Source organism: Campylobacter sp. JH23, assembly GCF_017846595.1.
In the GTDB taxonomy this organism is placed as follows: Bacteria; Campylobacterota; Campylobacteria; order Campylobacterales; family Campylobacteraceae; genus Campylobacter_D; species Campylobacter_D coli.
In genome coordinates this window covers 57,672-267,225 of record NZ_JAEQBP010000002.1, presented here as the reverse complement: position 1 = coordinate 267,225, position 209,554 = coordinate 57,672, and the positions used below count along the sequence as shown (strand labels likewise).

Below are 209,554 nucleotides of genomic sequence, written 5' to 3'. Positions count from 1 at the left end.
GTCCGTGATTATACAGATGTGGAAACGCCTTGCTCCATCCCGAACCAAGAAGCTAAGCACATCGTGGGTGATGATACTACGCCTTACTGGCAGGGGGAAAGTAGCTCATTGCGGACTTGTTAATTCTGCTTAACTTGCCTATAAAATTAATAATCAGTTTTTTTAGTTTGTAATTAAAAATTTATTTACATGTAAAATTGTATAAAATTTGGAAAGTGATACATGGAAAAATTTATTGAAAGGTTGCTTGAAGAAGATATTAAATTTGAAAAAGATGTGAATAATGGTTTGAGTGATATAAATATATTTGATGCTTTGAATATTGAAACAAAAGAAAATTATCATTCTAAATTTATAGCTTATTTAATTGATATAAATAAGGATCATTATCAAAAAAATTTTGCAAAGGTATTTTTAGAAAAACTTGGTAAGAGTTTAGTAAATACGAAATTTGAAAATTTAAACATAGAAGATATAAAAAGCGTAGAAACAGAAGCCTGCATAAAAGATAATAGAAGGATAGATATTTTAATAACATTAAGTGATAAAAGATATATTATAATAGAAAATAAAATTTATGCAAAAGATCAAAAAAATCAATTGAAAGATTATATTAATTTTGTAAGAAAAAATATCAAAAATATAAAAGATTGTTATAAAAACATATTGACTATATATTTGCATCAAGATGAGTGTGCTAGTCCTAGTGATTATAGTTTGGGAAATTTTACAATAAAGACAAATTTGATTAAAGATAAAAATGAAAATAATGTTAGCTATTATTTGAAGATGGATTATATATGGATTAAGGAATGGATTGATGAGTGTATAAAAATATATGAAGAAAAATCAACCAAAGATCAAAAATTTATTCTTGATATACAAAACATTATTTTTACTCTAAATCAATACAAAAGTATTTTACAATGGTATATGACAGATGAGTATACTCAAAGAGATGATGTATTAGAATTTATTTTTCAAAACAATATAAAAATGCAAAATTTAAAAAATGCGATGATTTTATATAGATATAACAAAAACAAATCAGAGCTTAAAAATTTAAATGAAGAAAACTATAAGAAAGCTAAAGATATTATCCAGCATAAATGGAGTAACATCTGCGAATATATAATAGAAGAATTTTTTGATAGTTTTGAACACAAGGAAATTAAAATAGGTGATATAACTTTTATCGGCAATAAAATAGAAGAAAATCGTGTTAATCATGGTGTGTTTATATTTTATCCTATTGATTATAAGAATGAAAGCATATATCCATGTATATATATTTATTTTAAAAAAAAATACTATGATATTATTGGTTTGACATTTGAAATTTCAAATGATGATGAAGAAGATATAGAAAATGAAAAATATAAAGAATGTTTAAAATTATTTAAAGATGTAAAAGAAGAAAATGTTAGAAAATATCAAAATCACTATTATTGTGATAAATTAATAAACAATGAAAAATTAGAAGGAGAATACGCTTTTATTTATTGGTTGATTGAAAATCAAAATTCTAAAAAAGATTTTATTCAAATTTTAAATGATTTTTTTATTAAAAAACCTATACAGGAAGCATATAAAGGTATTAATGATATATTAAATTCTTAAAAAATTTTATATAAAAGTAAAATTTGATAAAATACAAAATATTTTTTATAAAGGTTAAAAATGCATTTCACTTTGCTAAATGAAAAAGATTTTTTCAACCCATACTACCGCAAAAAGCAAATCATGCAAAATGAATTTGATATATTTAACAAGGCTTTAATGCAATATCTAGAAAGACTTGAAAGTTCGCAAAGTGAAAATGAAGATTATCTTGTAGCTAATGCACTTAGTCCATTTTTAACCATGTTAAATTTCAAAACTCACATCAAAACCAAGCAAAAAGGCAAAAGTGAGATTGACTTATCCATCTCTAAAGATGAGTTTAGTAAAGACTTAGAAGTTCTTATTGAGGCTAAAAAGCCAAATTCAAAAGAATTTATCACTCATACAAAGGTAAATTCTAAAGCCTTACACGAGACTATTTTATATTATTTTAGAAATAGAGAGTATAGTTTTAGCTTAAAATTTATTATCATCACAGATTTTTATAAATTTTACATTTTTAAAATTAGTGAGTTTGAAGAGCTTTTTTATAAAAATCCAAGTTTTAAAAAACTTTTTGAAGAATTTTGTAATCCAAATTCACTTTTCAAAGGCAATACTGAAGAATTCTATAAAGAAGTAGCCAAACTCATAGAAAATTCCAAAGAAAACTTAAAAGGCTTTTTGATTGACTTGACGTTTTTAAAAGATAAACAGAAATCAAATTTTAAAAACCTAGCAAGTATTTATAAAACTTTTCATAGAGACTTTTTGCTAAGTGAGTTTAACCCCAACGATGCAAATTCACTCAACAACGCTTTTTACAAAGAGCTTTTATATATCTTAGGGCTTTGTGAGAGCAAACAAAACTCAAAACTCATCATCGCAAAAAGTGAAGAAAGCAAAGAAGAGCAAGGCACTTTCTACACCGCTATAAATTCTAAGCTTAAAGAAGAAAATTTTGAAACCATCTTAAAACTTTTGATCTTATGGCTTAATCGCATTTTGTTTTTAAAGCTTATAGAGTCAAATTTGGTGCGTTTTAATGATGATAAAAATTTGAAATTTTTAAATTTCAAAAAAATCCCTGATTTTGACAAGCTTAGCGAACTTTTCTTTGAAGTCTTAGCCAAAGAAAAAAGCACGAGAAAGAAAAGCGAATTTGCCTATCTGCCTTATCTAAATTCTTCTTTGTTTGAAAAACAAAGCATAGAAAACACACTTGAAATTTCAAGCTTAAGCAATGACTTAAAGCTTTTTTACTATAAAAACACCGTGCTAAAAGATGATAAATGCAAGGCTAAAAAAGGACAAGTGGGGCTTTTAGAATACTTGTTTGAATTTTTGGATAGCTTTGATTTTGGTAGCGATGATGAGCAAAGCGAAATTTTAAGCCAAAAAGAACTCATAAGCTCAAGCGTTTTGGGAAATGTGTTTGAAAAACTCAATGGCTACAAAGAAGGGAGCTTTTACACGCCAAGCTTTATCACTTCTTATATGTGTAAAGAAAGCATCACAAAAGTTGTGCTTGATAAATTCAACGCTCAATTTGATCTTGATGTTAAAAATATAAACGAACTAAGAAAGTCTTTAAGAAAAGAAGACAAAAAAGCACAAAAAGAGCTTTTAAACTCTATAAAAATTTGCGATCCTGCGGTGGGAAGCGGGCATTTTTTGGTTTCTGCTTTAAATGTTATGTTAAGCATTTATGATGAGCTAAATCTTTTTGATGAAGAATTTTATCTAGAAGTGCAAAACGATGAAATTCTCATCACGGGTAGAAAAGGCGAGTTTATAGAGTATAAACGCCCAAGTACGCCTAAAGATAAAGCCCATCTTATCCAGCAAGAACTTTTTCATACCAAAAAAGACATCATAGAAAATAACCTTTTTGGAGTCGATATTAACCCCAACTCATGCGAGATCACGAAGCTAAGGCTTTGGATAGAGCTTTTAAAACATAGTTTTTATCAAAGCTTTGATGATGAAAATTATCACGATCTTAAAACATTGCCAAACATCGATATAAACATAAAATGCGGAAATTCTTTGGTATCTTACTTTGAAACAGGCAAAAGCCTAAACCACTATCCTAACATCAAAGAACGTATGAGTAAATACAAACGCATAGTAAAAGACTATAAAGAAGGCTTTTACACAGATAAAAGCCGCATCAACCAAGAGATAAAAAATCTCAAAATTTCTTTTAAAAATTTCTGCTTTGCAGATAAATTTAAAAAAGAAATGAAAAGCTTTAATGATAAATGTGAAAAATACTCTAAAAAATACGGAAATTTCTTAGCCGTAGATGATGAAAATTTGAAATTCTTTGTTAGTGCGAATTTGACTCTTTTTGACTTTGATGAAAAAGAAGCCACAAAAGAATTTGCAAATCTTAAAAAAGAATACGACAATATCTTTAATCTAGAAAGCAATCATCCTTTTGAATGGCGTTTTGAATTCCCTGAAATTTTGGACGATGATGGAAATTTCAAAGGCTTTGATCTCATCATCGGCAATCCACCTTATATAAGAATACAAGGACTAGATAAAAATTCATCGCAATATTATAAAAAACATTTTAAAGTTGCAAGCAAAAATTATGATATATATATTTTGTTTATAGAACAATGTTTTAAACTTATCAAGAAGCAAGGTGTAATTTCTTTTATAATGCCTCATAAATGGTTTAATGCTGATTTTGGAGTAAATTTAAGAGAATTTGCAAAAGATAAAATTAGTAAAATCATATCCTTTGAAGAATTTCAAATTTTTGATGCTTCAACATATACGGCTTTACAATGGTTTGAAAACAATTCTTTGCATTTGAAATTTATACAAGCAGACAAAAACATAAAGACAAAAGAAGAAATGTCGAATTTTATTTTTAACTTAAAAGAGGAAAATTTTAAAATGATAAATAATAAAAAATTATCCTCTTCATTTTGGAGTTTTGAAGAAAATTCAAATCAAGAAATTTTTTCAAAAATCAATCAACATATATCTGTAAAAGATATCTTTTCTAAGATTTTTCAAGGTTTGGCTACAAGCAAAGATAGTGTTTATTTTTTAAAAGATTGTCAAGAAAATAAAAATTCTGTTAAAGGGTATTCTAAAGAGCTTGATAAAGAAGTGGAAATAGAAAAAGAAATTTTAAAACCACTTTTAATGGGTGATAGTTTTCATAGATATGAAAAACCTATTTCAAATTCAATGGTTTTATTTCCTTATTATAGACAAGATAATACAGATGTTAAAAAAATGTGTCTTTATGATGAAAATGAGCTTAAATCCAAATTTCCAAAGGCTTGGGAGTATTTGAAAGAATGTGAAAGTATTTTGAGGGCTAGAGAAAATGGAAGATTTGACAATGAAAAATGGTATCAATTTGGTAGAACTCAAGGTATAAATCAAGAAAATATAAGTAAACTACTTTGTCCTGATATTTGCAATAATACGCATTTTGTTTTAGATAATCTCGGAGAATTTTATTTTACTACAACAATTTATGGTTATGTTAGAAACGAAGAATATAAAAATTTAGATTATAAATATTTAATGGCTGTTTTAAATTCATCGTTAACTTGGTGGTTTTTACAAAAAACTAGCGTTGTGATGAGGGGTGGATTTTATAGGATTAAACCGGCTTATATAGAAAAATTTTGCATACCAAAAATAAATTCTAAAAATGAAAAATTAGCCGATGAGCTTATAAATTCAGTCGATGAAATTTTAAAAGCCAAAGAACAAGACAAAAACGCAAATACCCAAGAGTTAGAAAACAAAATCAATTCTTTGGTTTATAAACTTTACAATCTCACCGAAGAAGAAATAAAAATCATAGAAGGGAAATAATGGGAGAATTTGACAAAGAACAAGCAATAGCAGACATAGCTGAAAATTTAGGAATATCTAAAGAATATGTAAATTTTGATGAAAACAAGAAAATTTATATCATTAAAGACAATAATAATTTAAAAAAAATACACATAAAAAATTTTAATTATAAGCTATATGAACGATATAATTTATTTTTTACAAAATGTATATTTGAATGTGAAATTAAAGATACTAGAGGCTTAAGCTCAGATATAGAAAATGGAATATTTTTTTTGAAATGCGAATTTGAAAATAAAATTCTTTTTTTTAATCTTTATTTCAAAAATATATCTTTCATCTTGTGCAATTTTAAAAATAATACAACTTTTCAAGCTTGCACATTTAAAACTTTTTGTAATTTTGAAAGTAGTGTTTTTGAAAATTTTGTAAGTTTTGATAAAAGCATGTTTTTAGATAAAGTTAGTTTTTATAATACACATTTTCATAAGGTGCCAAATTTTTCACAAGCAATTTTCAATGGAAATTTAAATGCTATAAATGCAAATTTAAATTTTACTTTTGATAATTTAGAAGAAAAAATCAAACAAGAATATGAAGAGTTTAATAAAAATAAAAAAAAAGAAGATCAAAAATCCTTAGATAAATTTGCAAATGATTTTAGAGATTCTTTTAGGACTTTTAAAAATGCCTTGATAAAAGATAACAATCTTTTAGACGCTTCAAATTTTCATAAATATGAGCTTTATTGTAAAGAAATAGAGCTAAAAAATAAAAAATATAAAACCCTTAAAGACAAGATGGATAAATGGCAACTTATCTTTTATCGTAAGCTTTGCGATCATCATACTGATATTTTACAAAGTTTAAATTCGCTTATTTTGGTGATAGGGATTTTTGTGATATCAAGCGTTGCGATGGTTTTTGGTTTTAACTATAGTCTTGGATATAAGCCTATTTTGGAGCATTGGTATTTTTCATTGGATTTTTATAATCATCATATAAATTCTATCATACAGGATAATTATTTGTTTATGATGGCAATAAATATTATGATACTTTTTATTTATTTGGGTTTAATTGGATTTGCTTTATGTCTAAAATATATGAGAAAATTTTTTATAATTATATCCTATGCGATAACTCTTTCAGTCCTAGTGGTTTCACCGAAAATTCTTATCCCTGCTATGGGATTTTTTACAGATAAAAGAGCTATATTAGATCCACTTAGCGCAATAGGTGGAATTTATACAATCGTTTTTGGTTTTGTTGTATTTTCTTTTATAAAAACAATTAGAAAAAATTCCATAGTGCCAAGCTGAAAAATTTAAGGTATCGTGATGAAAAATTTATAGCAAAACACTAAAAACCAAAGATAATGAAAACAAAATCAATTCTTTGGTTTATAAACTCTACAATCTCACCGAAGATGAGATAAAAATCATTGAAGGCAAGTAATGGAATTTCATTTTACAATAATAAATATAGGTGCTGTAACTGGAATAAGTAGTTTTTAATATTGCTTTTAAAATATATACTTGAAAGATATTCTTTTATAAAATATATAAAATATAAACCAAATCTCCAATTGCTTTCTGCTTTATATAAAGCCGAAATTGAAGCATATAAGTTTATAAAAACAGGCAAAGATATGGCTTTAATAGGACACACTCAAGATAAATGGATAAAGCCCTATAGGTGTATAATAAGCATTTTTTCAAAAAGTCAATTTTTAGATGAAAGTACAAATGAAATTTATATCTACAAAATTGATTTGTTTTTATTGCTTATGATTAAATTATTAAGAAAAGTTAAAAACAAAAATATATTAGAACTTAACAATCAACTTGAAATATTTAATATAAATAATTCAAGACAAAAACAATATTATAAATTTGAATTTTTTAAAAACCAAAAAGATTTTATTGAGAATCATAGATAAAAAATTTCATCGTTAAGCGCCAAGCTAAGCTCACAAGGCTTAGCTTTAAGCCTTGTAAATTCAGTCTTTTAGGTAGTATTCTATAGTAGAAACCACCCTTATGGTTTTGATATAAGGTGTGTTTTTATCCCTGTTGCTGATGCTAAATTGCCCTTGAGAAGCCTTTTTTATCTTGCCTAGATGGCTGTTTGAGTCTTGTGCGAATTTTATCGCTGCATTTCTAGCATTGAGCGTGGCTTCTTCTATCATTTGGGGTTTGATTTCATTGAGTTTTGTATAAAGGTATTCTATCTCATAATCCTCTATTTTAGTCACTATGCCAAGCTTTCCAAGGCTTGAAATTTTTTCTAGTATGCTTTTTCCAAGCTTTATGTTTTTCGTATAGATGAGTAAATTTGCAGTGCCTATATATCGGTATGTGGCTTGAGTGTCGTTGCTGTAAGGATCACTTAGGCGATCGATGATGTTGGGTGAGTTGTAGCTGATCTCGTCTGATTTTACGCCTTGTTCTTCTAAAAATCGTATGATATTTTGTTTATCAGACTCTAGTTCTTCGTATAAATTTGCAAGGTTGTTGCCTGATCTTGTGAATTTTATAGGCAGTATCAGGGTATCTGCTTCCACATCTTTTTGGCTCAGTCCTTTTACAGTGACACTTCTTTCAAGTGTTTTGAAGTCGCTTAAAGCCTTGTTAAAGCCAAAGGCTAGGATCACACTTGCCAAAACCACCGCCACCGATATAAAAAGGGAGTTTGTTTTCATATTTTTCCTTTGGGATTTTTTTTACCTAGAAAATATATCATATTTGCCACCAAGACACAAGCACACATTACACAAGCAAGGATTATCGGTGTGTTAGCATCTAAAGCACTGACTACAGAGGAGATGAGTCCTGCTAGGGCAAATTGTATAAAGCCAAGCACCGCAGAAGCGGTTCCGCTATGCTCTTTAAATCTCGCCATAGCTAAAGTCGTGGTATTGGGTGCGATAAAGCCAAGCATAGCGATACTTGTAAAAATACTTGCTTCAAAAAGAAATAAATTCGGATACAAAAAGGCATTGATAAGCAAGATTAAAGTCGATACAAACATGATCATCAAGGCTTTAGAAAGTATTTTTTCACTTTCAAATTTACGCACTAGCCTTGCATTGATATTTGCACAGATGACAAAGCCTAGAGCATTTGCTCCAAAAAGCATGCCAAATTGTTGCTCGCTTAAGTCAAAAAAATCTGTAAATACAAAACTCGAACCCGTGATATAAGCAAACATCGCAGCTAAAGCCAAAGCAGCACAAAAGACATAGGTTAAAAAGCGTTTATCTTTTAAAACAAATTTATAGCTTTTCATCGCTTCTTTGTGGGAGAATTTTTTATTTTTAAGGTGTGGTGCGGATTCTTTTAAGCCAAAAAGTATCATCAAAAAAAGCAAAATTCCCAAAGCAAACAAAGTCGTAAAAATGCTATGCCATGAAAAATACTCCAGCAAAAAGCTTCCAAAAGTCGGCGAAAGCATAGGAGCAAGGGAGCTAAATACCATCATCAAAGCAAAGATCCCCGCAGCTTCTTTGATCTCAAACAAGTCATTTACAATAGCCCTTGCGATCACTACTCCCGCACAGCCTCCTAGTGCTTCAAAAAATCTCAAAGCGATAAAGGCATAGATATTGTCGATAATCACACAAAACAAGCTTGAAACGATAAAGAAGAAAATTCCTACCAAAGCAGGAATTTTACGCCCAAAGATATCGCTTAAAGGCCCATATATGAGTTGCCCTAAGGCAAAGGCGACAAAAAAGCTTGCAAGGCTAAGTTGAGTCAGTGCTTTAGAAGTATGAAAGCTTTGCTCTACATGGCTAAGTGCAGGCAAATACATATCTGTAGAAAGCGGTGCTATGCTTGACATCAAAGCAAGGATGATGACGAGTTTGAGCTTTGAAAAGCCGTGAATTTTAGTGTGTTTTTGCATTTGTAATCCTAATTATTTTTAAAACAAGGATTTTAACAAGTCAATCTTAGAATAATCTTTGTTTTTCTATGTTAAATTTATATAAAAATTCTCAAGGAAGTCTTTATGTCAAATTTAAATCAAAACGAGCAAATCAAATGCCCAAATTGTGGAATTTTTATCGATATAAGCACTGCTTTATACGCTCAAATTTTAGATAAGGCCAAGCAAGAAATGCTTAAGCAAAAAAAAGAATTTGAAGATGAAGTCAATGCTAAAAGAGCCGAATACACCAAAGCTTTTAATGACTTAAAAGCCCAAAAGCTAGAGCAAGAAAAACTCATAAGCGAACAAGTAAGCCAAAAACTTCTTTTAGAAAAACAAAAATTCGAGCAAGAATTGCTAACACAAAAGCAAAATTTCCAAAAAGAATTCAGCGAAAAATTTAACAAAGAGCATGAAAATGAGATGAAAATCATGCAAGAAGAATTAGAAAAAAAGAGCAAAGAACTTAGCGAATTTTTAAGCATAAAAGCTGAAAATGAAAAGCTAAAAAGAGAGCAAAAAGAAAACGAAGAAAGACTTAAATTTGAGGTTAAAGAAGAGGCGTTTAAAGAATTTAAAGAACAAGAAGGCAAAAAACTAGAGCTTGAAAGAGAAAAAATGCGTCTTGAATTTCAAAAAAGCACTCAAGAGCAAGATCTTAAATACAAAGAATTAGAAACAAATTTTAAAAGCGTAGCTCAAAAGCTAGAGGACGCACAACGCAGGATAGAGCAAGGCTCACAGCAACTCCAAGGCGAAGCAGCAGAACTACTCATAGAAGAATATATCCAAAACGAATACATCGGCGATGAGGTAAAAGAAGTGCCAAAGGGAGTAAATGGGGCGGATTGTTTGCATATCGTAAAAGACAGCTTTGGCAATATTTGCGGTAGTATTTTGTATGAGAGCAAACGCACTAAAGAATTTAACAAAGAATGGCTTGATAAACTTAAACTAGACAGCATAGCCGCTAAAAGTGATATAGCGGTTTTAATCACCAAAACCATGCCTAAAGACAAGCAAAAAACACATTTTAAAGAGGGGATTTTAATCTGCACTTTTGCTGAATTTAAAGGCGTTTTAGCAGTGCTTAGAGAAAGCATTATAAATTCTTATAAACTCAAAAATGCTTTGCAAAACAAAGATGAAAAAAATCACATTTTATACGAATACTTAAATTCCAAGGAATTTAACACGCAAATCACTTTTATACTCAAAACTTACCAAAATATGAAAGAAGAGTTAGAAGCTGAAAAAAGGGCTTTGCAAAATATATGGAAAAAAAGAGAAAGAGCCATAGAAAATTTAAGCTTTAATTCTACTGCCATAGTGAGTTCTTTAAATGCTATATTTAGCGACTTGCAAGGCGGGAATTTGATAGGCGAAGAAGGGCTTAAAAGCTTGGAAAATTTGGCTAAAGATGAGGATTAAATTTTGATGATTTTTTCTTCTATTAGCTTGAGATTGTTTTCTAAATTTTTGAAATTTTTCTCTAGACTTTCTTTTAAGTCTATGAAAAAAGGATTTGTTAGAGTGGCGATAAGATAGTGATTGTCCTTAGAAAAAATATGATTTAGAGTGAAATTTTTATCTTGTAACTTAACATAAATTTTCTCTTCATCTTCAAAGCTAGGATTTTTGCTAGGCTTTAAAATTTCAAGCAAAATTCCACAAAAAAAGCGTTTGTTTTCATCGATGAAGTTAATATCATAAATTTTAAATTCTTTAAATTCAAAGCAATTTTGGCTTTTAAAATCCTTTAAATTTTCGCTAAGTTCTAGTTTTAAAAAATCTTTTTGGCTTAAACTTTCTTTTCTAAATTTAGCCCCAAAACGACGCAAAAATAAATTCAAAGCATCGATTTCTAATTCTTTTTTTGCAAGTTTGAGTTTTTTAGCTGTAAGGCGAAAGAAGAAAATACCTACAAACACAGCAAGGATGAGGGCTATTAAAATATCTTTTGTAAAAACAAAGGCTAAAAAACCTACAAGTAAGGCTTCGATAATGCTTAGGAATTTTAAGACTCCTAAGCGTTTAAGTATATAAAGTCTATTATTTTCTAAGCTTTTTAAATCCATTAAGATTTTGCTTTTTCCATTCTTTTTCTTTGAGTTGGATCAAGATAGCGTTTGCGAACACGCACATTTTGAGGTGTAACTTCTACAAGTTCATCTTCTTCTATCCACTCTAAAGCTCTTTCAAGGCTTAATTTTCTAGGCGGTACAAGCTTGATCGCATCATCGCTTCCGCTTGCTCTTACATTGGTAAGATTTTTTCCTTTGATAGGATTAACATCTAAGTCATTTGGACGAGAGTGCTCACCTATAATCATCCCTGTATATACTTTGGTTTGAGGTTCTATGAAAAGCACCCCGCGCTCTTGAAGGTTAAACAAAGAATACCCCAAAGCCACGCCATTTTCCATAGAGATCAAAGCACCATTGTTACGCTTTTCAACTGCACCACTAAAAGGGCGGAATTCTAAAAAGCTATGGTTCATTACGCCTTCGCCTTTGGTATCGGTTAAAAATTGAGATCTAAAGCCTATAAGTCCGCGTGCAGGAATTTCAAATTCAAGTCTTGTTTGTCCATCGCCTGTAGGTGCCATAGTTTTCATTTCAGCTTTTCTTTTTCCAAGCTTTTCTATCACTGCACCACTAAATTCTTCAGGCACATCGATAACTAAATGTTCAAATGGTTCTGTCTTAACCCCATCTTCAACTTTTACGATAACTTCAGGTCTTCCCATGCAAAACTCAAAGCCCTCACGACGCATATTTTCAGCTAAAATAGTGATTTGAAGTTCGCCCCTACCACTTACTTTAAATTTGCCTTCGCCTGTGCTTTCGTATTTCATCGCGATATTGGTTTTCATTTCAGCTTCTAAGCGTTCAGCGATTTTGTTTGAAGTCACATGCTTTCCTTCAGTTCCTGCTAAGGGACCATCATTTACTGAAAATACTATGCTTAAGGTTGGTTCTTCGATGTGTAAAGGATCAAGTGGCATAGGATTGTTTGGATCTACAACGCTATCGCCCACATCTAAAGCTTCAAAACCTGCGATCGCAACGATATCGCCACTGCCTGCTTCTTCTATATCCATTTTTTCTAAGCCCATAAAACCGATGAGTTTTGAAATTCTACCATTTACTTTAGTACCATCGGCTTTTGCGAGCATTACACTTTGATTTTTCTTTACAACGCCGTTGAAAATTCTAGCAATGCCTATTTTACCTACGAAGTTATCATATCCTAAAGTAAAGACTTGAAGTTGTAAAGGATTGTCATTAGTACCGCTTGGAGCTGGAACGCGCTCGAGTATGGTTTTAAAAAGGGGCTCCATATTGTCGCTTTCATCGTTTAGATCAAGCTTAGCATAACCATTTTTTGCTGCAGCATAAACGATAGCAAAGTCAAGTTGCTCATCGTTTGCATCTAAAGCTACAAAAAGATCGAAAATTTCGTTGATTACTCTTTCAGGATCAGCAGCTGGTTTGTCGATTTTGTTGATTACAACTATAGGTTTTAGTCCTAAAGATAGGGCTTTTTTAACCACGAATTTAGTTTGTGGCATAACGCCTTCTTGCGCATCGACTAAGAGCAAAACCCCATCGATCATTTTTAAAACACGCTCTACTTCTCCACCAAAATCGGCATGGCCTGGAGTGTCTATGATGTTGATTTTTGTGCCTTTATAATTGATAGCTGTATTTTTTGAAAGTATGGTGATACCGCGTTCTTTTTCTATATCGTTACTATCCATAACGCGTTCTGAAATTTGTTCTCTTTCACTAAAAGTACCTGATTGTTTTAGTAGTTCATCTACCATAGTGGTTTTACCATGGTCAACGTGGGCTATAACTGCGATATTTCTAATATTTTCCAAGATGCTCTCCAAATTTAAATTCAAAGCCAAAATTATATAGAACTTTTGCTTAATTTTTCAAAAAGCAAAAGTTGGAACGATTCTTGCTTCTAGTTTGTCTAGATATCATTTTTAAAAAGGAAGTTAAAATGTCAAAACCATTAAATACAGAGTTTTTTATAGAACTTGATACTCCAGTAATCAACAGAAAAAGTGAAGTATTGCTTCAAGTTTTAGATCTTTTAGAAACTTTAAAATCTAATCAAAATGAAAAAATGGCAAGAATATCAAGCGAGCTTACAGAGCTTTTGGAAAATGAAGAAAATCTTGAAAAAATTACGAGGGCTCAAAATTTAGAAGAGCTTTTGGATATTTTAGTTGCTTTAAATGAAGATAAGATGATCAAAGTATATGAAAATGCTTATTTAAAAGAAAGATTTCCTCATTTAGCGTCAAGTCAATTTTTAAAATAATTAAGGAACCATCATGTCAAATTTGACCCCAAGTAATGACATTTTAAATCTTACTCCAAGCAAGACAAATACAACCCATAGTTCATCGAGCAAAACTAAAGAGCAGGATTTAAAAAAATCTGACAATACAACACAAGATGATACAGAGAGTTTTTTAAATTCTTTACTCAATTCTATCGAAGAAACAAATGAGTTTTTGCCTGATCATATGAAAATCAGTAAAAAAGAAGTTGTTAATGAAGCTATGGATAAATTACAAAATGGGGTTTTTAGCGAGAGTGATAAAATAAGTATTTTTGAATCTGCTTCTTTTATGCAAATTTTATCTTTGCTTGACAAGTTAAAAGCAGATACGGCCGATATCAAACTTGCCAATCTTTCCACCCAGCTTTCTCAGCTTGTAAAAACAGAAGCTAATTTTAATGCTTTAAAAAGCGCAAGCAATCTTAGCGAGCTTTTAAATATAGCTAAGGATTTGGGCTTAAATGTAAAAAATATCAAAGTAGATCGTTTGCTAGATCTTAAGGCTACTTTTCCAAATTTGGATAAGGCTAATTTCTTTAAAGGCGCAGTGGATAATGTTTTTAAAGAGATTATAAACAATAAACTTGCTCATATCAGTAAAAATTTAAACCAAAATGTGCAAAATTTAAATCACACTCCACATGCTAATCTTAGTCAAAATTCTAAAATGACAAAAAAAGATGATACTTCTTTGCTTTCTCAAACTTTAAAGAATTTAGATGCTATCATTTCAAGCAAAAAAGAAAAAAATGAAGTTAAAAACGATAATGTTAAAATTCAAACAGATGGTGAAACAGCAGAATTAAAAAATACTTCTAAAAATTTAACTCATAGCGAGTCTTTAAAAGAGCTTGAACAAGAAAATTTAACCAACAATGATAAAAAAATTCCAAGCCAAGAGGTGCAAAATAAAGAACAAAGCAAAGAGTTTAAAAATGATAAAAATACACTCTTAAATGAGTCTTTAAAAAAAGATGATAAAGAATTAAAAAATGCAAATAAAGCTAATGTGCAAGATTTAACACCTAGCAAAAATAATACCACACAAGATAAGTTGCCAATGCAAGATAAAGTATCAGCACGAGATAAAGCATTAACTCAAGAAAAGATAATTCCACAAGAAAAAGTATCAACACAGGAAAAAACCTTGCCCCAAGATAAAGTATTGATACAAGAAAAGCCTCTTAATAACAAAGAGGGTTTAAATCAAGAAACAAACAATATCAAAAATACAAATTTTAACAAAACTTCCAACAAAGAAAATGTAAGAGATTCTCAAAATTTGAGCTTGAATTTAAGCCCAAAAGATCTTAATCTCAATAAAGACAATACAAATTTCACTCACTACACTAATAAAGAAAATTATACACAAGAGCAAGGTAAAATACAGAGTGAGAATACCGAAAAAAATCCTTTAGATGATTTAAATTCTTTAGTGAAAGATTTAAATAAAATTTCACAAAACAATACTAAAAATATCACTCCTAAGGAAACCTTACAACATTTTTCGCAGGATTTAAAAGCAGCAATGGAGCAATACAAAGCCCCAATCACCAAGCTTAGTATCACACTAAATCCTCACAATCTTGGAGAAGTTGAGGTAACTTTGGTACAAAGAGGAAACAATCTTCATATTAATTTTAATTCCAATACCAATGCGATGAATTTATTTATCCAAAATCAAGCTGAATTTAAAAATTCTCTTGTAAATATGGGATTTACAGGACTTGAAATGAATTTTAGCGATCAAGGAAAAAGAGAGCAAAATCAAAATCAAGGTAAAAATCGTAGTGGATATGGTTTTAAAGATGCTTTAGATGGAAAAAATGAAAGTGAAAAGGTAAATCTAGAGCTTGTTTTAGCGAAGTATTTTTAAATTGGAACACTTATTGCTTAAATAATAAAAAACTAAATAAAAAGGAGTTATAATGATATCATCATCGGATTGGAATTTAAATACCACTGCTACAACTTCAGGTACTACTTCTTCAGGAAGTACTAGTGGAACAACTAGAACAGATTCAAGCAGTAGCTCAGGAATAGTGAGCAATCCAAACGCTACCTTAGATAAGGATGCGTTTTTAAAACTTCTTTTGATCGAGCTTCAACATCAAGATCCAACTGATCCTATGGATAGTGATAAAATGCTTACGCAAACTTCTCAATTATCAGCACTTGAAATGCAACAAAATACAAATACTACCATGCAAAAAATGGTTGAAACTATGCAATTACTTTCAAATTCTTTTAGCACAAGTATGAGTACTTCAGCTATCGGAGCTATAGGAAAGATGGCAACTGTTTCAGATAACAAAATCAAGCTTACAGGTTCAGATGAGATTATCGCGCTTAAAATGTATTTGCCTGAGGATTCGGATGAAAATGGGGTTACTTTGGAAGTATACGATAGCAACAACAAGCTTGTATTTAGTGAAAAAAGTGGCGAACAATCTGTTTCTCAAGGGCTCTTTACGATGGAGTGGCCAGGAAGAAATAACGATGGTGTTTATGCGGGTGATGGCGAGTATACTGTTAAAATGGTTTATAACAATAAAAATGGCGAAAAAATCACTGCAAATTATGGTACTTACCCTATAGAAGGAATTGTTTTTAAAGAGGGTATTGCTTATGCAAAAATGGCGGGTCAAGAAGTTCCTTTTGATGCTATATCAGAAATCACTGATTATAAATTAAGCTCTTCTTCTAGCACGGGAAGCGGTAGTTCAGGAAGTGGTTCAAGCGGAGATTCTTCTGGATCTACAGAAGATGGCGACAAAGAGGAAAAGGCTTAAGCCATGATGACTTCATTTTATAATGGCGTTTCAGGAGTTAAAACCAATAGCTTTGGTATAGATGTTTATGCGAACAATATCGCAAATGTCAATACCACAGGCTTTAAATACTCAGATGCGCAATTTAAAGACATTTTTTATAGCACCATAACAACCCAATCCACTAACCCTGCCCAAGGAGGCTATGGAAGTGGTGCGGCTTCTTCTCAAGTCGTTTTTGAACAAGGTTCACCTGTAGCAAGTGAGGGTGAATTTGATGTGGCACTTCAAGGAAAAGGTTTTTTTGGTGTTTTGGGTGCTGATGGAGAAGCTTATTATACCCGAAATGGAGCCTTTAGAAGAGATTCTGCTGGAAATTTGGTAGATTCTTATGGAAATTTTGTTTTAGGAACTATGAATCCTGCTTTTGCTGGAGTGAGTTATAGTGATAGAGTCGCGGGGCTTATGGGGGATTATCTTAACACAGGAACTCCTGTAAATAGTGGCTTTACCGTAAATTCAAATGACGCTTTTAACATAGGGACAACGGCTTCACAAGGAGTGATTAAAGTTCCTGTGAATATGTATTTGCCTCCGCAAGTAACTCAAAATGTAAAATGGAGTGGAAGTTTAAATACGAATGCAACAACAGAAGTGGTTAAAGTCGATCTTGATCCTGCGAAATTTAATGTCCAAAAGACTGAAGATGGCAAATATGTAGTGAGCGGTAGTGTTAGCAAAGAAGATGTGTTTAGTGCTAAAGCGGGCGATAGGATTATTTTAAATTTCACTGATGATAATGGCGTAAAAACAAGCTTTGAAGCAACTTTAGATGAAAATCTAAATTTTAAAAGCAATGAGCTTGATTTAAAAGGTTTGGATCCTAATAGTATAAAACTTGAAACAGCGCAAATTTCAACAGAGCAACAAAAAGCCAATAAAGATATTTTAGAATCCCCTATTTATAATGCAGATGGAAGTAAAAGCACTTTAAGGGTTACACTTGAAAGAGTTTTACCGCAAGAAGGCGATAATATACAATATAAAGCTATTGCACAAATTTATGATTCTAATGGCAATGTCGTAGGCAATCCGACTGAAGGAAATATGGTTTTTGATAAAAATGGTGCTTTGCTTCAAAACAATATTACAAGCATTGCAAATCCAAATGGTGGAACAATTAATATTGATTTAGGTTCTCCTTATGATGCTAACAAGCCTGGTTCGGGTTATAGTGGGATTTATATTAAAGAAGGCGTCGAAAAAAATGTAGTTACACAACAAGATGGTGTAGCTGAAGGGTTTTTTGAACAATATAATATATCCGATGATGGAAGTATTGTTGCGCAATTTAGCAATGGTAAAAATGCCATAGTTGGAAAGCTTGCTTTATATAATTTTATCAATGAGCAAGGATTGGTTGCTATGGGAGATAATATTTTTGCAGCAACAGCCAATAGCGGAGATGCTAGCTTTATCATGAAAGATGGACAAGTGATCAATACAGCTAAATTTAAAGGCGGATTCTTAGAACAATCAAATGTTAATTTAAGCGCAGAGCTTTCAAACCTTATCGTAACTCAAAAAGCCTTTGATGCAAGCTCAAAAAGTATCACTACAAGTGATCAGATGATACAAAAAGCCATTAATATGAAAAGATAATTCTTAGGAATTATCTTTTTCTAATTTTTCAAAAATAATTTTAATTTCTTCTATGTCGCTTTCGCTATAATTATGGCTTGATTTAATATAACTTACTTGCTGTCCTTTTTCAAGATATAAAACCTTTTCATAGTCTTTTAAATTTATATGATGTTTTAGTTCAAGGTTGGTGTTTGTGTTAGGATAAAATTTTAAAAAATTATCCTCTCCGATATTTTCGGCTTTTATGTATATTTTTACATTGTAAACCATTTCATTTAAGAAATTTAATTTCGCATCAATTTGATATTTTAATTTTATAAATTTTTTATACGAAATGCTAAGATGATTGTATTTTTTTATGATATCGTGATAAAGATTTGAAAATTTCATTTCTATGGCGCTAGGATTTTTAGTCTTTTGAAGTTTGATGATTTTGATTTGATTTTTGATTAGATAATCATAGTAATTTTGCATTTTGCTTATGGTGTCATCAAGCTTACTTTTTATTTTAAGGCTTAGATTTTTAAGATTTTCGCATTCTGTATCTGAGTTGTTTTCAATAGAAACTAGTGGTGAAACTACGATATTGTTTTTAAATTTTATATTGTTTGTTATGATTAGATTTTTTCTTGGATATAAAGTATTATCCGTTAGTAAATTGCAAATATAAATATTTTCTGCTTCTATTTTTCCACCCATGCAGTTTTCAACAAATACATTTTTAGCTATAATTGTCCCATTTTCTAAATTTTTTATATATACAGTGTCAGCTTGCAAAGTTCCTTTGTGTGTTGTAATAAAAATATCTTGTGCAAAAATTTCGCTTTTTGCATGAGTTAAGCCTTTGATACTGATATTTTTTCCATAAAGTTTTGTTGCTCCAATACTCCCATTTACTTTTATATTTGAAGCTTGAACATTTACAATACCTGATTTAATAGCATCATCACTTATATCAAAATTAGTGATTTCTAAGTTTATATTTTCATCGGTATTTGTTTTGATTGAACCGGTTGTTTTAAGCCCTATTTGTGATAATTTTAAATTGTTTATAACGCTATATCCTGAGTGGTCTTTATTTAAAAATCCATAATTGGCGCTAAAATATTTAATTCTATCTTCTAATTCTTCTGTGTAAATGCTTTCATCTTTTATGATAAAAGGATTATCAAGAAAGGCTATTGGATTTAAATGAAGGATTTCTCCTCTTAAATTTCGTCCTTCTTTTCCAAGAATTCTATAAATGTATTCAAAAAGTAGCTCATTTTTTTCAATAGGTTTACAGTAGTTTCCTTCATCATAGTTAATATTTTCGTCAAAACATTCTTCGTTAACATCTCTATGATAAATAATTTCATCACTTTTATGTTCAATCTTATCTACACCTTTGGCAATTTCAAGCTCTATTTCTTTAATAGATGGACTTTTTTGTATTGATAAGATAAAATCATCAATCTTGTCAAATAAATTTTTATCAAGTCTTAAGATTAAAAATTTTTGTTTGATCATTATTTTGTAGATATTTTGCAAAATATCAAATTTTAAATTAGGATAATATTTAAAATTTTCTGTAAGGTTGATACTGGCTTTTAGATGGGTTAGGTTGGAGTTGGATCTAAGTTTGACTGTAAAAGGAAAACTTTGTTTTTTTGGATAAATTTCTATAAGAAATTTTTGCACTATGGTATTGTAGTTTTTTACAAAAAAATTATCTGCATAAAATAAGTCAAAATCCTTTCTTTCATAAGTTTTTGTTTTCGCTGGTTTTACACTAGAACACAGAAGTTTAAAATCTATAACTCTAAAATCAAGAATTTGTTCTGTGTTTGCTTGTTCGTGATTTAAACTTTCGAAAGGATTGAAAGTTTCTAAGGTTTTTACTTGAAAATTCATCTATCCCCCCCCCCATATCATTTTTTTGAGTCGTGAAATGATGATTTTGTAGTGCATCTTCAAAAATAGCATTGAATTTTTCGAAATTTTGATTCAAATCAAAATAATCCAAATGAACTAAAATTTGCCCACATTTTTCGCACTTTAAGGTATTTTCTTTGCTAACAAGCTCTTGATGTATAGTCTGTGGAACTGCATGGATACGCAAAGAACAATTGCAAATATAATCATAGGTTTTTTCAGTCTTTAAATCTTGCCTAATTGATTTTAATTTTATGTATTGCTCTAGATTATAATGAATCTCTTGAAGATGTAGAGCTTTTTTTGTGAAGTTAGCTATCCATAAATCTTCATTAGCAAAATGATCTAAAATCCAATCTTTGGTCAATGTTGAAAGTTCAAATGACATTTTAACAATATCATTTGAGTGTTCTAAAAGCTCTTTAGTCTTTTTTAATAATATTTGATGAGATTTTCTATGTTCTTCAATCAAAGGAAAATCAATGCTTTCCATAAATTTTTCTTCATCTTTGAAATGAATTTTTACATATTGGAATAACTTTGTAAGAATTTGTTTTAAATCATTTTTGTGTTGCACATCATTATCTTGAATTTTTAAAGCTAAATCGTTTGCAATTTCAGCAATTTCAAAAATTAGTTCGTGTTGTTTATCTAATTGTATGTTTTTAATGCTAAAATCTTTACTCCATTTGATTTCCATGATTTTTCCTTAAAAATTTATATAATATATCTATGATAATCGTATTTCCTTGAAAAAAACAATAATTTTGCAAATTAAATTTAAAAATTTATATAAAATATAACCAATTTGTTACATATTTATACATTTTTATATTTAGTTTTTATAGCTCAACACTTTTTAAGTATATTATGATATAATTTCTTTGCCTTTTCTTAGACCTGTGCAATGCTATTTTTAAGCACCGCTTCAGGGTGGGAACACAGCAGAGCACTTGATTGTAGTGTGTGCCGCAGCCATCTGGGAAAGGGTTTATTTCATTTAAACTTACTTTTTATATCTCTTAAATATTTTTATTTTCATATAGAATTTCAAGACTTTGGTAAAAATTTTTTAATACTTAATTAAGAATTGTTAAATTAAAATTTAACAAATTTAATACAATAAAGGAGCTTAAATGGAGAAAAAGAAAATCCCCATGCTTATACTGTGTGTCCTTATTGCGCTTGCATTTTGGATAATCCCTACTCCTATAGGTTTAGAGGAGAATTCTTGGCATTTTCTTGGACTTTTTATTGCGGTGATTATGGCGGTTATCTTACAGGTAATGCCTTTAGGAGCTGTGTGTATGATAGCTATTGCTATTGTGGCACTAAGTGGAATCACGACCACTCAAAGTTCTGTTCGTGCTACACATATCAAAACTCTTGAAGCCATTGTTTTAAAAGATAATTCTAATATCTATAAAGTTACCATGGAACAAAAATCACAAGCTAGTATTTTGGAAAATCTCATCAAAGCAAATGTGGCTAAAAATTTAGAACCTAAAGTAAATGAGATTTTAAAATCTAATTCAAACATAGAATATCAAATAGATAGTCTAAATAAACTTTATGCAAAAGCGACTTCAAAAGTTGCTGCGCAAAAGCTTATTGATGAGAGCAAGATCGCGGCATTAAACTCTTTAGCTCTTGAATTTATGTCCCAAAAAGATATAGATGAAAAAGTTAATACTGCAATATCAAGTTTAAAATCCAAAACAGGTATTAAGGATGCTTTAAGCGGATTTTCTAATTCTTTAATTTGGCTTATAGTAGTTTCTATCATTGTAGCTCGTGGAGTTATAAAAACAGGACTTGGAGAGCGTTTGGCGTATTATTTTATCAGTATCTTTGGTAAGAAAACTTTAGGTATTGCGTATTCTATCGCATTTTGCGAAACCATCTTAGCTCCTGTAACCCCTTCAAATACAGCAAGAGCGGGTGCGATAATCAATCCTATAGTTCAAGCTATCTCAAGAAGTTTTAAATCTACTCCTGAAGATGGAACACAAAATAAAATAGGCACCTATCTTTCTTTGGTGAATTTTCAAGCCAATCCTATTTCTTCGGCAATGTTTATCACAGCCACTGCTCCAAATCCATTGGTTGTTGATTTGGTCGCTCAAGCTACAAATTTAGAAGTGCATTTAACCTGGGGGCAATGGGCTTTAGGTATGTTTTTACCTGGTATAGCGGCTATGCTTTTAATGCCTTTGGCGATTTATTTTCTTTCTCCACCAGAGATTAAATCAACCCCAAATGCTAAGATTTTTGCAAAGGGTAAGTTAGAAGAACTGGGTGCTATGAAGGGTAGTGAAAAGATTATGCTAGGTGTTTTTGTATTGCTTTTGCTTTTATGGGCAGGGGCTTTGGGCTTTCTTTTTGGAATTTCTCTTGATGCTACAAGTGTTGCCTTGCTTGGTCTTTCTTTGGTTTTAGTAAGTGGAGTTTTGACTTTTGGTGAGGTGTTGGCAGAAAAAGCTGCTTGGAATACTTTGGTATGGTTTTCAGCCCTTGTGATGATGGCAACTTTACTTGGAAAGCTCGGTGTAACGCAGTTTTTAGCTGAAGCTTTGGGTGAATTTGCCTCTGCTATGGGACTTGGTGAAATTTCTATTATGATTTTCTTAAGCCTTGCCTTTTTATATACGCATTATTTCTTTGCTTCAACCACAGCGCATATTTCAGCTATGTTTTTTGTATTTTATAGTGCAGGACTTGCTTTAGGGGCTCCACCACTTCTTTATGCTTTTATTATGATAGCATCAGGAAATGTTATGATGGCCTTAACGCATTATGCAACAGGAACAGCTCCAGTTATTTTTGGAACAGGTTATGTAAGTCTTAAAAAATGGTGGTCTGTAGGATTTGTTATTTCAGTGATAGATATAACCGTAATGATACTTGTTGGCCTTGTATGGTGGAAATTTTTGGGATTTTATTAAAATCTTATCAAAGCTTTTAAAGCTTTGATAAGTCTTATTCTATAAACCCGCTTGCAATGACTTTATCACCATCGTAAAATACTGCCATTTGCCCACTTGCTAAACCATAAACACTCTCTTTTAAAGAAATGCTTGCGCTTTTATCATCACTTATAATGACTTTACACGGGGTGGATTTTGATCTATAGCGGATTTTTACTTCGCAATCAAGCTCTTTTGCATCGATGAAAAGATTGATATTTTTGAGTTTAAATTCATTGATTTTTAATTCTTCTTTGGTGCCAACGATGATTTGATTTTGTTTAGGATTGATCTTTAAAACAAAATGCGGTTTGTGAGCCCCGCGTACTTCAAAACCGCGTCTTTTGCCTATGGTATAGTGCATATAGCCTTCGTGTTTTCCTACAACCTTACCGCTACTATCTAGCACTTCTCCTGGAATTTTAGTATCCATAAATTGATCTAAAACTTGCACATAAGTATCTTCAACAAAGCAAATTTCAGAACTTTCTTTTTGGGTTGCAAATGATTTTAAAACTTCTATGGTAGAAGCAAATTTTTTCACATCTTCTTTTTTCATTTCGCCCAATGGAAAGATGAGGTATTTTAAAGCTTCTTTGTCGGCACTGGCTAAAAAATAGCTTTGATCCTTGCTTTCATCAACAGCTGTACGAATGAGATTGTTTTCAAGTCTTGCATAATGCCCTGTAGCAAGTTTTTCACAACCTAAACTTTTAGCAAATTCTAAAAGTTTTCCAAGTTTGATAAAACGGTTACATAAAGCGCAAGGATTTGGTGTTTTACCCTCTTTATAAGTATCCACAAAAGGCATGTAAACTTTGTTTTTAAAATCTTCTTGCAAGTCTAAAATATGATAAGGAATTTGCAAAAAGTTTGCAACTTTTTCTACTTTTTTGATATTTTCTTCGTGATAATTGGGTTTGCCATGAAGCTTCATATAACAACCTATAACTTCATGACCTAAATTTTTAAGTTTATAAGCAGTGACTGTACTATCAACTCCACCGCTCATAGCGACTAGAATTTTCATTAGAGTTCCTTTAAAGTATTGATTATATAATCTAAATCGTCAGTGATTTCATACTTTAACTCGTCTCCTTTGGAAATGACTTCAAGTTTTAGCAAAGAATTTCTGACGAACTCATCAAAGCCTTGCCAAAATTCACTCCCAAGCAAGATAATAGGAACATTGCTTTTAAATCCAAGTTGTTTTAGTGTAAGTACTTCACACAATTCATCAAGTGTTCCAAAGCCGCCTGGGAAAATCACAAAAGCTAGACTCTTTTCAATAAGAGCCATTTTGCGTATGGCTAAGCTCTCAAAAGTTATGTTATATTCTACAAAATCGTTTAATTTTTGCTCAAAAGGCAAAAGTATATTAAAACCTACCGATTTTATAAAATTTGCATCGTTTTTACATTTAGCAGCGCCTGCATTAGCTGCACGCATAATGCCTCCACCTCCGCCGCTAACGACACAAAAGCCATTTTCTACACATAAACTAGCTAATTTTTTGGCTTCTTGATAATAAAAACTATCTTCTTTTAATCTTGCAGAACCAAAAAAAGTTACGGCATTTTTTAGGTTTGGTATGTTAGCAAATTTTTCTAAATCTTGGCTTATTTTTTCATTCATTTTTCAACCTTTAGTTAAAATAAATTCCATTCTAGCTAAAAATTTATAATAAGTTCTTTATTATATAAGTTTTAATAGGTTTATTTTATTAAGATTAGGAATTTAAAAGACTTTTAAATCCTTAAGCTTTAATATCTATACTTTTTGGTGCAGAATTTGAAGAAAGAAATTTATTAAATTCTCCTGCATCATCATCACTAAATTTCATACCAAAAAGAAGTTCTAATTCTTTACTAGTGCTAAATTTACCTTCTAATAGTTTTTTTACAAGTTCGTTTCTTGTGCTATCATCTTTGTAAGTTTCTTTGTTTTTACTTTCGCCTTGAATGGCTTTGAAGGGTTTTTCACTTTGTTGAGTGATAATTTCATCATCACTAGAAAGCAACATTTTATCACCCATAGCCATTTCGTATTCTTTCACAAATTCATCGTGTCTTTGCTTAAAATCTATGTATTTAGTTTTAAACTCATTTAAGCTTAAATCTTTACTTATAAGTGCGTCAAATTCTTTATAAAATTCATCGGCTTTTTTGATGATGTCGTAGCCCAAATGAAACATCTTAGAATAAGAAACAAAAAAACCTAACATCATTTTCTCAGTAGTTGGGTCCCATTTTGTATAAGCAGGATTAAAATCTTTTAAAGGGGATTTTTCTATTTTATTGGGGTCTTTTAAAGCATTTGACTTCATAAAGTTGTTAAATTCTTGCATATCTTTTTTGCTAATACTTTCATCAAGTCCGAATATTTTAGGATTATACTCAAATTTTTTTCCACGATAAGGCAAAGCACCTTCTCCTGTTATAACGGCTACTCCGTGTTTGTTGATTTTAAAATCAATATTTTTATCTTGTTTAAAATTTGAAGTGTTATAATCATAGTTTAAATTTGAGTTTAGACTATTTATCATTAGTTTTTCCTCTTTACTTGATAGAATACCCACCAAGATATCTTTCTAAAAAGTCTTTATAGTTTGAACTGATTTCCTTAACTACTCTGTAATTATTCAAAACAGGACTTGATTTTACTCTATACCAAGAACCTGATTGTTCGTTGATTACAGCCACTCCATAAGAAAAATACACAAATCTTTTCCCTAAATTAGAAATACCAATATTTCTTTTCACAGTATATCCAAGAAAGTTACGATAAGGGTCATCGCCCACTATACTCATAGTTTCCCAAAGTCTTTGTTGATTTGTGTATGTATGTTTTCCATTAACTAAGCAATTTGTGGTATCTATACCGCACATTCCACCAAATCGAACAAGTCCTTCTCTATTCCAATAATATTGATCTCCGTTACTATCTTGAAATAAAGTTAATTCCAAATTCCAATCAGGTTTGGCAAAGGCTATAACTTCATTATCACTAAGTCGTTTTAAATAGGTTATATACCCACCCTTTACTTGTTTCATCTCTTCAAGGCTGAGTTCTTTGACACCCGGGATTGTATCACTTAAAGCACCTTTTGTGAGTTTAGCTAAAAAATCTTCAGCAAAAGCAGAACTAGTCAGTAAAGAAGTTAAAGCTAAAAAAGCAAAAATCTTTTTCATTTGAAATCCTTTCGTAAATTCTTTTTGTAAGTTCTTTAAAACTACTATCGACTTATTCTAGCAAAAGTTTAATCTTGCTTTGAAAGTTAAGTGAATTTTCTTTAAATACTTAAAATTTTATTCTTAGCTTGTTTCCTTTTGTAGCAAATTTTCATTTTTATCTTAAATTATATTAAGCAAGTAAAAATATTTAAAGATTTTAAAATACTTTATTTAGAATAATAAACTTTTCAATATCAAGGATTAAATTTTAAAATTAACTTGAGCTGATTATTTAAAATGTAAGGATTGACAATGAAAAAAATTTTCTTAGCATTTATGGTTTTAGTTAATTGTGTTTTTGCTAGCGATGAGCTAAATATAGACAGTTTATTTAAAAAGCAAATAGGCTTAAGAAGCATTACAAGCTTTTCTTTACTTAGCACAGGAAATGCAAACTCGTATTCTCTTTATCCTAATATAACAAATGGAAAAATAATAGGATTTAGAGTTAGAAAATTTAAGGATATAAATTCCTTGCAAAAACTCAAAGACAATGCCGAAGAGCTTTTCTACTTGGATAAACAAAGAGTTTTAAAGGCTAAAGAAGCACAAATCTATAAAAATCTTTTTACTTGATTGTATTTAAATCAAAGTTTTTAATGTTTTAAGCTTTAATATCTATACTTTTTGGTGTAGAATTTAAAGAAAGAATTTTATTAAATTCTCCTGTGTTATCATCACTAAATTTCATACCAAAAAGAAGTTCTAACTCATCGCTTGTGCTAAATTTACCTTCTAATAGTTTTTTTACAAGCTCATTTCTTGTATTATCATCTTTGTAAGTTTCTTTGTTTTGACTTTCGCTTTGTATGGGAGTGCGAGGTTTTTGCTCCTCTTTAGCCTTAAGATCTTCTCTTACAATTTGCTCTATGGTTTTATTGCTTGGCTCTAAATTTATTGTTAAATTTAGCCATTTTTGTTTAAATTCTTCTATGCTTAAATTGCTACTAAACAAATCGAGTGCTTCCATAAGTTTTTCCATTGAGCCGTTAGCTATAAAAGAATTATTTTTTATAAAGTCATTTAAATCTTGGATTTGATTTTTATCCATATTTTTATCAAATCCCATTAACTTACCGCTTATATTGCTTTGTCCTTCAATAAGATAACCGCCACCAAATTGATTAAAAACTACATTTGCAAAATTCATAAAAGATTTATCCTTTGAGTTTAAATCTTTCAAATTTATGACCACTTTGCTTCCTTTATAAGAATTATTTTCATTTAAAAAATTATTTTCTAAATCTTGTGCCTTGTCATAAATTTTTAAAATTTCAAAACTATTTTTATCCATTTCAAAACCTAGCGGAAGTTCATTTTTAGAAAATTGCATTAAATTAGAAAACACTTTATAGGCGTTTTCTAGCGTTTTGGTAAAATCGATAGTGTCGAAATGTTTATTTTGAGAAAGATTTTTAACTAGTGTTTGCATTTGTGTCGCATCAATTTTATAATTTTTTGAAATTCCCAAGCTTTGCGTTGTTGCTTGAGATATATCTTTTAATTTTTGAGTAGAATAACCACCTTTATGATGGTTATTTATATAAGCTGTGTTTATCATACGCTCACTCCTTGCCGATTTATCTTAATTTAAATCGGCTTTATGGTTTTTACCTTGATAATCCGCCTAAATGGCTATCAAATTGATTTTTATATCTGTAGCTTATAAATAAGTTGGCTATGATGAAAAATAACTTTTTCATTTTTTCTCCTTTTTTATAATTTGTAAAATACAAGCAAATTTTGTGCCAAACTTTATCACAAATACCCATAAAGATGAGAGAAAACTAACCACAAAACAAAGGCTAACGCCATCACAGCTATTATGCAAAAAAACCCCATTTTACGAGCTTTGCAACCTACTATACCCTCTATGATTTGTGCTATTAGATTTTCAAGCATCAATACCGCCAACCCTTTGAGCCAACACCCGAATTAAGAGGATGTCTTTCACTAAAAACGCCCCAAGCTGCATATCTTACGCCCCACATAGCTCCTTGTCTTGCAAGCCAATAACCTCCACCGACTAAAAACGGAGCCATTCTATTTTGTGCGGCATACCCACCCTTAACTTGCTTCATCTCATCTAAACTAAGAGCTTTAACACCTTGAGAATTATCACTCACCGCACCATTACTTAATTTGGCAAGAAGATCATTTGCAAAGCTGAAATTTATTAATAAAGCACTTAAAATGATAATATTTGATAGTGTTTTCATAATTACTTCCTTAGTAATCAATTTATTGACTATAAAATCTTTAAGCTCTTATATTTATCGATACAATGTTATGAGTTTGATAGCCGTGTCTAATTTCATATCTCTTTTTAGTTTCGAGATATTTTTCTTTAAATTCATTAATGCTCATTGTTGAATTAAATAGGGAATTAAATTCACTCTCATATAACATAAAAAGCCCTTTCCCTCCAAAATCAAATCCACCAATTTTATGATCGACTTCGATAAATTTTTTTAAATCCTCGACTTCTTTTTTACTTATGTTTTTATCATAACCCCATAATTTCCCTAAAATGGTTGTTTCGCCATTTTTGGCGTATCCTAAGTTTGGTAAGCCTGATAGATCCATAAATTTGGCTTGGTGTTTTTCATTTGCTTTTTGTTTAAAATTGATTATTTCTTTATCATATTGCATCGTGTTGGTTGAAAAGTTTAAAGAATTAATTGTCATCTTAATCCTCCCAAAGCACTTTCTAAGCGATCTTTATAATTTCTTTTTAATTCATTAATAATTACATTATTGTTTAGCGTAGCACTATTTGTTACATTGCGTATGCTCCCATCAAAACGATTGACAGCAACAACTCCATAAGAAAAATAGACAAATTTTCCAGCCCTATTAAAGCCCACATTTCTTTTTACGCTAAATCCTAAAGCCGTATAAAGAGGATTTGAGCCGTCTAAAGCATTGGTAAATTCTTGTAGTCTTTTTTGACTTTGCCATAAATGTTTTTTGGTCGCACTATTAGAATAACATTGCGTAGAGCCCATTTGACACAACCCTCTATCATTTTTCATAGTTTGTTCAAGATCAATTTGACCATTTTTTATTTCCCAACCTAATTCATTTTCAAAATCTGGAACTGCTAAAGCAGCTAATTCGTTTTGGGAAATTCTTATGGTAGTTACGGCATACCCACCCTTTACTTGTTTCATCTCTTCAAGGCTGAGTTCTTTGACACCCGGGATTGTATCACTTAAAGCACCTTTTGTGAGTTTAGCTAAAAAATCTTCAGCAAAAGCAGAACTAGTCAGTAAAGAAGTTAAAGCTAAAAAAGCAAAAATCTTTTTCATTTGAAATCCTTTCGTAAATTCTTTTTGTAAGTTCTTTAAAACTACTATCGACTTATTCTAGCAAAAGTTTAATCTTGCTTTGAAAGTTAAGTGAATTTTCTTTAAATACTTAAAATTTTATTCTTAGCTTGTTTCCTTTTGTAGCAAATTTTCATTTTTATCTTAAATTATATTAAGCAAGTAAAAATATTTAAAGATTTTAAAATACTTTATTTAGAATAATAAACTTTTCAATATCAAGGATTAAATTTTAAAATTAACTTGAGCTGATTATTTAAAATGTAAGGATTGACAATGAAAAAAATTTTCTTAGCATTTATGGTTTTAGTTAATTGTGTTTTTGCTAGCGATGAGCTAAATATAGACAGTTTATTTAAAAAGCAAATAGGCTTAAGAAGCATTACAAGCTTTTCTTTACTTAGCACAGGAAATGCAAACTCGTATTCTCTTTATCCTAATATAACAATAGGCGGAGATCCTACAATTTGGAATGATACAAAGCAGGTGTTTTTAACTCAAACTTTCATTTATACCCTAACACCTAAGTTTGACATACTTATTTCAGGGGGCGGAAGTTATGCAAGGCAGGAATATACAAACTTTTTTACAAATGAGTATTCTAGTAAAAACAGAATAGGTTTTGATAGTTTATGGCTAGGTTTTATTTATACAGGCGATAGCATTGCAGATTTAATTCCACAAATTACCTTTCAAACTGCAGTTGTTCAAAGAGAAAAAGCAATCAATCAAACCAAAAACTTTTATCTAAAATCACAAAGCTTACAAGCTAGTTTAAGGGGATATAGCGATCCTGTAGTTTATAGTATTTATACAGGATTTGGTTATAATCAATCAAGAAAATTTAAAACCCTTAAAATAGAGTATGGAAATAGTATTTATGTGGGCGGGGATTTATCTATTATTCTAAGTCCTAAAATTACTTTAGATTTAGGAGCAGAGCAAAGATTTCAAATGAAACAAAAAATCAATGGCTATCAAAATTCTGAAGTGCGTTCTATTCCAACTTTAAGTTTAGGTTCTACTTATAGCATTAATTCAGATACCGCAGTTTCTGTTAATGCTAGTTTTGGAGGAAGCTCTGCTTCTCCTGATAGCATATTTGGAATAAGCTTATGGAAAAAATTCTAAAAATTTTATTATTTTTACCCATTCTTGCTTTGAGTACAAAAGCCGAATGGGTAGTTAAGTCTTATCAAGAAATTAAAAACGAAAGAGTAATAAGACAAACTTATGAGCAATCTTGTGGGGCTTCATCTTTAGCAACTTTACTTAATATACTTGATGATCAAAAAAAGTTTGATGAACTTGAACTTTTAAAGATTATGAGCGGACAAGAACTTTATACGGATATGGTAAGCTTTACAGATTTAAACGATGCAGTTAAAAAACTGGGCTTTCAAAGCAATTCATATCAAATCAATAGAGAAAACTTGGATAAACTTGTAAATATTCCAATGCTTGTAAAAATTGAAGATGATCCACGCTTTCCACATTTTGCGGTAATTATTAATCATAAAGGTAATTATTTACAAGTGCTTGATCCAAGTCATGGAGAATATATAAGTTCCAAAAATCAATTTTTTAGTATTTGGGATAGATATAATAAAGGCGGTTATGCTTTAATTGTTGCTCCTAAAAAAGAGCTAAAACCTTTTAAGTTAAACACTCCAAAATCTTTACATTTTGATTTCAGCCCTTTTAGTTTGTTTTAGTTTTAATTCGTTTATATTTATTATTCTTAATTTGTAGGCTAAAACTTTTTATCTTAGTTGTTCTAATCTTTCTTTTTTAGAACCAATTTCTGTAATTTGAACGCCGAAGTTACCATCGACAATTACTACCTCGCCATAAGCAATTCTTTTATCCCCAATTAAAATTTCAAGCGGATCGTTTGCAAGTTGATTAAGCTCCACAACTGAGCCTATATCCATAGTTAAAACATCTTTTAAAAGCATTTTTTTATTGCCTATACGCACACGAACAGGCAAACGCACATCCATGATGAGATTGATATTTTTAAGTTCTTCACTTATCTCAAAACCTTTATTTTCTGAATTTGAGCTAGAGTGTGCATGGCCATCATCTGCAGCTTTGCCGCTTAAAATATTATGAAGAGTTTGATCTACAATTAAAGAAATTTGCTCTTCTAAGTCTTCTATTTTGACATCAAAGAAATAAAGTTTTGTAAAATCTTTAAAATCAACATTTTCTGCTACAAATTCGCAAGAGCTGATTTCAAAATCCATTTTTGGTATGTCTTTTTGTGCGCCTAAAGTGGTAGAAAAAGCCGAAATGATGTTTTGAATTGCTTCTTTAGCAGCGTCCATTTCATCAGGGCCTAGTTGATCGTTTTTAGAAATTTCTTCTTCGCCCATCATCCATTCACCAATAGCACTCATAAGTACAGCACCTGCTAATATACCTATTTTGCCACCTTCTTTGATGTTAAAAACCGCATAAACAAGAGGCGGTTTGAGTGTATCTTGTGATGAAACATCAAATTCTTTATATTCGCTAAATTCTGCACTTTTTCCTGTAAGTCCTTCTATGGTGCTTGTGCATTCGTTTGTAAATAATTTTAAAAATTCATTGATCATATTTCTTCTTCCTCCTCTTCAGGCTCATCATAAACACTGGCTTTAGCTTTACGCTCTTCTTCGTATTTTTCCAAAATTTCTTTGATTTCATCTTTATCTGTGCGTATAAGTTCTAAAATTTTAATAGATTTTCTAAAACGATGCAATCCAATTTGTGCTAAGAAAACATCTTTTTTATCGATACTTACTATAGCTTTATCGTCTGCTTCTCTATCAAGCCTTAAAATATCGCCTTGTTTAAGTTCTAAAAATTCATGAACATTAATTAAGGTTTTTCCTAAAATTGCCTCATATACCACTTCAGCACGACCGATTAAAGTTTTAAGTTCTTTGTTGCGTGATTTTTTGGCTGAGGTTTCACCCATCATAATATCACGGTTTGCTAAACGACTCAAGATACTTTCTAAATGGACAACAGGATAGCAGATATTTACCATACCGCTTGAATTTCCTATGATGATTTCCATCACCACCATGATAACGATTTCGTTTTGCGATACGATTTGTACAACATTGGGGCTTGATTCTTTAGCTTCTATACTAGGATAAATTTCAGTTACTGTAGCCCAGCTTTCTTTAAGTCTTTGCATGATGATACGCAAAATAGAATCAAGCAAATTAAGCTCTATATCAGTAAGCTCTCGCGAAGCCTCATAGCTATCGCCTTGACCTCCTAAAAGTCTATCTATCATAGGAAAAGCAATGCTTGGGTTAATCTCTAAAACGCAGTTTCCATCAAGAGGCTTGATAGAGAAAACGTTAAAGCTTGTAGGGCTTGGTAGCGACATCAAAAACTCACCATAAGTCATTTGATCCACCGAGTGAAGTTTGGTTTCAACAATACTTCTCATCATGGACGAAATTTGAGAAGCTAAATTTCTTGCTAGTTTATCGTGTATACCTTTAATTGTCCTAAGTTGCTCTTTAGATACCCTATTTGGACGCTTAAAGTCATATACAACTATATTTCTTTCATCTTTTCCATCTTTTTCAGAGGCTGTAGGCGTATTGGTATTATCATCGACAACTTCAAGTAGAGCGTCAATTTCTTCTTGGGAGAGTATTTCTGCCATTACACTAGCCTTTCTCTAAGTTTTTTTAAAAGTTTTTTATGAATTTGTGAAATTCTACTCTCGCTAATCTCTAAAATTTCACTAATCTCCTTAAGACTGAGTTCTTCATAATAATAAAGCTGTATGATGAGTTGATCGCGTTCTTTAAGATCTTCTAATACTTCGTGAATTTTTTCTAAAAGTTGTTCTTTTTCTAATTTTTCTAAAGTATCATCTTCATTATAAAGCTCTAATTGATCATCAATGGGTAAAGTATAGCTAATAGCATGTGCGGTGCGCACTTCTTTAATCTTTTCTACATCCAAATCAAGCTTTTTAGCTAGATATTCATCATCAGGCTCTTCTTCATGTTCTCTAAAATATTCGTCGATTAAAATATCAATATCTTTAATGATTTTACGGTTATTGCGACTCATTACATCTAAAGAGCGTAAAAAATCAAGCATAGCGCCATTAACACGCTTTCTAGCAAATCCCCAAAAACTATCATTTTGCTCTTTATCGTAGCGGCGTGAAAGCTTGATCATTTCTTCAACGCCAATGCTAATTAGATCATTTACATCAATACTAGAAGGCAAGCGTTCTTTTAGTCTAAAAGCCATTGCACGAAGTGCAGGCATATAGGATAAAACTAGCTGATCTTGTTCATCTTTTATCATTTGAGCATAGGCTTTAGGCGGCTCTTTTTGCATTTTTGCGTCTTTCTTTTGATTCGTTTTTCTTAAGCTCTTCTCTTTCTTCGTTAAGCTTTTCTAAGATTATATCCATTTTCTTTTCACGAATGACTAAGTCATTTATAATATTATTGCTAGTCTTTTCATAATCATGTTTATTGAAAATTCGCCCACTGATTTTTTTAATATCGATAAAATTCATAATAGCAATGTGTATAAAAACATAAAACATAAAAGTAATAAAACAAGTAGAAATTAAAATATCAAAAGCTTCTTCTATACTAATAATACTAAAAGCCAATCCTATAAAAAATCCGCAAACGGTAAAAAATGCTACATAATTTTCAGGTCTCATAATATCTTCTCTTTATTGCTTAGAATCGTTCGATGATTTTCCTAAAGAAATTTGAAAAACTTCGACTTGTGACATTATCAAGCACTTTCCGTTCCAACCTATATAAAAGCTTGGAAGCTAGGGCTTTAAGCTCGTCACTTGAAGCAGAATTTTCATCTGTAAACAAGGTGCGTTTTTTAATGCTACCACTTACATCTTTTGAAGCGCTCAAGTGTCCTAAAAATTCTAAATTTAAACGATTTTTTATATTTGCATCAGCAACTTTTTTAATATTTTCAAAAACTTTTAAAGCCTCATTTTCATTTTTGACAACATTAAATAGCATCAGTAAATTTTCTTTTGTCTTAGAGGTGGTTTTAATGGTTGCATATGCATCGGTAATCGCAGCAGGATCAGGAACGGTTACTACTACAACTTCATCTGACATTTCTAAGAAATTCAGTATATTTCCTCCTATTCCTGCACCTGTGTCGATGATAAGAAAATCAAGCTCATCTAAAATACTTGCTTGATTTAAAAATCTTTCATAAATGTTTTTATCGTTGTATTTTAAAATTTCATCACCGCTTTCACCAGGGATGAGCCATAAATTTGGCTTTACTTCGATCAAAATATCTTCTAAAGAGCATTCTCCGCGCAAAACATGTAAAAGATTTTTTTGAATGCGAACATTTAAAATAACATCAAGATTTGCTAAGCCAATATCTGCATCAAAAAGTCCTACTTTATATCCATTATTAGCAAGTACATTTGCCAAATTTGCGCTAATGGTGCTTTTACCTACTCCACCTTTTCCACTTGTAATCGCTATAAAATGAGTGTTTTGTGATTTTTTTCCTCCATTTTGATTCATAAGGCTACGGAGTTTATTGGCTTGATTATTCATTATCTTTTCCTTTGTTAAAACCTTCTAAGATACAGCGAACTAAAAAATCGCTATTGGCTACTTCTATATCATCAGGCACTTCTTGTCCTGTAGAGAAAAAGCTTAGTGGGATATTAGTTTCATAAATTAAAGAGAAAATATTTCCAAAAACCTTAGTTTCATCAAATTTGGTGATGATAAGGGTGTCGATATTTAAAAATGAAAAATTTTTGTAAATTTCCATCAGGTCTTCATGCTTGGTATTAGCAGAAACGACTAGACTAACATCAATTTCAGCATTTGAATGCATAAGAAATTCTTTTGTTTTGGCAAGTTTGTTTTGATCGTATTGCGAATTTCCTATAGTATCGACTAAAATTACTTCGCAGTTATTAAGACTTTTAATCGCTTCGTCCAAATCTTTTGGTTCTATACTATCGATGATGGGAAGTTTCATCATTTTTGCATATTGGAAAAGTTGTTCTACAGCACCGATTCTATAAGTATCTAAAGTGATTATACCTGTTTTATAGCGCTTATCTCCATAAGCATAACGAAAAGCTAGCTTTGCTAAAGTTGTGGTTTTTCCAACCCCTGTCGGGCCTACAAGCATCATAATTTTTTGTTTTTTGATTTCACTTTCTACCCTGCAAGGTAAAATATTTCTCAAAAGAGAATAAAAATATCGTTGCACAGCGTCTTTGTTTGTTTTCATGGCCGCAGGCATATTTTCTATAGTGGCTTTCATGATAGCTTCTAAATGCTTTTCAAGCATACCGCTTTCTTTGGCTTTTTTATAAATGGTTGCAAATTCAGGAGGAATGATAAGATTGTTGCGAGCTTCTGCTTTTTCATCCCACATCATGTCTGCGAGTAAATCGATTTTATCATTAAGCTTATTGATTTGTTTTTCAAAATTCTCTATTTTTTTATTATAGTTTGGATTGGGTGCATAATTATCTACCAAAGGGGTATTGGTTACTTTTGAAATTTCATTGCTTACTTCACTTAAGCGTTCTTTAAAATCGTTAAAACCCATGGTGGGATTAGGATTGATTTTACTTTGTGGAAAGTCTTGGTAATTAGTGTCGCTAGTTTTGGTTTTTGCTAAATTTGCCCTAGTATTTGAAAAATCAAGAATCACATCTTCATCTTCGTTATTTTGTGGTATTGAAGCATTGACTTTTTCTTCAAGATTTTGTTTTTCTAAAGTTTTAGCGATAGTTTTTTTAGGAGGCAAGGATTTTCCCATTTTTTTCAAATGCTCTTCATAATCACTCTCTTCTATAGCAACCATTACTTCATAAAGAGCAGCGCGGTTAAGTGTTTTGGGACGAATTTGTTTATTGGTAATAATTAAAGCTTTGTCGCCATAATCCTCTTTTACTTTCGGGATAATTTGCTCTGTATCTTCTACAGTAAAGGTATGGATAAGTTGTCCCATTTACAATCCTTTTGTTAAGCCCAAGGGCAAAATTACACTTATTCTTTGATTAGCCCCTATATGAGGCACCATACACCCCTCATCACGCTTGACTTTTTGTGAAAAATATAAAAGATCTAAATCAAGTGTTCTAGGAGCGTTTTTGAAAGTTCTTTTTCTTTTAAATTTAAGCTCATAAAAAAGTAAAACTTTCAAAAAAGCTCTTGCGTGTAGGTTTGTTTGTATAAGCATTGCTGCATTCGTAAAATCTTTTTGAGCTTTAAAACCAAAAGCTTCATTGATCAAAAATGGAGATGTGGCTAAAATTTTAAACCTTCTATCCTCCATCATTACACGAAAAAGCTTGTTAAACCTTTTTTTTTCCGGCTCTATATTGCTTCCTAGACCTACTAGAGCAAGGTATTTAAATTCTTTTTTGTTTTGGCTAAAATAAGGAAAAAAACGGCTTGTTTCAAGTCGTCTTGCTCCTTTTATTTTTAGCATTTTTAATTTTGAGCCCCAGCTTGCATTTGCTGTGCTTGCGCAGCATGCAAATTTTTTACTTGCTCGCAAATTTGAATAATGCCCATTAAAGCTAAATGATAACCAAAAGGACCAAATCCTACTATAGATCCAGAACATACAGGAGCTATAAGGCTTTTTTGACGAAATTCTTCTCTGCGATAAACATTACTGATGTGTACTTCTATCGTAGGTAAAGCCACTGCAGAAATCGCATCACGAATGGCTACTGAAGTATGAGTATAGCCTGCAGCATTGATGATTATACCATCTACTGTACCAAGACATTCTTGAATTTTATCTACAATTTCGCCTTCAAAATTGCTTTGAAAAAAATCTAATTCAACATTGTTTTGAGAAGCTGCCATCTTCATTTGTGTATGAATGTCTTCCATTTTCATTGCACCATAAATTCTAACTTCCCTTACGCCTAGCATATTGATATTTGGGCCTTGGATGACCATTATTTTCATAATTTTGCCTTAAAATTTTTATTTTTAACCTTTTATTATAACATTTTAAAATAAATTTTCGCTACAATGTGATTTTATTCAAGGAAAAAAGAATGTATATAATCAGTGCAAAATATATCTTTTTATGTGACGAGCAATTTAGTATTTTAGAAAACAAAGCCTTTGTTTTTGAGAATGAAATTTTAGAATTAGGCGAATTAGAAGAATTAAAAAAACGATACCCAGAGGCTAAGCTTATAAAAACAAGCCCTAATTGCGTCATTTTGCCTGCTTTTATCAATCCGCACACCCATTTAGAATTTAGCGCAAATTCGACCACTTTGCATTTTGGAGAATTTTTAATTTGGCTTAAAAGCGTGATTAACTCTCGTTCTATGTTAAATGAGCAAGCTAAAGAAGAGCTTATATTAAAAAACATTCAAAAAATGCAAAAAAGCGGTATAGGTACTATAGGTGAAATTTCAAGCTTTGGCAGCGATTTAAATCCTTGTGTTAGAGCAAGTCAAAATGGAATGCGTGTTGTATTTTTTAATGAAATTTTAGGCATAAATGAAGCCCAAATTCAAGATAAAAAACAAGAGTTTTTAACAAGATTTGAAAAATCTTTAAAATTTAAAGATGAGTTTTTTATACCTGCTATTTCTGTGCATTCTGCTTATTCAACTCATCCAGAGCTTGCAAAATTTGCAATCAATCTTGCTAAAAAGCAAAAGTTATTAATCAGTACGCATTTTTTAGAAAGTAAGGCTGAAAATGCTTGGCTTAAAGAGGCAAAAGGAGGGTTTAAAGAATGGTTTAAAAACTTTACGCCAGATCCTAAGCCTCTTTATAAAGCTAGTGAATTTATTCAATTATTTAAAGGTGTTAGGACGCTTTTTACCCATTGTGTGTATTTAAAAGAAATGGATTTGCTTGATAAAAATTTACATTCTATTACCCATTGTGCTTTTTCAAATCGTCTTTTAAGTCAAAAAACATTTGATTTAAAAAAGGCTTTAAAAAGCGGCTTAAATATCCATTTGGGTACAGATGGTTTAAGTTCTAATATTTCTTTATCGATTTTAGATGAAATGCGTGCTAGTTTGCTTGTGCATACAGATTTTGATTTGTTAAAATTAGCTCCTAAGCTTTTACAAATGGCAACGCTTTATCCAGCTAAAGCTTTAAATTTAAATTTAGGTGAAATCAAGCAAGGAAAAATGGCTGATTTTAGTGTATTTGAATTAGGAGAATGCAACAAGGAGCAAGCGCCATTGCAATTTATTTTAAATGCTAAAGAAGTGCAAAAATTATTTATAAAAGGAAAAGAATGCAAATTTTAAAATCATTTTTTAAGGGTTTGGGTAGCGTGATAAAATTTATCAATACTTATTTTAAAACTTTTGTTTTATTGTTGATCGTGATTTGGCTTTTGGTACCAAGCTCAAATTCAAGCTCATCATATGCAAATTTAGAACGCATTGACTTAAAAGGCGAGATATTAGATAGCTCAGAACTTTTGGAAAAAATTATCAGTGCTAAAAATAATGATAATATTAAAGGCGTGCTTTTTGTGATAGATTCTCCTGGGGGTGCTTTTGCTCCAAGTATGGAGCTAGCTTTGGCTATTAAGGATTTAAAGACTAAAAAACCTGTTATAGCTTATGCAAGTGGGACTATGGCGAGTGGGAGTTACTTGGCTGGAGTAGGAGCAAATAAAATTTTGGCAAATCCTGCTAGTTTTATAGGATCTATAGGTGTGATTATGCAGGGTGCTGATTTGAGTGAGTTGGCTAAGAAAATAGGGATTAAAGAACAAACCATACAAGCAGGGGAATTTAAGAGTGCAGGAACTTTTACAAGGGCTTGGAGTGAAGAAGAGAGAGAATTTTTGCAAAATTTGATTGATGAAAGTTATGATCTTTTTTCAGAATTTGTAGCCAAAGAACGCGATTTGGAATTAGATAAAAGAAAAGATTGGGCAAATGCAAGGGTGTTTTTAGCACAAAATGCAAAAGATTTAGGACTTATTGATGAATTAAGCAATTATGAAAATGCAAAAAAAGAACTTCAAGAACTTGCTAAAGTTTTAAATCCTGTTTGGAAAGAAGAGGGTAGAATCGATAGATTTTTAAATCGTTTAGAGAGTCAAAGTTCCAATTTTTTAGGTAAAGTGATAAGTGATACTGTGCTTAGATTGAATGCGAATTTTTTAGAATTAAAATAATTCTAAATTTTTTATATCTTATAGGAGAAAAAGCCTCTTATTCGTTTAACTTTTATAACATTTTTATGAAATAATTGTTTATATTTTAACTTAAAAGGAGCAGTGCAATGAAAAAAAATATAGTCTTTTTTGAGGTTAGAGGCGGTAGCGATAAGGGTGAAGATGGCTATAGAAAAGATACTATGCCTATGGTAAATGCTTTAAAAGCTAAGGGTTGGAATGCCGAGGTGATTTTTTTTGAAGTAGGCAAAAAGAATGAAATTTATAACTATGTAAAAGAAAATTTTGATGGTTATGTTTCGCGTATTAATCCTGGCAATCTTAAAGAAGAAAATGAGTATTTTGATATGCTAAGAAAACTTTGCCAAGAAGGTCTTGTGGGTATGCCTCATCCTGATGCGATGATAGGTTATGGAGCCAAAGACGCTTTAACAAAACTTGCAGATACAGATCTTGTGCCAAGTGATACTTATGCATACTATGATATCAAGACTTTTAAAGAAAATTTTCCAAAAAGTTTGGCTAAAGGCGAAAGGGTTTTAAAACAAAATCGTGGCTCTACAGGAGAGGGAATTTGGCGTGTGAGTGTAGAGGGCGAAGTAAAAGGAGATATTTTGCCTTTAGATACTAAAATCAAATGTACCGAAGCAAAAGACAATCATGTAGAGCATAGAGAACTGGGTGAATTTATGGATTTTTGTGAGCAATATATCATAGGTGATAATGGTATGCTTGTAGATATGACTTTTTTACCACGCATTAAAGAAGGAGAGATAAGACTTTTAATGCTTTATAACACTCCTGTAAATGTAGTGCATAAAAAACCAGCTGAAGATGCCGATGCTTTTTCTGCAACGCTTTTTAGTGGGGCGCAATACCGCTATGATAAACCCGAGGATTGGCAAAATTTGGTAGATATGTTTTTAGGAGAACTTCCTAAGGTGCGTGCAAAATTGGGTAATTATGATTTACCGCTTATTTGGACAGCTGATTTTATTTTAGATAATGATGAAAAAGGCAACGATAAATATGTTTTAGGTGAGATAAATTGCTCTTGCGTAGGCTTTACTTCGCACTTAGAACTTGCTGATGAAGTTGCTCAAAATATCATCAATATTGTAAGCAAGGCAAAAAACTAATCTTTAAGCTTAATGTCCATTTTTGTTTTGCAAGATGGGCATTCTTTTTCTATTTTTTTCAAATTTGAAGCAAATTCTATCGAGTAAAAATTTTTGCAATTAGAGCATTGAACATCCTTGGTTAAAATAGGATAAGAATACTTTGTTTTATTTGAGATATAATATTTTATTTTTTTGTCCATAGTAGAATCAATTATTTTTTATTTCATTCTACTATAGAATAGTTATTATTCAAAAGATTCGGAATGTTTTTTATAAAATTGTATGGCCATCTTGCATTTTTTACACTTAAATTTAGCACCTTTTAATTGTATTTTTTGATGAATTCCAAAAGGCACATCGTGAATTTGTCCAACACACTCGCAAGTATAAAAATATAAAGCTGTTTCATCATCTTTTTCTTCTTTTACTTCTTCAAAACTTACTTCACTATCATCTTCAGAGGATAAAGAAGAGCGTCTGTATTGTTCTACTTTCATATCTTCATAAAGTATATGTTCTAAGAGCCATTTTTTAGAAACCGTGTAAAGTTTTTCTTTTAAATCATTGGTTGATTTTATGTTTTTAATGAGGTCTATCATGGATTGGATGATTTCTTTATGTATCTTTTTATGCTCTTCTAAGCCAGGATATCCTATAAGCTTCATATATTTTTCTTCATCATTAAAATGATCTTTCATATAGTTAAAAAAATCAGCCAATAGAGCTTTGATATCATCTTTATACACGGGTCGATCAAACATAAATTCAACCTTACCTGCTAATTCAAAAAGTTTTTTGTGTTGCTCATCAATCTTGGCATTATGAACGCTATAATTATCATCCCACTTTGGAAACATCATTATTCCTTTTTTCAGTTTTGATTTCACTTCTTACATAAAATAGATTTTTTTGACATTTTTTACATCTTAGTTGTTTTTTATGACAAATAATATCAAGATGCTCTATATAGGAAAGAAAGTGATTTGTTCTACAAGGGCAAGAATAGATAAAATCGTATTCTTTTTTGATTTGAGGAGGGCTTGGATTTGGATTGTTTTCATATTGTTTTTCTTGTTGAAGATCCTCTTGTTGAAGTTTTTCTAGCTCTTCTTCTTGTTTGGCTAATAATTGCTCTGAAAGCCAATTTCCTATCATAACATCATGATGTAAAATATGTTCTAATAGCCAATCTGACATTATAGTATAAAGTTTTTCTTTTAAATCATTGGTAGTCTTTATATTTTGGATAAGATGCGACATATCGTGGATAATGTTTTTGTGCATTATTTTATGTTCATTTAAATAAGGATAAGAAATCTCTTGCATATAATCCTCTTCATTACTGAAGTGATCTTTCATATAATTAAAGAGTTCGGTAAGAATTTCTTTAAGCTCATCGCGTTGAACGAATTTATAAACAGCATTTTCAATTTTAGCAGCTAATTCAAAAAGTTTTTGGTGTTGCGCGTCTATTTTCTCATCATTTATGCTGTATTTTTCATCCCAAGCAGGAATTAATTTATCCAAAGTTTTCTCCAAATAAATCTCAATTATTTGTATGTTTTGATATTGAGGTATGTTATCGTATTTTATATTAAATCAATATTAAAAATGATATATAGTTAAATAGGATATAAATATTCCCATTTAACTATATTTAAAATATGAAATTTTTAATATATCTCGTATAATATTTATTTAACTTAAGCTGGTTTTAGCTCTAGTAAATAACACTAGAGCTAAAACTTTTTAATAAATAACAATATGAGCAATTTGAGGCCCATGAACGCCAAAAACAGTGATTAATTCTATATCTGCTGTTCTTGAAGGACCTGCGATAAATAAAATATTTGTAGGTAAAATTTCATTTTCTTTTTTTACCAAATTTAAAGCTTCGCTAAGGCTTTTTACTATGTCTTCTTTTTTTAATAACACTATACAAAGCTTAGGTGCAAGACTTAGCATTCTAGGTTGTCCCTTGCTTGAAGGTATCAAAGCAACGCCATGAGAGCTTACTCCAGCTCTTGCATGAACTATAGAAAAATCGCTATGAAAAACTTCATATCGTAAATTTTCAATTTCCTTATCAAAGCAAATTTTTTCTTCGGCTTGAATTTTGTTTAAATCTAAGCCTAAATCAGTGCCATATATCATTTTTTTGTAATTATATTTTGTGATAATTTCATTGATTTTTTCTTCCAAAGTTTCTTTAGTAGCGTTTTCAACAATGTATTTATTATCACTCATTTTTTGCTTCATTTCAGCTAAGGCATCTTCTTTTGTTTGAATATGCTCTACAGGATCTATACTGGCTTGATAAGTAAAATCTTTTGCTTCATAAGCTTCATTGAGTGCTGATAAAATTTTTTCTTTGCTTTTGTTAGAAATTTCATTGATTTTACTCATAAATTACTCCTTCTATAGCCTGAATTTCTTTATATAGATCTTTTTTGATTTGAGGTAATTCTTTAAAAGCATACCATTTTTTAATCACTGGTAAAGCTCCTGATAAGTTTTGCACAAACCAATTAAAATAATGCGCTTTTGAAAGTGCAAAACGCCATCTTTCACCTTTTGTTGCTGCTTTTTTGAATTGCTTAAATGCAAAGGCTTCCATTGCATTATGATGGATATTTTTTGCACCCATAGGTGGATTTTCTCCTTGTCCTATCTTATCGCATCTTAGTTTTCTAATCAGATCAGCTAAAGGAATTTGCACCGGACAAACTTCTGAACAGCGTCCACAAAGCGAACAGAAATTTAAAATATCACCTGTGTGATCTATACCAAAAATATTTGGACTGATTACTTCACCAATAGGTCCTGGATAGGTGGTTTGGTATGCGTGTCCGCCGATTTGATCATAAACAGGGCAAAAATTCATACAAGCCCCACATCGAATACAACGCAAAGCCTCATAATAATCTTTATGAGCTAGCATTTTGGTTCTATTGTGATCAAATAAAATCACATGCACTTCTTTTGGGCCATCTAAATCCCCATTTTTTCGTGGGCCTGTGATAATGTTGTTATAAGTAGGTATAAATTGTCCTGTGGCTGAAGGAGTAAGTAAAGAAACCATAGTTGCTGCATCTTCAAAGCTTTCCATAACTTTTTCTACACCACAAAGTGCGATGTGAATATCGGGTGCTGTGGTACACATTCTACCATTTCCCTCATTTTCTATAAGCCAAAAAGCCCCCTCTCTTGACATGGCAAAATTTACACCACTAAGTCCTAATTTTAAGCCTTCAAAGTCTTTTCTTAAATGATCTCTTGCTATGGCATTTAAGCTTTCAGGTTCGTCATTTTCTAATTTTGCACCAAGTTTATCTTTAAAAATTTGACCTATTTCGTGGCGATTTCTATGAATAGCAGGGACAACTATATGCAAAGGCGGTTCTTCATTGAGTTGTAAAATAAGCTCTCCAAGATCGGTTTCTATGGCTTTTAAACCTTTTTTTTCTAAATAATGATTTAATCCTATCTCCTCACTCGCCATTGACTTGCCTTTTAAAAGCTTGGTGATATTTTTTTCACGCATGATTTCATAGACTATTTCACAAGCATCCTTATCGCTACTTGCCCAATGCACTTGTATGCCATTTTTTGTAGCGTTTTTTTCAAATTCTAAAAGCCTATCTTTTAGGCTCATTAAGGCATTGTTTTTAGCTTGTTTTGCTTTGGCTCTTAATCCTTGCCAATCCCTAAATCTTGCATCAATGACCCCAAGTCTATTTTTTTGCAAAGTATGCATAGCAGTCATCAAATTTTCACGCATTTGAATGTCGTTTAATTTAATATGAACAATTTCTTCGTGTGGAATTTTTTGACTCATAATCTCTCTCCTTCCAAACGCTTAAATAAAAATTCATACAAGTGTATGCCTTTAACATCTAAACCCATTCTGCGCATAGTTCCATCTATATTTAAAAGACAGCCACCATCTCCACTGATGAGGTATTTTACTCCGGTATTTTGTATATCTTTAATCTTATTTCTTACCATAGCATTTGAAATTTCAGGTTCTTTTACAGAAAAAGTTCCCCCAAAACCGCAACATTCTTCTTCATATTGTAATTCTACAAGTTCAACATTTTTAAGTTTTCTAATGAGATTTTTACTTGCTTGTATACTTTTTTGAACTCTTAAAGCATGGCAATTAGAATGCCAAGTCACTTTAATAGGTTCTCCTTTATCTTCATAATTTACATTTAAAACTTCATCAAGATATTGTGAAAGTTCTATAACACGCGAGCTAAAATCTTTTACTCTAGAAAATTCAGGTCTATCCTTAAAAAGCTCTTTATAATCATGACTCATCATACCCGCACAAGATCCACTAGGTACAACGATAGGATAATCTTTGTCAAATAAATCTACATTGTATAAGGCTATTTCGCGACTTTCATTAAAATATCCTGAATTAAAAGAGGGTTGAGCACAACAGGTTTGGTTTTTTTTAAAAATAACTTCCACTCCTTCTCGGCGTAAAAGTTTAATACCATTAAGAACGCTTTCTTGCATGGCAGCAGTTCCTAAGCATGTGGCGTAAAAATACACCTTTTTCATTTCTTCTCCTTCATTTTAAGAGATTTAATATAAACAATTATTCTAACTTTAGAAAAATAAAATCAAAATTAAATCAATGATAAAAATATTTTCAAAATTTTTTCATTTAAAACTTGCTTAAACTTGCAAGAATAAATCTTGCAAGTTTGTTTTTATTTGGCTACTACCTCTGGAATGATTCCTTGTAAAAAGAATGCGATAATGCAAGTCCAAATTCCTATTAAAATGATAAAAGCTATAGAATATTTGAGTGTGAATTTGAAAAGATCAGATTCTTTGCCTACAAGTCCAACGGCTGCGCAAGCAATAGCTATACTTTGAGGGCTGATCATTTTTCCTACTACTCCACCTACAGAGTTTGCTGCTAAGAATAAAGCTTCACTAACGCCTAGTTTTTGCGCACTTACTTGCTGCAAGGTTCCAAAAAGTAAGTTAGCACTTGTATCTGATCCTGTTAGGAAAACTCCAATCCAACCTATAATAGGCGAAAAGAATGCAAAAGCATCTCCTGTATGAGCAAAAGCAAGTCCTAAAGTAGTACTCATACCACTATTTTTAGAGATAAAAGCAAAGGCTACAACCAAACCTATAGTAAGACAAGGGATAGCCATTTCTTTTAGGGTTGCCCAAAAACATTCAGCAGCATCTTCAGCTTTTATTCTTAAAATAGCTATGGTTAAAAAAGTTGCAAGTAAAATCGCAGTTCCTGCTTGAGCTACACTTTTACCATTGATAAGATCGATTCCAAGTCCTAAAGAAAGAGGTTTAGCTTCGCCTATACCTGTGATAGAAGGACTTAAAATACCGCTTGTAAGATTGCTAAATTGCAAGCTAATGCTTGTATAGCTTAAAAAACCATCTTTATCAAAGATAGCTTTAAACCAAGGCTGAGTCCAAATGATAATACAAACTATAAGTAAAATAAAAGGTGTCCAAGCTTTTAACACATCACCAAAATTTAGGGTATTATCTTCGCTAAAATGAGTTTCTCCATCTAGTCTAAAAATATTTTTTGGTTTCCAAAATTTTAAAAAGATAGTTGTAACTGCTAAAGACACAATAGCTGAAATAATATCAGGAAGTTCAGCGCCTAAGTGATTTGAGCTCCAAAATTGCGTTGCTGTAAAGCTTAATGCGGCAACTAAAATAGCAGGGAAAGTTTCTTTTACCCCTTTTAAACCATCCATTAAAAATACTATAAAAAAAGGTATAGTAAGACTAAGTGGAACAAGCATTCTACCCACCATAGCAGAAACAGAATGAGCTTCAACTCCTACTAAATTTGCCATAGCGATAATAGGAATCCCCACAGCACCAAAAGCAACAGGTGCGGTATTGGCTATAAGACAAAGTCCTGCTGCTTGTAAAGGACGCAAACCAAGTCCCACCAAAAGAGCTGCTGTGATAGCTACTGGACCACCAAAACCTATAGCACCTTCTAAGAAAGAACCAAAACAAAAACCTATCAAAATCACTTGAATTCTGTGATCAGGAGTGATGCTCATCACGCTTTTTTTAATGATTTCAAAAGAACCTGATTTGATAGAGAGTTTGTAAAGAAAAATAGCCGCGATAATAATCCAAGCTATAGGCCACATACCATTTGTAAAGCCTTGTACAAAACTAGCACCTACTAAATTCCAAGGCATATCATAAACAAATAAAGCTATAACGCTTGCCAAAACCACGGTTAAAAAACCCGCTTGATAACCTTTTAACTTGAAAAATACCAAACAAGCTAAAAAGCAAAGAATAGGTAAAAAAGCAAATAAGGCACTGAGCCAAATGCTATTAAACGGATCATAAATTTGTTGCCACATAATGTGTCTTCTCCTTTGTTTTATTTTATTTAAAGTTTCTCTTCATTCTAACAAATTCTTAAAATATATATAATGAAATTAAAATTTAAGAAAAATCATAAGGCTTCTTATGTATCATTTTGTGCAATTTGGTAACATATAGAGTATATAAAAATATAAATATAATATAAAAATATAACTATAATGAGAGTAAAATCTTTTTTGTTTTGTCATTTTCTAGAATATTTTTGTTAGTTAAATACCAAATTTTAGAATTTATAGTCAAAACCGGCTAAAGTTTTAACAATTATAAAAGCAAGTTTTAAGGATTTAATAACATAAATTTCATTATAATTTCAAGCTTTTTTCCAATTTAAATTTTTCATTATTTTTATAAGGTTTAATTTAATGTATCTAAAATGTTTTTATTTCTTTTTTGTGCGAATTTTTAACTTTTATAAAGAAGGGTTTAAAAACCTTACCCTTGGAAAAACTTTATGGAAAATTATTTTTATAAAACTTTTTATAATGCTTATTGTGCTTAAACTTTTTGTTTTTGACGTAAATTTCAATTCTATTTTTAAAAATGATAATGAAAAAAGTAATTTTGTCATAGAAAATCTTATTAAGGAGAAATAATGAACGAACTTAGCAGTGTGGATTGGTCAAGAGCGCAGTTTGCATTAACCGCGCTTTATCATTTTTTATTTGTGCCTTTGACTTTGGGCTTATCTTTTATCATTGCTATTATGGAAACCATTTATGTAAAAACAGGCAATGAAAGATGGAAAAAAATCACTAAATTCTGGCTTTCTTTATTTGCTATCAATTTTGCTATCGGCGTAGCTACGGGCATTATTATGGAGTTTGAATTTGGAACCAACTGGGCAAATTATAGCTGGTTTGTGGGTGATATTTTTGGTGCTCCTTTGGCAGTTGAAGGTATAATGGCCTTTTTCTTAGAGGCTACTTTTTTTGCTGTTATGTTTTTTGGCTGGGATAAAGTTTCTAAGAAATTCCATCTTATTTCAACTTGGTGTGTGGCTATAGGCAGTAATTTATCAGCATTTTGGATTTTGGTTGCAAATGGCTGGATGCAATACCCTGTGGGAATGCAATTTAATCCCGATACAGCAAGAAATGAAATGCAAAGCTTTTTTGAAGTTGCACTTTCTCCTGTAGCGATCTCTAAATTTTTACATACCATAGGCAGTGGTTATGTGATTTCTGCTTTATTTGTGATGGGAATTTCGGCTTGGTTTATATTAAAAGGGCGTCATATTATCGAAGCTAAGAAAAGTTTAGTTGTGGGTGCTAGTTTTGGGCTTGTTTGTTCGGTTTTCTTATTTTTTAGCGGAGATGAGAGTGCTTATCGTGTTACCCAAACGCAACCTATGAAACTTGCGGCTATGGAAGGGGTTTATCAAGGTGAGCACCGTGCAGGACTTGTTCCTTTTGGAATTTTAAATCCTAAAAAAACTATAGATAATAACGAAAGTGTGTTTTTATTTGATATTACTATACCTTATGCTTTATCTATATTAGGAAATCGTGATCCTAATTCTTTTGTGCCAGGCATTGAGGATTTAATACACGGAAACGAAGATAGAGGCATAGAGCCTATGCAAGAACGCATCGATAAAGGAAAAATCGCTATACAGGCTTTAAAAGATTATAAATTAGCTAAAGATAATAACGATACAGCAGCCATGGCAACTCACAAAAGTATTTTAGAGGCAAATTTTAAAGATTTTGGTTATGGTTATTTAGAAAAACCAACAGATGCTATCCCACCTGTGGCTTTAACTTTTTATAGTTTTCATATCATGGTAGCTCTTGGAAGCTTATTTTTCTTACTTTTTATCGCAACGCTTTATCTTACTATGGCAAATGATATTGAGAAATTTAGAAAAATTCTTTGGCTTTGTTTATTGTGTATTCCTTTAGGATATATCGCAGCAGAGGCAGGATGGATAGTGGCTGAAGTAGGTAGGCAACCTTGGGCTATACAAGATTTAATGCCTGTTCATATAGCAGCAACCGAACTTGGCAAAGTCAATGTTCAAATTTCATTCTGGATTTTTGCGGTTTTATTTACTGCACTTTTGATTGCAGAGATTAAGATCATGCTTACTCAAATCAAAAAAGGTTTTGATGCGTATGCTGGACATAGTACTCTTATGGGTAAAGGAGAAAAATAATGTTTTTCGGTTTAGAACTTGAGGGGTTACAAATTTATTGGTGGGTGATTTTAAGTTTATTAGGCGGACTTTTGGTTTTTATGTTTTTTGTTCAAGGGGGTCAAACTTTAATTGATGAATTAAGTTCTGACGAACTTGAAAAAACAATGCTTGTAAACTCACTAGGTCGTAAATGGGAGCTTGGTTTTACTACTCTTGTGCTTTTTGGCGGTGCTGCTTTTGCTGCTTTTCCGCTTTTTTATAGTACAAGTTTTGGCGGAGCTTATTGGGCTTGGCTTTGTATTTTATTTTGTTTTATTTTACAGGCTGTGGCTTATGAGTATCGTAAAAAAGAAAATAATGTTTATGGCTCTAAAACCTATGAAGTTTTTCTTAAAATCAATGGTTATTTAGGAGTGTTTTTAATCGGGGTTGCAATAAGCAGTTTTTTTAGTGGATCGCATTTTGTATTAAATGAGCATAATTTTGTTTCTTGGCAAAATTCTTTACGCGGTTTGGAACTTTTGTTTAATCCTTTTAATTATCTTTTGGGTATTGCTTTGGTGTTTTTATCTAGAATTTTGGGTGCTGCTTATTTTATGAATAATATCAAAGATGAAAATATCAAAGCAAAAGCCGTTAGAAAACTGAGTATAAACAGTATTTTATTTTTGCCTTTTTTCTTAGGATTTCTTGCGTGGATTTTTATCAAAGAGGGTTTTGGAGTGGACGAAAAGGGCATTGTGAGTATGACTGAAAATGTATATTTATACAATTTTTTAGATAATATTCTTTTTGCTATTTTATTTATCGTTGGAGTTGTATTTGTGCTTTTGGGTATGGTACAAGGTTCAAAAGGATGTTCTAAAACGATTTTTACTTTAGGTTTTGGATCGGTTTTGGCTGTTTTTGCTTTATTTTTAAGCATAGGACTTGGATCAAGCGCTTTTTATCCTTCACTTAGTGATTTGCAAAGTTCTTTAACTATACGCAATGCGAGTTCGAGTTATTATACTCTTAGTGTAATGGCTTATGTATCTTTGCTTGTGCCTTTTGTTTTAGCTTATATTATTTATGTTTGGAATGCAATGGATAGAGTAAAAATCACTCGTGAAGAAATGAAAGACAGCGAACATTTATATTAATCAAGGAGAAAAAATGCTACACGCTTTGTTTTTATTGGTTTGGCCTTTGGTGATTTATGTAAGCTATAAATTTATCATGCTTAATATCAATCAATTAGAAAAAGACAATAAGCTATAAAGTTCTTAAAGATTTAACCGATTTAGGATTAAATCTTTTCAAAATATTGCAATTTTGCCCATATTTATATGGGCATTTTTATCATAAATCTTTCAAAAGTGTAATCTCTTTACGATTTTGCTGAATAAAACCTTCCTTTTGCATTGTTTTTAAAATTCGTGAAATAACTTCTCTAGTACTGCCTAAATGTAAGGCTATTTCTTCATGTGTAAAAGTGATTTTTCCTTCTTTTGCGTTTTCTTTAAGAAACATTTTAACCCTATGATGAAGAGGGGTGAAAAGAGCTTGCTCTAAAATATTAATCAAAGAATTAAAGCGTTTGGCAATAAGATTAAGAGTATAGTTTGCTATTAAAGGATATTTATCTTTTAGTTGAGAATATATTTTTACAGGAACAATTAAAATTTGAGTATCTTCAAAGCTTTCTAGGGTGAGATTGTAAGATATAGTTTCAAAGATACAATGAGAACAAATGACACATTCTTCATTTTGTTTCAGTTTAAAAACGGTGATTTCTTTGGCGTTTTGACCTAAAATAAATGCACGAAATCCTCCTTTTAAAACTATCACAAATCCTAAACAATCATCTAAAATTGTATTTTTGTCAAATTCTTTAAAGTATGATTTTTCCACCATAGCTTCAAAGTCTTTGTTTTCAAGATTATAGTTTTTAAAATATTCTTTTAAAATTTTTTCCTTATCCAAGATAGACTACCTTTGTGAATTTAATTTTTATTGTATCTTTTTTAGATTAATTATTTTTTAGTGACTTTTATCACTGACAAGAAAATTTTTTTTGTTTATACTTTGATTAAATTATACAAAAGGAGAAGAAATGGGTAAACTAGAAAGAATAATAAGAATAATCCTAGCATTGGTTATCTTTAGTGTAGGGGTTTATTATGCGTCTTGGTGGGCTTTGATAGGATTTATTCCTTTGCTTACAGGTATTTTTGGTGTGTGCCCTATAAGGGTTTGGACAGGAAAGCAAGCTTGTCCTTTGGGAGTTTGTCCTATCTCTAAAAAGAAAGATTAATCTTTTAAAGCTAAATTTACAGCATCAAGGGCGTGAATTAAGGCTGTATCGAAAATTGGGATATTTGTATCTTCTTGGGAAATCAACAATCCAATTTCTGTGCAGCCTAAAACTATACCTTGAGCACCTTCGTCCTTTAGTTTTTGGATGATTTTTAAGTATTTTTCTTTAGAATTTTCTTTCATTTGTCCTTTGCAAAGTTCATTAAAGATGATGTCGCTTAGTTCTTGCATATCGCTTTGATTTGGGGTGATTGTATTTATATTTTCTTTTTTTAATGCATTTTTATAAAAATCTTCCATCATAGTATATTGGGTGCCTAGTAAGCCTATGGTGTGTATGTTTTGTTGCTTTAGAATTTTGGCTGTGCTTTGAGCAATATGAATGAGAGGAATTTTTATATTTTTTTGAATTTGATCAAAAATTTTATGCATGGTGTTGGTGGCAATAAGTATAAAATCAGCTCCACCAAGTTCTAATTTTTTAGCACATTCTCCTAAAATTTGCGCAGCTTTTTCCCACTCGCCATTTTTTTGCAAATTTGCTATTTCTTCAAAATTGACACTATAGAGTAAAATTTTTGCAGAATTTAAATTGCCTAGTTGATTATTAATGGTTTCGTTTATAGTTTTATAGTAGGTTATGGTACTTTCAAAACTCATTCCACCTATAATGCCTATCGTTTTCACTTCTATCTCCTTAAAATTTTTATATATTTTAACGATAAATTATAAAAATCTATATTAATTATTTTATTTTTGAATAAAATATGAAATCGGGCTTAGTATTTTTAAATTATTAAAAAAACATTTATATAATTTTTCTAAGTCAATTGCCAATTTATAGGTTTTTTTCCTAAATTTTTTAAAATTTCATTAGCTTTTGAAAAATGTTTACAACCTAAAAAGCCTGTTCTAGCTAGTGGACTAGGATGTGCTGCTTCTAAAATAAAATGTTTTTTTGTATCGATTAAAGCTTTTTTGGATTTTGCATAATTTCCCCAAAGTATAAAAATAAGTCCTGATTTTTCAAGACTTAACTTTGAAATCACCGCATCACTAAATTCTTGCCAACCCCACGAGCTATGACTTGCAGGCTTTCCCACTTCAACGCTAAGAATGGAATTTAAAAGTAAAACTCCTTGTTTTGCCCAAGAACTTAAATCCCCGCTTTTAGAAGGTTCTATATTAAGATCTGCTTTTAATTCTTTATAAATATTTAAAAGACTAGGAGGAATTTTAACCCCACAAGGCACAGAAAAACTAAGCCCCATAGCTTGATTGGGTTGATGGTAAGGATCTTGTCCTAAAAGTACAATTTTAAGCTCACTCAAAGGAGTAAGATTAAAAGCATTAAAGGTTAAATTTGAAGGAGGATAGATAATGGCTTTATTGTTTAAAGCTTGTATATAGCGTTTTTTGATTTCTAAAAAATAGCTTTTGCTAAATTCTTCTTTTAAAAACTCTTTCCAATCATTATTTATTTTGATATCTTCAATGTTTATAGTAATTTCTTTCATAAAAACTTCCAAAAATAAATTAAAGGTATATTTTATCAAACAAGCCAAGAAAAATATATTAATTTTTACTGAAATAAATAAAATTAATTAATAAATAAAAATTAAATATAAAAAGAGTTAAATTATCCTAAAAGTCTATTTTATAGTATTTCTAAAGAATAAATATTGTTAACCAATTATTAACCAAAATTACAATATGATTATACTGATATGAGTACAAGTAATAAAGCTTGTATGAAAAATTAAATTAAGAAAGGTTTCAAATGGGAACAAGAAAAGAGCACGATTTTATCGGGGAATTAGAAATTTCTGATGAGGTTTATTATGGAGTGCAAACCTTTAGAGCGGTGGAAAATTTCAATATTTCACACGAGAGGCTAAAGGATTTCCCACGCTTTGTAAGAGCTTTAGCAAGGGTTAAAAAAGCAGCTGCTATGGCAAATTATGAATTAGGTCTTTTAGATAAAGATATCCAAGATGCTATTATTAAAGCTTGCGATAAAATTTTAGAGGGCGGATATTACGATCAATTTGTAGTTGATATGATACAAGGTGGAGCTGGAACAAGTACAAATATGAATGCCAATGAAGTGATAGCCAATATAGCACTTGAGCTTATGGGTCATAAAAAAGGTGAATACCAATATCTTCATCCAAATGATCATGTGAATTTAAGTCAAAGTACAAATGATGCTTATCCTACTGCTTTGCATCTTGCTTTGCATGATTATCTAAGTGATTTAGCAAAAGCTATGGAACATCTTAAAAAAGCTTATGAGAGAAAAGCAGAAGAATTTAAAGATGTATTAAAAATGGGTAGAACCCAACTTCAAGATGCAGTACCTATGACTTTGGGTCGTGAGTTTAAAACTTTTGCAGTAATGATGGGTGAAGATATACAAAGAGTTTTAGAAGCTAGAAAACTGATTTTAGAAATCAATTTAGGCGGAACAGCTATAGGAACAGGTATTAATTCTCATCCTAATTATCCAAAAGTAGTAGAAAGAAAAATAAGAGAAGTAACCGGCTTTGAATACACTGTGGCAGAAGATCTTATCGAAGCAACTCAAGATACAGGAGCTTATGTCCAAATTTCAGGTGTTTTAAAACGCGTTGCAACAAAACTTTCTAAAGTATGTAATGACTTAAGACTTCTAAGCAGTGGTCCAAAATGCGGTCTTAATGAAATCAATTTGCCAAAAATGCAACCAGGTAGTTCTATCATGCCAGGTAAAGTAAATCCTGTTATCCCTGAAGTGGTAAATCAAGTTTGTTACGCTGTAATTGGAGCGGATGTAACCGTTACTTTTGCAAGCGAGGGCGGACAATTGCAGCTTAATGTTTTTGAACCTGTAATTGCTTATAGTTTATTTAATTCTATTGTTATGCTTGAAAAAGCAATGCATACTTTAGCAGATAAATGTATAGATGGTATTAGTGCTAATGAAAAAATTTGTTCTGATTTTGTTTATAACTCAGTAGGGATCGTAACTGCTTTAAATCCTTATATAGGTTATGAAAATTCAGCCAGTATTGCTAAAGAGGCTATGAGTACAGGTAAGAGAGTAGCTGATATCGCACTTGAAAGAGGACTTTTAAGCAAGGAGCAAATTGATGAAATTTTAACTCCTGCAAATATGTTAAATCCACATATGGAAGCTAAAAAATAGCATTTTAGGATTTAATATGGATATAATGATAATTTTGCAAGTAATCGTTCTTCTTGGGGCGATTTTTATTGGTATTCGTCTAGGTGGTATTGCTATAGGCTATGCAGGAGGACTTGGTGTTGTTGTTTTAGGACTTGTTTTGGGAATGAAACCAGGAAATATTCCTTGGGATGTAATTTTAATCATAGCTGCAGCTATTGCAGCTATTTCTGCGATGCAACAAGCTGGTGGGCTTGATTATATGGTTAGGGTTACAGAAAAAATTTTAAGATCCAAGCCTAAATTTATTAATTATCTTGCTCCAGCTTGCGGATGGTTGCTTACTATCTTAGCAGGAACAGGAAATGCAGTATTTTCTTTAATGCCTGTTGTAGTTGATGTTGCAAAATCTCAAAATATAAAACCTAGTGTTCCACTTTCATTAATGGTTGTTTCTTCGCAAATTGGAATCACTGCTTCTCCTGTGAGTGCAGCTGTGGTTTATATGAGCGGGGTTTTAGAACCACTAGGATGGAATTATCCAACTTTAATTGGAATTTGGATCAGTACAACTTTTATAGCTTGTATGCTTACAGCTTTTATAGTGAGTTTAATCACTCCTATGGATTTAAGCAAAGATAGCGTTTATCAAGAACGCTTAAAAGCAGGACTTGTTAAAGATGCAGGAGCTATTTTACATGGTGAAGATAAACCAGGTGCTAAACTTTCAGTAGCAATTTTTCTTATCACTGTTTTGGCAGTTGTACTTTATGCAACCGCAATTTCAAGCAATATTAAATGGATTGATCCTGTTGTGGTTCCAAGAGATGCAGCTATTATGAGCTTTTTACTTACTGCAGCAACTTTGATCACTTGGCTTTGTAAAGTTGAACCAGGTAAAATTCTTGATACCAGTGTATTTAAAAGTGGTATGACTGCTTGTGTTTGCGTTTTTGGTGTAGCATGGCTTGGAAATACTTTTGTTGCAGGACACGAAGCTTCTATTAAAGAAGTAGCAGGCGACTGGGTTAAACAAACCCCTGCTATGTTAGCAGTTGCATTTTTCTTTGCAAGCATGCTTTTATATTCTCAAGCAGCAACCGCAAAGGCCATTGTACCTGTAATTATCACCGCTTTAGGAATTTCAGCAGCAAATCCGCATGATTCTTATATGCTTGTAGCTTGTTTTGCAGCAGTTTCGGCACTTTTTGTGCTTCCAACTTATCCAACCTTACTTGGTGCTGTGCAAATGGATGATACAGGAACGACTAGAATTGGTAAATTTATATTTAATCACTCTTTCTTTGTACCAGGAGTTTTAGCTATTGCAATTGCTGTAGCTTTAGGCTTTGTAATCGCTCCTATGTTAATGTAATAGCCCTTTTTTGGGCTATTATCAATTTTATGATATATTAAAATTATAATTTTTATTTTTGGAATTATAATGAAATATAAAACAATTGTTTTTTCTATTTTAGCGATAATTTTTTCAGCATGCTCTACTCATCAAGAACAAAATGTATTCTATCAACAAAATTTATTCTCTCAAACTTGCAATAAGCAATTTTTTCAAGAGCAACAAGAAAAGATCAGTCAAAATAAAGATGTGATTTTTACAGGTTTAAATACAGGTTATATCGCAAGAGATTGTAAGGATTTTAACTTAAGTAATTCTATTTTTGATAAGGTTGAAGATTCTTATAAATACGATGTGGATTTGCAAAGTTTATCCAAGAAAAGCACAAGAGCACTTGCATCTACTTTGATAAATGAGGGTGTAAATGATTATCAAGGTGCTTGGTATGAAAGAACCATGCTTAATGTTTATAAGGGTTTAAATTTTATGAGTTTGGGAGATTTTGTGAATGCTAGGGTGGAATTTAACCGCGCATTGATGAGACAAGAAAAGGCAAAAGAGTATTTTGCTTCCGAAATTAAAAAAGCATATCAAGAGGCTAGCAAGGAAGAAAAATTAAGGCAAAATATCGATAATAATATAAAAATTGTTTCAAAACAATATGAAAATCTTTTTAAAGACTTTAATGCACAAAAAGATTATACCAATCCTTATGTAACTTATATTTCATCTATATTTTTCTTTATGGATTATGATTATAAAAAAGCAGCGGATTTACTTAAAGAAGTTTATGTGCTGAATTTAAATAAAGAAATAGAAAAAGAATTTAAGATTTTTGATCAATATTCAAGCAGTTTAAATCCAAAAAAATTAAAAAAATATATTTTTATAATATATGAAAATGGATTAAGTCCTGCTTTGGATGAATTTAATCTAACCTTGCCATTTATCTTTGATGATTATATTACGACTGCTAGTGTTGCTTTACCTATTTTAAAAAAGCGTAATGCTTCTTATGAAAATTTAAATATTGCAAACAATCATCAGAAATTTACAACTTCTAATGCTTTTGATTTTGATCAAATTGTTGCGAGTGAATTTAAAGCCAATTTGACTTCAATCATCATCAAATCTTTAATCTCAAGCACTTTAAAAACAAGTTTAAATATGGCTGTGGCTAAAAATGATGAGAGTGGAATTTTAAGTCTTGCTACAAATATTTTTAGCATTGCAACCACAAGAAGTGATTTAAGATTTTGGAATTTTTTACCTAAAAATATACAAATTATGATGATTGAAAATGATGGATCAGTACAAATTTATGATGATAAAAATCAAAAAATTTATTCTAGTGAAGTGGATATTGATAAAAATGTATTGATTGTAGTGCGTTCTTTTGCTTCTCAATTTCCCGCTAGGGTTTACAAAATTGAAAACTAAAAGAGTATAATTACAAAAAAAGGAGAAATAATGAAAAAAAATATTTTTATAATCTTTAGCGCATTTTTCGCAGTATTTTTTGCAGCTTGTGGAGCGCCTGTTTATACTGATGGTTATGCAAGTCAAAAAAAACAAGGTGATGCTTTAACCTTAGGACTTGATAGGGAAGATTTTGAAAAAACTGCTCAAATTATGATAGATAGTATGTTAAGCGATCCTGCTTTTGCCAATATTCAACCAGGTCAAAGAAAGGTTATTGCTATAGGTAAAATTATCAATGATACTCCCCAACGCATTGATACAGATAAGCTCATTAGTAAGATCACTATAGCGCTTAGAAAATCAGGTAAATTTGTCCTAACAACAGCTGTTGCAGCGGGTGGAGCTAGGGATGAAATGAGTGAAGCAGTAAGAGAATTAAGAGATAATGATGAATTTAATCAAAACACCATTTCTAGCAAAGGAACTTTGGTTGCACCTGATTTTTCAATCAGCGGAAAGATCCGCCAAGACAATGTCAAGCTTAAGAATGGCGATATACAAGCAGAGTATTTCTTTTATCTAAGCGTTACGGATTTAAATTCAGGACTTGCTTATTGGGAAGATGAAAGAACGATTGATAAAACAGGCTCAAGTAAATCGGTAACTTGGTAATGAAAAAAATCTTTTTATTTTTAACCATCTTGAGTTTTATGTGGGCGCAAGATGATGTTATTATTTATGATTATGTTCCGCTAGAGGATGTTAATTTAAGTTCTTTAGATCCTGTTCAGAGTCTTAAAACCTTGCCACACCAAAGAAATAAATTTCAAAAAGTGGTGCAAGGTAATGGAACAGGAGAAAGCAAGGAAGAAGCTTTAAATAATGCTTTAATAGACGCTTTATCACAATTTAAAGGAGTTTCTAATGTCAATTTAAGACAAGAGCTTCAAAGTATTGATTTAAGCTTCTCTCATTTAGGACAAATTTCACAAAAATCTAAAAGTGTCCTTCAAAATGTAAGTAAGGGTTATATCGATACTTATAAAGTAGATAAAATTGATCAAAACGGAACGCTTTGGCAAGTTGAAATTTCAGCTTTTAAATCTTTGTATCAAAACGATAATAAACCTAAATTAGTAATTTTAAACGATAAAAACAAAGAAGAATCATATTTAAAAAGAGCTTTGTATGATGCTTTTTCACAGGATGAGAATTTTACTCTTTTGGAAAGAGAGCATGATTTTAAAGATGAAAATAAAATTATAAAAAGCGAAGATGGTTCTAGCGAAGAAAGCTATAAATTAGGCAATGTTTTGGGTGCTGATTATATTTTAGAATTTGAGATTTTAGATATTACTCAAGCAAAACAAAGTAAGATAAGCTATCAAAATAATACAAAAGTAAGTATAAATATAGCCTATAAGCTTATATTTTATCCTACAAGAGAGCTTGTTTTTTCTAAAACCTTCAATACAACTTTTACTTTATCTGGCGACAGCAAAAAAGAGCAAAAAAATTGGGAAAACATTGCGTTATTTATGCAAAGAGAAATGGAAAAATCATTATTTTTTGATACTTTAGAAGAAGATAACAAACAAGAAGGGAAAGAAAATACTTATAAACTTCATGAAAATGGCGGGGTCAATCTTGGCTTTTAAATTGCTTTAGGGTTTATTTTAAACTCTAAAGTCTTTCTTAAATTCATCAAATATTAAAGAAAATTTTTGTAAAATTAAAACTTTTCTAGCCATTAAAGCTTTTAAATCCGAATTTCGGTGCTTTGTGGCACTTACCAAATTATTAAGGAAAAAGCAATGTATGCTATTATTAAACACAGCGGAAAGCAGTATAAAGTTAGCGTTGGCGATGAGTTAAAGCTAGATCACTTTGAAGCTGAAAGCAAAGCAAGTATTGAAGTAAGTGAAGTTCTTGCTATCAATGATAAAGAATTAAAGGTAGGTGCGCCTTTCGTAGCAGGTGCAAAAGTTGTTTTGGAAGTGATTAATCACGGAAAAGATAAAAAAGTTGTGATTTATAAAAAAAGACGCAGAAAAGATTCTAAACTTAAACGCGGTTTTAGAAGACAATTCACTCGCGTTGTAGTAAAAGATATTAAAGCTTAAGGAGTAAAGAATGGCACACAAGAAAGGTCAGGGTTCAACTCAAAATAACCGCGATTCTATAGGTCGTCGCTTAGGTGTTAAAAAATTTGGTGGTGAATTTGTTAGAGCAGGAAATATCATTATTCGCCAAAGAGGAACTGCAACTCATGCAGGAAATAATGTAGGCATAGGAAAAGATCACACTATCTTTGCTTTAATTGATGGTTTTGTGAAATTTGAAAGAAAAGACAAAGATAGAAAAAAAGTTTCTGTATACCCTGCATAAGTTTTTAGGGCGTTTTTACGCCTTAGAAACTTTAAATTTATAAATTTAACTTCTATAATTTATTCTAATTTAGCTTTATAAATTTAAAATCAAAGGCAATTATAATGTTTATTGATAGTGTTAAGATTACTTTAGCTTCGGGCGATGGTGGCAAAGGCGCGGTGAGTTTTCGTCGTGAAAAGCATGTTCCTCTTGGCGGGCCTGATGGTGGCGATGGAGGAAATGGCGGGGATATCATCTTCGTTTGCGATAATAATACACATACACTTGTAAATTTTAAAGGTAAAAGAGAGCTTCGCGCGCAAAATGGCGCAGGTGGAATGGGACGCAACAAAAATGGAAAAAAGGGTGAAAATTTAGAACTTATTGTCCCTGAGGGAACGCAAGTTATTGATGCGCAGACTAATGAAGTTTTATTAGATCTTACAAAAGAGGGGCAAAGAGAACTTTTTCTAAAAGGTGGCAAAGGAGGGCTTGGAAATACGCATTTTAAACATGCAACCAATCAGCGCCCTGATTATGCACAGCCAGGCATTAAAGGCGAAAGTCGTTTAGTAAGACTTGAGCTTAAGCTTATCGCCGATGTAGGACTTGTAGGCTTTCCAAATGTGGGAAAATCCACCCTTATAAGTGTAGTTTCAAATGCAAAGCCTGAAATCGCAAATTATGAATTTACCACGCTCACGCCAAAACTAGGGCTTGTAGATGTGGATGAGTATAATTCTTTTGTGATGGCTGATATTCCAGGGATTATCGAAGGTGCAAGTGGGGGCAAAGGCTTAGGGCTTGCATTTTTAAAACATATAGAAAGGACTAGCTTTTTACTTTTTGTACTAGATCCTATGAGAGAAATGCCTTTAAAAGAGCAATTTATAGTGTTAAGAAAAGAGCTTGAGAAATTTTCAAATGAGCTTTTTGGACGTGAGTTTGGCATAATGATTTCAAAAAGTGATAGTGTGAATTTGGGTGAAGATTTTGCCGAGCAGATCGCCCAAAATATAGCGAATTTAGAAGAATATTTAAAAAGTATTGATAATCCACAAAGCTTTTTAATCAAAGTATCAAGCCTTGAAAAAACTGGACTTAAAGAGCTTAAATTTATGCTTTTAGAAGAGATTAAAAAATTAAGAGAAAAGCGTGAAAAAAAGGTGATAAAATAATCACCTCGAGATATTTTAATTATAATCTTGATTTATAGCAAAATTAAATTTTTAACTTTTTAATCTCATTTTCAAGCACACCATAAGGCGTTAAGCCTATGAATTTTTCATCTATCTTGCCTTCTTTAAAAAAGCTAAGTACAGGTACTCCGTATATTTCTCCAACTGCACCTGAGAGATATTTGGCTGCTTTTTTTTCATAAAATAAAGCCAGATGCGACAAACCCTTTTCATTTGCCCAAGCTTTAGCATCCTTTGCATCTTTAGCATCGCCTAGTACTATAAAAATATTAAAATCATAATTTTTAGCTAAATCTTGCAAAATAGGAATTTGCTCTTTACAAACCCCACAATCTTTAGTAAAAAATACTAATGCAAAATTTTGTGTTTGATCGTCTAATTTTAAACTTTTTTCAAAACCATTATAAGAGAAATTATAAATTTTATTGCTATTTAAAGCTTTAAAATTTTCTCCACTATCGCAAGCTATAAAAAATAAAGCTACAATTAAAGCAAAGAGATAAGTTTGGATTCGAAAGTTTGCCATGGTTTTTCTCCTAAAATTCTTTCTTTTATAATCCCATCTTTAAGTATGATGGTGGTTGGAGTTGCAAATACAGCGTAGCGATCATTGGTGATTTTAAGATCATCGGTTAAAACTTTGATATTTTTAAAATTTAATTGTTCGGCCAAAACCTGAACGACTTCAACTTTATCTACCGAATTTATAGCATAAACGCTGATTTTATTTGGGTGTTCTTGCATAAATTTATCCAAAGAAGGCAGCTCTTGCAAACAAGAAGGACATCCATTTTGAAAGAAAACTAAGACTTTTATATTGCTTTTATCATCAGCTAATTTAACAGCCTTTCCCAAAGTATCTTTGGCTGAAATTTCAGCTCCTATTTGGCCAATTTTACCTTGGTCTTGATTTGTGTCAAAAGAGCAGGCATTGAGCAAAAAAAGACTTATGAAAAATAAAAATACTTTTTTCATTTTAAAATTCCATGTTGCAAGATAAGGGTGCGATCTGCAAATTTTGCTAATTCGGGATTGTGTGTGATCAAGACTATGGTTTTACCCTCATTTTTTAATTTTTGCAAGGTTTCAAGAACGATTTTTTCATTGGCTTCATCCAAATTCCCTGTAGGCTCGTCAGCAAGTAAAATTTCAGGATTGTTAATCAATGCTCTTGCTATACAAACTCTTTGTTGCTCTCCACCGCTTAGTTGGCTTGGTAAATGGCTAAGGCGATGTGAAAGCCCTACTTTTTCAAGTACAGCTTTTGCATCCTCTTCATCTACGCTAGAATGATAGTATTGCGAAAGCATAACATTTTCTAAGGCACTAAGATAAGGAATGAGATGAAATTGCTGAAAAATAAGCCCAATTTTTTCTCGGCGCAAAGTGATTTTTTGCTCTTCATTTATTTGTTCTAAATCTTCATTATCTAAAATGTATTTACCACTGCTTGGATCATCCATAAGAGATAATATATTTAAAAGCGTTGATTTTCCACTTCCAGAAGGACCCATGATGGCAAGCCATTCTCCTTTGTAAATATTTAAATTTATATTATCCAGTGCTTTTACTTTACCAAATTTTTTGCTTAAATTTTTAATTTGTATAAGTTCTTTCATTATTCACCTTTCAAATTTTCACAGACATTGATTTTTAATGCTTTTTTTATAGGAAAAAAGGCAGCTAAAAAAGCAAAAAACAAAGAAACAATTAAAGCCATAAATATAGCCTTAAATCTAAAATCTATACTTGCATTAAAAATCAAATATCCAAATATATTTGCTAAAAATATCCCACAAAAAGCTCCTATAATGCTAGCAAAAAGACTAATGATAAAATATTCACAAGCAAAAAGCTTGAAAATTTCACTTTTTTTAGCACCCAAGGCTAAACGCAAGGCAATTTCTTTTTTACGCGAAAATATAATCGAGCTTAGAGTGGTGTTTACACTTGTTGTGACTATGATTAAGACAACAAGTATGATTAAAAACATTAAAGCTTTTATTTTGTCTAAAACTAGGCCTTCGCTTAAAGATACTGATGAAATAGGTTTTGCATTAATGCTTTCATTGCTAATATTTTTTGTTTTTGTATTTATCTCATCAAAATTCCCATAAACAACCGCATTAGCATACTGAATTCCAAAGGTATCGCTTAAATTTTGTACTACGCTTAAAGGCGCTAAAACTATGCTGTCTAATTCATCATTACTTAAGAGTATGCCTTTTATCGTAAGCTTAGTAGTTTTGCCATTTTCTGGGTTGTAAATTTGAAGTTCATTGCCTACTTTAAGTCCTAGTTGTTTGGATAAATTAATACCCAAAAAAGCTGAATTTTCATCAAAATCACTTAGAGAAAAGCTCCCTTCTTTAACTTCTATAAAAGGCTTAGTTATCTTTAAGGCTCTAAAATCTGTACCCAAAACTACTCCACTAGTGCTACCCAAATTTAAAAATGTATACAAAAAAGGAGTTAAGGCTCTAGCTTTTAAATTCTTTTTTGCTTCTTCATAGTCTTGATTTAAGATAAGTTCTTTATCATTTTTAGGCTCGATGATAACATTTGCTCCATAAGCTTTTAATTCTTTAGAAAGCTTTGTATCAATATCAAAATAAATATTTAAAAAAGCCGAGCAAGTTAGTGCTCCTATAAAAACACTTAAGACAATAATAAAAAGTCTTTGATAAGAAAAAGCAATGCTTTTAAAAAGCTCATTTAAAAAAAACTTATCTACCATAAAGAACTCCTGCGGGAGAAAGATTTGCAATATTTTTTATAGGAAGCAAGCATCCAAGTATAGCTATCAAACCTGCAAATACAAGACTTAAAGGCAAGGCTATAAAAGCAATGTTTATAAAATATCCAAAAATTCCAAGGCTGATAAGCTCTGAAAGTCCTATGCCAAAAATAAATCCAAATACAGCAGAAACTAAAGCTATGATCAAATTTTCACCTGCAAAAAGTAAGTAAATTTGAAATGTATTTGCCCCCAGTACTTTTAAAAGCCCTATTTCTTTTTTTCTGCGGTGAATTTCAGAACTCATTAAACTTGATATAGCAATACTTGCAACAATAAGACAAATAATACAAGTAATAGCCATCAAAGACTGAATTTTTTTAACAACCAAACTTTGTGCATCGCTTATGGCATTGAGTGCTTTTGCATCCGCTCCTGGCAAGCCATCGCTAATTTGACTAGCAATTGATCCTACATAAGCTGAGCAATACCATTTATCGTATTCTATTTGATCGAGTTTTTCCTCGCCCATTCGGCGTACCTTTTCAGAAAGGGCTGATTCAGGTATGGTAAAAGCTCTTACTTCAGCACTTGCATATAAGCCTTTTTTTTCTAATAATTCTTGAGCTAAATTTAAAGGAGTGATGATTTTGTTCGACATTTTAGGATTGGCGTGGAGTAAAATTCCTACAATTTTTACTTCTTTTGAAATTTTATTCTCTCCTATGAGTTGTATCGTGTCATTGATTTTAAGATCGTTATTTTTAGCAAAATCTTCGCCTAGCATGATTTCATTGCTGTCATCTTTAGCCCATTTGCCTTGCACTTTCAAATAAGGATAAAGACTTTTAATACCTGTGATAAAATCATCATCATCTTTTATTTCAATCGCTTTTTGAAAATAAGTACCATAAAGGAGTATTTTTTTTGAGGAATTATTGCTTTTTATTTCTATCTTTCCTTCTAAAAAAGGAGCAAAGGCTGTGATATTGTTTCGCCAATAAATATCTTTTAGCATATATAAATTTTTTTCTTCTAAATAGTTTTTATTTTTTAAAGGTTCGTAAAGCTCATTGCCTATTTCTATGCTAAGGCTTGAGCCTTTAGGCAAAACCAGTATATTAGATCCATAACTTTTAAGTTGCTTAGTTACTTCATCGCCTATACTTAGAGTGATATTTAACATTGTACATAGCAAAAGCGTAGCCAAAAAACAAGTAAGAAAAGCTAGAAATTTTTGAATTTTATTTCTAAAGATAGAATGAGTTATCATTTTAACTAGCATTATTTCTCCTTTGGATTAAAAATAAAGCTTCTGTATCTTCTACATATTTCATAGGATCTTTCTTAAATTCCTCATAGTTTTTTTCATTTGAAAAATAATAAGTTATACCTTTATAGCTGTAAGAAAAAGGTGCTTGAGTGTTAATGATCTTATCTTTTGAAACAGGATCTTGCACTTGTATATCTTTAATTTGACTAAAATAATTAGATCCTGCTACAACATCTTTAACATCTATGGTGATTTTTTCACCATCATAATCGTATTTTAATGGGATAGGATTGCAACCCCCTGTTTTTCCTACACTCGGTAGAAAAATTCGCACATTGCACGAAATGCAAATTAATTCCCCTTCTTTTTTAATATAACCCATATCCCCACAAATAGCACAAGCATCAAAAACAGCCACAGGAGAATCCCTATCTTCTCTTTTATTGATGAGGAAAAACCTTATCACTTTGCCTTGCTCGCTTATATAAGCAAAACGATGAAGTTTGTTATCTCTTAAAAGCGCTACATCAAAGATAAATTTGCCATTTTTATCAGGTAAAAGTTCTGTAGGCTCGTCTATGCTTAAGGGTTTAGAACTTACCATAAAAAAGTATAAGATGATACAAAAACTCAAAATACAAGAGATAAAAACACTAGAAAAATAGCGATTTATGAGAGTATTTTTTGCTTCATTTTTGCGGTAAACAATATCTAAAATTTGCTTTTTTACAATATTTTTTTTGCGAATTTGCAAACTTAAAAATGCTAAAAAAATGATGAAAAATAAATAAACATAAATTCCAAAAACACCAAAATAATTACTTTTTCCAACAAAACTTACTAAAAAAGTATGAGTTTCTATGAAAGAATTTCGCATCAGTGTAAGCAATATATTTGCTAAAACCTTATCTCCTTCTATAAAAATAAGGATTAAAAAAAGTATAAAACTTGCTTTTTTGTTGATATTCTTTTGCCACTTTAAAAAGAAGAAAATTAAAATACAAATTAATAAAGCTAAAGCAATAAAACCTAAAGAAGAAATGGCTTCGCTATCGATTAAAACACCATTAAATATAGGAAAATCTTGAGTTAAATTATAATAATGCAAAGCTATGCAAAAACTCAAAATTCCTAGTAAAATAAAACTTAAAATTTCTATTTTTTGCCAAAAATAAAACACAAAACTCAAAAGCAAACAGGCTATAAAAATAAAATTGAAATTAAATATCAAATTCTCAGTTTTTAGAAATTGTGCTGCAATAAAAAAAGCAAAATATCCAAATAAAAAGCCTAAAAAAAGAGCTAAAAAGCTTTTAAAAATATATCTTTTATCGGGCGTAATAAAAGCCATTAAAATGCTTAAGGGCAAGATACTAGAAAGAAAATGCACAAAATATATACTCATAATTTACTCTTTAAACATTGTTATTTTAATTTTTCAATAAAAATAAAAATATTTAAACACTCGGAAAATCCGAGTGTAAAATCATTTTGGCGTGCCTGTGTATTTGAATTTATAATCTACTTTAAAAGGTTCAAACCACTTACCCACGCCTGTTTCTTCATCAACATGGCGTCCAAAACCTTGTTTTTCTGGATTTGAGATATAAAAAGTAAGTTCATAATTTCCTACGCCAAAGCCACCTTTTTTATCTTTTTCCATAGCAATATTTGCACCATAGTGAGGACCATCATCAGCCACCATAGGCATCAAAGTTCCGCGTTTAATCGCACCTGTGTCGGTATTTTTAAGTTCATAGGCTATGGTTAAATAAGGCATCCAAAAACCTTCTGGAAAACCATTTGGATTGTTTTTAAGTGCGTGAATATCAGCTTCTAGGTGAATATCAGCTAAAGACGCAGCTAAATCAATACCTCTTGGCTCCATTTCAATAGGTTGTAAATAAACAGCAGCTATTTCCATGCCATTAAGTTCTTTTGGATCGCCAATTGGCACTTCGCCTGCAAATAAATTTGTACTAATAACCGCAGCTGCAGCAACTACTGATAAAACTTTTTTTATCATGATTTTACTCCTTTTTTTGAAATTTGTTTTGTTATTAAAATGCCAATAATTAGCATAATTAAAACTATAAATTGAGGGATTAAAGTCTCATAGTAAGGATAAATTCCAAGCCATAAAATCGGTTCAAAATTCATAGGTATAAGACTAGGAATGATGACTTTTCCTTCTATGAGTTCGGCTATGCCTTTGCCTGTAAAAACAAAAACCATGTAAAAAATAATGTAAGAAGTGATATAGAAAAATTGTTTTACAGGTATGCGAATGGCTCCTGCTTTTAAAAGAAAATATAAAACAATAAGTATTAAAATTCCAAGTCCAAGTCCGCCAAAAACAGCACCAAAATCAGTGCTTGTTTTAGCATCAAAAAGCAAGGCTTGATAAAAAAGCACAGTTTCTGCACCTTCTCTATAAACAGCTAAAAATACGGTAATCCAAAGGGTTTTTGCGCTATTATTTGATATAGCATCTATAGCACCTTGTTTGATAAAGCTTGTCCATTTTTTATTTTGTGCGTTTGAAAGTAGCCAAAAGCCCACATAAAAGAGTAGTAATACGGCTATAAGCATGGTAATACCTTCTATAAGCTCTCTACTTTGACCTGCATTTTCTTTAAATAGCCAAGAAACTCCAAAAGCGGTAATAAAACTTAAAATCACTCCTGTAAAAAGAGCACTATAGGCGATATTTAGACGATTTTTATTACCACTTTGCACAAGATAAGAAACAATGGCTACAACGATAATCAAAGCTTCCAAGCCTTCACGCAAAATAATACCTAAAGCCCATATAAACAGCGAATAAGGAGTAGAATCTTGAATTTTATCCACGCTGCTGGCTATGAGTTGTTCTAAGTCATTAAAAGTAGCTTCAAGCTCTTTTTTATCTGTACTTGCTTTGATAAGAGCTACGCTTTTGGAAAATAAACTTTCTATTTTAAGTTTTAAGCCGCTATCTACAGCACCGATTTTATTTTCCATACCGCTTGCTTCAAAAATATCTAGATAAATTCCTTGTAAATCATCTACTATAGAAGCACTAAAGCCATCATAATTTTTTAAAATTTCATCTAAAGCAAGTTTGATATCATTAGAAACCTTGGTGTAATCTTTACCCTTTGTTTCATCATCAAACCCTTCGATTTTCAAATTTGAAAGCTCCGAATTTGGAATTTGCAAAAAGATATCAAAAAGCTGTTCTTCTATCGAATCTAAATCATTTCTTAGGTTTTTTTCATCAATATTTGCGTTGTTGATTTGGCGTATGAGAGTTCGTATGGCTTGTTGGATTTTTTGATCATTACCTGCTTTGGTGAATTTGTTGATCAAAACTTCAACTTTGGTATTGCGATAATCATTAAATAAAGCATCATTTAAAAAATCTTTACTTGTTTGATAATCTTTATTTTTAAAAGCATTGGCTGCTTGAGAGAATTTAGTAGATATATTATCTAATACAAATTGCAATCTTGCATCCATAGCCGCAGCCGCTTGTAAATCATTATTTATACTATCATTTATAGTTTCGTTTTGGGTACTAGAAGAAGAATTAGTTTTTGCTAAATCATTTTTATCAATACCCATCATTTGGGCAATCAAAGCTTCTGCTTCTGCTTCACGCTTGGCATTGGCTTGTATGCTTGATTTTTCAGCTGCTGCTTTATCGTAATTTGTATCACTTGCTTCTGCTTGTAAGCGATAACCATTTTGCAAAATCGGTGCAACTTCATCTAAATCATAATAAAGACTTTCAATTAAAGCATCAATTTGCTCTATGGGCGCTTTATCTTTATACAAGCGACGCAAATTTGTAAATTTTCTTTCCATGGTGATGGCTTTTTTGCCTATATTTCTTCCAATGGAACCTTCCATATTTTCAAAGTGTTGAAAATAAGCATCTTCGCTAAGTTTTTTAGCCTTTAAATTATCGCCCTTTTCATAGCTTTTTATACTCTCTTCTAATATATTTTTAATAGTATTAGCTTCTGCTACATAATCATCAACTCTAGCAAAAACAGAATTTGCTAGAAAGAGCATAGAGAAAAAAAACAAAATTTTAAAAAATTTCATACATTTCCTTAAAAAATATAAAAAATAATATTTATTATCAATATTGATAGAAGTATAATACAAACCATATTAAACAAAAATAAAAATTATTTTTATCGAATTTAAAGGGTTAAGTGTTTAAAATTTTTTCCGATACTACTTAAGTCTTCATACATAAATTATACTTAGGAGGGTGTTATGATTTCAGACGCAACTATGAGTAATGCTAATTTATTAACAGCGGTAAATACTTCAGTTTTGAAAAAATCAATGGATACAAATGAAGTGTTGATGAATGAGCTTATCAAAGGTATGGAGAGTGCATCGGGGGCTTCTGCTTTGCAAACTTCTAGCTCTAGCGGTTTAGATATTTACGCTTAAGTATCTTTAAATTTAGGGTGTGCTTTACACCCTAAATAAGGATATATCTTGTTAAAATAATCATTTCTTTAATATTTTTTGGTTATAATAATTAACATATTGAATTTTATAATCAAGGGGCGTAAATGCAAGCTGTAAAGAAAATAATTTTAAGTGAAACTTTTCCAGGCATTTTGCTCATATTTTTTACTCTCTTGGCTTTACTTTTTAAAAATTCTTCCTTAAGCGTTATTTATACAGATTTTTTTCATGCTAATTTTACTATAGGATTTGATCATTTTCAGATTGCTAAATCTTTGGATTTATGGATAAATGATGGTTTGATTGCTATTTTTTTCCTTTGTATAGGACTTGAATTAAAATATGAAATTTTACGCGGACAACTTAAAAATATAAGATCGGTTTCTTTACCTATATTTGGAGCTTTGGGAGGTATGATTGTCCCTGCTTTGATTTTTTCTGCTATTAATTATTCTCATGAATTTGCTATGAAAGGATGGGCTATCCCAACAGCTACAGATATAGCATTTGCAGTAGGTATTTTAATGCTTTTAGGAAATAGAATTCCTTCTAGTCTTAAGCTGTTTTTACTTTCTTTAGCTATTTTTGATGACTTAGGGGCTATTATTATCATTGCTTTATTTTATACAGATCAGCTTTCAGCTTTAGCAATTATTATTTGTTTGTTTTGTATATTTGCTCTGCTTTTGTTAAATTATTATCACATCGCCCATCTTTCTTTGTACGTGTTGGTAGGTGTTGTGTTGTGGATAGCTATGCTTAAAAGTGGAGTGCATGCAACTTTAGCGGGTGTAATCATAGCTTTATTTATCCCTCTTGATACTAAAAATAAAAAACCCTATCTTCATGAAGTGCATAAGGATTTAAACCCTTGGGTGGTTTATTTTATTTTGCCTTTATTTGCTTTTGCAAATGCGGGTATTGATTTAAGAGATATGCATCTTGGTTCAGTATTTTCTCCTGTAAGTCTTGGGATTATTTTAGGACTATTTTTAGGAAAACAACTAGGGGTTTTTGGATTTTGTTATTTGGCTATAAAATTAAAGCTTGCAAAATTACCTGAAAATATTAAATATGGAAAATTTTATGGTATATGTATTTTAACAGGCATCGGTTTTACGATGAGCTTGTTTATTGATGGTTTGGCTTATAAAAATAGTGATATTTTTGAATATGCGGATAAACTTGCTATTTTAGTAGCTAGTTTTTTAAGTGCCATTGTTGGTTTTATTTATCTTAAGATTATTAAATGAATAATATAGTACATAAATTAAGAACTTTAGTTTTAAATGAGGCTTTTGGCGGCGTTTTACTTATAGTTTGCACTTTGCTTGCTTTGCTTGTGCAAAACGGGTCTTTTAGCGAACATTATCGAGAATTTCTAAATTTAAAAGTCGGATTTAGTGTAGGTGAATTTGAGCTCAACAAGCCTTTTTTACTTTGGATAAATGATGGGCTTATATCTATATTTTTCTTTGCTATAGGGCTTGAGCTTAAGAAGGAATTTTTGCACGGAGATTTTAAAAATCCTAAAAATATTGTTTTGCCTTTTATGGGGGCATTGGGTGGTATACTTATACCTGCTTTAATATTTGCTATAGTCAATATAGGCGATGCTTACACTTTAAAAGGATGGGCTATTCCAACGGCTACAGATACTGCATTTGCTTTAGCTATTTTGATGATGTGTGGCAAACATATTCCATCAAGTTTAAAAATTTTCTTACTTTCTTTAGCTATTTTTGATGATGTGGGTGCTATTTTAATTATTGCGATTTTTTATACAACCAAGCTTTCTGTGGCTGCTTTCGTAGTTGTGGGTATTGCTATTTTTATGATGTTGATTTTAAATATTTTAGGAATAACAAGAAAGTCTTTTTATTTTATTTGCTCAGTTATTCTTTGGATTAGTGTTTTAAAAAGTGGTGTGCATGCAACTTTAGCTGGAATTATTACAGCATTTTTTATACCGATGCAAACTAAAAATGGAGAAGCATTTTTAGAAGAAATCTATGAAAGTCTAAAATTTTGGCTCGCTTTTGTTATCTTGCCTTTATTTGCTTTTGCTAACGCTGGAGTAAATTTATCCAATATCGATATAGGAGCAATTTTTTCAGGTGTAAGTATAGGTATTTTCTTGGGGCTTTTTGTGGGTAAACAAGTGGGTGTATTTTTGTTTTCTTATTTGGCAATCCGCTTTAAATTTGCAGCCTTGCCCCAAGGTTCAAATTTGAAACAACTTTATGGGGTTTGTATACTTACAGGAATTGGTTTTACAATGAGTTTGTTTATCGATGGCTTGGCGTATGAAGTTAGCGATATTTTTAATTATGCAGATAATCTTGCTATTTTGATTGCTTCATTTTGTTCTGGGATTTGGGGTTTTATTTATCTTAAATTTTTTACCACGCGTCCTTAAGGAAATTTATGAGATTTGTTATTTTCTTTCTTGTTGTGATTGCTTTTTATATAGGTGGATGCAGTTTAGCTCAAAATGCAAGTCATACCCCAACAAATTATAATGTTGATAAAGAAACAAGATTAAGAATGATTGCTAATGAATGGAAAAAAACTCCTTATGTTTTAGGCGGAACAACAAAAAAAGGAGCCGATTGTTCGGGTTTTGCTCAAAGCACCCTAGCTCAGTTTAATACACGCATACCACGCACTACAACAAAGCAACTACGCTCGGGTATAAAAGTTTCTAAATCAAAACTAAAAACAGGAGATCTTGTTTTTTTTAAAACAGGTAGAGGACCAAATGGTATGCATGTGGGAATTTATATGAGTAAGGGTAAATTTATCCATCTTTCTACAAAGGGTGGAGTAAGAGAAGTGGATTTAAATAGTTCTTATTGGAAAAATCGATATATAGGTGCTAGAAGATATTAAGATGAAAATAGGCGTTTTTGATAGTGGTGTAGGTGGACTTAGTGTTTTAAAATCACTTTATGAGGCAAGACTTTTTGACGAAATTATTTATTATGGAGATACTGCCCGCGTTCCTTATGGGGTTAAAGATAAAGATACTATAGTCAAATTTTGTCTTGAGGCTTTGGATTTTTTTTCAAAATTTAATATCGATATGCTTATTATTGCGTGCAATACTGCTAGTGCTTATGCTTTAGATGCCTTAAGATTAAAAGCTGATTTTCCTATTTATGGGGTTATTGATGCGGGTGTTGAGGCTACTAAAAAAGCCTTGTTAGATAAAAATAAAAAAATTTTAGTTATTGCCACAAAGGCAACAATTCAGTCAAAAGAATATCAAAATCGTTTGCAAAAACAAGGTTTTAATAATGTAGACGCTTTAGCTACGGGTCTTTTTGTGCCTATGGTTGAAGAGGGTATTTTTGAAGGAGAGTTGTTGCAAAGTGCTATGCGGTATTATTTTAAAGGGATTGAAACTCCTGATGCTTTGATACTTGCTTGTACTCATTTTCCTTTGCTAGCAAATTCCTTGAGTGTTTATTTTGGTTCAAAGACAAAGCTTATTCATTCAGGAGATGCTATAGTAGAGTTTTTAAAACAAAGGCAAAAACTTTTGTTAAAAGAAGAGAAAGCAAAATTACATTTTTATGCTTCAAGTGATGTCAAGTCTTTAGAAAATACTGCTAAAATTTGGCTAAATTTATAAGGAAATACAATGATAGAATTAAAAAAACCAGCAGAAATAGAAAAATTAAGAGTAGCAAATCAAATCGTCGCTAAGACTTTGGATTTTTTAGAAAACGAGATTAAAGTGGGTATGAGTCTTAAGCAAATCGATAAGATGGCGGAAGATTTTATCTTAAGTCTTGGAGCAAAACCTTCATTTAAAGGGCTTTATGGTTTTCCTGGTGCAATTTGCACTTCTTTAAATCAGGTTTGTATCCATGGAATTCCTGATGAAAAAATCATCAAAGAGGGTGATATTTTAGGACTTGATGTGGGAAGTTTGATTGATGGATATTATGGTGATGCAGCGCGTACTATAGCTATAGGTAAAATTTCATCCACAGATGAGGCTTTGATTTCTTGTGCTAAAGACGCTTTATATCATGCCATAGATATTATTCGTGAGGGTATGCGTTTTAAAGAGCTTTCTGCAGCTTTGGGAGAATTTATAGATTTAAGAGGTTTTGTTCCGCTTCGTGGATATTGTGGCCATGGTATAGGACGCAAACCTCATGGAGAACCTGAAATTTTAAATTATTTAGAAAAAGGCGCAAGCGCAAAAAGTGGTCCAAAAATTAAAAATGGAATGGTTTTTTGTATAGAACCTATGATATGCCAAAAGGATGGAACTCCAAAGCATTTTAATGGAAAATGGGGTGCAGGAAGTGTGGATGAGCTTAATAGTGCTCATTATGAGCATTGTGTGGCTATTATTAATGGGCGCGCAGAAATTTTATCTAGCTTATAAGAGTTTTATTTGTAAAAATTGGGAAATTTTTACAAAAATTTTTCAATAATTTAAGTTACTAAATTATTTTTTTATAAATATTTAAGTAATTTTAAATTAAAATATTATTTTAAAAATGATTATTCCTATAAATTAAACTAAAACATAATGTAATATTTTAGTTTAAAAAGATCTTCAAAGATCTCACAGGCTAGGTTGCTTCCCTCCCCCTTTTTTTCAACCTAGCTTGAAAAAGAGCGGAATATCTCTTTAAGCTAAAATATGAAAACCTCTTAAGATTAATTTTAATGAGTATGTTTAAAGCGATAAGAGTTTTAACTCTTATCTGAAAAGATTTTTAAAGTTTGTTGCAGAGTCAGAAAAATTCATATTATCCATGCTTATTCCCATGGTAATAGCACTTGATAATTCGCATAAAATATCTTTAATTTCATCCCTTTTATCTTGAATATAAGCTAAAACTCCTTCATACCCTGCTTTTTCTAAAACTAAAAGAGGATTTGAAATTTCAAATTCAAAAAGTTTTTGACCTACATATACATTAAAAATATTTCCAAAAAGTGCTGTACCCATAAAAGAGCAGTTTTGGATAAGTTGAGAACTTGTTGCATCTAAGGTTCTTTTTTGTAAATCATCGTTTTGTTCATCAAGTCTTTCTGTGATACTTTTTTCAATTTTTTTAAGCGTTAAATCAAGTATTTGCAGAGCACCGATAAAATCATTTGCATCATTTATTTGTGAGCAAATTTGTGTAGCTTTAAACTCACTTACGCCTTGTATTTCACCCAAGTGCTTTTTAAAAACATCCAATTCATTTTTCATTTTACACCTTTCAAAAAATATTGCTAAAGGTTTAAAAAGCAAAAAGTGTTCCTATTTTTCATCAAGTGTGGCATTGATCCATAAAACTATTTCATTTCCTAGAGAATTTAAAGCTTTTTCAAAGGATTGATAGACATCAAAAATATCTATTTTTTTAACCCTTTCTTTGATTGAAAACAGGCGATGAGCGATGATTTTACTTTCTTTTGCGTCGATGAAATTTATACTAATAGAAATGCTTACATAATTTTCATTTTCATCAACCACTTGTTCAAAAGAATCTATCCTGCTTTCAAGTATATAATCACTTCCCACAGAGCTTCCTTGGGAAAGCAGGGCTTTAAAGATTTGACTTTGTTCAAATTTGGATAGCAGCAAGGATTGATAAAGATTATTGGGTAAATCTGCCCAAAAATGATACGCATAAGCCTTGCTTATACCTTTTTGCACATAAATAATTGATCTTGAATGAAGATATAAAGGCAAGGACGCATTTTGAATTTTAAGAATTTTATCGCTTTTAATAAAATTGGCTTGAAGAGGAAGTTCATCATTTTTAAGTATAAAGCTTTGCGTTTTATCAAGAGTGCTAGTTGGAATTGAACATCCATTAAATATAAGGGCTAAGATAGTAATGTATATGAATTTTTTCATTGTTTTTCTCCTGGTCCTAGTTTGGGTTTAGTTTCTTTAAAAATTAAATCCGATGGACTTTTTTGTAGATTTTGTATCAAGATATTGCTTTCTATAAGCACTTTTTTCAAAAGTTCTAAATTTTCTGCTAAGGAAAGTCGTAAGTCATCGTAAGAATCAAGTTTAACATTGGCTTTTTTTGCAAAAGAGCTAAGCGCTAAAGCTCCTTCTTGGATATCCTTTAAACTTGCATTAAAACCTTTTGCACTTAAGCTTACATTCTCTGCCATTTCTCCAAGTTTTAAGCTAGTGTTTGCGATATTGTGATTTAATGTTTTAGAATCTTTATTTAAAGTGGTGCTTAGTTGTGCTAAATTATCTAAAAGTATTTCTAAATTTTTTATATTTTTATCACTAAAAAGCTCTTTTGATTTATCATCTGCTCTTTTTATCAAAGAAAAGATGTGCTCGCTTTGTCTATCTATAGCAGCAAAAAAACCTTCTTTAAATTGAATCACGGGAAATTCTTCTTTACCTTTTACTTGAAGTTTTGGACTGTTTTTAGAACCTCCTTGAAGTTGTACAAATTTAAGTCCTGTAATGCCTTGAAATTGCAAAGTTGCAAAAGTATCTTCTTTTATAGGGGTTCCTTTTTTGATTTTAATTAAAATATTTACCCCTAAATTTTCTTTATCATAAATACTGATATTTTCCACATTTCCTATCTCTACTCCCAAAAGCCTTACAGGAGCTTTGATTCCAAGGCCTGCAACAGATTCTTGTGTATGAATTTCATAGTATTCAAAACTTTCTTCTTTTGAGTATCCTCCAAGCCAAAGCATGAAACCAATACTAGCAAAAAAAACTCCAAAAACAAAAAGCCCTACAAAAAAATAATTTGCTTTATTTTCCACTTTTACTCCATAAATCTTTTAAACAATCTTTCATTTTGCACCCTTAGCTCCTCATAATTTCCACAAAAGGCAACTTTTTTATCTTCTAAGATGATAAAACGCTCGAGCAGATTTTTCATACTTTCTTTATCGTGTGTTACTAAAACAATATTAAGATCAAAGCTTTGTTTAAGTTCTAGTATCAAATCATCAAATTCACGACTACTATGCGGATCAAGTCCAGAAGTAGGCTCGTCTAAAAAAAGTAATTTACTATCAAGAGCCAAAGCCCTAGCAATAGCAACTCTTTTTTGCATTCCGCCACTTAGCTCGCTTGGAAGCTGTTTTAAAACAGCTTCATTTAAACCGACCATTTTGAGTTTCATCAATACCAGTTCTTTTATAGCAATGGAATCTAAATTCGTATATTCTTTAAGAGGGATAGCTATATTTTCATAAACGCTAAAAAAGCTAAAGAGTGCAGAAAACTGAAATACTACACCCCATTTTTTACGCAGCGCTAAAGCATCTTCCTCGCTAATGTTTTTTAGCTTAAAGCCTAAAATTTCGTATTCTCCCTCATCAAAATGTTCAAGCATTAGCATTTGTTTTAAGAGTACAGACTTGCCATTTCCACTTCCTCCTAAAATCCCAAAAATTTCGTTTTTGTTAATTTCAAAACTGACTCCATCATGGACAACTTTATTTCCAAATCGGGTGATAATATTTTGCGCTTTTATAATCATTTAAACTTCCATTATAGTTAAAACCACAGAAAATAAAGCATCAAATGCTATTACCCAAAATATAGCATTTACAACACTTTTTGTAGTATAAATTCCTATACTTTGAGTGGTATTTTTAACCTCAAATCCCCGAAAACAAGCAATAAGTCCTATTAAAAAACCAAAAATAGGAGCTTTTGCAAGCCCTATGATGATATGTTTCATTTCCACAGCTTCCCTAAAGCGCCTTAAAAATTCTCCAAAGGATATATCAAGATTTATTTTTGCTACTACCATTCCTCCTAATATACTGATCGCATCACTTAGAGCAACGATTAAAGGCATGGCAATAACTAAAGCCATGACCCGCGGAATGATGATGAATTCAAAAGAGCGAAAGCCCATGGTATTCATAGCATTGATCTCATCTGTGATTTTCATGACCCCAATTTGTGCCGTATAAGAGCTTGCACTTCTACCTGCTATGACTATCGCGGCGATTAAAGGAGCAAGTTCTCTAGTGGCTGAAATTCCTACTAAATCTACTATGAAAATATTAGCTCCAAATTGTGCAAGCTGATAAGCAGCTTGATATGCAAGCACAACCCCGACTAAAAGAGCGGTTAAAATAACAATAGGCAAGGCTTTAAAAGCTGAATTTTCAATATGATATAAAAAAGATATAAAGCGGAAATTTTTAGGATTTTTTATACATAAAAAAAGACTGGTAAAAAAAGCACCCGTAAAGTTAATAAATTTTTGCAAAATCTTTAAAAGATCAAAACTTAAAATTCCTAAAGAAATAAAAAAGTCTGTAAAATTGAATTTTTTCTCTTGTTTTTCATTAATTCTTTGATAGTTTTTTTCACAAAGCTCAAAAAGGCTTTTAAAGCGTGTGTTTAATCCTTGTTTTAAAATCAAGATATCGTTTTTTTTCAAATCATGCTCTAGAGCAAGAAAAAATCTCACTCCAGCCATATCGATTTCATTTAATTGACTAAAATCAAAAATACAATTTGTTTGAGAAATTTGGCTCAATAGATCTTTGATTTTAATCTTAGATACACTCGTTTTATCCCAAATTCCAAAAATAAAAACTTTATTTTCTTCTTTTTGAAATTTGAAATTTGCCTCCATTTTACTTATCGAGAATGAAATTTAAAATTTGTGGAACGCTAAAACCAAAATGCTCAAATACATCTTTATCTTTACCACTTTCTCCAAAACTTTCTATGCCATAAACCCTATCGCAGAATTTATAAAGCTCATTAGAATGTGCTGCTTCAACCCCTATAACTTCACCCTGTAAAAGCCTATCTTTATAAGCTTTATCTTGCTTTTCAAAGAGTTCAAAACAAGGCATGGAGATTACATTACAAGCAAAGCCTTGTTTTTCTAATTCATTTGCACTTTCTAAGCAAAGAGAAACCTCACTTCCGCTTGCTAAAAGCGTAAATTTAGCATCTTTACTTTCTTTAAGTAAATACGCCCCGTTTTTTACATCACCAAAAACAGGTTCATTTAAAGCCTTAAGCTTTTGGCGTGAAAGTACAAAAGCACTTGGAATATCTGCATTTAAAGCTATTTGCCAAGCTTTAACATTTTCCACTCCATCAGCTGGTCTAAAGGTTAAGAAATTTGGCATAGCTCTAAAAGTGCTGAGTTGTTCGATAGGTTGATGAGTTGGTCCATCTTCGCCAACGCCTATGCTATCATGTGTGAAAATGAAAAAATGTTTGACTTTCATTAAAGCTGCTATCCTAGCTGCGGGTTTTAAATATTCGCTAAAGATAAAAAATGTTGCTGAAAAAGGTAAGAAAATTCCATATCTTGCAAAGGCATTATTGATCGCAGCCATAGCGTGTTCTCTGATACCAAAATGAATATTTTTTCCTTCCGCAAAATCACCCATTCCATAAAGTTCGGTTTTATTAGATGGAGCTAAGTCCGCACTTCCGCCTAAAAATCCTTCCAAATCTTTAGCTAGAGCATTTAAAATTTCTCCATTACTATCTCTTGTAGCTAAATCCTTGCCTTTAAAATCAGGATAATTTATCTTGCTAAAATCAGGATTTAAAAGTTTTTCTAAGAGTTCTTTTTTTTCTGATTTTTCGAGCTTATCTTTCCATTTAGCTTCTTCTAAATCTCCAAGTTCTACAGCACTTTCGAAGCGAATTTTTGCTGCTTTAGGTATATAAAAATTTAAATTTGGATCAAATCCTGCTTTTTCTTTGGCTTTTTTAATAACCTCTTCACCCAAAGGTGCGCCGTGGCTTTTGTGACTTCCTTCAAGCTCTCCTGCGCCTTTTGCTATGGTTGTTTTTGCGATGATAAGGCAAGGTTTGTTGGCTTCTTTAGCTTGTTTTAGAGCCTTATCAATTGCTTCATAATCGTGTCCATCGATACTTAAAACTTCAAAGCCTTGTGACTCAAAACGCATTTTTACATCTTCATTAAAGGCTAAGCTTACATCTCCTTCGATAGAAATTTCATTGCTATCATAGATGATGATTAAATTATCAAGTTTATGAAGTCCTGCTAAAGAACACGCTTCATAAGAAATTCCCTCTTGTAAATCCCCATCTCCACAAAGACAATAAACCTTGTGATTGATTAATTCTTTTCCTAGTAAGTTTTGAGCTTTTTTAGCTGCCATAGCAAAGCCTACAGCATTAGCTATACCTTGTCCTAATGGGCCTGTAGCAATCTCTACTCCTTGAGTTGAAATTTCAGGATGGCCTGGAGTTTTTGAATGAAGTTGGCGGAAATTTTTAATATCATCTAAACTTAAATCATAACCACTTAAATGCAAAAAGCTATAAAGCAAAGCACTGGCATGTCCGCCTGAAAACACAAGCCTATCGCGGTTTAGCCAAGTTGGGTTTTTAGGATTATGAGAAAGATGATAACTTAAAACCGTTAAAATATCAGCCATTCCCAAGGGTGCACCTGGGTGGCCTGAATTAGCCTTTTGCACCATATCGGCACTTAAAAATCTTAAAGTATTTGCTTGTTCTTGTAATATCGATAGATCCATTTGTAACCTTTATAAATATTTAATCATTAAACTTTTAATCATGTGTGCTAAATTAGCATCAAGATCACCAAGATCATTTTTACACTCATTAATCAAATTTTCCTTACTTTGAATAGCCTTTTCAAGTCCTAATAAATTCACAAAAGAATTTTTATGCTCATCATGTTTGCTTGGCTTTCCACTTTCTTCTTCGCTCATTGTTTCATCGATGATATCATCATTGATTTGAAAAATAAGTCCAAGTTTTAGACCTATTTGATAAATTTTTTCGCTTTCTTTTTCATCGAGTTCGGAAATTTCGCAGCCCATTTTTAAAGCCGCTGCTATAAGTTTTGCGGTTTTATGTGTGTGTAAAAACTCAAGTTCTTCTAAATTTAATTTTTTATCTTCAAAATAACAATCAATAGCCTGACCCAAAATCATACCATTGATTCCTGCATTAAAAGCTAGAGTTCTAATCAGATTAATTTTAATGCTTTCTTTTAAATTTAAATTAGATAGAAGTAAAAAAGCTTCGGTATTTAAAGCATCGCCTACTAAAATAGCTGTAGTTTCATCATAGCTTTTATGCAAAGTAGGCGTTCCGCGTCTTAAATCTGCATTATCCATAGCAGGTAAATCATCGTGTATGAGCGAGTAAGTATGGATAAATTCTAAGGCCAAAGCCGCGTTTAGGGCATTGGGGATAAGATGAGGTGCTTTATTTTGAACAACTCCTAAGAGTAATTGAGCACGAAAGTGTTTTCCACCTGCTTTTAGCATCTTTGCCAAAGCTTCATTAAAAAAAGGATGGAAGCTTTGAACTTTTGGTAGATGATTTTCTAAATGTTTGATAAAGAGTTCTTTCACTTTACAAGCCTTATGAAAAATTGAAATTTTCCATCTCCACCTGAATGAACTCCTCCTAAATCATTGTTTAATCCCAATAAAGGAAGTTTATCACTTTTGCGTTCGATTAAAATATTAAAATCATTTCCTGTACCAAGTAGGGTTTGAAGTTCTTTAAAATCTTTTAGTGTCACATTGTTTGCGCGCAAAATTTTATCCCCTACCATAAATCCTGCTAAAGCAGCTTTAGAGCCTGCGTCTACTTTTGTAACTATAAGACTTGAATTTACACTTAGACCTATATTGCTTCTAAAATTGGTTGGTTTTGGTTTTGGTTTATTGCTTGGGAGATTAAATTTGCTTAAATCTTTGGCAAAAACTTCAGTAGAAATATTTAAATCCACATTATCTCGCAATACTTGAAAATAAAGTGTGCTTCCACGATCTGCAAAGAGAATTTTTTCATTTAGCTTTCTTATATCTTTAACTAGTGTTCCATCTACGCTTATGATTTCATCGTTGATTAGAAATTGCCCACTTTTTCGAACATTATTCACATAAATTTTATTTTCACGCACCGCAAAATCAACCCCTATATCGCCCCAATATACATCGTTATATTTCATAAAATGCTTTAAGTAACGATTTCCTATAAAGGAGCTATTATTAAGAGCAATTCCCATCATTTCGCAGCAAGGAGTGCCTAAAAGCCCCACTTTGGTAGAAAAATCAAGCTGATCTTTTTCATCAATATTTTGCGCAAGATATTTAATGTGACCTATATAAGCTCTATTAGGATCCCAAATTCCTATCCAATCATTGCGTGTAAGTTTTTCTTCATCTCCCATAGGTGTAGGGATTAAGCTAAAATCAGTTCTTACAAGATAAAGATTTAAAAATGGATCATATTTTACATATTTATTGAGTTTGACATTAGGTTGTTTTAAAACCGCAAGTAAATTTTCACTCAAGGCAAAAGCAGGCATTCCTTCATAATTAAGCATACTGGCTTTATTTCTTTCGTAGCCTGCAGCAAAATCTTCAAATTTAGGACGCTCGATTGCACTTAGGGATATTAAAAAGGTTACTAAAAAAAACAAAAATTTCATAATTTCCCAAATCCTCCTAAAACATCACTGGCTAAGCTTGATCGATTTTGTGCTACCATAGCTAAAACATCATTTATAGCAGAAATGAGTAAAATTTGTAAAGATTCTTTATCTTCAAGTAAAGAACCATCAATGCTAACATCGATAATCTCACCCTTGCCATTAGCACTGACTTTCACAAGTCCTGCCCCACTTTTAGCACTAAATTCTCGATTGGCTAACTCTAATTCTATATTTTTTGCTTTTTCTTGAACTTGATTTAAAAGTTCTCCCATCTTAGAAAAATCCATATTTTCAAACATTTATTATCCTTGATTTTTTAAAATTTCATTCACAACCGCTTTGTCGCTAAAGGGGTGTTTTATCCCTTTGATTTCTTGGGTATTTTCATCACCCTTGCCTAAAATAACTACTAAATCGTCTTTTTCTTTAAGTTTTAAAGCTTTATTTATAGCTTCTTTTCTATCTTCTATCATCAAAGCTTTATCAGGGTTTTGAAAGCCTGATAGAATTTCATTCATGATATCTTTAGGTTCTTCGCTACGCGGGTTATCACTTGTGATAATGGCTATTTTTGCAAAATGCTCAACGATTTTTCCCATTAAAGGTCGTTTGGTTTTATCTCTATCTCCACCTGCTCCAAAAACTACTATGAGTTTTTTATTTTTGAGTGTATCAAGTACTTTTTCAATGCCATCAGGAGTGTGAGCAAAATCCACGATTACGCCATTAGCTACTTGCTCAACCCTACCACAAACCCCGCCAAAGCCACTGATAGCTTTTTCTAAGTCTTTTAAATTCGGCTTTACAAGTTCATTAACACAAGCACTAGCGGCTAGAAGATTATAAAGATTGAAAAGTCCTAGTAGGGGCGAGTCAATATGAAAACTTTGATCTTTTAATGCTACAATAGCACTGATACCATCTTCTAAAGAATAAGCTTTAACTTGATACAAAGAAGGATTTTCTATGCCATAAGTAAAAGCATTGCGCACATTAAATTTAATCATTAAAGTATCTTTGTTGATAAATTTTAAACTCTCATCGGTAAAAAAGAGCTCTTTTGCTGCTTTATAGTTTTCAAAATTGCCATGAAAATCCAAATGATCTTGAGTAATGTTAGTAAAAATTTTGGCTGCAAATTTCAAGCCTTCGATGCGATTTTGCACCAAAGCATGCGAGCTAACTTCCATAATAAAAAAATCACATTTTTTTTGTGTGGCAAGTTGTAAGTATTCTAAAGTTTTTAAAATAGGCGAAGTGGTTAAAGACTTTTCATCAATTTGCTCATCGTTGATAAAAGCTCCACGAGTGCCACAAAGTCCACATTTAAAACCTAAGTCAAGTAAAATCGAATAAATAGCCGCTGCGGTGGTGGTTTTGCCATTGGTTCCTGTAATTCCTATGATTTTGATATTTTCATCGATTTTTAAAAGTTTTTTGCATTCTTCTACATCAATGATTTTTACACCTTTTTCTAAGGCATCACTAGCAAAATTCATATTTTGTGCAGTTTTTAAAAAATAGCAATCTTTTTCGCATTCTAAGGTATTGTCGGTAATAAAAGACTGATCAAGCTTTAATTTCACTTTTAAATCCTATAAGTTTTTCTTGGAGTTTTATAAAGCGTTCGTTTGCCCAAAAGTGCGGCATAACGCTTTCTATATAGTTTAAAGTCATATCTTTATAGCCATTATCAAGTAATTTTTCTAAAAAATCTAAAAAATCATCACGGTTATCAATGACTAATTTTGTGCTATGTATAATATTTTCAAAACTCTTTTTAAAGCCGATTTGCTCTTCACTTTTTAGAAAATCTTTGTAGTTTAAAGTATGAGCTTCTTGAATTTCATTTTCTGTTTCATCGGTATTTTTTTCATTTTTAAGCTCTATAGTGCTTAAAATTTCTTCTAAATCTTTATCGATATTTTTAATTTGATAATGTTCTAAATAAAATTCAAAAAGTAATAACGCTTCTTTTGGAGATTTTAAAGCTAGATCACAAAGAGTGATAAAATGAAACAAGCGTTTGTTTTTGCGTTTTTCATAAGCTAAAGAAAAATATATTTTTGCTGTTTTAAAGTCTTTGCGTAAAAAATGCTCGATTCCAAGTTTTTTATAGTTTTGCAAAATCTTCAGCTCCACCGTTTAGATTAACTATAGTAATTTCTGGATGTATATCGATTTTAAGTTGTCTTTCAAGTCCGTATTTTAATGTCGTTCCACTTGAAGCGCATCCTTTGCAAGCCCCAATTAAATGAACATAAACCACACCATTTTTAATCCCTAAAAATTCAAGACCGCCTCCATCGCGTTCTAACATAGGCATACTTTTATCTAAACTTGCTTTTACAGGATTTATAAGCTCTTCATCGCTAAAAGGCATCATAATATATCCTTAATAAATTTTTCTATACTTTAGCGTGATTGTGTTTAAAAAAAGGTAAATCGGATAGTTTTTTCGTTATTTTTCTAAATGAAGCTTAAAAGGGTTCTTCATTGTAATCATTTTCAGAATTATTTTTTAAAATTTTAATATCCAAATTTTTAGCAGAAAAAAATCTATGCAAATTTTTAAATAAAGCTTCTAGTTTCTCTTCATCTTTTTCATTTTTCAGTAAAAACAAATTCTCTTTTAAAAATTCTACAAGTTCATGATCGTTTAAATTTTTACTAAGAAGGACAAAATTTTTTTCTATAAGGGTAAAAATTTGTTTTTTTAAAGCAAGATAAGAATTTGTGATATTAATATGATTTAAAAAGGCTAAATTAACCTTACAAATTCCCCATAAAAACTCAATTTGACTTAAATCTTTACTAAAATTTTTACTCTCAAATTCTCTTATATCACTATCTTCATAGCTTTTGTGTTCTAAAATTTTTTCTAATAATACTTTATGTTTAAAACATCTAATATCGCTAATTTTTATAAAAAGCTCGTGCATGTTAGGATTGTTTTTTAAATAATTTAAGAGTTCAAGCTCGGTGATGTGGGATTTAGGATTATGATTTTGCGTTTGTTGGAAAGAGGTGTTAAAATTGATAGTTTTACTTGGTTTTCGATTTGAAGTAAGAACGATGAGTTTTTCATCTACTCCTAAAAGTTTTGAAACCAAACCTACATAAGAACTAGCTACTAAGGGTTCAAGGCTAAAGGTGTATTTTTGTATATTTTCAAGAGCTTTTTGTTTATCTAGGGCGGAATTTAAAGAAAAGCTTGAAAGTATGCGTCTAATGTAAAACTCCCCTAAATCCATCCCTTTTTCAAGTAGGGTGTGAAGTTTCGCACTTTGATTATTAGCAACAAGTTCGGCAGGATCTTTTCCGCCTTCTAAAAGGGCTACTTTACCATCTATTTTATGAGTACTAAGTAAAAAGGCTGAACGAGTGGCCGCATTTAATCCCGCTTCATCATTATCAAAACATAAAATCACTTTAGCTTCATAACGGCGGATTAAAGGCAGATGATTTTCAGTTAATGCTGTTCCAAGCACTGCTACAGCATTGTTAAAACCTGCTTTATGAAAAGCTATAGCATCCATATAGCCTTCACATACTATCATTTCTTTTTTTTTGGCTATATTTTCTTTAGCTATATTAAAAGCATAAAAAATTCTACTTTTATCAAATAATATATTTTGAGGAGAATTCACATATTTTGCTGCAACATTAGGATTTAAAGTGCGTCCCCCAAAACCTACCAATAAGTCTTTATGATCATAAATTGGAAAAGTGATACGCCATATAAAACTTGCATAAAATTCATTATTTTTATCCTTTTTTAAAGCACCCACACTCATAGCATCTTCTAAAAGGATTTTTTCGTTATGAAACAATCTTATGCTGTCTTCGCTTGAGCCTGCAAAACCTAATTCAAATTTGGCTATATCTTGATCATTTAGCGTTCTTTTATACAGATAATCCAAAGCTTCTTTATGGTGTTTGAGATTGGATTTAAAATAAGCATTTAAGCTAGGCAGTATAGTTCTTAATTCTTTTTTATTTTCATTTTTTTCTTTGGTGTAACTTAGAGTAAAATTACAAAGATTTGCAATTTTTTCAACCGCATCAGTAAAGCTTAATTTTTCGTAATCCATTACAAATTTAAAAGCATCTCCGCCTGCTTTACACGCAAAACAATGATAAAATCCTTTTGCGGGATTTATATGCATAGAAGGATTTTTATCCGCGTGAAAAGGACACACGCAAACAAAGCTTGAACCTTGTTTTTTTACTTCTATATAATTTTCAATAATATCAACAATATTAAGTCTTTGGGATAAATTTTCTATACTTTCTTTAGTTATCATTTTAAAACCTTAAATAAAATTATACAAAGATTTAGCTATAATTTGGCATAAAATTTTTAGAGCAGGATGATGGATTTTTTCTTCGTAGAATACAGAGATCCCTTAGTGGGACTTATAATTTTAACTGTTTTAATCTTCGTTGTAGCTGTGGCAAATTATATTTGGAAAGTATTTGCGAGCAAAGATGAAGAACAAAAGCTTGAAAAATTTATTAAGAAATTTGAGATGGATAATATCCACAAAGATTTGTTAAGAAATGAGGGTTTGAGTTTTGGAAATTTGAGTTTTTTGGCCGAAATTTTTACCAAAAGTGGTGAATTTGAAAAAGCCACGCAAATTTATCTTATCGCCCTTGAAAAAAGTAAGGATAAGCAAGAGCGTGAATTTATCTTTTTTGCATTGGCAAAAGTATATTTTAAAGCAGGGTTTTTAGAGCGCGCAAAGGAAGTTTTATTGCAAGCTTTAAAAATTCGACCCAGAAATATACAAACCCTAAAGCTTTTAAAAATTGTTTATCTTAAATTAAGAAAATATAAGGAAAATTTAGAGCTTTTGGGTTGTTTGTTTGAGCTTGGAGAAAATGTAAAAGAAGAAAAAGAATTTTTAAAAGCTTTGGATTTTCTTGCTTCTAGTTTAAGTGATGAAGAAAAAAAAGAGCATATTTTAAAACTACAAATAGACAATAATCCTATGCTAGGACGCTTTGTTTTTGAAAAATATCATATTTTTTTAAATCAAGATTTTTCAAGTATTTGTGATTTGCTTTATAAAGAAAATAAAGCTTTTAATCTACAAAATAAAGAATATTTTGAATTTTTTTATGCCTTGGGTTTGATAGAGGATGAAGAGTCTAAAGATGTAAATTTTAAAAATTCTAATTTTAAAATGCTAAAAATTTTAAAAGAAAATTCCTTTAAAGCAAGGCTTGAATTTTCATATCGTTGCACAGAATGCAAAAGCGTAATGCCTTTGTTTTTTTATCATTGCCCTGTTTGTTATGAATTTAATACTTGTCAAATTATTTATGAAGTGAAAAATAATGAGACATATTGAAATTTATACTGATGGTTCTTGCCTTAAAAATCCAGGTTTTGGAGGATGGGCTTATATCTTACGCTATAATCAACATCAAAAAGAAGGTTTTGGAGCAGAAGCTAATACTACAAACAATAGAATGGAATTAAAAGCGATTATCGAAGCTTTAAAAGCCTTAAAAGAACCTTGTGAAATTTCACTTTTTACAGACTCTAATTTGATGGTTCAAAGTATTAATGAATGGCTAGAAGCTTGGATAAAAAAAGATTTCAAGGGTAAAAAAAATGTAGATTTATGGAAAGAATATATCGATGTGGCAAAACCCCATAAGATAAAAGCTTATTGGATAAAAGCACATAATGGGCATTTAGAAAATGAAAGGTGTGATACTTTAGCACGCGAAGCTGCTTTAAAAATTGCAAGGGAAAATGATGAAAAATATTGAATTATTAGAACAAAAATTAGCCTATAAGTTCAAAGATAAAGATCTTTTAATCCATGCTCTAACTCATAAAAGTTTTAAAAAACCTTACAATAATGAGCGTTTGGAATTCTTAGGCGATGCGGTGCTTGATTTAGTTGTGGGTGAATATCTTTTTCATAAATTTGCTAAAGACGCTGAGGGGGATTTGTCAAAATTAAGAGCGGCTTTGGTCAATGAAAAATCTTTTGCAAAGATCGCAAATAGTTTAAATTTGGGCGATTTTATTTTTATGAGCGCGGCTGAAGAAAACAATGGAGGTAAAGAAAAGCCTTCTATACTTTCTGATGCCTTAGAAGCGATTATGGGGGCTATACATTTAGAAGCGGGATTTGATTTTGCAAGAAATATCGCTTTAAAGCTTATAGAAAAAAACTTCCCACAAATTGATGCAAAAAATCTCATTAAAGATTATAAAACAAAACTGCAAGAAATTACACAAGCAAAATTAGGACAAACCCCACAATACGAAACCGTGCGTGCTTTTGGACCTGATCATTTAAAACAATTTGAAATCGCTTTATTCCTTAATGGACAAGAGCTTGCAAGAGCCATTGCGGGAAATAAAAAAGAAGCACAGCAAATGGCAGCAAAAATTACACTTGAAAAATTAGGAGCTTTATAGTGAATACTTTTGGTACAAGATTAAAATTTACAAGTTTTGGAGAATCCCACGGAGTGGCAGTGGGTTGCGTGATTGATGGAATGCCTGCAGGGGTTAAATTTGATGAAGAGTTTTTACAAAGCGAACTTGATAAACGCAAGGGTGGGAGCAAATTTGCAACTCCAAGAAAAGAAAGCGATAGGGCGCAGGTTTTAAGCGGGGTATTTGAAGGTTATACCACGGGTCATCCTATTGCTATGGTTGTGTTTAACGAAAACACACATTCTAAGGATTATGATAATTTAAAAGATTTATTTCGTCCTGCCCATGCTGATTTTACTTATTTTCATAAATACGGCATAAGAGATCATAGAGGAGGCGGAAGAGCTAGTGCTAGAGAAAGTGTTGCTAGAGTGGCTGCGGGTGCTGTTGCAGCTATGCTTTTGCGTGAATTTGGTATTTGTGTTCGAAGTGGGGTTTTTGGAGTAGGAAATTTTATTTCAAATTTAAAAGAGGAAGAATTGGATTTTGAATTTGCAAAACAAAGTGAGATTTTTTGCTTAGATCCTAATTTAGAAGATGAATTTAAAAAAGAAATTTTAAGCGCTAGAAACTCAAAAGATAGTGTGGGTGCTTCTGTTTATACTAGAGCTAAGGGAATGCTTGTAGGACTTGGAGAAGTGCTTTATGATAAATTAGATTCTAAATTAGCTCATGCCTTAATGGGGATTAATGCTGTAAAAGCTGTTGAGATAGGCGAGGGGATTAATGCGAGTAAAATGCGAGGCTCGCAAAATAATGATGCTTTAAAAGGGGGTGAGTTTTTAAGTAATCACAGCGGAGGGATTTTAGGAGGTATTTCAAATGGACAAGATCTTATTTTAAAGACTTATTTTAAACCTACTCCTTCTATTTTTTTAAAGCAAAGCAGTATGGATAAATTTGGAAATGATTTAGAATTTGAACTCAAAGGCAGACATGATCCTTGTGTAGGTGTTAGAGGTAGTGTAGTAGTGAGTGCTATGGTGCGTTTGGTTTTGGCTGATTGTTTATTGCTTCATGCAAGTGCTAATTTAAACAATTTAAAAAATGCTTATGGGATAAAAAAATGATAAAGCCCATTTTTGGGCTTTAATTTGCAATATTTTGAAAAGATTTAACTTCATATCGTCTCTTTTATAAATTTTTTAACACTTAATCTTTATATTTTTTATACATTTTGATAAGTTTAAAAAAATAAATTAATATTATTTTTATTTTAAGTGTATAAAAAAGGAATTTTTATTTAGGATTTTTTTAGTATTAATTAAAAATATTGATAAAAATTACTATTTTAATATTAAAATGGTTAAAGATATTACAAGGAGGGATTGATGGAATTTAGTAAAAAGAAAATTGTTCGTTTATCGTTGAATTTAACACTCCTTGGTGCTTTATTTCCTTGCGTATTGTTCTCAGCAGACTTGCGTCAAAGAAATGGTAATGTTATTGTTTCAAGAACAACAGATCTTACGCAATCAAGCAATAAAACTGATGTAATTAATATCAAAAACCCAAATCAAAATGGAGTATCACACAATCAATTTGATGAATTCAGTGTCCAAGATGGAGTAATTTTTAATAATAGTTTAAAAGATGGAAATTCTCAAATTGGAGGATGGGTAGGGAAAAATCCAAATTCAAAACAAAATGCCAATACTATTATAAATGAAATTTCAAGTAAGCAAGCTTCTAATATCAATGGCGCTGTTGAGGTATTTGGAAAAAGTGCTAATTTAATTTTTGCTAATGAAAATGGTTTTAGTGTAAATGGAGCGGCTTTTTTAAATACTAAAGGAGTTACACTTAGCACAGGCAAATTTAATGGAGATTTTACAGAAGTAACAAGCAATGGTAGGGTAGCCATTGGAGAAAAGGGGTAATGGTTGATGGGGATTATTTTAATGTAATCAGCCGTGGGATTGACCTTGCAGGTAGTATTGCCCACTATCAAAGTGGTAAAAATTTATCCGATATTAATTTTATAGCTGGGCTTAATAAGGTCGATTTAAGTACTCCAAATGCTCCAAAAATTATTGCTTCAAAACAAAAAGATGAAAAAATTGATTATGGTATTGATGGGAAATATTTAGGATCTATGTATGCAAATACAGTTACTCTTATTAGCACAGAAGAGGGTGTTGGTGTAAGACATAGTGGAGTAATACGCGGAATTGAAGATGTTATAGTAAAAGTAAAAGATAAGGCTGAATTTCAAGCTATAGGTGTAAATACAAATGGAAGTGTTAAGATAGACGCTAAAGATATTAAAACCTCTTTAATCAATGCAGATACAATTGATTTAAAAGCAAGTGGAAAAGTTACAAATGAAGGACTTTATAAAGGCAAGCAAATTCAAATCAATGCCAATAATTTTGAAAATGCAAAGCAAACAAATTTGAGCCAAGAAACAAAAGATATTTTTAAGATAAATCAAGAAAATTCAAGTATTTTTGCAGACAGTTTAACTTTAAATACCCTAGATAAAACTAGCAATTTTGGATTTATCAATGCTTTAAATGATATTAAAGTGGGTACAAATTCTTTTGACAATCAAGGAGAAATTTCAGCAAATAAAGATATAAGCTTAATGCTTAATGATGATGCTTTTATTAATAATGGCAAAATTTTAAGCCAAAATGATATTCAAATACAAGCTAATAAAGATTTAACTTTAAATCATGGAAATTTATACGCACAAAATTTGCTTCATATAAAAAGCTTGAATGATTTAAATATCAATTCAAAACTCGAAAATACTTCTTCAATAGAGCTTGATGCGAAAAATATTTATGTTAAAAACCTTGTTGCTAGTGGAAAAGAATTAAATCTTCATGCAGATGAAAATCTTGTAAATGATGCTTATTTATTTTCAAATGGTGATCTTAGAGCCCAAGCTACAACCCTTACAAATAATTCCACTTTTAATAGCTTAAATAATTTGTATTTAAACGCCCATACGATTCATAATAATGCTTTAATTTTTGCAGATAAAGTATCAATATCGAGGCAAATATTTTAAATAATAATGCAAATTTAACAGGCATGCTTGAGACTTCGACCGAGTATTCTCAAGGTTTTGGTCAAGTAGGGTACGGTGATACTGCTTTTAAACGATGGAATATGGAAGTAGGTGTTACGGGTATTGTAAAATATAATAATTTATTAGACAGCAAGCAAGCTTCTATCCAAGCAGGTAAAGATATAAATATCAATACCCAATCACAAGATAATGCTAGACAAATCAACAACAGCGGAAAAATTCTTGCTCAAGGCAATATCGTATCTTTTGGAAATATAGACAATAAGTCTTTAAGTAAAGAAATTTCTGTAGGTGAAATTTTAGAGCAAATTAGAGTTAATGGATTTTTTGCTAAAGAATATCTTGGTTCTTGGAATACAAATTCAACTTATTATTTTGTAGATCATGAAAGCTTGCTTGATGCTTTGAAATATTTTTCTACCACCCAAGCAAAAAATCATCAAAGAGAATCAGCGTGGAATGCGCTTAAAGATGCAGCAGCTAAAAATTCAGCTTTAAACCAATATTTTTCTTTATTATTTGGTAGTGATTATGCTTCAAAAAGAGTGGAATCTTGATGCAAAGATTGTTTTTAAAGCAAAATCCGAGGCTGTTATTGCTTCAAAGGGTAAATTAGATCTTAATGCTAAGGAATACAATCAAGATTTAGTCAGTTCTTTGGATAAAAATTTTGCCTTACTTGATTCGGATTTAAAAAAAGCGACAAATAGTCAAGATTTAATTTTAAATTCTATACCTGATCTTATCAATTCAGGCTTATTTACTCTTGAAAATAAAACAAATGATAATATTACTTATGAATACACTACAAATACTTCTATCATAGATGAAAGCAAGTATTTTGGATTTTTAAGTATTTTAAATCAATTTAAAAATAAAAACTTCAACGAATTTATAGTTATAGGAGATCCTTTTTTGAAAATCAGCTTATTAACGCAATGTATGCAAACGCACTACAATCCAATACTAAATTGAGCGAAGAAGAAATCAAAAAATTACTTGAAAATGGAGCAAAATATGCCAATGAAAATGGCTTAAATTTGGGTCAAGGTTTGGCTAAAAATCAAGCTGTTGATCAAGATATGATTTTATATGTAACAATCAAACAAAACGGTAAAAATATCATGGCTCCTATGTTGTATCTTTCTAAAGAGACAATTGGAAATAATGAAATAAAATCAAATCTTACAGGAAAAACAGGCGTAGATATTAATACGCAATCATTTAATTCTTTGTTAGGCGACATAGCTTCAGAGGGTCAGATTAATATCAATGCTGGCAACGAGATTAATTTGCAAAGTTCTAATTTAAATGCGCAAAATATAAATTTAAGTGCCAATAATGTCAATATAGACACTGTTTTAGGTATAGATGAAAAAGGCTCTTATAATTCAATTAAAAAAGGAGAGATTAAAGCAAATAATGTTGTTAATATTGATTCGGTAAATGATTTAAATATCAAAAATAGTGATATTTCTACTAGTGCGAATGATTCTAAAATTGTTCTTATATCTCAAAAGGGTGATGTAAATATCAAAAACGATTATTCTAAATCATCTTCATTTGAGCAAATTAATACAGATAGTCAAAAATCCAATACTACAACGAGTATAGATGGGGTTTTAAGCACCAATATCAAAGGAGCAAATGTAGGAATTGTTTCCAATCAAGATGTAAATATTATAGCTAGCAATATCAATGCTGATTCTAAAATAGATATCAATGCTAACAATGTTAATATTAAAGATGCACACGAACTTAGCAAGACTAAAACCGATGGTGTGTATTAAAACCCGTAGAGATCAGTTATGAAAGTGCTAATTTAGAAACTTCAAAATCAATAAGCAGTACTTTAAATTCAAAAGATGATATTAATATTAATACCAACGGCAATATAGCAATCACAGGCTCAACTTTACAAGCGGATAAATCTGCTAATTTAAATGGAGAAAATATTACAATAGAAAATGGAGAAAATAAAATTTCAAGTTCTTCTCATTCTTCAACAAGTTCTATTGCTGAATATAAGCAAAGTTCTGTAAATACTGATGCTTCTTTGGTGTCTTCATCACAAATTCAATCCGATATTTTAAATTTAAATGCTCAAAAAAATGTAAGCATTAAAGGAAGTGAGCTTAATGGAGGCGAGATTGATATTAAGGCTGATAAGGTTGATTTTATAGCTGCGTAAAATAAAACCCATACAGAAAGCGATTCGATTGCTATTGGGGTTTTTGCTAATGCTAATTTGGAATTAACCGGAAATGGGGTTGCTGTAAATTATAGTTTTGTGCAAGATAAAGCAAATGCTAATACCACAAATAGTTCTAATAGTATCACACAAGGTGGGGTAAGATCTGATCTTTTAGGAACTGCAGAGGCTGGTTTGGAATTTTCTAAAACGGAAAAAATAAGTGATGAGCTTTCCCATGTTTCAAATACTATCAAAGGTTCAAATATTAATATCAATGCAAATAATGCTTTAGATATAGGTGGAGCTAATTTTGAGGCTAATAAGGATATTAATTTAAGAGCAGGAGAGATTGTTAGTACTAAATATGAAGATATTAAAACACAAAGCAGTACAGGCTTTGGTTTGTATATTAAAGAAAGAATTGAAGCTACTAGTCCTATCGCTTCTGCTATCAATCAATCGGCTCAAAATGCAGCTGCTAAGAATGAAAATTTAGGCGTAAATTATGGAATAGTAGCTTCTCAAGCTTTAGCCAATACTGCTAATATATTTAGCAACAATCTCATAAATACCACTTCTAATCAAACTCTAGGTTTTAAATTCAATCAAGATAAAAGCCAAAGTTCTAGCGAGAATATTTCTAAAATCAATGCAGGCGATAATTTAAATTTAGAAAGCACAAAAGGAAGTATTGTTTTAAATGGAGTGGAAGCTAAGGCTAGTAGCATTAATATCGAGGCAAAAGATAATGTTATTTTAAATGCTGCAAAATCTAAAAATTCTTCTTCTAGCTCTTCTTTGGAAATTGCAGCAACTAACAAGCAAACCGCAGGATATCATGCAGTTGATGGTGGAACTGTGGGTGAAGGCATTGAAGGTTTTGCAAGTGCGTCGTATTCTAAATCAAACGAAACGCAATTTACCAATGCGAATTTAAATGCTAATAATATCAATATCAACACAGGTAAAGATTTTACACTCAATGGAGCCAATGTTAAAGCTTCTAATGATGCTATTTTAAATGTCGGAAATTTGGAAGTAAATTCTTTAGCTGATAGTCTTAATTCTCAAAAATATAGCGCTTTATTGAATGCATCAGGAACTGGAGGCTTATCAAGCAATCATCTTGTTACAGGAAGTGTTTCAGGCACTTTAGGTATAGGATATGCTAAAACAGATAAAACAACTGTTACAACTCAAAGTGGTATCAGTGCAGGAAATGAAATCAATGGCCATGTTAATGGAAATTTAAATTTGCAAGGGGGAATTTTAAATTCTGATAATCAAAAAGGAAATTTACTTGTTGATGGAAAAGTTACAAATTCTGAAGTAAGTGTCTATGAAAAAAGCGATGTGGCTACGATAAGATTAAGTGGCGGGACAAATCAAAGCTTTGGAGGAGTGGTTCATATAGATGATCATATTGACAAGACAGGCAGTGTAAATTCTGCAGCCAATATCAATATAAACAATAACAAAAATCATGGTATAAGTACAGATACTCAAAATACCACAGATACACAAGATCATTCTTGGGCAGGAGGTACTATAAATCTTAATTCTTCAATCTCTAAAATAAAAAATGGGATAAGCAAGGTTACTGGATCTGATTCTACTTCTAATCAACCATCAAACCAACCTTCTAAATCAGATGGACCTTATATCAATGAAAGCACACAAACTACAAGGTTATAGGTGAAATTTTTAAAAATTATTTTTTTGCTTATGAGTTTTATCTGCTTATTGCAAGCAGATGACTCTGCAAAAACGCTGAATTTACTAGATAAAAGACAACAACAATTACATATACAAAAAAATTTGATGAATTAGAAAAAAAGCAACAGCAAGAAAAGGATGTGTATTTAGAAAATCAAGATTCTGAAGATAAAATTTATATTTTCAAACAAATTCAATTTAAGAAAAACGATACGCTTACCATGCAAGCAAATAATATTTAAAAAATACATTAATCAGCCTTTAAGTGTTAATGATATTTATAATATGATTAAAGAGCTTACAAATTTTATCGTTGCGAAGGGCTATTCAACTTCTAGTGTAACCATTGATGAGCTTGATCAAGAACGCGATATACTTTTTCTTGATTTAAAATATGGTTTTGTAGGAGAGGTGTATCTTAATGGGGATAATAATACAACAAGATTAGATTTTGGTATGCCTTTGAAAAAGGGTGATAAATTCAATATTTATGATTTAGATACAGGTATAGAAAATTTAAACAATGGCGCAAGAGATGTTAAAATCGCTGTTAAAGCGAGTGAAAATTATGGTTATTCTGATATATTTATCAATCTTAAATCAAAGCCACCTGATTTGATATTGGACTTTGATAATAGTGGCTATAAAGCTAAAGGAGAATATAAAGCTAGTGCCTATCTTTCTTTAAGTAATATTTTAAATCTTAACGACTCCATACGCTTTGGTTTTATCAAAGGATTGTTAAAAGATATGAGTCAAGAGCGAGAAAATGTTTATGTGGCAAATTATACCTTGCCCATACAGAGTTATCAATTGTCTTATTCTATGCAATATAGTGATAATATAAATATGATTGAGGGATATGATAATTCTTTTATAAAAAATACAGATACAAGCTTAAGACATAAAATCATGTTAAAAAAGATTTTACATTGCACAAGCAAGGATAAATTTTCAATTTATGCTAATTTAGGCATTAAAGATGATGTTAATGAGATTGATAATTTTCGTTTAGAGAGTTCAAGTGGTAGGTATTCAAGTATTGCTAGCGGGGTTGAGTATTCAACGCTGGCATTTGGTGGATTTTTGTTTTTAAATTTAGAATACGAAAAAGGAATTCCATTTTTGGGTTCTAAAAAAGATTCTAAAGATTCTTTATATAAAATCGAATTTAACAAAGTCAATTTTAATTTAAGCTATCAAAAAAGTTTTTATGCAAATGATGGCCTAGCATTTTTATATCAAAACAGCTTGGGTGCGAGTTATTCTAATGAACCCTTATTGTATGCTGATAAATTTTTAATCGGCGATGAATACACAGTTAGAGGATTTAAAGAAAGCTCTGCTGCTCTTGATTATGGAGCATATAGTAACAATACGATTTATTTGCAATTTCTAAATGCGCCTAAATATTTAAGAGCATTAGAGCCTTTTGTTGGATTGGATATGGGTTATGGTAGGGATTATCTTTTACCCAATAAAGATTTTTTAGCCGGTGTCACCTTTGGTTTTAGATACAACTTAAATCATCTTTCTTTAAATTTAACAGCTTCTAAAGCCCTGCATAAATCTTCGAATATGCCAAGCGAAACGATTCCTATTTATCTCAGGGCTTCTGTATTTTTTTAAGTTTAAGAAATGAAAAATGGATTGATTTCTTTTTTATCCTCAAAAGCTATACTTTTATAGCTTTTATCTTTAAATCGAAGTTCATAGCTTTTGTTTGCTTCATGCTTGGTGTAAGTTAGAGCGATTTTTAAGGCGAGTTCTAAATCTTTTTCATCTGCATTTGCACTAAGTAAAGAATAAGCTCCGATTAAATCTCCAAGTTCTATTACTTCATATTTAGGAGTTTTTAAACCTTTTAAAAGAGTATTTTCAAGTTCATTTCTACCTATGATCATTTTAGCTCCATTGGGTAATCTTAAATGACGACCATATTTTAAAAGTTGCGCATCATTTACTTGCATATCTTTGTCAAATTCTATAAAATCTCGAATTTTTTTAGCAAAACTATCAAGCGTGAGCAAGCATCCTCCTCCAGGACTTTCAAAGTCTTCTAAGCCAAATTTAGCTGCAAGTTCAAGTTGTCTTTTACGACTTCTTCCACTAATACTTTCGAGTTTTTCTCTATCTACCCAACCTTCTCTTTCAGGTTTGGTTAGAGGTAGGTTTTTTGCACACATAGGACGCAAGATTAAATCTTCTTCATCAAGAGCAAGTTTTTTAACCTTTGCCATCGCATCACTTCTTTGACTCATAGGGCGTTGTCCTAAAACTTCTCCTGTGATGATAAAACTTGCATTTTCTTCTTTTAACATAGCAAGAGCAGTTTTAAACATAAAAGCATGACAATCTATACAAGGATTAAAATGTTTGCCATAGCCATATTGTGGATTAAAAAGCACTTCTTGAAGATAGGAATTTCTTACATCTATCATTTCAAAATCTGCACCTACCATTGCCGCACGCTTTTTCATGATTTCGCTTTTATCACTTGTGCTTCCAAAACCTATGTTGATATTTAGAGCTTTAACTTCTATGCCTTGTGCAGTGATGAGTTTCATTGCAAGCATACTATCAAGCCCACCGCTAAAAAGAGCTAATGCTTTCATTTATGTTCCTTTTTTAAAAAATAATTTTGTTAGTATAAATAAATTTGATTTTTTTGCCGATATGAAATTTGTAATTGTATCAAATAATTTTAAGATTACAATTATTTTTGGAGGTTTACTATGAGAAAATTACTCTCTGTTGCACTAGTTGCTTGCTTTATTGGTTCTTTTGCTTATGGCAAAACTGAGAATAATAAAAGCCCACAAGTTAGAAGTTCTTGCGTTGATTATGAAATAAGATTGAAACGATGCAATTCTTTGCCTACTCAATATCAAAGACAAATGTGTCGTTTGGGCTTATTTGCAGCTTGTAAATAAAATAAACAAGTCCAAGTTAAATGCTTGGGCTTTAAAATTTCTAAGGAGTTATTATGGACAAATTAACAATCAATGATTTTAATGTTTCTTTACCAAGTTCTCAAAATGTTACAAATCGTAAAGAAATTTTAGAATTAAAAAAAGAAGAGAAAGATAAAATTCCCGTGCAAGATCTTTCGAGTTTAAATAGCGATGGTGTTAAGGTTGTTTTTGAAAATAAGCAAGGTGAACTTATAGCTTTAAATTTAAGCGATGAAAATTATAGTAGTTTACAAAAAAATTTCGGTTCTTATACGAATTATGTTGCTAGAAATGATGGTAGTATAAGGCTTAATGGCGAAGCAAATCAATTTGTTTCAAATTGGTTTGAAAGTGTAAAAGATAATTTTGGTTCTTTAAATTCAAATTTAAATAATAAACAACAAAGTGTAAAATTAAATTTTAATACAAGTACCCTTCAACAAAGTATGCAAAATTTAGGCTTTAAAACAAGCGATGAAAAAATATCTGATGATGCAAATATAGAAGAAAAATTAAATTTTTTTATTGATAAAGATGTAAATAAAGATGGTAAAGTTGATGATAGTGATGTTAAAGAACCTAGCATGAGAGAAATTTTAAGCGACATTAAAGAAGCATCAGGTGGTGGAGCTAATGCTATGAAAACCATAGATCCGCAAAAAATCAATAAAAAAGATGATAAGGAAAATAATATCAAAGAAAAAGAAGACGAAGATTTGCTTCAAAAAGCTCAAGAAAAAGGTTTAAGTGCTTTAAGTGCTGATGAGCAAGCCAAACTTAAAGCAAGTAATCCACAAATTTTTGAAGAACTTCAAAATAAGTCTTTAGGGAATTTAGAGCAAAATTTAAAAAAAGATTTAATGGTGCAAATAAGTAATAATGAAGCCATATTTGTGAACAAAAGAGTGTAAAAATTTAAAAATAAATGAAATATTTATAGTATTTACTTTGGGTGTAGGTTAAGCGCTCTTATTAGTTTTGTATCAGGTTTTTTAGCTTTTGTGATTAGTTTAAGTTATAGATTGTTTTAGAGTCAAAGCAAAGCTATTTAATTCTATTTTTCAAAAATTAGCAGAATTAAAAAACTAGAGCTAAGAAAAAAGATATATAAAAAGCTTGTGATTTGTGATTTGACAAAGTATTTTTCATCTATTTTTCTCTGTTATAATTTGGAAATTCTCATGCTCTTTAGCTTTTAATAAGTCAATGATTTGAACAAAGCTTTCAAATTTTGCATTCTTATCACTTTTTAATTCTACTATAGTTTTTTTATGAAGCGAAGAAATAGCATCGCTTAAGCCTTTTAAATCTGTAGTCTTATCGTCTAGATAGAAAATATTGTTTTCATCAATGCTAATGGATAATTTTTTTTCATCATTGTTAAGACTTAGAGCATTTTCGCTAACGGGTAGATTGATTTCAATTTTGCCATGAGCAATGAAAGTTGAAATACTAAGAATGATAGCAAGTAAAACAAGCATTATATCTATGAAAGGAACTATATTTAACCCTTCATTTTTAGGCAATTTAAGCATTTTTACTCACCTTATAAGCATTACTTAAAAGTGAAACCTTGCGAAGTAAGGCATTATAAGCCATTAAGGCAGGTATGGCGACTAAAAGTCCTAAAGCTGTAGCTTTAAGAGCTAAAGAAAGTCCTACGACTATGGATTTGACATCGATATTTCCCGCTATTCCCATTTCATAAAAAGTAATCATAATCCCTACAACAGTTCCTAAGAGTCCTATGTAGGGAGCGTTAGAATAAATAATATAAATGGTAGTTAAATTCTCGCTAATTGCATCATCAAATTGCTCTTGATTTTCATAATTTTTAAAATCTATTTTTCTAAAAAATAATACTCTTTCAATTACGCACCAAAAAGCTATAAATGCCATAACTCCTAAAATTATAAAGATAATTAAATCAATATAATCTTTTAAAAATTCCATATTTAACTCCATGATTTGATTAAATTTTGGCGATTATACTACAATAAAAATAAAATTATAATTAATATTAATTATCATAATTTTTTAAATAATCATACTTTCACAAGCCTTTGGCTTAAAAATTTAGGTTATAATTTTTTAAATACTTTAACTCTTAAGGAAAAGCATGCAAGAAAATCATAATTTTATTTCTTTTGTTCTTCTTGATGAAGCCAAGTTTGATTTTTTGAAATTGAAAAAGATACTTGAAGATGATTTTGATATATGGATTGCTGATGAAAATTTTACTCAAGATGGAGTAATTTTTTCTTTTAAAAATATGATCGTTACTTTAAATTTGATTAAAAATCCTATACCCAACAACGAAGCAGAATATTATGCTAATTTTAATTTTATGTGGAAAGATGCTTTAGAGCAAACCCAAAAACATAAAGCACATCTTCTTGTATCCGTTTTAAGTCAGAGTGAATCAAAGCTAGATCAAGCTAAACTTTTTACTCAAATATCATCTGCGTGTTTGCAAGATGAGCATACTTTGGGATTTTATACAGGAGGAGTTGTTTTAGAGCCTAAGTTTTATATAGAAAATGCAAAAATGCTAGAAGATAATCGTTTGCCTATTTATAATTGGATTTATGTAAGCGTTTATCCAGGTGATAATGGCAATAATGCCTACACCTATGGTCTTAGAAATTTCGATAAATTAGAGCTTGAGGTTTGTGATGCAAATATAGAAGAAAAAGAGCTTTTCTTCACTTTGTATGACATTATTTTGCATATTTTAACTTATGATCTAAGTTTAAAAGATGGTGATACTTTAAAATTTGAAGATGGTAGAATACTTTCTTTTAAGAAAAGTCAAGGCATAGGTGTTGAAAATGAGAGTTTAAAAATTATTTTTTAGTTTCACATTCACTTCACAAAGATAAGTTAAACTTCTCTCAACCAAAACACAAACAAAAAGGAGAAAAAATGAAATTAAAATTAGGTTTAGCGGCTTTATTGGGTGCTACGGTGCTTTTTGCTAGAGATATAATTGTTCCTGCGAGTGAACTTCCAAGAAATGCACAAGATTTTATATCTAAGAATTTTAAAACTGCACAAATTGCTTTAGTAAAAAAAGATATAGATTCTTATGATGTGACTTTAAATGATGGAACAGAAATTGACTTTATTATCACTGGAGAGTGGAAAGATGTAGATGGAAAATACAAAGCTCTGCCAAATAGCATTTTGCCAAATATTATGCCAAAAATCAGTGCTTCATCAAACGCTCAAATCATAGAAGTAAGCAGAGAAATCAACGGATATAAATTTGAATTAAGCAATCAATTAAAAATTTATACTGATGCACAGGGTAATATCTTAGGACAAAAATTTGATTATTAATTCTAAAAGCATGTAAATTTGGAGACTTTATGTTTCCAAATTTTTAAATGAGTTTAAAAATTTCTCTTTGTTAATCCAATATGGTTTTTTATATAAAAAACCATCTTCAAAACTTACTTAAATTAAATCTTAAAATATAATTTTAATAAGACTAATATTTTACAAAATGTTACATAAATTAAAGAAAAATGCTAGAAATTTAGATTTTTTACCCAGTAAGTGTGTTAAAATAAGCTTAATTTTGCGATATCAAATTTTAAGGAAAATGTATGAATACTCCTAAGTGGACTCGTTATGACACGAGATGGGTTTTATCTCTTTTTGGAACCGCTGTGGGTGCGGGGATTTTATTTTTACCTATTAAGGCGGGTGTTGGTGGTTTTTGGCCAGTTGTTGTGATGACTTTGATTATTTTTCCAATGGTGTATTTAAGCCATAGAGCCTTAAGTCGTTTTGTATGTCAAGCAAATGGTAATGATAAAGACATTACCCATGCGGCTGAAGAGTATTTTGGTAGAAAAGTAAGTATTTTTATTTCTGTGCTTTATTTCTTTGCAATTTTTCCAATTTGTTTAGCGTATTGTGTGGGTATAACCAATACTTTTGAAAGTTTTATCTACCATCAATTTTTACCCCTTTTAAATTCAGAGGGTGTATTTGCAGATATTATTCGTGCCATGTATGAGGTAAGCACAGATGATAAAGAAAAAGTTGTAGCGAGTTTATTTCCTTTTTATCGTTTGCTTTTAGCTTTTATTTTGGTAAGTATTTTTATGCTTATTATGCTTTTTAGCGAAGAGTTAATCACTAAAGTATGTGAATGGCTTGTGTATCCTTTATGCGCTATTTTATTTTTATTTTCTTTATATCTTATCCCACAATGGTCATTTGAAAGTTTTAGTGCTATTCCTGGAACAAAAGAATTTATTACTATAGTATGGCTAACTTTACCGGTTTTAGTGTTTTCATTTAATCACTCACCAGCAATTTCAACTTTTTCTCTAAGCGTAAAAAGAGAATATCCTGAAAATTCAGTACAAAAAGCAAATCAAATTTTGTTTAGAACCTCTGTCATGTTGCTTGCTTTTGTTATGTTTTTTGTGGTATCTTGCGTGCTTTCTTTAACTCCAGCTGAACTTGCTGAAGCAAGAGCACAAAACATACCGGTGCTTTCTTATTTTGCTAATAAGCTTGATAATCCATTTATTTCTTATGGTGGTCCATTAATCGCATTTTTGGCAATTTCTAGTTCATTCTTTGGACATTATTTTGGCGCTAGAGAAGGTGCTTATGGTATAGTTAGAAAATGCTGCAAATTAGCAGGTAATGAAAATCCTGATTTGAAAAAAATCGCAGTTTATTCTACTTTAGTAATGTATATTGTTATGTTAATTACTGCTTATATCAATCCTAGTATTTTAGGTTTTATTGAAAGTTTGGGCGGTCCAATTATCGCAGCAATCTTATTTTTAATGCCAATTATTGCAATTTATACGGTTTCAAAAATGAAAAAATTCCAAAATAAAGCTTTAGATGCTTTTGTTTTTATTACAGGTGTTTTAACAATCATCACTGTAATTTATACTTTTTAAGGTGTGGTGAATGAGTAATTTAAATATTTTTAAAATAGGTGTAGGTCCTTCATCATCACATACTTTAGGACCTATGCTTGCAGGAAATTTATTTTGTAAAAAAATTGCTAAAAAATTAGAAAAAATTGAAAGAATTCAAATCATTCTTTATGGCTCTTTGTCTTTAACAGGCAAAGGACACTTGAGTGATAAGGCTGTGATTTGGGGGTTAAATGGCTTAGAAGCTAAAAATTTAAGTGCGGCAATACAAGATGAAGTAAATAAAAATGCTATTGAAAATGCTCAAATTGATTTTTGTGGCGAGAAAAAACTTAGTTTTAATTATGAAAAAGATTTGATATTTTCTAAAGATTTTTTACCTTTACATGAGAATGGTATGAAAATTAAAGCTTATGATTGTAAAGGTGGGTTAGTTGATGAGGAAACTTATTATTCTGTAGGTGGAGGCTTTGTTTTAACAACTGCACAATTAGAAAAAAAAGGTAAAAATTCCAACCAAAATAAAAAGAAAAAACTAGATATAGAGCTTAATAACGCTAAAGAAGCTTTAGAGCTTTGCGATAAAAGAGATTGGGATTTGGCAGAGCTTTCTTATCGTTATGAATTGCAATTTCACACTAAAGAGGAAATTCGTGCTTATTGTCTTGAAATTTGGGAAGTGATGCAAGAAGTGTATTATAATGGTACGCACCCGAATGAAGATTATTTGCCTGGAAAACTTCATTTAAAGCGTAGAGCTAAAGGACTTAAAGAAAGAGTAGCGATGACTACTGATCCTATGGGGATTATTGATTTTATCTCTTTGTATGCTATTGCGATTGCTGAAGAAAATGCTAGCGGAGCAAAAGTCGTAACCGCACCAACAAATGGAGCATGTGCTGTTATCCCTGCTGTCATGCTTTATCTTAAAAACCATACCATAGGTTTTAATGACGAAAAGGCAATTGAATTTTTATTAGTAGCTATGCTTATAGGTTCTTTTTATAAGAAAAATGCAAGTATTAGTGGAGCAGAAGCAGGTTGTCAAGCAGAAATTGGTAGTGCTAGTTCTATGGCAGCTGCGGCTATGGCCACAGTTTTAGGAGCCAATGCTTTTAAGGCTTGCAACGCTGCTGAAATGGCAATGGAGCATCATCTAGGACTTACTTGTGATCCTGTAGGGGGCTTGGTTCAAATTCCATGCATTGAAAGAAATGCTTTTGGGGCGATAAAAGCTATCAGTGCAGCTAGAATGGCAATGACACGCAAATCTATTCCTATAGTCAGCCTTGATGAGGTGATAGAAACCATGTATGAAACTGGTAAGGATATGAATTACAAATACAAAGAAACTTCTTTAGGCGGACTTGCTACAAATTTAAAAACAGTGTGCTAAGATTTTACTTTGCACACTTTTAAATAAATAAATTTTTATAAAATTTAAGGTATTTTTGTTTATTTTTTTGCGTATTTTTTCATTCTTTGGGTTAAAAATTCTTTCATTTCTTCTTTGCTAAAACTTTTTAAAATGCGAATTTGTTTAAAAAGTAAGCCAAGGTTGATGATACCCATAACCAAAAGCAACAAACAAATCATCAAAAAAACAAGATCAACAGCACCAAATTCATTGATGGCAGCCAAGCTTGCAAAAAATACACTCGCTAAAAATAAAAAAATTAAAAGCAAGACTTGTTTTAATTTTGCTTCAGCAAAATTATCACTATTTTGAGTAAAATTTCTAAAAAGTATGATTTTTTTGCCTAAATTTGAAATTAAAATTTCATCATTTTCTTTAAACAAATTTTCTTTCAAACTTTGATAAAAAAAGATTTCATTGTTTAAATTTAGCTCATCTTTGAAGCTTGCTAGCGTATAATCTTTATAAAAAAAAGATTTGATTTCGCTTTTCTTTTCTATTTTAAATAATCTTAAATCATTTCTTGCATAAAAAAATCCGCTAAAGCTCATAAATGCCATAAGTGTCACTCCCTAAAAAATTTCTATAAAGTGGCTTGAAATTCAAAGGCATTGTAACATTTTTTTCATCATTTAAACTTGAACTTTGAAAAATCAAAAACATATCCATCTCATCTTTGAATTTTTTTAGGAAATTTTCTCCACCCTCATACATTAAAAATTTAGCTTTATTAGGAATTTGAGTATAAATTTGACGATGAGGCACGCTAAATAAAGGAATGCTTTTGTCAAAATTTTCTAAATTTTGATGACTTAAAATACAAAGATTAGGCGCCTTGCCTTTACAAAGTCTTGCATCAAGTATGGGACGATCTTTTCTTATCGTTTCTCCTCCTAACACAAGCAAATCAATCACAGAACGAATTTTATGCGCATAAGTACGACTTAGCTCATTGCTTACGATTTTGCCAAAAGGCGAGCCATTCATAGAAAGAGCGAGTTTGAAAAGTTTAAATTGTCCTTTTTGCCATTTTAAAAAAGGTTTTAAAAGTTTTTTTCCCTCATCTTCAAGCACACCAAATTCAATCTCTACTCCTTGTTTTTTTAAAAACTCCGCACCTTTACTTGCAATCTCATTCTCATCTTTAACGCTGATGAAAATTTTTTTAAAACCTAGCTCGCTAAAGAGTTTTGCACAAGGAGGCGTTTTTCCTTGATGAGAGCAAGGCTCAAGTGTGACAAAAGCTATGCTATCTTTAAAAATACCTCTATGGTTTTTGCAAATAAATTCATGCATCGCATTGGCTTCTTGAGGTAATGAAATTTCAGGGTTTAAATTTGTAAAAGCATGGGCTATAGCATTTAATTCTGCATGAGCACATCCTGCTTTTTCATGGGCTTTTATGGCTAAAATTTTTTCATTTTTGTCTAGTATAACGCAACCTACAGCAGGATTAGGGTAGGTTAAAAACTGATATTTCCAAGCTTCATTTAATGCTAAATTCATATAAAAATTTTTCATTTCATTCCTTTATATTATAGCTTTTATCTTAGCTCTAAGCTCTTCAGGAAAGTTAGCTCTATAAATAGCAGGGATTCTAGAATCAAGTTTGTGTTTGTTGTAAATAAATTCTAATCTTTCAGGACTATAGTATCTTGGTGCATTAGGATAGCCTTGAGGAGGAGTTAAAGCTGCGAGTTTGGCATGTAAATAAAGCTCTTCTAAATAAATTTCTACATCTGCTTCACTCCAGTGATTGGGTAAATCATAACTATAACTTCTTACAGAACCTTCTTTATAAGCATCTATTTCTTGGTCAAATTCCCATCTACTTTCAGGAGTAGAATCCACATCTCTTGGATCTTTATATTTACCCTTATCGATTCCATTTAGCATTGCCGTCACTACTCTATTATTAATATCGTAAATGAAATCATATTCATTTGGATCTATAATCCATTCTGTAGAGATTAACTCATCTAAAAAAGGAAGCATTCCGTATTTGTCATAAGGAGGATTTTTAGCAAAGTCTTTCATGAGTTGTCTTTTTAAAGGGTTTTCATGTATTCCATATAAAGGACGATACAATCCTTCTAAACATTTTTCATCTCCTAATTGCACTCCAAGCCAAAGAGCTTGAAAGGCTCTTGATTTTAAACCAGAATCACTAAGATATACAGCTGCTTCATAAAAAGCCTTTTTATTGCCCAATATACCTAAGCAAAGTTGATATTCTCCTGCAATTAAATCAGAATATATAGTATTTGCCTTAGCACCAAAAGCTCCATAAGCTCCATGTTCAAAAGCATTTTTATAAAGCTCTTCACTGCTATCTTTAAGCTGAGCAAAATAAAATCTATCATCAAATACTGTATCTTCTATTTTACGAGAATAAACATATAAACCCCAATAAGCATCCCCTAAGTCATACTTTTCTATAAGTTCTTCATAAATCCTTATGCTTCTATAATTAGCATTTAAAAATTCATTGATTAGTTTATCCAACAAAGCTTCATTGTTTTCATCTTGGTCTAATTTACCTATAATGGCTCTAAAATAATCTTTTGAATATCCAAGTTCTGCTAAAGCAAGTCCTGCTTTATAATCTTTACCCTCTTCATAAGCATAGCTTAAATTCTTAATGGCTTTTTGAAAAAGATCATATCCTTTATAATCTAGTCTCTTAGCTTCTTTATAATCTTTCATACCTTCTTTATAAGCATTTATAAATCTTTTTTCTTTAGGTCTTTTAGGTCTTATTAAAGCACTATCTTTTAAATCTATGGGAGTACATACTAAGCCACTTCTTTTTACTAAATAATTATACCTTCCTTCTCCATCTAAAGAATTATAATAAGCTTTTTCTGCTTTGGTCCAAGGAGCTAAGCTTCCTTTAACAGGATCTTTTAAATAGATCTTTTGCCAATCTTTAAATTCAAGCAAAGTGGATTTCTCTCCTGTGTGAAACTCTGGATCTAAATATTTAGGCTCATAAAATTTTTTATAAGGGGAATTATCGACTATATTGACAGCTTCTAAAAGGGCTTTGGTGTATTCTTTGGTGTATTTGCCAGTGGGTTTTTCTCGTTGATTAAATAAAAATTCATTGGTTTTTGTATTGAGTTTTATACCTCCTCCATTAGGAGTATAGACCATTTTAATATCTTTATTGGTATCTTCATTGTTATTCATATCCTCTCCTTTGCAAGCATTTAAGCCAAAGATTATTGATATGAGCAAAATAATTTTAAACATGCCTTTTCCTTAATGATATATAATTAAGAAATTGTAGCTTTTTTATAGTGAAAAAAACTTAAAAATTTTATATGATATTAATTTAAGTCAGGAATTAAAATTTATTGCATTTGTGAACTCTTTTTTGAGGTGTTCCTTTATAACAAATTTCAACCTTGCCTTTAACTCCTCTTGTTTTTCTGATGAGTTTTGCCATAGTTTTGGCATATTTTTTATAGTTTTGATTGTTAAGATATTTTTGAGTTGAGAAATTTAAACCCATGCCTTTTGCCCATGCTTCAAATTCTATCTTTTCTACTTTGTTTTTAAAATGTTCTTTGATAACTTTTACTTCGGGTTGGATTTTATCACTTGGCAGTTCATTTGCCTCGGCAAATATAAAAAAAGATGAAAGTATAGATGAGATTAAGATGAATTTTTTCATAAATTGATTTCCTTATTTTTTAGATCAAATCAATTTATCATAACAGAGTTTGTTAAACTAATGAAAATTTCAAAGTGGCCGGGAGAAAGGGATTCGAACCCCTGGAGGTGTGACCCTCAACGGTTTTCAAGACCGCCGCTTTCGACCACTCAGCCATCTCCCGAATTGAAGTTGTAAAAATTAATTGCCTTTTTTGGAGGCGACATCCGGATTCGAACCGGAGATCAAGGCTTTGCAGGCCCATGCCTTACCGCTTGGCTATGTCGCCCTGATAATTTTTAGAAAAAGTGGTGCCCGAGGCCGGACTTGAACCGGCACGGAAGAAAAATTCCGAGGGATTTTAAGTCCCTTGTGTCTACCAATTCCACCACCCGGGCGGGTGATAATGGAGCGGGAAACGAGATTCGAACTCGCGACCCCAACCTTGGCAAGGTTGTGCTCTACCCCTGAGCTATTCCCGCGTAAAGCTAAAGATGAAATTCTAGCAAAATAAACTTAAAATGAGTTTATTTTGCTTTGATTATTTGCAAATAAATAAAGCAGTACCGCTAATGCTTTGTTCTTCATCCTTTACTATAGGCAATGAAAGCTCCATATTATCAGCGCTTTTCATACTATTTAAAGCCCTTGGATAAAAATTTGGAATTGATTCAATATTTAGATTTTTTAATATACAAGTTTTGTTAAGATCTAAAGAATAAATTTTTTCATAAGAATAAGCTTTTTTTAGAAGTTCGCTATAAAGTTTTTCTTTATTGTCTTTTAGGGTTTGTTTGGAGAATTTAGGCTCTAAGGCAGGTGTAGAAATACCTATAAATTCACTTTTTGCAATGATGGAGTTTAAATCATTTAAAAGTTTGTTAAAATTTTCTAGTTTATCTGCTGTAAACTCACATTCTAAATTTGCATGAAGTCTTTGTCCTTTAGGGGTTTGAACTCCATCTTTATAAGAAAAATTAGGTTCAAGTGAAAAACTTCCGCCACTGCAAAAATTTTCTTTTTTAGAGCGTTCTAAAATTTGATTAAAAGTGTTAGAAATTTGAATTTTATCTTCATTGCTTAAAAAGGTTTGAGTGCTTAAATTTTCATTTGCCCAAAAGTTGATATTTGCATGAAAAATATCGGGTTTAGCTTCCATACTTGTTTCTATACTTCTTGAGAAATTTAAAGTTTGAGTAGTTTTGTTTTTATTTAAAAACTCTACATTAAAAATCACTCCAGCTACAAAAAGTACCAAACATAAAAATCCTATCCCTAAACCTTTAAAAAATGCTAACATTTCTTCATCCTTTAATAAAAATTAAATAATTTTAACAAAATAAATATAAAAATTAATACCCTTTTTTGAAAAATTCTAAAGGAAATTTACATTTTTTACATTTAAATTTTGCACCTTCATTTTGTATTTTTTTATGAATTCCAGAAGGTACATCATGAATTTGCCCTATGCACTCGCAAGCGTAAAAATAAATTACAGCCTCATCTTCATCATCTTTAATTTCTTCAAAAGTGATATCAGCTCCATTTTCAGAGCTTAAAGAACCTAATCTCCATTGTTCTACTCTCATATCTTCATAAAGTATGTGTTCTAAAAGCCATTTTTTACCATGATATAAAGTTTTTCTTTTAGGTCGTTGGTGGTTTTTATGTTTTGAATGATTTTTATCATGGATTGGATGATTTCTTTATGAATTTGGCGATGCCTTTCAAAGTCTGGATAACGAATGAATTGTATATATTTTTCTTCATCATCAAAATGGTATTTCATATAGTTGAAAAAATCTGTAAGCAAAGCTTTAATTTCATCTCTATGAACGGGTTTATCAAATATATGTTCAACTTTGGCTGCAAGTTCAAACAGCTTTTTGTGTTGGTTGTCTATTCTGCCATTATGAACGCTATAGATTTTATCCCATTTTGGAAGCAAGCTTTATCCCTTATAAGTTTTTCTTGGCTTCTAATAAAAAATAAAAGCTCTTGACATTTTTTACATCTCATAACCTTGCCTTCATTGGTAATACTTTCATGCTCTTTAAAGCTTAACCTATGATCTATCTTGCAAGGACAAGAATAGATAAATTCGAAATTTTCCTCCTGTGTTAGGGTTTGTTTTGGTGGCAAATCGTTTAACTCAAGTGCTTTATTTTCATCTTTTTTTAAATTCTCATTTACCCAAGCAATAATCATAACATCATGGCTTAAAATATGCCTAGAAAGCCATTTTGACATGATAGAGTATAGTTTTTCTTTTAAATCATTTGTAGATTTTATATTTTGTATCAATTGAAACATTTCATGTATGATATTTTTATGCATTTGTTTGTGCTCGTAAAGGCGTGGATATTGAATTTCTTGCATAAATTCTTCCTCATCATGAAAATGTTCTTTCATATAAGCAAAGAGTTCGGTTAAAATTTCTTTTAATTCATCGCGCTTAACAAATTTAAAAACCGCATTTTCAACTTGTGCTGCAGGTTCGAAGAGTCTTTGGTGTTGGGTATCGATTTTTTGATGGTTGATATTATAGCGTTCATCCCAAAGGGGAATTAGCTTATGATGATCCATTGATTTAACCCTTTAAATGCGTTTAAAAATACTGATTTAAATAATTATAACAAAGAATATAATTTTGAAAATTAAAAATGTATTTTAAATATTTTATTCTAAATTAAAGCTTTGAAAATAACTATATTTCCTTACTTTTTTATTTTTTATTTGAATTTATATTTAAGTTGTGTTTATTTTTGCATTTTTATTATTTGTAGCTTTGTATTGTATGTAAAATGGGATTTTTATATAAATTGATAAAATGATTTTTGATTTTAATTATTAAAATATCACTATAATACATTATAAATTTTTATGCAATTTTTGTTATACTCTAACCCATGCAAAAACAAATGATTCAAAATTTACAAGATAAATTACTTCTTTGGTATGATAAAAATGGACGCAAAAATTTGCCGTGGCGCAATTTAGAAAGTAAAGATTGTGATGAAAGATTAAAAGATATTGATAGAGCTTATGGAGTTTATATCAGTGAAATTATGCTCCAGCAAACTCAGGTAAAATCAGTTTTAGAGAAGTTTTATTTTCCTTTTTTGCAAAAATTTCCTACCTTACAAAGTTTAGCTAAGGCAAACGAAGATGAGCTTTTAAAGGCTTGGCAGGGGCTTGGGTATTACACTCGTGCTAGAAATTTAAAAAAAGCAGCTTTAGAGTGTGTGGATAAATTTGAAGGCAAATTACCCAAAAAACTTGATGAATTAAAAAATTTAAGTGGTATAGGAACTTATACCGCAGGAGCCATTGCTTGTTTTGCTTATGATCAAAAAGTTTCTTTTGTAGATGGCAATATACGCCGTGTGCTTTCACGCCTTTTTGCCTTGGAAAATCCGAAAATGAGTGAGCTTGAAAGAAAGGCTAAGGAGCTTTTAAATTTAGCAGATGCTTTTAATCACAACCAAGCCTTACTTGATATAGGTGCTTTAATATGTGTGAGTAAAAATGCAAAATGTGGAATTTGCCCCTTGTATGATTTTTGCCAAGGAAAATTCAATACAGAGCTTTATCCTGGAATTAAAAAAACATCTTATGAGAATGCAAACTTAAGTCTTTTTGTATTTGAATGGGATAAAAAATTTGCTATACAAAAAAGTCAAGATAAGCTTTATAAGGGTATGTATAATTTTCCTTTTTTTAAGAAAGAGGAAGGCGAAATTTTTAAAAATATGAAATTGTTAGGAGAGTTTAAACATCATTATACAAAGTATAAATTAAATATTAAAGTTTATCATCAAATTTTAAAAGAGGAAAATAAAAATTATCAATTTAAAAGCTTAAAAGAATTAGAAAGTACCGCACTTTCGATACTTTCTTTAAAGGCTTTAAGATTAATTAAGCTCTGATTTTTTAGGCAGGCACAAAGTTGCTATAAACATAAGCAGAGTAAGCACGGCGATATAAACAAAAAAGCCATTTTCTATTCCTGCATTTTTAAATTGTAAAGCCACCCAAGGTGCAGATCCTCCAAAGATGGCATTAGATATCGCATAACCCAAGCCTGTGCCTAAGGCTCTTACATGTTCAGGGAAAAGTTTGGCTTTAAAAATTCCAGCCACTGAAGTATAAAAACTTAGAATAATAAATAAAAGCACCACTAAGATAAACACTAAAGAAGTATTGCTTTGAGCATTGCTTGATATAAGATTGAAAATAGGATAAATTCCTACAAAAGCTAAGATACAAAAGATGATTAAGGATCGCTTATGTCCTATCTTATCGCCGATATATCCAAAAAGCGGTTGTATAATCATAAGTATAAATAAAGCACCTAAAAAGAGATTATTAACCAGTGTTTTATCCATACCTGAATTTTCCATAAAAGTTTTGGTATAGGTAGTGATAGTATAAAATGCCAAAGATCCACCTGCAGTGATACCAAGTACCATTAAAAATTGTTTCCAAGAGCTTGTAAATAAAGCTTTGAGTGTCCCTCTATCCTCATGTTTGTGAATTTGTGTCGCGCTTTCATTCATCACTTTGCGCACAAGAAGAGAGCCAAGGGCTAAAATTCCACCCACAACAAAAAGTATTCTCCAAGCATAATCTTTCATTTCATCAATGCTAAAAAAGAAAAGCATTATACTAATACTAGCTACTGCTAAAAGCTGTCCGCCTATGAGGGTTACGTATTGGAAAGAAGAGTAAAAACCCCGCTTGCCTTCTGTGGCAAGTTCGGAAAGATAGGTCGCTGCTATGCCGTATTCCCCACCTACACTTAGTCCCTGTATGAGTCTTGCAAGTAAAAGCAAGATAATAGCAAAATCCCCCACCACATCTTTACTAGGTAAAGCTGCTATCATAAAAGAGCCTAAAGCCATTAAAACCACAGATACAACCATGGATTTTTTACGACCCACTTTATCAGCTAAAGAACCAAAAAGCCAAGAGCCTATAGGACGCATAAAAAAGCCCGCAGCAAAGACTCCAAAAGCATTGATTTGCTGCACGATAGGATTATCAGAGGTTGAAAAAGTATGAGCAAAATAAGTTGCTGTAAAAGCATAAATATAAAAATCAAACCATTCTACCAAATTTCCGCTACTTGCAGCTACAATAGAACGGATTTTTTTCGCTCGAGTAAGTTCTTGCATAAAATTTCCTTCATTTTAAAGTTTTAATTTTTTCAAGTATAATGTGGATTTTATTTAAAAGTTTTGAAAATATATAAAATAATTAAAAAATATATAAAAATATGTATAAAATGTTACTTATTTTAATCTATTTTTTAAAATATTGCTAAAAAATACTCTTGGATACATAATGAAATTTAAAAAATTATACATAGAATTAAGCGATATTTGCGGTTTAAAATGTGATTTTTGTCCCTCAAAAAAAGCCTTGCGTGGAGTGATGAGTGTAGAAAATTTTTCCAAACTTGCAAGGCAAATTTGGGATAAAAGCGAAATTTTTACCTTTCATCTTTTGGGAGATCCTTTGCTTTTAAATAATTTAGAAGAATATCTACAAATTGCTAAAAATCATCAAATGAAATTAGAAATTACCACAAGTGGTTTTTATTTTAGTCCTAAAAATTCTAAATTGTTATTAAAATACGACAATATCCATCAAATCAATATCTCTTTAATGGCCTTTTTAAGTCAAAGCAAACTTTCTTTAGAGCAATATTTTAAGCCTATTTTAGAGTTTTGCAAAGAGCATTTAGAGTATAAAAAATCAAGCTTTATCAATCTTAGACTTTGGAATTTAGATACTAACTTTAAAGCCCCTAGCGAAAATTTGCCCATTTATGAATTTTTAAGTAAAGAATTTGGGGTTCGAATTCTTACACACTTGGCTAAAAATCGTCTTCAAAGGCATATTTTGCTTCATCAAAACAAGCTTTTTAAATGGCCAAGTTTAAAAGATAAGCCCCTTTATACTCAAGGAAAATGCCATGCTTTAAAAGAGCAAATAGGCATTTTAAGTGATGGCACGCTCGTGCCTTGTTGTTTGGATACTAAAGGCGATATATCTTTGGGTAATGTTTTTAATGCTGAATTTAAGAGCCTTCTTGAGTCCAAACGCATTCAAGAAATCAAAAAGGCCTTTGAAGAAAATAAGCGTATAGAAAAGCTTTGTCAAAGCTGTGAATTTTTTAAAACAAGATTGAGCGATTAAAAATTTTGATTTTCTAATCTTGTTTTAAATTCTTTAATTCTATCTATGATTTTTGGGCTTAAGCGTAACAATATATGAGTGTTTTCATTGTGATAAATTTGTCCCATTTGAGCTGCCTTTGTATTTTTTAACAAAGCATTAGCATTTAAAATGTTGCCATCTGCATTAATGCCTAAGATCAACAAATCAGGATTTTGTTTTAGGATGTATTCTGCTGAGATTATAGGGCGTGCTATTTCACTTTGAGGACTTAGGTTTTTAATGCCTATGAGTCTTAATATATCCGCTATTAAAGAATTATCATTAAAGGCCATGAGTGGATTACTAGAATAAAGGTAAATTCCGCTTTTATTTAAGGGATTTTTTTGCAATTCTTGTAATCCTTGTTCAAATTCTTCTAAAAGTTTTTTGCCTTGCTCTTCTTTGTCTGTGAGTTTTGCAAGAATTTGGATATTGCTTTTGATTTCATCAAGGCGTTGGGCTTTTAAATTGATACTTTTGATTCCAAAGTTTTTAAGCCCTTCTTCTAAATTTAAAGAATACGAGCTTAATATCACTAAGCTTGGCTTTAGGGCAACTATTTTTTCAAGAGAAGGGTGTGAAAAAGTTCCTACGCTAGTTATTTTTGAAGTTTTTTCTTCAGGGTAGATATTTGAGTGTTGCAAATTTGCAATACCTACGATTTGATCTTGTGCATTTAGCATAAAAAGTGTTTCTATACTTGCAGGATCAAGCACTACAATGCGTTCTTTGGCATTAAGTAGGGTTAAAAATAAACTCATAATGATTAAAATTTTTTTCATATTTTTTCCTTTAAGGCTAAGATATAAGGTTTTAAGTCTTTATAGACAATCTCGCAATTTAAATTATAAATTTCTTTTAGAATTTCTTTGGTAAAAAGCTCTTTTGTACTTCCAAAATACTTTATTTCTCCTTCTTTTAAAAACAATACCTTATCACAAAACATAGAGGCTAAATTTAAATCATGCAAAATCGCTACAACTGCGATATTGTTCTGCTCTATCAATCTTTCGCAAAGGCTTAAAAGCTCGATAGCATGGTTTAAATCAAGTGCTGAAGTGGGTTCATCTAAAAAAAGAATTTTGGGTTTTTTAAGCAAGGCTCTTGCTAAAAGCACTCTTTGAAATTCTCCACCACTTAAAGAAAGTATATTTCTTTCTAAAAAGTTTTCCAATTTTAAAGTTTTTGCAAATTTTTCAACTTCTAAAATATCTTCTTTAGAATAATCACAAAAAGCATGTTTTAAATTTGTAAATTTGCTCATTAAAAGCACATCAATAACTTTTAAGGGCGTGTTTAAACCCGAATTTTGAGGCACAAAACCGCAAAGTTGTGCAAATTCTTTAAGGGCAAAGTTTTTTATATTGGTATTAAAAAGCGATATTTCGCCCTTGCTTATATTTAAATTTTTTAGTATAAGCTTTAAAAGTGTGCTTTTACCCGAGCCATTAGGCCCTAAAATACCTATAAAAGCTTTATTTTGAAGCTCTAAATTGATATTTTTTAACAATTCTTTTTTATGATAGCTAAAACTTAAATTTTGTATCTTTAATATCATAAAAATCTCCTAGCACTTAAAGCCAAATATAAAAATACAGGAGCTCCAAAGAATGCGGTTAAAACCCCTATAGGAATTTGCACAGGGGCTATTAGAGTCCTTGCTAGAGTATCACAAATGAGTAAAAAAAGCCCTCCAAAAGCGGTACAAAAAGGAATAACCAAAGCATTGTCATAATTTCTAAGCAAGAGTCTTACGGTATGAGGGATTATAAGTCCTACAAAGGCTATGAGTCCTGTAAAAGCTACCGCAAAAGAAACTGCCAAAGAAGAAACTATCAAAAGATTGATTTTTAATTTTTGGGCATCAACTCCTAAATTTCTTGCCTCATCATCTCCGCTTAAAATGATATTTAATTCATTTTTATGCGCGTAAAAATACATAAGACAAAAAATCAAAGGCAAAATCAAAATTCCTATACGAAACCAAGAAGCTGAACCTATATTTCCCATAAGCCAAGCAACTATTTTAAAAGAATCTTCCCCTATAAGATAGGTAAAAAACGAGGTAAAAGCTCCTAGAAAAGATGAGGCAGCAATGCCTATGATGAGTAAAGTAGCTATGGAAGCTTTTGAAGATACTTTAAAGATCGCTAATGAAAAAATAGCAGAACAAATAAAGCCTAAAATTCCATAATAATAATCAGGCAGTTTTAACAAATACGCTAAAACAGATCCAAAGGTTGCTGCTGAAGCTATACCTATGATATAAGGATCTGCTATGGGGTTTGAAAATACATTTTGCGTTACTGCTCCACTGCTAGCTAAAAGCATACCGATTAAAATAGCCATTATAATACGAGGCAAACGCCCATCGATGATGATTTGACGCAAAATTTCATTTTCACCAAAAGCATAGGAGAGAAGTTCTTTAGGGCTTAAATTTTCATCTCCTAAGCAAAGTGCGATGATACAGGTGATTATATAGGCTAAAAAAAGCCCTATAATCACTAGATTTTTAGAACGCATATTTAAATTCAACATAGTAATTTCTACCATTTCCGGCTAGATATTGATCATTTGTGCTGTCTTGATAAGTGTAATATTGCTTATCAAAAAGATTGCGAATGCCTGCTAGAATTTGTAAATTTCTATAATTATAATTTACACCAATATCAGTTAAAAAATAATCCTTAATCCAAGAATTTCTAGACATCTTTCCTGTATTTTCGTCAACAACCCCGCCATCTTTTGCTCTTGAAAAATAGCTTAGATCTATATAGCTTGATAAATTTTTATTCCAAGCGTATTCTACTCCGGCTGTGGCTTTGATTTTTGAAACATAAGGAATTCTAAGTCCGTCATTAACACCTTTAGAAATTTGAGCATCAAGATAGCTTAGGCTTTCTTTGAGGATTAAGCTATCATTGAATAAAAATTGATGAAGGTTTAATTCCGCTCCTAAACGACGCGTTTGGTCGATATTATAATATTTCCAAAATGCTCCTCCTGTGGAGTGTGGATTTCCAAGATAAGAAATTTCATCCTTGCTTAGAGTGTAAAATAAAGTCAAATTAAAGCCATAAAAATCCCACCAAAAATCATTAATCCCAAGTTCGAAAGTATCAAAAATTTCAGGATCTAAATTGGCAGTGTAATATTTTTGAGTTGCTTGATCTTTGTTAACAAGTTGTGCAGGAGTTGGAGAGATGAAACCTCTTTCGTATTTAGCATATATATTTCCAGTATCAGAATATTTGAAATTTGGAGTGATTTCAAAGGCAAAGTTATTGCTTGTATCATCAGCGTCAAAAAGCTCTGGATTGCTTGGTTGCTCCATACCAAATATTATCATTTTGTTTGTGTAATTTCTATGGGTATCATAAAGACTGTATTCGTATCTTGCCCCACCTGAAATACTAAAAATATCATTAAATTGATGAGAGTCTAGAGCAAAAACAGAATGGCTTTGCTTATCCATATCCATTAGGGTTGTCATGGTATGACTCATTTGAAATGCTGGAGTGTTTACATTATAATGAACTATGCTTGTTCTTTTGGCATCATGATTTGCAAACTCATAGCCGAAGATAAAATAAGAATCATCTTTGTAATTGATTTTATTTTTTAAATTTATACCCGTAAGCGTATCTTCAAAACCGCTACCGGTTTGATAAGCTATGGTGCCCATCATTGGAATTTCATCTTTTAGATATCTTATTTTTTGATTTTGCCAAAATGCTCCGAGTTGAATTTCGTATAAATCACTAAAATAATGATGATAATCTAAAGCAATTTCAGGTCTATTGATTTGAGTGATATTATCACCACTTCCTTTTTGGGTCGGATCACTTTGAATTTGTGCTTTTGTAAGATAGCCACTGCTTGTATTTTTGCTTTCAAAATAATTATAATTTAGGGATAAATCACTATTATCGCTAGTATTTAGATAGGCTTTTGTATTGACAAAATAGCCTTTTTCATTATAACCCTCTTGATAGCCATCGCGGTTAAAGCCTTGTATATCAAAACCAAATGTTAGATAATCATTGATTTTTTTAGCCCCATAAACGCCTAAATTTCCACCTAAATTTCCATGATCGTAACTACTGCCTTTAAGACTTAGAGCAAAAGCATCGGATTTTTCTTTTTTTGTAATGATATTAATCACACCCCCTCTAGTGCCACTTCCATAAAGCACAGAGCCTCCCCCTGGTATGATTTCTATGCGTTCTATATTGTTTAAATTGACACTTTCTAAAGGAGTTACGCCATGAGAATTATCAAGCACATTAATAGCATTTCCATTTACCATAACTTTCACAGCTATATTGGACTTGCTTCCTTGTCCACGCATATCGATATTGCGTCCTAGTCCAAAATTTACAAAACTAATGCCTGAAATTCTTTCTAAGGCTTGTTCTAAGGTATTAAATCCTCTTTTTTCTAAGTCTTTACCATCGATAACAATTACATTACGCAAGTTATTGTCTGCATCTTGTTCAAATCCTGTTGCACTTACAACAACTTTTTGCATTTGAATGGCTTTATCATTCAATTCTTGTGCATTGATACCAGTGCTTAGTAAAAATACTAGTAAAGATAGCTTTAAAACTCTTTTGCTTGGATTCAAATTTTTACTCCTTTTAAATAAAATAAATAATGATAATATATATCATAATATTTGAAGAGAAAATTTATCTTTTATAAGCTTAAATTAGAATAAATTTTTGAAAATTAAACGATTTTAATCTTTTTAAGTAATTTTTAATTTGATAATTGATACCATTTTTAACTTATATTTTGTTCTATAAATTTAAAGAAAGGATAAAGATAATGAGTTTTGAAAGTATTATTTCTCATATGAACGATCATCATCAATCCAATTTGATCGATCTTTGTAAAAAATTTGGGGCAGTGAAGGATCCTAAGGGAGTAAGATTGGTCGGAGTTGATTTTGAGGGCTTGGATATAGCTTATAATGATAAAGAAAATTTACGCATAGAATTTCCTAAAAAAGCAAACGAAGAAACCCTTAAAGATGCTATTATCGAACTTTGTATGAGTGCAAAGACTAAAAAAGATCTTAGCGGAGTGGCAAGAGAAGCAAAAGAGTTTATGTTGAGTTTTAATTCGGTTTCTTTAGCGACTTTAAGTGCAGATAAAGAGGTGGTTTGTTCTTATGCACCGTTTGTAAATACTCCATGGGGAAATTATATTTATATCAGTGAAGTAAGCGAGCATTTTAATAATATCAGAGAAAATCCAAACAATATAGAAATAATGTTTTTAGAGGATGAAAGCAAGGCAGCTTCTGTTATACTTCGTAAAAGATTGCGTTATAAGGTTAAGGCTAGTTTTATCGAGCGTGGGGAAGTGTTTGATAAAATTTATGATGAATTTGAAAAACAAACAGGCGGCGAAGGCGGAATAAAAACCATACGCAATATGCTTGATTTCCATCTTGTAAAACTTGAATTTCAAAAGGGCCGTTTTGTAAAAGGTTTTGGACAAGCTTATGATATAGAAAATGAAAATGTAACCCATGTTGGTGCAAATAGCAGCCCGCACAAATTCCCGCATAAACACTAATCATTAGTCTTGTTTTCAAGACTAATGAAACTATAAATTTTGCTCTTGTAATGATTCTGCTTGATAATGTGCTATCAAAGGTTCGATAACTTCATCAAAAAGCCCATCTTGTAAAATAGCATCTAAACGATATAGGGTAAGATTGATGCGATGGTCGCTGATACGATTTTGTGGAAAATTATAAGTGCGTATGCGCTCACTTCTATCGCCGCTTCCTACTTGGGATTTTCTTGCTTCGCTTTCTTGAGTCAAACGCTCGCTTTCTTGCATTTCGTAAAGTCTTGCTTTTAAGACTTTCATAGCACTTTCTTTATTTTTATGCTGGCTTTTTCCATCTTGATTGACTACAACTATACCTGTAGGAAGGTGAGTGATCCTCACAGCAGAATCTGTAGTATTTACACTTTGCCCCCCGTGTCCTGAAGAGCGCATAACATCTATTTTAAGATCATTGGGATTGATTTCTATCTCTATATCGTCTACTTCAGGCATAACCGCTATAGTTATAGCAGAAGTGTGTATGCGTCCTTGAGATTCGGTTTGTGGAACGCGTTGAACGCGATGTGTTCCACCCTCATATTTAAGTCTTGAGAAAGCTCCTGCACCTTTAACTAGCATGATAATTTCTTTAAAACCGCCCACACTTCCTTCGCTAGAACTAACGATTTCAAGTTTATAGCCACGATTTTCAGCATATCTTGCATAGGCTTTAACAAGATCGCCTACAAATAAAGAAGCTTCATCTCCGCCTGTTCCTGCACGAATTTCAAGAAAAATATTTCTTTCATCATTCGGATCTTTGGGTAATAGCAAAATTTTAAGCTCTTCTTCGAGTTTGGGTTTTAATTCTTCTAAATTTTTTAACTCTTCTTTTGCAAGTTCTCCAAGCTCAGCATCATTAAGCAAAGTTTTGTTTTCTTCTATGCTATCTAGAGTTTTTAGGTATTCTTTAGCTTTTAAGACGATGGGTTCTAAATTCTTTTGCTCTTTAGAAAGCGCAGTCATTTTACTGATATCACTGATGATATCAGAACTACTAAGAAGAGAATTTAACTCTTCAAAGCGTTTTAAAAAAGGATCTAGTTTACTAGCTAACATTAAAAATTATGAAAGATTATGCAATTTTATTTACTAGAAGAGCTAGGCGACTTACACGACGAGACGCTGTTTGTTTTTTAAGAAAGCCACGACTTACCATAGCGTGAATGCTTTTGTTTGCAATTTTTAAAGCTTCATTAGCAGCGTTTTTATCGTTTTTAGCAGCAGCTTCTCTTACGGCTTTAGTGATGTTTTTAAGTCTTGTTCTATAAAATCTATTTCTTTCTGTTTTTTTGATAGTTTGTCTTGCTCTTTTTTCAGCAGATTTGTGGTTTGCCATTTATTTTCCTTTTTTGAAATTAAAGACTAAATTATATAAGAATAAAATTTAAAAATATATTAATTTAAGCAAAATTTCAAAATAAATTTATCAAGTCTTTATCCCAAAAGACTAAATCAAATTTAAGCAAAAAACCATAAATCACTGCACTTAAAAGCCCTGCAAACAATCCTGCTAGCATATCATCTAGCATAACACCCAATCCACCTTTGGTTTTTTTATCGATTTTTCCTATGATAGAAGGCTTTGTGATATCAAAGATGCGAAAAAACACGAAGGCCATAAAAAAATTCAGTAAAGAATTAGCGCCGCTTGCAGCGATGGCACACGCTAGAAAAACTCCTGCAACTTCATCAATTACTATATGTTTATCATCGTGAATCCCTGTTTTTCTTTCATAATCATCAATCACTCTTATACTAGCAATAAAAATTAAAATGCTGAGTAAAAATAAGGTAGTGATTCCTAGATATTTTAATATAAAAAAAGCAGGAATTAAAGCTGCTAAAGTTCCAAAAGTCCCCGGTGCTTTTTTTGCACACCCTGAATAAAAAAAAGTTAAAAAAAGTTTTTGCATTGTTTCCTTTCAAACCATATAAGACATTTGATGAGTTTCTAAAAGCTTTTGATAAAATTCTTCATCGCTTTTGTATTCTAAAATTCCATCTGTTGCAAAAAGATCATTATAGATTTTTTGCAAATTCTTAAATCGATTAGGAAAAATAGAAGATAAGATAATACTTGAAACTTCTTTTCGCATAAAAACAGCAGGAGGCACAATACCTGCTCTTAACAATTCTTTTAAGGATTGAGAATTATAATGTAAATGATGATGGCATCCATGAGGGCAAGATCGAGTACTTACTATCATACGACATGCATCGCAAAATACAAATTCAGGCAAAACAATCACTTCTATATCATAATCTTTAGAAAAATCATCCAGTATGGTTTTAGGCTGATTATCATCATAAAACATTCCAAGTCCTGTGTGATTTTGCCCTACGACAAGTTTGGTACATCCAAGACTCTTAGCTAAAATGCTTTCTAAGCTAGGATTTAAATGAGCATGGAAAAGATTGATATCTTTAAGTGGGAAGATAAAAATTCTATCCGGTGGCAAATAATTTTGAATAAATTTTTTCAAATAATTTTGCTTCAAATCAAAATCAAAGCCATTGGCATCAAAAGATTCTACAAGAAAAACAACAACCAAATCCGCCTTATCTATAGTCCAGCGAAACATTCTTTCATGCGCTCTATGCAAAGGATCAAAGCTTGAAACTATAGCGGTAATTTTATGAGCATTAAGATTTTCTTTGGTTTTATGAAATTCTTCTTTGATTTTTTGGATTGTGGAATTATAAATTTCTATCTCTCCACCGATACAAATTTCACCCATATCATCTAAAGAGCAGGTGTGTGGGCTAAAGATATTGGAAAAATTTTTATCATTTTTAAATTTACTTTTAAGCGTGATATTTCCTACTATTTCATCATCAAGAATGAGGTCGATTTTACTTCCTATGCGAATATCTTTAATAAATTCTTCTGAAACTTTTGGAGCAAAGGATAGAGGATAAGGAAAGCTTTCGTTGTTGGATTTGCCCGTTTTAAAAATTTGTTTTGTCTCATGTTCATCCATTAAATGAGTACAACTGCCAAGCAAACCCTCTTTGATAAGAGAAAGAATGCCTAGTTCGTTTTTGTCTATGATAATGCTTTTATTTTTTTTTGCTGATTTCATATTTTTTCCTTTTCTCCCATAAAGACTTACGAGAAATTCCTAATTTCTTTGAAAGATCTGTATCAGGAAAGACATTTTGATAATTTAAAATAATATATTTAACATATTCATCTATGGTTAAAATTTGATTACTATCGATATTTTTTTCATTATCACTAAGATTGATGCACGGAAGCTCTAAATCTTCTATATTTGAATTAGTATGTAAAATAACTGATTTGTTTTTGATAAATTCAAGCAATTTTTCACGCTCTAGTGGTTTTAAAACTTGAAAATTACTCAAGAATAAAAGATTGTTTTCCGTTGGAAGTTTCATCGCTTTTTCTACTGAATTACTCACAGATAGATCAACATAAGAAAGGGTGATATCGTATTCGTTGATATAATTAAATACAAAGGCATCAGCTGAGCTTTGTTTGTTGGATTTTAAAACAACAGGAAGTTTTAGTTTTTTATAGTTGTATTCTGGAATTTTAACTGTTTGAAGTCTTGATTTAATATAGCTTTTATAAGCTTTATTAAGAATGGAGAGCTTTTTAAAATCTTGATAATGTTTGATTTTTCGTATCAATTCTTCTATCATAAAAGGTTTTTGTATATAATCGCACGCACCAAGTTTTAAAGGATTTGAAACTGTGTCTGTGCTGATATAAGAAATAAGTAAAATAATAATGCTATGTTTAAATTCCGTAACCGCTTTTAAAAAATTACTAGTATTAGTAGAAAGTAAAACAATATCATAATATTTTTCAGGGTTACGCTCATCAAAAGAATTGATAATTTCGCAACTATAACCCACATCACTAAGCTTAATACTTATGCTTTGAGCTAGATAAATTTCATTTTCTATAATTAAAACTTTCATATTTTCGTCCAATCAAAATATTTTAAATTTGCGCTTGCTAAAACAGCCATACCTTCTTTACGCCCTATAAAACCTAGCTTTTCAGTAGTGGTAGCTTTGATATTTACTCTAAATTCATCGACATTAAGAGTATTTGCTATATTTTGAGCTATGGCTTCTTTAAAATCTTTAAGTTTTGGAGTTTGTGCCATCACGCAAATATCTATATTGACAAGTTCAAAGCCAAACTCCTTAACTCTTTTATATGCTTCTTTTAAAAGATTCATAGAATTTGCATTTTTAAATTTTTCATCCGTATCAGGAAAAAGTTCGCCTATATCTCCTAGACAGGCAGCACCCAAAATCGCATCGGTTAAAGAGTGAGCTAAAACATCTCCATCACTGTGTGCTTTTAAGCCCATAGTAGGATGAATTTCAACTCCACCTAAAAGCAAGGGGCGTTCTTCTCCAAATTCATGAACATCAAAACCATTTCCGCAAAAGATTTCATTACTTGGTCGAGGTAAATCAAGCTTTTTAAGATCTTCTTTAAAGGTTATTTTTCTAGTATTTTCCTCACCCTCAACAAACCAAATTTTTCCACCCACTGCAGATATAGCTGTGCTATCATCTGTGAAATCTAAATTTTGATTTAAGGCTTGTTTGAGTAAGCGAGTGCGTGAAATTTGAGGAGTTTGAATGAGTTTGATTTTTTCTCTTTGCAAGGCTTCATTTTCAAAAAGCGTGGTATCTGCGACTTTTAAAGCCGGAGTGATACAATCAGCTTTATCTAAATTTTCAATCAAACGATCAAACAAGCTTTTACTTACTAAAACTCTTGCTACATCACTTACCATTACAAATTCACTGTCTATGATTTCTAGGGCTTTTTTTAAGGATTCTGCCCTAGTGGCACCACCTTCAACAAATTCATAATTTCTAGCAAATTTTTTCATATAAGAAGTATTACTAGAAGTAACAACTATTTTTTTAAAAGGATAAAAAGTGCTTAAATTTCGCGTAGCATAAAGCCATAAAGGATCGTCGCCAAGGCGTAGAAATTGTTTTTTTACTCCCATATCAAAGCGAGTAGAATTTCCAGCTGCTAGCATAATCAAGCTAAGATTAGCCATTTTTTCCCTTTGCTATAATATTAATTTTTATATATAATGTTACCATATTATACACTTATAAAAAGCTAAATTTTATCATTTTATTAGTAAAATTGATTTTTTAAAAATTAAGGAAAAGAGATGAAAGAGCAAATTTTAGAGAAATTAAAAAGTGTAAAATATCCAGGTTTTGATAAGGATATAGTGAGTTTTAATTTTGTAAAAGATATAAAAACCGAAAATGAGAATGTTATCGTTGAGCTTGAAATTGTTTCATCAAATCCGCAAGTAAGCGAAGAATTACGCAAAAATATTGATGAGGCTTTAGCTTCTTTAAATTTAAAGAATTTACAAATTCATATCATTACTCCAAAAATTCCTGAAGAAAAAAGCAATTCAAGAAGTGGTAAAAATATCGCACCTCAAGTAAAAAATTTCATCATGGTTTCAAGCGGAAAGGGCGGAGTAGGTAAGTCTACAACCACTGTAAATTTAGCTATTTCTATGGCTAAAATGGGAAAAAGAGTAGGGATTTTAGATGCAGATATTTATGGGCCAAATATCCCAAGGATGTTAGGTGAAACTAAAACTCAACCTGAAGTAGTAGGACAAAGATTAAAGCCGATTTTAAGTCATGGTGTTTATATGATGAGTATGGGGGTTTTAATCGAAGAGGGTCAAGGGCTTATGTGGCGTGGAGCTATGATCATGAAAGCTATCGAGCAATTACTTGCAGATGTGATTTGGCCTGAACTTGATGTATTGTTTTTAGATATGCCTCCAGGAACAGGAGATGCGCAAATTACTTCAGCACAAAGCATTCCAATTACTGCGGGTGTTTGTGTAAGTACCCCACAAACCGTTTCTTTAGATGATAGCAAAAGAGCTTTAGATATGTTTAACAAACTTCACATTCCAATCGCTGGCGTGATAGAAAATATGAGTGGCTTTTTATGTCCTGATAATGGCAAAGAGTATGATATTTTTGGTAAAGGAACAGCTGAAGATATGGCAAAAGCTTATAAGAGTGAAGTTTTAGCACAAATTCCTATAGAGATGATAGTAAGAGAGGGTGGAGATGAAGGAAAACCTGTGAGTTTTTATCATCCTGAAAGTGTAAGTGCAAAGCGTTATTTAATGGCAGCTGAAAAAATTTGGCAATTTATAGAAAAAATCAATAATGAAGGCGGTGCGGATAATTCTGCAATCCAACCTGTGATGAATGGAAAAAGTGCTTGTTCGCATTAAAATTTTGAAGGAGAAAAAATGATTATTAATACTAAAGAAGATTTTTTACTTTTAATCAAGCAAATTGAACAAAAAAATGGATATAGAAAACCTAAAGCTTTTGGTATAGCAAGACTTGATCGTGGTCAGCTTAATAAAAATAAAATTTTACAAGCCAGTTTTGCTTTGGTAAATTATGAGCAAAATTTTGGTTCTGCGGCGATTATGCTTGAAGCTTTTATGCAAAGGGGTGTTGAGATTGATTTTGAAGCAAGCGAATTTGTACAAATTCTTAAGCTTGAGGATATCGATTATGCGCTTGCTTGCTTTAAACCTTTTTTAGAAGAAGAGGGACATAAAAATATCGATATTTTAAAGATTATCAAAGATAAATTTAAAGATGACGAATTTGCTTTTGTATGTCTTTTTGAAGATAAAGAGCCTTTGAGTGTGGAAAGTGTTTATTTGAAACTTTATTTGCTTTCTACTAAAAAAGTTCCTTTAAGAAGTTTAAATTTAAATGGAGCTTTTGGACTTTTAAGCAATGTAGCTTGGAGTGATGATAAGCCTATCGAGCTTGAGTATTTAAGAGAAAATGAAATGCGTTTAAAAATGAGCAATCAATATCCAAAAATTGATTTTGTAGATAAATTCCCAAGATTTTTAGCACATATCATTCCTGAAGATAATACAAGAATTCTAGAAAGCTCTAAAGTAAGAATGGGTGCATCTTTGGCTGCAGGTACTACAATCATGCCAGGTGCAAGCTATGTGAATTTTAACGCAGGAACAACAGGGGCTTGTATGGTTGAAGGGCGTATAAGTTCAAGTGCTATCGTAGGTGAAGGCTCTGATGTGGGCGGTGGTGCTTCTATTTTAGGTGTTTTAAGCGGAACAAGTGGAAATGCTATAAGTGTAGGTAAAGCTTGTCTTTTAGGAGCAAATTCAGTAACAGGAATTCCTTTGGGTGATAATTGTATCGTAGATGCGGGAATTGCAGTGCTTGAAGGAACGAAATTTTTACTTAAAGATCGTGAGGAGCTTGCTAAACTTAATCCTTATTTTGATTTTAGCAAAGAGATTTATAAGGGCATCGAGCTTAAAGGCTTAAATGGGCTTCATTTCCGTCAAGATTCTATCAGCGGAGCGATGATAGTAAGTTTAAATAAAAAAGCGATCAAGCTTAACGAAGCTTTGCATTAATTTACCCTAGATTATCGACAAAAGCCTAATTTTAGGCTTTTTTGTCCATATTTTTCATTAAAATATAAAATTCAAAGGCCTTTTATAAGAAGGGATATTATAAAATTTACCTAAAAAATCGTAATTGTCAAAAATATAAAGTTGATAATAAAGGCAAAAAAAGATATAAGCTAAACCTGCACAAATACCTAGTAATGTAGTTATTATAAAAATAAGTTTTTTCCAAGTAAAATAAGAAATTTTCTTAAAACAAAAATAAATAAATTTAAAAACAAAGACAAAACTAAACAACACGCATAGCAAAGGCACTAAAGCTAAATGCCCATCTAAAGGCAAGGTAAGCAAGAAAAACACACAAAGGCTAAAAGCAATCCCAAAATAAAAAGTATTTATAAAATCTAAACTTTCTATCCTTGAAATAACTTTTTTCCACACTAAAAATAAAGGGATATGAATTACTAAAAGATAAAAATAATAAATACCTGCTCGTTTAAAAATTTCCATGTTTGTATGAAAACCTAACATTGGCACTTCAGATATATATTTTCTATGCATTAAGATGAAAAACATCATTAATGCAGGGTAGATAAAAAAGATCAAAAAGCCTAAAATGATATTTTTCAATTTATTCTTTATGTCTTTCTTTAAGCTTAGCGATGACATCTGAAAAACTTAAATTTGCATCTGCGAGTAAAACACTTAAATGATACATCAAATCAGCCGCCTCGCAAATAAGCTCATCTTTATCTTTAACAGTCGCTGCTAAGGCAGTTTCCACACCTTCTTCGCCGACTTTTTGTGCGATGCGTTTTGTTCCTTTTTTAAAAAGCTTTGCAGTATAGGAAGTGTTTTCATCCGCATTTTTACGTGAATTTATAAGTTTTTCTAATCTTGCTAAAAAGACAAAATCTGCATTTTTTGATACATTTTCAAAGCAAGAGATATTGCCTATATGGCAAGTAGCTCTTATAGGATCAACCAAAATCAAAAGTGTATCATTATCACAATCAAGGCTTAAATCAACGATATTTAAAAAATTTCCACTTTCTTCACCCTTCATCCAAAGGCGATTTTTAGTACGCGAAAAAAATACGACTTTTTTACTTTCTAAGCTTTTTTCTAAAGCTTTTTCATCCATAAAACCTAGCATTAAAACTTCACAGCTTTTTGCATCTTGTATTATGACAGGGATAAGCCCATTTACTTTTTGCCAATTGATTTTTTCATTTAAATTTTGGAAATTTTGCATTTTTATATCCTTATACTTACACCTCGGGTTTTTAAGTAGTTTTTTAATTCTTTAATATCAATGATTTGTTGATGAAAAACAGAAGCTGCTAAAGCCCCATCCACTCCTATTTCAAAGGCTTCTAAAAAGTGTTCCATCTTACCAGCTCCACCGCTTGCGATCAAAGGTACTTTGCATTCTTTTTTTACAAGGCTTAATTGTTCTAAATCATATCCATTTTTAACACCATCTTGATTCATCATATTTAGCACTATCTCTCCAGCGCCCAAATCCTGTACTTCCTTAATCCACTCGATCGTATTTTTCCCGCTATGTTTACTCGTGTTTTCATCACCTGTGTATTTGAAAACCTTTAAATTTCCATTTTCATCTTTAAAGCTATCAATGCCCACTACAACACATTGTACCCCAAAACTTTTGGCCAAACGAGTGATAAGATTTGGATCGTTTAAAGCAGGGGAGTTGATAGAAATTTTATCCGCTCCATTAGCTAAGAGTTCGGCTGCATCTTCTTCACTTTTAATGCCGCCTGCTACACAAAAAGGGATATTGATATTTTTAGCCACTTCGCTTACCCATTCTCTTGAAATGCGTTCTTTTCTAGCACTTGCAGCAATATCATAAAACACAAGCTCATCGATCCCACTTTGAGAATAACGCTTTGCAAGCTCTACGATATCTCCCATATCTTTATGATTTTTAAACTGTGTTCCTTTTACTACTCTACCATCTTTTACATCTAAACATGCAATTATGCGTTTTGTAAGCATTTTATCCCTTCTTCTACGCTAAAAACTCCATCTAATAAAGCTTTTCCTACGATAACCCCACTACAAATACCCTTTAGTTTTTTAAGATCTTCTAAACTCGCTACACCTCCACTTGCTTGAGTGTGAATTTTAGGAAAGTTTTTATGGATGAGTGCGTAAAGTTCAGCATTGCTTCCTTGCATGGTGCCATCTCTTGAAATATCGGTGCAAAGTATGTGTTTTAGGCCTTTGATATTATAAAATTCCAAAACCTCTAAAAGTCTTTTATCGCTCGTATCTTGCCAAGCGTTAATAGCTATCATATAATCTTCTTTTAAAATCGTATCAAGCGCTAAAACGATAGCTTCGCTTCCAAAATGTTGCAAAATTTCAACACAAAGCGTAGGATTTGTAATTGCCAAAGAGCCGATCACTACACGCTTTACTCCACAATCAAGCAAAGCTTGTATCTCTTCTTTGGTGCGAATTCCACCGCCTACTTGCAAATTAACACTGACTTCATTTGTTAATTTTTCTATTAAAGCAAGTTGTCTTTTATTTGGATCTTTAGCTCCGCTTAAATCCACTAAATGAAGCCAAGTTGCTCCCGCGTTTTCATATTCTCTAAATTTTTCTAAAGGATCGTATTTGTATACTTTTTTTTGTTCATAATCACCTTTAACAAGGCGCACTACTTGTCCATCGATCAAATCAAGTGCAGGGATTATCATGCTATATCCTTAATGAAATTTGATATTAAAATTTCCCCCGCTTCTCCGCTTCTTTCAGGGTGAAATTGTACGCCATAAAAATTATCTTTTGCTAAACTTGCGCTAAATTTTACCCCATAATCACTTGTAGCTATGGTATAGTCATTTAATGCTACATGATAACTGTGTACAAAATAAAAATAAGCCCCATTTAAACCCTTAAAAAGTGGGTGTGAGCTTGCAACTTCATTCCACCCCATGTGCGGTAAAGAATACTCTTTTGGAAGTTCAAATTTTTGAGTTTTAAAAGGTATAATGCCTAGAGTTTCTTGATCTAGTTCTTCTGAAAAATCCCCTAAAATTTGCATTCCTAGGCAAATTCCAAGTAAGGGTTTTTTGGTATTTTTGATAAAATTTGTTAGATTAAAGCTTTCTAAATTGCTCATTGCTTTTGCTGCTGTTCCAACTCCTGGTAAAAAAAGCTTATCCGCATTTTCTAAATCTTTTAAATCTCTACTGATTTTAGCATTAAAGCCTAGTCTATCAAGACAAAATTTCAAAGATGCCAAATTTGCACATGCTGTATCGATGATGATCAGTTTCATATTACCCCTTTAGAGCTGGCTAAATTTTCACTTTCAATTTTTACAGCCATTTTTAAGGCTTTTGCAAAAGCTTTAAAAAGCCCTTCGGCTTTGTGATGATCGTTTTTACCTTTAACCTTTAAGTGTAAACTCACTCCCATTGAGTAGCTTAGCGAGTAAAAAAAGTGTTCTATCATTTCAGTACTTAATTCGCCTAATTTTTCCTTTTTAAATTTGGCTTTATAAACCAAATGCGGACGGTTGCAAAAATCGATCGCACAACTTGCCAAACACTCATCCATAGGCAAGACAAAGCCATATCTTGTGATGCCTATCTTATCTCCTAAAGCTTGTTTTATGGCACTTCCTAAAGCTAAAGCAACATCTTCAACGCTATGATGCTCATCAATTTCTAAATCGCCCTTGCAAGAAATTTCAAGTCCTATGCCCCCATGTACTGCGATTTGCTCAAGCATATGATCGAAAAAAGGAACTCCTGTATTAATAGCAATCTTTCCGCCATTTAAACATACTTTTACATGGATATTGGTTTCTTTAGTGATACGCGAAATGCTTGCGGTGCGAAAGGAATTTAAGATCTCTTCTTCTATCTCTTTCCAAGTCAAATTCTCGCTGTATTTTAACCCACGAACACCCAAATTTGAAGCTAGGATCATATCAGTATCTCGATCACCGATCACAAAGCTTTGTTCTTTATTGTAAAGATTGTGCTTGATATACTCATCTAAAAGGGCGGTTTTTGGCTTTCTACACTCGCAATTTTCATTTTCAAAATGTGGACAAATGAAAATGTCTTTAAATTCTATACCACAGCTTTGTAAAATATCCAACATTTTTTGATGTGCTATTTCAAAATCTTCTTTAGGAAAGCTTTGAGTTCCAAGGCCATCTTGATTAGAAACAAGCACAAATTTAAAGCCAAAATTTTTAAGTTTTAAAAGAGTAGGGATAGCACCTTTTTCAAAACGAAGTTTTTCAAGGCTATCGATTTGAAAATCGCTCTTTGGTTCTTCTATGATGGTGCCATCTCTATCGATAAAAAGGATTTTTTCACTCATTTTAGACTTTCTAAGCGAAAAGTTACTGCATTTTTATGTGCGTCTAAATGTTCATTTGCAGCTAAAATTTCAACACTTTTTCCTAAATTTAAAAAGCCTTCTTTGCTAAGTTCTTGTACGCTCATTCTTTTACTAAAATCAGCTAAACCCAAGCTAGAATGCGTTTTAGTAAGTCCATAAGTTGGCAAGACATGATTTGTTCCGCTTGCATAATCACCCATGGATTCTGGACTTAACTCACCTAAAAATACAGATCCAGCGTGTTTGACTTTATCTAAAAGTTCGCGAGGATTTTGTGTTTGTATGATTAAGTGCTCAGGTGCGTAAAGATTTGAGATTAAAAGAGCTTCATCTAAGTTTTTTGCAATGATGATTTTAGAATTTGCAATGCTTTTAGACGCTAATTCTTTTCTTGGTAAATTTTCAAGTTGGCGGCTTACTTCATCACTCGCACCTTGTGCAAATTCTTTGCTTAAGCATACTAAAATCACTTGAGAATCTGCGCCGTGTTCAGCTTGTGAAAGCAAGTCGCTTGCTACAAATTTAACATTTGCTTTCTCATCTGCTATGACTAAAACTTCACTAGGTCCAGCTTGCATATCTATAGCAGCTCCGTTTATATCACTACTTACTTGGCGTTTAGCTTCGGTAACAAAGGCATTGCCTGGCCCAAAGATTTTATCTACTTTTAAAACGCTTTTGGTTCCATAAGCTAGTGCTGCTATGGCTCCTGCACCACCCATTTGATAAATTTCATCTACTCCGCAAAGCTTGGCGCAAAAAAGTGTGGTATCGTTTATTTTAGCAGGGCTTGCCAAAACGATTTTTTCACATTGAGCTATTTTTGCAGGAATTGCTAGCATTAAAACCGTTGAAAATAAAGGCGCCAAACCCCCTGGTATATAAAGTCCTACTTTTTCAATAGGGCGTGTTAAAACTTCGCATTTTACACCCTTGGTGGTTTCAATGGCTATTTCTTTTGGAATTTGTGCTTCGTGGAATTTTTTGATATTTTCATAAGCGATTAAAATCGCTTCTTTTAAGTCTTTATCCAAGCGTAAGCTTGCGTTTTCAAGCTCTTCTTCACTTACTTTAATGCTTGAAATTTGGGCTTTGTCAAATTTTAAAGCTTGTTCTATCAAAGCTTCATCGCCTTTTTCTCTAACTTCTTTGATGATAGAGCTCACTATCTGTGAAATTTCATCTTTTGCTGCTATTGCAGGGCGTTTTAATACTTCTTGTTTTTGTTTTTCGTCTAATTCGTTAAAATTTATTATTTGCATTTTTTACTCACTTTAACATTTTTTCAATAGGTAAAACCAAAATCGAACTCGCACCTTCTTCTTTTAAGGCCTCCATAGTTTCCCAAAAAAGATTTTCTTTACTTACCATATGCAAGGCTACATTTTTTTCATCGTGTGCTAAAGGCAAGATAGTAGGCTTTTCTACGCCTGGAAGTAGGGATTGGATTTTATCAAGTTTTTCTTTTGGAGCATGAAGCATGATGTATTTGCTTTCCCTTGCTTGCATTACTCCTGCAACGCGAAGCATGATTTTATCAACCAAAGCTTGTTTTTCATCGCTTAGAGTATTTTGCTTTTGTATCAAACAAGCACGAGATTGGTAAATAACTTTAACTTCTTTAAGATTGTTTGCTTGTAGTGTTGCACCGCTTGAAACAAGATCACAAATCGCATCGGCTAAATTTGCTCTTGGAGCTACTTCAACTGAACCTGTAAGCATACAATTTTTATAATGAATGTTGTTTTCTTTCATAAAGCGTTTTAAAAGCTGTGGATAAGAAGTGGCGATTCTTAAATTTTCAAAATCTTTCAAATTATCAAATTTTTTCTCTTGAGGCAAGGCAAGTGAAAGTCTACAATAACCAAAATCAAGCTTTGTTAAAAGCTTGTAATTTGCTTCCTCGCCTAAGCTTTTTCTTTCGAGTTCATTTTCTTCCAAAACATTTTCGCCTATAATGCCAAGATCTACGACTCCATCAAAGATAAGACCAGGTATGTCATCATCTCTAACTCTTAAAATATCTATAGGTAGGTTGGTTGAAAAAGCTATGAGACTTTGCTCATGTATATGCATTTTAATTCCGCATTTGTTTAAAAGTTCTACGGATTCTTTAGAGAGTCTGCCTGATTTTTGTATAGCTATACGCAAACGAGAATTTTCTTGCATATTTTATATCCTTGCATTTATAAAAATAAAAAATTATATTAGCATAAGTAGTTAAAAATTTGGCTAAAAATTATTTTTTAAATAATCATTTAAGAATTTTTATTTTTAGAATTGGATTTAAAAGATGATTTTAAATTTTTAGATTTATAAAAAGTTGGAGTAAATTAGAAAAATATAAGAAAAATGAATTTTAAAATTCCAGCTTAAGCTGGAATTTTTAGGCTACAAATTCAATAAAAGCCATTTCAGCTGCGTCACCGCGGCGAATTCTTGTTTTGATAATTCTTGTATAGCCACCATTTCTTTCTTTGAAATTTGGAGCTATTTCTGTAACAAGTTTATTTGTAGCATTTTTATCTTGTAAAGCAGCAAAAACTGCTCTGTGAGCGTTAAAATCTCCAAGTCTTGCTCTAGTAATCAATCTTTCTACATAGCCTCTTAATTCTTTAGCTTTTGGTAGAGTTGTTTCGATTTTACCGCTATTAACTAAAGCTATAGTTAAATTTTTTAACAAGGCAGCACGATGAGATGAAGTTCTGCCAAGTTTTCTATATCCGTGTTTATGTCTCATTCTTTATCCTTCGTTTTGTGCTTTTAATTCATCGATTTTTTTCTTAAGCAAATCTTTATTATCACTAAGCTTAGAAGTACCCACAGGGAAGCCTATGCTTTCCATAATGCTTTTAATTTCATCTAAAGATTTTTTGCCTAAATTTTTAAGTCCAGCAAGTTCATTAACGCTCATTAAAGCAAGCTCTCCGATATAAACAATTCCTGCTTTTTCAAGGCAATTGTAACTTCTTGCACTTAAATTTAGATCAGTAATATTTTGCAATAATTTAGTATTTTCTAATTCATTGCTTGTAGCTTGACTTTTTATGATGCTTCTAACATTTGTAATCTTATCAAATACTGATAATTGCTTATACATAGCTTCTAAAGCATTTTGAAAAGCTTCGTTTGGAGTGATTTGTCCATCAGTAGTTACTGTTAAAACTACTTTTTCATAGTCAGGATTGTCTTCAAATAAAACTTTCTCAATATCATAAGTCGCCTCTCTTACAGGAGTGAAAAAAGCATCAAGAGCTATGAATTTTGGATCATTTAAAAGCTCTTTAATCTCTTCGCTTGGTACATAACCAATGCCTTTTTCTATGATAAGAGTAAATTTAAGTTCAGCATCTTCATTGATCGTTGCTAAATATGCATCTGTATTTACGACTTCAACTTGATCGTTGTTTAGATCTTTACCATAAATTTCTTTAGGGCCTTTGAAACTAAACTCAACGATTTCTTTGTTGGAATCGCTTTTAAGTTTGAATCGTAATTTTTTAAGATTGATGATAAAAAGTGCTACATCTTCAAGCATACCACGCATACTATCAAATTCATGCGCTACACCATCGATATGGATAGCGGTTGGAGCATAACCTATAGTGCTAGTATAAAGTAAACGGCGTAAAGGATGGGCTAGGGTAATACCATAGCCGATCTCAAAAGGCCAAGCACTGATTTTAGCCACAGTATCACTAATATTTTCTATAGTGAATTCTGTCGGCGTATAAGCAGATGTTGTAATGTTTCTCATGATTTAGCCCCTATTACTTAGAGTAAAGCTCAACGATGAATCTTTCCTCTACTGGAATGATAACTTCTTCTCTTTCAGGTTTTCTAGTGAAAATTCCAAATCTTTTATCTTTTTCCACATCTACCCAAGCAACGATACCTGTTTGAGCAGTAAGCTCGATCGCCCTTGTGATTTGAGGATTATTTTTGCTTTTTTCTATTACTTCGATTTTTGCTCCTGCTTCTACTCTAAAGCTAGGGATATCTACTCTTTTTCCATTTACTAAAATGTGTCCATGAGTTACAAGTTGTCTTGCAAAACGACGAGTTGTAGCAAAGCCCATTCTATAAACTACATTGTCAAGTCTTTGCTCTAAAAGTTGGATAAGTAAAACCCCTGTATTACCATCTCTTCTAGCAGCTTCTGCAAAAAGTCTTCTGAATTGTTTTTCACTTACTCCATACATAAATTTAGCTTTTTGTTTTTCTCTTAATTGGAGTCCGTATTCGCTGATTTTACCTTTTCTTGCTCCGTGTTGTCCTGGTGCATAAGGGCGTTTATCTAATGCGCTTTTTCCGGCTAGTCTTCTTTCTCCTTTTAATGCTAAGCTAACACCAAAGCGTCTTTCTAATTTTTCTACTGGTCCTCTATATCTTGCCATAATTAATTCTCCTAATTTTTTCTTATATCTTAGACACGACGACGCTTAGGCGGTCTGCAACCATTATGAGCTAATGGAGTAATATCTTTTAAGAAAGTTACTTTGATTCCTTCCATAGCACCTACACTTTTAACAGCAGTTTCTCTACCGCTTCCTGGTCCTTGTACTTTAATGCCTACTTCTTTGATTCCGTGTTCTTTTGCTTTATTTAAAGCGTCTTCTACTGCTTGTTGTGCTGCATAAGGAGTTGATTTTTTAGAACCTTTAAATCCTAAACCGCCTGCACTGCTCCAAGCGATAGCATTTCCCATTTCATCTGTAACAGTTACCATGGTATTGTTAAAAGTTGCACTGATATAAACAATACCTTTTGCTATATTTTTTTTAACTACTTTTTTCTTTACGATTTTTCTTTTTGCCATCTTTTATCCTTATGATTTTGCACCAACAGTTTTTCTCTTACCTTTTCTAGTTCTTGCGTTTGTTTTTGTTTTTTGTCCGCGAACTGGTAAGCCTTTTCTGTGTCTTAAGCCTCTAAAGCTTCCTAAATCCATAAGTGCTTTTATATCCATAGCAACTTGTTTTCTTAAATCCCCTTCAACCATATAGTTTTCTTGGATTTCTTTTCTGATAGCTGCTGCTTCATCTTCACTTAGTTCATGCACTCTTTTATCATAAGAAATGCCTGTTTTATCTAAGATTTTTCTTGAAGTAAAAAGTCCTATACCATAAATATAGGTAAGTCCATACTCAATTCTTTTTTTCTTTGGTAAATCCACACCTGCGATACGAGCCATGTTTATCCTTGTCTTTGTTTATGTTTTGGATTTTCGCAAATAATGCGAACTACGCCTTTACGGCGAACTACTTTGCACTTGTCGCACATCTTTTTAACTGATGGTCTCACTTTCATGAGTTCTCCTTAAATGAATTCCACTTCATTTACGACTGCATCAGGTTTTATGAATAACCAACTATTTTTAAAATAAGTGGTGAATTTTAAAAATACCTCTTCATATAGTTCGATACATTTTGTCGCAAAAACGCTAATTTTATCTAAAATTAGCTTTTAAATAACTTATATTATTTATATCTAAAAGTGATACGCCCTTTATCAAGGCTATAAGGTGTAAGTTCAACTTTAACTTTATCCCCTGGCATGATTCTTATATAGTGCATACGCATTTTTCCTGCTATATGACATAAAATCACATGCTTGTTGTCAAGTTCAACTTTAAAATTTGCATTAGGTAACGCTTCAAGCACTGTGCCATCGATTTCAATCACATCGTCTTTTGCCAAAATTTTCTCCTCTCATTAAAATAAAACCGTGATTATAGCAAAAAATATTTGAATTTATTAAGAAATTAGTTTTCCAAGTAGTCTTTTAAAATGCTATCTAGTTTTTCTTTCAGTTCAAAAGGTTTTTCTATCTTCATATAGGGTATCCATTGTTTTACTACATTTAGAAGCTCATCATCATAGGAAAAATATACTTTTAGAGTATAGCTTTGCTCATCTTCATCGATGAGTTCAAAGTTGTTTAAAATATTTTTTCTAAAAAAATACTCTTTAGCTTTTTTATCAAGCTTTACGATAGCTTCTTTGCTATCATCTAGCCAAATATTTTTATCATTTAGAATTTGGTCTAAAAATTCTTCTTTAGGGGTAAAAATTTCATCATTTTTGCGAATATTTTTAATCTTGCTAAAAGTAAAATGCTTTAATTTATCCTTTTCATCAGCTATTAAATACCAAATTCCTTGATAGTTTAAAAGCTTATAAGGTTTGACTTCACGACTTTTTTCTTTATAGTTAAAATTTAAAATATTGTGTTTTAAAATCGCAACACTGATGATTTTAAAATTTTCATAATCAACTTTTTCAAAGCCATTGTTTTTTATCATAAAAATGCTATTTACTTTAGAGTTTAGCAAATCTGTTATAAAATCCTCATCTAGCTTTGGATAAAGTTCTTGAATCCCGCTTAACATGGCAAAATTTTGTATATCTTTAACACTAAGTTTGCCGAGTGCAAAAGATTCTAAAAAATACTTTCCATTTTCTTTTTTAATAGGCATAAAAGAAAGCCTTTGGTTTAAATCTCTTTGTATGGTTCTAATATCGACATTAAATTCACTTGCTAATTCTTCTAGGCTAAACCTTCCTCCATTATTAAAACGCATTAAAATTTGCGCTAAACGCACTGCAAGTTTATCGTGAGACATTTTAAACCTTTTTAATTACAGAAATAATTTTACTTATCAAGCTTGTATCTTTTTTGCCGCTACATTTATCGCAGAAAAAATCACTTGGATTTAAGCAATCACTCTTAGGAGTACATAAAAACATTTTTCCACACTTTGGACATTTTTTAAGAAAAGGCTTTGGTCTTATCATTTTTATCCTTTTTGTTTGAATTTATACTCTAATACGCGTTTTAAAATGCTAGTATTTTCTATACCTAAAATTAAATTTCGAATTTTTAGTGTTTGTTCTAAAGTCGGTGATTTTGCATGCACTGCATGATTTCGTATCGTTTGAAATTCATCTAAAGTTTTATTAAATTCATAATTAATAAATCCTTTTACATCTCTGTCTAAAAGCTCTTGAATTTCTCTATTTTTAAGTAAAAATTTAATTGTTCCTAAATTAGGTTTATTAATGAAAAACTGCTTAAAGTTAAATTCTTTTCCTTGTATACTATAACTTATGGACGAAAGATGAGAATTTTGCTTGATGAGTTTTGTAAATATCTTTTTGGCAAAGTCATATATTTCATATTCTATAGTTTTAGAGTATTTTACTATTATTGAAGTGAAGTCATAAAGTGGATTTTCTAAGTTTTGTTGCAATTCTAGCTCTGCTAGGATAAGGTTATTGATACTATCAGGATGTAGCATATAAAAAATTTTTTACCAAAGATAAATTGTATAAAATTTTCTTGCATTTTTAAATACTCTTGATTTTTATAAACGCTCAGGTAGTATTTGTTTATCTCATCATAAAAATAATTAATTTCCTCTTTTTGTTTGACTACCAAAGGATAAGAATAGTTATTGCCATAAATTGCATAAGTGTGGTTATTTTCTGTTGTGAAATTTGCCAAAAATTTATCTCTTATGAGTGTGAAATTTTCTCTTACTAATTCTCTTAAATCTGTGATTAAGAAATAATCCTCCACTTCTAAATTTTTCTCTTGGTAATATTTTGGAATGATATTTTTATCTACTTCTTTACTTATTTTTACTACTTTTGCTACAAATAAATTTGCATAATCACTCAAAAAAAGTTGCAAAGGATTATCAGCAGAGGTATTTTTGTAAATTTCTGATAGTTTTTGATTGTGTGAGATTTTATTTTCATCCCTTTCATAAGAAAGTGGCTCTTTTAGTTTAGATTTTATTTTACCAAATGCTACCTGACCTTTGTCTAATAAAATTTCTAAATGCAATTTTATAACATCTTGTTGATAGTAAGGATTATAGAGAATTAAGAGATTTTGCATATTAGAAAAGTTCCTTCAAATTTTTCTTAACTTCGCTTGGATTTTTTTCATACTCATCTAAAATCTCTTTTAAAATATCGACAATTTTATCAAAGTCTTCAGGATGCTTGTTTTTAAAATCACTAAGCAAATCTAAAATTTGACAAATTTTTTCTGAATCTTGTTGATCTCCATTAAGGATATTTATTATATCCCACACCAAAGAACCCAAATAGGCACTTTGGACAGGACTTGATAAGCGTTTAAAAATCATAGCTTTAAAACTATTTGCTAAAGACAAGGCAGAAAGGATTTTAGAAAACATTATTTTCTCTTACCAAAGATTGACACAAATCCTTCAAAAACATCCTTAACTACACCCACTACCTCTTTGCCTTTATCTGAAGTAAAAAAATTCTTTACTTCTATTATAAAATCAGATACATTCTTTGCATATTCTTTTATTGTTTCAATAAAAGATTTTACCATTTCTTCTGTGTAATTTTCTTTATTATCACCATATTTAAAATCATCTTGATTTCTTGATTGGTGTTTTAAGAAAACTAATCGCTTTTTCAATGGTGCCTTAGCAACAATATATGCTAGAAGTTTATTAAGATTGTATGCTGGTTTTTTAATTTTTGTCTTTTTTGAAGTAGAACCTGCTGCATAATATATTACATCGACATCAACCCCTGTATCTGTTTTAATCCTTTCTTTAATTGCTTTGACTTGTTCTTCCAAAATCTCTTCTAACTCTGGAGTTAATTGATTATTTTCTTTATCAAACTCAATGTCTTCATCAGCGCCTGCTTTATCACATTTATTTAATGCAATTAAAATCCTTTCTTTTTCTTCCATATAAGGCATAATTGCTTCTTTTATGGTTTTATAGGTTGACTCTAAATCTCTACCAACTGTGGCGGCAACAACTACTAAAACTAGATCAATCTTAGCATTTCCTTTGCTATCCTTTTCCAAGAGCAAATTTTTTATTTTTTTCATATGCTCATTATCATTTTCTCCTGAATCTCCCAATCCCGGACTATCATAAATTGTTAGATTGCCTAATTTATATTCTTTGATTTCTTGTGTAACTGGTTTGCCACCACTATTTATTTCTATATCAAGATTATAACCTTCTGTTTCAAAAAGAGCTTTTATCGTAGAGCTTTTTCCTGCACCTGTGCCACCAACTATTAAAATATTAAGCTCTTGATTAAAAAGCTCAGTCGCAGAATATTTTTTACCTTTATTTAAATTGCTTACTTTTTCTTTTTGTTCTGCTTCCATTTGTTTAATCATCTCCTTTTCGTATAAAAATTGTCTTCTTAAAAATGCGACATAAATCACTGCTGGAACTGTAACTCTAAAAGCAGGACCTGCAATGTCGTTTATCATCCACGCACTTGAGATTATCATTCCAATAGGTCCTGCTAAAGTTCCTACAGCTCGTGAACCTAAAAATGTCGCAGTACTTCCTAATACACCAGAAATTGCAGCACTTCCAACTAAGCCACTTCCTGCTATCAAACTACTTGTTGTAAATATAGCTGTATTAATTGCAACCTTACTTGCTATGGCATTTACAACTAACATTGCAATTTGATAAAGTAATTTAAGATTATTAGTTTTTGCGATAGCATTAGAAATAGACTCTATTGTGTAAGTGTTAACATCTATAGAAAAATCTTTTGCAATTTCTTTCAAATCACTTTCTGATAAATTCTCTAATGATTTATTAAAAGAATTAAGTAAAATCGCTTTTTCTATATTTTCTATACTTGCACTTTTATCATACTTGACTTTTAAATTATCTGCAACATCACATAAAATTTCTTTATAGACAACTCCAGTTCCTCTAATTTTATTTGCAAATGTATTTCCACCAAAAGTTTGAAGTTCTTCTAAAATCAAGTCTAAATATTGACCATGATTAGGATAATGTTTTTTATACAAATCCTTATCGGTCAAACTCTCTGTTGTTCTAGTTTTTCCATTTTCATCTTTAATTAAGATAGACACTAGATTATCTAACGATTCATCGTTAAGTTCTCGTAAAAATTCCAAATCGTTGTCAACTTTATAAGCCATTTTATCTCCTTAAAAATTTTATAAATTAAAATATTTTATTTACCAAAAATCAATATGTTTTCCATTAAGAATTTTTAAAAAGGTAGGACTTTGGAAATCCATAAAGATTTTTCCTCTGCCAACTCGTCTTTTTCCTTAAGTATTTTGCGAATTTGTATATCTAGTTTTTCTTCTTTTAAAGTAAAATACAACCTAGAAATAAGAAACATAGGCATAAAGGTTTTAGAAATCATCTCTACTCTTTTTTCTTTTATATCTTTACTGCTACAAAAGTTGATATAAGCCAATAAGCAAATTTGTATATCTTTAAGCCTTTCTTTATCTGTTTCTTCTAGTCTAAATTCTTTAAAATCACGGTAATTTAAAGCATTTTTTGCTTCAAAACCTTTTTTAAAATTTACAAATTCTTCATCATTAAAATAGCTTGAAAATTGAGTATTTAAAAATTCAAATTCTTTGTAAATTTCTTTTAAATTTTCTTGCATTTTAACTCTTTATACTATCTTGTTTATATCTTGTAACTGCAACAAAGCACTATCAAATTTTAATCTTATAGCGCAAAATCTCCAGCTGATTTTTAATGCCGTTATATCATCTTGAAGATATTTATCGCTATATTCCATAAAAGCTTCCATTGTAGTGCCTATTTGAATAAGCTTTTCTTTTTTTAGATCGCTAAATAAATGATCTTTTATATTATGAATAGCTTCTGCATCGTATTTGTGGGTTTTTCTAAATTCTAAAAATTTAGGATCGTTTAAATAGCTAGGATAAATTTGCTCTATTTCTTCGTATTGCTTGATGACTTTTCTAAGTGTGATGAGATCTTTAAAAATCAATTTATCCCAAGTATTTTTAATGCCTTTATAGATTTTTTCACCACAAGCACCTAGTGCGATTCCACCTAAAGCTAAAGCTAATTTTTTCATTTCTTTCTCCTTATGATTTTGTAAATTAAAACTAAATTAAGCACTATAAAAAGTATATAAAGTGCCACCATACCATAACTTCCACTTAAATCCAAAAGCATAAAAGCTAAAATCACTCCCCAAAACACAATCCCAAATAAAACCCAAAATACTCCACAAGTTAACAAAACCGCTGTACTAATGATAAGTCCTAAAATCCCTACAATAATCATCATTTTTACCTTGCTAAAATATTGTTATTTTTTACTATAGATAAAAATATAGTTTTTTGTCTTGTAAAAAGTATTTGGGGTTTTTAAAGCTCGGGTTTGCATTTTTTTTCCTTGATTTTAATTTCAAAAAAAAGTATAAAGTATTCTTATGACAGCTTGTGTCGTTTTTTTGAAAAATTATTAAAAATTTTGCTTAAGCTGATTTTTATGATTTTTATCATCAAAATGAGTTAAATTAAATTGAAAAGGATTGTTTGTTTTATAAATATTTGTAGTATAATGGTTATTTTTAAAATTCTTTAAGGTATAAAATAATGAAAAAATCAAAACTAGGTACAAAAGAATTTAAAATTTTAGGACTTTCGTCGCTAGGTGGAACTTTAGAATTTTATGATTTTATCATCTTTGTATTTTTTGCTGAATATATCGCAAAAGTATTTTTTCCTAAAGATATGAGTGAATTTTGGACTTTGTTAAATACTTATGGAGCTTTTGCTGCAGGTTATTTAGCGCGCCCTTTAGGTGGTATAGTGATGGCGCATTTTGGTGATAAATTTGGGCGTAAAAATATGTTTATGTTAAGTATTTTACTTATGGTGCTTCCTACTTTTACATTGGCTTTTATACCTGGTTATGAAACTCTTGGTTTCTTAGCACCGTTTTTACTTATACTTATAAGAATTTTTCAAGGTATTGCTATAGGCGGAGAATTACCTGGTGCTTGGGTTTTTGTAAGAGAACATTGCAAAGAAGATCAAAAGGCTTTTTCTTTGAGTTGTTTAAATTCGGCTATGGCTTTGGGAATTTTACTAGGAAGTATGGTATTTTTACTGATCAATGCTTTTTTTAGCACCGAAGAAATCGCAGCTTATGCGTGGCGTATCGCTTTTTTTGTGGGTGGAATTTTTGGGATTATTTCTATTTATTTGCGTAGATTTTTACAAGAAACTCCTATTTTTAAACAAATGCAAAAAGAACGGAGTTTGAGTGCTTTTCCACTTAAGGATTTGTTTAAAGAAAAAAATATTTTCAAAAATATGCTCGCATCTATCTTTATAACTTGGGTTTTAACAGGTTGTGTTGTAGTGCTTATCTTACTGATGCCTAAATTTATGCCAAGTATTTTGGGTTTGAGTGCGATTGAAGGAAGTTATTTACAAGTTTTAGGAATTTTAGGTATAACACTAGGTGGAGTGTTTATGGGCTATCTTGTGGATAAATTAGGTTTGTTTAAAATTTGCATTTTCTTTTCTTTAGTTTTTGCATTTTTTTCTTGCTTGTATTTTTATGCTTTATATGATCTTAAAAATCTTGTCTTAACCTGTATTTTATATACAAGTGTTTGTTTTTTAGGTGGGATTAATGTCTTTGCCCCTATTTTAATGAGTGAAGTTTTTAGAGCTAAAATAAGATTTTCAGGAATTTCCTTTTCGTATAATATCGCTTATGCTATCGCAGGAGGGGTTACTCCTCAGCTTATTTTTTGGCTCAATGCTCTTGCTACTAGAGGCGAAAATCCATTTTTATATGGAATGAGTATATATATGATTTTTCTAGCTTTATTGGCTATTTGTGCTGTTTTTCTTGTAAAGGATAAAATAAATTTTGATAATCGCTCTTAAAATGCTATAATTAATTTTTTTAATTATACTTTCGGAGTTTTTATCAATGCCTTTTATTTTAGAATTGCTTAAACAAAATAAATTTAAATTCATCTCTTTTTTGATTTTTTCTTTTATTACAAGCGCTGTAGGGGTTTTAACCCTAGTCTTTATCAATGATTATTTACTTAAAAATACACAAAATATTCCTATTTTATACTTTATCGCTTTGCTTATAGTATTTTTTCTTAGCTCTACCATAGTAGAGTTAGGATTAAGTGTTTTTGGTCAAAATTTCATTTTTAAGATGCAAAGACGCGTGGTAAAACAGATCTTAGATACTCCTTTGTTAAAAGTTGCAAAAGTGGGCAAGGCAAGAATTCTAGCTTCTTTGGGAAGTGATGTGAGAAATATATCTTTTGGGCTTTTAAGATTGCCTGATTTTTTACAATCAAGTATATTGATTTTATGCACTAGTGTTTATTTATGTTATCTTTCACCACAAATTTTTGCTTTGTGTGTGGTATGGATTATGGTTATTTTTATTACTAATAATTTTTTGATGATGAAAGTATATCAGTATTTTAGAAAGGCAAGGGAAAATGATGATGCTTTGCAAAATAATTACCAAAATATACTAGATGGACATAAAGAACTTTTGATCAATCGTGATAGAGCCAAGCTTTATTATGAAGATGAATTTGAAAATAATGCAAGATTGAAAAAGAAAAATAGTACTTTAGGTAATCTTTTTAACAATCTCTCAAACAACTGGACAAATGTAACTCTTTTGGCTTTAGTGGGTGTAGAGTTTTACTTAGCTTTAAAATTTGAATGGGCAAGTGTTGCAGATGCTACAACTATAGCTCTTTCTATTTTGTTTTTACGAACCCCTTTAGTATCTATGATAGGATCTTTTCCTACTTTGCTTTTGGCAAAAATCGCTTTGGATAAGATCGCAAAATTGGAATTAGATGATTATATAGAAGGTTTTAAAAAAACACATTATATCAGTGAATGGAAAAAAATTTCTTTTAGAAATACTCAATTTGCTTATGAAGAAAATTTTCATTTAAATCCTGTAAATATAGAGCTTAAAAAAGGTGAATTGGTATTTTTAATAGGTAAAAATGGAAGTGGTAAATCCACTTTTTGTATGCTTTTGACAGGACTTTTTAAGCCAAGCAAAGGCGGAATTTATGTTGATGATACGCTTATAGATGATAAAAATTTAGATGAGTATAGATCTCTTATTTCTGCTGTTTTTAGCGATTTTCATCTTTTTACTAAAACCTTAAATAAAGAAAATTTTGCAAGCGAAGAAAAAATTGCTTTTTGGTTGGAGTTTTTAGAACTTAAAGATAAAACAAGTGTCAAAGATAATGAACTGACCTTAACCAAACTTTCTACAGGGCAAAAAAAGCGTTTAGCTATGCTTATAGCCTTGCTTGAAGAAAGGGATATTTTAGTGCTTGATGAATGGGCGGCTGATCAAGATCCTGTTTTTAGAAGATTTTTTTATAAAAAACTTTTACCTTTGCTAAAAGAGCAAGGTAAAACAATCTTTGCTATCACACATGATGATGTGTATTTTGATATGGCTGATAGAATTTTACTTGCACAAAATGGTCAAATTTGTGAATTAAAAGGCGATATAAAAGAACTAGCAAAAAATGCGGTAGAAAAATTTTAAAGGAAAAAAATGAAAAAATTACTCATTTTATGTGTATTTTTAGGAGTAAGTTTAATGGCAAAATCTTTTGAGCTTGTAAAAGAGCCTGTGTTAACTACACAAATGGTTGAAGGGATTTTGGAGCTTGCAAAGAAAGAAGCAAGAAAAAATGGCTTTTATGTAAGTATTACTATAGTAGATAAATCTGGCCAAATTTTAGCAGTTTTAAGAGATGATAAGGCGGGCGTGCATACACTTAATGCTAGTTATAAAAAAGCTTATACGGCCACTTCACAAAAAAGAGAAACAGCGGTTATTTTTAAAGGTGTAAAAGATGGTAAAATACCTGAAGATATTCGTTATTTAGATGATAAGTTTTCCATTATGCCTGGTGGGGTGCCGATTTTTATAGATGGAGTTGTTGTTGGTGGTATAGGTGTGGGTGGAGCACACTTAGATGAGGATGTAAAAATAGCTAAAGCAGGGATAGCATTTTTAAAATAGGCTTTGAACATCAAAGCCTATGATTACTTAGCTTTTGCATAAATTTCTTTTTCAATGTCTATGTAAAATTGTGCGATAGCTTTGTAAGCTTCTTCCCAAGCTTTTAGTGTGGTTTCATCTGCATTTAATACTACTTTGATAGCTTTTAAAAGACAAGCCCCCACTATAGGATAGTGCTCTTCTTTAACATTTAATTTTGTATGGGTTATAGCTACTTTATCAACAAAGCTTCTCATATTTTCTAAATTTTCTATATTTTTAGCTGCCATTAAAATTGCCATAGCTAAGGCTTTTGGTTGTTCTCCAGATGCTTGTTTTTCCATATTAAACATAGGTTTTACTTCAGGATAGTCATTAAACATTATTTTATAAAATTCTTTTGTTAAATCTTCTCCATTTTTTTGTAAAATAGGCACACAATCTTTGATAATTTGAATTTGTTCTTGTGTCATAGTTTTCCTTTTAGTTCTTAATTTTTTTAAAATAGAGCGTATTCTAACTTTTAATCTAAATAAAAAAATTGACTTTGGTTAAATTTATGCTCAAAAATATAAATTTAAAATTATCTTTAAATTATTAAATTATATAATTGATAATAAATTAAAAAGAGGGACTATGGCAAATTTTAAAGCTTTTTATAATGAGGCTAAGTATATTTTTAAGGATAGAATCTTTAATGATTATGCTAGATGTTATGCTTATGGCATTGATGCGTCATGTTATTTTTATATTCCAAAAATAGTGATTATTGCTAAAAATGAAGATGAAATTAAGCAAATTATTCAATTAGCAAATACTTATAAAACTCCTATAACATTTAGAGCAGCAGGTACAAGTTTAAGTGGACAAAGCTCTTGCGATGGAGTGCTTGTAGTGATTAAATTTGCCTTTAAAAAAATAAAAATTAACAAAGACGCTAGCGAAATTACTTTAGGATGTGGTGTAGTAGGCATTCATGCTAATGAAAGTCTTGCTTTTTTGAAGAAAAAAATAGGACCTGATCCAGCTACTATAAATTCAGCTTTAATTGGAGGGATTATAAATAACAACTCAAGCGGAATGTGCTGTGGAACTAAGGATAATAGCTATAAAACCTTAAGAAGTATTAGGGTGATTTTGGCAAATGGTAGTATGCTTGATACCAGCGATGCTTTAAGTGTGGCTCGATTTAAAGATGAAAATAAAAAATTAATTAATGAACTTAGAGAGATCAAAGAAGAGATTAATGCTAATAAAGAATTAAAAGATTTAATAATCAAAAAATTTAAAATCAAAAACACCACAGGTTATAGCCTTAATGCCTTTGTTGATTATGATGATGAAATAGACATTTTAGCACACTTACTTGTTGGCTCTGAAGGGACTTTGGGATTTGTAAGCGAAGTTAAGCTTGCTGTTTTGGATGATTTGGAATTTAAGGCCTGTGCTTTATTGTTTTTTGATAATATCAATAATGCTGCAAACACTATAAAAGAATTTGCTAAAGTTGATTTTATAAGTTCTGCTGAAATAATGGACTATGCAAGTTTAAAAGCTGCATCAACTTATGATGAGTTAAGAGATATTTTAGCTGATATTAAAGAGGGTAATACTTGTGTATTGATCCAAAGTGAGCATAGTAATGAGCTTAAGCTTGATGAAAATATAAATAAAATAAAAGAAATTTCCAAACTAGCTTATAAGTCATATTTTAGTAAGAATAAGGCCGAATATGATTTATGGTGGAAGATTAGAAAAGCACTCTTGCCTATAGCAGCTAGTCTTAGAAAGGCAGGCTCAACTGTAATTACTGAAGATGTGTGTTTTAATATCGAGGATTTAGCTGATGGAATTAAAAGCATTCAAGAATTGTTTTATAAATATGGTTTTAGTGATAATGGAATCATTTTTGGCCATGCATTAGCAGGCAATATCCATTTTATTATCACACCGGATTTAAACAATAAGCTTGAATTTGATAATTTTTCAAATCTAGTTAAAGAAATGTCTAATATAGTAGTTTCTTATGGTGGAAGTATAAAAGCTGAACACGGCACAGGGCGTATGGTGGCACCTTTTGTGGAGGTAGAGTGGGGTAAGCAAGCTTATTTGATTAATAAAAAAATCAAAAGTATCTTTGATAAGGATAATTTATTTAATCCCGATGTAATCATTAGCGATGATAAAGATATTTATAAGAAAAATATCAAACAAGCCAGTTGGATTGATGAGAAATTAAATACCTGTATGGAATGTGGATTTTGCGAAAGATTTTGTCCATCAAATGAATATACAATTACTCCAAGACAAAGAATTGCGATCTTACGAGAGATCAAACGCCTTGAAAGCTTAAATGATGATGAGTCAAAAGCAAAATTAAAGGATATTAAAAAATATTACAATCATTTAGTAGACAGCTCTTGTGCTGCTTGTGGGGTGTGCTCTTTTTCATGTCCTTTGGGGATTAATTTTGCTGATTTTTCATTAAAATATAGAAAAAATAATATAGGATTTATATCTAAAATTTTAGGAAATCTAGCATATAAAAATCATGAAAAAACTCTAAAAATTGCTAAATTTTCATTAAGTATCGCAAATAAATTTGATAATTTAAGTCTTGATAATAAGCTCGAAAAAGCAAGCAATTTTCTTAGCATTATACCAAGAACTAGGGCGTATTTGCCTAAGGTGAATGATTATGAGTTAAAAAGTCGTAAAAGAGCTTATAATGTGGTTTATTTTACAAGCTGTCTTAATAAAAGCTTTAAACCAAATGAAAAAATGCATGATAAAAGAAGTTTGCAAGAAGTATTTGAGAGCTTGTGTAAAAAAGCAAATATAGGCATTATTTATGCACCCAATGATTTATGTTGTGGTAAGGCTTATGAGAATTTTCAAGATATCCAAGATAAAAATATACAAAAAATCAATGATTTTTTAAGCAATATAGACTCGCCCATAGTGTTAGATCATAGTGCTTGTAGTGCTAAGTTAATTAGCGATCATTTAAAGTATGAAATTTATGATTTAAGCGAGTATTTATTAAAATTTATTGCTCCTAAGTTACGCATTGATAAAATCAATGAGAATGTAGGATTATATATCATGTGTGCTGCTAGAAAGCTTGGTTTAAATGAAAATATAATCAAGCTTGCAAAGCTATGCACGAATGGAAAAGTATTAATAGATAATGATACCTATTGTTGCGGGTTTGCTGGATACAAAGGCTTTTTCAAGCCTCAATTAAATATTAATGCTACAAAGGGCTTTAAAAAATTTTATGCCAAAACAAATATTAAGCGCGGGTTTAGTACATCAAGCACTTGCGAGATAGGATTAAGCGATGCTACGGGTATATCTTGGCAGCATATAGCGTATTTATTGGATGAATGTAGTGAGAAGCAATTTAATTGATAAATAAAATCCATAATTTAAAGCAAATTATCCCCCTATAGGGCTTGTGGCTTCTTATTTTTTATTTTATAATTTTTTTAATTTTAAATTTGAGGAGTTACAAGTGCTTAGATGGTTTATTTTACTATTTTTATTGTTTTTCAATCTTGAGGCTAAAATTCCAAAAGATACTTTAATCGTAGCTGTGGAAAATGAAATTTCAAGGATAAATCCTGCATATAGCGAAGATCATGATGCGGTGATTAATCTTGTATTTTCAGGACTTACGCGTTTTGATGAGCATATGAGCTTAAAGCCTGATTTAGCTGCGTCGTGGAATGTTAGCAAGGATGGACTTAGCTATGATATCTTTTTGCGTGAAGATGTTTTGTGGCACGATGGAGTGAAATTTAGTGCCGATGATGTTAAATTCAGTCTTGAAGCTTTTAAAAATCCTAAAAATAATTCTTCAGTTTATGTGAATTTTGAAGATATTAAAAGTATAGAAATTTTAAATCCTTATCATCTTAAAATCACGCTTTCTAAACCTTTTCCTGCATTTTTAGATGCTTTAAGTATAGGAATGCTTCCTAAACATTTACTTAGTGATAAAGACTTAAATACTGCTTCTTTTAATCAAAATCCCATAGGCACAGGTCCTTATAAATTTGTAAAATGGAAAAAGGGCGAATATGTAGAGTTTAAAGCTAATGAGAATTTTTATCTTACAAAAGTAAAAACCCCAAGACTTATCATCAAACATATTTTTGATCCTTCGGTTGCAAGCGTAGAGCTTAAAAATGGCAAAATTGATGCGGCTTTGATTGATGTTTCTTTATTGAATATTTTTAAAAAGGATGAAAATTTTAAAATTTTGCGTGAAAGATCTGCTGATTATAGAGCTTTAATGTTTAATTTAGAGAATGAATTTTTAAAAGATATTCAAATAAGAAAGGCTTTAAATTATGCTGTTGATAAGCAAAGTATAGTCAAAAATCTTTTGCATGATTATGGTTTTGTAGCCAATCATCCTTTAGAGCGTTCTTGGGCGGATTCTAAAGCTTTTAAAACTTATGAATACAATCCTAAAAAAGCCCAAGATTTGATTTTGGCTTTAGGTTTTAAGAAAAACGATGAGGGTATTTTTGAAAAAGATGGCAAGATTTTAGAATTTGAAATTTGGACTATGAGTAATGATCCTCTAAGGGTGAGTTTGGCAGGAATTTTGCAAAGCGAGTTTAAAAAAATAGGGGTTATAGCTAAGGTTGTAGCAAAGCCTGCGGGCAGTTTTGATTATTCTAAAGTAGATAGTTTTTTAGTGGGTTGGGGAAGTCCTTTAGATCCTGATTTTCATACCTTTAGAGTGTTTGAAAGTTCGCAAGATAGTGCTTTAAATAATGAGGGTTGGAATTTTGGGCATTATCATGATAAAAAGGTAGATATAGCCTTGCAAAAAGCAAGAAATACTTCAAATTTAGAAGAGAGAAAAAAATATTATAAAGATTTTATAGATGCTTTGTATGAAAATCCTCCTTTTATTTTTCTAACTTATCTTGATTTTGCCTTAGTTTATAATGCTAAACTTGAGGGTGTTAAAGCAAGAAATTTAGGCCATCATGGAGTAGGTTTTACTTGGAATATTTATGAGTGGAGTAAAAAATAAGTGCTAAAACGCTTAGTTTTTAGTATTTTTATCGCATTTTTTAGCACTTTTTTATGCTTTGTTTTGCTTTATTTTAGTAAAGGTAGTGTAGCGTATGCAAATAAAGTCAATTCTCAAAGCAAGGAATTGGTTCAAAGAATAGAAGCCAATTTAGGGCTGGATAAGCCCTTGCTAGAGCAGTATCAAATTTGGCTTTTTAAGGCTTTAAAAGGGGATTTAAGTGTTTCTTTTTTAAGTGGGGAAAGTGTTTTAAAGCTCATTAAAGAAAGGATGGCAAATACCTTGATTTTAAGCCTAAGCGCCTTAGTGCTTTTGTTTTTACTCAGTGTTTTTCTTGCTCTTTTGGGGCATTATTATAAAGAAAGTTTTATAGATAAATTGATCACTTTTCTAGCCTTTAACTTTTTTGCTTTACCGCCTTTTGTTTTGGCTTTATTTTTTGTTTTGATTTTTGGAATTTTTTGGCAGGTTTTGCCTATAACAGGGACTAGTGATATAGGCTTTGAAGATGATTTTTTTAACCGCTTAAAACATCTTATTTTGCCTGTTTTAGTGCTTGTTTTATCTCATTTAGCTTTGTTTTTACGCATAGCTAGAAATTTTATCAATGAAACTTTTTCACAAATTTTTGTTCAAAATTTATACGCTAGAGCCTTAAGGGAAAAAGATATTTATTTTTTGGTTTTAAGATATTCTTTAAGCCCTATTATAGCTTATTTTGGAGGCAGTGCTTTAAGTTTTATGATGGGAACTTATGTGGTTGAGAGTGTTTTTGCTTATGAGGGGCTTGGGAGTTTGCTTTTTGAAAGCATTCTTTTTAAGGATTTTCCTATGGCTTTGGCTTTGATATTTTTTAGTGTTTTACTTGCTGCTTTTTTTACATTTTTAAGCGATGTTTTTGCTTGGATTTTAAATCCAAGATTAAAAAGGTTGAAATTTGTTTAAGATAATACTTTTTCTTACGCCTTTAATGTTTTTGATTTTAAGTGCTTTGTTTGCGCCTTTACTGGCTCCTTTTGATGTTTTAGAAAGTCATTTAAATCATTTGCACCAAGCTCCTAATTTGACTTATTATCTAGGGACTGATTTTTTAGGTAGAGATGTATTTTCGCGTTTGCTTTTTGCTTTGAGAATTTCTTTATTTATAGGAATTTGTAGTTCTTTTTTGTCTATATTTTTTGCTCTTTTTTATTTATTTTTAGCAAGATGTTTTTTTTATACTTTTTGGATGCGAATTTTAGATCTTTTTTTAGCTTTGCCTGCTTTTTTGTTGATGATGTTTTTTCAAAGTTTTGTGGGTGTAAATATATTTTTAATGATTTTTTTAATCGCTTTAGTGCATTGGCCTTTTATAGCAAGGATTGTAGAAAGCGAGTTAAAAAGACTAGAAAATTTAGACTTTTATAAAGCAAGTATAGTGTTAGGAAGGACTAAATTTAGAGCTTTTTTTAAGGATTTATTGCCAGCTTTAAAATCTTTAATATTTGTTCTTTTTATATTTAATATCATTCATGCCATAGCTACTGAAGCGACTTTGAGTTTTTTTGGCTTAGGTCTTGGTTTTAATATACCGACTTTAGGAACCTTGTTAAACGAATCTTCAAAAGCTATTTTTATAGGCGCTTGGTGGATGATACTGTTTCCACTTTTAGCTCTTATGTTTTTATTCTTACCCCTTTTATGGCTTGGAAATTATTTGCAAAAAATCGGTGGAGTAAGATCTTGAAGGTAAGAAATTTAAGCTTAAAATTAAATCAAAAAAAGATCTTTGAAAATATAAGTTTTGATATTAAAATAGCTAAGAGTTTGATGATTGTGGGTGAGAGTGGGGTTGGAAAAAGTCTTTTGGGAAAATCCTTAATCAGACTGCTTGATCCTAAATTTGAAATCAACGCAGATGAATGGAGCTTTAATGAAGTTTCTGTTTTCAATTTAAATCAAAACGAACTTCGTGCATTTCGTTCTAAAGTCGGACTTGTTTTACAAGATGCAGAGCTTAGTCTTTATCCGTATTTGAATATAGGAAATTTATTTCATCTTATTTTAAAAACTCATACAAAATTAAATCAAAAGGACCGTAAAAGATATGCTTTTGATTTGCTTGAAAAATTAGGCTTTGATGATGTAGATTTATTGTGGCATTCTTATGCAAATGAATTAAGTTTGGGTATGGCAAGAAGAGTGAGTTTAGCTCTAGCTTTATTAAGCAAGCCTCAAATTTTAATTTGCGATGAGATTACAGCTTCTTTAGATAAAGAAAATGTGCAAAAAATCATTCAAATATTAAAAAAATTAAAAAATACTTTAGGCTTAGTTTGTATCACACATGATTTAAATTTAGTCAATTCTTTAGCAGATGAGGTGCTTTTTTTAGAAAAAAATCAAGCGCAACTTTTTAGAGTGGATGAATTTTTAAGGATTTATCATGCTTGAAGTTAAAAATTTAGGTAAATTTTATGAGTTTAAAAAGCATTGGTATTTGAAAAAAGAAAAACATTTGATTTTTGAAAATATCAATTTTTCTTTAAAAGAGAATGAAAATTTGATGATTTTAGGGCAAAGTGGCGCAGGAAAAAGCACTTTAGCTAGAATACTTTGTTTTTTAGAAAATCCAAGTTTTGGAGAAATTATATATAAAAATTTAAATCCTCATAGTCTTGATAAAACAAAACAAAGACTTTTAAGAAAAGAAATTCAGTATTGTTTTCAGGATCAAAAAGCAGCCTTAAACCCCTATAAAAAAATCAAAAATCTTATCCAAGATGGTCTAGAAAATTTCAATATAAAAAAAGAGCAAGAAAAGATTTTAGAATTTTTTGATCGCTTTAACTTAAAAAAACAAATTTTAGAGCAAAAACCCTATGAGTTAAGTGGAGGAGAAGCCACTCGCGTGGGACTTATCCGCGCTTTGATCTTAGAGCCAAAAGTGCTTATTTTAGATGAAATTACTTCTAGTCTTGATATGAAAAATTCAAAAGAAATCTTAAAATTTTTATACCATTATCAGCAAGAAAATTTGATTTCTTATATTTTTATCACTCATCAAGATGGGTTTTTTGTTAACTTTAAGTGTAAAAAAATGAAACTTTAAACAATATTTATTCTTATTAAGTTTCAATATAGAAAGTTTAGAGTAAAATAGAACAAAGTGTGTAAATTTTATTTTTTGTTGTGAAGTGATTCAAAGTGTTTAAAAAAAAGGAGAAAAAATGTCCCACATTGATGCTTCGCATCCTTATTTCGGTATATTTTTAATGTTAGTGCTAGCTAGTGTTATTTTTTTTGGATTGGTTTTTTTAGCTTCTAAAATTGGCAATAATTTTGCTGCAAAAAATCGTAAAAAACTAGGACTTGGAATTTATGAATGTGGTCCAATTCCGGTAAAACAAGCTAATAAGATTAATTCCCAATTCTTCATCGTAGCTTTGATTTTTATTCTTTTAGATATAGAAGTGGTGTTTTTATTTCCTTGGGCTTTGATTTTTAAAGATTTAGGATGGTTTGGGCTTTTAGAAGTATTTGTTTTTATTTTACTTTTAGGAGTTGGATTTTTATATGCTTATAAAAAAGGAGCGTTTGCATGGCAGAGCATCAAGTAAATTATGCCAGTGGTTTGCCAGTGGTTTTAACAAGCGTAGATAAGCTTGTTCAATGGGGGAGAAGTAATTCTTTGTGGGCTTTATCCTACGGACTCGCCTGTTGCGCGATCGAGATGATGGCAGCAGGGGGATCAAGATATGATTTTGATAGATTTGGAACGATTTTTAGAGCTTCTCCACGCCATAGTGAAGTGATGATTATCGCAGGGACTTTATGTAAGAAGCACGCTGAATTTACAAGAAGGCTATATGATCAAATGCCCGATCCTAAATGGGTGATTTCTATGGGAAGTTGTGCAAATACAGGGGGTATGTTTAATACTTATTCTACCGTTCAAGGTGTAGATAGGATCATTCCAGTTGATATTTATGTACCAGGCTGTGCCCCACGCCCTGAAAGCTTTCAGTTTGCCTTGATGATTTTACAGAAAAAAATTCGAAAAGAAAAAGCTAGTCGCAAAATAGCTCCAAAAAGGTTGGTGTGATGAGAAAATATAGCGATAAAAAAAATGCCCAGCTTCAAAATTATTATAAAGATAGGTTTTATCATGCACCCCATACTCAAAAATTGGATGTCAATGAGAGTGCATTTAAGCAAGATTATGAGGTTTTAAAAACAGAAGTTGATATTATAAATTCTTTTATAGAACTTGATTTTTGGGTGATAGAAATCAAAAAAGAAGACAATGTTAAAACCCTGCAAATGCTTCATACCTTAGGATATTTAAATTTTACAGAAGCAAGTGCTATTGATTTTGTAGCTGATAAAAATGGTTTTGAAGTATTTTACCAGCTTTTAAATTTAGAAAAAAGATTAAGAGTGCGTGTTAGAACTTTTGTGGGTGTAAAAGAACGCTTGCAAAGCGTAGCACATGTTTTTAAGGGCGCAAATTGGAGCGAAAGAGAAATTTATGATATGTTTGGAATTTTTATCATAAATCATCCTAATTTAAAGCGTATTTTAATGCCTGATGATTGGTATGGACATCCTCTTTTAAAAACCTATCCTTTGCAAGGAGATGAATTTGCGCAGTGGTATGAGATCGATAAAATTTTTGGTAAAGAATATCGCGAAGTCGTAGGAGTTGAGCAAAGAGATCCAGGTTTTGCAGATGATAAAGATACACTCAATTTTGCAAGATTGTATCATGAAGTACCAAAAGGTGGATCTAGAAAAGAGGTATCTTTTAAACAAGAGTATCAAGAAGATGGAGGCGTTGCTTTTGTAAAAAAAGTCAAACGCGACGAAGCAAAAATTTTAGAGAAAAGGCGTTAAAATGCAAATTCCTAGCAAGTTAAAACCTTATTATGAAAATATAGCTTTTGAGCAAGAAGACTCAAAAATGATTATTAATTTAGGGCCACAGCACCCTTCAGCACATGGAAATTTACGCCTTATTTTAGAACTTGATGGAGAGCAGGTTGTAAAAGCGCGCCCTACCATAGGCTATATGCATCGTGGTATGGAAAAAATGGCTGAAAATATGATATATCAAGAGTTTATCCCGACAACTGATAGGATGGATTATATCGCTGCGTCGGCTAATAATTATGCTTATTGTGCAGCTGTTGAAAAGCTTTGCGGCTTAGAAATTCCACGCCGTGCAGCAGTGATAAGAATGATACTTTTAGAGCTTAATCGCATCGCATCGCATTTGCTTTGGCTTGCAACTCACGCACTTGATATTGGGGCGATGAGTGTATTTTTGTATTGCTTTAGAGAACGCGAGTATGTTTTGGATTTGATAGAAAAATATTGTGGAGCAAGACTTACACATTCTTCTATGAGAATAGGTGGAGTTATGCTTGATTTGCCTGAAGGTTTTTTAAATGAGCTTTTGGCATTTTGCGATAAATTTCCTAAAGATATCGCTGATTATGAAGCTTTATTAGATGATAATAGAATTTGGCGCCTAAGAACTGAAAATGTAGGTGTTGTAAGCAAAGAACAAGCAATGAATTGGGGCTGTACAGGGGTGATGTTAAGAGGAAGTGGCGTAAGATATGATATACGCAAGGAAGAGCCTTATTTGCTTTATAATGAAATAGACTTTGGCGTGCCTTATGCAACGCAAGGAGATTCTTATGCTAGATATAAAGTTTATATGCAAGAATTTCGCGAAAGTCTTAAAATACTTAGACAATGTGCCGCGCTTTACAAAGATACTCCACCTGAAATTTTAGCCAACCATCCTGAGTATGTAAGTGCTTCAAAGGAACAAATTTTAACGCAGAATTATTCTTTAATGCAGCATTTTGTTTTAATCACTCAAGGTTTAAAACCCCCTAAAGGCGAAGTTTATGTGCCTACTGAAAGTCCAAAAGGTGAGCTTGGATTTTTTATCCATAGCGATGGTACGGGAAGGCCTTATCGTTTAAAGGCTAGAACGCCTAGTTATTGGCATTGTGCATTTTTTGAAGAAATGCTTGTGGGGACTTATTTGGCTGATGTTGTGGCCATTATGGGAAATGTAAATATAGTTTTAGGTGAGATAGATCGATGAGAAGAGTAGATTTAAGAAAAAGCAAAGAGCTTTTTGAAGATTTAGCACAAATCATAAAAGAAGCAAAACAAGGTGAGGTTTTAGTGGTGCTTTTTGAAATCGGCGATTTTTCTCCTGTTGAAAAAAGTTTTTCTTTTGTAAAAGAACAAGGCTGTGAGCTTTTAAATTCCTTGAAATTTAATCAAGTGGATTGGACTATAGTGATTAAAAAGGAAAGCGTATGAGTTATGAAAGAGCGCTTTGTTTTGTGGATATGCTAAGTCTTAAAAATAAAATTTTATGTGAAAAAATTCAAGGTGAAAATATTTATATTTCTTGCCTTGAAGATAAGAATTTAAATGCGAAATTTTATAAATGTGAAATTGCAAGTTTGAGTTATGTTTTAGCTTTGCTTTGTAAGATGAGCGAAATGGATAATTTTCAAGACTTAGATGAGGGATATTTGAGTGCAGAATCTTGTCTTGGTGAAGAAGAGGCGAGTGAAATTTTAGATTTTTTAGAAAATGCAAAATACTTAATTGTAGATGAAAATATTAATTCTTACAAAGATAGTGAAAATATTAAATATTTTCTAAATTTTCTAAGCCAAAAATACAAACTTAAAATTTTAGACAGTAATGAAAAAGAATGTGATTTTAAAAATGCAAAATTGAGTACTTTAAAAGAGCTCGATAGCTATGATGGTTTGGTGCTTTTTAGAGCAAATTTAAAGGATGATAATTTGCATTGTTCTAAGCAGTTTTTACAAATTGCAAAATGCAAAGATAAAAGTGAAGTCGAAGTTTTGGCTAAGGATTTTAGTCTTAAAACCACACTTTGTTTGGATGAAAATTTGCAAGGCACTATAGCCTTTTTAAATTATGATCAACAAGGTTTTGATTTTACTCCAATTCGCATAAAGGAAGCAAAATGACAATTAAAATAAATGGCATAGATTGCGCCTTTGAAGAAGGCGAATATATTTTAAATATAGCAAGAAGAAATGATATTTTTATCCCAGCAATTTGCTATCTTTCAGGCTGTAGCCCGACTTTGGCTTGTCGTATGTGTATGGTAGAGGCTGATGGTAAAAAAGTGTATTCTTGCAATACTAAAGCAAAAGAGGGTATGGTTGTAGAAAGTGATTTACAAAATCTTTGGGATGAAAGAAATGAGATCATGCAAGCTTATTGTATCAACCATCCTTTAGAATGCGGAGTTTGCGATAAATCAGGCGAGTGTGAATTGCAAAATTTCACTCATAAAAGCCGTGTAAATATCCAAAGACATTGGATTAAAGACACACATAAACCGCATAAACATTGGGGAATGATTAATTACGATCCTGCACTTTGTATAGTGTGTGAGCGTTGTATCACAGTTTGTAAGGATAAAATCGGCGAAAGTGCTTTAAAAACAGTGCCTCGCGGAGGTGATAGTGTAGATAATAGCTTTAAAGAAAGTATGGGTAAAGACGCTTATGCGATTTGGACGAAATTTCAAAAGAGTTTGATAGGCCCTGCAAATGGAGATATGCTTGATTGTTCTTTTTGTGGAGAGTGCACTAGTGTATGTCCAACAGGGGCTTTGATAGGTTCTAAATTCCAATATACTTCTAATATTTGGGAGTTAAAAAGAATTCCTGCTTCAAATCCGCATTCAAGTGATTGTGAGCTTATGTATTATGATGTCAAACAAAGCGGTATTAGCAATCAAAAAGCTAAAATTTATCGCGTAAGTAATGATTTTGCTTTTGCGAGTTTAAATAAGGCTGCAAGATTTGCTTTTGATACGCAAAATGAGGCAAGTAAGGATGAAAAAGCTTTTAAAGAGCTTGTAGAACTTTTTGAAAAAAATGAGATTAGAAATATTAAATTCAATAGCTTTATCACAAACGAAGAAGCTTTGATTTTGCAAAATTTCAAAAAGAAATTCGGCTTAAATCTTATCAATAACGAAGCTTTAAAATTTAAAGACTTTTTGGAAGAATTTATAAGTAATGGCGGTGAGTTTTATAATGCTACAACCCAAGATATCACAAAAAGTGATTTTTTAGTCGTTGCAGGAATGCTTTTAAGATACGATGCGCCTACGCTTAGCTATAAAATCAACAATGCCTTAGTGATGAATAAAGGCTCGGGACTTTATTTTCATCCTATAGAAGATGCAGGCATTGCAAAGTATTCTAAAAATTTCATTTCACATACTCACAAAAGCGGAGATGAGGAGCAAATTTTATATTTCTTACTTCAAAAATTCACTCAAGATGAAAATATAAAAGCAAATTTAGCTGAATTTTTTGTAAATGGGAATAAAGAAATAGAAGAAAGTATTAATGAAGAAGTTATAGAGCAAGTTGTAGAAAAAGATGAAGAGGGTAATGAAATTTCTAAAGAAGTGAAAAAAGTCGTGCCTAAAAAAGTGAAAAAAACTATAGAAGTAAAACGCTCGGTTTTTGCTAAAAATTTGGGTATAGATGAGGATAAATTAGAAGATTTATTGCTTAAAAAGGCTAATTTTACTTTGATTATAGGAAGTGATTTTTATTTTCATAAAAATGCTAAAAAATTGGCTAAATTATTAGCTTTGATCCAAAATACAACTCCTTTTAAAGTCTTTTTAAATCCTACACATACAAATACCTTAGGTGTGGCTATGATTTGTGATTTGGATAAAAACACGCAAGAAGGCAAGACTTTAGGCTACAATGAAAAAGGTGATTTTAGTTTTTCTTATGAAGAGCATGCAAATTTAGCTAGTGCGAGTTTAAATCAGCAAGAGGGTACTTTTTTAAATTACGATAAAAAAGTAGTTCCAACCAATGCAGCTTTAGAATTTGATGGATATTTTTTAAATGATTTGGCTAATGCTTTAGGTTTTGATGAGGAATATACTATAAATTATACTAAGAGACTCCCTATAAATAAAGGTTTTTCTCCTTTGGAATTTGATAGTCTTGATAATTTTTATACCAATGGTGGAGAATGCAAAAGAGGATATGATTTAAATTTAGAATGCCATAAAAAAAGTGCTAAAAATGAATTTATAGCTCCCCATTTGCAAAATTTAACATTACAAGAAGATGAAATTTTGCTTTACAGTGCAAATCCTAGTTATCAATTTGGTAGATTTTCAAATCGTGCAAGTGCAACCAATGAAGCGATTTTTTTAGGAGTGAGTCAGAATTTGGCAAAAGAAAAAAACTTGCAAGATAAAGATCTTGTAAAACTTAAGATTAAAGATAAGGAATTAAGTCTTAGCGTGCGTATAGATAAAGACATAAAAAATGGGGCTTTTTTACCTTATTTTGACGAAAAAATCGACACGCTAAGTTTTTTTGATGAAAGATTTATTGTGGCAAATTTAGAAAAATTAGGAGCGAGTCATGAGTGATTTTGCTTTTTTTGCTTTAGAGGCTTTAATTAAGTGTATTATAGTGATTGCAATTTTTGCTACCTTAGCAGGACTTGCAACTTATGCAGAAAGAAAGGTTTTGGCTTATTTTCAAAGACGCATTGGGCCTGATATGGTAGGACCTTTTGGACTTATTCAGCTTGTAGCAGATATGATAAAACTTTTTACTAAAGAAGATATCATACCTTCAAATTCACAAAAATTGATTTTTGCTATAGCGCCTTTGATTGCAGCTATTTGTGCTTTTGTTTCTTTAGCGGCTATTCCTATGCTTCCTGAATTTACATTATTTGGACGCACTATACAGCCTTTGATTGCTGATATTAATGTGGCTTTGCTTTTTGTTATAGGAACTTCGGGGCTTTGTTTTTATGCTATATTTTTAGGTGGCCTTGCAAGTAACAATAAATGGTCAATCATAGGTGCTGCAAGAGGGCTTGTAGCTATCATTTCTTATGAGAGTGTAGGAGCCCTTGCTTTAATAGCTATTGTGATGCTTGTAGGATCTTTTTCTTTGATAGATATTAACAATTATCAAAGCGATGGATTTTTTTCATGGCTTATTTTTAAACAGCCTTTAGCTTTTGCACTTTTTGTGATTGCTTTATTTATCGAAACCAATAGAACTCCACTTTGTTTAACTGAAAATGAAGCCGACATCGTTGCGGGTTATGGTACGGAGTATTCGGGTTTGAGATGGGGTATGTTTTTCATAGGAGAATATGCTTCTATGATAGCAGGAGCGATTTTGATTACGCTTTTATTTTTAGGCGGTTTTAATGACTTTTATTTTATACCTGGCTGGATTATGATGATAGTAAAATCAAGTTTTATCTTCTTTTGGTATTTTTGGGCTAGAGCAGCTTTTCCACAACTTCGTCCTGATCAAGTGATGAGAATGTGTTATTTAATTTTAATTCCTTTGGCGGTTTTAAATCTTTTAATCACTGCCTTTGCAGTACTTATATAGGAGTTTGTGATGAAAAATTATTATTTAATTGATGAAAAAAGAAAGACTCCTACTAGCACTTGGCAGAAGATTTTACAAGCTTTAAAAAGAAGTGTGAAATTAGAGCTTTTTGTGGGATTGTGGGTGGTTATGCGTGAAATGCTAAAAAGAAACAATAGCGCAACCATAAAATATCCCTTTGAAAAGGTAAAGCTTGACAATCGCTACCGCGCTGTACACCGTCTTATGCGTTTTATAGAAAGTGAAAATGAAAGATGTATAGGATGTGGGCTTTGTGAGAAGATTTGCATCAGTAATTGTATCAGGATGGAAACTTCTTTAGATGAAAATGCTCGTAAAAAGGTGGGAAATTATAGTATTAATTTGGGGCGTTGTATTTATTGTGGTTTTTGTGCTGAAGTTTGTCCTGAACTTGCTATAGTTCATGGCACAGAGTATGAAAATGCAGCCGAACAAAGATCTTATTTTGGCTATAAACAAGATTTTTTAACTCCTATTGATAAGCTTAAAAATCAAGTTGAATTTGAGGGTGCGGGTAGCCTTAGAAAGGATGCGGATTTACTTGTGAAAAAAACTCCAAATTATTATGAAGTTTTACAAGAAAGAGAAAAAAATTTATGCACTGATGAAGAATGCACATTGCCAAATTTAGCTCCACAAGGAGAAGTTAAATGATAGAAATTTTAGCTTTTACATTTTTTAGTGTAGTGGTTTTAGGTTTTTTCTTAGTAGCGGTTTTGAGTAAAAATATGCTTTATTCTCTTTCTGCTTTAGCCGGTGGAATGGTTTTTTTATCGGGTTTTTATTTTTTACTTGATGCAGAGTTTTTAGGAGTGATACAAATCATAGTTTATAGCGGGGCTGTGCTTGGGCTTTATAGCTTTGCTATGATGTTTTTTGATAGCTCCAAAGAATTTAAAGAAAAATTAAGAGCTAAGAAGAGTTTTTTTCTTTTAGTGATTTTAAGTGCTGTTTTGCTTTTGTTTATGCTTTTAGGCTTTAAGCACCAAAATATCGCGGGTGATTTAGCTTTAAGTGATCCAAATTTATTCGATTATAATAAGCAACTTGCTTTTGCTATTTTTTCAAAATATCTTTTAGCTTTTGAATTTATAGCTATTTTGCTTTTAATCGCTTTAATTTGTGCGATCGTGCTTACACATAAAGAGCTTACAAAGGAAAGATAATGGTAGAAAAGTATTTTTTTATAGCTATTGCAATGTTTATTGTAGGATTAATCGGTATTTTAAAAAGACAAAATCTCATTATGCTTTTTATTTCAAGTGAAATTTTACTCAATGCAGCAAATTTAGCTCTTGTTGCAGCTTCTAAGATGCATCAGGATTTAAATGGACAAGTTTTTGCTCTTTTTGTGATGGGTGTGGCTGCTTGCGAAGTGGCTGTGGGTGTAGCATTTTGCGTACTTTGGTATAGAAGAAAAGGCACTTTAGAATTAAAGAGCCTAAAAGAGGAGGTTTGATAATGCAAAATTTAGCTTTGATTTCTCTTTTTAGCCCTTTTGTAGCTTTTTTATTTGCAAGTTGTTTTGCTTTAAGTGAAAGAAAAATTTTTGTCGCTTATGTATGTTCTTTATTGATTGGCATAAGTGCATTTTGTTCTTTGTATCTACTTTTTAACAATCAAGCTTTTAATGTAAGTTTATTTGAGTGGTTTATAGGTTTAAGCTTTGGATTTAACATAGACGCTATTTCTCTTACTATGATGAGTGTTGTGGGTGTTGTAGCAACTTGTGTGCATTTTTATAGTATTTTTTATATGGCTCATGATAAAGATTTTAATAAATTTTTTGCTTATTTAGGGCTTTTTGTATTTTCAATGCTTTTTTTAGTGATGAGTGATAATTTTTTAGGACTTTTTGTAGGCTGGGAAGGGGTAGGGCTTTGCTCTTGGCTTTTGATCGGTTTTTGGTATAAAAACAATACCTATTCTTTTGCAGCTAATGAAGCTTTTATTATGAATCGTATTGCGGATTTGGGTATGCTTTTGGGAATTTTTTGGCTTTATATCCAAGCAGGCACTTTAAAATACAATGAAGTATTTGCCATAGCACAAAATTTAGATCATAATGCTTTGGTTTTGATTGCAAGTTGTTTATTTATCGGAGCTATGGGAAAATCCGCGCAATTTCCTCTTCATACATGGCTTGCAGATGCAATGGCAGGACCTACGCCTGTTTCAGCCTTAATCCATGCTGCTACCATGGTAACTGCGGGGGTTTATTTGGTTATTCGTGCAGGAGAAATTTACTCTTTAGTGCCTGAGGTTTCTTATTTTATCGCTTTATTAGGAGCATTTGTGGCTATTTTTGCAGCTTCCATGGCTTTGGTGGCTAGGGATTTAAAACGCATTATCGCTTATTCTACTTTATCGCAGCTTGGATATATGTTTGTGGCTGCAGGACTTGGAGCTTATGGTATAGCTTTATTTCACTTAGTAACCCATGCTTTTTTTAAATCTTTACTTTTCTTAGGCGCTGGAAATGTTATGCATGCAATGGATGATCAATTAGATATTAAAAAAATGGGTGGGCTTTTTAAATCTTTAAAAATCACTGCTATTTTTATGACTATAGGTTCTTTGGCTTTGGCAGGAATTTATCCTTTAGCAGGCTTTTTCTCAAAAGATTTGATTTTGGGTTATTCTTTTATCGCTCATTATCATGGAATTTTCTTAATTCTTTTAATTTCAGCCTTTTTAACCGCTTTTTATAGTTTTAGACTTTTAATGTTGGTATTTTTTACTCCTTCTAGACACGATAAACATCCACATGAAGCAAGTAAAATAGCCCTTTTGGCTATGAGTCCTTTGGTGGTTTTAGCTATTATCGCAGGCTTGTTTGAGCATAGTTTTTTCGAATATCTTAGCACTCAACTCATTTTTATCGATGCTCAAAATAAACTTGTAATGATTTGTGCGAGCGTAGCGGCTGTTTTGGGTGTAGTTTTAGCCATTATAGCCTATAAGGCTTCTTGGTTTAAAGATAGCATAGAGCAAAATACAATCCATAAACTTTTGAGCAATGATTATTTTATCCCTAAGTTTTATCATGAATTTATAGTTTCAAAATACGAAAGCTTGTGTGCAGTTTTAAAACATTGTGACACTTATATTTTTGATGCTATAGTGGACAAAATTGCTTATTATTGTAATCTGATTTCGCAAAAAATAATTATGAGTAATAGTCTTAATTTAATGCTTAGATTTTTGGTGGCAGGATTTGTGATTTTGCTTATTTTGGTATGGGTGGTGTAAAATGTTAAATTATCTAATCTTTTTTCCTTTAATTGCCGCTTTTGTAACTCTTGTTTTGAATCGTGGGGGTATAAAAGTTTTTAGCGTCATAGCGAGTTTAATGGTGCTTGGTTTAAATATCAAGATTTGGCAAGATTATTTAAATGGAATAAACCTTGAATATCAACTTCCTTTCAAGGTAGTCAATTTCATGAGTTATCATATAGGCGCTGATAGCATAGCTTTGATTTTAATGCTTTTAAGCTCCTTGATGATATTTTTAAGTTTTTTATTTTTAAAGATTGAGCAAAAAGCAATGGTATCTTGCATATTCTTTTTAGAATTTGCGATTATGGGATTATTTTCTTCGCTTGATGGCTTACTCTTTTATGTATTTTGGGAATTTTCACTTTTGCCTTTGCTTTATATTATGGGAGTATATGGTAAAGATTATAGAGCAGGGATTAAATTTTTTATTTATGCCTTTGCGGGTTCGATTTTAATGCTTTTAGCTTTAATTTATCAAGCCTATGCGACCTACAAACTTTTAAATATTTTCACTTTTGATATAGAAATTTGGAAAAATAATGCTTCGGCTATGAGTTTTAATGAACAAATTTTACTTTTTGGAGCATTTTTTATCGCCTTTGCTATTAAAGCACCGCTTTTCCCTTTTCATACTTGGGCACCAAAGGTTTATGCAAATTCGCCTATTTTAGTTTCTATGATGCTTGTAGCATTTAAAATGGCTCCTTTTGGATTTTTACGCTTTTGCTTGCCACTTTTTCCTGATGCAAGTGTGTATTTTATGCCTTTAGTGGTAGCTTTGTGTATAGTAAGTATACTTTATAATGCTCTAATTGCTTACCGTGCTTCAAATTTAAAAGAATTGATCGCTTATAGTTCGATTTCTCACCTTGGGGTTATGATTTTAGGTATTTTTTCTTTTAATGCTTTGGGACTTAGTGGAGCAGTATTTTATATGTTTGCACATGGTATTGTTACAGGAGCCTTGTTTTTAATGGCTGAACTTTTATATAAAAAATACGGTACACTTGAAATTTCTTATTATCATTCTTTAGCCAATAAAGCGCCTTTATTTACTATTTTCTTTACTTTGATTTTGCTTGCAAGTATATCTTTACCACTGACAATATCTTTTGTTGGAGAATTTTTAATTCTTTTAGGTGTTGCAAAACTTAATTTACTTTATGCTCTTTTGGCAGGACTTGTGATTATTTTAGGTGCTATTTATATGCTTCATGTATTTAGAAAAATGTTTTTTATGCAAAAAGAAAGTCAGCTTGAAACTTGCTCCTTGCACGCAAGAGAAATTCTTTCTTTGATACCTATAGTAGTTTTAATTTTTTATTTGGGTATAGCACCAAAGATTTTTTTAGATCCTTTAAATAAAGATGCGGATTTTATCGTTGAAAAAATGAAAGAAAGAGCTATTGATGATCAAACCATTCGATTTTTAAATCATTTAGAAGGGGAAAATAATGTTAGGTAATATCGATTTAAGCAGCTTAAATATCCCTTTATCCTATCCTTTTGCATTTTTGATTGCTGTGGCTATCGTGCTTTTGCTTTGTTCGGGTTTTTGGAAATTTCATCGAACTTTTTATATGGCTACTAGCTCTTTATCTTTGATTGTGAGTGTTTTTTTAATTTTAAATAATATCGCTGCGCAAGGCTTAGAAGCAAAAGGATTTTTAGGAACTTTAAATAATGATATTGTTTCTTTGTATGCTTCTTTGGTTATTTTATGTTTTTCGTTTTTATATCTTTTGATGCAAAAAGAAGAAAATCAAGGCGAATTTTATAGTTTGTTTTTATTTATGGTAGCGGGGCTTTTACTTATGGTTTCAAGCTCAAATTTGATCTTGATTTTCATAGGACTTGAAAGCTCTTCCTTGGCTCTTTATACACTTATTGCTATGCGCGGAAGTAATAATGCTATTTCAAGTGCTATTAAATATTTTAGCGTTGCGGCAGTAGGCTCGGGCTTTTTTGTTATGGCGTCGGCTTTGATTTATATTAGAACAGGCACTTTGGATTTGGGTTTAAAATTGGCTCTTGATAAAGATCCTATGCTTTTAGGCGCAGGAGTTATGATTTTTGTTTTATGTGCTATCAAACTTTCTTTAGCTCCTTTCCATTTTTGGTTAAAAGATGTGTATTCTTCAGCACATGTAAATTTGGTCGCTTTTATCTCTATTGTTCCTAAAATAGCAATGTTTGTTGTAGTTATCAGACTTTTTAGCTTTTTAAATCATTTAGGATTTGAAAATATTTTAAATGTATTGGCTGTATTTTCAATGCTTGTTGCAGCTTTAGCCGCATTGAGTCAAAAAGATGTCAAAAAGATGTTTGCTTATAGTTCTATAGTGCATTCTAGTTTTGTTTTAGCAGCATGTATACCTTTGTTAAATGCGGCCGATGATGTTTTAAATTCTATATTTGTTTATTGGGTGCTTTTTGGTTTTGCTAATTATGGTGTGTTTTTGATTCTTAGTACCTTTAAGGGAAGTTCGTTTGAAGAATTTAATGCTTTGTTGTTTAAAAAGCCTTTGATTGCACTATCGCTTAGCTTTTGTATACTTTCATTAGCTGGAATTCCGCCATTTGGAGCTTTTTGGGGTAAGGTGATGGTGTTAAAAACTTTAATTGTCGCTGATTATTGGTATTTAGCTCTTTTTATGGCTTTAGCATCGCTTATTATGCTTTATGCGTATTTAAAGCTAGTCATCCATGCTTTATTTGTAAAAACTCAAGCTAAAGTTTCGGAGCATTTAAATTTTATTCAGAGTTTTATTTTAGCTCTTTGTACTTTGATTAGTGTATTTGCTTTATTTTTGTTACTCAAAATATAATATAATTATTGTATGAAAATTATATTTTTGGTATTGCTGAGTATTTGTACTCTTTTTTCTTTTGAATTAGCCCTAAATACAGGCCGTGAGAACAATCAAGCTTTTGCGGTCTTACATGCTAGTAATGACTTAGATTTTACTTGTCAAAAGATTGTTATTGAAGATAAAATACATTTTGAATGCGAGATTATGGGTGTAGTAGATAATAAATTAAGCGATCAAAGTTTCACTGCTTTTGATCTAAAATTTATTAAAGAACCTCAAAAGATTAAGATGATTATCCTGCCTAAAATGAGTGCAAGAATGTTTGATTTATCGCAAAATATTTATGCAGATAAGGAGTTAAATTCTTCTAGTATGCATAAAAGCAAGAGTTTTACTTTCATTTTTACTCCAGAATTAGAGCATGTAAAAGATTATGATGGACTTGATTTTAATATCAATTTTCCATATGAAAGTTTACCTTATGTCGGAGCTTTGGATTTAAATTCAGATCCTGTCATCATCCCTCAAAGTGCTGATATTAATACCTATTTGCGTATAAAAAATGAGTACGATAAGGCTAATTATACTCAAGTGGTTATAGATGCTCAAAATGCTATCAATCGCTATCGTGGTAGTATTTTTATGAATGAGTTTATACTTTATAAGCTTAGAGCACAAAGCCAAATTTACACTCAAGATCCAAGTATGCGCGATCAGCAAGTTTTGGAAAAAATGATTGATGAGGCTAAAAATTGGAATCGTACTTTTACAAGCGATAAGAATTTTCCAGAAGTCTTGCATATTATGCTAAGAACCTATATTGCTTTATCGCAACGCGCTGATATAGAATATACTATGTCGATTTTAAATAATGAGCAACCCAATAGTTATTTTACTCAGCTAGCAAGACTTGATTATGCTGATTACATCTATCCTTTAAACGAGAAAGAAAGAGCTATAGATATTTATGAGGATATTTATTTTAACACCAAAAATTTAGATTTGGCAGCAAGGGCGGCAATGAGCTTAATCAAAGATTATCTTGCCAATAATCAAATCGATAAAGCTGTGCAATATGTCAATACAATTTTAAAAGCCAATCCTGAATATTTTCCAAAGGATATGTTTAGATCTTTAGAGCTTGCTAAGCTTTTTAATCAGCATAAACAATATGACATAAGTGCAAGTATTTATGAAGATGTTTTTGTAAAAATGCCTAAAATTGATGATAGATATGAGCAGGTTTTAAAGGATCTAGCTTTAACCCTAGCTATGACTTCAAGATCAAGTGATGCTAACAAATATCTTGATTTATATATGGATAATTATTTAGATGGAAAATATTTAGATGAAATTAGAAAAGCAAATGATGAGGTTTTCTTTGCCTTAGCGGATAATAATGCTACATTTTTACATCAGCGTTATGCAAACCTGATGAAAGAGTACGCTCAAAAAGATGAAAATATAGTCAATAAAGCTTTAAGCGAAGATGTTGCGCTTTATTATAAAGAGGGTAACTTAAGTGCAGTTTTGACCTATAAAGATCAGATAGAAAATAAGAAATTAACAAATTCTGCAAAATTATTAGAGCAAGCAGCTATTCAGCTTCTAAACAATGATTTAAAAGCCGATAATTGTATCAATGCTGTTAATATATTTACACAATTTAATGCTTACGAAATTGGACAAAAGATAGAAAATAAAAAACAAATGCTAGCTTGTCTTATGAGAACTTCAAATATGCAACAAGCAATGGATTATATCGATAAAAATCATAATGAAGATTCTATTTTTTATGGTTTGCAAAAAGCATCTATACTTTATGATAATAAACAATATCCATTAGCTTTAAATATAGCTCGAGAAATAGCAAATTCTAGAATTTTAAAGAGTGATGAGGAGAATTTTAAAGCTTATTATTTGCAATTTTTGTCTTATTTGAAAATGGATGATTATAATATGGCTATTAAAATTTTACAAATTTTAGAAAGCTTTCCTATGAATTTTACAATGGTTGAAGCTTATGATAATTTATTAATTTACGCAAACGATCACAATATGCAAACAACGATTTTAACTTATGCGCCCAAGGCTATCGACTATCAAAATTTAAAAGGAATTAATCTTTTTAGCCCCAATTTAGAATTTATTTATCTTGATACTTTAGCGAAAACCAATCAAAATCAAGAAGCTTTAGCAGTATTAATAGATTTGTTAAAATTAAAGCTTTCAGATAAAGATAGGGCTAGAGCTTTATATATACAAAGTATGACTTATGAAAGAATGCAAAATACTCAGGCGCAAAAAGAAAGTCTAAAGCAGTGTTTGGAGCTTAAAACTACTTCTAATTGGCAAAATTTATGTCGAGATAAAAATCAAATTTTAGCCCAATAAGCTTAATTTGATTTTCTATGCATTGAGATGATTTTTGTTTTGTGATTGCTTAGCTTGGATTTTTTAAATCATCATAATAAAAACTAAAATCATATTTTTATTTTTAAGAAATTTACTATATTTTTCTTTATAAAAATCTTTTTATCTTTAATAGTTCTTTCCATGCTAGCTTTCAATTTTGGGTATAAATATGTATAAATTTATAAGCGAACAAAGTTATATAGCGTATATTAATTTTTACAATCTATAAAGTGAGTCATTTTTTCGAGTAGGCAAAACATGAAGTTAAGTAAGGAATTTAATCAAGAAGGTGATTTATTTTAAGTGAAGTGAGAAATAAATTCAATGGATAAGCAAATTAATTCACAAGAGCAACAATATAACAATAAAATACAGAATAAACTAGTAAATAAGGAACTATAAAAACAAACCAATACCTAACCTAGAACTTAACAAATAACGAATTAAAGATATTAATGAATAAGCAATTAAAAGTGTTAGTAAATAATAAGTTAAAAGTATCAACAAATCAAAATCTTTAGATTGATACTTGCATATCAATCTAAATTGTATATATTAGCCAACATATAAACTAATATGTAAAATCAATATTTCATATTAGTTTAATCAAAACCTTTTCTTTTTCACATCTTCAAGTATGTTATTAGCTATATCACTTACTGTACTAGAAATAATAGCTGATTCATTAGCAATTTCAACATTATCTTTAGTGGTTTGATCAATTTGAGCTACACTTTCATTGATTTGAGTAATACCTGCAGTTTGTTCTTTAATACTTTCTGCCATATCATTGATAGATTGAACCAATAAATTAGTATTAGCTTCTATTTCTGATAAAGACTTTTGAGTTCTCTCAGCTAACTTTCTAACTTCATCAGCAACAACGGCAAAGCCTCTACCATGTTCTCCTGCTCTTGCAGCTTCAATAGCAGCATTTAAAGCTAAAAGATTGATTTGATCTGCAATATCTCCAATAATACCTGTAACATTCTTAATCTCTTCAGATTGAGTGATAACATCACTGGTTTTTACAGAAACATTTTGCATAGAAGAAGTAATCTCTTCTAAAGCTGCTGCAGTTTCTTCTAAAGAAGCTGCTTGAGAATTAGAAGATGAAGTAAGGTTTTGAACTGCACTTTGAAGTTTAGAACTTTCACTAGCTAAGTGATTAGCAAAGTCAGAACTTTGTTTTAACATCTTAACAATTTCATCCCCTAAAGCATTAGTAGTAACTTCAACACTACCATTAGCATTATCAAGTTTATTTCTAAAGTCTAAAGACTTATATTCTTCAAAGATCTTATGAATAGCATTCATATCTGATCCTACTTTAGTTTGTAAAACATCTAAAAGTCTATTTAGAACATTTTTAAGTTCTATTAATTGTGGATTTCTAGGATTAGCTGTAATTCTTGCAGTAAGATTACCACTTTCTACTACTCCTACAGTTTCAACACTTTCTTTTACTGCTTTAGCATCTTGTTCTAAACCTTGTTTAGTAGCAAGAATGTTTTCGTTGATAGCTTTAGAGATTTGACCAAATTCATCATTGGTTTTTATTTCTATAGTAGAAACATTTTTTGTTTTATGGTTGATAAAATCAAAGAATGAAGTTAAACCTGTTTGGATAGCTGCAAGTGGAGAGAGGTATTTTGATACGATGAAATAAAGGAGGATGATGCTAATAGATATCATAATAATTAAGGCTATAACTTGTATATATGCTGCTTTAAATATAGGTTTATTTATTACATCTGTACTCTCGGTAATACAAGCTGTATAAGCAAAGACTTTAGTACAAGTTCCAAGTCTTTCTTCATTATTTAACTTATAAGAGAAGAAGTTGTTATCACCATGAGCTTTATATGCATTTAAAACAGGAGAATGGTCTACCGAAGGATCTAATAAAGCTTTGTTGGTGGCTGCAAAAACTCTATCTTTATGATCAAAAACAAAGGTATTGCCTGGAGTTCTAGCGATTTCATCTTGTAAACTAATTAATAAAACATCAAATCCTAAAACACCAATAAATTTACCATCCTTATAAAGAGCTTTAGAGTAAGTAATGGCGTATTCATTACTAACAACATCAATATAAGCTGGGGTTATATACGTTTGATTACTATTTCTAGCTTCTTTATACCATTCCCTAGTAGTTGCATTATAGTTGTTGGCTTTTCCATTTATAGTTATATTAGTATTTTTTTTCTCGCTTAGATCATCACTCACGATATTTTCACCATTATCTAAACCAATATAAACAGCAAGCAAATTTCCACTATTGCGGTAGTATTTTAATATGGCTCCTACATTATTAACTATGTTGTCTTGAGAATTTAGTGCTTCATAGGGTAAATTTAATATATCTTTTTCAAGAGCATTAAGCAAAGATATATTTCTGGATCTAAAATTCTCTATAGAAATTTGTGCTGCTTTAAGAAGGTCTGTTTCAGCATGAAGCGTACTTTGATACAAAGAATCTTTTGTAAAGTAAAAGCTAATGATGCTCAAAATACTTAAAGCAAAAATTGCAATTGAATTTGCAATAACAGAAAGTTTTATTTTGATATTATTCATGTTTTTCCTTTTAATTTTTGTTATTTTTAGCATAAAGCTAAATAATTTGGCTATTATTTTATCACAAAAAATAAAATAAATTTTTTATTTTTATCTTAAAAAGGAGAAAATATGGCTTATACTATAAAAAAAGTAGAAAAAGAAACAAAAATTAGTGCTCATACTTTAAGATTTTGGGCTAAAAAGGTTTGTTTCCTTTTGTTCAAAAAGATGAAAATAGTGTGAAATATTTTTCAAAAAGCGATATAGAATGGGCAAAATGGATAGAATGGCTTAGAATTTCAGGTATGCCAATAGAACAAGTCAAACATTATATAAAACTTTGCTCTTTGGGTATAAAAACTGCCAAAGAGAGACAAGAGATGTTAAAGCAAACAAAGAAAAAATTACAAAACCAGATTAAAACATTAAAAGAAAGTGAAAAAGTTTTAAGCAAAAAGATAAAAATTTATGAAGAAATGCTTGCAAATGAAGTCGATAGGTTTAATCCAGAAAGCAAGGACTATCAACCTTGCGATAAGTTTTGCAAAGAATCATGAGGCTTGATTCATTTTTTAGAATTTAAACTTTTGCCTAATGCCCATTTTACAAGTAAGATAAGTACAGGAACTTCTACTAAGGGGCCTATAATGCTTGCAAAAGCTTGTTCTGAGTGAAGCCCAAAAGTAGCAATACAAATGATTATAGCTAATTCAAAGTTATTTCCACTAGCACTAAAGCATAAAGAACAAGTTTTAGGATAAGAAAGATGATTTTTCTTAGAAATAAACCAAGTTAGAAAAAACATGAAGATAAAATACAAAGTCAAAACAAAGGCTATTTTTAAAGCTTCTAAAGGCAGGTGAAATACTTCATTTGCTTTGTAAGAACACATAATGATAATAGTTGCTAGCAGGGTGATAAGAGTTATAGGGCTGATTTTAGGTAAAGGTATTTTCGTACCATCGTTTGCTTTTGTATTTTAAAAGTAGGGTTCTTGTTATAAAGCCCATTAAAAAAGGAATTCCTAAATAAATCAAAACATTTTTACTTAGAGCTGAAAAATCTATATCTAAACTTGTAGCTAAAGTGCTTTGACCTAGTAATTTTGGTAAAAAATCCAGATAAATATAAGCCAAAGTGGAAAAAAATAAAATTTGAAAAATGCTATTCATCGCTACTAAAGCACTGGTGTATTCTCTATCACCTTTTGCTAAATCGCTCCATACCACCACCATTGCGATACATCTTGCCAAGCCGATGATGATAACTCCTTGCATATATAAAGGCTCGTCTTTTAAGAAAATAAAAGCTAAGATAAACATAAGCAAAAGGGCCTATAAACCAATTTAAAATCATAGAAAGCAAGATAACTTTTTTAGAATCAAATACCTTTGAAAGCTTTGCATAATCAACCTTAGCCAAAGGCGGATACATCATCAAAATAAGACATAAAGTCAATACTACATTTACAGACTTGTACTCAAATAAATTCCAAAATAAAGCAATATTGGGGAAAATGATACCTAAAATTAAACCCAAAAAAATAGCTAAAAATATCCAAAGCGTGAGAAATCTATCGATAAAACCTAACATGTAAAGTCCTTAAGAGAATTTGTCTTTATGGCTTGTAAAAGAGCTGTTATTTTATAATCTAAAATTTGAATTATTTTCCTAAATTCATCATCATAACTTCCGCTAGGATCTTTTAATCCAAAATCAAAATAATACCTTGATTTTAAGCTAGGACAAGCCACGCCACAACCCATACTTACGACTATGTCTAAATTTTGAGGCAAAGAATCAATGAGTTTAGAATAATGCTTTTTCATATCGATTTGATAAATTTCACGCATAAGTCTTATAGCCTGTGAATTTACACCCTTAGAAGTGTCGCTTCCTGCGGAAAATACTTCGATATCTACGCCCATTTTTTCAGCTTTATGCCTAGCTAGTGCTTCTGCCATTTGAGAACGGCAGCTATTGTGAATACAAATAAATGCAAGTTTCATTTATCGTTCTCGCAAGTGTTTTGTTCTAAAACTATGTTGTCAATATCTAGATTTTTAATATTTTCAAAAAGGTCAGAATGCAGTTTTAAAAGCTCATTGTTGATACCATAATACGCCCAAGTTCCCTTACGCTTGACATATAAAAATCCTGCATCTTTTAAAATTTTTAAATGTCTTGAAAGTCTTGATTGCCCCATGTTTAAAAGTTTTTGCAAATCACACACGCAAAGTTCTTGATATTTTAAAAGATGGTATAGGATAAGCACTCTGCTTTCATCGTTGATCGCTGAAATGATGGTTAAAAACTTTTGCATTTATTTTCCTTATATGAAATTTATAAGCATACCAAAAGATATGGCTACGCTTAAAATGATAGCTATAAACAATAATAAAAATTTCATCTTAAACATTTGCTTAAGTAAAACAAGTTCGGGTAAAGAACACCCCGCACCTGCGATTAAAAAACTCATAATCACACCTTGAGAAATTCCCATTTGTAAAAGTATCAAGCCTATAGGGATGATGGTTTCTACTCTTAAGTAAAGCAAAACTCCAAAAAACGCTGCTAGGATAATGCTTAAAATTTCATTGCCACTTAGGTATTTTTGTAAAATTTCTTGAGGGATGAAATCATGAATAAAAGCACCGATAAAAACTGCCACAACGATATAGGGTAATAATTTTTTATAATTTTTCAAACTTTCTTTGAATAATTCTTTATAGTTTATCGTTATATTTTTAGGCTTATCTTGAGTATTTGCACAGCATGATTTTTGTTTAAAAATAAAATTGCTAGGATTGTGAGTGGTTTGGGTAAAAATATTTGATTTTGTATTTTTAGGGATATGTTTTAAAAAACTCTCTTCCTTAAATTTGGAAAAAACAAAAGAAACAATAAATATCAAAAATACCAAAAAAACCACATAAGTCAAACTTAACTTTAAACCAAAAGTTATAGAAAGCATGGAAAAAATGATAGGATTTATAAGAGGTGAGGTAAAAAGATAAGCCAAGCACACGCTAAGTTTTACCCTAGCTTCCAAAAATGCTTTTAAAAGCGGTATGGTAGAGCAGGAGCAAAAAGGCGTTAAAGCACCTAAAAATATAGCTTTAAAATAGCTTGAAATTTTATCTCCGCTTAGTTGTTTTCTAAACATTCCTTCGTATTTTTGGTTGATAATGCTAATAAGAAAAGAAATTCCTATAAAAAGCACAGAAAGCTCGACAAATAGATATAAAAACTCTTTAAAAGTGTTAAAAAATACTTGCATTGTTTCTCCTAAAAAATTTTTAGAGCAGTATAATATAAATTTATTAATATGTCAATATATATTTATATATTGATAATGTAATATATACAGAGTGTTTTAAAATAAAGTTTTTACTTGAAATAATAAAGTTAAGATATAAAAGTTAATTTTAAAATTTCTATAGTTACTATTTAGATGTTGTATATTTTAAAAATGCAAACTTAAAATATTAGCATAATAAGGATATTTGAATTTATAACAATTTTCATTAATAATGCAAATTATCGTTTATAGTTAAATATTACAATGCCTACTTAAAAATTTTGAAACTAGGAGTTTGTAATGAAAAAATATATTAGTAGCTGTTTGGCTATTTGTTGTTTAAGTAGTGCTATTTATGCAAATGATGTAAAATATAATGCACAAAAAATAGCGGATATTTTTTATCAACTCAATGCGGATCCTAAAAATCCCAAAGTAAAAGTTAATCATGCAAAAGGTTTTTGTGCTATGGGAACTTTTGAGCCAGCACAATCTATTAATAAAGAAATTGATGTGCCTTTATTGACATACAAAAGTTTACCAATTCAAGTAAGGTATTCTTTAGGTGGAGCTTTTAAAGATGATAAAAGCAAAACAAGAGGCATGGCTATTAGAATTACTGATCCTCAAGATTCTGCTTCTTGGACTATGGTTATGTTAAATACAGAAATAAATTTTGCAAAAAATCCTAAAGAATTTGGTCAGTTTTTTGAAATGAGACTTCCTGTAAATGGTAAAGTTGATCAAGAAAAAATAAGTAAAATGATGCAAGAGGTTGATTCCTATAGAAATTTTGCTGCATATACTGATAAAATTGGTATTAGTAAAAGTGTAGCAAATACTCCATTTTTTAGTATTCATACTTTTTATTTTAAACAAGCAGATGGAGAAAATTATTTTCCAGCGAGATGGAAATTAGTTCCAAGTGAAGGTGTGGCGTATTTAAATGAGGCGCAAATGAAAAGCGCAAGTAGTGATTTTTTAAAAGAAGATTTCAAAGATCGCGTAAAGACTAATAAGCCAGTAGAATATAAAATGTATTTAGTATATGCAAATAAAAATGATATTATTAATGAAACGACAGCTTTATGGAGTGGTAAGCATAAAGAAAGCTTAGTTGGAACTTTTAAAGTTAATGCTTTGAGTGATGAAGATTGTAATTTTGATGTATATTTCCCTTCAGATGTACCTCAAGGAGTAAATCCGCCACAAGATCCTTTGTTCGATGTAAGAAACGAGGCTTATGCTATCACTTTTGGCATGCGTCAATAAATCTTTACTTTCAAGGGTTAAAGTCTTTTAGAACTTATACTGTTTTGCCAAAGCTTGTCTTAAGATTAAGCTTTGGGGATTCATTTTTTTATGTTTATGAAAAATATAGGTTTTATGAGATATAAAATACAAGTGATAATGTAGCATTTTTGAAATATAAAAATGTGATTTTAGAGTAAAAATATAAAAATAATTAACCCTAGTATTCTATATAATATTTACACTTACACTTTATAATTTAGTAAATACTAAAAAAGGAAAAAAAATGAAAACTTTAATCATTTTCGCACATACATTTTGGGAAGATTCTAAGGTAAATAAGGCTTTGTTTGAAAGCATTAAAAATTTAAAACAAGTGCAAATTCACAATCTTAGCGAAATTTACAAAGAGGGTAAAATCGATGTCAGTAAAGAAATGGATTTATTAAAAAATGCCGATAAAATCATCTTTCAATTTCCACTTTTTTGGTTTAGCACTCCAGCGCTTTTAAAAGAGTGGCAAGATAGGGTTTTAACAGCAATTCTTTATGGAGAAAATAAAGAACTTTTAAAAGATAAAAAATTTCAGATTGTAACGACTTTAGGCGGCGCACAAGAGAGTTATGATGGGCATCATGGTGCGACTTTAGAAGAGCTTTTAAAGCCGATTTGTTATGCATTTGAATATCTAGGATGTAAGAGTTTAAAGCCTTTTGCAATCTTTAGTGCAGATGCAAATAAGCTTGATTTAAAAGCTTATCAAGACGCTATAAGTCAAAATTCAGGGTGTTCTTAAATACTTTTTATAAATTTAAGAAAATGCTTACAACTTACAAAAAATTTCTAAAACTCTAGCAATATAAAAAGCTTGAATTTAAGGTGATTGATCGCCTTAAATTTTTTAATTAAATTTTAATCCTCAAAATTTCTAAGCAAGGGATAAATTTTTATTTTTTATAAACACTGAACTAATATTTATAGTATAATTTTTTCCAAATTTTATGTATCAAATTGGCGATATATAAGGAAGATAAAATGACTTATGACATAGCGGTTATTGGAAGTGGTAGTGTGGGGAGTTTTGCTGGGTATTATGCGGCTAAAATGGGCTTAAAAACCTGTCTTATAGATAAATTTCAAGCACCTCATACTCAAGGTTCTTATCATGGTGATACAAGGATTTTTCGTATAGCTTATGGCGAGGGTGAAAAGTATATACCGCTTTTACAAGAGGCATACACGCTTTGGGGAGAATTTGAAAAAGAGCAAAATATCAAGCTTTTTGAGCGTTGTGGGCTTTTAAATATCGGCTCAAATTCTACTTTTATGCAAAATGTGCTCTCAAGTGTGAAAAATTACGATCTTAAAGCAAAAATTCTAAATGCCAAAGAATTGCAAGAAAATTATAATATTTGCGTATCGGATGATTTTTTTGGTGTGTTAGAAACAGATACAGGCTTTGTGTATAGTGATTTGAGTGTAAAAAGTGCTATCAATGCTGCTTGCAAGCTCGGTGCGCATACTTTGTGTGATGAAATCGTGCGCATATGCAAAGAAAATGGAGTGTATAAAATACAAACACAAAATTCCAGCATACAAGCAAAACAAATTCTAATCAGTGCAGGAAGTTATGTCAATGAAGTATTGGGCGTGTGTGAATTTGACTTGCCAAAAGTGCCTGTGGGCATTAGACGCAAAGTGGTGAATTGGTTTGATACGGATTCTTATAAACTCTCACAAGGTTTTCCAGCGTTTATACTCGAATTTGAAGACGATTATTTTTATGGTTTTCCTGATTTTGCAGATGGATTAAAAGTGGGTAGAGATAAAGTAGGGGAGATCATTAGCACCCGCGAAGAACGCGTGGAATTTGGATCTTATGAGCAAGATACTCTTGATATAGGTAAGCATATCAAAGAATTTTTTCCTGATTTAAAAGATTTTAGCAAAGGCAGTGTTTGCACCTATCCTTTAAGCCCTGATGATGATTTTATCATCGATTTTTTAGATGAAAATCTCTTTTTTATGGGTGGGCTTAGTCATGGGTTTAAATTTGCTCCCGCACTTGGACTTTTAGGCGTGAAAGCATTGCAGACTCAAAAGCTAGATCCGAGTATAAAGCAGTATTTTAGCCTAAAGCGTTTTGGATAAAGCTGTATAACCCTTATATTTAAGGGTTATTTAATACGCTCTAATTCTTCTATAACCAAAGGCAAATCTTTAAAGCCTTCGCTTTCCATAAAATGTCCACCATTTGGAGTTTGTATGAATTTAGCATTTAGCTTTTTGGCTAAATTTTCACTCACCCAAATTGGCACGACTTTATCGTCTTTTGCGCTGATGATGATTTTGTGAATTATCATGTTATCAAGCTTTTTATAGTCTAATTTTGGCTTTATAAAATCATTTAAAATAGGCAATTTTGCCAAAGGTTCATCAAAGGGTGCAACCATTATTACACCGCCGATTTTAGTCCTTTCATCAAGCGAATTTAAAAAATCAAGCACCGCAACTCCACCTAAAGAATGCGTGATAAAAAAGGTATTTTCATCAAGTTTTGTGAAATTTTGACTCATGGTTTGCATCCACTCATCAAGCTTAGGCGAAAAAGCATTAGGGAAACTTAAAAGTAAAACTTCATGATTTTTAGCTTTTAAATTCTTTGCTACACTTGGTAAAAATCCGTAATTCTCATCGCTGCCATAGCCATGCACGATATAAATTTGCTTAGCAAAAACAAAGCTAATGCAAAGACAAAGCAAAAAGATGATTTTTTTCATAAGTGTCCTTTCTAAAATTCAGTAGTTTAGATAATATTTTGTATTTTTTGCAAAAGCTCATTGGCTTTTTCTTGATTTGCCTTTAAAGTGCTTAGGATTTCTTCTACTTCACGCAAGGTTTTTTCTTCCTTGGAATTTGGATTTTTAGCACTTAGATCATAGTTTCTTTCTTCAAGTTCTTTTATGCTAACTAGATAAGAATGAGGAGTGATTTTTCTTTCCTTATAGATTTTTAAAAATTCCTCAAAATGTGCGTATTCTAAAGGCTTGTTTTTGGTGAGTTTAAAAGGCGGTATAAGCTCATAATAATACACCTTATCATCTTCACCGCAAATACTTCTTTTTCCTTTTGAGAAAAAAAGCACATTGGTTTTTACCGCACTATAAGGCAAAAATACTCCGCTTGGCAAGCTTAAAACGCATTCGAGATTGAAATTTTCTAGCAAGTCTTTTTTCACGCTTACAAAGGCATTTGAATTTTGAAAAAGCACGCCCTCAGGCACTATTATAGCACATCTTCCGTTGTTGCTTAAAGATTTTAAGATATGTTGTAAAAATAAAAGCTCAGTAGCGTTTGATTTTACGGGAAAGTTGTTTTGAATTTGTTCTTTTTCCTTGCCTCCAAAGGGTGGATTTGCCAAAATCACTTCGTATTTTTCGCTTTGGGTTATGTCTGTGATTTTTTTATTTAGAGTGTTTGTTTTGATGATATTTGGAGATTTTACCTCGTGCAAGATCATATTCATCACACCCATTGCGTAGCTTAGTGGGGTTTTTTCTTTGCCAAATAATGCATCATTTTGCAAAAATTCAAGCTCTTCTACACTCAAATTTGCTTTTTTGTTTTTAGCCCTGTCTTCATACAAGATATGCAAAAAACTTTCTACTAAAAACCCACAACTCCCACAAGCAGGATCATAAATCCTTTCTTTTGCTTTAGGATCTATCACTTCTATCATAGCTCTTATCAAAGGGCGTGGCGTGTAAAATTCTCCACTATTTCCCCCATCGCTTCCCATATCTTTTAAAAGCTTTTCATAAACTTCACCCAAAGCAAATACATCACTTTCTTTACTAAAGCTTAGCTCATCGACTAAATTTATAACCTCTCTTAAAGTGTGTCCATTGGCTATGCGATTGTCTATAAACTCGAAAATTCCGCCTATTTTATACTCTATGCTTTTGAAATTTTCATTATCTTTGAAGCTTTTTAGATATGCAAAAAGCTCGTTATTTACAAAGCTAAGCAAATCATCTCCGCTTAAAGCATTTTTTACATCAAGTTTGCCTTCGCTTGTTTTTGGAGCTGCCCATATTCTCCAGCTGAATTTTTCTTCTAAAATGCTTTTATATGCTTTATCATTTAAGATAGCTTCTAGTTTTAATTCTTCTTCATAATCATCTAAAAATTTTAAAAACAATATCCAGCTGATTTGCTCACTATAGTGCATCGCACCGCTTATACCATCATCGCGTCTTAGTATGTCTGTGATTTTGTCGATTTTATTTTGCATTTAAAAAATTCCCTTTTTAAAAAGTCTTAAAAGTTCTATATTTATATAATAATGATTTCTACCTATTTTAATGCATTCTAATACCCCTAAATTTTCACAAATTTTAAGATATTTTGAGGCACTTTGCCTAGAAATATTTAATTTTTCTATCAAAAAATCTATCTTTGTATAAGGATGAGAAAACAAAAGCTCTACAAAGTTTTTACTATAAAAATTGGTTTTATTTTGCAAAATTTCGCTTACATTTAGCATCATTTTTTCTATCGTGGCAATAGTTTCAATAGTTTTTATAGCAGTTTGCTCTACGCCTTTTAGTATGTATTCTATCCATTCTAAAATCGCTCCTTCATCTCGCACTTTTTGCAAAAGACTATAATACTCCCCTTTATTTTTTACAATATAAGCACTCAAATATAAGATAGGCAAATCAAGCAAGCCTTTATAAACCAAATAAAGTATATTTATAATCCTGCCTGTTCTGCCATTGCCATCATAAAATGGATGAATGCTTTCAAATTGATAATGAATGATTGCCATTTTTACTAAAAAATCTAGTTCATCTAAAGTATCATCGTTAATGTATTGCTCTAAATTTCTCATAAGCTCTTGTATGTCGCTATGATTTTGTGGGGGTATGTGTTTGATTTCTCCTGTGATAGGGTTTTTAAGCATTGTGCCACTTTGTTTTCTAAAGCCTGCATTGTTTCTTTCTAATCTTTTTTGAATTTCTAAAATATGTGCATTTCTCAACAAACGCTCTTTTTTTAAAAGCTCATACCCTTTTTTCAAAGCATTTTCATAGTCTTTTACTTCTTTTGCTGCTCTTGTAAGTTTGCTTTCATCGATTTGAGATAAAAAAAGCTCATCATGTGTTGTGATTATGTTTTCTATCTCACTTGAATCTTTTGCTTCTTGCAAAATTAAAGCATTGATTAAAATGTTTGGATTAGGGATACTTTTGCTAAGTCCATTGAGTTCTGCTAATTTTCTTGAAGCCTTGATGATAAGGCTGTAAATATTTGAATTTAATTCTATATTTAGAGGTAGTTTTGGCGGTATGAATTCTTTCATGATTTTTCCATATGTTAAAATTTCTAAAAATTTTTAACATTATAAAAGAATATGTTAAAAAAACAAAAATTTTTAACATATCTAGCTAATGTGTTAAAATTTCTAAAAATTTTTAACATTTATAAATTTCCTTTAAAAGCTTTATCTAGTAATGAATTTTTAAGCTCTTGCAAGTCTTTTATCTGTGCTTGATAGTTTTGCTTTAAATTTTTTACATGAGAAGAAAGCTCATCTAAATGCGAAGCGATTTGCTCTTGCTCTTTGATTGGGGGTAATGGGATTTGTAATTTAGAAAATTCAGTTTTATTTATAATTGGCAAAGTTGTTTGAGAAGCATTCTTTTTTAGAATTGTTTGAAAATAATTACTCAAACATACAAAAAATAAATACTTTGAAGTAAAAGCAGAATTTGGAATAATTGCGTTAATTTGTTGATTGCAACTTCCATTAACTCCACTTAATCCTACTTTCCCAATAGAAGCACCTATACAAACTACCAAAATTGTATCTTTTGGTAAATTTCTTGCATTGTCAAAGCCTAATTTTGATAAGTTATCACTAGCATATTTTATTATCATATCTCCATTTAAATCACTAGGCTTAAACAATGGATACTCATTTCCATAAAAATTAGGATTATTTTTACTAGGTGTTGTTCCAGTAATTATTTCTCCAATTTCCCCTAAGCTTTTCCATTCCCAACTTTGTGGGAGCTTGTAGTTTTCTTTGGCATTGTCTTTTAAGGGATTGAAAGCTTTTTGTAAGGCACTTTGCATTAACTCATCTAAATTTAGCAAATCCTGCTCTAAGATTTTTATACTCTCATCTATCTTTGCAAAACTCTCATCTAAAATTCCCACTATCCTTTCTTGTTCTTTGAGTGGGGGCAGTGGGATTTCAATTTGTTTGAGTTTATCTATATTTAAATTTTTTACAGTAGAACCAGAGGCTTGGTAGGATAAAAAGCTATACATAAAATTACTAGAAAATAAATAGTAAAAATATTCCTTATTTAGATTAATTTTTTCTTTTAACAATAGCCAACCATCGTGAATTGCACCTTTTTGTAATTTTACAATAACAGGTTTGCCAAAACTCATTGAATTTGAAACCAATAAATCTCCCTCAATGACTAATTTACTTTTTTTAAGTCCTTCTTGTATGATTTTTTCTTCTGTTTTATAGAGATATTTTTGATTTTTTATATCGCCGATTTTAATCCAATTTATACCATCTTCTTTATCTGTTAAAAATTTTTTAATAGGTCTAGGAGAGCCCCCTCTTTCAATATTAAAAATTTCTCCTAAGCTTTTCCATTCCCAACCCTGCAGTAAATTTATCATTTTATTTTGCAACCTAAATATTTTTATTTTTAATATCTTTAATAGAAATAATTTTGTAAATTTTTGGCACATTGTTTTCATAAATAACTTGTAAATCAACATTGTATAAATGTAAATGCGGATTGTGCTCTTCTAAAATTTGTTTTTTTAAATAATCACTAGAAAATTCAACATTTAATTCTTTATTATAAATATTTTTACATAATAATTTATTTCCACGCTTATCATCGGTTCTTGTTTGTGTAAATTCAACAAGTATATTTTGAAAATATTTATATGTTTGCAATTCTTCTTTAGTTTTTCTTTCTTTATTTTCAATATAACTATAAATTTTTTTTTGGACTTCTGCTGCTTCTTTACTTATAACACTAAAACATTCAGAATCACTATAACCATTTTGAATAATAACTGTAGAATTATTGCCTATGCTTATAATTGGTTGTATTATTTTACTGGTATTTTTTGCATCATCAATATTAATTTGATTAGTATTATTATCAAATTTATTATCCTTAAAAAAACTATAACAATTTTTTAAATTTTTAATAAAATCAATCGCTGAATTAAAATTTTCTATATAAGGTAAAGTTAATCCTAAACCCAAAACAACAATATCAAATTCATAACTACCTTTTCTAACTTCACTAATCTTTATAGAAGCCTCATTGCTAATAATACTTTTCCTATACATATTTTGTATAGCTATTAAACTTTCAGCTAACTCTTTTATATCGATAGGTTGCTCGGTATCTATTTTATAGGTTAATATATTATTCATATCGCTATCCATTTATTATTTCAATATCTTCTATATTAGTATATTTGGAAGAATCTTTATTATTTGTATAAACAACGCTTATATTTTTATCTTTTATAATTTTAAAAATATCAGGATATAAATACTCCGTCTTATCCCTATTTTTTTGCGACACATGCTTACCGCTATTAATCTTATTCCAATCTATCAAGTGTTTAACATATATCAAATCAGCATCCTCAAAATTTTTTATTTGAGAAATGATATGTCTTAAATTACTATTTAAATCATATTGCACAATTGCAGATGGAATTGCGCTATTTAATTCTTCAAAAAATTTCTTTGTGCTAAAAGGAGTCGCGCCACCACCTTTTATATCTAATATATCTAATAATATCTGATATTTTTCTTTTGAAAGAAATATATCTAGCTTAAAGCCATTTAAAATATCTAGCAACAAAGTTTTATTAGAATACTTTTTAATTATAAGCAATTTAAATGGTTTTGGGTTTATATCAAACATTATTTCCAATTCAATTCTATTGTGTGTATAATTAAATATACAATAAGTCATCTGCTTATTTTTTATATCTTTGTATAAGTTTTCCAATCCTGTCATTTTCATTGCTTCTCCTTTTTTAATTCAAATAACTACTTTTTTAATCAACTAAGATTTTATTTAAAATTCTAAATAACCTAATACATTCTTATAATTATTACTGAAATTCCTGTCTAATAAAAGATATATTACTATTTTTTATTTGTTTCCAATCTTTACATTTATTAAGTGCACTAGGGTCTTCTCTGGATAAAACTTCATAGGCAAACAACCAATATTCATCATCTAGAATTTTAAAATTTGTATTTTTTGAAGTTGTATTTATAATAAAATTATTTGCTATTATTTTATATTCTTCTGTATCCTTATTATTCTTTTTATCATAAAGGTAACACAATAACATTAAAATGCAATCTTCTTTTCTTTTTGCTTCTTCTAATAGATTAATTTTTTCTTTTAATTTAAAATTATATTTTAGTGCAAAATAAAGAGCATAAGACATTGCTTCATAGTTTCTTTTTTCTTTGCCTAGATTAAAAATATCTGAAGATATTTTTTCTATATTTTCTTGTGTAATAAGCTCTTTTTCATTAAATATTTTATCTAACAAAAAAATCAAATATGGGTATAGTAAAACTAAATGATGAATTATGTTAATAAAATATTTTTTAGCGCTTGGGGTCATTTTCTTTTTAATTAAAATTTTAAATGCATAGTTTAAAATAGCAGCATTGTTTTTGTTATCTTTCATTAAGTTCAAAGCCATATCTAAAAATGGCATTATTCCAGTATATTTTATTCCACCACTATAAGAATCTAATTTAAAAAGCTTTAGCTTATTTTTCCATGGTTTTTCAAATGAGCTAGGTAATTTTATAATTTCTGTTTTTTTATGATTTAAGGATAACCCATATTTTTTAAGTTCTATGGATAAATCTAAGAGAAATTGTTCAGCTTCTTCGTGAGACTTAACATAACAAGTATAATCATCTATATTTCTAATATATTTATATTTTTTACTAAGTTTATAATCAACTGCAACCAAAATAATCTCTGAGATTAAGTTTGAACTATGAGGCCCTATTAAGATTCCATGTGTTTCTCCATAATTAAGCCATTGTGTAGCATTATCTATCTTATTGTAATATAATTTCGTAAAACCTTTATTTTTTTTAGCACCAATTTTTCCAATTAAAACCCAAGGTATCGAGTGTGTGTATATGCTAGGAAAGCAATTTGAAATATCTGCATTTACCTTATATCCTTTACCAATAAAAATTTCTTGTTCCGGCGTCCCATCAAGTTTATAGTTTTTAAAATTCATAATGAAAATTTTTTCTATTTCTACATCGTAATATTTATTATCAATAAGTTTTTTTTCATATAGCTTTCTAATATGAATACGACTAATCTTATATTTATTACTTTTTGTTTTTTTGTAAAAATATCTTTGTAATTTTTTCCAATATTCTTTTAAAATTTTACATTGTTTATAATATGCAAATGGATTTGGTATTGATAAAACTCTAGGAACATTAATATTTCTCATGCTTTCGTATTTAATATATCTGTATTCTTTCTGTTCAAAAGATGGCTTATTTGATTTGCAGAACTCAAAAAAATATTCAGAAGTTAAAAAATTTGGTATTCTATCTGCAAACATTCCATATCCTAATAATCCTTCATAAAGTTCTTCCTTAGACAGTTCTTTAAGACACTCATAATATGTCTTTATATTATCTTTATCTTGCATAAATCTCCCTTTGCAAATCGTCTACACTTTGCTTTAAATTCTCCACCCCGCCAAATTCACTGACTATTTCTTTTACATTACCTAAAGAGCTAAGCTCTATCAAAGGAGCTAAGCTTCTATCAAAATCTTTTATGCCGTATTGCTGATATCTACCGAGTAAAAATTCTATGAATTTCAGAGCTTTTTCTTTTTGGAAGCGTTTTAAAAATTCACTCTTTTCTACTTGCAAAACGCGTTCTTGTCTTGTTTTGATCTCAGCATTAAAACTCAAATGCGCCAAAACATCATATATATCACAATCCTTTTTATCAAAAATTTCACCCAAATCTTTCAAGGCATTTTCATCCACTCCATCTTTTTCAAGGGTTTTTAAGAAATTCAGCCTAGTTTCTTGTTTGCTCCAAATTTCACGAAGTTTTACTTCATCGTCGTAGTATTCTGCTAGCTTGCCTATCAAAAATTCTAAAAATTCTTTAGTGCTAAGTGGTTTGCCATTACTTCCTAGATAGCTTGTGTTTATGTCAAGCACTTTGAGTTTTGTGCCTTTTAAATGCACGGTGATTGCTTTTTTGCTTTCTGTTTCTTTTGTTTTGTCTGATTCTTTTTTATTTTGCTTGCCCCAAATTTCGCTTTTATCTTCTTTATCTTCATCTTTGACTTGTTCGCCATCCCATTTTGGATCATAAAATAACTTTGTTGCACCTACAAAATCTATGATGGTAAAAAAGTCTTTTCCTTCATACACTCTAGTGCCTCGCCCTATGATTTGTTTAAATTCTATGATAGAGCCTATATTTGCCAAAAGTACTATGTTGCGGACATTTCTAGCATCTACGCCTGTGGTTAGCATTTTAGAGCTTGTAAGGATTACAGGATAGCTTTTGTCATTGTCTTGAAATTGTTTTAAATATTCAAGTCCTATCTTACCCTCATCGCTCGTAACTCTTACACAATAATCATCTCTTTTAACACTTTTAAATTTATTAATAGCTCTTTTTATATCGCTTGCGTGAGCTTGATTGGCACAAAAGATGATGGTTTTATCCATAGGATCTATAAGTTTTAAAATTTCTTTAGCTAGAAAATCATTATATTGAGGTAGATGGATATTTCTTTCAAATTCACTCATTTTATAAAATCCTTTTTCTAGCTCTCCTTCTATGAGATCATCAGGATTATATACATAGCCTTCGCTAAGTGTGGTGGTGATGCGTTTTACCTTATAAGGGGTTAAAAATCCATCTTCTATACCCTCTTTTAGGCTATACTCATACGCACTTTCACCAAAATACCTGTAAGTGTCTACATTATCACTCTTTTTAGGTGTGGCAGTAAGTCCTAAATGAGTAGCTGATGAAAAGTGCTCTAGTACGCACGCCCAGTTTCCTTCTTCGTTTGCTCCGCCTCTGTGACACTCATCGATGATGATAAGGTCAAAAAAATCTTTTGGGTATTGTAGATAAAATTTGCTCTCTTGTTCTTCTTGGGTATTTTCTTGATCTTTAGAATTTGCAGCTAGACTTTGATAAATTCCAAAGAAAACATTTGCGTTGGTGATGATTTTTCCATCATTTTTTCTAATCTCTTCTGCGCTGATTACTTTACAATCGCTTTCTACTGCGTTAAATTCTCCCAAAGCTTGATCTCTTAAGCTCACTCTATCGCATAAAAACAATATTTTAGGTTTTTGGTCTTTGTTTTCTTTATTCCATCTTGCTTCAAGCAAACGATAACACAAAGCAAAAGCTATAGTCGTCTTACCTGTGCCGGTAGCAAGGGTAAGTAAAATTCTATCTTTACCATTGATTAAAGCTTCTATGACTTTATCTACGGCTATTTTTTGGTAGTATCTTAATGTTTTTTGAGGTATGTATAATTCTCTTTGAGTTAAAAGTTTGTATTGCCATTCTTTTAAATTTCCATAAACTCTTTGAAAAAGTTCGTTAGGGCTTGGAAAATTTTCTATATACTCACCCCTTGAAACCCTTAAATCATACTCATAAATTTTATCGCCATTAGTGCTATAAACAAAAGGCACATTTAAAGTTTTAGCGTATTCTATACCTTGAGATAAGCCATCTAAGGCGTCTTTGTTTTGTTTTTTAGCTTCTATGATGGCAAGATTGTTGTTTTGAAATTTGAGCAAATAATCTGCAAATTTTCTTTCAGCTCTTTTGTTGCCTATGAGTTTGCGTCCATCGGTGAAATAATAATTCCTTATGATATTTTCTTCACTCCAAGAACTAGCATAAAGCTTTGCGTCTATAAGCTTAACCCTTGTATCATCTTCTGAATATAAATTTTGCATTTTTACCCCAAAGTGAAATTAAATTTTGTAATTATAACATTTATAATAAATTTTTAAAAAATTTAATTTCCCTCTTGACTTATAGTTACTCTAATGTTTTATAATTTCAAAAATCAAAAAATAAGGAGAGAAAATGGACTCTAAAATCTTTTTAGAAAATGGTCGCATTCAAAGCAAGGGCTATGCTATGCTTAGCAAAGATGCGAAATTCACACCCTTTGAATTCACACGTCACGCTGTGGGTGATAATGATATTTTGATTAAAATTTTATACGCAGGAATTTGTCATAGCGACATCCACACTGCAAGAAGCGAGTGGGGAGAAGCTGTGTATCCTTGTGTACCAGGGCATGAGATAGCAGGAGAAGTGATCGCAGTGGGTAAAAATGTGAGCAAATTTAAAGTAGGGGATTATGCAGGGGTTGGCTCTATGGTAAATTCATGCGGAGAATGCGAAGCATGCAAAAAATCCCAAGAGCAATTTTGTGAAAAAGGACAAACCATCTATACTTGCAATAGCTGCGATATTTTTCATGATAATGAAAACACCTATGGAGGCTACTCAAACAACATAGTCGTAAGTGAAAAATTTGCTGTTTGTGTGCCAAAAGATGCACCGATGGAAAAAGTCGCGCCTTTGCTTTGTGCAGGAATTGCCACTTATTCTCCGCTTAAATTTTCAAACATTAAAGCTGGCTCAAGCGTAGCGGTAGCGGGATTTGGCGGAGTTGGTATGATGGCGGTTAAATATGCTGTGAAAATGGGTGCAAAAGTAAGTGTTTTTGCTAGAAATGAAAACAAAAAAGCCGATGCTTTGGCTATGGGCGTGAGTTCTTTTTATACAAGCACAGATAAAAATGCTGTAAAAGAACGCTTTGATCTTATCATCTCTACCATCCCAACTCCTTATGATCCTAGTGCTTATATGGATTTGCTTAAATTTGGCGGTGAAATGGCGATAGTGGGCTTGCCACCTCACGAAGTTGCTCCAAGTATCAGCGTGATAACCTTTGTGCATAAAGCGGGTAAAAAAGTCTATGGTTCACTAATCGGCGGAATCGCAGAAACTCAAGAAATGCTTGATTTTTCTTTAAAACATAAAATTTACCCTGAAACCGAACTCATCACTTCAAAAGATATCGACAAAGCTTATGAAAATCTCACTTCAGGAAAAGCAAAATTCCGCTATGTGATCGATATGAGAGATGAGTAATTAATACTTATCAAAAACTATATCGCTAATGTCAAAACCTTTTTGCTTAGCGATATCTAAAAGTTTATCTATCTCTTTTTTATCGATGATTTTTCTAGATAAAATCCAAAGATACTCTTTATCAGGACTTCCAACGACAGCGACTTCATAGTTTGTGTCTATAAAGAGAATTTCATAATTTGTTTTATTAAATAAATTCATAAAAATGCTAAATTTCACCGATAAAGCTCTTGGGGATTTTACTTTGGCTTTGCCTTGTACTTGCGAAACCTCTCCATCTTTTTTAACACAGATATTTTTTATATTTACAACAGAGGTAGAGCCTTCGTATTCTAGTTGATATTCAGCTTTAGACTGAACGCAAGATTTTTGAAAAAATGCAGGTTTTCTAGCCATTTCAAGCCAAGTTCCCATATATTTTTCTAAATTAACATCTCCTATAAGTTCTATCATGATATCCTCCTTTTGTTTTTTGAAATATTCTTTATATCTGATTAAATCATCACTTTATGTATTGACATTATAACTTGCATAAATTAAAATTGCGAGTTTAATTTTTCGAAAAAGGTTTTTTTAATGCAACAATCAAGTATAACTATAAACAATACTTATCAAATCAAGATCTTAATCACGCTTTGTCTAGGTGTGTTTGGGCTTATCAGTATGGAGCTTGGGGTGATGGGGATCATACCGCTTATATCGGAGAAATTTGGCGTGAGTGTTAGTGATGCGGGGTGGAGTGTGAGTATATTTGCACTTATTGTAATGTGCTGTGCGCCTATAGCACCTATGCTTTGTGCGAATTTTAATCCTAAAAAGCTTATGTTATTTTGCTTAGCTATTTTTTCTCTTAGCTCTTTGGCAAGCATGTTTGTAAATGATTTTTGGCTTCATTTGATCTTAAGAGCTATCCCTGCTTTTTTTCATCCTATTTATCTTGCACTTGCTTTTAGCACAGCCGCAAATTTAGCAGATGATAAAAGTAAAGTACCCCATATAGTCGCAAAGATTTTTATGGCTATTAGCGCAGGTTTGGTTCTTGGTGTGCCCCTTAGTAGTTATTTTGGTGGGAATTTTAGCTTTGAAATGGCGATGGCTTTTTATGTGGTGATCAATTCTTTAGCGTTTTTTATCACTTTGTTTTTTATGCCTGAATTTAAAAAGACAAGTAGGATAAAGGTAGGAAAACAGCTTTTAAGTCTAAGATATGCGCTTTTGTGGATTTCTATGCTTGCTGTTTTTTGTATTTCGACTGGATATGTAGGATTTTATTCTTATTATTCTGAATTTTTATTTAGCGTGAGTAAAATGAGCTTTACAAATATCAGTTTAGCACTTTTTATTTATGGTTTTGCAAGTATTATTGGTAATAATATCGCAGGAAAAACTTTAGTCAATCACTCAAATCAAACGCTTATATTTGCTTCTATGGCAATGATTTTGATATATGCTTTGATTTTTGTAAATGCAGCGCAATTTGCAATCATGCTTACATTAAGTTTGATTTTGGGAATTGTAAATGGGGTTATGAATAATGCAATGCATTATATCATCACTTTTCCTTTCCCTAGGGCAAAAGATTTTACCAATGGGCTTTTTATAAGTGTTTCAAATATTTCTATCAGCGTAGGTGCTACTCTTTGTGGCTTAGTCATTTCTATAAAAGAAACTAAATACATTGCGATAAGTTCTATCATCATGGTGGGCTTAGGGCTTATTTTGGTATTGGTTAGAATGAGATTAGAAGATAAAAAATTAAAAATTTAATTATAAAGGAGAAAAGATGAAAAATATACTTTTATTAAATGGAGCAAAAAGTTTCGGACATTCAGGCGGTAAGCTAAATGATACTTTGCATGAAGTAGCAAAAGAAAGCCTTTTGAATTTGGGATTAAAGGTCGATGAAACCTATATCGATAAGGGATATGATATAGAAAATGAAGTTGCAAAGATACTTAATGCTGATGCGATCATCTATCAAATGCCAGGATGGTGGATGGGTGAGCCTTGGATAGTGAAAAAATACATTGATGAGGTTTTTACTGCAGGGCATGGAAAATTTTATGCAAACGATGGTAGAAGTAGAGAAGATGCAAGTAAAAAATATGGCAGCGGCGGACTTGTAAATAATAAAAAATATATGTTTAGCCTTACTTGGAATGCACCACTTGAAGCCTTTAATGATAAAGATCAGTTTTTTGAAGGTGTGGGCGTAGATGGAGTGTATTTGCATTTACACAAAGCAAATCAGTTTTTAGGTATGAAGCCTTTGCCGACTTTTATTTGCAATGATGTGATGAAAAATCCACAAGTAGAAAAATACATCGAGGATTATAAAGCGCATTTGCAAAAAGTGTTTAGCTAAGCTAAATAGCAAATGTAAAATTTGCACCATTTCATAGATGATTTTAAATAAACATTAATTCATGCTGGGTTATTATTTAACCTAGCATTTTGATATCATAAAAACATTCTTATTTATTTCAAAGGTAGTATAAATGGATCGTTCAAAATATTTATTTATCTTGCTTGTTATTGCTATGTTTTTATGGGGTTCTTCATGGCCGACATCTAAGATTTTGGCGAACTATACAGATACTTCTATTATTACCTTCTGGCGTTTTTTCTTTGTTGTATTGGGTTCATTTTTTGTTTTAAGCTTTTTAAAAATTCCTTTTAGACTTGAAAAAAATGCTTTAAAATGGGTCTTGATAGCAGGAGTTTTAAATGGACTTTATGCCTTTGTATTTTTTATCGCTATAAAGCATGGTTTAGCAGGTAAAGGAGGGGTTTTAGTAACCACTATGATCCCTATATTTTCTTATTTGATATTTGTGATAGCGATATTCTTTCAAAAAGATAAAAAATCAACTCACAAGATCACAAAGAGTGAAATTCTAGGCTTATTTTTGGGTTTGATTTCAGGGCTTTGTTTGCTAAATTTAGGCTCTATGGAAGAGCTTTTGGGTAAGTTTAATGCTTTGTTTTTAAGCTGTGCTTTTATATGGGCTTTAATGGCTGTTTTTACTCATAAAGCAAAAGGAACTCATCCTTTGGCGATCAATTTTTATATCAATCTTATGTCATTATTGATGTTTTCATGGGTGTTGTTTGATCTTAAAAGTTATGAGATCTTTCAATTTGATTTTAAATTTTGGATCAATCTTTTTGTGGTGGCTTTTTTATCTACGGTGGTAGGTACGAGTATATATTATTATGGAATTCATATTTTAGGAAGTGTAAAAGCAAATTCTTTTGTTTTAATCACTCCTGCAAGTGCTTTGATTTGTAGCTTTTTTATCTTAGATGAAGTGCCTACTATACTTACTTTAATAGGCTGTGTTTTAGCGATTTTTGCTATATATTTTATCAATATTTATGGCAAGAAAAAATCCTAAGATTTTAAAGATGAATTTAAAATATCGCTTATAAACATATGCCCTGGCGCATGGGTAATCACAAAAGGCAATTTTGCTTTCATTATCACATTTTGTGGAGTTACTCCGCAAGCCCAAAATACAGGAATTTCGCCTTCTTTTATAATAGGATCATCACCAAAATCAGCTTTTAAAATATTATTTATACCAATTTCCTTAGCATTGCCAATTTGCACAGGAGCTCCGTGAACCAAAGGAAAATTAGCAGTGATTTCTTTAGCTTTTTTGGCATTATCAGGAGTAAAGGGACGCATGGAAACAACCATTTCACCGCTAAAAACTCCTACACTTTTGCAAGCAATATTGGTTTTATACATTGGCACATTGCATTTATTGCTAATATGTCTTATTTCTAAGCCTTTTTCAAGTAAAGCTTCTTCAAAAGAAAAGCTACAACCCAGTAAAAAACCTATCAAATCATCGTTATAATACTCGCTTATATCGTAAGCTTCTTTAGTTTTTATCCCATTTTCATAGATAAAATATTTTGGAATATCGGTGTAAATATTTGCATTTTTGGCAATTTTTTGAGTAAATTTACCATGTACTATTTCTAAAAGTGGGCAGGGTTTTGGATTAAGCATGCAAAAGGTTTGAAAGTCTTTAGCGTATTCTTTGGGTAAAATCACCAAATTTGCTTGTGCGTAGCCTAAGGCCATGCCTGAAGTTTGTTCTTTTATCTCACCTTTTGCGATTTTTTCTCTTAGTTCTTTTGGATTCATCTTTATCCTTAAATCAAATTTTCAAAATCAAGATTGATTTTTTTATCCAAAGTCTTAAATTTTTCTTCCCTTTGCTTATAAAGTTCTAAAGCATTTTGCATGCTAATGTTTTCAAATTTAAAATTTGTTCCTAATTTCGCTTGTGCAAGCAAAGGCAAGTCATTTTCTATAACAGAGGCTATTTTTGTATAACCTCCAGTGCTTTGTCTTCCTGCCATTAAAATGATAGGTAGGCCATTTTTTGGCACTTGAATACTTCCAAAAACCGCAGGATCTGAAATAATATCGGCTGAATTTTTATGTTCTATCGTAGTTTTAGCTTCTGCATAAATTGCCATTCTATCGCTTTTTAAGCCTATTTTATAACTAGTATTTAAAAAGGTATTTAAGCCATTTTGCGTAAAAGCATCATCATTTATGCCTAAAATAACACGGATAGTGGGTTCTTTAGCAAATTGAAAAACAGGATTTTCGCATTCTCTTTTTGATAGATTAAAGGGGATAAAGCTGTTATTTAGTTCTAATACATCATCCTTTTGCAAAGCTCTTCCATTAAATACCCCAACACCCATTTTTACATCGCTTGATTTTGAATTTAAAAAGCTTTTTATCTTAAATCCACCCGCTACGCATAGATAGCCTCGAAAACCTATTTTTGCTAAACCAAGTTCTAAAATATCACCCTTTTTTGCTTGATAAACTTTGCAAGTTTGAATTTTTTTATTATTTAATTTAGCTTCAAATTCTGCCCCGCTTAATACAAAATAGCTTTCATCTAAAAATTCGTATTTTCCACCCTTTAAACAAAGCTCAAGTCCTGCTTCATCTTGTTTATTTCCAAGTAAGATATTTGCAATCCTTAAAGAAAGTTCATCCATCACACCGCTTCTTGCTATGCCTAATTTAGCATAATTTTTACGCCCAAGATCTTGTATGGTGGAATTTATAGAAGCTTCAATGACTTTTATACTCATAAATTTCCTTTTGATAAGCTTTTTTTAAAACTTGTTCTTTAATATCGTAAAATTCATCTTTTGAAATGGCCTTAAATTTTAAAAGCATTCCCGCTTTTAAAAGTGTAGGATTTTTCTCATCCTCTTTGTTAAAAAATTCCAAAGGAGTTCTAGCAATGATTTGCCAACCGCCTGGGCTTGAAATCGGATAAACTCCTGTTTGCTTATCGGCAATACCTACACTTCCTGCCTCAATTTTAGTTCTAGGGCTTGCAAGTCTTGGGGTAAAAAGTCTTTCATCAAGTCCTCCAAGATAGGGAAAACCTGCCATAAATCCTAGCATAAAAACAAGATAATAGGGTTTTGTGTGAAGATTTATCAATTCTTCCTTGGAAAGATTGTGATATTTGCATACAAATTCTAAATCAAGCCCAAATTCTTCATCATAACAAAGTGGAACTTTAATACAGAGATTGGATTTTTTCTCCGTTATTTTAATATCCTTTTTGATTTTTTCCAAAAAATCAAGTAAAGAATTTAAGGATAATACGCAAGGATTAAAATAAATAAGCAAGCTAGAATAAGCACTTACAAGCTCATCTATGCCATAAATTTCATTTTCATTTATGCCTTTTTGAATTCTAGCTTCTGTACTTAAAACCAAAGCATTAATTTGAGGTGAAATTTCTTGTTTAAAGCGCAAAAGCACCGCTTTACTTCCACTAAAATGTACGCTAAACATTTTACATTAACTTTATCATAGAAAGTACAGATAAATAAGACATCAAAGCCACGATCAAAAGCCCAAAAGCACTCATCCATTTAGGATGTTTATAGTCTCCAACTACGCTTTTTTTATGCGCTGCAATTATCATTATAAATAGGGTAACAGGCAAAATCCAACCATTGATCGTCCCAACGATGATTAATATACTTGCAGGAGATTTTCCAAGTATATAAAAAACTAAAGTTGAAACAATAATGAAAAAAATTACCACAAAGCGGTTATATTTTTCAATCCAAGGGTGAAAGGATCTTATAAAAGATACAGAAGTGTAAGCAGCCCCGATAACTGATGAAATAGCAGCTAAAAATAGTACTACGCCAAAGATTTTTAAGCCCAAATCCCCTAAAGCATGATGAAATACTGAACCAGCAGGATTTTCTTTATCCAGTATAAAACCAGAACTAACTACTCCTAAAACTGCTAAAAACAAAATCACACGCATGATTCCTGTGATGATGATTCCGCTTACTGCAGCTTTATTAATATAGTTTAAATTTTCTTTTCCATAAAGCTTTGCATCTATAAGTCTGTGCGCGCCTGAAAATACTATATATCCACCCACTGTTCCGCCTACTAAGGTTACTATAGAAATAACATCAATTTGTGTAGGTATAAAGGTTCTAAAAAGAGCTTCGCCAATGGGAGGTTTTGAAGCAAAGGCTACATAAGCAGTAAGTACAATCATCACAAAACCTGCTAAAACGATGAATTTATCCATCAATTCCCCAGCTTTTTTAAAGATAAAAATACCAATAGCGATAATAGCGCTAATAACTGCTGCATTTTCTACGCTAATACCTAATACTATATTTAATCCAAGCCCAGCTCCTGCTATGTTTCCTATATTGAAGAAAAAGCCACCTAGTGCAATTAAAAAAGCTACAAAATAGCCCAAATTAGGTAAAACCATATTGGCTACTTCAGTTCCTCTTTTTCCACTTATCCCTATAATGCGCCAAATATTAAGCTGTGCTCCTATATCCAAAATAATAGAAACAAGTATTACAAAACCAAAACTAGCCAATAAGCTTCCTGTAAATGTTGCTGTTTGGGTTAAAAATCCAGGGCCAATAGCAGAGGTTGCCATCAAAAAAGCAGCGCCCAAAAGAGCGGTTTTGTTTATCATTTTTATCCTTTCTTATAGTTTTTAATTTATAAAATCATTTAAGGCTTTTATTTGAATTTGTTCTTTTGTTAAATTTTCTTTGATTTTTTTAACAAATTCTAATGCTTTTATACCATCTCCATGCACGCAAATACTATCAGCTTTTAAATCCACTTCTTTGCCATTTATGCTTGTCACTTTGCTTTCTTTTATCATTTTTATCACGCGTTTTATCGCTAAATCTTCATCTGCGATAACTGCACCTTCAAGTTTTCTTGAAACCAAAGTACCATCATCATTATAAGCGCGATCTGCAAAAACTTCGTTTGCGTATTTTAATCCCTTTTTCTTTGCAACTTCTTCCATAGCAGAATTACTAAGCCCTAGAAAAATAATACCATCATCAAAACTAGCCACTGCTTCACAAAGTGCTAGAGCTAGATTTTCATCTATTGCAGCCATATTATAAAGTGCACCATGGGCTTTAAAATGTTGTATTTTCATACCTTTGGCTTTGGCAAAAGCAAATAAAGCTCCCAATTGATATAAAGCATAATTTTTAGCCTCTTCAAAGCTTATTTGCATATTGCGTCTTCCAAAACCCAAAAGATCAGGATAAGATGGATGTGCTCCTATACAAACATTATTTTGCTTGGCTAAGTTTAAGGTTTTATCCATCACACAAGGATCACCCGCATGAAAGCCACAAGCGACATTTGCAGAGCTAACAAATTTTAAAATTTCTTCATCCATACCCATTTTATAGACGCCAAAGCTTTCTCCTAGATCACTATTTAAATCTACTTTAAACATTTTTTACCTTATTTGTTTAATATAATCTTAACTTTTATTGTATCTTTTTTTTAACCAGACTAAGAATGATATTTTTTTAAAAAATGTAAATTTTATAAAAAATATAAAATTTATTACAAATTGTAATAAATATGAAATTAATAAATATGTTATAATTTAACTATAAAAATATTTTAAGAAATCAAAACAATGCAAGAAAATACTCAAAGACATATACAAAATATAAAAATATCAGCTCTAAGCGGTGTGGGAATAATTTTTATGCTGATATATTTTTTATCCTCTTTTTTTATCATTGTTGTATTTAAAATGAAAAAGATAAAATGAGTTTTTAAGCAAGGAAATTCCTTGCTTGAATTTAATCTTTTCTTGTTTTTGCATCCACTATAAATAAAGGTTTGTTAAGAAGTTTAAACTCACTGATAACATTCAAAGTCTTATCGCTTGTTACCCATTTGATAAATTTGCTAGCCTCTGTGTAATTTACATTTTTACAATGCTTTGGATTTGTAGCGATTATAGAGTAGAAATTTTTAAGATTGTCATCGCCTTCATTTACGATCACTAAATTAGGATTGCCTTTTTCATTGGCTTCGTATTTGATATAAGTGCCACGATCGGTTAAAATCACGCCTTTTTTTTCTTCTGCGATTTTGATACTTGCTAACATTCCTTGTCCGCTTTGTTGATACCAGCTTTCTTTTTCGGGTACACCACCAAGATCTTTCCAAAGAGCTTTTTCTTTGTTATCAGTGCCTGATTTATCGCCTCTTGAAATGAAAGTAAGTTTTTCATTTTTGATAAGTTCTAGGCTTTCTTTTAAAGTTTTATCTTTAAATTTAGGAGCTAAAGATTTATCTGCGATAATGATAAAATCATTATACATTACAGGCGTTCTATCTACGCCAAAACCTTTGCTCACAAAGTCTTTTTCTGCTTTTGGAGAATGCACAAAAAGCACATCAGCATTGCAATCTTCACCCATTTTTAAAGCCGCACCCGTTCCTACAGCGACCCATTTTAAGGTATTGCCACTTTCTTTTTCATAGAGCGGTTTTAAAGCATCTAAAAGTCCTGTGTTATCGGTGCTTGTTGTAGTTGCCATTCTAAGTTCTGCTGCGCTTGCACTTAAGGCTAAGGCAAGAGCTAAAGAAATGATTTTTTTCATTTTGTCTCCTAATTAAAATTTTACTTAAAAAATATTGTAACATAATTATGCTAAAATTACTTATTTAAAATAAGGAAACTTTTTGGATTATATCTTAGAAGGCTTTACTCAAGCTCTATTTTTGCTTTTTAACGCTGATGAAAGCGTTATTTCTGCAATCAAAACAACACTTTTTAGCTCCAGCATTTCTATCGTTTTATCTTTGATTGTAGGTTTTCCTTTGGGTTTTGCTTTAGGTTTTTTTGAATTTAAATTGAAGCGTTTTATAAAACTTATAGTTGATACCAGTCTTTCTTTTCCTACGGTTGCGGTTGGGCTTATACTTTATGCTTTGATTTCAAGTCGAGGACCTTTGGGAGAATTTGGACTACTTTTTACTATAAAGGCTTTAATTTTAGGGCAGTTTATCTTAGCGCTTCCTATAGTGATCGCACTTTTTTCTAATTTGATAGAAAATATGAATAAAAAACATTTTTTACTTATAAAATCTTTTCACCTAAGTCCTTTAAAACTTGTTTTAACGATGATTTATGAATTACGCTTTGCTTTGATTAGCGTCGTTGCACTAGCTTATGGACGCATTGTAGCAGAAGTAGGAGTAGCGATGATAGTGGGTGGAAATATCAAATACGATACTAGAACTATTACCACAGCCATTTCCCTTGAAACCAACAAAGGTGAATTTGCTAGCGGTATTGCTCTTGCTTTAGTTTTGATTTTCATCGCTTTTATTTTAAATTTTATTATACACAAACTCAAAAGATATTAAATGATAGAACTTTGTAATTTTAAATTTAATTATGGACAAAAAAATATTTTAAATATCAAACACTTATGTTTAGATACTGATAAAATCAGTATTTTAATGGGTTCAAATGGAAGTGGAAAATCTACACTTTTAAGAATACTCAAATTTCTTGAAGGAGAATTTGATAATATCACTTATTTTGGCAATAAGCATTTAAATTCAGATGAAAAACGCCAAATTTACTTACTATTTCCCGAGCCTGTCTTTTTAAATCGCAGTGTAGAAAAAAATTTTTATTTTTTGTTAAAAACTTATAAATTAGACAGCAAAGAGATTAAAAAACGCCTTAATGAGGTTTTAAATTTACTTGAAATTGATAGAAGTTTGTTAAAAAAATATCCTAGCGAGCTTTCATCTGGACAAGGGCAAAAAATAGCATTTGCTTTAGCTTTAAGTGTTAGAGCGAAGTATTATTTACTTGATGAGCCAAGTGCTTTTTTGGATAAAGATACGATGATATTGTTTAAAAAAGCTATTTTATATATGCAAAAAACATACAAAAGTGGTTTTTTAATCGCTAGTCATGATAAAAATTTCTTAGACTCTTTGGCGCAAAAAAAATATTATTTGCATGCAGGAGAGATTTTAGAATTTGAAAATACAAATATTTTTGAACTCGAAAACAAAGGTGTGAATTTTAGTAATTTTATAGATTTTAGTATGTGTAAAAACTATATTTGCAAAGATGAAATTTCAAACAAAATAGCTATCGATCCTTATAAAATTTCTTTTTTATATCCTGACGATTTTTCCAAACAAACATTTGATTTTATACTTCAAAAATGTATCATCATAGCACTTAGAACAAGAAAAGAATTTGTTTTTATCAGAGTGGAGTGTGGAGGTAAAATTTTAGAATTTGCCTTAGAATCAGAGCGATTTAAACAAGAAAAACTAAGCTTGTATCAAGAACTTTGCTTAGTTTTTAATGAAGAGGCTATTTGTTTCTTAAATTAACATAATTTAGAAATGTTTTCTTTAATTTATTACAAATATTCACATTTTTGTAATTTTCTTCATTAATTATTTTTAAATTTGTATAAAACACAAAAAAAGTCTTATATAATGTTTATAAATAACTTAAAGAAGGAGGATTTATGCGTTATCAAAATACTCAAGGACTTTTTAAACCTAACAAACAACTTTCTCGCAACGCAAGAATAAAAAATTTATGCGAATATTATGACTTATGCGATGAGGTAAGGGAAGATTTTGAAGGTTTTTGGAAAAGACAAGCTCTTGAAAAAATTGATTGGTTTTCGCCTTTTTCTCGTGTTTTAAATGATGATAAAGCCCCATTTTATAAATGGTTTGAGGGTGGGACTTTAAATGTAAGTTATCAGTGCTTAGATCGCCATATGAAAACAAGACGCAATAAAGCTGCTATTGTTTTTGAAGGGGAAATGGGTGATTATGAGGTTTATACTTATCGTAGATTATTGCATGAAGTTTGCAAGGCGGCAAACTTACTTAAACGCTTTGGTGTAAAAAAAGGCGATAGGGTTATAATTTATATGCCTATGATTCCAGAAACGGCTATTGTTATGTTAGCTTGTGCAAGAATTGGAGCTATTCATAGTGTGGTATTTGGAGGCTTTTCGCCTGAAGCTTTAAGAGATAGAATCATAGATGCAGGAGCCAAACTTGTAGTAACAGCCGATGGAGCTTTTCGTCGTGGCAAGCCTTATATGTTAAAACCTGCTGTTGATAAGGCTTTGAGTGAGGGTTGTGAAAGTGTAGAAAAAGTGCTTATAGTTATACGCAATAACGAACCTATAGAATATGTCAAAGGAAGGGATTATATCTATAATGAGTTAGTAAAAAATGAATCTTATAAATGCGAACCTGAAATTATGGATAGTGAAGATTTGTTATTTTTACTTTATACTTCAGGTTCTACGGGCAAGCCAAAAGGAGTAATGCATGCAAGTGCAGGTTATATACTTTGGGCGCAAATGACTATGGAATGGGTATTTGATATAAAAGATTATGATAATTATTGGTGTAGTGCAGATGTGGGTTGGATCACAGGACATACTTATGTTGTTTATGGCCCTTTAGCATGTGGAGCAACTACTATTATGCATGAAGGAACGCCTACTTATCCAAATTCAGGGCGTTGGTGGAGAATGATAGAAGAGTATCAAGTGAGCAAATTTTATACTTCGCCTACTGCTATAAGAATGCTTCATGCAGATGCTCCTGATGAGCCTAAAAAATATGATTTAAACACTCTTGAAGTGCTTGGAACTGTTGGAGAACCCATCAATCCTAGCGCTTGGCAGTGGTTTTATGAAAATATAGGAAATTCAAAATGCTCCATCGTTGATACTTGGTGGCAAACTGAAACAGGAGGGCATATGATAACACCTTTACCTGGAGCTACTCCTTTAAAACCAGGTTGTGCTACCTTGCCTTTACCAGGAATTTTTGCCGAGGTTATTGATGAAGAGGGTAATGTAAAAGATGTGGCTGAAGATGGCTTGCTTTGTATTACCAAGCCTTGGCCTTCGATGATTCGTGGAATTTGGGGAGATGAAAACCGCTATATAGAAAGTTATTTTTCACAAGCCAAAAAAGAAGGAAAGCCAGTTTATTTTAGCGGGGATGGGGCTTTTTATGATGATAATGGCTATATTACTATCACGGGAAGAACTGATGATGTGGTAAATGTTGCAGGGCACCGTATAGGAACAGCTGAAATAGAAAGTGCCATCGCTAAACATCCAAGCGTAGCAGAATCAGCAGTTGTAAGTGTGCTTGATGCGATTAAGGGTGAGTCTTTATTTGCTTTTGTGGTTTTAAATCCAACTTCAAGTTGTGATTTAGGAGGGGCTATAGAAACCTTAAAAGAATTAAATGATATTTTAAGAGCAGAGATTGGACCTATAGCTAAGATCGAAAAAATTCTTTATACTACAGGCTTGCCTAAAACAAGAAGTGGTAAGATCATGAGAAGAATTTTAAGAACCATAGCAAGGGGCGAGGAATTAAAACAAGATATTTCAACTCTTGAGGATTCAGGAGTGGTTCAAAGTATTATCGATGCAGCTAAGATAGGAATTCAATAAGGCAAAAAATTCTTTGCCTTATTTTTAAATACATGTTAAACTTAGTTTTGATTTATTTAAAAATTGTAGTTTTTGGTTATAATACCAAAAACAAATAAAGGATAATTATGCTTCAAACTTGTATTTTTCCTGCAGCAGGATATGGGACTAGGTTTCTACCCGCAACCAAAGCTTTACCTAAAGAGATGTTGCCTATACTTACCAAACCTTTGATTCATTATGGAGTAGATGAGGCTTTAGAAGCAGGTATGGATAATATGGGTTTTGTTACAGGTCGTGGAAAAAGAGCTTTGGAGGATTATTTTGATATTTCTTATGAGCTTGAGCATCAAATTTCGGGTACAAATAAAGAGTATTTGTTAAAAGATATCCGCTCTTTAATTCATCGTTGTACTTTTACCTTTACAAGACAAAATGAAATGCGCGGGCTCGGCGATGCGGTATTAAAGGGTAGGCCTTTAGCAGGCGATGAGGCTTTTGGTGTGATTTTGGCTGATGATTTGTGTATCAATGAAGAGGGTGTTAATGTGATGGCACAAATGGTTAAAATTTATGAAAAATATCGTTGCACCATCATAGCTGTTATGGAAGTTCCAAAAGAGCAAGTATCAAGTTATGGAGTGATTGCAGGAAATTTCGTAGAAGAGGATTTGATCATGGTAAATTCAATGATAGAAAAACCATCTCCTCAAGAAGCTCCAAGCAATCTTGCTATCATAGGAAGATATATTTTAACTCCTGATATTTTTGGAATTTTAGAAAATACTAAAGCAGGAAAAAATGGAGAAATTCAACTCACAGATGCACTTTTAACCCAAGCGACTAATGGTATGGTTTTAGCTTACAAATTTAAGGGAAAACGCTTTGATTGCGGAAGTGTAGAGGGCTTTGTAGAGGCTACAAATTATTTTTATGAGAAAAGTAAATGCTAAATAATACTCTTTTTTTTAAAGAAAGTGAAATTCGCACTATAAGTTCTTATGCAAATCGTATCAATGATGAAGTAGAAAGTGGGGATATAGGGTATTATCATCTTATCGATACAAGTTTAACCTTAATAGACGAAAGCTTAAATTTCATTCAAGATAAAGAGCATGTAAAAAATATCGTTTTAGTGGGTATGGGTGGTTCAAGTTGCGGTGTTAAAGCTTTGCGTGATATGCTTTTTGATGAAAAAAGTAATCAAAGAGAACTTTTTATACTTGATAATACCAGTTCGCACTCCTTTAGCAGGACTTTAGAGAAAATCAAGCTTGAAGAAAGTTTGTTTTTAATCATCAGTAAAACAGGTAGCACTATAGAAGTAGTATCGCTTTTTAAGCTTCTTATAGAACATTTTAAACTCGATATGCAAGAATTAAAAAAATATTTTATTTTTATCACAGATAAAGATTCTAAACTGCATAAAGAGGGTGAGAATTTAGGCATCAAATGCTTTTTTATCCCTGCAAATGTAGGAGGGCGTTTTAGCATACTTTCAGCTGTGGGTATAGTGCCACTTTGTTTTTGTGGTTATAATGCTAAAGCTCTTTTAGAAGGAGCTAAGGCATGCTTTGAAGATTTTTTTATACATAAAAAAGATGAAATTTTGCAAAAAGCTTATCATTATTGTACTCACAAAAGTGCAAATATCAATGTACTTTTTTCTTACAGCGATGCTTTTAAGGGTTTTAATGAATGGTATATCCAGCTTATTGCTGAAAGTTTGGGTAAAAAACAAGGCTACAAACGCATAGGTTTAACTCCTATCGCTCTTATAGGAGCAAGGGATCAGCACAGCTTTTTACAACTCATTATGGATGGGCCAAAAAACAAAACTATTACTTTTTTAAAAATCAAAGATAGTCAAAAGGCTCCGGTTATACCCGATATCCATTTTAAATTTTTAGATGATTTGAGCAATAAAGTCAATTTACACGATCTTTTAAATGCTCAATGTGACGCGACAATGCATGCTTTAATTGCTGAAAATTTAAGTGTCGATATAATAGAGCTTGAAAAATTAGATGCATGGCATGCGGGATATTTGATGTATTATTATGAGCTTTTTACTTCGGCTTGTGGGGTAATGCTAGGAATTAATACTTATGATCAGCCTGGGGTTGAGGTTGGGAAGTTGATTTTAAAAAATATTTTAAAATCATAGTAAATTTTAAATAAAAAGAGTATAATAGAAATAAGTAAAATTAATAATAAAAATTTTTAACTAATAATAATTATTATTTAAGGATTTTATGTTATAATTTTAAAAATTAAAAAAAGGAGTTAACATGTCAGTAACAAAACAATTATTACAAATGCAAGCAGATGCTCATCATTTATGGGTTAAATTTCACAATTATCATTGGAATGTTAAGGGTTTACAGTTTTATTCAATCCACGAATATACAGAAAAAGCTTATGAAGAAATGGCAGAGCTTTTTGATAATTGCGCAGAAAGAGCTTTGCAACTTGGTGAAAAAGCTATCACTTGCCAAAAAACTTTAATGGAAAATGCAAAAAGTCCAAAAGTAGAAAAAGATTGTTTCACTCCAGTTGAAGTGATGGAGTTGATCAAAAAAGATTACAAATATCTTTTGGCAGAATTTAAAAAATTAAACGAAGAAGCTGAAAAAGCTAGCGATACTACTACAGCTGCTTTTGCTCAAGAAAATATAGCAAAATACGAAAAAAGCCTTTGGATGCTTGCTTCAGTTTTACAAAATACTTGCAAAATGTAATTTCAAGGGGCTTTTTGCCCCTTTATGATTTAAATCAATTTTTAGAACTTTCTCATAAAAAAACTTAAATTCTCAAGAGTCAAATTTAAAGAAAAATTTATATTTTGATTTTAAGCAAAATAAAAATACTCTAATACATTTATATCATTACACCTTACTTTCTCGTGCTGCTTATCTTAATTTAAATACAACAGATATTTTTTTAAATATAGATAGAAAAACATTGTTTAAGGTTTTAACTCATAATATTTTTCAAAAAGAATGCGTTATAATAGGAAAATTTGAGCCTTTGATGGCATTTTATTTTATTAAGCGATTTGATTTACTTGCTCATATTAATGAAGATTATCTTGATTCAAGGGGTGGGTTTAGAGCAAGTTTATTTCAAAATAAGGAAAATAAAGAATTTATTTTAGCTATCGCAGGAAGTGATTTAAGACCTTTAAAATTTGATATTGGAGATTTGATTAGTGATTTTATACTTCTAAATGGAAAAATTCCTAAAAAACAATTTGATTCTTTGTTAAAATTTTATACACTAATAAAAAAAGAATTTTGCTTTGGTAAAATTACTTTAGTAGGACATTCTTTAGGTGGGCATTTAGCACAACTTTTTGTTTTAGATTTTGCCTTAGAAGTTCAAAATATTTACACTTTTCAAGCCCCAGGTATTGCTAAAAAAATACTAAAGGACATCAAAAATGAAGCTTATATCCAAAAAATTTCTTATCATTTTCATACTTGTGGTGATTTTAAAAAAATGCATGGTATAAATTTAATTTTGTTCAAAATTTGCATTCTAAAATAGGATATCCAATTTGGCTAAATATAGGAAATAAATTCCATCATCCTAAGATTTGTCCCAAGATATTGCATAAGGTTTTAAATATGTTATAATTTTCCTTTTTAAAAGGATAATATTTGAAAGTATTAAATTTTTTTTACGAAAATCATCCCAAATTTGAAATAAGCTATGAAAGAAAGGTACAAATTCCTCTTTGTAATATCATCATCAAAGGGCCAAAATTTAGCGGTAAAAAAACCTTGATTTTTAACTATTTATCCCAATTTAAGCCCAATGAAATTTTATTTTTAAATTTGTATGATACTCGTTTTGAAAACCAAAGCTTAGGGCATCTTTCAAATTTTTTAGAAAAAAATGTCCAAATAAAATTCCTTTGCATATATAATGTCGAATTTGCCTTAAATTTGCAAGATATTAAAATTCCTATCATCATAAGTACAGATAAAAAAGATTTGCATATCGAAGGATTTCAAGAGCTTGAGCTTGATTATTTTGACTTTGAAGAATTTGTAAGTATCAGTAGAAAAAACTTACCGATAAACAATCTAGTGGGACTTTTTTTACAAAGTGGGCGTAGTAAATTAGGTGAAAAAAATATACTTTTAAGACAAAATTTTAACACTCTAGAACTTGAAATTTTAAAATACTTAGCTTTAAATTTAGGACAGCAGATCAGTATTTCCAAGCTTTTTTTAGAGCTTAAAAAAAAGCTAAAAACATCTAAAGATAGCGTTTATCACACCATAAAAGAGCTTGAAAATACCTATATCATCCATCCTATAAGCCACGATGAAAAAAAGCTTCAAAAAATTTATTTTAGGGATTTTGGCTTAAGAAACAATCTATGCATACAAAAAGATTTTGCTCATTTGTTTGAAAATCTTATTTTAAATGAGCTTTTTAAATTTAAACAAGAATTTTTTTACAATAAATTTTTTACATTTTATAGTAAGGTTTCAAAAATCGCATATATTTCCAGTCCGACGCTAGATATAGACTTGATCAAATTGCGCGCTAAGAAAATCCTTTCTAAGAGTTTGGAGCTTGGGATTTTTCATGTGGTTTTCATCACTCTTTCGAGCGAAGATAGCTTTTTTGAGCAAGGGGTGAAATTTGAAGTTTTGCCTTTTGATAAATTTTCACTTGGCTTTTAGCTAAGACTAGAAAGATTTTGGAGTATCGTATCGCTCAAGATCGTATCGTTGGATGATTTTAGTAACGATATTGATATAATAACCCTTGCGCTCGGAGTAAGAATCTAAAGTTTTAATAGCCTCTAGTCCTGTTATTTCTTTGCCTTCACTTTCAAATTTAGCTCTTTCGTTGCGAAATTCCTCATAAGCAAAGTGCCGATTTAAATTCAGCACATAAGAATCCACACTATCTTGCAAGCTATCAAAAATTCTAATTTTATGTTTTTTATCAGGATATCTTAGATCAGGGATTAAGCCCTTTTCTCCCCAGGTCCATTCTCCAAAAAGATTATTTGCCTCTCTTGCAAAACGGCTTGTTCCCATAGCACTTTCGACCAAAGCTTGGGCTATAC

The 209,554-nt window shown here is 31.1% G+C and carries 210 protein-coding genes, 4 tRNA genes, 1 rRNA gene, 1 other RNA gene and 6 pseudogenes (1 of these 222 running past the window's edge); 98 read left to right on the top strand and 124 right to left on the bottom strand.

What is annotated here, in order from left to right:
- The 5 genes from rrf to KAR88_RS08835 all read left to right on the top strand — a co-directional run bounded on the left by rrf (position 1) and on the right by KAR88_RS08835 (position 7,381).
- Positions 1 to 117: ribosomal RNA gene (gene rrf / locus KAR88_RS03020) — 5S ribosomal RNA — on the top strand.
- Between the two features lie 105 nt (positions 118 to 222).
- Complete coding sequence (locus KAR88_RS03015; protein WP_002800617.1) at positions 223 to 1,620, top strand: PD-(D/E)XK nuclease family protein; 1,398 nt, start codon at positions 223 to 225, stop codon at positions 1,618 to 1,620.
- 60 nt (positions 1,621 to 1,680) lie between these two features.
- A complete protein-coding gene (locus KAR88_RS03010; protein WP_192801298.1) occupies positions 1,681 to 5,457 on the top strand; it encodes an Eco57I restriction-modification methylase domain-containing protein in 3,777 nt (1,258 codons plus the stop codon).
- Entirely contained in the window at positions 5,457 to 6,761 is a 1,305-nt protein-coding gene (locus KAR88_RS03005; protein ID WP_192801297.1) for a pentapeptide repeat-containing protein, read from the top strand. Before KAR88_RS03010 ends, KAR88_RS03005 begins: the two co-directional genes overlap by 1 nt.
- A gap of 329 nt (positions 6,762 to 7,090) precedes the next feature.
- A complete protein-coding gene (locus KAR88_RS08835; protein ID WP_223209748.1) occupies positions 7,091 to 7,381 on the top strand; it encodes a hypothetical protein in 291 nt (96 codons plus the stop codon).
- A gap of 60 nt (positions 7,382 to 7,441) precedes the next feature.
- Here KAR88_RS08835 and KAR88_RS02995 read toward each other — a convergent pair whose 3' ends face one another.
- Complete coding sequence (locus tag KAR88_RS02995) at positions 7,442 to 8,143, bottom strand: SIMPL domain-containing protein (RefSeq protein WP_002828657.1); 702 nt, start codon at positions 8,141 to 8,143, stop codon at positions 7,442 to 7,444.
- Positions 8,140 to 9,348: a multidrug effflux MFS transporter gene (locus tag KAR88_RS02990; protein WP_057040183.1), complete on the bottom strand. Its 1,209-nt coding sequence runs from the start codon at positions 9,346 to 9,348 to the stop codon at positions 8,140 to 8,142. The genes KAR88_RS02995 and KAR88_RS02990 overlap by 4 nt, the downstream gene beginning before the upstream one ends.
- 105 nt (positions 9,349 to 9,453) lie before the next feature.
- On the opposite strand from KAR88_RS02990, the gene KAR88_RS02985 reads away from it, so the two are divergent.
- Entirely contained in the window at positions 9,454 to 10,803 is a 1,350-nt protein-coding gene (locus KAR88_RS02985) for a DUF2130 domain-containing protein (RefSeq protein ID WP_002793262.1), read from the top strand.
- Here KAR88_RS02985 and KAR88_RS02980 read toward each other — a convergent pair.
- Entirely contained in the window at positions 10,800 to 11,450 is a 651-nt protein-coding gene (locus tag KAR88_RS02980) for a hypothetical protein (RefSeq protein ID WP_002792325.1), read from the bottom strand. The two genes, KAR88_RS02985 and KAR88_RS02980, sit on opposite strands and share 4 nt — an antisense overlap.
- Complete coding sequence (gene typA / locus KAR88_RS02975; RefSeq protein WP_002779297.1) at positions 11,450 to 13,258, bottom strand: translational GTPase TypA; 1,809 nt, start codon at positions 13,256 to 13,258, stop codon at positions 11,450 to 11,452. Before typA ends, KAR88_RS02980 begins: the two co-directional genes overlap by 1 nt.
- A 128-nt stretch (positions 13,259 to 13,386) precedes the next feature.
- Between typA and KAR88_RS02970 the strand changes: the two genes are divergently transcribed.
- The 4 genes from KAR88_RS02970 to KAR88_RS02955 are packed head-to-tail and all read left to right on the top strand — an operon-like array spanning position 13,387 to position 18,167.
- Entirely contained in the window at positions 13,387 to 13,710 is a 324-nt protein-coding gene (locus KAR88_RS02970) for a hypothetical protein (RefSeq protein WP_002779298.1), read from the top strand.
- Between the two features lie 13 nt (positions 13,711 to 13,723).
- A complete protein-coding gene (locus KAR88_RS02965; RefSeq protein ID WP_002779299.1) occupies positions 13,724 to 15,610 on the top strand; it encodes a flagellar hook-length control protein FliK in 1,887 nt (628 codons plus the stop codon).
- 52 nt (positions 15,611 to 15,662) lie between these two features.
- Complete coding sequence (locus tag KAR88_RS02960) at positions 15,663 to 16,526, top strand: flagellar basal body rod modification protein (protein ID WP_192801296.1); 864 nt, start codon at positions 15,663 to 15,665, stop codon at positions 16,524 to 16,526.
- Positions 16,527 to 16,529: 3 nt separating this feature from the next.
- Positions 16,530 to 18,167 (top strand): flagellar hook protein FlgE, encoded by a 1,638-nt coding sequence (locus tag KAR88_RS02955; protein WP_088569639.1) that lies wholly within the window; start codon positions 16,530 to 16,532, stop codon positions 18,165 to 18,167.
- Positions 18,168 to 18,170: 3 nt separating this feature from the next.
- Here the strand turns inward: KAR88_RS02955 and KAR88_RS02950 are convergent, their stop codons facing one another.
- Both KAR88_RS02950 and KAR88_RS02945 read right to left on the bottom strand, forming a co-directional pair.
- Positions 18,171 to 20,042 (bottom strand): flagellar assembly protein A, encoded by a 1,872-nt coding sequence (locus KAR88_RS02950; RefSeq protein WP_052781082.1) that lies wholly within the window; start codon positions 20,040 to 20,042, stop codon positions 18,171 to 18,173.
- Positions 19,957 to 20,763: a bacteriohemerythrin gene (locus tag KAR88_RS02945; protein ID WP_002793250.1), complete on the bottom strand. Its 807-nt coding sequence runs from the start codon at positions 20,761 to 20,763 to the stop codon at positions 19,957 to 19,959. The genes KAR88_RS02950 and KAR88_RS02945 overlap by 86 nt, the downstream gene beginning before the upstream one ends.
- A gap of 191 nt (positions 20,764 to 20,954) precedes the next feature.
- On the opposite strand from KAR88_RS02945, the gene ffs reads away from it, so the two are divergent.
- Both ffs and KAR88_RS02935 read left to right on the top strand, forming a co-directional pair.
- Positions 20,955 to 21,052: signal recognition particle sRNA small type (gene ffs / locus KAR88_RS02940), an RNA gene on the top strand.
- 147 nt (positions 21,053 to 21,199) lie between these two features.
- The gene (locus KAR88_RS02935) at positions 21,200 to 23,008 is read left to right on the top strand and encodes a DASS family sodium-coupled anion symporter (protein ID WP_002782302.1); all 1,809 of its coding nucleotides are present in this window, start codon (positions 21,200 to 21,202) and stop codon (positions 23,006 to 23,008) included.
- 34 nt (positions 23,009 to 23,042) lie between these two features.
- Here KAR88_RS02935 and mnmA read toward each other — a convergent pair whose 3' ends face one another.
- From mnmA to KAR88_RS02915, 4 genes are all read right to left on the bottom strand, one after another.
- Positions 23,043 to 24,059, bottom strand: coding sequence for a tRNA 2-thiouridine(34) synthase MnmA (gene mnmA / locus KAR88_RS02930; RefSeq protein WP_002779305.1), 1,017 nt, complete (start codon positions 24,057 to 24,059; stop codon positions 23,043 to 23,045).
- Positions 24,059 to 24,664, bottom strand: a complete 606-nt coding sequence (locus KAR88_RS02925) for a TIGR00730 family Rossman fold protein (protein ID WP_002786440.1) — start codon at positions 24,662 to 24,664, stop codon at positions 24,059 to 24,061. Before KAR88_RS02925 ends, mnmA begins: the two co-directional genes overlap by 1 nt.
- Before the next feature lie 121 nt (positions 24,665 to 24,785).
- Complete coding sequence (locus KAR88_RS02920; RefSeq protein WP_079754871.1) at positions 24,786 to 25,574, bottom strand: hypothetical protein; 789 nt, start codon at positions 25,572 to 25,574, stop codon at positions 24,786 to 24,788.
- Positions 25,575 to 25,587: 13 nt separating this feature from the next.
- Positions 25,588 to 26,220 (bottom strand): hypothetical protein, encoded by a 633-nt coding sequence (locus KAR88_RS02915; RefSeq protein WP_225982314.1) that lies wholly within the window; start codon positions 26,218 to 26,220, stop codon positions 25,588 to 25,590.
- 294 nt (positions 26,221 to 26,514) lie between these two features.
- Here KAR88_RS02915 and KAR88_RS08830 point away from each other — a divergent pair.
- A pseudogene (locus KAR88_RS08830) lies at positions 26,515 to 26,685 on the top strand (hypothetical protein); the annotation flags it as partial.
- A 181-nt stretch (positions 26,686 to 26,866) separates the two neighbouring features.
- Here KAR88_RS08830 and KAR88_RS02905 read toward each other — a convergent pair.
- The 5 genes from KAR88_RS02905 to KAR88_RS02885 form a co-directional block, all read right to left on the bottom strand.
- Positions 26,867 to 27,823 carry a hypothetical protein gene (locus tag KAR88_RS02905; protein WP_060785454.1) on the bottom strand — a complete coding sequence of 319 codons (957 nt, stop codon included), beginning with the start codon at positions 27,821 to 27,823 and terminating at the stop codon, positions 26,867 to 26,869.
- Between the two features lie 197 nt (positions 27,824 to 28,020).
- The gene (locus KAR88_RS02900; protein ID WP_002788974.1) at positions 28,021 to 28,164 is read right to left on the bottom strand and encodes a hypothetical protein; all 144 of its coding nucleotides are present in this window, start codon (positions 28,162 to 28,164) and stop codon (positions 28,021 to 28,023) included.
- Positions 28,164 to 28,481 (bottom strand): hypothetical protein, encoded by a 318-nt coding sequence (locus KAR88_RS02895; RefSeq protein ID WP_002778740.1) that lies wholly within the window; start codon positions 28,479 to 28,481, stop codon positions 28,164 to 28,166. The genes KAR88_RS02900 and KAR88_RS02895 overlap by 1 nt, the downstream gene beginning before the upstream one ends.
- 40 nt (positions 28,482 to 28,521) lie before the next feature.
- Positions 28,522 to 28,950 (bottom strand): hypothetical protein, encoded by a 429-nt coding sequence (locus tag KAR88_RS02890; RefSeq protein ID WP_002778742.1) that lies wholly within the window; start codon positions 28,948 to 28,950, stop codon positions 28,522 to 28,524.
- Positions 28,947 to 29,573 (bottom strand): hypothetical protein, encoded by a 627-nt coding sequence (locus KAR88_RS02885; protein ID WP_192801868.1) that lies wholly within the window; start codon positions 29,571 to 29,573, stop codon positions 28,947 to 28,949. The genes KAR88_RS02890 and KAR88_RS02885 overlap by 4 nt, the downstream gene beginning before the upstream one ends.
- A 294-nt stretch (positions 29,574 to 29,867) precedes the next feature.
- Between KAR88_RS02885 and KAR88_RS02880 the strand changes: the two genes are divergently transcribed.
- Together KAR88_RS02880 and KAR88_RS02875 are read left to right on the top strand one after the other, a co-directional pair.
- On the top strand, positions 29,868 to 30,722 hold the full coding sequence (locus KAR88_RS02880) for a hypothetical protein (RefSeq protein WP_021033624.1): 855 nt from the start codon (positions 29,868 to 29,870) through the stop codon (positions 30,720 to 30,722).
- Positions 30,707 to 31,306, top strand: a complete 600-nt coding sequence (locus KAR88_RS02875; protein ID WP_002804181.1) for a C39 family peptidase — start codon at positions 30,707 to 30,709, stop codon at positions 31,304 to 31,306. Before KAR88_RS02880 ends, KAR88_RS02875 begins: the two co-directional genes overlap by 16 nt.
- Positions 31,307 to 31,354: 48 nt before the next feature.
- On the opposite strand, the gene fliY is transcribed toward KAR88_RS02875, so the two are convergent.
- From fliY to aroQ, 8 genes are read right to left on the bottom strand one after another with little or no spacing between them, the layout of a single operon-like run.
- Positions 31,355 to 32,191 carry a flagellar motor switch protein FliY gene (gene fliY, locus KAR88_RS02870; protein ID WP_002778750.1) on the bottom strand — a complete coding sequence of 279 codons (837 nt, stop codon included), beginning with the start codon at positions 32,189 to 32,191 and terminating at the stop codon, positions 31,355 to 31,357.
- Positions 32,188 to 33,264 carry a flagellar motor switch protein FliM gene (gene fliM / locus KAR88_RS02865; RefSeq protein WP_002778751.1) on the bottom strand — a complete coding sequence of 359 codons (1,077 nt, stop codon included), beginning with the start codon at positions 33,262 to 33,264 and terminating at the stop codon, positions 32,188 to 32,190. Before fliM ends, fliY begins: the two co-directional genes overlap by 4 nt.
- Positions 33,264 to 33,956: an RNA polymerase sigma factor FliA gene (locus KAR88_RS02860; protein ID WP_002778752.1), complete on the bottom strand. Its 693-nt coding sequence runs from the start codon at positions 33,954 to 33,956 to the stop codon at positions 33,264 to 33,266. Before KAR88_RS02860 ends, fliM begins: the two co-directional genes overlap by 1 nt.
- A complete protein-coding gene (locus tag KAR88_RS02855; RefSeq protein WP_002778754.1) occupies positions 33,937 to 34,293 on the bottom strand; it encodes a hypothetical protein in 357 nt (118 codons plus the stop codon). The genes KAR88_RS02860 and KAR88_RS02855 overlap by 20 nt, the downstream gene beginning before the upstream one ends.
- 19 nt (positions 34,294 to 34,312) lie before the next feature.
- Entirely contained in the window at positions 34,313 to 35,179 is an 867-nt protein-coding gene (gene flhG, locus KAR88_RS02850) for a flagella biosynthesis ATPase FlhG (RefSeq protein WP_002778756.1), read from the bottom strand.
- Positions 35,172 to 36,602, bottom strand: coding sequence for a flagellar biosynthesis protein FlhF (gene flhF / locus KAR88_RS02845; protein ID WP_002778758.1), 1,431 nt, complete (start codon positions 36,600 to 36,602; stop codon positions 35,172 to 35,174). Before flhF ends, flhG begins: the two co-directional genes overlap by 8 nt.
- Complete coding sequence (gene folK / locus KAR88_RS02840) at positions 36,603 to 37,085, bottom strand: 2-amino-4-hydroxy-6-hydroxymethyldihydropteridine diphosphokinase (protein ID WP_002778760.1); 483 nt, start codon at positions 37,083 to 37,085, stop codon at positions 36,603 to 36,605.
- Positions 37,086 to 37,087: 2 nt separating this feature from the next.
- The gene (gene aroQ / locus KAR88_RS02835) at positions 37,088 to 37,576 is read right to left on the bottom strand and encodes a type II 3-dehydroquinate dehydratase (RefSeq protein WP_002784836.1); all 489 of its coding nucleotides are present in this window, start codon (positions 37,574 to 37,576) and stop codon (positions 37,088 to 37,090) included.
- A 92-nt stretch (positions 37,577 to 37,668) separates the two neighbouring features.
- Here aroQ and KAR88_RS02830 point away from each other — a divergent pair, with 92 nt between their 5' ends.
- The 3 genes from KAR88_RS02830 to KAR88_RS02820 all read left to right on the top strand — a co-directional run bounded on the left by KAR88_RS02830 (position 37,669) and on the right by KAR88_RS02820 (position 40,921).
- A complete protein-coding gene (locus KAR88_RS02830; RefSeq protein WP_002788091.1) occupies positions 37,669 to 38,898 on the top strand; it encodes a metal-dependent hydrolase in 1,230 nt (409 codons plus the stop codon).
- Positions 38,886 to 39,782, top strand: coding sequence for a signal peptide peptidase SppA (sppA, locus tag KAR88_RS02825; protein WP_002778765.1), 897 nt, complete (start codon positions 38,886 to 38,888; stop codon positions 39,780 to 39,782). The genes KAR88_RS02830 and sppA overlap by 13 nt, the downstream gene beginning before the upstream one ends.
- Before the next feature lie 107 nt (positions 39,783 to 39,889).
- On the top strand, positions 39,890 to 40,921 hold the full coding sequence (locus KAR88_RS02820; RefSeq protein ID WP_002778766.1) for a Cj0069 family protein: 1,032 nt from the start codon (positions 39,890 to 39,892) through the stop codon (positions 40,919 to 40,921).
- Here the strand turns inward: KAR88_RS02820 and KAR88_RS02815 are convergent.
- The 7 genes from KAR88_RS02815 to KAR88_RS02785 all read right to left on the bottom strand — a co-directional run bounded on the left by KAR88_RS02815 (position 40,918) and on the right by KAR88_RS02785 (position 47,295).
- Positions 40,918 to 41,103 (bottom strand): hypothetical protein, encoded by a 186-nt coding sequence (locus KAR88_RS02815; RefSeq protein WP_002778767.1) that lies wholly within the window; start codon positions 41,101 to 41,103, stop codon positions 40,918 to 40,920. The genes KAR88_RS02820 and KAR88_RS02815 overlap by 4 nt on opposite strands.
- A 45-nt stretch (positions 41,104 to 41,148) precedes the next feature.
- Entirely contained in the window at positions 41,149 to 41,760 is a 612-nt protein-coding gene (locus tag KAR88_RS02810) for a bacteriohemerythrin (RefSeq protein WP_002778768.1), read from the bottom strand.
- Positions 41,741 to 42,430, bottom strand: coding sequence for a hemerythrin family protein (locus KAR88_RS02805; RefSeq protein WP_002778769.1), 690 nt, complete (start codon positions 42,428 to 42,430; stop codon positions 41,741 to 41,743). Before KAR88_RS02805 ends, KAR88_RS02810 begins: the two co-directional genes overlap by 20 nt.
- A gap of 222 nt (positions 42,431 to 42,652) precedes the next feature.
- Positions 42,653 to 43,309, bottom strand: coding sequence for a lactate utilization protein C (locus tag KAR88_RS02800; protein WP_002778771.1), 657 nt, complete (start codon positions 43,307 to 43,309; stop codon positions 42,653 to 42,655).
- Positions 43,302 to 44,741: a LutB/LldF family L-lactate oxidation iron-sulfur protein gene (locus KAR88_RS02795; RefSeq protein ID WP_002778772.1), complete on the bottom strand. Its 1,440-nt coding sequence runs from the start codon at positions 44,739 to 44,741 to the stop codon at positions 43,302 to 43,304. The genes KAR88_RS02800 and KAR88_RS02795 overlap by 8 nt, the downstream gene beginning before the upstream one ends.
- Positions 44,738 to 45,475: a (Fe-S)-binding protein gene (locus KAR88_RS02790; RefSeq protein ID WP_002778775.1), complete on the bottom strand. Its 738-nt coding sequence runs from the start codon at positions 45,473 to 45,475 to the stop codon at positions 44,738 to 44,740. The genes KAR88_RS02795 and KAR88_RS02790 overlap by 4 nt, the downstream gene beginning before the upstream one ends.
- A 152-nt stretch (positions 45,476 to 45,627) precedes the next feature.
- Positions 45,628 to 47,295 (bottom strand): L-lactate permease, encoded by a 1,668-nt coding sequence (locus tag KAR88_RS02785; RefSeq protein WP_192801229.1) that lies wholly within the window; start codon positions 47,293 to 47,295, stop codon positions 45,628 to 45,630.
- Positions 47,296 to 47,682: 387 nt separating this feature from the next.
- On the opposite strand from KAR88_RS02785, the gene KAR88_RS02780 reads away from it, so the two are divergent.
- The 3 genes from KAR88_RS02780 to cydB are packed head-to-tail and all read left to right on the top strand — an operon-like array spanning position 47,683 to position 50,599.
- Complete coding sequence (locus KAR88_RS02780; RefSeq protein WP_002778778.1) at positions 47,683 to 47,913, top strand: DUF4492 domain-containing protein; 231 nt, start codon at positions 47,683 to 47,685, stop codon at positions 47,911 to 47,913.
- A complete protein-coding gene (locus tag KAR88_RS02775) occupies positions 47,913 to 49,475 on the top strand; it encodes a cytochrome ubiquinol oxidase subunit I (RefSeq protein ID WP_002778780.1) in 1,563 nt (520 codons plus the stop codon). Before KAR88_RS02780 ends, KAR88_RS02775 begins: the two co-directional genes overlap by 1 nt.
- Positions 49,475 to 50,599, top strand: a complete 1,125-nt coding sequence (gene cydB, locus KAR88_RS02770) for a cytochrome d ubiquinol oxidase subunit II (RefSeq protein WP_002778781.1) — start codon at positions 49,475 to 49,477, stop codon at positions 50,597 to 50,599. Before KAR88_RS02775 ends, cydB begins: the two co-directional genes overlap by 1 nt.
- Positions 50,600 to 50,798: 199 nt before the next feature.
- On the opposite strand, the gene KAR88_RS02765 is transcribed toward cydB, so the two are convergent.
- Positions 50,799 to 51,422: a Crp/Fnr family transcriptional regulator gene (locus KAR88_RS02765; protein ID WP_002778783.1), complete on the bottom strand. Its 624-nt coding sequence runs from the start codon at positions 51,420 to 51,422 to the stop codon at positions 50,799 to 50,801.
- 130 nt (positions 51,423 to 51,552) lie between these two features.
- Here KAR88_RS02765 and KAR88_RS02760 point away from each other — a divergent pair, with 130 nt between their 5' ends.
- A complete protein-coding gene (locus tag KAR88_RS02760) occupies positions 51,553 to 51,753 on the top strand; it encodes a DUF2892 domain-containing protein (RefSeq protein ID WP_002778784.1) in 201 nt (66 codons plus the stop codon).
- Here KAR88_RS02760 and KAR88_RS02755 read toward each other — a convergent pair.
- Together KAR88_RS02755 and ung are read right to left on the bottom strand one after the other, a co-directional pair.
- Positions 51,750 to 52,442: an aspartate/glutamate racemase family protein gene (locus KAR88_RS02755; protein WP_002781345.1), complete on the bottom strand. Its 693-nt coding sequence runs from the start codon at positions 52,440 to 52,442 to the stop codon at positions 51,750 to 51,752. The genes KAR88_RS02760 and KAR88_RS02755 overlap by 4 nt on opposite strands.
- Before the next feature lie 134 nt (positions 52,443 to 52,576).
- A complete protein-coding gene (gene ung, locus KAR88_RS02750; protein WP_052780656.1) occupies positions 52,577 to 53,272 on the bottom strand; it encodes a uracil-DNA glycosylase in 696 nt (231 codons plus the stop codon).
- 263 nt (positions 53,273 to 53,535) lie between these two features.
- On the opposite strand from ung, the gene aspA reads away from it, so the two are divergent.
- The 8 genes from aspA (at position 53,536) to obgE (ending at position 61,248) form a co-directional block, all read left to right on the top strand.
- Positions 53,536 to 54,942, top strand: coding sequence for an aspartate ammonia-lyase (gene aspA / locus KAR88_RS02745; RefSeq protein WP_002778788.1), 1,407 nt, complete (start codon positions 53,536 to 53,538; stop codon positions 54,940 to 54,942).
- A gap of 16 nt (positions 54,943 to 54,958) precedes the next feature.
- Entirely contained in the window at positions 54,959 to 56,296 is a 1,338-nt protein-coding gene (locus KAR88_RS02740) for an anaerobic C4-dicarboxylate transporter (protein ID WP_002778798.1), read from the top strand.
- A gap of 69 nt (positions 56,297 to 56,365) precedes the next feature.
- Positions 56,366 to 57,718 carry a hypothetical protein gene (locus tag KAR88_RS02735; protein ID WP_002792566.1) on the top strand — a complete coding sequence of 451 codons (1,353 nt, stop codon included), beginning with the start codon at positions 56,366 to 56,368 and terminating at the stop codon, positions 57,716 to 57,718.
- Between the two features lie 30 nt (positions 57,719 to 57,748).
- Positions 57,749 to 58,372, top strand: a complete 624-nt coding sequence (lpoB, locus tag KAR88_RS02730) for a penicillin-binding protein activator LpoB (protein ID WP_002778802.1) — start codon at positions 57,749 to 57,751, stop codon at positions 58,370 to 58,372.
- Entirely contained in the window at positions 58,372 to 59,358 is a 987-nt protein-coding gene (locus tag KAR88_RS02725; protein ID WP_002786390.1) for a hypothetical protein, read from the top strand. Before lpoB ends, KAR88_RS02725 begins: the two co-directional genes overlap by 1 nt.
- 156 nt (positions 59,359 to 59,514) lie before the next feature.
- On the top strand, positions 59,515 to 59,823 hold the full coding sequence (gene rplU / locus KAR88_RS02720; protein ID WP_002778820.1) for a 50S ribosomal protein L21: 309 nt from the start codon (positions 59,515 to 59,517) through the stop codon (positions 59,821 to 59,823).
- 10 nt (positions 59,824 to 59,833) lie between these two features.
- Entirely contained in the window at positions 59,834 to 60,088 is a 255-nt protein-coding gene (rpmA, locus tag KAR88_RS02715; RefSeq protein ID WP_002778821.1) for a 50S ribosomal protein L27, read from the top strand.
- Between the two features lie 104 nt (positions 60,089 to 60,192).
- Positions 60,193 to 61,248 carry a GTPase ObgE gene (obgE, locus tag KAR88_RS02710; protein WP_002778822.1) on the top strand — a complete coding sequence of 352 codons (1,056 nt, stop codon included), beginning with the start codon at positions 60,193 to 60,195 and terminating at the stop codon, positions 61,246 to 61,248.
- Between the two features lie 43 nt (positions 61,249 to 61,291).
- Here the strand turns inward: obgE and KAR88_RS02705 are convergent, their stop codons facing one another.
- The 8 genes from KAR88_RS02705 to KAR88_RS02670 all read right to left on the bottom strand — a co-directional run bounded on the left by KAR88_RS02705 (position 61,292) and on the right by KAR88_RS02670 (position 69,371).
- Complete coding sequence (locus KAR88_RS02705; RefSeq protein WP_002829429.1) at positions 61,292 to 61,795, bottom strand: thioredoxin domain-containing protein; 504 nt, start codon at positions 61,793 to 61,795, stop codon at positions 61,292 to 61,294.
- Positions 61,756 to 62,244, bottom strand: coding sequence for a TlpA disulfide reductase family protein (locus tag KAR88_RS02700; protein WP_002778824.1), 489 nt, complete (start codon positions 62,242 to 62,244; stop codon positions 61,756 to 61,758). The genes KAR88_RS02705 and KAR88_RS02700 overlap by 40 nt, the downstream gene beginning before the upstream one ends.
- Positions 62,241 to 62,888 (bottom strand): ABC transporter ATP-binding protein, encoded by a 648-nt coding sequence (locus tag KAR88_RS02695; RefSeq protein ID WP_002781337.1) that lies wholly within the window; start codon positions 62,886 to 62,888, stop codon positions 62,241 to 62,243. The genes KAR88_RS02700 and KAR88_RS02695 overlap by 4 nt, the downstream gene beginning before the upstream one ends.
- The gene (locus tag KAR88_RS02690; protein ID WP_002781335.1) at positions 62,888 to 64,006 is read right to left on the bottom strand and encodes an FtsX-like permease family protein; all 1,119 of its coding nucleotides are present in this window, start codon (positions 64,004 to 64,006) and stop codon (positions 62,888 to 62,890) included. Before KAR88_RS02690 ends, KAR88_RS02695 begins: the two co-directional genes overlap by 1 nt.
- Positions 63,996 to 65,294 (bottom strand): ABC transporter permease, encoded by a 1,299-nt coding sequence (locus tag KAR88_RS02685; RefSeq protein WP_072212046.1) that lies wholly within the window; start codon positions 65,292 to 65,294, stop codon positions 63,996 to 63,998. Before KAR88_RS02685 ends, KAR88_RS02690 begins: the two co-directional genes overlap by 11 nt.
- The gene (locus KAR88_RS02680; protein ID WP_002781331.1) at positions 65,281 to 66,684 is read right to left on the bottom strand and encodes a Fe-S-containing protein; all 1,404 of its coding nucleotides are present in this window, start codon (positions 66,682 to 66,684) and stop codon (positions 65,281 to 65,283) included. The genes KAR88_RS02685 and KAR88_RS02680 overlap by 14 nt, the downstream gene beginning before the upstream one ends.
- Before the next feature lie 81 nt (positions 66,685 to 66,765).
- A complete protein-coding gene (locus tag KAR88_RS02675; RefSeq protein WP_002778842.1) occupies positions 66,766 to 67,305 on the bottom strand; it encodes an iron transporter in 540 nt (179 codons plus the stop codon).
- Complete coding sequence (locus KAR88_RS02670; protein ID WP_002792522.1) at positions 67,302 to 69,371, bottom strand: FTR1 family protein; 2,070 nt, start codon at positions 69,369 to 69,371, stop codon at positions 67,302 to 67,304. Before KAR88_RS02670 ends, KAR88_RS02675 begins: the two co-directional genes overlap by 4 nt.
- Positions 69,372 to 69,548: 177 nt before the next feature.
- Here KAR88_RS02670 and KAR88_RS02665 point away from each other — a divergent pair, with 177 nt between their 5' ends.
- From KAR88_RS02665 to map, 6 genes are all read left to right on the top strand, one after another.
- Entirely contained in the window at positions 69,549 to 69,731 is a 183-nt protein-coding gene (locus tag KAR88_RS02665) for a putative motility protein (RefSeq protein WP_002778846.1), read from the top strand.
- A 125-nt stretch (positions 69,732 to 69,856) separates the two neighbouring features.
- Positions 69,857 to 71,005, top strand: a complete 1,149-nt coding sequence (gene nhaA / locus KAR88_RS02660; RefSeq protein WP_002834860.1) for a Na+/H+ antiporter NhaA — start codon at positions 69,857 to 69,859, stop codon at positions 71,003 to 71,005.
- On the top strand, positions 71,002 to 72,171 hold the full coding sequence (gene nhaA, locus KAR88_RS02655; protein WP_002783063.1) for a Na+/H+ antiporter NhaA: 1,170 nt from the start codon (positions 71,002 to 71,004) through the stop codon (positions 72,169 to 72,171). The genes nhaA (KAR88_RS02660) and nhaA (KAR88_RS02655) overlap by 4 nt, the downstream gene beginning before the upstream one ends.
- Positions 72,172 to 72,179: 8 nt before the next feature.
- Complete coding sequence (locus KAR88_RS02650) at positions 72,180 to 72,644, top strand: NlpC/P60 family protein (protein ID WP_002778850.1); 465 nt, start codon at positions 72,180 to 72,182, stop codon at positions 72,642 to 72,644.
- 1 nt (position 72,645) lies between these two features.
- Positions 72,646 to 73,389 carry a glutamate racemase gene (gene murI / locus KAR88_RS02645; protein ID WP_002778852.1) on the top strand — a complete coding sequence of 248 codons (744 nt, stop codon included), beginning with the start codon at positions 72,646 to 72,648 and terminating at the stop codon, positions 73,387 to 73,389.
- Positions 73,390 to 73,398: 9 nt separating this feature from the next.
- Positions 73,399 to 74,157 carry a type I methionyl aminopeptidase gene (map, locus tag KAR88_RS02640; protein ID WP_052782745.1) on the top strand — a complete coding sequence of 253 codons (759 nt, stop codon included), beginning with the start codon at positions 73,399 to 73,401 and terminating at the stop codon, positions 74,155 to 74,157.
- 321 nt (positions 74,158 to 74,478) lie between these two features.
- Here map and KAR88_RS02635 read toward each other — a convergent pair whose 3' ends face one another.
- The 13 genes from KAR88_RS02635 to dnaG all read right to left on the bottom strand — a co-directional run bounded on the left by KAR88_RS02635 (position 74,479) and on the right by dnaG (position 86,514).
- A complete protein-coding gene (locus KAR88_RS02635) occupies positions 74,479 to 74,979 on the bottom strand; it encodes a flagellar FLiS export co-chaperone (protein ID WP_004284528.1) in 501 nt (166 codons plus the stop codon).
- A gap of 51 nt (positions 74,980 to 75,030) precedes the next feature.
- Positions 75,031 to 75,633 carry an ABC-type transport auxiliary lipoprotein family protein gene (locus tag KAR88_RS02630; RefSeq protein ID WP_002783050.1) on the bottom strand — a complete coding sequence of 201 codons (603 nt, stop codon included), beginning with the start codon at positions 75,631 to 75,633 and terminating at the stop codon, positions 75,031 to 75,033.
- Positions 75,630 to 76,526 (bottom strand): MlaD family protein, encoded by an 897-nt coding sequence (locus KAR88_RS02625; protein WP_002781970.1) that lies wholly within the window; start codon positions 76,524 to 76,526, stop codon positions 75,630 to 75,632. The genes KAR88_RS02630 and KAR88_RS02625 overlap by 4 nt, the downstream gene beginning before the upstream one ends.
- Positions 76,527 to 76,528: 2 nt before the next feature.
- Positions 76,529 to 77,251 (bottom strand): ATP-binding cassette domain-containing protein, encoded by a 723-nt coding sequence (locus KAR88_RS02620; RefSeq protein WP_002781968.1) that lies wholly within the window; start codon positions 77,249 to 77,251, stop codon positions 76,529 to 76,531.
- A complete protein-coding gene (locus KAR88_RS02615; protein WP_002781966.1) occupies positions 77,252 to 78,367 on the bottom strand; it encodes an ABC transporter permease in 1,116 nt (371 codons plus the stop codon). It abuts the gene before it with no gap.
- Between the two features lies 1 nt (position 78,368).
- Positions 78,369 to 80,267 carry a transketolase gene (gene tkt / locus KAR88_RS02610; protein ID WP_002781963.1) on the bottom strand — a complete coding sequence of 633 codons (1,899 nt, stop codon included), beginning with the start codon at positions 80,265 to 80,267 and terminating at the stop codon, positions 78,369 to 78,371.
- Between the two features lie 9 nt (positions 80,268 to 80,276).
- Complete coding sequence (locus KAR88_RS02605) at positions 80,277 to 81,116, bottom strand: polyprenyl synthetase family protein (RefSeq protein ID WP_002822761.1); 840 nt, start codon at positions 81,114 to 81,116, stop codon at positions 80,277 to 80,279.
- Positions 81,113 to 82,204, bottom strand: a complete 1,092-nt coding sequence (locus tag KAR88_RS02600) for a PDZ domain-containing protein (RefSeq protein WP_002778863.1) — start codon at positions 82,202 to 82,204, stop codon at positions 81,113 to 81,115. The genes KAR88_RS02605 and KAR88_RS02600 overlap by 4 nt, the downstream gene beginning before the upstream one ends.
- Positions 82,201 to 82,506 carry a YbaB/EbfC family nucleoid-associated protein gene (locus tag KAR88_RS02595; RefSeq protein ID WP_002778864.1) on the bottom strand — a complete coding sequence of 102 codons (306 nt, stop codon included), beginning with the start codon at positions 82,504 to 82,506 and terminating at the stop codon, positions 82,201 to 82,203. Before KAR88_RS02595 ends, KAR88_RS02600 begins: the two co-directional genes overlap by 4 nt.
- Positions 82,507 to 82,509: 3 nt before the next feature.
- Positions 82,510 to 83,793 carry a UDP-N-acetylmuramoyl-L-alanyl-D-glutamate--2,6-diaminopimelate ligase gene (locus tag KAR88_RS02590; RefSeq protein WP_002834607.1) on the bottom strand — a complete coding sequence of 428 codons (1,284 nt, stop codon included), beginning with the start codon at positions 83,791 to 83,793 and terminating at the stop codon, positions 82,510 to 82,512.
- The gene (locus tag KAR88_RS02585; RefSeq protein ID WP_002781959.1) at positions 83,777 to 84,334 is read right to left on the bottom strand and encodes a hypothetical protein; all 558 of its coding nucleotides are present in this window, start codon (positions 84,332 to 84,334) and stop codon (positions 83,777 to 83,779) included. Before KAR88_RS02585 ends, KAR88_RS02590 begins: the two co-directional genes overlap by 17 nt.
- On the bottom strand, positions 84,321 to 84,593 hold the full coding sequence (locus KAR88_RS02580) for a NifU family protein (protein WP_002778869.1): 273 nt from the start codon (positions 84,591 to 84,593) through the stop codon (positions 84,321 to 84,323). Before KAR88_RS02580 ends, KAR88_RS02585 begins: the two co-directional genes overlap by 14 nt.
- A gap of 94 nt (positions 84,594 to 84,687) precedes the next feature.
- The gene (gene dnaG, locus KAR88_RS02575) at positions 84,688 to 86,514 is read right to left on the bottom strand and encodes a DNA primase (protein WP_052788605.1); all 1,827 of its coding nucleotides are present in this window, start codon (positions 86,512 to 86,514) and stop codon (positions 84,688 to 84,690) included.
- A gap of 69 nt (positions 86,515 to 86,583) precedes the next feature.
- Between dnaG and KAR88_RS02570 the strand changes: the two genes are divergently transcribed.
- The 11 genes and pseudogenes from KAR88_RS02570 (at position 86,584) to KAR88_RS02520 (ending at position 97,255) form a co-directional block, all read left to right on the top strand.
- Positions 86,584 to 87,567 (top strand): CDC27 family protein, encoded by a 984-nt coding sequence (locus KAR88_RS02570; protein ID WP_002781957.1) that lies wholly within the window; start codon positions 86,584 to 86,586, stop codon positions 87,565 to 87,567.
- Positions 87,554 to 87,994: a ribonuclease HI gene (gene rnhA, locus KAR88_RS02565; RefSeq protein ID WP_002778873.1), complete on the top strand. Its 441-nt coding sequence runs from the start codon at positions 87,554 to 87,556 to the stop codon at positions 87,992 to 87,994. Before KAR88_RS02570 ends, rnhA begins: the two co-directional genes overlap by 14 nt.
- Positions 87,981 to 88,655 carry a ribonuclease III gene (gene rnc, locus KAR88_RS02560; protein WP_002778874.1) on the top strand — a complete coding sequence of 225 codons (675 nt, stop codon included), beginning with the start codon at positions 87,981 to 87,983 and terminating at the stop codon, positions 88,653 to 88,655. The genes rnhA and rnc overlap by 14 nt, the downstream gene beginning before the upstream one ends.
- A complete protein-coding gene (aroC, locus tag KAR88_RS02555) occupies positions 88,655 to 89,746 on the top strand; it encodes a chorismate synthase (protein ID WP_057037092.1) in 1,092 nt (363 codons plus the stop codon). The genes rnc and aroC overlap by 1 nt, the downstream gene beginning before the upstream one ends.
- A gap of 261 nt (positions 89,747 to 90,007) precedes the next feature.
- Positions 90,008 to 90,556, top strand: coding sequence for a filamentous hemagglutinin N-terminal domain-containing protein (locus tag KAR88_RS02550; protein ID WP_057037093.1), 549 nt, complete (start codon positions 90,008 to 90,010; stop codon positions 90,554 to 90,556).
- Entirely contained in the window at positions 90,556 to 91,695 is a 1,140-nt protein-coding gene (locus KAR88_RS02545; RefSeq protein ID WP_002778877.1) for a hemagglutinin, read from the top strand. The genes KAR88_RS02550 and KAR88_RS02545 overlap by 1 nt, the downstream gene beginning before the upstream one ends.
- A gap of 23 nt (positions 91,696 to 91,718) precedes the next feature.
- Positions 91,719 to 92,273 carry a hemolysin activation protein gene (locus KAR88_RS02540; RefSeq protein WP_180344463.1) on the top strand — a complete coding sequence of 185 codons (555 nt, stop codon included), beginning with the start codon at positions 91,719 to 91,721 and terminating at the stop codon, positions 92,271 to 92,273.
- Positions 92,248 to 92,691, top strand: a complete 444-nt coding sequence (locus KAR88_RS02535) for a hypothetical protein (RefSeq protein WP_180344462.1) — start codon at positions 92,248 to 92,250, stop codon at positions 92,689 to 92,691. The genes KAR88_RS02540 and KAR88_RS02535 overlap by 26 nt, the downstream gene beginning before the upstream one ends.
- A pseudogene (locus KAR88_RS08995) lies at positions 92,655 to 95,605 on the top strand (hemagglutinin repeat-containing protein). The gene KAR88_RS02535 and the pseudogene KAR88_RS08995 overlap by 37 nt, the downstream one beginning before the upstream one ends.
- A pseudogene (locus tag KAR88_RS02525) lies at positions 95,606 to 95,891 on the top strand (hypothetical protein).
- 20 nt (positions 95,892 to 95,911) lie between these two features.
- Positions 95,912 to 97,255, top strand: coding sequence for a ShlB/FhaC/HecB family hemolysin secretion/activation protein (locus KAR88_RS02520; RefSeq protein ID WP_060794096.1), 1,344 nt, complete (start codon positions 95,912 to 95,914; stop codon positions 97,253 to 97,255).
- A 2-nt stretch (positions 97,256 to 97,257) separates the two neighbouring features.
- Here KAR88_RS02520 and KAR88_RS02515 read toward each other — a convergent pair whose 3' ends face one another.
- Complete coding sequence (locus KAR88_RS02515; protein WP_060794097.1) at positions 97,258 to 98,241, bottom strand: MnmA/TRMU family protein; 984 nt, start codon at positions 98,239 to 98,241, stop codon at positions 97,258 to 97,260.
- Between the two features lie 120 nt (positions 98,242 to 98,361).
- Between KAR88_RS02515 and KAR88_RS02510 the strand changes: the two genes are divergently transcribed.
- Both KAR88_RS02510 and KAR88_RS02505 read left to right on the top strand, forming a co-directional pair.
- The gene (locus KAR88_RS02510; RefSeq protein WP_002781938.1) at positions 98,362 to 98,559 is read left to right on the top strand and encodes a hypothetical protein; all 198 of its coding nucleotides are present in this window, start codon (positions 98,362 to 98,364) and stop codon (positions 98,557 to 98,559) included.
- Between the two features lie 53 nt (positions 98,560 to 98,612).
- Positions 98,613 to 99,491 (top strand): hypothetical protein, encoded by an 879-nt coding sequence (locus KAR88_RS02505; RefSeq protein WP_002792059.1) that lies wholly within the window; start codon positions 98,613 to 98,615, stop codon positions 99,489 to 99,491.
- A 234-nt stretch (positions 99,492 to 99,725) separates the two neighbouring features.
- Here KAR88_RS02505 and exbD read toward each other — a convergent pair whose 3' ends face one another.
- Positions 99,726 to 100,115, bottom strand: a complete 390-nt coding sequence (exbD, locus tag KAR88_RS02500; protein WP_002778912.1) for a TonB system transport protein ExbD — start codon at positions 100,113 to 100,115, stop codon at positions 99,726 to 99,728.
- Complete coding sequence (exbB, locus tag KAR88_RS02495) at positions 100,108 to 100,533, bottom strand: TonB-system energizer ExbB (protein WP_002782436.1); 426 nt, start codon at positions 100,531 to 100,533, stop codon at positions 100,108 to 100,110. The genes exbD and exbB overlap by 8 nt, the downstream gene beginning before the upstream one ends.
- A 166-nt stretch (positions 100,534 to 100,699) precedes the next feature.
- Between exbB and KAR88_RS02490 the strand changes: the two genes are divergently transcribed.
- From KAR88_RS02490 to KAR88_RS02475, 4 genes are all read left to right on the top strand, one after another.
- Positions 100,700 to 101,437 carry a DUF4261 domain-containing protein gene (locus tag KAR88_RS02490; RefSeq protein WP_002787615.1) on the top strand — a complete coding sequence of 246 codons (738 nt, stop codon included), beginning with the start codon at positions 100,700 to 100,702 and terminating at the stop codon, positions 101,435 to 101,437.
- Between the two features lie 68 nt (positions 101,438 to 101,505).
- Entirely contained in the window at positions 101,506 to 101,922 is a 417-nt protein-coding gene (locus tag KAR88_RS02485) for a PepSY-like domain-containing protein (RefSeq protein ID WP_002782432.1), read from the top strand.
- A gap of 269 nt (positions 101,923 to 102,191) precedes the next feature.
- On the top strand, positions 102,192 to 103,514 hold the full coding sequence (locus KAR88_RS02480; protein ID WP_002778920.1) for an aromatic amino acid transport family protein: 1,323 nt from the start codon (positions 102,192 to 102,194) through the stop codon (positions 103,512 to 103,514).
- Between the two features lie 10 nt (positions 103,515 to 103,524).
- The gene (locus tag KAR88_RS02475; protein ID WP_002792794.1) at positions 103,525 to 104,889 is read left to right on the top strand and encodes an L-serine ammonia-lyase; all 1,365 of its coding nucleotides are present in this window, start codon (positions 103,525 to 103,527) and stop codon (positions 104,887 to 104,889) included.
- Between the two features lie 59 nt (positions 104,890 to 104,948).
- On the opposite strand, the gene KAR88_RS02470 is transcribed toward KAR88_RS02475, so the two are convergent.
- The 12 genes from KAR88_RS02470 to KAR88_RS02420 all read right to left on the bottom strand — a co-directional run bounded on the left by KAR88_RS02470 (position 104,949) and on the right by KAR88_RS02420 (position 111,154).
- Positions 104,949 to 105,470 (bottom strand): hypothetical protein, encoded by a 522-nt coding sequence (locus KAR88_RS02470; protein WP_002778922.1) that lies wholly within the window; start codon positions 105,468 to 105,470, stop codon positions 104,949 to 104,951.
- Positions 105,451 to 106,431: a bifunctional diaminohydroxyphosphoribosylaminopyrimidine deaminase/5-amino-6-(5-phosphoribosylamino)uracil reductase RibD gene (ribD, locus tag KAR88_RS02465; protein WP_002794864.1), complete on the bottom strand. Its 981-nt coding sequence runs from the start codon at positions 106,429 to 106,431 to the stop codon at positions 105,451 to 105,453. The genes KAR88_RS02470 and ribD overlap by 20 nt, the downstream gene beginning before the upstream one ends.
- A 9-nt stretch (positions 106,432 to 106,440) precedes the next feature.
- Positions 106,441 to 108,102, bottom strand: coding sequence for a hypothetical protein (locus KAR88_RS08815; protein ID WP_225982170.1), 1,662 nt, complete (start codon positions 108,100 to 108,102; stop codon positions 106,441 to 106,443).
- Between the two features lie 157 nt (positions 108,103 to 108,259).
- Positions 108,260 to 108,589 (bottom strand): hypothetical protein, encoded by a 330-nt coding sequence (locus tag KAR88_RS02455; protein WP_002794891.1) that lies wholly within the window; start codon positions 108,587 to 108,589, stop codon positions 108,260 to 108,262.
- 75 nt (positions 108,590 to 108,664) lie between these two features.
- Positions 108,665 to 108,752, bottom strand: a tRNA-Ser gene (locus KAR88_RS02450).
- Positions 108,753 to 108,783: 31 nt separating this feature from the next.
- Positions 108,784 to 108,857 (bottom strand) — tRNA-Cys (locus tag KAR88_RS02445).
- Between the two features lie 20 nt (positions 108,858 to 108,877).
- A tRNA-Leu gene (locus tag KAR88_RS02440) sits at positions 108,878 to 108,966 on the bottom strand.
- A gap of 9 nt (positions 108,967 to 108,975) precedes the next feature.
- Positions 108,976 to 109,050 (bottom strand) — tRNA-Gly (locus KAR88_RS02435).
- A 59-nt stretch (positions 109,051 to 109,109) separates the two neighbouring features.
- Positions 109,110 to 109,868 carry a hypothetical protein gene (locus tag KAR88_RS02430; protein ID WP_002778926.1) on the bottom strand — a complete coding sequence of 253 codons (759 nt, stop codon included), beginning with the start codon at positions 109,866 to 109,868 and terminating at the stop codon, positions 109,110 to 109,112.
- A 52-nt stretch (positions 109,869 to 109,920) separates the two neighbouring features.
- Positions 109,921 to 110,157 (bottom strand): hypothetical protein, encoded by a 237-nt coding sequence (locus KAR88_RS08810; protein WP_002778927.1) that lies wholly within the window; start codon positions 110,155 to 110,157, stop codon positions 109,921 to 109,923.
- Between the two features lie 20 nt (positions 110,158 to 110,177).
- Complete coding sequence (locus KAR88_RS08805; protein ID WP_021033631.1) at positions 110,178 to 110,516, bottom strand: hemerythrin domain-containing protein; 339 nt, start codon at positions 110,514 to 110,516, stop codon at positions 110,178 to 110,180.
- Complete coding sequence (locus KAR88_RS02420; RefSeq protein WP_002799222.1) at positions 110,468 to 111,154, bottom strand: bacteriohemerythrin; 687 nt, start codon at positions 111,152 to 111,154, stop codon at positions 110,468 to 110,470. The genes KAR88_RS08805 and KAR88_RS02420 overlap by 49 nt, the downstream gene beginning before the upstream one ends.
- A 323-nt stretch (positions 111,155 to 111,477) precedes the next feature.
- Between KAR88_RS02420 and mutY the strand changes: the two genes are divergently transcribed.
- Positions 111,478 to 112,497: an A/G-specific adenine glycosylase gene (gene mutY, locus KAR88_RS02415; protein ID WP_004284483.1), complete on the top strand. Its 1,020-nt coding sequence runs from the start codon at positions 111,478 to 111,480 to the stop codon at positions 112,495 to 112,497.
- Here mutY and KAR88_RS02410 read toward each other — a convergent pair.
- A complete protein-coding gene (locus tag KAR88_RS02410; protein ID WP_002830121.1) occupies positions 112,483 to 113,745 on the bottom strand; it encodes an MFS transporter in 1,263 nt (420 codons plus the stop codon). The genes mutY and KAR88_RS02410 overlap by 15 nt on opposite strands.
- 169 nt (positions 113,746 to 113,914) lie before the next feature.
- Between KAR88_RS02410 and KAR88_RS02405 the strand changes: the two genes are divergently transcribed.
- Positions 113,915 to 114,772, top strand: coding sequence for an SPASM domain-containing protein (locus KAR88_RS02405; protein ID WP_002781398.1), 858 nt, complete (start codon positions 113,915 to 113,917; stop codon positions 114,770 to 114,772).
- Here the strand turns inward: KAR88_RS02405 and KAR88_RS02400 are convergent.
- From KAR88_RS02400 to KAR88_RS02385, 4 genes are read right to left on the bottom strand one after another with little or no spacing between them, the layout of a single operon-like run.
- Positions 114,769 to 115,575, bottom strand: coding sequence for an ABC transporter substrate-binding protein (locus KAR88_RS02400; RefSeq protein ID WP_002781400.1), 807 nt, complete (start codon positions 115,573 to 115,575; stop codon positions 114,769 to 114,771). The two genes, KAR88_RS02405 and KAR88_RS02400, sit on opposite strands and share 4 nt — an antisense overlap.
- The gene (locus KAR88_RS02395) at positions 115,572 to 116,348 is read right to left on the bottom strand and encodes an ABC transporter ATP-binding protein (protein ID WP_192801230.1); all 777 of its coding nucleotides are present in this window, start codon (positions 116,346 to 116,348) and stop codon (positions 115,572 to 115,574) included. The genes KAR88_RS02400 and KAR88_RS02395 overlap by 4 nt, the downstream gene beginning before the upstream one ends.
- Positions 116,348 to 117,334 (bottom strand): iron ABC transporter permease, encoded by a 987-nt coding sequence (locus KAR88_RS02390; protein ID WP_002779522.1) that lies wholly within the window; start codon positions 117,332 to 117,334, stop codon positions 116,348 to 116,350. The genes KAR88_RS02395 and KAR88_RS02390 overlap by 1 nt, the downstream gene beginning before the upstream one ends.
- Positions 117,309 to 119,423: a TonB-dependent receptor gene (locus KAR88_RS02385; RefSeq protein WP_052774201.1), complete on the bottom strand. Its 2,115-nt coding sequence runs from the start codon at positions 119,421 to 119,423 to the stop codon at positions 117,309 to 117,311. Before KAR88_RS02385 ends, KAR88_RS02390 begins: the two co-directional genes overlap by 26 nt.
- A 203-nt stretch (positions 119,424 to 119,626) precedes the next feature.
- Here KAR88_RS02385 and KAR88_RS02380 point away from each other — a divergent pair, with 203 nt between their 5' ends.
- On the top strand, positions 119,627 to 120,382 hold the full coding sequence (locus tag KAR88_RS02380) for a HugZ family heme oxygenase (RefSeq protein WP_023361705.1): 756 nt from the start codon (positions 119,627 to 119,629) through the stop codon (positions 120,380 to 120,382).
- A 30-nt stretch (positions 120,383 to 120,412) separates the two neighbouring features.
- On the opposite strand, the gene prfA is transcribed toward KAR88_RS02380, so the two are convergent.
- The 6 genes from prfA to KAR88_RS02350 form a co-directional block, all read right to left on the bottom strand.
- Positions 120,413 to 121,480, bottom strand: coding sequence for a peptide chain release factor 1 (gene prfA, locus KAR88_RS02375; RefSeq protein WP_057037097.1), 1,068 nt, complete (start codon positions 121,478 to 121,480; stop codon positions 120,413 to 120,415).
- 16 nt (positions 121,481 to 121,496) lie between these two features.
- Positions 121,497 to 121,760: a 30S ribosomal protein S20 gene (gene rpsT / locus KAR88_RS02370; RefSeq protein WP_002779526.1), complete on the bottom strand. Its 264-nt coding sequence runs from the start codon at positions 121,758 to 121,760 to the stop codon at positions 121,497 to 121,499.
- A gap of 76 nt (positions 121,761 to 121,836) precedes the next feature.
- Complete coding sequence (locus KAR88_RS02365) at positions 121,837 to 122,337, bottom strand: phosphatidylglycerophosphatase A (protein WP_002779527.1); 501 nt, start codon at positions 122,335 to 122,337, stop codon at positions 121,837 to 121,839.
- Between the two features lie 9 nt (positions 122,338 to 122,346).
- Positions 122,347 to 123,507: a sulfate adenylyltransferase gene (locus KAR88_RS02360; RefSeq protein WP_002781410.1), complete on the bottom strand. Its 1,161-nt coding sequence runs from the start codon at positions 123,505 to 123,507 to the stop codon at positions 122,347 to 122,349.
- Complete coding sequence (locus KAR88_RS02355) at positions 123,485 to 124,372, bottom strand: response regulator (protein ID WP_002779529.1); 888 nt, start codon at positions 124,370 to 124,372, stop codon at positions 123,485 to 123,487. Before KAR88_RS02355 ends, KAR88_RS02360 begins: the two co-directional genes overlap by 23 nt.
- A complete protein-coding gene (locus tag KAR88_RS02350; protein ID WP_002779530.1) occupies positions 124,369 to 125,484 on the bottom strand; it encodes a bifunctional 2-C-methyl-D-erythritol 4-phosphate cytidylyltransferase/2-C-methyl-D-erythritol 2,4-cyclodiphosphate synthase in 1,116 nt (371 codons plus the stop codon). Before KAR88_RS02350 ends, KAR88_RS02355 begins: the two co-directional genes overlap by 4 nt.
- Before the next feature lie 120 nt (positions 125,485 to 125,604).
- On the opposite strand from KAR88_RS02350, the gene KAR88_RS02345 reads away from it, so the two are divergent.
- Complete coding sequence (locus KAR88_RS02345; RefSeq protein WP_002779531.1) at positions 125,605 to 126,711, top strand: Mrp/NBP35 family ATP-binding protein; 1,107 nt, start codon at positions 125,605 to 125,607, stop codon at positions 126,709 to 126,711.
- Between the two features lie 21 nt (positions 126,712 to 126,732).
- Positions 126,733 to 127,893 carry a 2,3,4,5-tetrahydropyridine-2,6-carboxylate N-succinyltransferase gene (locus KAR88_RS02340; protein WP_025443272.1) on the top strand — a complete coding sequence of 387 codons (1,161 nt, stop codon included), beginning with the start codon at positions 126,733 to 126,735 and terminating at the stop codon, positions 127,891 to 127,893.
- 57 nt (positions 127,894 to 127,950) lie between these two features.
- Here KAR88_RS02340 and KAR88_RS02335 read toward each other — a convergent pair whose 3' ends face one another.
- The 22 genes and pseudogenes from KAR88_RS02335 to KAR88_RS02230 form a co-directional block, all read right to left on the bottom strand.
- Positions 127,951 to 128,517 (bottom strand): hypothetical protein, encoded by a 567-nt coding sequence (locus KAR88_RS02335; RefSeq protein WP_002789753.1) that lies wholly within the window; start codon positions 128,515 to 128,517, stop codon positions 127,951 to 127,953.
- A gap of 1 nt (position 128,518) precedes the next feature.
- Positions 128,519 to 129,142, bottom strand: a complete 624-nt coding sequence (gene hisIE / locus KAR88_RS02330) for a bifunctional phosphoribosyl-AMP cyclohydrolase/phosphoribosyl-ATP diphosphatase HisIE (protein ID WP_002821060.1) — start codon at positions 129,140 to 129,142, stop codon at positions 128,519 to 128,521.
- A 2-nt stretch (positions 129,143 to 129,144) separates the two neighbouring features.
- Positions 129,145 to 129,912, bottom strand: coding sequence for an imidazole glycerol phosphate synthase subunit HisF (gene hisF, locus KAR88_RS02325; RefSeq protein WP_002779535.1), 768 nt, complete (start codon positions 129,910 to 129,912; stop codon positions 129,145 to 129,147).
- Positions 129,894 to 130,622: a 1-(5-phosphoribosyl)-5-[(5-phosphoribosylamino)methylideneamino]imidazole-4-carboxamide isomerase gene (gene hisA / locus KAR88_RS02320; RefSeq protein ID WP_002779536.1), complete on the bottom strand. Its 729-nt coding sequence runs from the start codon at positions 130,620 to 130,622 to the stop codon at positions 129,894 to 129,896. Before hisA ends, hisF begins: the two co-directional genes overlap by 19 nt.
- On the bottom strand, positions 130,619 to 131,206 hold the full coding sequence (gene hisH / locus KAR88_RS02315) for an imidazole glycerol phosphate synthase subunit HisH (RefSeq protein ID WP_002779537.1): 588 nt from the start codon (positions 131,204 to 131,206) through the stop codon (positions 130,619 to 130,621). The genes hisA and hisH overlap by 4 nt, the downstream gene beginning before the upstream one ends.
- Positions 131,203 to 132,264, bottom strand: coding sequence for a bifunctional histidinol-phosphatase/imidazoleglycerol-phosphate dehydratase HisB (gene hisB / locus KAR88_RS02310; protein WP_002781423.1), 1,062 nt, complete (start codon positions 132,262 to 132,264; stop codon positions 131,203 to 131,205). The genes hisH and hisB overlap by 4 nt, the downstream gene beginning before the upstream one ends.
- A complete protein-coding gene (gene hisD / locus KAR88_RS02305; RefSeq protein ID WP_002822480.1) occupies positions 132,261 to 133,547 on the bottom strand; it encodes a histidinol dehydrogenase in 1,287 nt (428 codons plus the stop codon). The genes hisB and hisD overlap by 4 nt, the downstream gene beginning before the upstream one ends.
- A 7-nt stretch (positions 133,548 to 133,554) precedes the next feature.
- Positions 133,555 to 134,454, bottom strand: coding sequence for an ATP phosphoribosyltransferase (gene hisG, locus KAR88_RS02300; RefSeq protein ID WP_002779540.1), 900 nt, complete (start codon positions 134,452 to 134,454; stop codon positions 133,555 to 133,557).
- Between the two features lie 217 nt (positions 134,455 to 134,671).
- Positions 134,672 to 135,025, bottom strand: coding sequence for a 50S ribosomal protein L17 (gene rplQ, locus KAR88_RS02295; protein ID WP_002779541.1), 354 nt, complete (start codon positions 135,023 to 135,025; stop codon positions 134,672 to 134,674).
- A gap of 3 nt (positions 135,026 to 135,028) precedes the next feature.
- Positions 135,029 to 136,042 (bottom strand): DNA-directed RNA polymerase subunit alpha, encoded by a 1,014-nt coding sequence (locus KAR88_RS02290; RefSeq protein WP_002779542.1) that lies wholly within the window; start codon positions 136,040 to 136,042, stop codon positions 135,029 to 135,031.
- A 13-nt stretch (positions 136,043 to 136,055) separates the two neighbouring features.
- Complete coding sequence (gene rpsD / locus KAR88_RS02285; RefSeq protein WP_002779543.1) at positions 136,056 to 136,682, bottom strand: 30S ribosomal protein S4; 627 nt, start codon at positions 136,680 to 136,682, stop codon at positions 136,056 to 136,058.
- 29 nt (positions 136,683 to 136,711) lie between these two features.
- Entirely contained in the window at positions 136,712 to 137,104 is a 393-nt protein-coding gene (gene rpsK, locus KAR88_RS02280; protein ID WP_002779544.1) for a 30S ribosomal protein S11, read from the bottom strand.
- A gap of 9 nt (positions 137,105 to 137,113) precedes the next feature.
- Positions 137,114 to 137,479 carry a 30S ribosomal protein S13 gene (gene rpsM, locus KAR88_RS02275; RefSeq protein WP_002779545.1) on the bottom strand — a complete coding sequence of 122 codons (366 nt, stop codon included), beginning with the start codon at positions 137,477 to 137,479 and terminating at the stop codon, positions 137,114 to 137,116.
- A gap of 2 nt (positions 137,480 to 137,481) precedes the next feature.
- The gene (gene rpmJ, locus KAR88_RS02270) at positions 137,482 to 137,595 is read right to left on the bottom strand and encodes a 50S ribosomal protein L36 (RefSeq protein WP_002781429.1); all 114 of its coding nucleotides are present in this window, start codon (positions 137,593 to 137,595) and stop codon (positions 137,482 to 137,484) included.
- Positions 137,596 to 137,765: 170 nt separating this feature from the next.
- Positions 137,766 to 137,984: a translation initiation factor IF-1 gene (infA, locus tag KAR88_RS02265; RefSeq protein ID WP_002781436.1), complete on the bottom strand. Its 219-nt coding sequence runs from the start codon at positions 137,982 to 137,984 to the stop codon at positions 137,766 to 137,768.
- 65 nt (positions 137,985 to 138,049) lie between these two features.
- On the bottom strand, positions 138,050 to 138,910 hold the full coding sequence (locus KAR88_RS02260; protein ID WP_002779547.1) for a YafY family protein: 861 nt from the start codon (positions 138,908 to 138,910) through the stop codon (positions 138,050 to 138,052).
- 174 nt (positions 138,911 to 139,084) lie between these two features.
- Positions 139,085 to 140,190, bottom strand: a pseudogene (locus tag KAR88_RS02255) (HP0729 family protein).
- A gap of 1 nt (position 140,191) precedes the next feature.
- Positions 140,192 to 140,494, bottom strand: a complete 303-nt coding sequence (locus KAR88_RS02250) for a hypothetical protein (RefSeq protein ID WP_002779550.1) — start codon at positions 140,492 to 140,494, stop codon at positions 140,192 to 140,194.
- The gene (locus KAR88_RS02245) at positions 140,494 to 142,263 is read right to left on the bottom strand and encodes a DUF3944 domain-containing protein (RefSeq protein WP_002789740.1); all 1,770 of its coding nucleotides are present in this window, start codon (positions 142,261 to 142,263) and stop codon (positions 140,494 to 140,496) included. Before KAR88_RS02245 ends, KAR88_RS02250 begins: the two co-directional genes overlap by 1 nt.
- Positions 142,264 to 142,337: 74 nt before the next feature.
- Entirely contained in the window at positions 142,338 to 142,748 is a 411-nt protein-coding gene (locus KAR88_RS08800) for a hypothetical protein (RefSeq protein ID WP_002779552.1), read from the bottom strand.
- A gap of 9 nt (positions 142,749 to 142,757) precedes the next feature.
- The gene (locus KAR88_RS02235; RefSeq protein ID WP_002779553.1) at positions 142,758 to 143,192 is read right to left on the bottom strand and encodes a hypothetical protein; all 435 of its coding nucleotides are present in this window, start codon (positions 143,190 to 143,192) and stop codon (positions 142,758 to 142,760) included.
- Complete coding sequence (locus KAR88_RS02230) at positions 143,189 to 143,404, bottom strand: hypothetical protein (RefSeq protein ID WP_002779554.1); 216 nt, start codon at positions 143,402 to 143,404, stop codon at positions 143,189 to 143,191. Before KAR88_RS02230 ends, KAR88_RS02235 begins: the two co-directional genes overlap by 4 nt.
- Before the next feature lie 314 nt (positions 143,405 to 143,718).
- Here KAR88_RS02230 and KAR88_RS02225 point away from each other — a divergent pair, with 314 nt between their 5' ends.
- The 3 genes from KAR88_RS02225 to KAR88_RS02215 are packed head-to-tail and all read left to right on the top strand — an operon-like array spanning position 143,719 to position 147,181.
- Entirely contained in the window at positions 143,719 to 145,026 is a 1,308-nt protein-coding gene (locus KAR88_RS02225; protein ID WP_002786517.1) for an MFS transporter, read from the top strand.
- Between the two features lie 46 nt (positions 145,027 to 145,072).
- Complete coding sequence (locus KAR88_RS02220) at positions 145,073 to 146,698, top strand: multidrug ABC transporter permease/ATP-binding protein (RefSeq protein WP_002783440.1); 1,626 nt, start codon at positions 145,073 to 145,075, stop codon at positions 146,696 to 146,698.
- 9 nt (positions 146,699 to 146,707) lie between these two features.
- A complete protein-coding gene (locus tag KAR88_RS02215; RefSeq protein ID WP_002783438.1) occupies positions 146,708 to 147,181 on the top strand; it encodes a DUF336 domain-containing protein in 474 nt (157 codons plus the stop codon).
- Between the two features lie 23 nt (positions 147,182 to 147,204).
- Here KAR88_RS02215 and cgb read toward each other — a convergent pair whose 3' ends face one another.
- Complete coding sequence (cgb, locus tag KAR88_RS02210; protein ID WP_002777865.1) at positions 147,205 to 147,633, bottom strand: single-domain globin Cgb; 429 nt, start codon at positions 147,631 to 147,633, stop codon at positions 147,205 to 147,207.
- A 163-nt stretch (positions 147,634 to 147,796) separates the two neighbouring features.
- Here cgb and KAR88_RS02205 point away from each other — a divergent pair, with 163 nt between their 5' ends.
- From KAR88_RS02205 to KAR88_RS02105, 21 genes are all read left to right on the top strand, one after another.
- On the top strand, positions 147,797 to 150,574 hold the full coding sequence (locus KAR88_RS02205; RefSeq protein ID WP_002830135.1) for an FAD-binding and (Fe-S)-binding domain-containing protein: 2,778 nt from the start codon (positions 147,797 to 147,799) through the stop codon (positions 150,572 to 150,574).
- A 103-nt stretch (positions 150,575 to 150,677) separates the two neighbouring features.
- Positions 150,678 to 152,216, top strand: coding sequence for an ABC transporter substrate-binding protein (locus tag KAR88_RS02200; protein WP_060808245.1), 1,539 nt, complete (start codon positions 150,678 to 150,680; stop codon positions 152,214 to 152,216).
- Positions 152,217 to 153,161 (top strand): ABC transporter permease, encoded by a 945-nt coding sequence (locus tag KAR88_RS02195; RefSeq protein WP_002826841.1) that lies wholly within the window; start codon positions 152,217 to 152,219, stop codon positions 153,159 to 153,161.
- 25 nt (positions 153,162 to 153,186) lie between these two features.
- Entirely contained in the window at positions 153,187 to 153,942 is a 756-nt protein-coding gene (locus KAR88_RS02190) for an ABC transporter permease (RefSeq protein WP_072213563.1), read from the top strand.
- Positions 153,939 to 154,649: an ATP-binding cassette domain-containing protein gene (locus tag KAR88_RS02185; protein ID WP_002781477.1), complete on the top strand. Its 711-nt coding sequence runs from the start codon at positions 153,939 to 153,941 to the stop codon at positions 154,647 to 154,649. Before KAR88_RS02190 ends, KAR88_RS02185 begins: the two co-directional genes overlap by 4 nt.
- Positions 154,642 to 155,307: an ATP-binding cassette domain-containing protein gene (locus KAR88_RS02180; RefSeq protein ID WP_002781479.1), complete on the top strand. Its 666-nt coding sequence runs from the start codon at positions 154,642 to 154,644 to the stop codon at positions 155,305 to 155,307. Before KAR88_RS02185 ends, KAR88_RS02180 begins: the two co-directional genes overlap by 8 nt.
- A 118-nt stretch (positions 155,308 to 155,425) precedes the next feature.
- Positions 155,426 to 155,815, top strand: a complete 390-nt coding sequence (locus KAR88_RS02175; RefSeq protein WP_002777882.1) for an NAD(P)H-quinone oxidoreductase subunit 3 — start codon at positions 155,426 to 155,428, stop codon at positions 155,813 to 155,815.
- Positions 155,797 to 156,300, top strand: coding sequence for an NADH-quinone oxidoreductase subunit B (locus KAR88_RS02170; protein ID WP_002777888.1), 504 nt, complete (start codon positions 155,797 to 155,799; stop codon positions 156,298 to 156,300). The genes KAR88_RS02175 and KAR88_RS02170 overlap by 19 nt, the downstream gene beginning before the upstream one ends.
- Positions 156,297 to 157,091 carry an NADH-quinone oxidoreductase subunit C gene (locus tag KAR88_RS02165; RefSeq protein WP_072212047.1) on the top strand — a complete coding sequence of 265 codons (795 nt, stop codon included), beginning with the start codon at positions 156,297 to 156,299 and terminating at the stop codon, positions 157,089 to 157,091. Before KAR88_RS02170 ends, KAR88_RS02165 begins: the two co-directional genes overlap by 4 nt.
- Before the next feature lies 1 nt (position 157,092).
- Complete coding sequence (gene nuoD, locus KAR88_RS02160; protein WP_002783417.1) at positions 157,093 to 158,319, top strand: NADH dehydrogenase (quinone) subunit D; 1,227 nt, start codon at positions 157,093 to 157,095, stop codon at positions 158,317 to 158,319.
- Positions 158,316 to 158,543, top strand: a complete 228-nt coding sequence (locus KAR88_RS02155) for an NADH-ubiquinone oxidoreductase subunit E family protein (protein ID WP_002777895.1) — start codon at positions 158,316 to 158,318, stop codon at positions 158,541 to 158,543. The genes nuoD and KAR88_RS02155 overlap by 4 nt, the downstream gene beginning before the upstream one ends.
- Positions 158,540 to 159,232: a hypothetical protein gene (locus KAR88_RS02150; protein ID WP_002777897.1), complete on the top strand. Its 693-nt coding sequence runs from the start codon at positions 158,540 to 158,542 to the stop codon at positions 159,230 to 159,232. The genes KAR88_RS02155 and KAR88_RS02150 overlap by 4 nt, the downstream gene beginning before the upstream one ends.
- Entirely contained in the window at positions 159,229 to 161,691 is a 2,463-nt protein-coding gene (locus KAR88_RS02145; RefSeq protein ID WP_002788144.1) for an NADH-quinone oxidoreductase subunit G, read from the top strand. The genes KAR88_RS02150 and KAR88_RS02145 overlap by 4 nt, the downstream gene beginning before the upstream one ends.
- Entirely contained in the window at positions 161,684 to 162,682 is a 999-nt protein-coding gene (nuoH, locus tag KAR88_RS02140; RefSeq protein ID WP_002777899.1) for an NADH-quinone oxidoreductase subunit NuoH, read from the top strand. The genes KAR88_RS02145 and nuoH overlap by 8 nt, the downstream gene beginning before the upstream one ends.
- A gap of 9 nt (positions 162,683 to 162,691) precedes the next feature.
- Entirely contained in the window at positions 162,692 to 163,357 is a 666-nt protein-coding gene (gene nuoI / locus KAR88_RS02135) for an NADH-quinone oxidoreductase subunit NuoI (RefSeq protein ID WP_002788155.1), read from the top strand.
- A complete protein-coding gene (locus tag KAR88_RS02130; RefSeq protein WP_002777901.1) occupies positions 163,354 to 163,869 on the top strand; it encodes an NADH-quinone oxidoreductase subunit J in 516 nt (171 codons plus the stop codon). The genes nuoI and KAR88_RS02130 overlap by 4 nt, the downstream gene beginning before the upstream one ends.
- Positions 163,869 to 164,162 (top strand): NADH-quinone oxidoreductase subunit NuoK, encoded by a 294-nt coding sequence (gene nuoK, locus KAR88_RS02125; protein ID WP_002777902.1) that lies wholly within the window; start codon positions 163,869 to 163,871, stop codon positions 164,160 to 164,162. The genes KAR88_RS02130 and nuoK overlap by 1 nt, the downstream gene beginning before the upstream one ends.
- Positions 164,163 to 164,164: 2 nt before the next feature.
- Positions 164,165 to 165,955 carry an NADH-quinone oxidoreductase subunit L gene (gene nuoL, locus KAR88_RS02120; RefSeq protein WP_052783422.1) on the top strand — a complete coding sequence of 597 codons (1,791 nt, stop codon included), beginning with the start codon at positions 164,165 to 164,167 and terminating at the stop codon, positions 165,953 to 165,955.
- Between the two features lies 1 nt (position 165,956).
- Entirely contained in the window at positions 165,957 to 167,447 is a 1,491-nt protein-coding gene (locus KAR88_RS02115) for an NADH-quinone oxidoreductase subunit M (RefSeq protein ID WP_002781489.1), read from the top strand.
- The gene (locus KAR88_RS02110) at positions 167,437 to 168,810 is read left to right on the top strand and encodes an NADH-quinone oxidoreductase subunit N (RefSeq protein WP_057038094.1); all 1,374 of its coding nucleotides are present in this window, start codon (positions 167,437 to 167,439) and stop codon (positions 168,808 to 168,810) included. The genes KAR88_RS02115 and KAR88_RS02110 overlap by 11 nt, the downstream gene beginning before the upstream one ends.
- A gap of 12 nt (positions 168,811 to 168,822) precedes the next feature.
- A complete protein-coding gene (locus tag KAR88_RS02105) occupies positions 168,823 to 171,189 on the top strand; it encodes a flagellar protein (protein ID WP_192801283.1) in 2,367 nt (788 codons plus the stop codon).
- 627 nt (positions 171,190 to 171,816) lie between these two features.
- Here the strand turns inward: KAR88_RS02105 and KAR88_RS02100 are convergent.
- Positions 171,817 to 173,820 carry a methyl-accepting chemotaxis protein gene (locus KAR88_RS02100; RefSeq protein ID WP_192801343.1) on the bottom strand — a complete coding sequence of 668 codons (2,004 nt, stop codon included), beginning with the start codon at positions 173,818 to 173,820 and terminating at the stop codon, positions 171,817 to 171,819.
- A gap of 78 nt (positions 173,821 to 173,898) precedes the next feature.
- Here KAR88_RS02100 and KAR88_RS02095 point away from each other — a divergent pair.
- A pseudogene (locus KAR88_RS02095) lies at positions 173,899 to 174,326 on the top strand (MerR family transcriptional regulator).
- A gap of 8 nt (positions 174,327 to 174,334) precedes the next feature.
- Here the strand turns inward: KAR88_RS02095 and acr3 are convergent.
- The 4 genes and pseudogenes from acr3 to KAR88_RS02075 form a co-directional block, all read right to left on the bottom strand.
- Positions 174,335 to 175,362: pseudogene (gene acr3 / locus KAR88_RS02090) on the bottom strand (arsenite efflux transporter Acr3).
- Entirely contained in the window at positions 175,356 to 175,778 is a 423-nt protein-coding gene (locus tag KAR88_RS02085; RefSeq protein WP_002778518.1) for a low molecular weight phosphatase family protein, read from the bottom strand. The pseudogene acr3 and the gene KAR88_RS02085 overlap by 7 nt, the downstream one beginning before the upstream one ends.
- Positions 175,775 to 176,092 (bottom strand): metalloregulator ArsR/SmtB family transcription factor, encoded by a 318-nt coding sequence (locus KAR88_RS02080; RefSeq protein ID WP_002784181.1) that lies wholly within the window; start codon positions 176,090 to 176,092, stop codon positions 175,775 to 175,777. The genes KAR88_RS02085 and KAR88_RS02080 overlap by 4 nt, the downstream gene beginning before the upstream one ends.
- Before the next feature lie 9 nt (positions 176,093 to 176,101).
- A complete protein-coding gene (locus KAR88_RS02075; RefSeq protein ID WP_192801342.1) occupies positions 176,102 to 177,049 on the bottom strand; it encodes a permease in 948 nt (315 codons plus the stop codon).
- Between the two features lie 321 nt (positions 177,050 to 177,370).
- Here KAR88_RS02075 and KAR88_RS02070 point away from each other — a divergent pair, with 321 nt between their 5' ends.
- The 3 genes from KAR88_RS02070 to solA all read left to right on the top strand — a co-directional run bounded on the left by KAR88_RS02070 (position 177,371) and on the right by solA (position 180,472).
- Positions 177,371 to 178,342, top strand: a complete 972-nt coding sequence (locus tag KAR88_RS02070) for a catalase (RefSeq protein ID WP_060794106.1) — start codon at positions 177,371 to 177,373, stop codon at positions 178,340 to 178,342.
- A gap of 265 nt (positions 178,343 to 178,607) precedes the next feature.
- Positions 178,608 to 179,117 (top strand): NAD(P)H-dependent oxidoreductase, encoded by a 510-nt coding sequence (locus tag KAR88_RS02065; RefSeq protein ID WP_002785797.1) that lies wholly within the window; start codon positions 178,608 to 178,610, stop codon positions 179,115 to 179,117.
- Positions 179,118 to 179,356: 239 nt separating this feature from the next.
- The gene (gene solA, locus KAR88_RS02060; RefSeq protein ID WP_002778509.1) at positions 179,357 to 180,472 is read left to right on the top strand and encodes an N-methyl-L-tryptophan oxidase; all 1,116 of its coding nucleotides are present in this window, start codon (positions 179,357 to 179,359) and stop codon (positions 180,470 to 180,472) included.
- Between the two features lie 26 nt (positions 180,473 to 180,498).
- Here the strand turns inward: solA and KAR88_RS02055 are convergent, their stop codons facing one another.
- The 8 genes from KAR88_RS02055 to KAR88_RS02020 all read right to left on the bottom strand — a co-directional run bounded on the left by KAR88_RS02055 (position 180,499) and on the right by KAR88_RS02020 (position 190,406).
- Entirely contained in the window at positions 180,499 to 181,101 is a 603-nt protein-coding gene (locus KAR88_RS02055) for an alpha/beta hydrolase (RefSeq protein ID WP_002778507.1), read from the bottom strand.
- A 26-nt stretch (positions 181,102 to 181,127) separates the two neighbouring features.
- Positions 181,128 to 182,615 carry a type I restriction-modification system subunit M gene (locus KAR88_RS02050; protein ID WP_192801867.1) on the bottom strand — a complete coding sequence of 496 codons (1,488 nt, stop codon included), beginning with the start codon at positions 182,613 to 182,615 and terminating at the stop codon, positions 181,128 to 181,130.
- Entirely contained in the window at positions 182,616 to 183,686 is a 1,071-nt protein-coding gene (locus tag KAR88_RS02045; protein ID WP_192801317.1) for a Fic family protein, read from the bottom strand.
- 119 nt (positions 183,687 to 183,805) lie between these two features.
- Positions 183,806 to 185,029, bottom strand: coding sequence for a restriction endonuclease subunit S (locus KAR88_RS02040; protein WP_192801318.1), 1,224 nt, complete (start codon positions 185,027 to 185,029; stop codon positions 183,806 to 183,808).
- A gap of 13 nt (positions 185,030 to 185,042) precedes the next feature.
- Positions 185,043 to 185,807 (bottom strand): hypothetical protein, encoded by a 765-nt coding sequence (locus KAR88_RS02035; RefSeq protein WP_002798167.1) that lies wholly within the window; start codon positions 185,805 to 185,807, stop codon positions 185,043 to 185,045.
- A 4-nt stretch (positions 185,808 to 185,811) separates the two neighbouring features.
- Positions 185,812 to 186,411, bottom strand: a complete 600-nt coding sequence (locus tag KAR88_RS02030; RefSeq protein WP_002787643.1) for a DUF6037 family protein — start codon at positions 186,409 to 186,411, stop codon at positions 185,812 to 185,814.
- A gap of 91 nt (positions 186,412 to 186,502) precedes the next feature.
- The gene (locus KAR88_RS02025; RefSeq protein ID WP_002787644.1) at positions 186,503 to 188,098 is read right to left on the bottom strand and encodes an RNA-directed DNA polymerase; all 1,596 of its coding nucleotides are present in this window, start codon (positions 188,096 to 188,098) and stop codon (positions 186,503 to 186,505) included.
- The gene (locus KAR88_RS02020; RefSeq protein ID WP_192801319.1) at positions 188,088 to 190,406 is read right to left on the bottom strand and encodes a type I restriction endonuclease subunit R; all 2,319 of its coding nucleotides are present in this window, start codon (positions 190,404 to 190,406) and stop codon (positions 188,088 to 188,090) included. Before KAR88_RS02020 ends, KAR88_RS02025 begins: the two co-directional genes overlap by 11 nt.
- 133 nt (positions 190,407 to 190,539) lie before the next feature.
- Between KAR88_RS02020 and KAR88_RS02015 the strand changes: the two genes are divergently transcribed.
- Positions 190,540 to 191,619, top strand: coding sequence for an NAD(P)-dependent alcohol dehydrogenase (locus tag KAR88_RS02015; protein ID WP_060794110.1), 1,080 nt, complete (start codon positions 190,540 to 190,542; stop codon positions 191,617 to 191,619).
- Here KAR88_RS02015 and KAR88_RS02010 read toward each other — a convergent pair whose 3' ends face one another.
- Positions 191,620 to 192,072, bottom strand: a complete 453-nt coding sequence (locus KAR88_RS02010) for a lipocalin family protein (protein WP_002846086.1) — start codon at positions 192,070 to 192,072, stop codon at positions 191,620 to 191,622. It abuts the gene before it with no gap.
- Between the two features lie 123 nt (positions 192,073 to 192,195).
- On the opposite strand from KAR88_RS02010, the gene KAR88_RS02005 reads away from it, so the two are divergent.
- The 3 genes from KAR88_RS02005 (at position 192,196) to KAR88_RS01995 (ending at position 195,017) form a co-directional block, all read left to right on the top strand.
- On the top strand, positions 192,196 to 193,386 hold the full coding sequence (locus tag KAR88_RS02005; protein ID WP_060794111.1) for an MFS transporter: 1,191 nt from the start codon (positions 192,196 to 192,198) through the stop codon (positions 193,384 to 193,386).
- Positions 193,387 to 193,402: 16 nt separating this feature from the next.
- Positions 193,403 to 193,984, top strand: a complete 582-nt coding sequence (locus KAR88_RS02000) for an NAD(P)H-dependent oxidoreductase (protein ID WP_002781045.1) — start codon at positions 193,403 to 193,405, stop codon at positions 193,982 to 193,984.
- Between the two features lie 133 nt (positions 193,985 to 194,117).
- A complete protein-coding gene (locus KAR88_RS01995) occupies positions 194,118 to 195,017 on the top strand; it encodes a DMT family transporter (RefSeq protein ID WP_002790391.1) in 900 nt (299 codons plus the stop codon).
- Here KAR88_RS01995 and KAR88_RS01990 read toward each other — a convergent pair.
- The 6 genes from KAR88_RS01990 to tupA form a co-directional block, all read right to left on the bottom strand.
- A complete protein-coding gene (locus KAR88_RS01990; protein ID WP_002785821.1) occupies positions 195,014 to 195,778 on the bottom strand; it encodes a putative hydro-lyase in 765 nt (254 codons plus the stop codon). The genes KAR88_RS01995 and KAR88_RS01990 overlap by 4 nt on opposite strands.
- An 8-nt stretch (positions 195,779 to 195,786) precedes the next feature.
- Positions 195,787 to 196,752 (bottom strand): biotin-dependent carboxyltransferase family protein, encoded by a 966-nt coding sequence (locus KAR88_RS01985; protein WP_002779515.1) that lies wholly within the window; start codon positions 196,750 to 196,752, stop codon positions 195,787 to 195,789.
- Entirely contained in the window at positions 196,733 to 197,473 is a 741-nt protein-coding gene (gene pxpB, locus KAR88_RS01980) for a 5-oxoprolinase subunit PxpB (RefSeq protein WP_002787656.1), read from the bottom strand. Before pxpB ends, KAR88_RS01985 begins: the two co-directional genes overlap by 20 nt.
- 1 nt (position 197,474) lies before the next feature.
- Positions 197,475 to 198,644, bottom strand: coding sequence for an NRAMP family divalent metal transporter (locus KAR88_RS01975; protein WP_002781022.1), 1,170 nt, complete (start codon positions 198,642 to 198,644; stop codon positions 197,475 to 197,477).
- A gap of 21 nt (positions 198,645 to 198,665) precedes the next feature.
- A complete protein-coding gene (locus tag KAR88_RS01970) occupies positions 198,666 to 199,436 on the bottom strand; it encodes a 5-oxoprolinase subunit PxpA (protein ID WP_192801320.1) in 771 nt (256 codons plus the stop codon).
- 358 nt (positions 199,437 to 199,794) lie between these two features.
- The gene (gene tupA, locus KAR88_RS01965) at positions 199,795 to 200,604 is read right to left on the bottom strand and encodes a tungstate ABC transporter substrate-binding protein TupA (protein ID WP_002787659.1); all 810 of its coding nucleotides are present in this window, start codon (positions 200,602 to 200,604) and stop codon (positions 199,795 to 199,797) included.
- Positions 200,605 to 200,686: 82 nt separating this feature from the next.
- On the opposite strand from tupA, the gene tupB reads away from it, so the two are divergent.
- The 8 genes from tupB to KAR88_RS01925 all read left to right on the top strand — a co-directional run bounded on the left by tupB (position 200,687) and on the right by KAR88_RS01925 (position 209,162).
- Entirely contained in the window at positions 200,687 to 201,373 is a 687-nt protein-coding gene (tupB, locus tag KAR88_RS01960; RefSeq protein WP_192801323.1) for a tungstate ABC transporter permease TupB, read from the top strand.
- Entirely contained in the window at positions 201,374 to 202,369 is a 996-nt protein-coding gene (tupC, locus tag KAR88_RS01955; RefSeq protein ID WP_002787662.1) for a tungstate ABC transporter ATP-binding protein TupC, read from the top strand.
- 140 nt (positions 202,370 to 202,509) lie between these two features.
- Positions 202,510 to 204,483, top strand: a complete 1,974-nt coding sequence (gene acs, locus KAR88_RS01950; RefSeq protein ID WP_002803255.1) for an acetate--CoA ligase — start codon at positions 202,510 to 202,512, stop codon at positions 204,481 to 204,483.
- Between the two features lie 107 nt (positions 204,484 to 204,590).
- A complete protein-coding gene (galU, locus tag KAR88_RS01945) occupies positions 204,591 to 205,415 on the top strand; it encodes a UTP--glucose-1-phosphate uridylyltransferase GalU (protein WP_002779506.1) in 825 nt (274 codons plus the stop codon).
- Positions 205,409 to 206,629 carry a glucose-6-phosphate isomerase gene (locus KAR88_RS01940; protein ID WP_002831356.1) on the top strand — a complete coding sequence of 407 codons (1,221 nt, stop codon included), beginning with the start codon at positions 205,409 to 205,411 and terminating at the stop codon, positions 206,627 to 206,629. The genes galU and KAR88_RS01940 overlap by 7 nt, the downstream gene beginning before the upstream one ends.
- A 124-nt stretch (positions 206,630 to 206,753) precedes the next feature.
- Positions 206,754 to 207,203, top strand: a complete 450-nt coding sequence (locus KAR88_RS01935; RefSeq protein ID WP_060789978.1) for a Dps family protein — start codon at positions 206,754 to 206,756, stop codon at positions 207,201 to 207,203.
- A 223-nt stretch (positions 207,204 to 207,426) separates the two neighbouring features.
- Complete coding sequence (locus KAR88_RS01930; protein ID WP_002799969.1) at positions 207,427 to 208,011, top strand: lipase family protein; 585 nt, start codon at positions 207,427 to 207,429, stop codon at positions 208,009 to 208,011.
- A 113-nt stretch (positions 208,012 to 208,124) separates the two neighbouring features.
- Positions 208,125 to 209,162, top strand: coding sequence for an ATP-binding protein (locus KAR88_RS01925; protein ID WP_002822792.1), 1,038 nt, complete (start codon positions 208,125 to 208,127; stop codon positions 209,160 to 209,162).
- 6 nt (positions 209,163 to 209,168) lie between these two features.
- Here the strand turns inward: KAR88_RS01925 and KAR88_RS01920 are convergent, their stop codons facing one another.
- Positions 209,169 to 209,554 carry the 3' portion of a glucosaminidase domain-containing protein gene (locus KAR88_RS01920; protein ID WP_002790275.1) on the bottom strand. It continues 346 nt past the right edge of the window, so only the last 386 of its 732 coding nucleotides appear in the window; its start codon lies off the right edge, out of view — the gene reads right to left on this strand; it ends in the stop codon at positions 209,169 to 209,171.

What these genes read in the sequence shown, in the direction of transcription:
- KAR88_RS02900 (WP_002788974.1), bottom strand. Translation starts at nt 28,164, where the DNA reads ATGCTTGAAAATCTAATAGCACAAATCATAGAGGGTATAGTAGGTTGC.
- KAR88_RS02510 (WP_002781938.1), top strand. Translation starts at nt 98,362, where the DNA reads ATGAGAAAATTACTCTCTGTTGCACTAGTTGCTTGCTTTATTGGTTCT.
- rpsD (WP_002779543.1), bottom strand. Translation starts at nt 136,682, where the DNA reads ATGGCAAGATATAGAGGACCAGTAGAAAAATTAGAAAGACGCTTTGGT.
- KAR88_RS02690 (WP_002781335.1), bottom strand. Translation starts at nt 64,006, where the DNA reads ATGGTAGATAAGTTTTTTTTAAATGAGCTTTTTAAAAGCATTGCTTTT.
- KAR88_RS02045 (WP_192801317.1), bottom strand. Translation starts at nt 183,686, where the DNA reads ATGAAAGAATTCATACCGCCAAAACTACCTCTAAATATAGAATTAAAT.
- KAR88_RS02550 (WP_057037093.1), top strand. Translation starts at nt 90,008, where the DNA reads ATGGAATTTAGTAAAAAGAAAATTGTTCGTTTATCGTTGAATTTAACA.
- KAR88_RS02935 (WP_002782302.1), top strand. Translation starts at nt 21,200, where the DNA reads ATGGAGAAAAAGAAAATCCCCATGCTTATACTGTGTGTCCTTATTGCG.
- KAR88_RS02230 (WP_002779554.1), bottom strand. Translation starts at nt 143,404, where the DNA reads ATGATTATTGTAGGGATTTTAGGACTTATCATTAGTACAGCGGTTTTG.
- KAR88_RS02005 (WP_060794111.1), top strand. Translation starts at nt 192,196, where the DNA reads ATGCAACAATCAAGTATAACTATAAACAATACTTATCAAATCAAGATC.
- tupC (WP_002787662.1), top strand. Translation starts at nt 201,374, where the DNA reads ATGATAGAACTTTGTAATTTTAAATTTAATTATGGACAAAAAAATATT.
- KAR88_RS02880 (WP_021033624.1), top strand. Translation starts at nt 29,868, where the DNA reads ATGAAAAAAATTTTCTTAGCATTTATGGTTTTAGTTAATTGTGTTTTT.
- murI (WP_002778852.1), top strand. Translation starts at nt 72,646, where the DNA reads ATGAAAATAGGCGTTTTTGATAGTGGTGTAGGTGGACTTAGTGTTTTA.
- KAR88_RS02360 (WP_002781410.1), bottom strand. Translation starts at nt 123,507, where the DNA reads ATGAAATCAGCAAAAAAAAATAAAAGCATTATCATAGACAAAAACGAA.
- KAR88_RS02795 (WP_002778772.1), bottom strand. Translation starts at nt 44,741, where the DNA reads ATGAGTCAAAAAATTCCACACGAAGAAATTGTTCATATTAAATTAAAC.
- sppA (WP_002778765.1), top strand. Translation starts at nt 38,886, where the DNA reads ATGCAAATTTTAAAATCATTTTTTAAGGGTTTGGGTAGCGTGATAAAA.
- KAR88_RS02785 (WP_192801229.1), bottom strand. Translation starts at nt 47,295, where the DNA reads ATGTGGCAACAAATTTATGATCCGTTTAATAGCATTTGGCTCAGTGCC.
- KAR88_RS02920 (WP_079754871.1), bottom strand. Translation starts at nt 25,574, where the DNA reads ATGATAAATAGTCTAAACTCAAATTTAAACTATGATTATAACACTTCA.
- KAR88_RS02025 (WP_002787644.1), bottom strand. Translation starts at nt 188,098, where the DNA reads ATGCAAGATAAAGATAATATAAAGACATATTATGAGTGTCTTAAAGAA.
- KAR88_RS02890 (WP_002778742.1), bottom strand. Translation starts at nt 28,950, where the DNA reads ATGACAATTAATTCTTTAAACTTTTCAACCAACACGATGCAATATGAT.
- KAR88_RS02725 (WP_002786390.1), top strand. Translation starts at nt 58,372, where the DNA reads ATGAAAAAAATCTTTTTATTTTTAACCATCTTGAGTTTTATGTGGGCG.
- KAR88_RS02810 (WP_002778768.1), bottom strand. Translation starts at nt 41,760, where the DNA reads ATGTTTCCAAAGTGGGATGATAATTATAGCGTTCATAATGCCAAGATT.
- KAR88_RS08835 (WP_223209748.1), top strand. Translation starts at nt 7,091, where the DNA reads ATGGCTTTAATAGGACACACTCAAGATAAATGGATAAAGCCCTATAGG.
- rpmA (WP_002778821.1), top strand. Translation starts at nt 59,834, where the DNA reads ATGGCACACAAGAAAGGTCAGGGTTCAACTCAAAATAACCGCGATTCT.
- KAR88_RS02665 (WP_002778846.1), top strand. Translation starts at nt 69,549, where the DNA reads ATGATTTCAGACGCAACTATGAGTAATGCTAATTTATTAACAGCGGTA.
- KAR88_RS02650 (WP_002778850.1), top strand. Translation starts at nt 72,180, where the DNA reads ATGAGATTTGTTATTTTCTTTCTTGTTGTGATTGCTTTTTATATAGGT.
- obgE (WP_002778822.1), top strand. Translation starts at nt 60,193, where the DNA reads ATGTTTATTGATAGTGTTAAGATTACTTTAGCTTCGGGCGATGGTGGC.
- KAR88_RS01995 (WP_002790391.1), top strand. Translation starts at nt 194,118, where the DNA reads ATGGATCGTTCAAAATATTTATTTATCTTGCTTGTTATTGCTATGTTT.
- KAR88_RS02075 (WP_192801342.1), bottom strand. Translation starts at nt 177,049, where the DNA reads ATGCAAGTATTTTTTAACACTTTTAAAGAGTTTTTATATCTATTTGTC.
- KAR88_RS02955 (WP_088569639.1), top strand. Translation starts at nt 16,530, where the DNA reads ATGATGACTTCATTTTATAATGGCGTTTCAGGAGTTAAAACCAATAGC.
- flhG (WP_002778756.1), bottom strand. Translation starts at nt 35,179, where the DNA reads ATGAATAATCAAGCCAATAAACTCCGTAGCCTTATGAATCAAAATGGA.
- KAR88_RS01940 (WP_002831356.1), top strand. Translation starts at nt 205,409, where the DNA reads ATGCTAAATAATACTCTTTTTTTTAAAGAAAGTGAAATTCGCACTATA.
- KAR88_RS02735 (WP_002792566.1), top strand. Translation starts at nt 56,366, where the DNA reads ATGAAATATAAAACAATTGTTTTTTCTATTTTAGCGATAATTTTTTCA.
- KAR88_RS02615 (WP_002781966.1), bottom strand. Translation starts at nt 78,367, where the DNA reads ATGGAGGCAAATTTCAAATTTCAAAAAGAAGAAAATAAAGTTTTTATT.
- galU (WP_002779506.1), top strand. Translation starts at nt 204,591, where the DNA reads ATGCTTCAAACTTGTATTTTTCCTGCAGCAGGATATGGGACTAGGTTT.
- aroQ (WP_002784836.1), bottom strand. Translation starts at nt 37,576, where the DNA reads ATGAAAATAATGGTCATCCAAGGCCCAAATATCAATATGCTAGGCGTA.
- KAR88_RS08800 (WP_002779552.1), bottom strand. Translation starts at nt 142,748, where the DNA reads ATGCAAGAAAATTTAAAAGAAATTTACAAAGAATTTGAATTTTTAAAT.
- KAR88_RS02150 (WP_002777897.1), top strand. Translation starts at nt 158,540, where the DNA reads ATGAGTTATGAAAGAGCGCTTTGTTTTGTGGATATGCTAAGTCTTAAA.
- KAR88_RS02290 (WP_002779542.1), bottom strand. Translation starts at nt 136,042, where the DNA reads ATGAGAAACATTACAACATCTGCTTATACGCCGACAGAATTCACTATA.
- KAR88_RS02105 (WP_192801283.1), top strand. Translation starts at nt 168,823, where the DNA reads ATGAAAATTATATTTTTGGTATTGCTGAGTATTTGTACTCTTTTTTCT.
- KAR88_RS02515 (WP_060794097.1), bottom strand. Translation starts at nt 98,241, where the DNA reads ATGAAAGCATTAGCTCTTTTTAGCGGTGGGCTTGATAGTATGCTTGCA.
- KAR88_RS02430 (WP_002778926.1), bottom strand. Translation starts at nt 109,868, where the DNA reads ATGTTAGCATTTTTTAAAGGTTTAGGGATAGGATTTTTATGTTTGGTA.
- map (WP_052782745.1), top strand. Translation starts at nt 73,399, where the DNA reads ATGATAGAATTAAAAAAACCAGCAGAAATAGAAAAATTAAGAGTAGCA.
- hisH (WP_002779537.1), bottom strand. Translation starts at nt 131,206, where the DNA reads ATGAAACTGATCATCATCGATACAGCATGTGCAAATTTGGCATCTTTG.
- KAR88_RS02680 (WP_002781331.1), bottom strand. Translation starts at nt 66,684, where the DNA reads ATGAGTATATATTTTGTGCATTTTCTTTCTAGTATCTTGCCCTTAAGC.
- KAR88_RS02470 (WP_002778922.1), bottom strand. Translation starts at nt 105,470, where the DNA reads ATGGCATTTATGAGCTTTAGCGGATTTTTTTATGCAAGAAATGATTTA.
- aspA (WP_002778788.1), top strand. Translation starts at nt 53,536, where the DNA reads ATGGGAACAAGAAAAGAGCACGATTTTATCGGGGAATTAGAAATTTCT.
- KAR88_RS02705 (WP_002829429.1), bottom strand. Translation starts at nt 61,795, where the DNA reads ATGGCAAACTTTCGAATCCAAACTTATCTCTTTGCTTTAATTGTAGCT.
- KAR88_RS03005 (WP_192801297.1), top strand. Translation starts at nt 5,457, where the DNA reads ATGGGAGAATTTGACAAAGAACAAGCAATAGCAGACATAGCTGAAAAT.
- KAR88_RS03010 (WP_192801298.1), top strand. Translation starts at nt 1,681, where the DNA reads ATGCATTTCACTTTGCTAAATGAAAAAGATTTTTTCAACCCATACTAC.
- KAR88_RS02245 (WP_002789740.1), bottom strand. Translation starts at nt 142,263, where the DNA reads ATGGCTTATAAAGTTGACAACGATTTGGAATTTTTACGAGAACTTAAC.
- ribD (WP_002794864.1), bottom strand. Translation starts at nt 106,431, where the DNA reads ATGAAAAATTTTTATATGAATTTAGCATTAAATGAAGCTTGGAAATAT.
- hisG (WP_002779540.1), bottom strand. Translation starts at nt 134,454, where the DNA reads ATGCAAGAAAATTCTCGTTTGCGTATAGCTATACAAAAATCAGGCAGA.
- KAR88_RS02970 (WP_002779298.1), top strand. Translation starts at nt 13,387, where the DNA reads ATGTCAAAACCATTAAATACAGAGTTTTTTATAGAACTTGATACTCCA.
- KAR88_RS02860 (WP_002778752.1), bottom strand. Translation starts at nt 33,956, where the DNA reads ATGCAAAAAGAGCCGCCTAAAGCCTATGCTCAAATGATAAAAGATGAA.
- nhaA (WP_002783063.1), top strand. Translation starts at nt 71,002, where the DNA reads ATGAATAATATAGTACATAAATTAAGAACTTTAGTTTTAAATGAGGCT.
- tupA (WP_002787659.1), bottom strand. Translation starts at nt 200,604, where the DNA reads ATGAAAAAAATCATTTCTTTAGCTCTTGCCTTAGCCTTAAGTGCAAGC.
- KAR88_RS02180 (WP_002781479.1), top strand. Translation starts at nt 154,642, where the DNA reads ATGCTTGAAGTTAAAAATTTAGGTAAATTTTATGAGTTTAAAAAGCAT.
- KAR88_RS02040 (WP_192801318.1), bottom strand. Translation starts at nt 185,029, where the DNA reads ATGATAAATTTACTGCAGGGTTGGGAATGGAAAAGCTTAGGAGAAATT.
- KAR88_RS02455 (WP_002794891.1), bottom strand. Translation starts at nt 108,589, where the DNA reads ATGAAAAAATTCATCTTAATCTCATCTATACTTTCATCTTTTTTTATA.
- KAR88_RS02995 (WP_002828657.1), bottom strand. Translation starts at nt 8,143, where the DNA reads ATGAAAACAAACTCCCTTTTTATATCGGTGGCGGTGGTTTTGGCAAGT.
- KAR88_RS02475 (WP_002792794.1), top strand. Translation starts at nt 103,525, where the DNA reads ATGAGTAATTTAAATATTTTTAAAATAGGTGTAGGTCCTTCATCATCA.
- KAR88_RS02380 (WP_023361705.1), top strand. Translation starts at nt 119,627, where the DNA reads ATGAGTTTTGAAAGTATTATTTCTCATATGAACGATCATCATCAATCC.
- KAR88_RS02155 (WP_002777895.1), top strand. Translation starts at nt 158,316, where the DNA reads ATGAGAAGAGTAGATTTAAGAAAAAGCAAAGAGCTTTTTGAAGATTTA.
- KAR88_RS01935 (WP_060789978.1), top strand. Translation starts at nt 206,754, where the DNA reads ATGTCAGTAACAAAACAATTATTACAAATGCAAGCAGATGCTCATCAT.
- KAR88_RS02985 (WP_002793262.1), top strand. Translation starts at nt 9,454, where the DNA reads ATGTCAAATTTAAATCAAAACGAGCAAATCAAATGCCCAAATTGTGGA.
- KAR88_RS02800 (WP_002778771.1), bottom strand. Translation starts at nt 43,309, where the DNA reads ATGAGTAAAATCAATGAAATTTCTAACAAAAGCAAAGAAAAAATTTTA.
- KAR88_RS03015 (WP_002800617.1), top strand. Translation starts at nt 223, where the DNA reads ATGGAAAAATTTATTGAAAGGTTGCTTGAAGAAGATATTAAATTTGAA.
- KAR88_RS02035 (WP_002798167.1), bottom strand. Translation starts at nt 185,807, where the DNA reads ATGAATAATATATTAACCTATAAAATAGATACCGAGCAACCTATCGAT.
- rplQ (WP_002779541.1), bottom strand. Translation starts at nt 135,025, where the DNA reads ATGAGACATAAACACGGATATAGAAAACTTGGCAGAACTTCATCTCAT.
- KAR88_RS01975 (WP_002781022.1), bottom strand. Translation starts at nt 198,644, where the DNA reads ATGATAAACAAAACCGCTCTTTTGGGCGCTGCTTTTTTGATGGCAACC.
- nuoL (WP_052783422.1), top strand. Translation starts at nt 164,165, where the DNA reads ATGCAAAATTTAGCTTTGATTTCTCTTTTTAGCCCTTTTGTAGCTTTT.
- tkt (WP_002781963.1), bottom strand. Translation starts at nt 80,267, where the DNA reads ATGGATCTATCGATATTACAAGAACAAGCAAATACTTTAAGATTTTTA.
- KAR88_RS02220 (WP_002783440.1), top strand. Translation starts at nt 145,073, where the DNA reads ATGCCTTTTATTTTAGAATTGCTTAAACAAAATAAATTTAAATTCATC.
- pxpB (WP_002787656.1), bottom strand. Translation starts at nt 197,473, where the DNA reads ATGTTTAGCGTACATTTTAGTGGAAGTAAAGCGGTGCTTTTGCGCTTT.
- KAR88_RS02065 (WP_002785797.1), top strand. Translation starts at nt 178,608, where the DNA reads ATGAAAACTTTAATCATTTTCGCACATACATTTTGGGAAGATTCTAAG.
- rpmJ (WP_002781429.1), bottom strand. Translation starts at nt 137,595, where the DNA reads ATGAAAGTGAGACCATCAGTTAAAAAGATGTGCGACAAGTGCAAAGTA.
- fliM (WP_002778751.1), bottom strand. Translation starts at nt 33,264, where the DNA reads ATGGCAGAAATACTCTCCCAAGAAGAAATTGACGCTCTACTTGAAGTT.
- KAR88_RS02820 (WP_002778766.1), top strand. Translation starts at nt 39,890, where the DNA reads ATGAAAAAAAATATAGTCTTTTTTGAGGTTAGAGGCGGTAGCGATAAG.
- nuoH (WP_002777899.1), top strand. Translation starts at nt 161,684, where the DNA reads ATGAGTGATTTTGCTTTTTTTGCTTTAGAGGCTTTAATTAAGTGTATT.
- rplU (WP_002778820.1), top strand. Translation starts at nt 59,515, where the DNA reads ATGTATGCTATTATTAAACACAGCGGAAAGCAGTATAAAGTTAGCGTT.
- KAR88_RS02815 (WP_002778767.1), bottom strand. Translation starts at nt 41,103, where the DNA reads ATGGACAAAAAAATAAAATATTATATCTCAAATAAAACAAAGTATTCT.
- KAR88_RS02790 (WP_002778775.1), bottom strand. Translation starts at nt 45,475, where the DNA reads ATGAAAAAGGTGTATTTTTACGCCACATGCTTAGGAACTGCTGCCATG.
- KAR88_RS02540 (WP_180344463.1), top strand. Translation starts at nt 91,719, where the DNA reads ATGCTTGAGACTTCGACCGAGTATTCTCAAGGTTTTGGTCAAGTAGGG.
- KAR88_RS02990 (WP_057040183.1), bottom strand. Translation starts at nt 9,348, where the DNA reads ATGCAAAAACACACTAAAATTCACGGCTTTTCAAAGCTCAAACTCGTC.
- KAR88_RS02965 (WP_002779299.1), top strand. Translation starts at nt 13,724, where the DNA reads ATGTCAAATTTGACCCCAAGTAATGACATTTTAAATCTTACTCCAAGC.
- KAR88_RS02480 (WP_002778920.1), top strand. Translation starts at nt 102,192, where the DNA reads ATGAATACTCCTAAGTGGACTCGTTATGACACGAGATGGGTTTTATCT.
- flhF (WP_002778758.1), bottom strand. Translation starts at nt 36,602, where the DNA reads ATGGGACAACTTATCCATACCTTTACTGTAGAAGATACAGAGCAAATT.
- rnhA (WP_002778873.1), top strand. Translation starts at nt 87,554, where the DNA reads ATGAGACATATTGAAATTTATACTGATGGTTCTTGCCTTAAAAATCCA.
- ung (WP_052780656.1), bottom strand. Translation starts at nt 53,272, where the DNA reads ATGAAAGAAATTACTATAAACATTGAAGATATCAAAATAAATAATGAT.
- KAR88_RS02145 (WP_002788144.1), top strand. Translation starts at nt 159,229, where the DNA reads ATGACAATTAAAATAAATGGCATAGATTGCGCCTTTGAAGAAGGCGAA.
- KAR88_RS02080 (WP_002784181.1), bottom strand. Translation starts at nt 176,092, where the DNA reads ATGCAAAAGTTTTTAACCATCATTTCAGCGATCAACGATGAAAGCAGA.
- rpsM (WP_002779545.1), bottom strand. Translation starts at nt 137,479, where the DNA reads ATGGCTCGTATCGCAGGTGTGGATTTACCAAAGAAAAAAAGAATTGAG.
- KAR88_RS02235 (WP_002779553.1), bottom strand. Translation starts at nt 143,192, where the DNA reads ATGAAAAAATTAGCTTTAGCTTTAGGTGGAATCGCACTAGGTGCTTGT.
- exbB (WP_002782436.1), bottom strand. Translation starts at nt 100,533, where the DNA reads ATGGAATTTTTAAAAGATTATATTGATTTAATTATCTTTATAATTTTA.
- KAR88_RS02355 (WP_002779529.1), bottom strand. Translation starts at nt 124,372, where the DNA reads ATGAAAGTTTTAATTATAGAAAATGAAATTTATCTAGCTCAAAGCATA.
- dnaG (WP_052788605.1), bottom strand. Translation starts at nt 86,514, where the DNA reads ATGATAACTAAAGAAAGTATAGAAAATTTATCCCAAAGACTTAATATT.
- KAR88_RS02600 (WP_002778863.1), bottom strand. Translation starts at nt 82,204, where the DNA reads ATGAAATTTTTGTTTTTTTTAGTAACCTTTTTAATATCCCTAAGTGCA.
- KAR88_RS02675 (WP_002778842.1), bottom strand. Translation starts at nt 67,305, where the DNA reads ATGATAAAAAAAGTTTTATCAGTAGTTGCTGCAGCTGCGGTTATTAGT.
- KAR88_RS02535 (WP_180344462.1), top strand. Translation starts at nt 92,248, where the DNA reads ATGCTTCAAAAAGAGTGGAATCTTGATGCAAAGATTGTTTTTAAAGCA.
- nuoD (WP_002783417.1), top strand. Translation starts at nt 157,093, where the DNA reads ATGCAAATTCCTAGCAAGTTAAAACCTTATTATGAAAATATAGCTTTT.
- KAR88_RS02190 (WP_072213563.1), top strand. Translation starts at nt 153,187, where the DNA reads ATGTTTTTGATTTTAAGTGCTTTGTTTGCGCCTTTACTGGCTCCTTTT.
- KAR88_RS02760 (WP_002778784.1), top strand. Translation starts at nt 51,553, where the DNA reads ATGGGTAAACTAGAAAGAATAATAAGAATAATCCTAGCATTGGTTATC.
- KAR88_RS02630 (WP_002783050.1), bottom strand. Translation starts at nt 75,633, where the DNA reads ATGAAAAAATTCATATACATTACTATCTTAGCCCTTATATTTAATGGA.
- prfA (WP_057037097.1), bottom strand. Translation starts at nt 121,480, where the DNA reads ATGTTAGCTAGTAAACTAGATCCTTTTTTAAAACGCTTTGAAGAGTTA.
- KAR88_RS02950 (WP_052781082.1), bottom strand. Translation starts at nt 20,042, where the DNA reads ATGAATTTTCAAGTAAAAACCTTAGAAACTTTCAATCCTTTCGAAAGT.
- KAR88_RS01985 (WP_002779515.1), bottom strand. Translation starts at nt 196,752, where the DNA reads ATGAGTATAAAAGTCATTGAAGCTTCTATAAATTCCACCATACAAGAT.
- KAR88_RS02905 (WP_060785454.1), bottom strand. Translation starts at nt 27,823, where the DNA reads ATGATAAACACAGCTTATATAAATAACCATCATAAAGGTGGTTATTCT.
- hisIE (WP_002821060.1), bottom strand. Translation starts at nt 129,142, where the DNA reads ATGCAAAATTTCCAAAATTTAAATGAAAAAATCAATTGGCAAAAAGTA.
- KAR88_RS02875 (WP_002804181.1), top strand. Translation starts at nt 30,707, where the DNA reads ATGGAAAAAATTCTAAAAATTTTATTATTTTTACCCATTCTTGCTTTG.
- KAR88_RS02570 (WP_002781957.1), top strand. Translation starts at nt 86,584, where the DNA reads ATGGATTTTTTCTTCGTAGAATACAGAGATCCCTTAGTGGGACTTATA.
- hisD (WP_002822480.1), bottom strand. Translation starts at nt 133,547, where the DNA reads ATGCAAATAATAAATTTTAACGAATTAGACGAAAAACAAAAACAAGAA.
- KAR88_RS02070 (WP_060794106.1), top strand. Translation starts at nt 177,371, where the DNA reads ATGAAAAAATATATTAGTAGCTGTTTGGCTATTTGTTGTTTAAGTAGT.
- nuoK (WP_002777902.1), top strand. Translation starts at nt 163,869, where the DNA reads ATGGTAGAAAAGTATTTTTTTATAGCTATTGCAATGTTTATTGTAGGA.
- KAR88_RS02085 (WP_002778518.1), bottom strand. Translation starts at nt 175,778, where the DNA reads ATGAAACTTGCATTTATTTGTATTCACAATAGCTGCCGTTCTCAAATG.
- cgb (WP_002777865.1), bottom strand. Translation starts at nt 147,633, where the DNA reads ATGACACAAGAACAAATTCAAATTATCAAAGATTGTGTGCCTATTTTA.
- KAR88_RS02960 (WP_192801296.1), top strand. Translation starts at nt 15,663, where the DNA reads ATGATATCATCATCGGATTGGAATTTAAATACCACTGCTACAACTTCA.
- KAR88_RS02250 (WP_002779550.1), bottom strand. Translation starts at nt 140,494, where the DNA reads ATGTTTTCTAAAATCCTTTCTGCCTTGTCTTTAGCAAATAGTTTTAAA.
- KAR88_RS02215 (WP_002783438.1), top strand. Translation starts at nt 146,708, where the DNA reads ATGAAAAAATTACTCATTTTATGTGTATTTTTAGGAGTAAGTTTAATG.
- KAR88_RS02580 (WP_002778869.1), bottom strand. Translation starts at nt 84,593, where the DNA reads ATGATGCCTTTTAGCGATGAAGAGCTTATAAATCCTGTAAAAGCAAGT.
- KAR88_RS02980 (WP_002792325.1), bottom strand. Translation starts at nt 11,450, where the DNA reads ATGGATTTAAAAAGCTTAGAAAATAATAGACTTTATATACTTAAACGC.
- mnmA (WP_002779305.1), bottom strand. Translation starts at nt 24,059, where the DNA reads ATGAAAATTCTAGTCGCTATGAGCGGTGGAGTTGATAGTACAGTCACT.
- KAR88_RS02420 (WP_002799222.1), bottom strand. Translation starts at nt 111,154, where the DNA reads ATGGATCATCATAAGCTAATTCCCCTTTGGGATGAACGCTATAATATC.
- KAR88_RS02020 (WP_192801319.1), bottom strand. Translation starts at nt 190,406, where the DNA reads ATGCAAAATTTATATTCAGAAGATGATACAAGGGTTAAGCTTATAGAC.
- KAR88_RS02775 (WP_002778780.1), top strand. Translation starts at nt 47,913, where the DNA reads ATGAACGAACTTAGCAGTGTGGATTGGTCAAGAGCGCAGTTTGCATTA.
- KAR88_RS02520 (WP_060794096.1), top strand. Translation starts at nt 95,912, where the DNA reads ATGATTAAAGAGCTTACAAATTTTATCGTTGCGAAGGGCTATTCAACT.
- acs (WP_002803255.1), top strand. Translation starts at nt 202,510, where the DNA reads ATGCGTTATCAAAATACTCAAGGACTTTTTAAACCTAACAAACAACTT.
- mutY (WP_004284483.1), top strand. Translation starts at nt 111,478, where the DNA reads ATGCAAAAACAAATGATTCAAAATTTACAAGATAAATTACTTCTTTGG.
- rnc (WP_002778874.1), top strand. Translation starts at nt 87,981, where the DNA reads ATGAAAAATATTGAATTATTAGAACAAAAATTAGCCTATAAGTTCAAA.
- KAR88_RS02740 (WP_002778798.1), top strand. Translation starts at nt 54,959, where the DNA reads ATGGATATAATGATAATTTTGCAAGTAATCGTTCTTCTTGGGGCGATT.
- KAR88_RS02635 (WP_004284528.1), bottom strand. Translation starts at nt 74,979, where the DNA reads ATGAAAAATGAATTGGATGTTTTTAAAAAGCACTTGGGTGAAATACAA.
- lpoB (WP_002778802.1), top strand. Translation starts at nt 57,749, where the DNA reads ATGAAAAAAAATATTTTTATAATCTTTAGCGCATTTTTCGCAGTATTT.
- fliY (WP_002778750.1), bottom strand. Translation starts at nt 32,191, where the DNA reads ATGATCAATGAATTTTTAAAATTATTTACAAACGAATGCACAAGCACC.
- nuoI (WP_002788155.1), top strand. Translation starts at nt 162,692, where the DNA reads ATGAAAAATTATTATTTAATTGATGAAAAAAGAAAGACTCCTACTAGC.
- KAR88_RS02170 (WP_002777888.1), top strand. Translation starts at nt 155,797, where the DNA reads ATGGCAGAGCATCAAGTAAATTATGCCAGTGGTTTGCCAGTGGTTTTA.
- KAR88_RS02175 (WP_002777882.1), top strand. Translation starts at nt 155,426, where the DNA reads ATGTCCCACATTGATGCTTCGCATCCTTATTTCGGTATATTTTTAATG.
- KAR88_RS02945 (WP_002793250.1), bottom strand. Translation starts at nt 20,763, where the DNA reads ATGGAAATCAAATGGAGTAAAGATTTTAGCATTAAAAACATACAATTA.
- KAR88_RS02925 (WP_002786440.1), bottom strand. Translation starts at nt 24,664, where the DNA reads ATGAATGAAAAAATAAGCCAAGATTTAGAAAAATTTGCTAACATACCA.
- KAR88_RS02130 (WP_002777901.1), top strand. Translation starts at nt 163,354, where the DNA reads ATGATAGAAATTTTAGCTTTTACATTTTTTAGTGTAGTGGTTTTAGGT.
- KAR88_RS02110 (WP_057038094.1), top strand. Translation starts at nt 167,437, where the DNA reads ATGTTAGGTAATATCGATTTAAGCAGCTTAAATATCCCTTTATCCTAT.
- KAR88_RS02350 (WP_002779530.1), bottom strand. Translation starts at nt 125,484, where the DNA reads ATGGCTAATCTTAGCTTGATTATGCTAGCAGCTGGAAATTCTACTCGC.
- folK (WP_002778760.1), bottom strand. Translation starts at nt 37,085, where the DNA reads ATGCTAAAAATAAAAGGAGCAAGACGACTTGAAACAAGCCGTTTTTTT.
- KAR88_RS02405 (WP_002781398.1), top strand. Translation starts at nt 113,915, where the DNA reads ATGAAATTTAAAAAATTATACATAGAATTAAGCGATATTTGCGGTTTA.
- KAR88_RS02700 (WP_002778824.1), bottom strand. Translation starts at nt 62,244, where the DNA reads ATGAAAAAAGTATTTTTATTTTTCATAAGTCTTTTTTTGCTCAATGCC.
- KAR88_RS02505 (WP_002792059.1), top strand. Translation starts at nt 98,613, where the DNA reads ATGGACAAATTAACAATCAATGATTTTAATGTTTCTTTACCAAGTTCT.
- cydB (WP_002778781.1), top strand. Translation starts at nt 49,475, where the DNA reads ATGTTTTTCGGTTTAGAACTTGAGGGGTTACAAATTTATTGGTGGGTG.
- KAR88_RS02545 (WP_002778877.1), top strand. Translation starts at nt 90,556, where the DNA reads ATGGTTGATGGGGATTATTTTAATGTAATCAGCCGTGGGATTGACCTT.
- KAR88_RS02695 (WP_002781337.1), bottom strand. Translation starts at nt 62,888, where the DNA reads ATGAAAGAACTTATACAAATTAAAAATTTAAGCAAAAAATTTGGTAAA.
- KAR88_RS02365 (WP_002779527.1), bottom strand. Translation starts at nt 122,337, where the DNA reads ATGCAAAAACTTTTTTTAACTTTTTTTTATTCAGGGTGTGCAAAAAAA.
- solA (WP_002778509.1), top strand. Translation starts at nt 179,357, where the DNA reads ATGACTTATGACATAGCGGTTATTGGAAGTGGTAGTGTGGGGAGTTTT.
- KAR88_RS02000 (WP_002781045.1), top strand. Translation starts at nt 193,403, where the DNA reads ATGAAAAATATACTTTTATTAAATGGAGCAAAAAGTTTCGGACATTCA.
- KAR88_RS02055 (WP_002778507.1), bottom strand. Translation starts at nt 181,101, where the DNA reads ATGAAAAAAATCATCTTTTTGCTTTGTCTTTGCATTAGCTTTGTTTTT.
- KAR88_RS02830 (WP_002788091.1), top strand. Translation starts at nt 37,669, where the DNA reads ATGTATATAATCAGTGCAAAATATATCTTTTTATGTGACGAGCAATTT.
- KAR88_RS02260 (WP_002779547.1), bottom strand. Translation starts at nt 138,910, where the DNA reads ATGTCTCACGATAAACTTGCAGTGCGTTTAGCGCAAATTTTAATGCGT.
- KAR88_RS02670 (WP_002792522.1), bottom strand. Translation starts at nt 69,371, where the DNA reads ATGAAATTTTTTAAAATTTTGTTTTTTTTCTCTATGCTCTTTCTAGCA.
- KAR88_RS02115 (WP_002781489.1), top strand. Translation starts at nt 165,957, where the DNA reads ATGTTAAATTATCTAATCTTTTTTCCTTTAATTGCCGCTTTTGTAACT.
- KAR88_RS02490 (WP_002787615.1), top strand. Translation starts at nt 100,700, where the DNA reads ATGCAAGAAAATCATAATTTTATTTCTTTTGTTCTTCTTGATGAAGCC.
- KAR88_RS08810 (WP_002778927.1), bottom strand. Translation starts at nt 110,157, where the DNA reads ATGAGAGTAGAACAATGGAGATTAGGTTCTTTAAGCTCTGAAAATGGA.
- KAR88_RS02100 (WP_192801343.1), bottom strand. Translation starts at nt 173,820, where the DNA reads ATGCTAAAAATAACAAAAATTAAAAGGAAAAACATGAATAATATCAAA.
- KAR88_RS02885 (WP_192801868.1), bottom strand. Translation starts at nt 29,573, where the DNA reads ATGAAAAAGATTTTTGCTTTTTTAGCTTTAACTTCTTTACTGACTAGT.
- KAR88_RS02345 (WP_002779531.1), top strand. Translation starts at nt 125,605, where the DNA reads ATGAAAGAGCAAATTTTAGAGAAATTAAAAAGTGTAAAATATCCAGGT.
- nhaA (WP_002834860.1), top strand. Translation starts at nt 69,857, where the DNA reads ATGCAAGCTGTAAAGAAAATAATTTTAAGTGAAACTTTTCCAGGCATT.
- KAR88_RS02225 (WP_002786517.1), top strand. Translation starts at nt 143,719, where the DNA reads ATGAAAAAATCAAAACTAGGTACAAAAGAATTTAAAATTTTAGGACTT.
- KAR88_RS02915 (WP_225982314.1), bottom strand. Translation starts at nt 26,220, where the DNA reads ATGAAAAAGATTTTTGCTTTTTTAGCTTTAACTTCTTTACTGACTAGT.
- KAR88_RS02595 (WP_002778864.1), bottom strand. Translation starts at nt 82,506, where the DNA reads ATGTTTGAAAATATGGATTTTTCTAAGATGGGAGAACTTTTAAATCAA.
- KAR88_RS02410 (WP_002830121.1), bottom strand. Translation starts at nt 113,745, where the DNA reads ATGCAAGAACTTACTCGAGCGAAAAAAATCCGTTCTATTGTAGCTGCA.
- KAR88_RS02895 (WP_002778740.1), bottom strand. Translation starts at nt 28,481, where the DNA reads ATGAAAACACTATCAAATATTATCATTTTAAGTGCTTTATTAATAAAT.
- KAR88_RS02205 (WP_002830135.1), top strand. Translation starts at nt 147,797, where the DNA reads ATGGCAAATTTTAAAGCTTTTTATAATGAGGCTAAGTATATTTTTAAG.
- KAR88_RS02050 (WP_192801867.1), bottom strand. Translation starts at nt 182,615, where the DNA reads ATGCAAAATAAAATCGACAAAATCACAGACATACTAAGACGCGATGAT.
- hisB (WP_002781423.1), bottom strand. Translation starts at nt 132,264, where the DNA reads ATGAGTGAAAAAATCCTTTTTATCGATAGAGATGGCACCATCATAGAA.
- KAR88_RS08815 (WP_225982170.1), bottom strand. Translation starts at nt 108,102, where the DNA reads ATGAATAACAATGAAGATACCAATAAAGATATTAAAATGGTCTATACT.
- hisA (WP_002779536.1), bottom strand. Translation starts at nt 130,622, where the DNA reads ATGATAATCCCTGCACTTGATTTGATCGATGGACAAGTAGTGCGCCTT.
- hisF (WP_002779535.1), bottom strand. Translation starts at nt 129,912, where the DNA reads ATGCTTACAAAACGCATAATTGCATGTTTAGATGTAAAAGATGGTAGA.
- KAR88_RS02855 (WP_002778754.1), bottom strand. Translation starts at nt 34,293, where the DNA reads ATGAGACCTGAAAATTATGTAGCATTTTTTACCGTTTGCGGATTTTTT.
- KAR88_RS02010 (WP_002846086.1), bottom strand. Translation starts at nt 192,072, where the DNA reads ATGATAGAACTTATAGGAGATGTTAATTTAGAAAAATATATGGGAACT.
- KAR88_RS01970 (WP_192801320.1), bottom strand. Translation starts at nt 199,436, where the DNA reads ATGTTTAAAGTAGATTTAAATAGTGATCTAGGAGAAAGCTTTGGCGTC.
- rpsK (WP_002779544.1), bottom strand. Translation starts at nt 137,104, where the DNA reads ATGGCAAAAAGAAAAATCGTAAAGAAAAAAGTAGTTAAAAAAAATATA.
- KAR88_RS02390 (WP_002779522.1), bottom strand. Translation starts at nt 117,334, where the DNA reads ATGTTGAATTTAAATATGCGTTCTAAAAATCTAGTGATTATAGGGCTT.
- KAR88_RS02780 (WP_002778778.1), top strand. Translation starts at nt 47,683, where the DNA reads ATGTATCTAAAATGTTTTTATTTCTTTTTTGTGCGAATTTTTAACTTT.
- rpsT (WP_002779526.1), bottom strand. Translation starts at nt 121,760, where the DNA reads ATGGCAAACCACAAATCTGCTGAAAAAAGAGCAAGACAAACTATCAAA.
- KAR88_RS02620 (WP_002781968.1), bottom strand. Translation starts at nt 77,251, where the DNA reads ATGATTATAAAAGCGCAAAATATTATCACCCGATTTGGAAATAAAGTT.
- KAR88_RS02485 (WP_002782432.1), top strand. Translation starts at nt 101,506, where the DNA reads ATGAAATTAAAATTAGGTTTAGCGGCTTTATTGGGTGCTACGGTGCTT.
- KAR88_RS01990 (WP_002785821.1), bottom strand. Translation starts at nt 195,778, where the DNA reads ATGAATCCAAAAGAACTAAGAGAAAAAATCGCAAAAGGTGAGATAAAA.
- KAR88_RS02400 (WP_002781400.1), bottom strand. Translation starts at nt 115,575, where the DNA reads ATGAAAAAAATTTTAATCATTATGAGTTTATTTTTAACCCTACTTAAT.
- exbD (WP_002778912.1), bottom strand. Translation starts at nt 100,115, where the DNA reads ATGCTTAAATTGCCTAAAAATGAAGGGTTAAATATAGTTCCTTTCATA.
- KAR88_RS02030 (WP_002787643.1), bottom strand. Translation starts at nt 186,411, where the DNA reads ATGAAAATGACAGGATTGGAAAACTTATACAAAGATATAAAAAATAAG.
- KAR88_RS02015 (WP_060794110.1), top strand. Translation starts at nt 190,540, where the DNA reads ATGGACTCTAAAATCTTTTTAGAAAATGGTCGCATTCAAAGCAAGGGC.